Genomic DNA, 230,686 nt, shown 5'->3' with positions numbered 1-230,686 from the left:
GTGATGATGACGTGCTGCCTGCCCGGCCGGATACGCAGCGTCTCGACCACCTCATCGACGTCGATCCATCCCCAGTCCAGCGGATAGGTGAATTCGTCGAGCACATAGAAGTCGTGCTCCTGCGCGGCGATCCGGCGGCTGATCTCTGCCCAGCCCGCTCGTGCTGCGTCGGCGTGATCGTCACCATGGTCGGTGTTGGAGCGCAGCCACGACCAACCCTGCCCCATCTTGTGCCATTGCACCGACCCGCCCTCACCGGTCTGCTCGTGCAGCTTTCCCAGCGCCTCAAGCGCGGATTCTTCACCGACCCGCCACTTCGCGCTTTTCACAAATTGAAAGACAGCGACATTCAGGCCGGCGTTCCAGGCGCGCATCGCCATGCCGAACGCGGCGGTCGATTTACCTTTCCCATCGCCAGTATGAACTCCGAGCACCGGGGTGTTTCGTCGTTGCCGAGTGGTCAGGCCGTCGTTAGGAACCTTCTCCGGAACACCTTGTGGCACAGTAGTTCTCCTCCCGCTCAGGCTGCGGCGCGCACGGCTGCGACTAGTGACGACTCGGTCAAGTCTGTCATCGCCATACACGGTGCGTGCAGTTGACGGGCCAACTGCGCCGCTAGGCCGAGCCGAATCATGCCCTGTTCACAGTCGATGACGACGGCGTCAATATGACGCCGAGCGATCCCTCTGGCTGCGGCCGATGCACGCGTCAGCGCGTCCGCACCCGACGTAGCGCGGCCGTCGGTCAGCACGACCAATAGCGGGCGGCGCTCTGGCTCTCGTTGCGCCGCTGCGGAAATCACCGCCAACGACTGTGTCAGAGCCTCGGCCAGCGGTGTGCGTCCCCCAACTCGAACTCGACTGAGCCGGGAAACTGCGAGATCCACCGATCGAGTCGGCGGTACCACTATCTCGGCACGATTACCTCGCGCGACGACGACAGCTACCCGATCGCGGCGGGTGTACGAGTCGCGAAGGAGGTCGACACACGCGCGCGTTACGGCATCGAGTCGCGTGCGCGCGGTCATCGACCCGGACAGGTCGAGCAGGAATACCACCAGATTGCCTTCGGTGCCCACCCGCTGAGCACCACGCAGGTCATCGCCTATGACAGCCACGCGAGCCGATAAAGTCTCGTCCCCGCGAGAGGCATTGAAGGGCATATTGCCCTTTGAGGGTGCTGACGGGGATGAGATTTCCAGTCGCTGGCTGATGTCCCGTGACTGCGACGCGTCGACGCGCACGGCCCGCTCGATCGCCGCAAATGCGGTACCGACCACGTGAATTGCTCGCCCTGGCGTGAAATCTATTGCCCGCATGGTCATTCCACGGTCACCGTAGGCTTTGGAACGCCGCCCCGAAGCGCCAGAACCGAGTCCGGCGACGCGTAGATTCCTGATCCGTGCGGCTGACCCGGCCGGTGCCGAGAATCGCGGTCCGCCGGGCGCGGACTCACCGCCATCAGCCGACCCGTCATCGGATGTATCGAGGTCACCCCCGCCGGGACCGTCGTCGTCTGGTCCGTGATCGTCTGGTCCGTCGTCGTCTGGTCCGTGATCATCGGGGCCATCGCTATCGGGTCCGCCATCCGGCTCGGGCGGCTCGGGGTCACCCACTGCCTGGTCCCCCGCTTCCATCGCGTCGTCGACCTGTTGTTCACTTAACCCCGACTCGTCGAACGGATCACGTCGGCGCCGGTGCGGCAAGGCGAGTTCGACGGCCACTCGCACGTCGTCGGCGGTGATCGCGTCGACGCCCCGCCACGCCGCGTGGGCTGCGGCCGCACGGGCCACAACGATGTCGCCACGCATACCGTCGACGTTGAGGTGCGAACACACCGCGGCGATCCGACGCAACTCGGCGCGAGGCAGTTCGACACCACCGATATTTGCCCGAGCCCGGCTGATCCGACTGGTCAACTCGGACTCATCCTCAGCGAAACGCTGCGCGAAAGCTGTTGGGTCCGCGTCAAATTCGAGTCGACGAGTCACCACTTCGACTCGTTCGTCAATGTCGCGGGCCGCAGCCACGTCGACCGCCAACCCGAACCGATCGAGCAACTGCGGACGAAGTTCGCCCTCTTCGGGATTCATCGTGCCGACCAATACGAACTCGGTCGACGAGGTATGCGAGATGCCGTCGCGCTCGACGGTCACCCGCCCGCTTGCGGCGGCGTCGAGCAGTACGTCAACCAAGTGATCGGCGAGCAAGTTGACTTCATCGATATACACAACGCCATGGTTGGCACGGGCGAGCAGTCCAGGGGTAAAGACAGCCTCGCCATCGCGCAAGGCCCGCGTGATATCCAGTGATCCGACGACTCGGTCCTCGGTCGCGCCTATCGGCAAATCGACAACCGGGCGCGGATCCCCGGATTCGCCGAGCAGCGGACCGAGGCCGCGCACGATCGTCGACTTGGCCGTGCCCTTTTCGCCGCGGATGAGCACGCCACCGATTCCCGGCGCTATCGCCGACAGAATCAGCGCGAGTTTGAGCTGCTCCTGTCCGACAACCGCACTGAATGGGTAATCGACACGTTCCGGCGCCGCCGACATCGACTAACCGCTGGTCGTCGCTGATGTGTTCTGGCTCTCCGGAGCATCGACCCGAGAGTTGGTGAGCTGCAAGCTCTTACTCGACCAATCCCACACCTCGCCGAAGAGCGCCGTATTGTCCGACAGCTTCTGTCCGAACGACGGGATCATCTCGACCAGCTTCGACCGCCATGCCTCGAAGCTGCCCGGGAAACATTTGGACAGCACGTCGATCATCGCCGGAACGGCTGTAGAAGCACCGGGCGATGCGCCGAGCAGACCGGCGATGGTTCCATCTTCGGCTGCGACAACGGCGGTACCGAATTCCAGCGATCCGCCGACGCCCGTCTTGCGGATCACCTGCACGCGCTGACCGGCGGTGACGAACTCCCAGTCTTCGGCGATCGCGCGGGGCGCGAACTCGTTGAGGGTGTCGATGCGGTCAGCGGTGCTCGCGGAGAGTTCGCTGATCAAGTACTTGAGGAGCCCGAATTCCTGCGGTGCGATGGATAGCATCGGCAGCAGATTATTTGGTTTGACAGTGCTGACCAGGTCGGTGATCTTGCCGTTCTTGAGGAATTTCGGCGACCAGCCCGCGTAGGGACCGAATAATAGGCCCGGCTGGTGGTTGATGACTCGAGTGTCGAGGTGCGGGACCGACATCGGCGGTGCACCCACCGCTGCCTGCCCGTAAACTTTCGCGTGATGCTGGCCGATCAACTCGGAGTCGGTGCAGCGAATGAACTCGCCGGAAACTGGGAACCCGCCGAAGCCCTTGGCTTCTTTGATTCCGGACTTCTGCAGCAGATGCAGTGCGCCGCCGCCTGCCCCGACGAAGACGAATCCGGCGTGGACCTTGAACTTCTCACCGGTACGTTCGTTGGTGACCTTGACGATCCAGCTGCCGTCGGATTGCTTCGACAGGTTGGTCACTCGGTGGCCGAAGAAAATGTCGGCATCGCGGCCGACGTAGTTGAGCAGTTGCTGGGTGAGTGCACCGAAGTCGACATCGGTGCCATCGGTGAACCAATTCAGCGCGACCGGATCGGAGAAGTCACGACCATCGGACATCAGCGGCAAGCGGGCAGCGAACTCATCGGAGTCGGTGATGTACTCCATCCCCTCGAACAGCGGGTGACGAGAGAGTTTGTCGTACCGCTTGCGCAGGTAACTGACGCCTGCCTCGCCGTGGGTAAAACTCACATGCGGGATCGGGTTGATGAATTCGGTTGGGTCACCCAGGATTCCGGTGTCCACCGAATGAGCCCAGAACTGGCGCGAAACCTGGAACTGCTCGTTGATGTTGATCGCCTTATCGACGTTGACATCTCCGTTGGCGTCCTGCGGGGTGTAATTCAACTCACACAGGGCCGAATGGCCGGTACCGGCGTTATTCCACGGGTCGCTGCTTTCGGCAGCTGCGGCGTCGAGCACTTCAAACAGGCTGATCGACCATTCCGGCTGCAACTGGCGCAGCAACGCGCCAAGGGTGGCGCTCATGATGCCAGCGCCTACCAACACCACATCTGTCTTGATCGTTTGAGACACCCTCGCGCTCCAATTTCTTAGCGGGCTGAATTCTTGAGTCACCGGCCATTCTTCCCCATGCCCTCACAACACCCGACAGGGGTTCGTCAGATTGTGCGCTAGGCGACATCGCAGGTGCTCACCCACCTGAGTTCGCCCAGTCGCGCGCAGCGCCGGGCGACGTAAGATCGAGCGCGTGAGTTCATCGACCGACGTCTCGTCGACCACCAGCAGCTGGCAGCCTGATCACCTCCTGGACAACTATCAACTCCTGACCCTCGAACTGGGCCCCGACCCCGACGGTGAAGACCCCATCACCGCCACGTTGGTACGCCGCTCGACACGGCTCTCGCAGAACGAGACCGTCGGCGCGGTGCTCTATGTGCATGGATTCACCGACTACTTCTTCCAAGAGCCCCTAGCCGAGTTCTTCGCCGAGCGCGGCTACGAATTTTATGCTCTTGATCTGCGCAAATGTGGACGTTCACTCGGCGAGGCACATACCCCGCACTACACCACCGACCTCGCGTACTACGACGTCGAGCTGAATCTCGCGCTCGACCGGGTCGTCGATGAGGTCGGTCCGGATGCACCGGTATTGGTCGCCGCCCATTCCACCGGCGGCCTCATCACGCCACTCTGGCTGAACCGGCTTCGAGCAGACGATCCCGCGCGCCACGCACGTGTGTCGGGCCTGCTCCTCAACAGCCCGTGGTTCGACCTGCAAGGCAAGCCGATCTTGCGGTCGCCGGTGACGACCGCGGTGATCAAAGCAGTCGCCGCGATCCGCCCGCTGAAAGTGCTGCCGCAGGAAGTGTCCGGCGCCTACGGCGAGAGTCTGCACGAGAGTGCGCATGGCGAATGGGCCTACGATCTGGTCCGCAAACCGCTCGGCGGTTTCCCGGTGACCTTCGGGTGGCTCAACGCGATCCGCGACGGGCACGCCGCGCTTCATCGCGGTCTCGATATCGGCGTGCCGTCGCTCGTATTGCGTTCGGACAAAACATATTTCGGAGCTTCGTACGGACCTCAGTCGGATTCTGCCGACCTGGTACTCGACGTCGGGCAGATCGCCAAGTGGAGCGGCTGCCTAGGCAATCGGGTGACCTCGGTCCCGGTCGCCGACGCCCGTCACGACGTGTTCCTGTCCGTCCCGCGGGTACGCGAGCGGGCATATCGCGAGGTCGAGATCTGGTTGAGTTCGATATCCCTGCCAGTCGATCCCACCTCATGAGCGCGCCCTGGGTTGATATCGCCCTGATTGGCTCCGGCAGCGGAAACACGTTCGCCAACCACGATTTCCACGACAGTTCGTTCGCGCTATTCGAGGAAGGAACCTTCGGCGGAACGTGCCTGAACGTCGGTTGCATTCCGACCAAGATGTTCGTCTATGCGGCCGATATCGCCGACCATATCCGTGAATCCAGTCGATATGGAATTGAGTCGACCTTCAGCTCGGCGGACTGGCCCGGAATCGTCAAGCGTGTATTCGATCGGATCGACCCGATCTCGTCTGGTGGCCGCGAGTACCGGGCCGATCGGTCCCCGAATGTGACGCTGTACGAATCGCATGTCGAATTCGATGGACGTGACGGCGATAGGTACCGACTGCGCACCGCGCAGGGCGCGGTTCTGCTGGCCGATCAAGTCGTCATCGCCGCCGGCTCGCGTCCCATAATTCCCGACGTCGTTGCCGCCTCCGGGGTCCGCTACTACACGAACAGCGACGTCATGCGGCTCGCTGACTTGCCGAAGCGGATGACAATTCTGGGCAGCGGCTATATCGCCGCCGAATTCGCACACGTCTTCTCGGCGCTGGGCACCGAGGTGACCATCGTCGCGCGGGGCCCGAAGTTGTTGCGCCACCACGACTCCGACATCTCCGAGCGTTTCACTGAACTCGCCAGTGGGCAGTGGTCGGTGCTCCTTGATCGCACCACCACGGCCGCCTCCACTCTCGCCGACGGAAGCGTTCGACTTACCTTCGACGACGACTCCCATGTCGACTCAGACGTCCTGCTGGTGGCGACGGGCCGGCTCCCGAACGGCGATCGACTGAATCTGTCGTCGATCGGCGTCGGACTTGATGACGACGGCCGCATCGAGCGAGATGTCCACGGGCGCACGTCGGCGCGCGGCGTATGGGCGCTCGGCGATGTCGCGACCGAATATCAACTACGCCATGTCGCAAATCACGAAACCCGCGTTGTCCAGTCGAATGTCACGAAAGGCTGGGAGGCAAGCGATCTGGCGGCATTCGACCATCGTTTCGTGCCGTCGGCAGTGTTCAGCCATCCGCAAATCGCGACCGTCGGGCTGACCGAAGAACAAGCCACCGCCGCTGGGATGGACTACGCGGTGAAGGTTCAGCCATACGCGGACGTCGCGTACGGCTGGGCGATGGAAGACACCACCAGTTTCTGCAAAGTCCTCGCCGATCGCGCGACCGGACAACTCATCGGCGTTCATATCCTGGGGCCGCAGGCATCGACGGTGATCCAGCCGGCTATCCAGGCCATGTCGTTCGGACTGGGTGTGCACGACATGGCGCGTGGTCAGTATTGGATTCATCCGGCACTTCCCGAAGTTCTGGAGAATGCGTTGTTGGGGCTGGAGCTGGACTAGCCGCGCCGTCCCTCTCCCGTCGAATAATCTGAGGTCGCGGCGAGGGATTCTCCCGATTCGTGGAGAAACTCGATTCGTGGAGAATTTCGGTCGGCAGTTGGCTCAACCGACTGACCATCCGGTCGATGTCATGCGCACCGGAGTGCGGAGCGAGCTCGGCCGGCGGCACCGACGAGGTGAGTACCACCTCGATCCGCTTCTCCCAGAGCACGTCGATCAGATTCGCGAACCGTTGGGCGGCATCGGCGCCCGCGTCGGAAAGCCTGGGGACGTCGGTGATCACCCACCGTGAGAACTGTTGGGCCAGCAGCAGATAGTCGGTCGGCGCGGTGGGGGTCGCGCACATAGCGCCGAAGTCGAACCACACCTCGTCGCTATCGGCACGCCGCGCGACAATCGGGTGGCCGGACAACCGGAGCGTGACCTGGTCTCGCGGATCGGGCGAACGTAACCCCACCTTGGCCAGCTGGGAGGATGCTCCAGGGGTTAACCACGCTCCGGGCCGGTGCGCGTCGCCGCTGGCACGGTAGTCGGTGCCGCCGTCACATTCGACGACCCGAAAGTGCCTCTCGATCAAGGCAATACACGGCTCGAACATACTGTGAAACAACGGATTCGGCAGCAATTGCGACGGCTGGTAATTGGACGTCACAATCATTCGCACCCTGCCGTCGACAACATGCTGCACAAGCGCGGTCACATACTGTCCGTCTGCCGGGTCATGGACGTGGAATTCATCGAAGCAGAGGACGTCAATCCCGGCGAGCAGAGCGTCCAACGCGCGATTCAGCGACCCGCGAACGCGGATCTCACGGTGAACGTCGACGAAGAAGTCGTGGAAGTGCCTGCGTAACACTCTCTTTCGAGAACTTTCCGCCAGGTAGGTGTCGACCAGCCAGGTCTTGCCACGCCCCGGCGGCCCCCACAGGTAGATACACGGCCCGGTCGGATCACCAAGCGCCCGCACCGCCAGCCGTTGGGCTTCATCGAGAACTCTCCCGCCAATCTCCACGCCTTCGACTCTATCATCGTAGAGTCTGGTTCAATTGTGAGGTGCCACACCAACCTTCGCGCCGCGAACTCATTTGCGACGCAGCGCTCACCCTCGCCGCCGGCGGCGGCAACCACGCGGTGACACACAGCGCGATCGATACCGAATTGGGTATCGCGAAGGGCTCGACGTCGTATTACTTTCGCACCCGAGCCGCACTGGTCGGCGCGGCGATCACCTATCTCACCGACTCGTCACGCGCAGCGTTCGGCGAGCTTCTGCCCAACGTACCCGCGACGATCACCCTTGATTCGGCGGCCGATCTGATCGCCGCCTACCTCGACGAACTATTGACCACTCGTCGCCGAGATCTGCTGGCGCGCTACGCTTTCGCGTCAGATGCGGCATCGGATTGCCACCTTGGCGACCAGTTGGCGCGATGCCTATTCGCACCGGATGCCGCAGCCGCCCTCATGGCCCGGCTCGGCGCCGACGACGCGGCCGCGCGCAGCCGAGACTTACTGAGCCTGCTTGAAGGTCTGCTATTCGACTTCACCTACGGCTCGAGGGGCCGCACCGAAAACGCTGACCGAAAAACAGCCCTTCACGGCGCGGTTCGACGCTGGCTGATCGCTCTCATCCAGCAGAGCACCTAGAACGGCGACGACCGCAACGACACCTCGCTGGCAACTGATGCCGCCGCTTTCTCCGGTATCCAGTGATCAACGCCGGTCAACTCGCAGAAGCGGAAATCGGAGTAGACGTAACGTCCACTCATCTCGGCCTGTGCGCGACCCAACGCTTCGTCGCCGTCGCTCCAGATCATGGTCGTCGGCACCTCGACCGGACCACACGCGAGTTTTGCTCCGATATCGCCGGTGAAGTTCGCGCGGTACCAGTTCAGGGCAGCGGTCAGGGCACCCGGCTCCCGCAACGGCGCAATCGCATCGGCCGGAACAGTGCGGCGAAGCAGCACCGCATCGCGGGCGAGCAGCTTTTCCTCGGCCCCCTCGGCGATGAACATCGGGATATACGACGACTTCTTGCGTTGATCCTCCCCCGATTTCAGAGCCTCGGTGATCGCGCTCGGATGGCCGGTGCTCACCGCGACCAACCCGGTCAGCCGCTGTGGATAGTTGGCGGCGAAATGCCATGCCACCAAACCACCCCAGTCGTGCCCGACCAGTAGCACATGCGGAAGCTCAAGAGCATCGAGTACTCCGACCACATCGGCTACCAGGTGCTCGACGAGATAATTCTCGACACCTTCCGGCCGTGCGCGGGGACTGTAACCGCGTTGATCGAATACGACCGTGCGCAGTCCGGCGTCGAGCAGCCGCGGCACGACATCGTCGTAACTGTCGCTATTGTGCGGAAACCCGTGCAGCAACAGAACTGTAGGAAGGTAGGCGTTCTTCTTACCTTTGGCCTTGGGGGCGTCGTCCGGCGTGCCGATCCGCACATCGAAAGTGAACTCGCCGACCTGCACCGCGCGCTGCTCGATACTCACCGCACCACTGTAGCGAGTGCCGCCTCCGGCAGCCCGGCTATTCCAGTCCGCTCCGGATCACCGGTCTGTTCCCCGGACCACTCGAGATGATGCCGGCGATCGCCGTCAAGTCAGTGTTCGCCGCCAACAGATCCGCGATCAGATCCAATTGCTGTTCTCGCAGGCCGTCGTAGCTGACCTCGCCGACCACGAAATCAACTTTGCCCGCAGCATCGGCCACCTGACGAAGAAACACCCGGCGAAAGGCGTCGTCGGCCAGCACACCATGCCAGTGTGTGCCCCAGATACCCTCGCGTCGTGCGCCCTCTTCGACCCCGTCCGCATCAACCAGCCACGCCCGCTCACCACTCTCGACTACCTGACCGTGGTGAATCTCGTAGCCGTGCAATGGGATTCGCGCCTCCACCGAGAAGCCGCTCACCTGGCGCAGCGTCTTGTCCGCCGCGAATACGATCCGCTGTTTCAGTAGCCCGAGCCCGGCTATCACCCCGGTCCCCGACTCGACGTCGTCGAAGATCTCCCGTGACAGCATCTGGAAGCCGCCACACACCGCGAGGATCGGAGCACCTCTTCGCGCTCTCCGCGAGAGCATCTCATCCAGTCCCCGACGTCGCAGCCAGGCAAGATCATTTGCCGTCGCTCGCGTTCCCGGCAGTATCACCAGGTCAGCAGCGGCGACCGACGCCGCGTCGTCGACCCACACAACATCAACACCCGGCTCACACGCCAACGCGTCGACGTCGGTCGTATTGGAAATCCTGGGCAGTCGGATTGCCGCCACGCTCAGTCGCTGACCCACGTCGTCGCCCGGCGGCCCAAGCCTGCGCCCCACCGCGACACCCAACGAGTCCTCGGCATCGAGCCACAACCCCTCGGCGAACGGGATGACACCCAAAGTCGGTCGGCCGGTCAAGGCACGCAGTGAGTCGAGCCCCGGCGCCAACAATGCCGGATCGCCGCGGAACTTGTTTACCAGATACCCCGCGATGAGCTGTTGGTCATCCGCGTCGAGGATCGCGGTCGTCCCGAACAGGTGCGCGAGTGATCCGCCACGATCGATATCCGATACCAACACCACCGGCAGGCCAGCGGCCCGCGCCAAACCCATATTCGCGATATCCGATGTCCGCAGGTTGATCTCGGCGACCGAGCCGGCACCTTCGCATATGACCACGTCGAAATCCTCGCGTAGTGACGTCAGCTGATCAACCACAATGCCGCGCAACCGATTTCGCCACGACGCATAGTCAACTGCGCCGACCTCGCCGACCGTCTCACCCATGACCACCACATGCGATCGGCGGTCGCTGCCGGGTTTGAGCAGTACTGGATTGAACCGCACCGACGGCTCCAGGCCGCATGCCTGCGCCTGCATTGCCTGGGCTCGACCGATCTCGCCGCCGTCGAGTGTGACCACCGAGTTATTTGACATGTTCTGCGCCTTGAATGGCGCAACCCGCACACCCGCGCGGGCAAGCGCCCGGCACAGGCCCGCCACGACGAGCGACTTGCCGGCATCGGAGGTTGTGCCGCCGACCAGTACGGCTCCGGTCGATTTGGCGAACGGCCCAGGCGTCACACCGGGTCGGGCAAAGTCAGAATCTCTGGTCCCTCTTCGGTGATAACCAGGGTGTGCTCGAACTGCGCGGTCCACTGTCGATCCGACGTTACGACCGTCCAGCCGTCATCCCATATCTCGTAACCAAGTCCGCCAAGGTTGATCATGGGCTCGATCGTGAAGACCATTCCGGGTTCGATCACCGTCGACACATTGGGCTCGTCGTAATGCAGCACTACCAAACCGTTGTGAAATGTCTCACCAATGCCGTGGCCGGTGAAGTCACGAACGACGTTGTAGCCGAAGCGGTTCGCATAGGACTCGATGACTCGGCCGATGACATTCAACTCGCGACCGGGTTTGGCGGCTTTGATTGCCCGCTCGGTCGCGATGCGGGTCCGTTCGACCAAATCGGCCGCGTCCGGTGAGACATCGCCAGCGAGGAAGGTGGCGTTGCAGTCGCCGTGTGCACCGTCGATATAGGCGGTGACGTCGATGTTGACGATGTCACCGTCCTGAATCACCGTCGAATCCGGGATGCCGTGGCAGATCACTTCGTTGAGCGAGGTGCAGCACGATTTCGGAAAAGCCTTGTAGCCCAACGTCGATGGGTAAGCGCCATGATCGATCATGTACTGGTGCGCAATTCCATCGAGATCATCGGTGGTTACTCCGGGCGCAACCGCACGACCGGCCTCAGCCAGCGCGTTGGCCGCGATCTTGCTCGCCACTCGCACCTTCTCGATGGTTTCCGGGGTTTGCACCCACGGCTCGGAGCCTTCGTTGACCGAATCTTTCCAGGCATACTCCGGACGCTCGATGTCGTCGGGTACACGGCGAGTCGGCGACAATTTTCCGGGTACGAGTGGCTGCCGGTGGGTAGAGGGTGCAGACATGGGTTCTACTGTAATCCTCCGAAATGCCGGGTCGAATCGAACCGAAGTTAGGGCCACCACACCGGTGACTAAGGTGGATCGAGTGCGAGCCATATCTAGACCTGCGAAACCCCTGCTGCTAGCCGTCGGCACTGTGGTGGCAACGATTCTCGTACTGACCGGCTGCACGACCGCGCCCCTCGACAACGGCGGCGCATCATCGTCGGCAACGTCACGACTCCGATCAGGCCCTTCGACAGCGACGCTCGACGGGCCGGCCGTCGTCCCCATCGCGAATGACCCGGTGCCGGCACTGCCTGCCACCGCCGATTCCGTGGCAACCGGATCGCACCCCGCGGGCAAGGTCACGGTTACCGACACCAGTCGCATCGTCGCCGTCGATCGCAATGGCACCTTGGGCAATATCGTCTTCTCGCTCGGCCTGGGTTCCCGCGTCGTCGGCCGTGATATGTCGACAACCTTCCCGCAGGCGGCCACACTTCCCCTCGTCACCAATCGCGGACACAGCCTCAACGCTGAGGCCACTCTGGCGCTCAACCCCTCCGTTGTACTGATCGACTCGCAAACCATCCCACCGCAGGCCGTCGAGCAGATCCGTTCATCGGGGATTCCGGTTGTCGCGTTCAGCTCTACTCGCACAATCGAATCGACGCCGGCATTGATCGCTTCGGTCGCCACGGCGCTCGGTGTACCCGACGTGGGCGCGAAACTTGTTACTCGGACGAAGTCCCAGATCGACGCTATGCGCGCCGCCCTGCCCTCGCCAACCGGTGATCCTCGAATGGCATTCCTTTATATCCGCGGACCGCGGCTGATTCTGCTCGCCGGGCCCAATTCCGGCGCGGACAATCTCGTCGCTGCGCTCGGCGGCCAGGACGCGGGCACCGCTTCGGGTCTCACCGGCGCTTTCACCGCCGTCAATGCCGAGGCTCTGGCGAATGCCAACCCTGACGTCATATTGGTGATGAGCCAGGGCGCGGATTCGGTTGGCGGCATCGACGGCGTCCTGAAGCTGCCGGGCCTATCGGACACCAATGCGGGCAAAGCACGACGCATCGTCTCGATGGACGAGACCGAGATTCTGTCCTTCGGCCCCGACGTCGGGCGGGTACTGCAGGCCCTCGCGAAATCGATCTACCAGTGACCGCTGCCACCGTCGAGAAGAAGACTGGCCGCTCGGTCCCCAGAATCACCCGTGGCGCAGGAATTCTCGTCGGATTGTTGGTGCTCACCGTCGTGGTGGTCGTCATCTCGGCCGGGACCGGGCAGATCCACATCTCCCCCGCCGAGGTCCTCGGCAGCATCGCCCACCATTTCCGGGTTGAGGTGGGGCCGATGCCAGCGGATCCGCAGGGTGAGCACACCCTGTGGACCATTCGGCTGCCGCGAATCATCTTGGGGCTCTTGATCGGTGCCGCGCTAGGTACTGCCGGCTGCCTGATGCAGGGCGTATTGGCCAACCCACTCGCCGAACCCGGCGTCATCGGCGTGTCCTCGGGCGCCGCAGTCGGTGCCTGCGCCGTGATCGTGATCGGCGGTGTCGGGGTGAACGGCTGGCTGCTGGCCGCGGCGGCATTCGTCGCCGCGCTGATCACCGTGGCCGCCGTCTACCTTATGTCGCTGCGCAACGGTACGTCGTCGTCGATCATGTTGGTACTCACCGGAATCGCCGTGAATGCCTTCGCGCTCGGCATCATCGCCTACTTCACGTTTCTCGCGTCGACCGCGGCTCGCGAACAGATCGTCTTCTGGCAGTTGGGCTCACTGACGGCGTCGACGTGGGGCGCCATTTGGGTGGTACTGCCCCTGGTGGTCGCGGGCGTCGGGGCCGCATTCCTGCTGGTTCGCAAACTCGATCTGCTCGCCTTGGGCGAAGTCCAAGCCGCATCTCTCGGCGTCGACGTCGAGTCGGTACGGCGGCAAACCATCGTGCTGGTCGCCATCTTGACCGCAGCCGGTGTCGCGTTCACCGGAATCATCATGTTCGTCGGGCTGGTGATACCCCATGTGATGCGACTGATCGTCGGGCCGCGTCACTCAATCTTGTTACCCGCCAGCGTTGTCGGCGGTGCGCTCGTCATCGCCGCAGCCGACCTTGCGGCCCGAACGATGATGACCGGCGCCGACCTACCTCTTGGCATGCTGACGTCGTTGATCGGTGGGCCAGCCTTCTTCATTCTGCTGCGTCGCAGCCGTAACGCAGGGGCGTCGTGGTGATCGCCGACGGAGCTAGTGTTCTTGCCGCACATAATGTCTCGATCACACTCGACGGACGCGAAATAGTTTCCGATGTCGAGTTGTCGGTGGCCAGCGGGGAGATTGTCGCGCTCGTCGGTCCCAACGGCTGCGGCAAGTCGACCCTGTTGTCGGCATTGGGTGGCTTTCGCGCACCGTCGTCGGGCCAGGTCGAGTTATGCGGCGACACCGTCGGCGCTCTATCGGCGAAAGAGATGGGTCGGCGTCGAGCCGTTGTGACACAACATAATCGACCCGATATCGGCTTCACTGTCAGCGAAGTCGTCGAGATGGGCCGCTATCCGTGGTTGCGCACCCCACAGGCAGCCGACTCGGCTCAAATCATCGACGATGCGGTCGCCGACTGTGACCTCGCCGATCTCGTGGATCGTCCGGTATCCCGGCTGTCCGGCGGACAGCAAGCGCGCGTCGCGTTGGCTCGCGCATTGACTCAGCGCACACCGGTACTGCTGCTCGACGAGCCAACCGCTGCCCTCGACATCGCCCATCAAGAGGCGACACTTCAGGTCCTGCGGCGTGCCCGCGATCGCGGTGTGGCGATACTCATTGTGGTACATGACCTTTCACTCGCTGCCGCATATGCCGACCGGGTGGCCTTGATGAAATCGGGACGGATCGTCGCGATCGGCACCCCCGAGACGGTGCTGACCGACACGCTACTGTCGGAAATCTACGACCACCCGGTGGAAATCATCGCGCACCCGCGTACCGGTCAGTCGGTGATCGTGCCGCGACGGGAGTGAGCTCAGTAGCGCTCTAGGAGGCACTCAACTGGGCCTAGCCCAACATCGACAGGAAATCCCTAGTCACGGCAACGGCATTCGTCGAGTCTCCACCACCGACAAGCAAGGTCGCGAACGCCAGATCGCCCCGATAACCGGCGAACCACGCGTGTGAACCGCCGGCGAATTCGGCCTCACCGGTCTTACCGAATACCGCTCCCTGCCCAGCGACGACTGTCGCGGTACCTTCGGTAACCACGGCGCGCATCATTGACCTGAGCTGGTCGATCACACCCGCTGCGATAGTAGGTTGCGGCCCTTCGACTTTCGTGGTCCTGCCGAGGATCAACTGGGGCGTCGGCGCCGACCCGTGCGCGGCCGTCGCGGCTACCAAGGCCATTCCCAGCGGGCTGGCAAGAACTTTGCCCTGACCGAAGCCATCCTCACTGCGAGCGACGAGTTCGGGCGCGATCGGCACCGAGCCGGATACCGCGTCAAGTCCGGCGATCGTGTACTTGCGGCCAAGTCCCATCGCCGCGGCCATACTCGCAAGGTCGGCCGGCCCCATTTCGCTGGCGAGTTTGGCGAATGTGGTGTTGCACGAGTTCGCGAAAGCGCTCAACATCGAGACCGTACCCAACGAGAATTTGTCGTAGTTCGGGATGAGGCGTGGCCCGATTTGGATCTCGCCGGGGCATGGCACCTGCGTGGCCGGGTGCGCCAGGTTGTGGGTGATCGCCGCCGACGCCGTGACTATCTTGAACGTCGAACCCGGTGGATACAGACCCGTGGTGGCTATCGGTCCGTCCCGGTCAGCCGACGGATTCTGCGCGATCGCCAGAATATTTCCGGTCGACGGCTGGATGACCACCATCGCCGTCTTGAATCGCGAACTGCCGTTGACCGCCGTCTGCGCCGCGCGCTGCATCCGCTTGGACAGTGTCAGCGTCACCGCCGGTGCGGGTTTCGCGGCATTCTCCGACACGATGTCGGCGACCAAACCATTCGGGTTGACCACCGCGATCCGCCAGCCGACGGTGCCTTCAAGTTCAGAACCGACTTCTTTCTTCACTTGCGAGAGCAGCGCCGGTGCGAACTGTTTGTCGGTCGCGGTCAATTCCGCCTGATCGGTGGCGATCACACCCGGGATGGCGAGCTGGTCACGCAGCCGGTCGAAGTCCGCATTGCTCAGGCGCGCAATGGGATACGGATCCTCACTCGCGGTGGACTGCTCGATGACGGTCTGCGCCGCGAGTGACGGGTTGAACCGCCCGACCGCGGCCAGCAGGCGAGTAACCGAGTCGACGACATTGCCGCCCGCGTCGGCTGCTGCCTTGGCGTCGAAGCTGACGCCGACCATCGTGCCGTTGATCATCACGGCCGATCCATCGGCCTCGTTGACCGCTGCTCGCGGTGCTTCGGTGACTTGAAAGACCAGTTTCTGGTTCGCGCCCAGATCCGGATGGATATCGGTCGACGTCCAACGGACGCCCCAACCACCATCGGTACGGCCCGCGACGACCGGCGCCTTATACGTCCACTCCCGCCCACGCGGGAGCTTCCAGGTGTAGGTCACTTCGACGTTCGCGGTATCGGCGTTGATCTGCGTCTTACCAGCGGTTGCGGTCATCTCGCTCGCCTGAAGTCCGCGCCACACGCTGCGCATGGCCGGTTCCGCCGCGACTTTGTTATCGGTCTGCGTTGCCGCAGCAGCGACATCACCGGCCGCGAACTCAGTCAGGAATCGCTGGACGGCCTGACGCGGACCATCGTCGGACGTCGAACACGCGGTCATTCCCACAAGCATCGCGACGCACGCCACCAGGGTCGTGACCGTGGCGCCACGTCGCTGAATTCTCATCATCGTCAATGATTTTAGGGCGACTGAGCGGCACCGTCGGGTTGCCACACTGTCGTGGTTGACAAATGACATTGTGAGAGTCACTATCATTTTCGATACACTCTCACTTAGGAGACTTCGTGCCTCAACCACACAATCGTTCGCCGTGGACCGCCCTCGCGGTGCTGGCATTCGCGATGCTCATCATCGGCCTGGACACAATGGTCCTGACTGTCGCGTTACCAACCCTCGCGCGTGACCTGGACGCTTCCACCACGGAACTTCAATGGATCACCACGTCTTACCCACTTGCCCTCGGCGCGTTCATGATTCCGTTCGGAGCGCTGGGCGACCGATTAGGACGTGGACGACTGCTGGCACTCGCCCTGATCGGATTCGGGGCGTCATCGGCACTGTGCGCGTTCGCCACCACTCCCGAACTGCTCATTGGTGGCCGGGTCGCCCTTGGGATCTGCGCCGCTGCGGCCATGCCGATGTCGATGGCGGTGCTCCCCGACCTGTTCCCCGACACAACCGAGCGAAACCGGGCGCTAGGCATCTGGATGGCATCTTCGGCGGCAGGTATGCCGCTTGGCCCAATCCTGGGAGGCTTTCTGCTGCAGCATTTCTGGTGGGGTTCGGTATTCCTCATCAATGTGCCTATCGCGGCAATCGCCGCTGTCGCGGTCTGGTTCCTGATCCCCAATACCCGGAGCCGAACAACCGCACGGTTCGATGTCTTCGGAGCAGCACTATCCATCGTCGGATTCGGCGCCCTTGTCGCCGCGTTCACGCAAGCTGGCGAATCAGGCTGGACCTCAGCACAATTCGCCGCGCTGCTCGCGGCAGCCGCAGTGACCATGGGGATTTTCATTCGGCACGAACTGCGAACGCCGACTCCGCTGGTGCGCTTGACCCTGTTCGCCCGCCGCGGTTTTCTCGCCGGGACAGTGTTGGCGTCGGCCACCATGGTGTTGCTGGCAAGCGTGACATTCCAACTCGCTCAAGTCTTTTCGGTCGCGTTCGACGCCGATGCGCTCGGCGTCGGGTTGCGGCTGTTGCCGGTCGTGCTGGGCCTGATCGTCGGCACCAGGATCAGCGGCCGAGCGGTGCAGCGATTCAATGCCCGTGCCGTCGCCATGGCATCAATCGCGCTACTTGGCGCGTCGAGCGCGGTGCAGGCGGTCAGTGCCGACGGCGGGACAGTGACCTACCTGGTGATCACCGTGTTACTCGGTGTCGGACTCGGATCAATCCTGCCGCTTGCGATGGGGATGGCAATGAACGACTTAGACGTTAACGACGCCGGGTCAGGCTCGGCGCTGCTGCAATCGACTAGGCAGATCTCGGCGGCACTCGGCGTCGCGGTATTCGGCTCCGTTGTTGCGACGGTGTACTCCGGTCGGCTGCATGACGTCGAGTTGCCCGCAGCTCTACGCGACGTCGCCTCCGGCAACGTGGTGGCTGTCACCGAACAACTTCGTCACACGGCGCCCGGCGTAGTGCCAGGTGTTGTGAGCGCGTATGAACACGGCATCGCCGTCGCCGGCGTCCTCGGCGTCGGATTTGCGGCGATCCTGATGGTCTTATGTCTGTTGATTCCGGCACAATCGAACCGTGGCGAGCAACCCGCGACTGAACCGTCGCGAACCGAAACCCCCAACGCCGAGCAAAGCGAAGGCAATGCCGAAGATCGATCAGCTCGGACTCCGTGAGCGCAAAAAGCGCAAGACTCGTGTCACGTTGCGCAAAGTCGCCTACGAGCTGTTCCGGGAGAAGGGCTACGACAACACCACAGTTGCCGAAATCGCCGAAGCGGCCGAAGTGTCTCCCGCGACTTTCTTCAGATACTTCTCAACCAAAGAGGCGCTGGTCATCGAGGATGACTACGACGCCGTCTTCCTCGCCAACATGGCACCCATCGAGCCGGGGAGCAACCCCGCCGCACAGATTCTCCGAATCGGCGCGAGGATCTTCAGCGAGTTGGACGACGACACGCGCAGTACTGAAGTCGAACGCGGCCGGCTGCTGCAATCATCGGCCAGCCTGCGTGCGGCACAGGCAGTCGCGACCGAGCGCACCGCTGACCAATTGGTCCGATCGATAACCGAACAGGCAACCGTACCCGTCGACGAACTGGCCGTACGAGCAATGGTCGGGGCGATAATCGGCGCCGTCGATCAAGTGAGCCGCAACGGCGCCGAGTTGAACCCGGAAACCATGCGTGTGCTCGCTGATCTCTTCGAGCAGGGATTGCCTATTTCGCGATCCGCGAAGTAGTGCTTCCCCTGTCAGTCGATCAGCACCGTCGCGAACGTCCCCACCTGACTGAAGCCAACCGACTGGTAAACATTTCGGGCCCGACCGTTGAAGTCGTTCACGTACAAGCTGGGCAGCCGCCCGTTGTCCAGTACCGCCTGAGCAACCGCGGCAGTGCCGCCAACCCCGTACCCATGACCACGCAGATGCGGTGCAACCCAGACGCCTTGGATCTGCCCGACTCGTCGGGACAGGGAGCCGATCTCCGCCTTGAAAACAATGTCGGGGCCGTCGAAACGCGCGAAGACCCGGTGTGAATTGATCAGCGCCGTCAGTCGACGTCGATAGGCGCGGCCTCCGTCGCCGGCACATGGATCCACTCCGACCTCACCGATGAACATCTCCACGGCTGCCGGCACGTATGCCTCTAGATCGTCCGGTGTCACCACTCGCACCTGCGGGTCGGGAGGGACGAGCAATTCGTTCTGTAATGCCATCAATGGCTGATTGCCGCGGATCTCGCGAGCGGGACCCCAGGCGGGGCAGAGGATCGACCACAGTGGCTCGATGAACTCAGCGTGGCCAACTATCGACGAACAGGCACGCGGCGTCGCCAACGCCCGATCCGCGAAATAGTTCATGTCAGAATTGTTGCCACGCAACGGAATTAGATTTGCACCGTTGAAACATAGGGATGCGGCGGGATCACCGGCACTCCACAACTGCCCGCCAAGCGAGCGTGGCTCAATGCCATGCGCTTCCACCCGCGCGGCAACCATCGCGGTACCCACTGGGTCGGCGTCGAGGGCCCGAATGACCGCGGCGGCGTCGGCCGCACCTAGCGACCGCTCACCCAGAAGCTTCAACACTCCCGACACCTCATCCCTACCGTGGCACGCGACACGCGCCGTCGTCGTGACCTAGCCGACGGTGACGACCGGCGGCCCGACGGAACTTCCGTCACCATCCTGACCTGATTGTTCCGCGATGCGCAGCGCTTCTTCAATTAATGTTTCGACAATCTGCGACTCGGGCACCGTTTTGATCACTTCGCCCTTGACGAAGATCTGGCCGCGCCCGTTACCGGAAGCTACGCCGAGGTCGGCCTCGCGGGCCTCGCCGGGACCGTTTACCACGCAGCCCATCACTGCGACACGCAGTGGAACCTCCATACCTTCGAGGCCCGCGGTCACCTCGTTGGCCAACTTGTAGACGTCGACCTGCGCGCGACCACACGACGGGCAGGACACGATCTCAAGTTTGCGGGGCCGCAGATTCAGCGATTGCAAGATCTGATCGCCGACTTTGACCTCTTCGGCCGGTGGCGCCGACAGCGATACGCGGATGGTGTCGCCGATGCCCTGCGACAGCAATGCACCGAAGGCCACCGACGACTTGATGGTGCCCTGAAACGCCGGACCGGCTTCGGTGACGCCGAGGTGTAGCGGGTAGTCGCATTGCGCAGCGAGTTGCCGATAGGCCTCCACCATGATCACCGGGTCGTTGTGTTTAACCGAGATCTTGATATCGCCGAAGCCGTGTTCCTCGAACAGTCCCGCTTCCCACAGCGCGGATTCGACGAGGGCTTCCGGCGTGGCCTTACCGTATTTCTTGAGCAGGCGGGGGTCGAGTGAACCCGCGTTGACGCCGATCCGGATAGGAATACCCGCGTCACCGGCCGCCTGCGCGACTTCCTTCACCCGACCGTCGAATTCCTTGATATTGCCGGGGTTCACGCGGACGGCGGCACATCCGGCGTCGATCGCGGCGAAGATGTAGCGCGGCTGGAAGTGGATGTCGGCGATGACCGGGATCTTCGACTTCTTCGCGATGATCGGCAATGCCTCGGCGTCCTCTTGGCGTGGACACGCGACCCGCACGATGTCACAGCCCGACGCCGTAAGGGCGGCGATCTGCTGCAAAGTCGCGTTGATGTCATGAGTCTTCGTCGTCGTCATGGACTGGACCGAGATCGGCGAATCCGAACCGACTCCAACGCTGCCGACTTTGAACTGGCGCGTCACGCGGCGCGGAGCCAACACCGGCGGTGGGCCAGCTGGCATACCCAAGCCGATCACGGGTGCGGATGTTGCGAGGTTGTCAGTCATCTCATGTCTTTTCGTATGTCAGAAGAGCGGGATGGGGTTCACGATGTCAGCTGTCAACGTCAGCACCATGAACGCACCGAGAACGATCACCACCGCATATGTGAGCGGCATCAGTTTCATGTAGTCGACTGGACCACGCGCGGTGCGACCGAACCAGCGTCGAACGGTGTCGCGGCCTTTCTCATATCCGACTATCGCGATATGCCCGCCGTCGAGTGGGAGCAGCGGCACCAAATTGAATAGCCCGAGAAAGAAGTTGATGCTGATCAGCAGGAGCAGGAAGACTTCCCAGGCGCCATGTTCGACGGCCTGTCCCCCCGCAACCGATGCGCCGTACACGCTGATCGGCGTGTCCATGGCACGTTGACCGCCGGTAACCGCCGTCCATAATTTGCCCACCTTCGAGGGCATCGACAACAACGCATCCCAGGTCGCGTTGACCAGATCACCGGTGAAAACGAATGTGCCGGGAATGGCGCTGGCCGCATTGTAATGAGCCCAACTCGGCGGCGGAGTAAACCCGACGCCAATCCGGTGCATCTGTTCGGACTTCGTTTCCGTCGACGACTTGGAGATGACGGTGGTGACCTGCGGTACGACGGTGAAGTTCAACCGCTGACCGGCTCGATCCACGGTCACTGCAACGGGTCCGCCACCTTTTCCGATCAGGTCGGATACCTGGCTGTAGTCGGATACCGGTTTGCCGTTGACCGCGACGATCGTGTCGCCCGCACGCAGGCCCTGCGCCGCCGCAGGTCCTGAGCCCGTGCAGGGTGCCGCTTGAGGTGCGGCCGTCTTCGAGATGGTCGTACTCGACGGCACACAGGTGACTTCGGTGACCTTCGCCGGCACCGGATCGGGGTTAAGGATCGGCAATCCCCAGCCGACCGCGAGCACGTAGATGAGGACAAAGCCAAGGATGAAATTCTGCGCCGGACCGGCCAACAGGACGACGACCCGCTTCCACGGTTTCTGCAGGTACATCGCGCGCGGGCGGTCGGCCTCGTCGATCTCGTCATACGGCGTCATGCCTGCGATATCGCAGAATCCGCCAAGGGGCAGCGCTTTGAAGCCGTATTCCGTCTCGCCCCGGCGGGTTGACCAGATGGTTGGACCGAAGCCGACGAAAAACCGCCGCACCTTCATACCAGTGCGCTGAGCGGCCCACATGTGACCGCACTCGTGCCAGGCGACTGACAACAGCAGCGCCACGGCGAACAGCACGACGCCCACCACAAAACTCACTCGCTGGTCAACTCTCTCTCACGCCGACTTTCGGGGCTGCCAAAGGATCTCGACGGGCTCGCCACCTATGCGATCTCGGCTGCCCGGCGTCGGGCCCACGTATCGGCTGCGAACACTTCTTCCAGACTACCTGGTGAATTGGCCCATTGATCCGCCTCGGACACGACATCGGCGATGGTCTCGACGATTCGCGGAAAGGCAATCCGACCTGCGAAGAACGCGTCCGCGGCCGCTTCATTGGCCGCGTTGAACACTGCGGTGAGACTTCCGCCACGTCGACCGGCATCGCGCGCGAGCTCGATTGCCGGAAACACGGCGTTGTCGACCGGCTCGAACGTCCATTCCGATGCGGTGGAGAAGTCGCAGGCCACCGAGGCTCCGGGCACGCGGTCGGGCCAGCCGAGCGCCAACGCGATCGGCAGTTTCATCGACGGCGGCGACGCCTTCGCGACCGTCGCGCCGTCGACGAACGTGACCATCGAGTGCACGATCGATTGCGGGTGGACGGTGACGTCGATGTGATCGTAGTCGACGTCGAAGAGCAGATGCGCCTCGATGACTTCGAGTGCCTTGTTGACCAACGTTGCCGAGTTAAGGGTGATCAATGGCCCCATTGACCAGGTCGGATGCTTCCCGGCCTGTTCAGGCGTGACATCGGTGAGCTGTTCACGCGTCCAGCCGCGAAAGGGTCCACCCGACGCCGTCAGCACCAATCGATCAACTTCGCCAGCGGTTCCGGCTCGCAGGCACTGAGCGATGGCCGAGTGTTCAGAGTCGACCGGCACGATCTGGCCGGGTGCCGCGGCGTCGAGGACTAGCGACCCGCCAGCGACCAACGACTCCTTGTTGGCCAACGCGAGTCGCGCGCCCGAGCGCAGCGCGGCGATACTCGGCGCGAGACCCAGCGACCCGACGACGGCATTCAGGACGACGTCGGCCGGACATGCCTCGACCAAGTCGGCCATCGCCGCCGGGCCGGTCAGCACTGTGCCGCCGAGGGCGTCACCGATTCTCGCACCGGCGCCCGGATCAGCGACGCCGATTGCGCCGGCTCCGATTCCGAATGCCTTCGCCTGCGAAATCAGCAGTTCGACGTTCCCACCACCGGCTCCCAACCCAACAACTTCGAATAGTTCCGGGTTGGCGGCAATGACCTCGAGTGCCTGGGTGCCGATCGATCCGGTTGAACCAAGGATGAGGACGCTGGTGCGCGATTCGACGGGAGTCACCCACCTATTCTCACCCACGCAGCCATCCCCCTTCGCACCGCGATGCGGTGGGTCCGGTTATGCTGTAGACCGACCTACTACAGACCGTCGCATATCCGCGACGATCCCGGAGTTCACAGGAGTTGATCGTGGCTGAAACCGCAGTGCAGGAACACGATTCGCACGCGTCGATCGACACCGGCTGGAAGCGCGAGCCCGCCGACGCACCGTCGGCGCGATTCGGCTGGCATGGACAAGGTCGCAAATCCTTCATGGTCATCGGCTGGCTGTTCGTCGTATTTCTGCTGGCGATGATGATCGGCAATCACCACGGCAAGGTCGAGGACCTGTACCTAATCGGGTTCGCCGCGGTGTTGGCGTTCTTCCTGATCAAGAACTCCATCCCCTCGCGTCGCCGCTGGCAGCGCTGAGCCTCGCACACACCCACTTAAGATAATCGTCCCCGGCACCGATTCGGTGCCGGGGATAATTGGTTTCGCGGTCCCCTACGCCTCTTCGGCCGCCAACTGACCGCACGCGGCCGCGATCTCCTGGCCACGGGTATCTCGCACGGTGCAGGAAACGCCCTGTTCGCGCACTCGGCGGACGAACTCCTTTTCCACGGGTTTAGGACTGGCGTCCCATTCCGACCCCGGCGTCGGATTCAGTGGGATGAGGTTCACATGCACCAGCGAGCCAAGTGCCTTATGTAGCTTCTTGCCGAGCAGGTCCGCGCGCCACGGCTGGTCATTCACATCACGAATGAGCGCGTATTCGATGGACACTCGCCTACCGGAGGTGTCGGCGTAATAGCGTGCGGCGTCGAGCACCTCTTTGACTGACCAGCGATTGTTGACTGGCACCAATGTGTCCCGCAGTTCGTCGTCAGGGGTGTGCAGTGACACCGCGAGAGTGACCGACAGCCCCTCGTCGGCGAGCCGGCGGATCGCCGGCGCGAGTCCAACGGTGGATACGGTCACCGAACGCGCCGAGATCCCCAGTCCGTCGGGAGCCGGTGAGATGATCTTGCGGACCGCATCGACGACGCGTTTGTAATTCGCGAGCGGCTCACCCATTCCCATGAACACGACATTCGACAGTCGGCCCGGCTCGCCGAACTCGCCGTCACGCAACGCACGCGCCGCGGACCGCACTTGGTCAACGATCTCGGCCGTCGACAGATTCCGATCAAGGCCACCCTGTCCGGTCGCGCAGAACGGGCACGCCATTCCACAGCCGGCCTGGCTGGAGATACACAGCGTATTGCGGTCGGTGTAGCGCATCAGAACACTCTCCAGCAGAGTGCCATCATGTAAGCGCCACAATGTCTTTCGCGTGGAATTGTCATCGGTGAAGACGTCTCGTACCGAGGTCATCAGCGTCGGAAACAGCTGCGTCCCGACGTCGGCACGTTGGGCAGCGGGGACGTCGGTCATTTCTTCGACATCGGCGTTGAGTCGGCCGAAATACTGCTTGGCCAACTGGTTCGCCCGGAACTTCGGCAGTCCCAGTTTCGCCACCGCCGCAACCCGTTCGTCCGCCGAGAGGTCGGCGAAATGGGTTGGCGGTTTGCCACGCTTGGGCGCGTCGAAAACCAGTGGCAGTGAAGTCATGATTCCTATTGTCCCATGTCCGGGAGTGTGTTTCGCGACACCGCGTCGACCACCACGGCCAATTGGTCATCGAATCGCCGTTCCGACGGTCGGAAGATGTGATGTCCTGCCTGAACTGTGAGCGGACGATCGGCTCCGACGATCGCATCTCGGTCATCGAGTGAATATCTCGACGCGTCCGCCCGTTCCTGTTCTTCGATCACAAATCCGACGACGAAGGACGTGACGATCTCGAAGGCGTCGATGACGGCCTCCAGCACAATTCCCTGTTCGACCCACGTACGCAGGCTGTCCTCCTGAGTGCGGAGCAATTCCGGGTCGGTGAGTCGTGTTCCGCTAAATGTTCGTGCGCCGTCCCGGTGTCGCAGATACTCCGCGCGCATGGCTTCGGCGTATCCGCGCAATGCGCCTGTGAAGTCGACGTCGCCCGGCAATGCGGCCACGCGACTTCCGATCCGTCGCACCACTTCGGTGCCCATCTCGTCCAGTAGCGCCTGCTTCGACTCGACATGCCAGTACAGGGCCGGCGCTTTGACGCCCAGTCGAGTGGCAAGCGCCCGGACCGTGAGCCCTTCGATTCCCACCGCATCCAGGACGTCGAAGGCGGCTGCGACGATCACTTGACGAGTCAGTCTTTGCGGCACGCTTGACACTTTAACACCGTTAGAGAATGCTGGTCATAGCCAATTTAACTTTGTTAAGGAGAATTCAAATGAAGGCAGCTGTCGTGTCCACGCCGAATGCGACCCCGACGTATTCCGACTTTCCCGAGCCTCGGGTCGATGACCGGCACATCATCGTCGACCTGGTCGCCGCCGGAATCCATCCAATAGTTCGCTCGCGAATCTCCGGCCAGCACTACAGCAGCGACGGCAACTGGCCCGCGGTTCCGGGTGTAGACGCGGTCGCACGAACAGCCGACGGCCGCCTCATCTACACCGGGTTCGTCGATGCCCCGTGGGGAACGATGGCCGAACGACTGGCGGTCCCCGCCGCATTCAGCTGCGAACTCCCCGAAGGGACAGATCCACTGGCGGTTGCCGCCGGATGCAATCCCGGCTTGGCGTCGTGGATTCCACTGGCCCGCCGGGCCGACCACCTCGACGGCGATTTGGGAACCGTTCTCATTTTGGGGGCTACCGGAATGGCCGGCCGCATAGCCATCGACAACGCCTTCGCTCTCGGAGCGAAGCGGGTCGTGGCTGTTGGCCGGCAGACCGAAGTCCTCGCCGACCGGGCTGACCAACACCTAAACGCCACCGGGACAAGCGGATTGCATATCGTCACGTTGGGTGCGGATGGGCCGGGCACCGACGCTGAGGCCATCACCGCCACCCTGCGCGGGCAACCGCCGACAACCGTCATCGACTTCGTGTGGGGTTCGGTGGCCGAGTCGGCCTTCGCCGCGTTGGGCCACCCAAGTCTCGATACCGACGACTTCGAGGTCACCCATATCGAAATCGGCACAATGGCCGGAGCTGACGCGAAGGTGCCCGGGGCACTACTGCGCAGCCGTGGCTACACCCTGTCCGGAAGCGGCCTCGGTGGCACTCCCCTGCCCGAGATCCTCCGCCGACTACCCGAATTTATCGGCCAAATCGCAAGCGGCGCAGTGCATATCCCGTACACGGCATATCCATTGCCTGAGATCGACACCGCCTGGACAACCTCGAGCGACACCCGTGCGGTAGTCACACCGAACTGACTGAACGCGCAGAAGCTGGGCATCGCCGCCGGGAATGCGGTATCTTCTTGGGAAGCGTTTTCAATAAATAGTCGACGTAGGAGGAACCGAATTCATGGCCCTGCACGCATTATTGGCAAGAGCGGGATCGGCAGTCGCCACCGGGCTTCTCGGCGCCGTTGCCTACGACGCGGCCCGCAAAGCACTGGCCAGCGCACCACTGCGCGACGGCGCGGTACTCGCCACCGCGTGGGGACTGAAAGGTACCCGGCGCGCCGAGGAAGTCGCCGAAAACGTACGACTGCAGGCTGCCGACATTCTCGCCGAGGCGAAAGAGAAAATCGGCGAGGAATCCGCGCCTCCGGGTGTGGCGGCCGACGCCCACGACCACGAACACTGATCCGGTGGCGCACGCCCTCGAAACTGAACTCGCGCACCGGGTGTGCTCGGCGGCCGCCGGACGGTTACGTATCGTCATTCCCGAACTCGTCCGTGCGTCCGACCGCCGCGCGGTCGCCGTCGAAGAATCGGTTGGAGCGGTCCAGGGAGTTCGCGCGGTTCACGCCTTTGGACGATCCGGCTCAGTCGTCATCTGGCACCGAAGAACCGTCGCACGTGACGAACTGCTGACCGCGATCCGCGATGGCCTGACCGCCGACCTCGACTCCATCGCCCGGCAGACACCACACTCAGCCGACGTCTCCAGCGGCGACCTGGTCCGAATGGGTTCGGGTGCCGTCGCACTGGTACTTCTCGGCTTGCGTCGGTATGGACTGCGCCGTCCCCCATTGCTGGGCCCTTTGTCGCGCACCGCTGCCACCGGCGTGACGATCTTCTCCGGCTATCCGTTCCTGCGCGGCGCGGTTCGCTCGCTGCGCGGCGGACGAGCAGGGACCGACGCTCTGGTCTCTGCTGCGACCGTCGCGAGTCTGCTACTCCGGGAGAACGTCGTCGCGCTTACGGTGCTGTGGCTGTTGAACATTGGCGAATTCCTGCAAGAACTCACGCTGCGCCGGACCCGACGGGCGATCACAGATCTCTTGCGCGGCAACACCGACACGGTCTGGTTACGGACTGACGAGGGCACCGAGGTTCAAGTGCCGCTCGACAGCGTCCGCGTCGGCGACACCGTCGTGATTCACGAACACGTCGCGATTCCAGTGGACGGCATGATCGTCGACGGCGATGCAGCGGTCGATCAATCGGCGTTGACCGGCGAGAATCTTCCGGTGTCCAAGTCGATTGGTGACGATGTACACGCTGGATCGGTGGTGATGTCCGGTCGGCTGGTGGTGACCGCGACAGCGGTCGGCGCCGACACCGCCATCGGCCGGGTGATCGCACGCGTGGAAGAAGCTCAGCACGACCGTGCTCCCATCCAAACCGTCGGCGACAGCTTCTCCCGACGTTTTGTACCAGCCTCATTCGCACTGTCCGCACTGACTCTGCTGGTCACCCGCGACCTGCGCCGGGCCATGACCATGTTGCTCATCGCGTGCCCGTGTGCGGTCGGGTTATCCACTCCTACCGCGATCAGTGGTGCGATCGGCAACGGCGCCCGCCGCGGAATCCTGATCAAGGGCGGTTCGCATTTGGAAGCCGCGGGACGAGTCACCGCGATCGTCTTCGACAAGACCGGCACCCTCACCGTCGGCCGTCCAGTGGTGACCAACGTCATCGCCTTCGACGACGTCTGGACTCCCGAGCAGATTCTCGCCTACGCGGCCAGTTCAGAAATTCACTCCCGACATCCGTTGGCAGAGGCCGTGATTCGGTCAACCGAAGAGCGTCGCATCGAGATTCCATCGCACGCCGAGTGCGAGGTAATCGTCGGCCTCGGGATGCGTACCCGCGCGGATGACGGCCGAGTGATTCTTCTCGGCAGCCCCGCACTGCTCGCACGACACGAGGTGGCGGTATCCGACGCCGCGGCAATGTGGGTGGAAAGCCTCCGCACCCAATGCGAAACACCCCTGCTCCTGGCTGTGGATGGCGAACTCGTCGGCCTTCTGAGTCTTCGCGACGAAGTTCGCCCGGAAGCTGCGAAAACCCTTGCCCGGCTTCGAGAATCGGGAATCACCGCGATCAGTATGGTCACCGGCGATCATCCGCAGACCGCCGCCGCAATCGCCGCCGAACTCGGCATCACGTCATGGCAGGCAGAAGTCCTGCCCGACGACAAACTCGCCGAGGTTCGCCGGCTGCAAGACCAGGGCCACGTAGTAGCGATGGTCGGGGACGGAATCAACGACGCACCGGCCTTGGCCGCGGCCGACCTCGGCATCGCGATGGGGCTCGCGGGCACCGATGTCGCCGTCGAAACGGCCGATATCGCACTTGCCGCCGACGATCTCACCAAACTCCTCGACGTCGGCGATCTCGGGCGACATACGGTCGACGTGGTTCGCCAGAACTACGGAATGTCCATCGCCGTCAACGCCCTGGGACTGTTGGTATCCGCCGGTGGCGCACTGTCGCCGGTTCTCGCGGCCATATTGCACAACGCGTCGTCAGTTGCCGTGGTGCTCAACAGTTCTCGGCTGATCCGCTACCGGGTTGAACCGACCGAACTGCCGCGTACGCTCATTGATCAGTCGCGGGCTTGATCGCAGCGTAGAAGGCGACGGTACCCAGCATTCGTCGGCGCACCACTTCGGGCTTCTCGACGGCAAACCCGGCGTCAGTCAGCTGCTTGGAAACCTCAGGTGCAGAGCGGAAGGTGGGTTGGTCGCGACGAGCGAAGGTATGCCCAAGTTCCACGAAGTCGACGATGTGGACTGCCCCGCCCGGCCTGATGACCCGAAATAGCTCGGCCACAGTGTTTTTCGTCGACTCGTCGTCGAGGTGGTGCACCATGAACGCCGACAAGGCCCGATCGAATACGCCGTCGGCGAATCGCAATTCCTGTGAGTACCCTCGCTCGAAGTCGATCTCAACCGACTTACGGTGTGCCCGCTGCAAAGCAAGTGGATCGGGATCGAGCGCGGTGAGTGCGATGCCGGGTTGTGAGCGCTTTGCCGCTACCGCGAGGTTGCCGGTGCCACAGCCAATCTCGAGCACCCGCAAACCCGACGACAAATCAGCACGGCGCACGAGCCGGCGATGCGCCCACCTGGCGCCGTAGAGCCTTGTCATCGCGTCGTATAGGGGCAGCAGAGCGTCGCGTCCGGCTGCCGGAAGATAGTCATGTTCAATTGGAGTAACTTTGGTCATGATAATCACGATGCCGGCTAATTCGGGACAACAATTGGACCACAGCACCGAATACTTGGATAATCTTTCCACTAGCCACGCGACTGTTCGCCCGGTCCGGTATCACCGTGGAGTTCCGGTCTATCGTTACGCACCCGCCGCGCATCGACCGCCGCTGTCGATATCCGGTCCGGACAGCGGCGGTCGAGGCGTCGAGACGGGGCGCCACATTCACGACTTTCCCATCCTCCTCACCAACGGCACCACGGCTTGGCTCATCGCGCCGGGGCGGGTCATCGACCCTGCACAACCTGACATCGACAACGACTGTGCGGCAATTATTTTCGATCCAGCGGCAGTTGAAGACGAGCTAGCTGCGCCATTTCGGCATGAGTCGTCCGACGGCATCGCACGTCTGGAGATACCGTCCGAACGCCGACCTCGGTGGGCACAGCATCTCGAGGACATCGCAGCCGAGCTCGCGCTCGACGACGATCACAGTCGACGAGCCGCCATCGCGTATCTGACGATTCTGCTGACCGAGATCGCCCGGTTAGGTAACGAGGCAACCCACCGACCCGACGACACCATCGCGGCCGTATTCGCCGTCATCGAAGCGCGCTACCGCGAACCGTTGACACTCGCCGACGTCGGCGCGTACGTCGGTCTGACGCCGGCGTACCTGACCACCCTGGTTCGCAAGCGAACCGGGAAAACCGTTGCGCAGTGGATCATTTCGCGACGACTCCTCGCCGCACGACGTCTGCTGGCCGATACCGACGACCCGATCGCCGCAATCGCCCGCGCCGTCGGATTCGACGATCCGGCCTACTTCTCCCGGATCTTCAGCCGCGAAATAGGCAGCCCGCCACGAGTATGGCGGACCGGCCAGATAGCGTCGACGCCCCACTAGCGTCGCCGCGGACGCTGGTCAGCGTAGCTTCCCGATCCCGGGACGCAACGGAACGTCGAGCGCGTCGTACAGGCCCGGCCCCGCCTCGACCAGCCAGTCGATCGCGTTGACGAGGCGGCCAACCGCCGTGGCGTTACCACCGGCGGCACGATTGCCATTCTCGTCGGTTGCCTCCACGGAAACCTCGATCCGAGGCTGACCTTCGATAATGACGCGATGTGCGCCGTCGCTGATCACCGGCGATTCCCCGTCGACCGACGGCAACGCCGGCGGCATCGGCCAATCCGGGGCACATGACGAATGAATTCGCGTGACGTGCTCGATGACGATACGCGGTTCGCCCCCCACGATCCCCTGCACTTCGAACCGAAGAGCACCCTGTGTCCCAGCTTCGAAGTCACCCATCAGAGCAGTGCTGACTGTGGTGTCCAGAGCGCGCCGATCCAACGTCTCAACGATCTCGTCCACCTCGACGCCGAGCGCTCGTGCGATCAGCCGAATCTGCCCGCCCCATACCATCGTTGGCAATCCGGGAGCGATCATCGGCGGCTGGTAATCCATCGGCTGCCCCATTCCGACCAAATATCGAACCGAATCTGGCTGGTCATAGGTGGTGTAGTCGAAGATTTCCTGGCAGCGCACCGCGTCGACCGTACTCGCCAGACCAGTGATCAACACCGGGAGTACATCATTACCCCACCCCGGGTCGACACCCGAAACAAACAGTGCGCCACCGCCTTCGGCGATTGCGCCGAGGACCTGATCGCGTTGTTCGGACGGTGCGCCTCGGTGGTCGTAGAAGGCATACAACGCCGGGGTCACCACAACCGCACCCGCCCGGAGCGCTCGGATGATGTCGGCCAGCGCGTCGTCGGGCCGAATGTCACCCGACGACGCGTACACGACCGCGCGAGGCTTCGAAGCAAGAAGCGAATCGATATCGTCGGTGGCCGTAACCTCGAGTTCGTCGATTCCCGCTAGCGTTCCGGCATCGACGCCAACCTTCTCGGGGTTATGCACGACGACACCGGCCAAGGTCAGCGCCGGGTGCACCGACACCGCGCGAATAGCCGCGCGCCCAACATTTCCGGTGCCCCACACGACAGTTGAGATCATCTGCGGACCGTAACAGGCATCCGACGGCGCGTTGTGCGGTTTGCCGGTGTTGATGCAACTAGGGTCGATAGTGTGTTCTCCCCCATCCCGGACTACTTCACCGAGGTACTCGACGGCGCACGTTCGATCGTGGACGGCGCGGTCGCCGACTACATTCCAGAACTCGCTACCGCCGACGTCGACAAGATCGCGCTTTCCATCGCATTGCCCGATGGCCATCGCTACACGGTCGGCGACTGCGATCAGGTCTACTCCATTCAGTCGATGTCGAAGCCGTTCACATACGGACTTGCCTTGTCCGACAACGGAATCGACGTAGTTCTGGACAAGGTCGGCGTCGAGCCGTCGGGCGAGGCATTCAATGAGATCTCCCTCGACGACGATGGCCGCCCACGCAATCCGATGATCAACGCCGGTGCCATCACCGCGCATTCGTTGATCCGCGCAGATGATCCCGACGAACGGTTCGCACGCCTGCTCAAGCTCTACAGCGATGCTGCCGGACGAGAACTCGATGTCGACGAACGCGTCTACACCTCCGAGGCCCGCACCGGCCATCGCAATCTGGCGATGGGGCACCTGCTTCGGTCGGTGAACATCCTCGACTGCGATCCGGTCGACATCGTCAACGGCTATTTCCGGCAATGTTCGATCCGCGTCACGACCGCCGACCTCGCATTGATGGCAGCGACGCTCGCGAACGGCGGAGTGCAGCCGTTAACCGGCGAACAGGTCCTTCCCGCGCGCGCGGTACGCCAGGTTCTGAGCGTGATGACCAGCTGCGGAATGTACGATGCCGCAGGCGACTGGCTCTCGGCAGTCGGGATTCCGGCCAAGAGTGGGGTGTCCGGCGGAATCATCGGTGTCCTACCCGGTCAGATCGGGATCGCCGCATTCTCACCACGACTGGATAGACACGGCAACAGTGTGCGCGGGGTGCATATCTTCGAACGACTTTCGGCCGATATGGGTATGCATTTGATGAATGTGCCACCAACCCATCGCACGGCGATCCGATCGATCGATATCGTCGGGGACGTCGAAGTGGTCGAGTTACAAGGTGCGCTCCAATTCAGCAACGCCGAAATCATCATCCGAGAACTCGTCGACAACACGTCGCACCCGGCGCCCGTCGTCGCGCTAGATGTCCGCCGAGTCAACAGCATCAACGACGTCGCGCGACGGATGTTGCTGGAAATGCTGCGGCGTTTCGTCATCGAAGGAAAGCGAGTGGCCATCATCGATCCGGATGGCGCCGTCGGCGAAGTGGATTTGGGTGACGGGATTCAGGCCGAGCGCTGGACCGACGTCGGGCTCATCGCTGAGCGGTCGACGGGTTAGGACCTATGCCAGCGCGCTGAGCACCGCCCACACGACGAATGCCGACGGCAGCAGCGAATCCAATCGGTCCATGATGCCGCCATGACCTGGCAGCAATGAACCCATGTCCTTAATACCGAGATCGCGTTTGACCTGTGACTCGACGAGATCGCCCAGCGTCGCGCAGACCACGAGCACCGGGCCGAGGATCAAGCCGATCCACCAGTGATCGTCGACGAGGAAGTAGACACAACCCACCGCGCCGATCGTGCCAACCAATAGCGAGCCGCCCAAACCTTCCCAGGACTTCTTGGGACTAATCGCCGGCGCCATTGGGTGTTTGCCGAATAGCACCCCCGCCGCGAAACCGCCGACGTCGGAGCAGACAACGACCACCATCAGAGTCGCGACGCGTGCGGCACCGTTGTCCTGCAAGACCATTGACGCACCGAAGGTTGCCAGGACCGGGAGCCACGCCAGGACGAAAACGGCGACGGCAAGGTCCCGCAGGTAATTCTCCGGAGCATTGGAAATCCCCTGCCCCAACAACTTCCACACCATGCAGACCAGCACCGTGGTCACGAATGCAACCAAGACACCGGCTTGCCCCCACGGCCAGGAACTCCAGATGATCGCCTGTCCGCCGACGAGCATCGGTACGAACGGAACGTCGTAGCCACCGTCGCGAAGCCGCTTGGTGACTTCCCAGATCGCGATGGCGAAGGCCACCGCGATGATGCCGTACCAAACCTTGGGGGCGAACAGCAGGATTGCGATGATTCCGACACCGAGGGCCAAGCCGACGCCGATCGCCGCGGGAAGGTTGCGTCCGGCCTTTGATCCGCTGGCGGAGTCGGATCCGCTCGCGGCTGGAGTTTGGGTAGGCATATTCATTCGGCTCAAACTTCGAGCAATTCCCCTTCTTTGTGCTTCACGAGTTCGTCAACTTGTGCAACATAGCTTGCTGTGGTCTTGTCGAGTTCCTTTTCGGCGCGTGTCACCTCGTCTTCACCCGCTTCGCCATCCTTCTGGATACGTTTGAGTTCCTCGACGGCTTTACGGCGTACGTTGCGGATAGCGACCTTGGCGTCCTCGCCCTTGCCCTTGGCCTGCTTGACCAGTTCCTTGCGACGCTCCTCGGTGAGCTGCGGGATCGCGATGCGGATCAGCGATCCATCGTTGGTCGGGTTGACGCCGAGGTCGGAATTGCGAATCGAAGTCTCGATAGCGTTCAGTGTCGATGACTCGTATGGCTTGATGACGATCAGCCGCGCTTCGGCGGCGGAAATACTGGCGATCTGCGAGATGGGCGTCATCGCACCGTAGTACTCGATGTTGATGCGGTTGAACATCGCCGGATTGGCGCGGCCGGTCCGCACCGAACTCATGTCGTCGCGGGCGACACTGACGGCCTTCTCCATCTTCTCTTCGGCGTCGAGTAGGGCGTCGTCAATCATGAATCTGTCCTCGCGGTTGTTGGGTTGATCAGTCGATGCGCTAGTGGATTACGTCGCAACCAGGGTGCCGATACGTTCACCTGCCACCGCACGGGCGATATTGCCCTTGGTCAGCAGATTGAAGACGAGCATCGGCATCTTGTTGTCCATACAGAGGCTGAACGCGGTCGCATCGGCCACCTTCAGTTCTTTGTCCAGAACTTCGCGGTGGGTGATCTCATCGAACAACACCGCGTCGGGATTGGTACGCGGATCGTCTGAATAGACGCCGTCGACCGCCTTGGCCATCAATACGACCTCGGCTTTGATCTCCAGCGCACGCTGTGCCGCGGTGGTGTCAGTGGAGAAGTACGGCATCCCCATACCCGCTCCGAAGATAACCACGCGCCCCTTTTCCAGGTGCCGCTGTGCGCGCAGCGGCAGATACGGTTCGGCGACCTGTCCCATGGTGATCGCTGTCTGCACCCGGGTCGTAATGCCACGTTTTTCCAGGAAGTCTTGCAGCGCAAGGCAATTCATTACAGTTCCCAGCATGCCCATATAGTCCGAACGGGCGCGATCCAGGCCGCGTTGCTGCAATTCGGCACCGCGGAAGAAGTTTCCGCCACCGATCACCACGGCGATCTGCGCACCGGAACGAACAACCTCGGCGATCTGATCGGCTACCGCGGCCACAACGTCGGGATCGAGGCCAACGCCGCCGCCACCGAACATCTCCCCACCGAGCTTCAGCAGCACACGCTGATAGCCGTGACGACCCGGGCCGTCGGCGGACTCGGTTTCCTGGAGTGACTTCGTCATCTATTTCCTCCCTGGCGTCGGCGGACTCCGACTTATCTTATGGGCACAGCAATCGGACCCCGTGGCTGGCCATCGAAATTCGACGACCGGCCCGGGGTCCGATGCATGGTTTACAACGTCGCGAGTCTTAGGACTGGCCGACCTCGAAGCGCGCGAACGCCTTCACGGTGGCACCGGCCTCGTCGAGGATCGCCTTCACGGTCTTCTTCGAATCCTTCACGAACGGCTGATCGATCAGCACTGCATCCTTGAAGAAACCGGTCAGACGACCTTCGACGATCTTTGCCAGAGCCTGCTCCGGCTTACCCTCTTCGCGAGCGGTCTGCTCGGCGATGCGACGCTCGTTCTCAACGATGTCTGCTGGGACCTCATCGCGAGACGCGTACTTCGCCTTAAGTGCGGCCACCTGCTGCGCGGCGTTGCGAGCGGCTTCAGCCGCAGCATCGCCCTCGCCGCTGTACTGCACCAGAACGCCGACGCCCGGGGGCAGATCCGACGCACGCTTGTGCAGGTAGATGGCAACGGGACCGTCGAAGTAGGCGACGCGACGCAGTTCGAGCTTCTCGCCGATCTTGGCCGAGAGAGCAGCAATGGCATCGGCAACAGTGCCGTCGCCGAGCTTCGCGGCCTTGAGAGCCTCGACATCGCTGGTCTTCGCTTCGACAGCCGCACCGATGACCTGATCAGCCAGTGCCTGGAATTCGTCGTTTTTCGCGACGAAGTCGGTCTCGCTGTTCAGCTCAATCATCACGCCATCGCGAGCAGCGACCAGTCCCTCGGCGGTGGACCGCTCGGCGCGCTTGCCGACGTCCTTGGCGCCCTTGATGCGCAGTTCTTCAACGGCCTTGTCGAAGTCACCGTCGTTGTTGGCCAGTGCGTTCTTGCAGTCGAGCATGCCCGAACCGGTCAGTTCACGAAGTCGCTTCACATCAGCTGCGGTGTAGTTCGCCATCGTTGGCGAGCCTCCTTTTGATGAGTGGATGAAGTTGCGGCGCAGTGGGTGACTGCGCTGGTTGTAGCGGTGTCGCCAGTGCTACTCGGCGGCCGGGGCGTCACCCGCGGCAGCTTCCGGAGCAGCGGCGTCGGCACCCGCGGTGGCCTGAGTCAGGAGTTCGGTCTCCCACTCGGCGAGAGGTTCGCCCGCGCCAGCCTCCGGCTTGGCATCGCCCGCTGCCTGGCCAGCACGTGCCTGCACACCTTCGGCGACGGCCGAAGCCACCACGCGGGTCAGCAGAGCGGCGCTGCGGATGGCGTCGTCGTTACCCGGGATCGGGTAGTCGACGAGGTCGGGGTCGCAGTTGGTGTCCAGGATCGCGATAACCGGGATATTCAGCTTGCGTGCCTCACCAACAGCAATGTGCTCCTTGTTGGTGTCGACAACCCAAATGGCAGATGGCACCTTGGCCATATCGCGGATACCACCGAGTGTCCGCTCAAGCTTGTTCTTCTCGCGGGTCAGCATCAAGATTTCTTTCTTGGTGCGTCCCTCGAAGCCACCGGTCTGCTCCATGGTCTCGAGTTCTTTCATGCGCTGCAGGCGCTTGTGAACGGTCGAGAAGTTGGTGAGCATGCCGCCGAGCCAGCGCTGGTTGACATACGGCATCCCGACGCGCGTCGCCTCGGCCGCGATCGACTCCTGGGCCTGCTTCTTGGTACCGACGAAGAGAACGGTGCCACCGTGGGCGACTGTCTCCTTGACGAACTCGTAGGCCTTGTCGATGTAGGTCAGCGTCTGCTGCAAATCGATGATGTAGATGCCGTTGCGGTCGGTGAAGATGAACCGCTTCATCTTCGGGTTCCACCGGCGGGTCTGGTGACCGAAGTGTGCGCCGCTATCCAGCAGCTGCTTCATTGTTACGACAGCCATGTCGAAACACGTCCTTATTTGTTGCAGTTGTCATCGACGACAGGTTGCCGTCGATCCTGGCGCCCGCACCGGTGGAACCCAGAATCTGGGACCGCCCACACGGTGGTGGTCTTTCGACCAATCGCAGGCGCGCGAAGTCACTCCGCCGTGGCGAAGTGCATCGATCAGCCTACGCCGCCGCGCGAGCTGGGCAAAATCGCCGAACAGCTGCCCGCGTATGCTGATGCGAATGTGGATTGGCTGGATTGAATTCGATGTCTTGTTGGGGGACGTTCACTCACTGAAGGAAAAGCGCTCGGCAATCCGGCCGATCATCGCCGAGATTAAGCGCAAATTCAGCGTGTCGGCGGCAGAGGTGGACAATCACGACCTGCATCGTCGGGCCGCCATCGGTGCGAGTCTGGTGGGTCCCGATCGTCGGCATGTATCCGACGTCCTGGATTCCATCGAGCACCTGGTGGCACGTAGGCCCGAGATCGAGGTCAACTCGGCGCGGCGGCGGGTGCTGGCGTCAGACGACTTCTGAAATTACCCGGCGGCGTCGGATCGCCTGAAGTCTGCCGGTGGAGGGGCGACAAGGGAATTGAGCCCTAGCCGAACGTCGGAGTGCAGATTGCAGCTGTGACTGAAATCTGCGTATCCCACCTTGTCGAGGTGAGTACTCCCTCACCGCTCTCCAGGGCACACACTTGAGTCTCCGCCGACTGAAAAGTGCGCTACCCGAGCAACCTGGGGAGCCCGTCCCCCCGCGCGAGCTCTGCCCACAGGTTGCAGCCACCCCGTCAGCCAGGCTGAATTCTGCGGCGACACGGCGTTCAGGGGGCCACCTCCCCTGCATGGCCTCAACCAGCAGACTCCAGCCGGTGTGGGGACCAAGGGATCCATCGGCAGCTTCCCTGCGTCTAAAACAGATGACGTATATCGCTCGCTGGTCAGCCCTGTGTTTGTGCCTAGCGTTCGCCTGCGCGATTCCCCACGCCGACGCTGCTCCCCATAGATACAATTGGCCCCTATCTGGCCAACCGCGCGTTGTGACACCCTATGATCCGCCAGTCCAGCGATGGCAACCCGGACATCGCGGCGTCGACCTTGCCGCCCCGATCGGCTCGCCCGTATTGGCGGCGGGCAGCGGTACAGTGCATTTCGCTGGCGATGTCGGAGGTAAACCGGTCGTATCGATCCGGCATGCCGACGGCATTCTGACCACTTACGAACCGGTGGAATCCTCAGTCTCGGTCGGACAATCGGTCGCTCGCGGGCAGACCATCGGCGCCCTGGTATCTGGTCATTCCGGCTGCCCGACGACGGCGTGCCTGCACTGGGGAGCTCGACGAGGTTCTGGGGCGGCGGCCGCCTACCTCAATCCGCTGTCCCTGGTGGGTGCAGCGCGAGTCAGACTGAAACCCTTTGCCGAAGTGGTCAATTGACTGCGGCACGAAGATGAGGCCGATCGACGCCCGCGCCGGGACCGTCGAAGTGCCACCACTCACCGCTATACGGCGACAGGCCACCCGCCTGCATCGCCGACCGTAAGCGGGCGCGGTTGCCCACGGCAGCCGCACTCAGCCCGGCCCTGGCATAGGCGTGTGCGCGAGCAGTGAAGTCGTCGAACCCGGTGCCCATATCGACACGATGTCCGTCGCGGACAATCAGAGTGACGTCGACCGATCGGCCAGCCTCGTGACTACGCGCATAATTGCCGGGTCGGGCAACCCAATTGGCATCCGGCACAACCTCATACATGCGCACCTGCGCGGAATGCGGGCGATAGCAGTCCCAGAAAACGAGGCGGTATCCCGTCGCGCGAAGCTTCGACGCCGCGACTCGCAGACCATTCGCCATCGACTGGTGCACCAGGCAACGGGCGTTCGGTGGATAGAGACGTTGTTTGACGAAATTCTGCGACGTCGCGTACCGCAGATCAACGACGGCGTCGGGCACGATGCTTCTGATATCGAGCAAACCTTCGGACGCCGCGGTCGGCGAAACCGGGGCGACAGGTGCGGCGGTAGCGGGGGCGACTGAGCTCACCGCGCCGAGGAAGGCGAGCGTCAGGACGAGTCTGCGCAACATGGCGTCAAGAGTATCTGCCGTCATGCGCGTGGATGCGCCTGCTGATGTACCGCGCGTAGACGTTCGACGCTGACGTGCGTGTAGAGCTGTGTCGTCGCGAGGGATGAATGCCCCAGTAACTCCTGCACGACGCGTAGATCAGCGCCACCTTCGAGCAAATGCGTTGCGGCACTGTGCCGCAACCCGTGTGGACCCATATGCGGACCCCCAGCACGCCGCACGGCGTCGGTGACGACAGTTCGCGCCATTCGCTGATCGAGACGGCCGCCGCGCGCACCGAGTAACAACGCCTGACCGGAACGGTCGTTAGCCAACTCGGGCCGGCCGTGAGTTGCCCAGTCACTCAAGGCCTTTCGCGCGGGCTCACCGAACGGAACCGTTCGTTCCTTGTCTCCTTTGCCGATCACACGTAACACCATCCGATGGGTGTCCACGTCACGCAGATCCAGCCCGCACAGTTCGCCGACCCGAATTCCACTGGCATACAACAACTCCACGATCACTCGGTCGCGCAACGCGATCGGAGTGTGTTGCAATTCCTCGCCATCGACGACCGTGTGCGTCGATGACATGACCGCGGACGCCTGGTCGGGCGCTAGCACCGAAGGCAATGTACGGCGCCCTTTTGGAGCGGTCAGCCGCTGCGCGGGATCGACATCGAACACACCCTCACGGGTGGCCCATGCACAAAACGTCCGCGCCGACGACACCTGCCGAGTGATCGAAGCGCGTGCTGCACCACGTCGAGTGGTCTGCGCCAACCAAGCGCGCAGCAGAGCAAGATCGATACCATCGACGCCCACTCCACGAGCGCCGGCAAATGCCACTAGAGCGCGGATATCACCGACATACGCGCGGACCGTGTGGTCGCTATGCGCCTTCTCCCACCGCAGGTAGTCGGTGTAATCCGCGAGAAGACTGTGCTCGCGGGGCATCAATTCAGACACCCGACCAGCAAACGCCGACCTGATGGTTCGAGCAACCCCGACACTCGGTCCGTGACCAGATCGGAACGACGACTAGGCGGTGGCCTCTTCGGCCGTACGCAGATCGGCCTTCCATTCGCGGAAACCTTCCTCGGTACGGCCGCGTCGCCAATAGCCGGAGATCGATGCGTTCTTCGCGCCGACACCGCGCTCTTTGCGGATGTAGCCGCGAAGATTGTGCATGACGGCTTGAGCTTCGCCGTGAATGAAGACCTGCGGCTCACCGTCGAGCCACTCGGCAGCACGCACCGCCGCGATTAAAGGGGCATTGTCACCTGCCGCGTCGTCGGCGACCTCGCCCGCGCCGCCGCCCCGGTGCACCCAGGTAATCTCGGCACCCGCTGGTGCGATCAAATCCAGTTCATCGTCGACGCCGGCCACTTCAATGAAGACCTTCGCAATAGCGTTGTCCGGCAACGCTTCCAATGCGGCGGCTATTGCCGGAAGACCCGATTCGTCGCCGGCCAGTAGGTGCCACGGGGCGTCGGGGCGCGGCCGATAGCCGCTGCCCGGGCCGAAGAAATCAACCGACTCCCCCGGCTGCACGGTTGCCGCCCACGGTCCGGCGATGCCTTCGTCGCCATGCACCACGAAGTCGATCGCGATCTCGCGGTTGACGCGATCGTATTTGCGAACCGTGTAGGTACGCAGCACCGGCTGCGCTTCCGGTGCGACCTCGCGCAGCGTGCGCGGCGAAGCATCAGCCGGCACTTCGACGCCCGGTGGCGCGAAGATCAGCTTGACGTACATATCCGAATCCCACGAGGCACCGTCGGAGCTGAGTTCGGCTGGGACGAAGTCATCGAATCGATCGCCACCGAGGTACACCCGGACCATATGCGAACCAACCTTCTCGGTGCGCAGGACGGTCATCGTGTTCTTACGTCGGGCCATCGCTGGCCTCCTTTCGGACCAAATCACTTCAAATTACAAGCCCTTTCCACGGTACACGGAAGAATTTAGGTGAACCTAAGTCAACGTGTGGCTGCCATCTCGAATTACAAATTGACCAGAGTGGACTATCATCGATCCGGACTTTGTCAGCTATCCGCGGGGGGCGAGTGAAACCACAGACGACCGAAGACAAGCCTGTCCGTCTTCATGGCATCGACGCCGCGCGAGCAGTAGCGATTGTCGGAATGTTCGCCGTCCATATCTTCACATTCGGAGACGTCCGCTGGGCTGACCCGCTGACATATACGAGTCTCGTCGTCGGGCATGCGGCACCGACTTTCGTGATGCTCGCGGGTATCTCCATCGCGCTTTACACGGGCGGCCCAACTCCGGTGACCGGCGACGAGTTGGTTCACGCTCGACACACGCTGCTGGTGCGCGCCTGCCTGATCGGGTTGCTCGGTGGGATCCTGCAGATGATCGGGTCGCCGGTCACGATCATTTTGCTCGTCTACGGCTTCCTGTTCGTCGTGTCCCTCCCATTGCTCACCGTTTCGCCGCGCCGGTTGCTCAGGGCCGCAGTCGTTCTCGCAATCGTGATGCCGGTGGCGATGCCCCTTCTGCATGCCGCCGTCGGAGCCTGGGGCATGTCCTACTACGTCCTGCCGGAAATCCTGTTCAACGGCGGCTACCCGGCACTCACCTGGTGCTGCTACTTTCTCGTCGGCTTAGCCCTGGGCCGGATCGAACTTTCCGACGAACACGTAGTGAACACCCTAATCGTTCGGGGCGCCGTGATCGCCGCGGCCGCCTATGTCTCAGCCGCAGCAGTATCGCCAATCCGGACGGCGTTGGATCCAGACGGCACCGCTCCTTCGCCCGCCAGATTTCAAGCACCACTGGAGCATGCGGGCGAGGGCTTCCTCTGGACACCGGCCAATCTCACCGGTTTGCTCACGGGTGGTTCGCATACGTCGACACCCTTCGACATCTTTGGCTCGACAGGTATCAGCCTGGTGGTGATCGGACTGTGCCTCAAGGTCTTTCACAGTCCGGGCGTCTTGAGTTGGCCGTTGCGAGCCGCCGGCAGAATGCCACTCACTCTTTACACCGCACACATAGTCGCTCTGCTGGTGCTGGATCGACTGTGGCCGTCGGAATCGGGCGAGAACCCGCCGTGGGCACCGTTTTCCACATGGCTGGCATTCGCGGTGGTTTCATCACTCGGAGCCATGTGGTGGCTCAATTATCACCGTCGAGGTCCGCTCGAAGGCTGGATCGCAAGAATCGCGGCAATGAGCGCTGGACCACCGAATCGACATCTAGTCCAGGATTAGTTGCCGGCGCGACTAGCGATGAAAGTACCCCGCGATCGTCGCCAGAGTGTCACCGATCGAACGCGGCACCACTTGCATGTGATTGGCCCCGCTGTAGGGAACCAGGGAAACACCCGCGCCGCCGACTTTCAGTTCGGCGACGAGCGCTGCGGTTACCGGGAAGAACACGGTCTCGTCACTCGTTCCCTGTTGGATGCGAACCGGGACCGTCCAGCCCGTCGTCGGAACGGCCATGTAATCGCGCAACGCGGCCGACACGGCAGGATTCGCCAGGGGTTTGGCGAACAGCGAACCAAGTGGTCGATGTGCGAACAGCCGGTTCAAGTCGAATACACACATCGACTTGACCCGCTGGGCGAGCGCACGTCCGGTAGGGCTCAGGTAGTCGAGAATCTTCAGCTCAGGTCGTGCGGCGTCGAGACCGTTGATCGCATAGAGCCCCAGTCCACCGAATCCGTTGAGGGTGCTGTTTGCCGGAATATACGGTCCGAATGCGGAGAACATCAACTCGATATGCGAGGCCGGGGCAAGTGGCACGGTGCCGCGAAGGTCGAGCTCGGGGGCATAGTTATGAGACAGCCACGCACCCCACAACGCGGCATGCCCCCCCTGCGAATGTCCAAGCGACACCCACGCTTTGGAGATTCTGGCGTCGTTGTGTCGCGCCGCGCGGACCATGTCCAACACGGAATGCCCTTCGGACCGACCGCCCAAGTACTCGGGCCGACTCCCACCGCCTAGCCCGATGTAATCCGTTGCGACAACGACGTATCCGGCTTTGAGCGCGGCCCCGATCGTTGGTTCTAACAGATCTCGCTCTGAGCCGGCGGACCGGCTCGGCGCGCAGTCTTCTGCAATTCCGCTGGTGCCGTGCGCCCACGAAACAACCTTCCAACCGCCGGCCGGAGCACTGCCGCGCGGGTAATAGACAGCGCCGTAGGAGCGGGCCGGCCGACCATTCTGATCACGCGTCTCGTAGAGAAGGCGAACACCCCGAGCCGCGGCTGCAGGCAGCTCCAGGCGTGGCAGCGCCTCAACGCGAATAACCGAACCTGCCGTCGCGGCATTCGCTGATGGCGTGACAGCCACCATCGCGCACGCGGCCACAGTCAATGCACAGAGAACTCCCCAGAACCGTTGCATGGCTGCGACGCTACTCCGATCGTGCGTACCCAACTCCTACGCACCATCGGCGCGCGTCGATCACGGCTGCCTACACCAACCTCCACCCGCCTTCGCTGGGCACCACCAGCCCCGCGACATCCAGCGTGGCCAGGGCCGATCGCACGGCCGACACCTCGATTGCCGCGGCGTAGGCAATCTCCTCGACAGTTGCCGACCCGCGCCCCGGAATAGCGTCGTGCACCCGTCTCTGTGCCGAGCTCAACGTATCCGTCACCCGTTTCGGACTCTCGTTGGAACCACCCTGTCCGTCGGGCCGCACCAGTGACATCACCTCCGACGCCGTAGTCACCAAAGCCGCCAATCCATCGGCGACCATTCGGTGACAGCCGACCGACATAGCCGACGTCACCGGACCTGGCACCGCACCGAGCGGCCGTCCAAGTTTGCGCGCCCACGCCGCGGTATTCGCGGCGCCGCTCCTACGTCCCGCCTCCACCACGACCACCACCGACGACAATGCCGCGACCAGCCTGTTGCGCGTCAAGAACCGGTGCTTCGCAGCCGTTGTGCCAGGCGGGTATTCGCTGATCGTCACTCCCGAGTTCGCGATTTGCGTTAGTAGTTGCGAGTGTCCGGCCGGATAGTCGCGATCGATACCGCACGCCAATACCGCCGCGGTAAGGCCGCCCGACGCCAGAACCGACCGGTGGGCCGCACCATCGATTCCATATGCACCGCCGGACACTACCGCGCATCCCTCTGCCACCACGCCCGCCGCCAATGACGCCACGACATATTCGCCATAGTTGCTCGCCGCACGTGAACCTACAAGCGCCACTGAACAATTCGCAACCGCGTTCATCTGCCCCGGGCCTCGCGCCCACAGCACCAGTGGCGGTCCGCCGCGTGCGGCCGTGTCGGCCTGCGCCAACGACATCAGTGACCATCCCGGCCACTCGTCGTCGTCGGGGGTCACCAACCGAGCCCCGACCCGTGCAGCCGCGTCGAGATCGCTTATCTCGCAGTCAGATTCGTGCCTAGCCTGCGTGAGCCCCAGCACGTCGTCATAGCCCGGCGGCATCGCGCGTCGTCGCACCGCGCGCGCCGCATCGACCACACCGATTTCCTCTACGAGCATCCGCAGTGGGCCACCGGGCGGCTCGGCGACTCTTGCCAGATACGCCCACGCACGGAGCTCCAGGCTGTACGCACTCATCGATAGCCTCCCCGGTCACGGAACAACAATGCCTGTGCCACATCGTCTTCGGTCGGTTGCTCCGCACCTTTCAGATCGGTGAGGGTCCAGGCCAGGCGCAGCGCCCGATCGGCACCACGCGCGGTTACCCGACCATCGCGGAGGAACAGTTCCACCGGACGCAATACGCCGGGCGGCAACCGAAACTGTTGTCGTAGTATCGATCCAGGTACTTCGCCGTTGGTCAGCCAACCGAATTCGGCCCAACGTCGCGCGGCAGCCGAGCGAGCTTCAACAACACGCGTACGGACCGCGGCGCTTGACTCACCGAGGTCGGTCATCAATGCGGTATTGCCCGGTGGCTCCATCCGAATTCGGATGTCGACACGGTCCATGAGCGGACCGGACAGCTTCCCGAGATAGCGCCGACGACTGATCGCCGAACATATGCAGTCGACGTCGTGAGCTGGCGCGCACGCGCAGGGATTCGCTGCCAGTACCAATTGAAACCTCGACGGATAGTTGGCCTCGCCATCTCGTCGCGCCACGCGAACTTCTCCCTCTTCTATCGGTTGGCGCAGGGAGTCAAGGACTTTCGCCCCCATCTCGGCGCACTCGTCAAGAAACAGCACACCGCGGTGGGCTCGCGATACGGCTCCGGGTGCGGCCATACCCGTGCCGCCACCGAGCAGCGCGGTGATCGACGTCGAGTGGTGCGGAGCGATGAATGGCGGCTCGGTGATCAGTGGATTCTTTGTCGGCAGGGTGCCGGCTATTGAGTGAATCGCGGTGACCTCCAACGATTCCTCGGTGCCAAGCGATGGCAGAATTCCCGGTAATCGCCTGGCCAGCATCGTCTTCCCAATCCCCGGCGGACCCGTCATCAGCAGATGGTGTGCCCCGGCCGCCGCAATTTCCAACGCGTACCGCGCCTCCGACTGTCCCACGACGTCGGCGAGGTCGGGAACCAGTGCTGACTCGGGCGGCGCAGCATCAATCGCGGTGTCGAGTATCCGGTCATCGGCCAGCCAGGCAAGCACCTCGGACAATGATTGCGCACTGCCGACTTCGATATCCGAAATCAGCACGGCCTCAGCGGCATTCGCCCGGGGGACCACAACTCGTGGATACCCGGCACGTCTTGCCTCGATGACCGATGGCAACACGCCGCGGACTGGTCGGATCCGGCCGTCGAGGGCCAACTCTCCGATGAATGCGGTCGAGGCCAGTTTCGCTTCGTCGACCTCTCCCCCCGCGGCGATGATGGCCAATGCCATCGCCAGATCGAATCGCGAGCCCGACTTTGGCAGGTCGGCGGGGAACAGCATGATGGTGATCTTCTGGTCGGGGACCTTGTGCCCGGAGTTTGTCACCGCTGCGCGGATGCGCTCACGCGACTCGCGAATGCCACCGTCGACGTTGCCGCCTACCGTCACTCCGGGCAGTCCCTGCCCCACATTCGCTTGCACTTCAACGACGGTTGCCGAGAATGCGTTAAGCCCCACCGCATAGGACTTGCCCAGTGTCATGTCGCCGCCTACACGTATACGCCGCGGTGGTGGCGGATTTCGACGGGGTGCCCATCCGGCGGTGCGGACAGATTCAGCTGCACCGCAATCACATCGAATCGGATCGACGTCCAGTGTCTGTCCTGCGCAGCCAACCACATGCGCGTCAACTTCCGCATTCTGGACAGTTTCGCCGCTGTGACAGCCTGCGCGGCGTCGCCGAACTTATCGGTCGATCGAGTCTTCACTTCGACGACGATCAGACCGGCGCCGTCGGCCGCGATGATATCCAATTCGCCATAACGATTGCGCCAGTTGCGTTCCAGCACAGTCCATCCCAGTTCTTTGCACTGAGCGGCGGCGATCTCTTCGCCGAGTTGGCCGATCTGGCCCCGCCGATTCGGCTTCGGCCTCTGACTACTCCCCATGCCATAACCGTGGCAGGGCCTGATATCAGCTCACCCAGTCCGCGAGCCTTGAGGGAGAGAACTGTGGACAATCGTGAACCTGTGCAAAGCAATTCCTGCCAACCGAATTCGATTCGAACTGCCGGTCCACGGCGGCCAAGGGAGATCTCCCCTCGATGGCAACCGGCAGACAGATGCCAGCCACAATGCGACCCGAGTGCCTCAGCAACCTACAGAATTCCGCTGATCACACCGCCGGACCGGAGATTACACCGGGCATAGAACTCATCCGGCCGGCAAGTCAACGCCGAAAACCGCTCGATACAGATCCGCACCGCAACTCGTCTCCATCGGCCCCGATCCCACCAAATCAGGCCGGCAAAGCGCGTCGAAAACGGATCGGGCGCGGCGTGGTTGCCTTGACCGATATATCCGCTGAGTCGGGACGTCAGCTCACTCAAAGACGCCGATTGAGGTTGTGCCGCAATGAATCCAGCAACGAATCGCTGGACCACGCCCAGGTAGCTCTCGGCCGCCGCCAGATGCCAGCCCATCGCTTCGAATCGGTTGTGAACCTTCGCCGACAGCGCCATCAGGCGCCTCGTCTCGTCCACCCCGGCAAGAAATGCCTCGACGACGCCAACCAACCGGCTGTTCGCATCGAGATCACGAAAGATACTGTGCCGCAATGCTATTGACGCAGGATCTGTAGGCGTACAGTAATACGGCCGGAGCATCACGTTAGCGGCAATCGCGTTGCTAAACGGCTGCAAGTTCAGGTCGTCGAAATACGGCTGCGACTCGACGAGCGGCTCGACCCCCTCGCATATAACAAGCTGGGAAACGGACCGTCCGGTACCACACGACCACGGACATCTGCCCCCGCGACCGCAGACACGTCGACCATATGTACCGGTCCAGGCCCCGGCGCTCCCCCTGTCCATCGCCACGCGCAGGCGGACGTACTGGCCGAAATCAGTTTTCCGGCAACCGCAGTTCTGGTTTTTCCAACTCTTCGACGTTGACGTCTTTGAATGTGACCACCCGGACCTGCTTGACGAACCGCGCCGGCCGATACATATCCCACACCCAGGCGTCACTCATCCGTAGCTCGAAATAGACTTCACCATCAGCGTTCCGAGGTAACAGTTCAACCGAATTCGCCAGGTAGAAGCGCCGCTCAGTCTCGACCACATAGGTGAACTGTCCGACGATGTCCTTGTACTCACGATAAAGCGAGAGTTCCATCTCGGTTTCATACTTCTCGAGGTCCTCAGCGCTCATTCACACATCTCCCGTCGCATAACTCGCTCTACCCTACTTCGGCGTTCCCGCGGCCCGCGCGGCGACGTTCCGGTACGACATTCGATGCTCCCGACACGGTCCGAGTCGATCCAGACTGTCCATATGCAAGCCCGTGCTGTAGCCCTTGTGTACTGCGAAGGAATACCCGGGAAAGTCGTCATCCATTGCCTTCATGATCCGGTCGCGTGTCACCTTGGCGATGATACTGGCGCCGGCGATACACGCAGCCGCCCCGTCACCGCCGATCACCGGCAATGAAGGCGCGGTCAGGCCGGGTACGGTGAAGCCGTCGGACAACACGTAGCCCGGACTGACGTCGAGACCACTGATGGCACGCCGCATCCCTTCGATATTCGCGACGTGGATACCTATCCGATCGATCTCAGCTGCTGGAATCACCACTGCGCTATAGGACAGTGCATACTTTGTCACTGAGCGATACAGGACCTCGCGAGTCTTCTCCGACAGCTTTTTCGAGTCATCGAGATCGGCCAACGACGCCAGTTGCGTCGGTTTGAGAACGCAGGCAGCGACCACCAGCGGTCCGGCACATGCGCCCCGACCGGCTTCGTCAACGCCGGCAACTGGCCCCAAACCGTTGCGGTGCAACGCGAATTCGAATGTACGAAGGCTCGCCGCACGGCGCACCGGAGACCGCGGCGGCCATCGATCGCCCCGGCCAACAACGACTTTCGACACTCCGCTACTCATTGCTGCGGGTTGATCGAGCCGACACCGCCCATCCGCGAAAACGGGAAGATGATGGTGCGCACTTTGCCGCGGATATCGGCGACTGGAACCGAACCGCCGGACTTGTAATCTGGTTCGATCGTCGCGGGGTCGTCATTCATGTGGTAACGCGAATCCGACGAATTGGTGCGATTGTCGCCCATCACCCACACCGCATCGGTTGGGATCTTGTACGGCCCAAAATCGGGACCAAGACAACTGCCCGAGCTGGGATTCTGCAAGGACATGTCGATATACGGCTCGCGCAGCGCTTTGCCGTCGACTGTCACGCCGACGCCGTCGGCATTGCGACACGACACCGTCTGACCACCGACCGCGATCACTCGCTTCACGTAGTCGTTCTCGTCGGGAGGCGCGAACCCGAACCAGGACAACACATCTTGAATCTTGTGAACCACCGCGTTCGATGATCGGGTGGATAGATACGGCTCATCCCACGAATCGGGAACTTTGAACACGACGACGTCGCCCGGCTTCGGGTCACCGAATCGGTATGCGAGCTTGTCGATCACAATCCGGTCGTTGGAACATCCCGTGCAGCCGTGCAGGGTCGACTCCATCGATTCCGAGGGAATCACGTACTGACGGCCGATGAAGGTGGTCAGCACGAACATAACGACGAGCACCGAGCCGACGATGATAACCGTTTCCCGAAGAAACGAGCTTCCCTTGCGCTTGCCTTTACCCTCGCCGTTGGCATCGTCTTTGGTATGCCATGGTTTCGCGGTCGAGTCCGCGGAATCTCCGGTATCTGCGGTCAAGTCGCCTCCACCGTCAGCAACACCCCGGGCGTGCGGATCGCTCGCCACGGGGTGTTCGCCGTCGGAAGAATGCTTGCCGTGTGAATTAGCCACGACGCCAGCGTAGTCGGGTCAGCGCTTCTCTTTGATCTTGGCTGCCTTGCCGCGCAGGTCGCGGACGTAGTACAGCTTGGCGCGACGCACGTCTCCACGGGTGAGAACGTCGATTTTGGCGATGTTGGGGCTGTGCACCGGGAAGGTACGCTCAACGCCGACGCCGAAGGACACCTTGCGGACGGTGAAGGTCTCGCGGATGCCACCGCCCTGGCGGCGGATCACGACGCCCTTGAACACCTGGACGCGCTCTTTGGAGCCTTCGATCACCTTCACGTGAACGTCGAGGGTATCGCCAGCGCCGAAGGCCGGAATGTCGTCGCGCAGCGACTGTTTGTCGAGAAAATCGAGAGTGTTCATTGCGGTGTTTGATCCTGTTCTGGCGTTTGCGTGAGTAGAGGAACCTGGCGTTCCCTTCTGCGAGGCAGCGGGCGTCGACCGGTTCGTGCTCCGTGTCAGTGCGCAGCCCGGCGCGGCCCACGAAGGGTGGGCGGCTCCGAGCAACCCGTCTATTGTGCCAGAAACACCCCGTCGAGGCGAAATCGCTTAGTGGACTGCTATTCGACGACGCGCACTCGCTGAGCACTCAATCTTTCTCGAACCGATTCCGACGGTGGTGTCGTTGAGGCGATTGCCACCAATTGGCCACCGACCTGGGCGCATAACTCGAGCAGCGAGAATTCTGGCGCTTCCCCGCGCCCGACAAACCATTCGCCTGACCCGAGGGTGACGCCCGAGCGTAAGTAGTCGTGGTCGTCGCTGGTCGCGACCACTCTTATCTGGTCACCTGTGTCGGCCACGGCAAGCCCGACTGCCATTCGCACGTCCGTCTTGAGGGGCAAGAGCCCAGCCAACTCACGCACACGACGTCCGATCGCGACCGTATCGATCGTCGTCCCGGCGCCCTGCTCGCGACGACGCGACATCGCACTCGCGGGCATACCGCCGACTGCGCCCGCACCGACAACTCCACTCAGGGCTCCGACTGACAACGGTGGGGTGCTCGCCCCAGACCCCGCATTGCCCAACTGTTCAGCGTGCCGTCGCCCAATGTCATCGACGCGGGTGCGGTAGTCCTCACCCGATGCCGCCAATGCCAGCCGTCCCGCTGCGGCGGGCTCCACCAACGCTGGTTCCGCACCGAACGCGCTCAACACCCTGCCGCGAGCCTGATCGCACTCCACCCGCGCGGCGATGGTCCGCATGTCGTCCCGCGTGTGCGATGCGGCGATGGCGTAAGCGTCGAGCGCGTCGGAAGCGACGATCATCGCCCGCACCGAATCCCCGACCAGACGTGGACCAGCCATATAGGTGGCCTGCGCTGTCAATGCCCCGGCCGCACGCCCTCGTGAAATTGCCAACGGTTGCGCTAGCCGATCCACGGCCGCCGCAAGACGTCTCGCATCGCGACGCAACGCCGTGGTGGCACACCGCATGCCCGCGACATCAGCCGTCGGCCATATGTCCGGGCAGAGCGCGGCGACGATCGAGGGCTGCTTTTCAGCATCACCGAGTAGCGGCGAATCATACAGCGCCCCAACAATATTCCACGAGGCGTTCAGTCCACGTGCGGCGGCCGTTGGCATCAGATGATCGCCATCAGCCGCAGCGATTAGGCTGCTTGATCGCCCAAGAATCCCGACATAGATATCCAACTTGGTCCTAGATGATCGCAGGTTGGCCACCAAGCCGTCGACTAGGGTCTCGATGCCGGACCGTGCAAGATCTCCGCCGACTTTCACGATCCTTTCTCGTGCGTTCCCACTGAGGCCGTCGGTGAGCGCGGTGAGATCGTCTCGTAGTGCGACCGCCCGATCGGCCGCTGCCCGCCATTCGGTCAAGTCGTGAATCATCGGATCGGCCGACATCGTCATTCCCCCTGATCGCCTGAGTAGTCGCTCAAGGATTGGACGGTCGCCGCGATCGTTTGGTTCCGTATCGCGGCGATCTTGCGGTCCGCCAACCCGACGAGGCGAACAACCTCGGCCGCAAGTTGATCAGCTCGATATCGGCGAAACACCGCAGGCTCAATACGGAGGCCCGTGAGTAGCCCCCGCGCGTTGATCTCAATCGCCACCAGATGGTCGGGGCTCGCCGCCTCTGCAGTCAGTTGTTCGACCGACCGCGCGATCCGGTCTAGTTCGTCGCGTTGGCGCGATAATTCTGCCCGCAATCGATGTCCACCCAATGTCGTCGCCCCCTACGTGAAGTGCTGGGCGTAAGCGTGACACGCATCGTGTACCAGCATGCGGAATTGACTGAAAGATGCTGCGCTACAACAGATGTAGCAGTCGATTCCGCCGTACCTGCGCCGCAGGCACAGCACTCACTGTGGTGTCCACGCCGGTCGATGGATAGCTCCAAGGGCTTCGCCGGGCTAGTGGGCGCCACCGGCCGCCTCGACGTCGGTACCGATATTCCCTCAAGATAGGTTGCCTATGTTCGCGCACCATTTCACTCCCAGAATTCAGCACGTGCCCGGGACTGAAGACGGCGAAGGTTGGGGCGACTACAAATACCACGTACGCGAACAACTTAGCGTGGCCGGTCTGGCGACGATGCTCGCAATCCCCCTCGTCATCGCCGGCGCCGCCACAGCACTGCGCGCGGTCGTATAGACGTAGCGATCCGGCATCATCCCTAGTCGAAGTCGTCGGCCGCGGACCGGGCCGCTACAACAGATCTGGCCTGCGTTCGATCGTGCGCGCAACAGCCTGTTCGTGGCGCCACTGCGCCACCTTCGCGTGATCTCCGCTGAGTAGTACCGGGGGCACCGACAATCCGCGCCATGTTTCCGGGCGGGTGTACGACGGGCCTTCTAGGAGGCCGTCGGAGAATGAATCCTCCTGATGCGACGCCGGATTTCCCAGCACACCTGGCATCAAGCGGACCGTCGCCTCGACCATCGCCAGCACCGCGACCTCACCACCGATCAGCACAAAGTCGCCGATTGAGACCTCTTCGACCCGTACGCGTCGCGTCGCGTCGTCGAAAACGCGCTGATCGATCCCCTCGTAGCGTCCGCACGCGAAAACCAGGTGGGATTCTTTACTCCACCGCTGGGCAGTGGCTTGGACAAACGGAACTCCGGCCGGTGTCGGAACCACCAGCAACGCGTCGTCGGGACATACCTCATCGAGGCACGGACCCCACACCTCCGGCTTCATGACCATGCCCGGCCCGCCGCCATACGGTGAATCGTCGACGCTGCGATGGACGTCCGAAGCCCAGTCGCGCAGATCGTGAACCGAAACGTCGAGTAACCCGCGGTCAATTGCCTTGCCCAGCAAGGCAGCTCGCAGTGGTTGCAGGTACTCGGGAAAAATCGAGACAACGTCTATCTGCAACCGGGGTGACGTGTCGATCGAGTCAGCCATCCCGGTCACCACTGCTCAGGATTGAGCAGACCATCAGGTGGATCGATCACGATCCGCGCGGCGGACACTTCGGGCACGATGTCCGCGACGAACGGGATCAACAGTTCCCTACCGTCGGCGGCGCGCACCGACAACAGATCCGACGTACCCAGATGCAGAACCGATTCGACGACACCGACGCCATCGCCGTTAACGGTCACGACGACCGCGCCCTCGATTTCGTGGTCGTAGAACTCGTCGGGATCATCGCCCGATGACACTTCAGCGGTGTCGATAAGGAACAGCACACCGCGCATAGCGTCGGCGGTGCCCCGGTCGGCAACTTCCTTGAGGGACAGCAACAGCCGCCCGGAATGATTCCGGGCGGCTGCCACCGTATAGCTACTTTCGCCACCGCCGCGCGGTGCGCGACCGCGCAGCGTCACGCCTTTCGCGAAACGACTGTCAGGGTCGTCGGTGCGGACATCGACGACAATCTCGCCTCGTATGCCGTGGGATTTCACCACGCGACCAATGACGAGATCCACTGAAGTCTCTAAGTTCGCGTCAGCGGTCGGTATCGACAATGTCGACGCGGACACCACGACCACCGATGCCACCCACTAAAGTACGCAGCGCGGTCGCAGTGCGGCCGTTGCGGCCGATCACCTTACCGAGGTCGTCGGGGTGGACATGCACCTCGACCATTCGGCCACGGCGACCAGTGATCATTTCGACACGAACGTCGTCGGGATTAGAGACGATACCGCGAACGAGATGTTCGACGGCATCAGCGACGACTGCGCTCACGCGTCGGCCTTGTCACCCTCGGTGGTGGCCTCTGCGGCAGGCTCGTCGGCCTTGGCTTCGTCGACTGCCTCGTCCTTCTTGGGGGCCTTCTTCTTCTTTTCGGTGGTAGCAGCGGCGACCGGCTCGTTGTCGGCGGCAGCGAGAGCCGCGTTGAACAGGTCGAGCTTGCTGGTCTTGGGCTCCTTGACCTTCAGGGTGCCCTCGGCGCCCGGCAGCCCCTTGAACTTCTGCCAGTCTCCGGTCACCTTGAGGATCGCGGCGACCGGCTCGGTCGGCTGTGCGCCGACGCCCAGCCAGTACTGCGCGCGCTCGGAGTCAACCTCGATCAGGCTGGGCTCTTCCTTCGGGTGGTACTTGCCGATCGTCTCGATAGCGCGTCCGTTACGACGGGTACGCGAATCGGCAACGACGATCCGGTACTGGGGGTTGCGGATCTTGCCCAGTCGGGTGAGTTTGATTTTTACAGCCATGTGTTTCCTCTTTGGTCACGGCGCAATTCAGCGACGCCGCCAGTCGGCGGGCCCGGTTTTGCGGTACTTGGTGGTGTGACCGTCGGGCGGCGCGTAACCGCGACCGACGAACCAGCGGCCAATTCTGCCAGATCAGCCGCGAGAAAGCTAAATGCGCGAACTCTGGTGTGGGGTTACCCCACCCCACGCGGGGTAACCGCACCAACGTTGACACCGACTTCAACTGCGGCCCCTGAAACCGGCCGCTCAGTGACCAACTGGTTCCCCCCATAAGATTCACCCGCCCCGCAACGCTGGAGAGTGCTATTACCACTTTGGGATGATGCCGCAATCGAATATTCAGATCCTGCATTCGGCATCATTCGAGGCTCGCCGGTCCCGGATCATCGACGGCACCGACGCGGTTCAGGAGTTTCAGGCAGGAGCCCTCCGGAGTCACTCCACGACCTGACCCGAACTCACCACCGAAGCGGGTCGCCGCAGTGTTGACGGATCGGCGATCGGGTCGGCGTCAAGCACCAGAAAGTCCGCGCGGTCGCCGTCATCGAGCAGCCCGGCGCCGAGCCAGCGTCGAGGCGCGACGGTGGCCCGCCACAGTGCGTCGCGAATCCCGAATCCCAACGCGGCCATCGCCTCGATCTCATCGACAATTCGACCGTGCCCGACGAACCCGCCGGCGTCAGTACCCGCGAACATCTGTACCCCTGCCTCGCGGGCGGCACCGAAGACATCGCGAGCACCGCCGTATAACGCGCGCATATTTGCCTGGTACGCCGGAAACCGGTCGGCCCCGTCTGCGATCGACGGAAAGTTCTCCACTTGAATCGCGGTGGGCACCAACGCAATCGACTGTTCCACCAGCTTGTCGATGTGGTCGCCGCGCAAGCCGGTTCCATGTTCGATGCAGTCAACGCCCGCGTCGATCAGTTCATCGAGCGCCGCGGTTCCGAATACGTGGGCGGTAATCCGCGCACCGGCATTGTGGGCCGCGGTAACCGCTGCGGTCAACTGCGTCGCCGTCCACAGCGGCGCCAGGTCACCGACCTCCCGGTCGATCCAATCGCCCACGATCTTCACCCAACCGTCGCCGTCGGCCGCTTGACGAGCGACCTCGGCGGCCAGCTGATCGGGATCAGCCAGATCGACGCCGTAATCGCGCAGATATCTCTTTGGCCGGGCGATATGCTTTCCTGATCGAATAAACCTGGGACACAACGGATCCGAGTCAAGTGGATGAGTATCCAACGGCGACCCGACCTCTCGGATCAGCAAGGTGCCGGCCTTGGCGTCTGCGTAGGCCGAAGCACGTGCTTGCTCGATGGTGACTCCCAGGCCCGGCGCGATTCCCACATGGTTGTGGGCGTCTACCAAGCCGGGGATGAGCCACGCGTCCTCGGCGACTGTGACCGCGCCGGCCACCACGTCACGAGAGATGATCCCGTCGTGCACCCACAATTCGATCGGCTCGCCGGTGAACGGATCACGGCCGCGATAGTGGCGCACGCTGACGTCGGTGACGGTCATCGTTGTCGGCCTCCGCTGAAAGTGTTGTGCTACTTCTTCTTAGGTGCGAATTTCGACACGTCGAGATTGTTGAGGTCGATGCCCTCAAGGCCGGGTGGCAACTCGTCGAGTCCCGCCGGCATATTCGACAGGTCGGGAAAACCAGCTGGCATCCCCGGCATCCCCGGGAAGCCGCCGCGCGCCTTCGGCGCGGTCGGTCCGCGGTTCTTTCCGCGCCCCTTCTTGCCTTTACCCTTGTTCTTCCGGTTGGATTTGCGGTTGACGCCGCCCATTCCCATCCGGCCGGACATCTGCGACATCATCTTGCGCGCCTCGAAGAATCGATCGACAAGCTGATTGACGTCAGTGACTGTGACTCCCGAACCGTTGGCGATCCGCAACCGGCGGGAGGCATTGATCATCTTCGGGTTGGCCCGCTCATCCGGTGTCATACCGCGGATAATCGCCTGCACCCGATCGAGTTGCTTGTCGTCGACGGCGGCCAACGCGTCTTTCATCTGACCGGCGCCGGGCAGCATGCCGAGGATGTTGCCGATTGGCCCCATCTTCCGGATCATCAGCATTTGTTCGAGGAAGTCTTCTAAGGTGAGGTCTCCACCGACGATCTTCTGCGCGGCTTCCTCGGCTTGCTGTGCGTCCCAATGGGTTTCAGCCTGCTCGATAAGCGAGAGCACATCGCCCATACCGAGGATCCGGCTAGCCATCCGGTCCGGGTGGAAGACATCGAAGTCGTCGAGTTTCTCCCCCGACGAAGCGAACATGATGGGCTGACCGGTCACTTCGCGCACTGAGAGTGCGGCACCGCCACGCGCATCGCCGTCGAGCTTGGTCAGTACGACACCGGTAAAGCCGACACCGCTTTGGAATGCCTCGGCGGTGGTCACCGCGTCTTGACCGATCATCGCATCGACGACGAACAGAACTTCGTCGGGTTCGGTCGCGGCGCGGATATCCGATGCCTGACGCATCAACTCGTCGTCGAGACCAAGGCGGCCAGCGGTGTCGATCACGACGACGTCGCGCTGGTCGGTGCGGGCCTGCTCGACTCCGGCGCGTGCGACGGCGACCGGATCGCCCGAACTGACACCAAGCGCGCCCTCGCCACCGACGCTGGTCCCCGGATGCGGAGCGAACACGGGTACACCGGCACGCTCGCCCACGATCTGCAACTGCGATACGGCACCCGGACGTTGCAGGTCACACGCGACGAGCAGCGGGGTGTGCCCCTGCTTGATCAACCAGTTGCCGAGTTTTCCGGCGAGCGTGGTCTTACCCGCGCCTTGCAAGCCAGCGAGCATGATCACCGTCGGCGGGGTCTTGGCCAACGTGATTCGACGAGTCTCGCCGCCGAGAATGCCGACTAGTTCTTCGTTGACGATCTTGACGACCTGCTGAGCCGGATTGAGCGCCGCGGAAACTTCGGCCCCCTTCGCGCGCTCCTTGATCTTGGCGATGAAGGTACGGACCACCGGCAGTGCGACATCGGCTTCCAGCAACGCCAGACGGATCTCCCGGCAGGTCCGGTCGATGTCGGCGTCGGACAGACGCCCCTTACCCCGCAGGTCGGAGAGTACGCCGGTCAAGCGGTCGGACAGCGAATCAAACATTCCCCTAGGCTACGTGAGCGCTAGGTCTGTGGCGCCGTCAGTGTCGGTCTGCGGACTCTTGTTCATCAGCAGACGGTATCGACGGCAGTGCCGTGGCCGCGACCACTTCGGTCGCGATCCCCGCTCTGTCGCCATTACCATCGCCGCTCAGTCGTAGGCCAAAACTGTCCACGACGGTACCGCCGAGCGTTGTAGCTTTGGCCCACACCACTTCCCCGCCGTGCCGCTCGATAATCGCGGTCACCTTGCTCAGGAGTCCGACCGCATCGGCGGCCCGCAATTCCATCACCACGACGTCGGAATGCGTCTCGGACCATGTCACTCGTGGCGGCGCGACACCGAAGAGCGCGGGCAAACCTTCCGTCTTGTCGACGCCGACACGGTTGGGTTCTTCGGCGGCCGCGCGCTCCGCGAGCCGGCCGGCGACGTCGGTCTTACCCTGCACCGCCGAGATCAGCTGCTGCCGCAGCACCGCATCCTGCGGCGGCTCGCCGAAACGCGGGACGACCCGGAATGTGTTGACCGCGCTGCCCGCGTGGCCCGCGACCGTCGCGGCCAATACCCGCAGTCCGCTCAGTGCCAGTACCCCGGCCATCCTCGATAACAAGCCCCGACTGTCCGGCGCCACCATCGTGACCACGAAAGTGTGCGGACCGTCGGGAGCCGCCGTGAGAGTGACCGCGAACCCACCGGCTTCGGCCAGGCTTCGATGGTCGGCCGACAACTCTTCGGGTTCGATCGGCGTATCGCCTTCGATCAGCGCGCCGGTCCGTCGGACCAGTTCACCGATCAGCGACGCCTTCCAGTCACCCCACACACCGGGCCCGGTTGCGCGCGAATCGGCCTCGGCGAGCACCGCGAGCAATTCGAGCAGTTGGCGGTCGTGGCCGAGTTTGTAAGCCACCTCGGCTGCGGTAGCCGGGTCGGCGAGGTCACGCCGCGTCGCGATCTGCGGCAACAGCAGGTGGTGCCGAACGATCGCCGCGAGTGTTTCAGTGTCCTGCGGCCACAACCCCATTCGCTGACCGATGGCGACCGCTAGTTCCGCGCCGACGACGCTGTGGTCGGCTTCTCGCCCTTTGCCGAGGTCGTGGATGAGTGCGCCGAGAAGCAGCAGATCAGGTCTGGAGACTCGGGTGGTCATCGTCGCCGCGTATGCGACGGTCTCCACCAGGTGCCGGTCGACGGTCCAGGTATGGATGGCGTCACGCGGCGGAAGATCGCGCACCGCACCCCATTCCGGCAGCAATCGCCCCCAGAGCCCGGTGCGGTCGAGCGCTTCGATAGGCCCCAGAATCCGATGTCCGGTGGACAGTAGCCCCAACAGATCAGCACGTGCCTCGGCCGACCATGGGGCGCGCAGTTCGGGGGCGAAATCAGCCAGCCGCCCCAGCGTCGACGCCCCGATGGGCAAGCCGGTGCGAGCCGACGCCGACGCGACGCGTAGCACCAGACCGGGGTCGCGACTCGGAATCGCGTTACGCGCCAAGACTATTTCACCGTGGTGCTCGACGACTCCCTCGTCGAGTGGTCGTCTGATCGGAGTACGTCGCAACGCCGCCAGACTGCGTCGCGGGACTGCGTTACTCGCCGTGCGAATACCGACTTCGAGTGAATAGGTAATGGTTCGCGACGCGTCACTGATCACCCGCGACAGGTCGAATCGATCGCCGACGCGTAGCGCTGCACCGATCTCATCGGCATCTTGCGCCCGCACCTGCTCACGGGCCCGACCCGCGATCCGATGTAATTCGGTACGAATGTCGAGGAGGCGCGCATACGCCAATTGCGGTGCGGCGCCGGGGGAATCAGCCCGCAGCGAACCCATACCGTCGGTCAGCTGACCGAGCGCGAGAGCCGAGAGGAGTTGGACGTCACGCAGTCCGCCGCGACCGTTCTTCAAATCGGGTTCGGTGCGGTGAGCGATATCCCCGGCCCGCTGCCATCGCCCCTGTGCGTGCGCGATCACTTCGGGCAGCCGACGTCGGATCTCGGTACGCCACTGCTGGCGGGTGCCACCGATGAGCAGCGACGACAGATCTTCGTCGCCCACGATATGCCGAGCTTCGGTCATACCCAGTGCCGCACTGACGTCCTCACGGGCCACCGCGAGTGCTTGCGGCACGGTACGGACGCTATGGTCGAGCCCGATGTTGGCGTCCCACAACGGATACCAGAGACCGTCGGCGACTTCGGCCACCCGATCCGAATTCATGTCGTCGTGCAGCAGGATCAGATCGAGATCCGAATATGGGACGACTTCCTGACGTCCAAGACCGCCAACGGCGACGATAGCGAAGCCGCTGCGTTCGGTTATGCCGAGTTCGGTTGCCTTGGCCGCCAACCAGAATTCGTAAAGATCGCCGAGCGCCCGCCGCAGTCCGGGAGCATCGAGTTTGCCACTCGCGTTGCGCTCCAACAGATTACGGCGGGCGATCGTCAAATCCTTCGCCGAGCCGATTGGGGAGGTACTCATCGAAGTTGCCCTTCTCGGCTCGTCGGATTTCTACTGGTTATAGCGCCTCTGAGCCACGCTCGCCGGTACGCACGCGCACCACCGAGTCCACCGGAGACACCCAGACCTTGCCGTCACCGATCTTGCCGGTGCGGGCGGCTTCGACGATCACGTCGACCACCCGGTCCACCGCGGAGTCGTCGACGACGACCTCGACTCGGACTTTCGGGACGAAGTCGACCGAGTATTCCGCGCCTCGATATACCTCGGTATGTCCCTTCTGCCGCCCGTAGCCCTGGACTTCGCTGACCGTCATGCCGACGATGCCGGCCTGCTCCAGTCCTGCTTTGACGTCCTCGAGGGTGAAAGGTTTGACAATTGCGGTGATGAGTTTCATGAGTTAGTTGGTCCTCTCCACAAAGTTCAGCGTAGTCAGTAGCCGGATTCGGAATGCGTTAGGCATATTCGTACGCGGTTTCAGCGTGCTCGGACTCGTCGATCCCCTGCGCCTCCTCGTCGGAACTCACGCGCCAGCCGAGTGGCTTAAGCACCAGTGCGATGATCGCGGTCAGTACGCCGGTGAAGACCAGCGCGAACAGTGCGATGACCACCTGGACCACGAGTTGTTTGAGGTCATGACCGTAGAACAAGCCCGTCTCCTTGGCGAACAACCCGATGGCGACGGTTCCCCAGAGACCGGCCACCAGGTGCACCCCGACGACGTCGAGCGAGTCGTCGTAGCCCAACTTCGCCTTCAAACCGACCGCCAGCGCCGCGAGCACACCGGCGATCACGCCGAGTCCGAGTGAACCGACCGGGGTGAGCGCGCCACATGCGGGCGTGATCGCGACCAGGCCGGCCACCACACCCGACGCCGCACCGACGCTGGTCGGGTGACGGTCGCGTACCCACTCCACCGCCAGCCAGCCGATCATCGCGGCTGCGGTCGCGGCGGTCGTGTTGATCCACACCAGACCGGCGGTAGCGTCGGCAGCCAGTTCTGAACCCGCGTTGAAGCCGAACCAGCCGAACCACAGGAGTGCAGCGCCAAGCATGACGAACGGAATATTGTGCGGACGGAACGCGGTCTTCCCGAAGCCGAGACGCTTGCCGATGATCAGCACCAAAACCAGACCGGCCATACCGGCGTTGATATGAACCACAGTTCCGCCAGCAAAGTCGATCGGCGGGACCGCGGCCTTCGTAGTGCCGTCCTCGGTGACCGTGCCGAACAACCACGACGCGAACCCTCGCTCGGCACCGGACATGATGCCGCCGCCCCAAACCATGTGCGAGAGAGGGAAGTACACGATCGTCGCCCACAGCACGGTGAAGACGAGCCAGGTCGAGAATTTCACGCGCTCGGCAATAGCGCCGGAGATCAGCGCGACAGTGATCACCGCGAAGGTGAGCTGAAAGGCCAGGAATACCGTCGACGGGATGGTGAGTCCACCGGTGACGACCTGGGTTACCGTTTCACCGTTCTGAACAACATCCTTCGTTTCGGAGAGTTGGTCAGAACCGAAGAGCGCGAAGGGGTTTGCGAAGACTCCCCAGATATCGTCCTTGCCGGTGATGCCGTTGCCGAACGACATCGAGAAGCCCCACAGCACGTAAACGACGCTGACCGTGGCGATGGCCCCGAAGGACATCATCATCATGTTCAGCACGGATTTGCCGCGCGACAGACCACCATAGAAGAACGCGAGAGCCGGCGTCATAAGCAACACCAACGCGGCACTCGCGATTATCCACGCGGTGTTGCCGGTATCGGGCACCCCGAATGATTCATCTGGCAATGCCAGCACAGTTTGAGCCACAACCACGGTCGGAAACCTCCTTGAGCGACGCACCGGACGGGGGTCGGTGCTTGCTCAAAAGACTGTCGTCGTGGAGTTTCGGTGGTGGTGCACCCGCGTTTCTGCCATGTGAACCAATTGCCGTTTTTTGTTGCGGCCAGGTAACGCCGCAAAGACGTCAGTCTCACATGACCCACCAAGACAGCGGCTGACGCTGTTCCCGAACTATCTCATCCAGCTCACAGCAGCGCGTCGACGAACGCTTCCGGCTCGAACGGAGCCAGGTCATCGGCACCTTCGCCGAGGCCTACCAGTTTGACCGGCACGCCCAATTCTTCCTGGACATGGAAGACGATGCCACCTTTGGCAGTTCCGTCGAGTTTGGTGAGCACAACGCCGGTGATGTCGACGACCTCGGCGAACACCCGCGCCTGGACGAGCCCGTTCTGCCCGACGGTGGCGTCCAGGACCAGCAGTACCTCATCGACTTTGGCCTTTTTCTCCACGACGCGCTTGACCTTATCGAGTTCGTCCATGAGCCCGGTCTTGGTATGCAGGCGGCCGGCCGTATCAACCATCACGACGTCGACGCCGCGATCGATGCCGGTAGCTACGGCGTCGAAAGCAACCGACGCTGGATCGGCCTGTTCCTTACCGCGCACGATATCGGCGCCCACGCGTTCACCCCAGGTCTGAAGCTGATCGGCCGCGGCAGCACGGAACGTGTCAGCGGCACCCAGCAGAACGCGGCGACCGTCGGCGACGAGGACTCGCGCCAATTTGCCAGTAGTGGTTGTCTTGCCCGTTCCATTCACTCCGACGACGAGAATGACCGAGGGATGATCGTCGTGCGGAAGGGCCCGCACGGAACGGTCCAGTTCCGGATGGAGCTGTTCGATCAGGACGCGTCGCAGCAGTGCGCGGGCATCGTCGGCGCTGCGGACGCTCTTCGTCGCCAATTCGGTCCGCAGCTTCTCGACGACGGCCATCGTCGACGCGGTACCGAGGTCCGCCATCAGCAGCGTGTCCTCTATTTCCTCCCAGGAGTCCTCATCGAGGTCGCCGCCGCCGAGTAGTCCCAGTACGCCTTTGCCGATGGCTCCCTGTGACCGCGACAGCCGACCGCGCAGACGAGACAGCCGCCCCGCGGTCGGGTCGATCTCGTCGAGTTGGGTTTGCGGCGCGGGAGCGATGGGCTCCGCGACGGTCTCGGATTCGACGGGCGGTTCTTGCTCGACGACCGTTTCATGCTCGACGACGTCGGGCGCCGGTTCGTCAACAGTCTCGGCAATCGCAGGCCCTTCGGCAGCCGGTTCTTCGGGGGCCGGAGTAGTTGGCTCGGCAACCGTTGGCGCGGAATCCTCGCCGGTGGCTTCGGTGACCTGCGACTCGGCTGCCTCGTCGACGACCGGCACTTCAGCATCCGGTTCCGGCAGCGGCTTTTCAACAATCGTCGGCTGCTCGGGAGTCTTCGGTTTCGCCGGAGGTTCCGCGACCGCGGTTCCCGGACCTTGGCTGAAGCTAAAGCCACTGTTGGTCTCATACCCGCCTGATTTGTCGAGCTGGGCCTTCGTATCGTCGCTGACCGCAGGGGTCGCGTTGTCGGACAACGAGATTCGACGGCGCCGGGACAACACCAAGCCAGCTGCGACCAGTGCGACCAACACGACGACGGCGACCACGATGCCGATGATGAGGTAGCTGTTCATAGGTCAATCCTCGCTGATTCGCGATCGTCGTGGATCAGCAGGGCACTCGAATGTCGCCGGAGACTCACTCAGTGATGGGGACCGACAGTTCGACGCCGCGCAATCGCTGCGAAATCACTGTCGTAATCCCGTCGCCGCGCATACTCACGCCATACAGGGCGTCGGCTACTTGCATCGTCGGCTTCTGATGCGTGATGACGATCAGCTGCGACTTCTCACGCAACTGCTCGAACAGGGTGATCAACCGCCGCAAGTTGGTGTCATCGAGTGCGGCCTCAACCTCGTCCATCACGTAGAACGGCGACGGCCGCGCGCGGAAGATCGCGACGAGCATTGCAACCGCGGTGAGCGACTTCTCGCCACCGGACAGCAACGACAGTCGTTTGACCTTCTTCCCCGGTGGTCGCGCCTCCACCTCGATTCCGGTGGTCAGCATGTCGCTCGGATCAGTGAGGAACAAGCGTCCCTCGCCACCGGGAAACAGCGTCGCGAACACTTGGGTGAATTCCCGCTCAACGTCGGTATAGGCTTCGGTAAAAACCTGCAGAATCCGGGCATCGACGTCTTCGACGACGGCGAGCAGGTCGGCACGGGCGGCTTTAACATCCTCCAATTGCGCCGACAGGAAGTTGTACCGCTCTTCCAGTGCCGCGAATTCTTCGAGCGCGAGCGGATTCACCTTGCCGAGGGTATTGAGATCCTTCTGCGCCTTCTTCGCGCGCGCTTCCTGCGTCGGTCGGTCATAAGGCATCGGTGCGGGCGCGACGACAAGTTCTCCCCGCGCCTTGGCATCTTCATACTCGGTGATCTCCAATGCCGACGGCGGCATCGGCACATCCGGGCCGTACTCGGCGATGAGGTCGTCGGGAGCGATGGCGTAGGACTCGAGAATCTGTTCCTCGAGCTGTTCAATACGCAGTGCCGCCTGCGCTTTGGCGACTTCGTCACGATGCACCGTGTCTCGAAGCGAATCGAGTTGCGCGGTCAGCGAAGATACTTTCTCCTTGACTAGATTCAGTGCCTCGGTGCGCTCCACCCGGATCTGCTCTAGCCGATCACGGGTGCTCTGAGCGTCTGCGACGGCAGCGGCGAGTCGGACAGCGACCTGCTCCCCTGCTGCCGCGACGGCCGTGGCAACTGCCGCGCCTTGTCGTCGCGCCTCGTCGGCTCGGCGTGCCCGTTCGCGCGACTCGCGTTCATTGCGGGCCGCACGCCGCAATGAATCGGCTTTACCGCGCACCGACGCCAGCCGCTCTTCAGCCGTGCGCAGGGTCAGCCGTGACTCCATCTCGGCACCGCGTGCGATGCTGACCGCAGCCGCCGCGGCCTCGCGATCTGCGGTGCCAGGCAGTTCGACGGCATCGGGATCGTCGGCGACAGCTTGTGCCATCAGAACGTCTTCCTCGGCCGTCGCAATTTTCGCGACGGTATCGGCGTGGCCCTCAGATGCGTTGTCGCGCTGGCGATTCAACCGCTGCGCTTCGTCTTCGGCGGCGCGCACGTCATGGCCGAGCCGGGCCAGCTGTTCGTAAGCCGCGCCAAGCGTTGAATCAGACTCGTGAAGGGCCGCAAGCGCTTCTTCTGCGGCGCCGACCCGCTGTTCCTGCTCAGTGAGTGCACCCGACAGGGCAGCCTGAACTTCTTCGATGCGGTGGCGCGCGTCGGCGAGTTCGGTTGTGGCGGTGTCGATCGCGGACTGCACTTCCAGGGCGGACTGTCGATGCGATGACCCGCCATCGACGGTCGCCACACCGACCCGGTCACCATCGCGGGTGACCGCGAGGACGTCAGAATGGGCGGCGACAACCGCGAGTGCATCGTCGGCTGTGGTCACCACCGCCACTGATCCAAGTAGGACGTCGATGGCACCGGCGACTGAATCAGGGCAGGTGACCAATTCGGTCGCCCAGCGCCCGCCGGCCGGCAGTGCCGGCCGCGTTCGCTCGCGAGGACTCAGCCCGCCGACGATCAGCGCGGCGCGGCCACCATCGCCCTCCTTGAGCGCCGACAACGCACGAACTGCGGCCAACGCATCGACAGTCGCGATCGCATCGACCGCAGGGCCGAGCGCACTGGCGATAGCTGTCTCGAAACCTGTTGCGACAGAGATTAACTCAGAGAGTGGCGCCACCAGGCCGGCAGCGCCGCGCTCCATCAGCCAGGCCCCTCCGTCACCTCGCTCCAAGCCAACCGCCAACGCTTCGATACGCGCGGATAGCGAGGCAATGCGTTGTTCGGTTTCACGTTCTTGCGCCTGCAGGGTCGTGACGCGTTCATTGGCTCGCTCCAGGGCGCTGACCGAGCGTTCATGATGCTCGTCGAGACCCTGTTCGGCGCTTTCGAATTCGCTGACCCGCGCCCTGACCGCATCCATTTCCTGCGCGGCGGTGGCTGCGCGATCACGCGCCGCGGCAATAGCGGTCGTCAACCGATCCACTTCGGCGCCAACGGAATCGGCCCTGGTACGCAACGTGGCTAGCTGCCCCTCCAGGCGCGCCAACCCTTCTCGTCGATCGGCAACCGCCGCGATCGCCGCACTATGTGCGCGTTCGGCATCTACCGCCGCCGACTCCCGTTCTGTGAGTTCGAGTTTCGCGCCTTCAAGTACCTCGGTAGCCATCTCAACGGCTGCCGCCAACTCGGCCTCGTGCAAGGCGGCTTCATCGGCCTGGTGGTCGAGCACCTCGGGATCGGCGCCCGATGGCCGGGTACTCGATTCGTTCAGATAGCGACTGCGATCGGCGGCGATTCGAATCGTCGCGTCGACACGTTCGGCTAATGCCGATAGTCGGAACCACCCCTGACTGGCCGCGGTCGCGGCCGGAGTCACTTGCGCGAGATGCGTTTCATGCTCGGTCAGCTCTTGCGTGAACGCGTCGAGGTGGGCGGCGACTTCGTCCTGTTGAGCGCGCAGCATGTCCTCTTCGGCGGTCTGCTCCGCCATCACCGTGCGCCGTATCACCAGGTCGTCGGCGGCCAGGCGCAGTTTGGCATCGCGCAGGTCAGCCTGGACGGTCTGCGCTCGGCGCGCGACCTCGGCCTGACGTCCGAGCGGCTTGAGCTGGCGTCGAAGTTCGGTGGTGAGGTCGGTCAGGCGAGCAAGATTGGCCTGCATGCCGTCGAGCTTGCGGACGGCCTTCTCTTTGCGTTTGCGATGTTTGAGCACGCCGGCGGCCTCTTCGATGAAGGCCCGCCGATCCTCGGGCCGAGATTCAAGGATCGCCGCCAACCGCCCCTGCCCGACGATGACATGCATTTCGCGGCCGATGCCGGAGTCGCTGAGCAGTTCCTGGACATCCATCAGGCGACAGGAGTTGCCGTTGATCTCATACTCGCCCGCACCATCCCGGAACATTCGGCGGGTGACCGACACCTCGGAATACTCGATCGGAAGCGCGCCATCTGAGTTGTCGATGGTCAGAGTCACCTCCGCGCGGCCGAGCGGCGGTCGGCCCGACGTTCCGGCGAAGATAACGTCTTCCATCTTTCCGCCGCGGAGCGCTTTAGCGCCTTGCTCGCCCATCACCCAGGTCAACGCATCGACCACATTCGATTTGCCCGAACCGTTTGGGCCGACCACAGCCGTGATCCCGGGTTCAAAGCGCAGCGTCGTGGACGACGCGAACGACTTGAACCCTTTCAGGGTCAGGCTTTTGAGGTGCACGACCGTACAGATTACCCGCTGGCAGTGATCGCCCCGGACCAAGGCAGCGGGTCGGGCGTGGTGTAGCGCCGGGTCGCGCGACCTATTTCTCGACGAATCCGACGAGATCGCCGCGAGCGTCATCGAACCGATCGACGACTGCATCCACTCGTCCGGGGGTCCGCGGTGATCTTAGTGCCGCCAGCAGCGCGTCAACCGACGTCCGCTCACCTTCGGCCACTACCAGGACCCGACCGTCACGTTGATTCGCCGCATAACCGACCAGTCCGAGTTCCAATGCTCGAGATCGGGTCCACCAGCGGAATCCGACCCCCTGCACATGCCCGTGAACGAAAGCTGTCACCCGGATCTGCTCGGCCGACATCGCGCCTACTCCGTTTCGATGGAGAGCGTGACCTCGGTTCCCGCCTTCAGGGTTCGCCCGACGGTGCACACACGGTCGACGGCGCGTTCGACCACGACGAGGAGCCGTTGCACCGCCTCGGCGTCGAGTTCGGACATGTCGACCTGGAGGACTTCGTCGAGGCGCGGGTAGCGCTCATTCTCTCGATCAGCGGCGCCGCTCACGCGAACAGTGGCGTCGTAGTCATCGCCGAGGCGGCGCGAGAGCGGAAGATCCGACGACATACCGGTACATGCGGCCAGCGCGATCTTGAGGAGTTCCCCGGGAGTGAAGACGCCGTCGACATCTTCCGATCCGATCAACACCTGCGCACCACGCGAGCTCTGACCGGTATAGCGGCGAGTTCCGGTGCGCTGCACCCACAATTCCGTCATAGCTCTATTCAACACGGGCGGATGTGGATTGTTCCATGGAGGATCGGGCCGGCCCGCCGACCCGAGTCGCCTGGGACTATTCAGCGTTCCGACGCCCAGGCGGAAAAGCGCATCGTCGGAGTGTGACGACTGTGAGAGCCACGAGCACCAGCCCCACCGCCGTCCACGCGAGTACAGAAGGTGTCGCACTGATGGCGAGGATCCCACCACCGACGATCCCACCCCCGGCGACAGCGGTGTTGAACACTGTCACGAACACCGACTGAGCCGCGTCGGTGTGATCACCTGCCCGATCAGCGAGAGCGGTCTGCAACGATGCCGGCGCACCTCCGAAACTGAACCCCCAAACAACAATCGCGACACCGACCATCAGCGCGCCGAAACCAGGATTGGCCAGGACGAGACATGCTGCTCCCATAAGGGAGAGGGCACCGATGACGGAGGAACGAAGTGCCCGGTCGATGACGAGACCAGCGGCGGTGATTCCGATGAATGAGGCGCAACCAAACAGGGCGAGACCGATGTCCAGTCGCAGCCCTGTCGGCGCGAGCAGCGGCGCGACGTAGGTGTAAAGAATGTTGTGAGCGAGTACCCAAAGCAGTGTGACAACCAGCACCGCGCGGATACCGGGACGCAGGATCACCCGACGCACGGGCAGGTAAGCCGATGGCCGTTGACCACTCACATCCGGTACGGCTGCAGCGATCCAGACAGCGAGGCCAGCGGCCGCGATCGAGATCGCGACGAAAATCCATCGCCAATCTACTACCGATCCGGCCAGCGCCCCCAGCGGTACGCCGGCCGCGAGCGCGATCGGCTGACCAATCCCCGTGGCGGCGACGGCGCGCCCCTGCTGCGCAGACGGCACGAGTCGGCGGGCGTAACCGGCGAGCACACCCCACACGAGTGCGGCCGCCGCGCCGGCGACGAACCGAGCGACCAGAATCAAGGGGTACCAGGGTGCGAGAGCGGTCACCGTGTTGAACGCCAGCAGCGTGAGCACCGCGGCGAGCAGCACCTTCTTGCGGCTCACCGCCTTCGTGGCGGCGACGAGTGGGATGGCTGCGACTAGCGAGCCGATGGCATAGAGGGTGACGAGCTGTCCGGCAGCGGATTCGGAGATGCCTAACCCAATCGACAGGCGAGGGAGCAGTCCGGCAGGGATCGTCTCGGTAAAGATCGCGAGGAATCCGGCGGCCGCCAACGCGAACAGCGCTCCCCAGGGGAACGCGGCAGTCGTGGGCGTCGGCTCTTCGATAGTCAAGCTTGTTCCGGCCCTCATCGGACCGGCCAGCAAAGGGCTCGGTGGCGAAGCAGGCCGGCGAGGGCTGGCCACCTTCGCGAGCTGATCACTGCCACATTGGTCATCTCATTAATCACGAGGTCCATCGTGAAGTGCCGTAATTCATGTGTCCAATACATGTTTTTCATTGCAATGATGATCTGAGATCATAGATCGATGGAACTACAACAGATGCGCTACGTCATCGCGATCGCCGAGGAGCGCAGCTTCACTCGGGCCGCTGAACGATGTTTCGTAGTGCAGTCGTCACTCAGTCACCAGATCAAGGCGCTCGAGCACGAGCTCGGTGTAGTCCTCTTTGCCCGCACCAGCCGCCGGGTCGAACTCACCGAGGCCGGTGAAGCATTCTTGGCCGGGGCACGCGCCAGTCTCGACGCAGCTGAGCGCGCTGCCCTAGATGCTGCCGCGGCGACTGGACAGATCCGCGGAAATCTGACCATTGGCGTCATCCCTACCGTCACCGCGATCGATATCCCCGCAATGCTCGGCGATTTCCGCGCGGCGCATCCGGCGGTGCGGATACGACTACGGGGAGGCGGCAGCGAGCAGTTCATAGCCGGGATCGCCGAAGGCTCGATCGATGTGGCGGTGCTCGGCCTACCCGAGACGACCATCCCTACCAATGTCTCGACCCGACAGCTCACCAAAGAGCGTCTCGTCGCCGTAGTCAATTCTGACCATCGCGTCGCCAGCCGCCGACGCCTGCGGCTCGAAGACATCGCCGAGGAGACGTTCGTCGACTTCCCCGAGGGCACGCCCGGTCGCGCGCCGTCCGATCTCGCATTCAGCGCAGCGGGCCTGACCCGCGAAGTCATGTTCGAGGCGATGAATACCGATATGATCCTCAACCTCGTCAGACAGGGCCTCGCCGTCACCCTCTTAGCACCGGCCGTCGTCCCCGACGACCCTAGATTGATCTCAATACCGGTCGTTGGAGGGCCGATCCGCATCGAATATCTCGCATGGAGCGACTTCAACCCCAGCCCCGCGGCAGTTGCGTTTCTCGGACTGCTTGAGGACTAAGCGGCTGTCGTGAGCGCGACAACTTTTCGGTCAATCCGCAAACCCGACCGCCAGCCGTCGCGGTATCGGCTCAGCGTTTTCGCTGGCACTTGGGACAAAAGTGCGACGAACGATTCATGAATGACTCCCGCCGGATCAGACTCCCGCACCGGCGGCACGGCTGACCTTCGCGCCCGTAGGCATCCAGACTTCGATCGAAGTAGCCCGATTGCCCATTGATATTCACATACAACTCGTCGAACGATGTACCGCCGACGTCGATCGCTTCGGCCATCACATTGATCACATGCCCGACGAGTTCGTCGAGTTTGGCGCGGCTGATCTTGTCGGTAACGCGAGTGCCGTGCAACCTGGCCCGCCACAGTGACTCGTCCGCGTAGATATTGCCAACGCCAGAGATCAGAGTCTGATCAAGAAGCGCTCGCTTGATCTCGGTGTGACGGCGAGAGATGTTGCCCAGTAACGCTTTTCGATCAAACAATGAGTCGAATGGATCGGGTGCGATATGCGCGACGCTGGCCGGCACCGCGTCGCCCACGCCCGCTGAGACGTCGCGGTCGTAATCGTCGAGATGCCAGCCGCCAAATGTTCGCTGGTCGATGAATCGAAGTTCGCCGGCCGACGGATCTCCGTCCAGATGCAGGCGCACACGCAGGTGCTTCGGATCGTCGGCACTATCTTCCGCGATCAGTAACTGCCCACTCATTCCGAGATGAATCACAGCCGCTACCGCGTCGTCGGGTCCGACGGCATCGAGCCACAGATACTTTCCCCGACGCCGGGCGGCGGTGAATGTCTTGCCGCGCAGGCGCGTTGCGAAGTCGACCGGCCCTGCGATATGCCTACGAATGGCGCGCGGATGCATTACCTCGACGTCGGTCACCGTGCGCCCGACGACGTGGGCCTGTATGCCACGCCGAATAGTCTCGACCTCAGGAAGTTCAGGCATCAGCAGATCCGGTGAATGAGAACCCAGCGATCAATTCTGCGCATCCCGGTCGCTGATCTGCTGCCATGCGGCCTCGGCCGCGTGTTGCTCGGCTTCCTTCTTGGTGCGGCCGACGCCGCGACCAAGCGACTGTCCGCTGACCACCGCGACTGCCGTGAACTCCTTGTCGTGGTCGGGCCCCGACGAGGTGATTTGATACTGCGGCGGTCCGAGCGACTTCTCGGCAGTGAGTTCCTGGAGTGAGGTCTTCCAGTCAAGGCCGGCACCGAGACCGCCGGCCCGATCAACCACATCGTCGAATAGCGCGACGATCACCCGCTTGGCTTCATCAATGCCGTGATCGAGAAAAATCGCCCCAAAAAGAGATTCAAGGCCGTCGGCAAGGATCGAGTCCTTATCCCGGCCACCGGTCATTTCCTCACCCTTGCCCAGGTAGAGGTGCCGTCCCAGCCCGCCTTCACCCAATCCGCGGGCGATGCCGGCCAACGCATGACCGTTGACGACGCTCGCACGGATCTTCGCGAGTTCCCCCTCGGGTCGATCGGGAAAATCCAGGTAGAGCTTCTCGGTGATGACTACACCGAGCACGGAATCGCCGAGGAATTCGAGCCGTTCGTTGGTCGGCAGACCGCCGTGTTCATAGGCATAGGAGCGATGCGTTAGCGCCAAGGTCAGCAACTCGTCGGACAAGGTTGCGTCGACCGATTCCAGCAGCGCGGCCGTGTCGCGATCCAGTCGCTTCACCCGGGTCCCCTCAACGCCCGTCACGGGTGCGTCCACCTCAATTTTCCGGAGTCTTCAGGTCGGACAACTTATCGGTCAGACCGGCCCAACGCGGGTCGATGATGTCGTGACCGTGGCCAGGCTCGGCGGTAGCCAATCGGACACCACACTCGGTGCATAGCCCCGCGCAATCCTCGGAGCAGAGCGGGGAAAGTGGCAACTCAAGGCCGACAGCATCGATCACCGCTTGCTCGATATCGATCAGGTCATCGGCGATGCGAGAGACTTCGTCGGCATCGGTCGTCTGCACCGTCTCACTACCGGGGTATGCGAACAATTCGGTGAGAAATACGTTGACCGTTCCCTCGATAGGTTCCAGGCAGCGCGAACATTGCCCTTCGGTTTCGCCGCTGACGGTGCCGGTGACCAGCACACCCTCCGACACCGACTCTAACCTCAGGTCGAGATCGATCTCACTCTCGGCGGGGATGCCAATCATCTGGGCACCTACCCGCTCGGGCGACGACACGGTGCGATGAACCTCACTCATGCTGCCGGGACGGCGTCCGAGCGAGCGAATGTCGATAGTGAAGCAGCCCTTATTGGGATAGATGGTGTGATCAGCCACGACAGAGAGGATACGCGCCGCGATCAGCCAGCGAGTACGGAGCGCTCCGGATCCTCGCGAACCAGGTCCTCATCAACGCTGCGCGGGTATTCGACATAGTCGTGCATACCGGCACCGGTTCGGAGCTGATGACGCCCGCGGTTCACCGACCGCAGTGTCCCGGTCAAGACTTCCTCGAAGTCAGCCAGCTTCTCGTCGACGTAGACGTCGCAATCGCCGCGCAGGCGATCCGCCTCGGCGTGCGCCGCGTCGATGATGCGATCAGCCTCGGACTTGGACGCCACGACAACCTCGGATTCGGAAACGAGGCGCTGCTGTTCGGCAATGCCGTCAGCGACCGACTTGTCATAAGTGTTATTGGCCGAATCGATGGTGCGGGCAGCTTCGGCGCGGGCCCGGCCGGTGACGGCCTCGAATTCGCGGGCGGCGGACTGGTTGAGGCGACGCGCCTCCTCAGTGGCGTCGTCGACCAGCGACTTGCCATGTGCGCCAGCCTCATCGACCATTCGATCGGCTTGCGCCTTAGCGTCGGACAGAATGCGGTCGGCCTCGGCACGCGCATGGGCGAGCATATCGGTCGACTCAGTCTCAGCGGTGGTGATGGTCTTGTCGGCATGATCGCGGGCATTGCCGATCATCGAGTCACGTTGGTCGAGGACGTCCTGCGCATCGTCAAGTTCTCCCGGAATGGAGTCCTTGATGTCGTCGAGGAGCTCGAGCACATCACCTCGCGGAACGACGCAGCCTGCCGTCATCGGCACACTTCGCGCCTCCTCAACGATCGCGACAAGTTCGTCCAAAGCTTCAAATACGCGGTACACGGCTACCCCAATCTGGCGGTGTGATTGATGAGCTCATTGTGCCCAATGTGACTAATGTGATTTGGGAGGCGCGTGGGGTCGGCGTGTCGAATGTTGCATCAGAGGGTTAGACGACTCGTTCGCCGGCAACTTTCGCGCTCAGCCGCGCGAAGATATGCGGCGACAGAAACGGCTCGACGTCGCCGCCCAATTTGGCGACTTCTTTCACGAGCGAACTCGACACATGCGAGAACTTCGGATCGGTCAGCATGAACATCGTCTCGACATCCGCGAGATCACGATTCATCTGCGCCATCGGAACCTCGTAGGCGAAGTCGGTCTCTGACCGCAAGCCTTTGACGATGGTCCCGATCGATTCCTGACGCAAGTAGTCCACCAGCAGGCCCGTCCATTGATCCACGCGTACGTTAGGCAGGTCCGCGCAGTCACCCGCGATCAGATCCAGCCGTTCAGCGACGCTGAACATGCCCTGCTTATTCGGATTCACGACGACGGTGACCACCACTTCGTCGAATCGCGACGCCGCGCGTTCCACCACATAGCGATGACCACGAGTGAACGGGTCGTAGGAACCGGGGACCACTGCTTTGCTCATGGCGATCAACCTACCGCCAGTACAAATCCCCCGTCGCCACGCTCGCCCCTACAAATCCCCCGTCGCCACGCTCGCCCCTACAAATCCCCCGTCGCCACGCTCGCCCCTACAAATCCCCCGTCGCCACGCTCGCCCCTACAAATCCCCCGTCGCCACGCTCGCCCCTACAAATCCCCCGTCGCCACGCTCGCCCCTACAAATCCCCCGTCGCCACGCTCGTTAGTCAGCGCGCGCCGCAACCTCCACCCGCGTGTCGCCGTAGTTCTTGGCGACGATCGGCGCCAACCCGGAAGGCCATCGCGTCTGCGGCGACCGTTTTCCGCGTTCAAGAACCAGCAGACCGTCGACTGCCAATAAATCAGCCAGTCCGATCAGAGTTCGCGTCAGCTCGTCGTCATCAATCCCATACGGCGGATCGGCCAAGATGAGGTCGAATCTCGGGCGCGACCCCGACAAGAAGTCCAGCACCGACCGCGTATCGAGTGTCGTGCGGTCACCAACTCCACACGTCCCGATATTGGCCCGGATCGCCGCGACTGCTTTCCGATCGGATTCGACGAACACCGTGTGTGCGGCACCTCGTGAAAGGGCTTCCAACCCCAACGCCCCCGAGCCGGCGTATAGGTCGAGTACCGCCGCGTCAACGAGCTCAATGCGGGCCTCCAGCATGGAGAACAACGCTTCGCGCACACGGTCAGAGGTGGGCCTGGTCTGCTCGCCGCCGACTGTCAGTCTGCGGCCACCGAGGTTTCCGGCAATAATTCTGGTCATTTGGACGTCAGTATTCCATTCCAGGCAACGCGGTAGGCGCGCGAGCTTCATCGATTGCGGCGACAAGGCCAGCAAATGTGACCCACTTCACATTCAACCCCTGAGCAGTGCGAAGTACGGGTTCCTAAGAGTCGTTTCGGTAACGAGGATGACATCGCCGAGGGTCATTGTTACGTTCGAAGAGCATATGAGGCCGTTCCCCAAAAGCGCGACCCCAGATTCAGAATCCACGGTTGTTTACCGACAACCGCGGGTGGCCGATGGTTCCCGAATCCATCAAATCGCCGAAGACAGCAAGGTGCTCGACACCAACACTCCCTACGCGTACGTGCTGTGGTGCCACGATTTTGCCGAGACTTCAGTAGTAGCTGAGATCGACGGCCGCACAATAGGATTCGTGACCGGATACCTCCGGCCTACCCAGCCTTCGACGGTGATGGTGTGGCAGGTCGCCGTTGACGCAGAAGCTCGCGGGCGACGAGTCGCGGCAGGCTTACTGCACAGCCTGCTCGATGCCGTCGCACCACGGGGCGTCGATACGCTCACTACGACGATCAGCCCGGATAATGAAGCGTCCCAACGGCTTTTCGCCTCGGTGGCCAAAGCCAGAGGCATGTCTTTCACCCGCGACGACCTCTTCTCGGCATCGGATTTCACCATCGGTGACGCTCCGGCCGATCATCAGCCCGAGGATCTGTACACCCTGGCGCCCTAGTCACCGCGCCGTTCTTTACCCCACCGCACGCTCAGCCAGCTATTGATACGAAACGAATGAGAAAGCAGAATACGGAGTAAGCAGATGAAATTACTTGACGCTACGGTCGATGAATCGATTTTCACCAAGCACGAGTCTGAAGTGCGCAGCTACTGCCGAAACTGGCCGACGGTCTTCAGCCGGGCCAGCGGTTCATGGATTACCGACGTACACGGACATAATTACCTCGACTTCTTCGCCGGTGCGGGCGCGCTGAATTATGGGCATAACAACCCCATCCTCAAAGAGGCATTGATCGAGTACATCGCCGACGACGGCATCACCCACGGTCTCGACATGTCGACGTCGGCCAAAGGCGACTTCCTACAGACCTTCAACGACCTGATCCTCGCGCCGCGTGGCCTGGACTACAAGGTGCAGTTCCCCGGACCGACCGGCACCAACGCCGTCGAATCGGCTCTGAAACTGGCTCGCAAGGTCACTGGCCGTGAGTCGATCATCAGCTTTACCAACGCTTTTCACGGGATGACCCTCGGCTCACTGTCGGTGACCGGCAACTCCATGAAGCGCGCCGGCGCCGGGATCCCCCTGGTCCACGCCACCCCGATGCCATTCGACAATTACTTCGGCGGCGTCACTGAAGATTTCGGTTGGTTCGAGCGGGTTCTCGACGATTCGGGCAGTGGCCTGAATCGGCCAGCAGCGGTTATCGTGGAGACCGTACAGGGCGAAGGCGGCGTGAATGTTGCACGCGCGGAATGGCTTCGGGCCCTAGCCGATCTCTGCAAGCGCCGCGACATTCTGCTCATCGTGGACGACGTACAGATGGGTTGTGGCCGCACCGGCGCCTTCTTCTCCTTCGAAGAGGCCGGCATCGTTCCCGACATCGTTACACTCTCCAAATCTATTGGCGGATACGGACTTCCGCTAGCCCTCACCCTTATCAAGCCAGAGCACGATGTCTGGGCGCCGGGTGAGCACAACGGAACCTTCCGTGGCAACAACCCCGCATTCGTCACTGCCGCAACGGCATTGCGCACCTATTGGGCCGATGACAAGCTTTCGCAAGAAGTAGCGGCCAAGGGTGATCGCATCGCGACCGCCTTTAACGACCTGTGCGAACAATACGACGGGCTTCGTCACCGCGGCCGCGGCATGGTCCAGGGCCTAGTATTCGACGAGCCGGCCGATGCCGGCAAGGTGTGCGCCGCGGCATTTGGCGCCGGCTTACTGGCAGAGACCTCGGGCCCGACAGATGCGGTGGTGAAGTTGTTGCCTCCGTTGACGATTGGCAACGATGACCTCGACGCAGGTCTCGCAATCCTGGCTGGCGCGGTGCGCGAGGTGCGGTCATGATTGTGCGCACCACCGAGGAAATCACCGGCACCGACCGCGACGTGGCGGACCCCAAGGGAAACTGGGTGTCCAAGCGAATCGTCTTGGGTGGAGACGGCGTTGGGTTCTCCTTCCACGAGACGACGATCGCGGCTGGCTCGGTCAACGAGTTCCACTACGCGAACCACATCGAAGCGGTGTGGCTCGTCGAAGGCGAGGGCACCCTGACCGATCGCGAAACCGGCGAGGAATATCCGCTGGCAGCTGGCACCATGTATCTGCTGAACGGGCATGAGCGGCATACGGTCGTCGCCAAAACGCAGTTGCGCATGCTCTGCGTATTCAACCCACCAGTGGTCGGCACCGAGGTGCACGACGAGAACGGTGTCTACCCCCTAGTCTCGGTCCCCGTGCCAGCGGCGTCGGGTAAGCACCGCGCTGGCGTCCAAGCGTAATAGTCCGCTCCGCACGTCCTCTGGCGCTAGGCTGGAGGACGTGCGTACGCGGCTTCAAATCGGTGAACAGGTCCTGGCTACCGAACCCGAGGCCGATCTGCCATCGCTGATCGTCGACATCGTGACGGCAATCGGTACGCGCCGGGTCGTCGCTCTCACCGGAGCGGGTATCTCCACCCCGTCCGGTATCCCCGACTATCGCAGCCCGAACGCTCCCCCACGCAGACCGATGACCATCGAACAATTCATGTCCTCACCGGATTTTCGCCAACACTATTGGGCGCGCAATCATCTCGGCTGGCGACATATGGATGCGGCCAAGCCCAACGACGCCCACCGCGCCCTATCCGAGCTACAACGGTCTGGGCGACTAGTCGGGGTGATCACCCAAAATGTCGACATGCTGCATCTCAAGGCAGGAACCCACAACGTCGTCGAGCTACATGGTTGCTACGGGAGGGTGCGGTGTATGAGCTGCAGCTGGCGCACGACGCGGCACCGACTCGCTAAGCGACTTGAAATTCTGAACCCCGACTTCGCCGATCGCGTCGCGGGGAAGGGTGCCATCGAGGTGGCCCCCGATGCCGACGCCGTTGTATCCGACACAGCAGACTTCGTGATGATCGACTGCCCGGCCTGCGGTGGCATACTCAAGCCCGACATCATCTATTTCGGCGAGAATGCCTCAAAAGATACTGTGCACCAAGCATTTTCACTCTTGAATGCCGCCGACGCGGTCCTTGTCGCAGGATCGTCGTTGACGGTGCAATCGGGGCTACGCTTCGTGCGGCAAGCGCACCGCGACGGTAAACCCGTAATCATCGTCAACCGCGGGGCGACCCGCGGCGACGAATTCGCAACCTTGAAGGTGGATCACTTCTGCGAGGAAGTGCTGCCAGAGTTGAGTCGCGCGATTAGGTAGGCGACGTCGAAGCGAGCGTTGACGAGGTCGGCTTGCGACGTCTCGATACACCGAAGCTCGCAAGCTCGCTTCGGCACTCGACGATCGGACGGGCGTCTCGCGGCACTCGACGATCGGACGGGCGTCTTGCGGCACTCGACGATCGGACGGGCGTCTTGCGGCACTCGACGATCGGTAGTCAGTGCACCAACACCAGGTCGTCGGCGTGTACGACCGGGCGGCGTAGGTCAGAGGACAATTCCGATGTCGAACGGCCCAACATCATCACCACATCGTCAACGTCATAGGACACCACACCGCGGGCCCGGATTACGCCACGCTTGTCGACAAGTTCCACGACATCACCTTCAGAGAACGGACCCGACGCCGCGGCGATTCCCGCCGCCAAAAGGGAGCGACGGCGCGAAACCGCCTGGATCGCACCATCATCGAGCATCAGCCGACCCGACGTCTCCGCGGCGTGGCGCACCCAGAACTTGCGCGCCGACAGCCGCTCGGGACGCCCTGCGAAGGCCGTACCCACCGACGCGTCGGTCAGCGCCCGATCCGCCTCGGCGGCAGCGGCCAACAGCACCGGCACCCCCGAATCGGCAGCAAGCCGAGCGGCCGCGAGCTTGGAAGCCATCCCGCCCGTCCCCAGGGCGCCACCGGCTCCGGCGATGACACCGTCAAGATCCTCGGGACCGGCTACCTCGCGGACCAGTCGTGCGGCTGGTTGTCCCTCGACCACTCGCCTCGGATCACCGTCGTAGAGACCGTCGACGTCGGACAGCAATACCAACGCCTCCGCGCCCGCCAGATGCGCCACGAGCGCCGCGAGCCGGTCATTGTCCCCGAATCGGATCTCGTTGGTTGCCACCGTGTCGTTCTCGTTGACAACCGCCACCGCATGCAGGCTTCGCAACCGGTCAAGCGTCCGTTGAGCATTCGCGTGATGGGCACGATTGGAGATGTCGTCAGCGGTCAGTAGCACCTGCCCGACGGTCCGCTGATGGCGAGCGAAAGAGGTTCCCCAGGCGTGCGCCAGCGCCAACTGGCCAACGCTTGCGGCGGCCTGTTTCGTGGCCAGATCTGTCGGCCGCTTCCTCAGGCCAAGTGGCGCGATCCCCGCACTTATCGCGCCGGACGACACCACGATCACGTCGGTCCCCGAGCGCATGCGAGCCTCAAGCGCATCTGCCAACCGATCGAGACGCGCCGTATCCAGTCCATCACGCAGGTCAGTCAGCGCCGATGATCCGATCTTGACGACAATGCTTCGCGCGGACGAGATCGAGGCGCGGACTTGCGAAGCGGTCACTCCAGGTCGCCGTGTCGCTCGGCACGCCGCAGGCGACGCTGCTCCTTACGTTCGTCAGCACCCATTCGATCGGTGCGATCGAGTCGAATGTCCGTGCCGCGCCCAGTGATCGGAACGTCGTCACCCATCGGGGTCATCGGTTCCCAGTCAAAGGTCACCGCGCCGATAGTGACTGGCGCTCCTGGCTTGGCGCCTAGTTTCACCAGTGCGTCTTCGACGCCCAGTCGATTGAGGCGGTCGGCGAGATAGCCAACCGCCTCGTCATTGTCGAACGTGGTCTGCGCAATCCAACGCTCGGGGCGAGTGCCGCGCACGATGAATCCGCCGGGCTCGTTGGGATCCGGAGTCACCGTGAAGCCGGTCTCGTCGACTGCTCTGGGACGAATGACTGTCCGCCGCGCCTGCGCCTTGGGATGAGCCGTCCGGTATTCGCTGACCATTTTCGCGAGTGCGAATGTCAACTCGCGCAGTCCCTCTCGGGAAACCGCCGAAATCCGGTAGATAGGCCACCCGTGTTTGGCGAGATCGGGCTCGACGATGTCGGCGAGCTCGGCACCTTCGGGCACATCGATCTTGTTGAGAATGATGATGCGGGGCCGGTCAGCAAGATCACCGAGGCCGTGATCAGCGTCGAGGGCTGGCTGATACGCGGCCAGCTCCGCTTCGAGCGCCTCGATGTCCGATACCGGGTCCCGATCGGATTCCAGTGTGGCGCAATCGACTACGTGAGCCAGCACCGCACACCGCTCCAGATGCCGCAAGAAGTCCAGCCCAAGGCCACGGCCGGTCGACGCACCGGGTATCAGTCCGGGAACATCGGCGATGGTGAATACGTCACCCGCAGATTGCACGACGCCAAGATTGGGCGCGAGAGTGGTGAACGGATAGTCGGCGATCTTAGGTTTGGCAGCCGAAAGTACCGAAACCAGTGAGGATTTGCCAGCCGACGGGAATCCGACCAACCCAACGTCGGCGACGGACTTGAGCTCCAATACGAGGTCACGTTCTTGGCCTTCTTCGCCTAGCAACGCGAAACCGGGCGCCTTGCGGGCCTTCGATGCGAGTTTGGCGTTACCCAGCCCGCCCCGGCCACCTTCAGCGGCGTCGAATACCGTTCCCGCGCCGACCAAGTCGGCGAGAATCGTGCCATCGGCGTCCAGGACGACGGTACCGTCGGGGACCTTCAGAACCAGGTCTTCGCCCATCGCGCCGTCGCGGTTGTCACCGTGCCCCGGCGTCCCATTGCCGGCGCGTGCATGCGGATGGAAATGAAAGTCGAGCAGCGTATGCACCTGCGGGTCGACGACGAGCTGAACGTTGCCACCGTCGCCGCCATTGCCGCCGTCTGGACCGCCGAGCGGCTTGAACTTCTCGCGGTGGACCGAGGAACAGCCGTGTCCGCCATTACCCGCGGACACGTGGATGGTTACCCGGTCGACGAACCGCGACATCTGGGTTACCTCTTTCGATTGACTGATGAAAAGCAAACAGGGCGGGTCAGGATCGCTTGGATCCTACCCGCCCTGTTCGCAGAGCTTATTGCAGAACTTCGTGCTGCGGATCCGCTTAAACCGACGCGGTCTCCGGGACGATGTTCACTGTCTTGCGACCACGCTTTGAGCCGAACTCGACCGCACCGGCGGCGAGCGCGAACAGAGTGTCGTCGCCACCACGCCCGACGTTGACGCCGGGGTGGAAGTGTGTGCCGCGCTGACGCACGAGGATCTCGCCCGCGCTGACCTGCTGGCCGCCGAAACGCTTCACACCGAGTCGCTGAGCATTCGAGTCGCGACCGTTGCGCGAGCTGGATGCACCCTTCTTATGTGCCATGTCTCTGGTCTCCCTTACTTGATTCCGGTGACCTTCAGGACCGTCAGCTTCTGACGGTGACCCTGGCGCTTGTGGTAGCCGGTCTTGTTCTTGAACTTGTGGATGCGGATCTTGGGGCCCTTGGTGTGTTCGATCACCTCGGTGGTGACCGAACGCTTGGCCAGCGCATCGGTATCAGTTGTCAGGTCCGAACCGTCGACAACGAGCGCAACCGGCAATTCCACGGTGCTGCCCGGTTCGCTGTCGATCTTCTCGACCTTCACAGTGTCGCCTGCAGCGACCTTGTACTGCTTACCGCCGGTCTTGACGATCGCGTACGTTGCCATCGGAGCGTTCCTCTTAACGTAGTTACTTCACTTCGGTGCTACTTGGTATTGCGACGACGCCGACCCATCCAGGGCCGCACTGAACTCACATCCACACAGGATGATTCAATCAGCGGAACATCGTCATTGCCTCAAACCCATTCAGGCCCGGATCAGGCTCATGACACAGCATGTACCGATCGCGGAAGGCGACTTATCAAGATTACGGGAGTGTGACCTTTTGGGTCAAACCGACGCACCTCGACAAGCGTGAGGTCAGTCACCCACCGGAGGTCCAGCCGGCCGACCAGCGGTTCGGCGGCGCGGCCGACGCTGCGCCGCGGCTACCGGCGCTTGGGAGCCGAGAGTCGGGCCCGAGGTGGTCACAACCGTCGAAGATGCAGCACGCGCAGACTCCTCGTCGCTGATCACAATCGTCGATGATGCCCCGGTCGACGCTGCCGGACGACGTGCCGCACGACGTCGCTTGGGTCGAGTCACCGGGGCGCGATCAGGAGTGCTTTCAACTACCTCTGGCGCAGACGCGTCGGTCGTCGAGATCGCTTCGCTTGGGACGCTCTCGGCCGCACCATCGCCCTGAGATTCGCCTGGTGAGCCAGGCTCATCGGATACGGCGTCGATATCAGCCGCTGCGACCTCGTCGCCGCTGATCAGTTCAATATCGTCATCGTCGGTGGCAATACTCTGATCCCCGTCATGATCATGCGCGTGTGCGGCCATCGCCCGGAACATTGGATGTTCGCCGGCCGGATGGGTGGCGGGTGGCGAACTGGGCGGGCCGATCTCGGCTGCAGCCTCGTTCTTGCGCCCCTTGCGACGCGAGCGTTTCGACGATCCGCCGTCACTGCGTGAACCGGTGTCATCGGTCGGGCGCACCTCGACGGGATTTGCGTGCACGATGACGCCGCGGCCACCGCATGCGGTGCAGGTGGTTGAGAAAGCTTCGAGCAGCCCGGTACCGAGCCGCTTGCGCGTCATCTGCACCAGGCCAAGCGAGGTAACTTCGGAAACTTGGTGTCGAGTCCGGTCGCGGGCCAATGCTTCGGTCAGGCGACGGAGCACCAGATCGCGGTTGGATTCGAGGACCATGTCGATGAAGTCGACAATGATCATGCCGCCGATGTCGCGCAGGCGCATCTGCCGCACGATCTCCTCGGCCGCCTCCAGGTTGTTACGCGTCACGGTTTCTTCGAGGTTGCCGCCCGAACCGGTGAATTTTCCAGTGTTGACGTCGACGACGGTCATCGCTTCGGTGTGCTCGATGATCAGCGTGCCACCCGACGGCAGCCACACCTTGCGGTCCAGCGCCTTGGCCAACTGCTCGTCGATACGATGCACGACGAAGGAATCAGGAGCATCCGGCCCGGTCTTCTCGAACTTCTCGACGCGCTCCATCAGATCGGGCGCGACGTCGGAGATATAACGCTCGACGAGATCCCACGCCTTGGGCCCCTCGACGACCAGCTTGCGGAAATCCTCGTTGAATAAGTCCCGAACTACCCGAACCAGCAGGTCGGGCTCTTCGTACAACGCCTTGGGGCCATTCCCCTTCTTGGCGTCGACAGCCTGCGAGATGGTGTTCCACTGCGATTCGAGACGCTCAATGTCGGCACCGAGTTCTTCGGCGCTGACGCCTTCGGACGCGGTACGGATGATCACGCCGGCGTCATCGGGCACCAATTTGCCCAGAATCGAGCGGAGACGTTTGCGTTCGGTGTCGGGTAGTTTGCGGCTGATACCGGTCGACGATCCGCCCGGTACATAAACCAGGTAGCGCCCCGCGAGGGATATCTGAGTAGTGAGCCGGGCACCCTTGTGTCCGACCGGATCCTTGCTGACCTGGACCAATACGCTGTCACCTGGCTTAAGCGCTTGCTCGATCTTGCGCGAGCCACCATCAAGCCCGGCAGCGTCCCAGTTGACCTCACCTGCATAGAGCACGCCGTTGCGACCGCGACCGATATCAACGAACGCCGCTTCCATACCGGGCAGCACGTTCTGCACGCGGCCTAGGTAGATATTGCCGACCATCGACGACGATGTCTCGGTGGTCACGAAATGTTCGACGAGAACGCCGTCTTCGAGCACCGCGACCTGCGTGTAATCCTCAACCGAACTCTGATGATCGGCGCCAAGCGGCCCGCGCTCGCGTACGACCATGACTCGATCTACCGCCTCACGGCGGGCCAAGAACTCCGACTCACTCAGGATCGGCGGTCGACGCCGCCCCGCGTCACGGCCATCCCGGCGTCGCTGCCGCTTGGCTTCGAGCCGCGTCGAACCGGAAATACCCTGCACCTCGTCGCGGGCCCGCTTACTACGCGGTTCACGTTCGTGGACAACGGTATTGGGCGGATCGTCGGCTGATGACGCATCCTCGGGTTCGTCACCGCCGCCCTTCCGACGACGACGGCGGCGGCGGCGCTTCGATGTCGGCTCGTTCGCGTCATCGTCGGCGTCATCCGTGTCGACTCCGGACGCTTCTTCCGAAGTGGTCGCGGCGTCCTCGTCTTGTGCCGGCGTCGTCGAGTCAGCCACCTTGACGTCAGGGTCGGAATCGCCAGTCTCAGAATCGTTGTCGCCATCGGCGGCCTGTTCTCCGCGGCCGCGGCCACGGCCACGTCGGCCCCGACGGCGTCGTCGATTACGGCCCCCGTCGCCCGAATCGTCGTCCGCGCCGTTGGCATCGTCACTAGATTCGGATCCCTCGGTAGCTACGGTCGGCTCGGCGGACTTACTCGACGCGGGTGCCGATTCGATGTCTTCGGTCGTGGTTTTGTCCCTGGCCGGGGCCTCGTCCGCGATAGGCTTCGACACTTTCGCCGGCGCGTACTGCTGTGGCTCGGGGGGAAGGAACAGCGGTGAGACGGAGAACGACGCGGGTTCAGGCGAGACCGGTGCCGCCGACAGTGGTGCGTGGCGCTGCGCCTCAGCAGCCGAGAACAGCGACGGCGGCTCTTGGGAATCACTCGCCGAGTCGGATTGAGATCGTTTCTCAGTCTCGACGGGCACCGAATCCGCGACGCCCACCGTTTCCGGGCCAACGGTCTCCGATGTCGACTCGACAGTGATGAGTTCCGGTGTCGCCTCGACCGGGGCCTCCGGTGTCGACTCGACAGGGGCCTCAGCCACAGGACCAGAATCGCTGGACGCGTCCAGCGGGGCGTCAACGCCGCCGACACGAGAGCGCACCGCGTTCGCGACGTCGCGATCGATACTCGACTGCGGGCTGCGGGCTGCGTGCCCGAGTTCGGCGAGATGTTCGAGGACGGTACGGCTGGTCAGCCCTAACGCCCGCGCCAGCGCGTGGACGCGCAGCTTCGCCGGAAAATCCTCTGCCGAGTCTGACGCCGCGTTCGCGTCAGCCGGCGACCCATTATCGGTCACGTTGTCTCCTTGCGCCCCCGGGCGCGTCATCTGCTGGTGAACCAGCTGTGACGCGGCCACGCGAGGGCTGCCTATGTGTGGTTGTCCGGTCACTTTGTTGACCGGTTAAGTGGTCTTCGCGTCTTATCGTCGCGTTCGTCCAGAGGTTCCTGGCTCTGACGCGGCTGACGCCTTGCTGGTGACGATGCGTCCGGACGTCGCGAAATACGCTAGGTCCCGGGCCGCCCGCACGCTGAGTTCCTCATCGGAACCGCGGCGGTGGGGCTGCCACCGGTGTCGAAATCGACTGGGTAACCAAACTCGCCCGCGTTGCGCGCGAAGGAAGGTATGTCGACAACGGCTAGGCAAGTATCCCACACCACATGTCTTTCAAGAATTCAGGTCGGTGAAATCGCCAACCGAGAATTCCAGGTGCTGGACTATGCCTGCTGGTCAAGCACTCAGGGCGGGAAACCAAAGAGCGATCTCACGTGCCGCCGACTCCGGCGAGTCTGAACCGTGCACCAGGTTGTTCTGCGTTTCGAGCGCGAAGTCACCGCGGATTGTTCCCGGTGTCGCCTTCTCGACCGGATCGGTACCGCCGGCGATCTGACGCCACGCGGCGATTGCCCGCGGTCCTTCGACAACCGCCGCGACCAGGGGTCCCGAGGTGATGAAATCGATTAGCGACCCATAGAACGGCTTGCCGTCATGTTCGGCGTAGTGGCCCGCAGCCACCTCCACGTTCGCAGTGCGTAGTTCGAGCGCGACTATCTTGAGGCCCTTCGCCTCAATCCGACGAAAGATCTCCCCGACGAGACCACGGGCGACGGCGTCGGGCTTGGCTAGTACGAGGGTGCGTTCAGTCACGGTGAGATCGTAAACGGTGGTGTATCGACGACTGAACGCCGGTGCTCGGTTCTCGACGTCGTCCACAACTCCGACCACTGTCCCCAAGTCCAAGGCCACCTGAGCTCTGCCGCCCGATGAAGTCACCGCAGCAGCGTAATGTTGCCGCATGACCACGTCCGAGTCGGATAGCAAATTCGCTCAGATCTACAGCGATGTCAACGAGATCTACGGGCAGCTGAGCCAGCACACGAAAACACTGGACCAGCACACGAACACGCTCAACCGACACACGACGATCCTCAACGAGCACAGCGTGACCCTCGCGCAGCACAGCGAGATCCTCAACGAGCACAGCGAGATCCTCGCGCAGCACAGCGAGATCCTCAACGAGCACAGCGAGATCCTCGCGCAGCACAGCGTGAAACTCGAGCAGATCGACGCCCGGTTCGAGCAAGTCGACGTCCGGTTCGACCGCGTTGACGCCCGGTTGGATCAAGTCGACTCAAAACTCGATCTGGTCTTGGAACGCATCGGCGACCGGAGCTGAGCGGAGTGAAAGCATCGACTACGTGTCGATCGGCTCCTGACCGAATAGCTCGCCGCGCGCGATCCGCTTCTCGACGTCACGTTTGATGTACGCGATGTAAATCCATACGCAGCCGAACACCACTCCCACCGCCGCGATCGACCAGTGGAATAGCCCGCCGGCGATGGTGACCGCCTGTAAGCCCAGATCGAGTTTCAGCGCCCATGGCCTACCTTGCATCCCCGAAGCTAAGATCATAACCGCACTGAGCCCGATCAAGAATGTCAATGACCATCGGTTGAGTCCCGGACCGACTTTCGCAACGATCGGGATCGCGAGCAGTACGACAATCACCTCGAGGATCAACGTCCCGGCCATAACCCCGCGTAAACCCTTCCATGGGTCGTTGGCTGGCTCGGTGAACTTGGGTTGTCCCTGCGGCGGTGAACTCATGCCGGTTCCTTTCCAAACAAGGTCCGCGCAGCACCCGCGGTCATTACCGATCCGGTGATCACCACTCCGGCACCGGCGACAGGCGAGCCGTCATCTGATTCTTCAGCCCACGCGATAGCGGCTTCGACCGCGTCGGGCAGGAACGGCTCAACCCGCACGCGATCCTCGCCGTAGACGCGATTGGCGATGTCCGCGAGGGTGTCGGTGTCCAGAGCGCGAGTTGACCCGTTGTTGGTCAGCACTACCCCATCGAAAACCGGCTCCAGCGCTTCCAACACGCCTTCGACGTCTTTGTCGCCGAGCACACCGATCACTCCGACGATTCGTCGGAAGTCGAACTCGTCGACGAGCGCTCGAGCGAGGGCTTGTGCACCATGAGGATTGTGTGCGGCGTCCAGATACACCGTCGGTGCGCTGCGCACTCGCTCAAGACGTCCGGGTCCGGTCACCGCGGCGAAACCTGCCTGGATCGCCTCGGCATCGAGTTGCCGGTCCGCACCAGCTCCGAAGAAGGCTTCGACCGCCGCCAATGCGACTACCGCGTTCGACGCTTGGTGCGCACCGTGCAGCGGCAGGAAGACCTCGGGGTATTCGCCGCCAAGACCCTGCAGTCTCAGCAGTTGACCGCCGACCGCGGTCTTCGACTCCAGCACCGCGAACTCCGAATTCTGCCGTGCCACAATCGTTTCCGCCTCAACCGCAGCCCGAAGCAACACCTCCATTGCCTCTGGCGACGACTGCTGCGCGATGATGGTCACCGGATCGACCGGTACTAGCGCCTGTGAATCGCCCTTCTTGATAATCCCCGCCTTCTCCCCCGCGATGGCGCTAAGCGTGTCACCGAGATAGTCGGCGTGATCCATCGCAATCGGAGTGATCACCGCGACGGCCGCATCAATGACATTCGTCGCATCCCAACGACCACCCATGCCCGTCTCGACGACGGCGACATCGACCGGCGCCTCCGCGAATGCCGCATAAGCCATCGCGGTCAGCACCTCGAACTTGCTCATCCGGGGACCGCCTGCGGCCACAGATGAATCGTCGACCATGTTGATGAAGGGCTCGAGTTCACGGTAGATGTCGACGTAGGTTCGGGGGGAGATCGGCTGCCCGTCAATCGATATGCGCTCGGTCGCCAGTTGCAGGTGCGGACTGGTGATCCGTCCGGTCCGACGATGCAGGGCAGTCACCAGCGAATCGACCATCCGTGTCACCGACGTCTTGCCGTTCGTACCGGCGATATGGATCGACGGATAGTTGCGCTGCGGTGAACCCAGCAGATCCAGCAATGCGTGTATCCGGGTCAACGACGGCTCGATTTTGGTCTCCGGCCACCGAGTGTCGAGTTCAGCCTCAACGACCGCAAGCTCTTCGAGGTCGTCGGGGGTAGGCGCGTCGGTCATCCCAGCGAATCCAATTTCGCAGTCAAGCGCGCAATTTCCTCCTGCGCCAACGTCTGCCGAGTTCTTATCTTTTCGACGACGTGATCAGGCGCTTTGGCTAGGAACTGCTCGTTGCCCAGTTTGCCCGACGTCTGCGCGAGCTCTTTCTCAGCCACAGCGAGATCTTTTGCTGCCCTGCGCTTTTCGGCTTCAACATCCACATTGCCCGAGGTATCGATACGCACGACGACAGTTGTCGAGGACAACCGCACTTCGATGGTCGCCGTTGCGGTGAAGTCGTCGCTCGCCGCCTCCAACTTCGCCAGGGAATCGAGGTAGGCGCGTGATTGGCCCAGGCCCGCCGCGTCAATGCCGTCGAGCTCAGCCGAAACTCGCTGATTGGGCGCTAGACCTTGGTCGCTTCGGAAGCGTCGCACCTCGGTGATCAGCTTTTGCAGATCTTCGATGTGAGTCCGCGCCGCGGCATCGACCGCCAGTCCACTGGGGTGTGGCCACGGTGCCACAACAACAGACTCACCGGTTGTCAGCGCCTTCCACAGCGTCTCGGTGACAAATGGGATGACCGGGGACAATGCTCGCAAAAGCGGATCGAGAACATTGCCCAGGACCAGTGCGGTGGCATCGGCACGGGCCTGATCACCCGAATTGATCTGCACCTTGGCCAATTCGAGGTACCAGTCGCAGACCTCATCCCACGCGAAGTGGAACAGTGCCTCACAGGCCTTGGCGAACTCGTAGGACTCGAAACCCGAATCCGCTTCGGCCAGAACCTCATCGAGCCGATCGAGAATCCATCGATCGGCGACTGTCAGGTGCTCACGCGCTGGTAGGTCACCGACCTTCGCGCCATTCATCAGCGCGAATTTGGTGGCATTGAACAATTTAGTGGCGAAGTTCCTCGACGATGACGCGTGGTCTTCGCCGACGGAAATGTCGCTACCTGGATTGGCGCCACGGGCCAAGGTGAACCGCAGGGCGTCGGCACCGAAACGCTCAACCCAGTCCAGCGGGTCGATACCGTTACCCTTCGACTTACTCATCTTGCGACCGTGTTCGTCGCGGACCAGGCCATGCAGGAACAAGCTCCCGAACGGCACCCTGGCATCGCGAACACCAAGTCCGGCAATGTCTTTGGCGCCGACATAGGTCCCGAACATCATCATCCGGGCGACCCAGAAGAAGAGAATGTCGTAGCCGGTGACCAACACCGACGTCGGATAGAACTTTTGGAGATCCGCAGTGTCGCCCGGCCAACCAAGAGTCGAAAACGGCCACAGACCCGACGAGAACCAGGTGTCGAGTACGTCCGTCTCCTGCGTGTACCCGGCGGGCGGCGCTTCACCCGGCGCCGGACAGACCACTTCGCCGTCGGGTCCGTACCAGATCGGGATTCGGTGTCCCCACCACAATTGGCGCGAAATACACCAGTCGTGCATATCGTCGACCCACCCGAACCACCGCGACTCCATCGACGCGGGGTGAATCACGGTGTCGCCGTTGCGAACCGCATCGCCAGCACTCTTAGCCAGTGGCTCGACATTCACCCACCACTGCATCGACAACCGCGGCTCGATCGGTTCACCGGTCCGCTCGGAATGGCCGACGCTATGCAGATACGGCCGCACCTCCTTGACGATGCGTCCCTGTTCGGCCAGCGCCTCGCGCACCTTGACGCGCGCTTCAAAACGATCCATCCCGTCGAATTGTGTTCCGGTGTCGGCGATTACACCGGTTTCATCCATGATGGACGGCATCGCGAGATCGTGTCGCTGCCCGATCGCGAAATCGTTTGGGTCGTGGGCGGGGGTGATCTTCACCGCGCCGGAACCGAATTCGGGATCGACATAGTCGTCGGCGACCACCGGTACCTTTCGATCCAAAAACGGGTGATCCAGTTCGACGCCGATAAGGTTGCGGTACCGCTCGTCATCTGGGTGTACCGCAATCGCGGTGTCCCCCAACATCGTTTCCATTCGAGTCGTCGCAACGATGATATGCGGCTCATCGTCGGACATCGAGCCGTACCGGAAGCTGACCAGTTCACCCTCGACATCGGCGTAGTTGACTTCGATATCGCTGATCGCGGTCTTGAGCACCGGAGACCAGTTGACGAGTCGCTCTGCCTGGTAGATCAGACCGTCATCGAAGAGCTGCTTGAAGATGGTGTGTACTGCCGTGGACAGTCCCTCATCCATGGTGAAACGCTCACGGCTCCAGTCGACGCTGTCGCCGAGTTTGCGCATCTGTGATCCGATGGTGCCGCTGATCGCGGCCTTCTCCTGCCAGACGCGCGCAATGAACGCATCGCGGCCGAGGTCGTCACGAGTTGCGCCCTCGTCGGCAAGCTTGCGTTCGACCATGGTCTGCATTGCAATCGCCGCATGGTCCATGCCGGGCAGCCAAAGCACCTCGTACCCCTGCATGCGACGGCGCCGCGCCAACGCATCCATCAGCACATGCTCGTAGGCATGTCCCATATGCAATGAGCCATTGACATTCGGCGGCGGAATAACGATCGAGAACGGCGGCTTATCGCTGGCGGCGTCTGCGGTGAAATACCCGGCGTCTACCCAGCTCTGGTACAGCCCGTCCTCATGCTCGGCAGGAATCCAGGACTTGGGCAGCGCTTCGTTGGTCACCCGTCAATTCTAGGGAAAGGCGAATAGCGCGCGGACAACCCCTCGGCCAGACGCGTCAACGACGGAACCCACCCCTTTCCACTTTCAACATATATCGCACCTAGGGGCTTGCCGCAAGACCCGGGTGATACTGCAGAATCGCTGGTCGTGGCTGCACACCCCGACTCGCCACGAGAGAAGAGAATCAATGACCCAACCCGCATCCCTACCGACGGCCAGCACATTCAACCTGCCGCCGCGACTATCGCACAAGGCAGCCTCGGTCCTCATCGGCGAGGACGACCGGCACTTCGCCGCTATCACCGAATCCTTGCATTCGACTATCGCCGCAGTGTCCGACCGCCTCGATCTGCAACGTCGCGCGCCGGCCCGCGGCGGCACAGTGGCCGTCGAACGTGATGCTGAGATCAGGCAATTGTCCGCACAATTGCGGACGCTTCAGCGATTCGGTCTCGATTTGTGCTTGGGCCGGATGGTCGATGCGGACGGCACGGTCACCTACCTGGGACGTACCGGACTGACCGCCGCCACCGGCCGTCAGCTTCTTCTCGACTGGCGTGCTCCGGCGTCCGCTGCCTTCTTCGCCGCAACGCACGCCGAGCCAATGGGGTTGTCGAGTCGACGTCGTTATCGATGGAAGCGCTACGGCGACCAGTTCCGCGTCGTCGACTACTGGGACGAGACATTCTCCGATGAGCCAGACGAGTCGCTCTCGCCCGACGTCAACTCTGCCTTCATCGCAAGCCTCGACTCCGGCCGCTCTCCTCGGATGCGAGATGTCCTGGCAACCATCGCCACCGATCAGGACGCGATCATCCGATCGGACTCACCTGGCTGCCATATCGTCGACGGCGGACCGGGTACCGGCAAGACCGTCGTCGCGCTGCACCGGGCCGCATATCTGCTCTACTCCGACCCACGTGTGTCGCCCCGACGGGGCGGAGTCCTCGTCGTTGGGCCACATGACCCGTATCTGGCATATGTGGGCGACATCCTCCCCGATCTCGGTGCCGAGGGGGCAGCATTGTGTACGCTGCGCGACCTCCTTCCCGAAGGGGAGAACGCGGTCGACGAGACAGATCTTGTTGTGGCGCAGTTAAAATCGTCGGTCAAGTGGATGGGCGCCGTCGACAAGGCCATCGCCTTCTACGAGGACCCACCGACCGAATCGACCGTCGTCGAAAGCGATTGGGGCGACGTCTCCATCACCGCCGCCGAATGGCTGCGCGCCTTCGCCGCCCCTGAGGCCGGGATTCCGCACAACGAGTGCCGCGAAATCATCTGGGCCGAGCTTCTGGAAATCGTGCAGACCAGCCACCCTGATATCCCCCGGTCGCGATTGCGGGCCATGCTGCACGTGGACGACGTACTGACTGGAATACTCAATCGGGCGTGGCCGATGCTCGCGGCCACGGATGTCATCGCGGACCTGTGGGCGGTCCCGGCGTATCTACAGATGTGCGCTCCGTGGCTAAGCGCCGACGAGCGCCTCACCTTGCGCCGGAAGGCCACTGGCGGCTGGACGATCAGTGATCTCCCCTTGCTCGACGCCGCACGTCGGCGGTTGGGCGATGGCGGGGCAGCCCAAATCGCGCGCGAGCGCGCCGTGCTCGCGGCGGCCGAGCAGCGCCGCAAGGCCGAGGTTATTGAGGAGATGATCGCGGCCGAGGGTGATCGGGAGAGCCTGCTGACTCAGTTCGTCGGAGGTGGCCTCACTGAGGCACTCGTCGACGGCGGTGGACTCCCTGAGACGACAATCGACCGGTTCGCCGAGACATTCGCTCATGTCGTCGTCGACGAGGCGCAGGAACTCACCGACGCCCAATGGCAGATGTTGCGAGCACGATGCCCGTCGGGCAGCTTCACCATCGTCGGGGACCGAGCTCAGGCGAGTGCCGCTTTTGCCGAGTCGTGGCGCGAGCGGTTGCATCGCAATGGATTGCGCGACGTCAGTGTGTCGCATCTGCGAGTCAATTACCGCACGCCGCAGGAGATCATGGATGCGGCAGAGCCGGTCATCCGGTCCGCCATCCCCGACGCCAACGTCCCGACGTCCATTCGCAGCAACGGAATCCCGGTCAGGTACGGCAGTCGGTCTGAACTGGACCAGGTACTGACCAGCTGGCTTGATGCCCATGCTGACGGAATCGCCTGTGTCATAGGCGATTCGGAGTTCACGACTCGAGATCGGGTGTCGTCGCTGACCCCACGATCCGCGAAGGGTCTGGAATTCGATCTGGTCGTGGTGATTGACGCGATGCCCGCCGCCGGGAGCGAAGCGAGCGGGGCGCACGTTACCGCCGCCGGGAGCGAAGCGAGCGGGGCGCAAGTTACCGCCGCCGTCGACCGATATGTGTCGATGACCAGGGCAACCCAGCAACTGGTGATTCTGCGCTGATCCGAACGCTCGCAAACCCCACACACGCGGACATCCCCAGCACCTTTTGGCGTTGGGGATGTCCGCGTGTGTGGGGTTTGCGATCTAGCGGCGTCTACGCGCTCTTGTCGCGGCGTTCGTTACGCCGGTTCTTGCGCGGCACGATCGTGGGTAATACGTTGTCGCGCACCGTTTCTCCGGTCACCACTACCTTTTCGACGTCATCTCGGCTGGGGATGTCATACATCACCGGGAGTAGGACTTCCTCCATGATGGCGCGGAGCCCTCGAGCGCCGGTACCCCGATGAATTGCCTGATCGGCGACAGCTTCCAGAGCTTCGTCGGTGAATTCCAGTTCGACGTTGTCCATGTCGAAAAGCTTCGCGTACTGCTTCACCAAGGCGTTCTTCGGCTCGGAGAGAATATTGACAAGTGATTCCTTGTCGAGGTTCGTCACCGAAGCGATCATTGGGAGTCGACCGATGAACTCCGGAATCAAGCCGAATTTGATCAGATCCTCGGGCATCACTTCGGCGAAGTGATCGCTGGTGTCCACCTCGTCCTTGGTCGAGACTTCATTGCCAAAGCCGATGCCGCGCTTGCCAATTCGATCGGAGACGATCTTCTCCAGCCCGGCAAAGGCTCCGGCGACGATGAACAACACGTTTGTGGTGTCGATCTGGATGAATTCCTGGTGCGGGTGTTTGCGACCGCCCTGTGGCGGCACCGAAGCCTGGGTGCCCTCCAGGATCTTCAACAGTGCCTGCTGCACACCTTCACCGGAGACGTCGCGAGTGATCGACGGGTTCTCGCTCTTGCGGGCGATCTTGTCGACCTCATCGATGTAGATGATGCCGGTCTCGGCACGCTTGACGTCGTAGTCAGCGGCCTGGATCAACTTGAGCAGGATATTTTCGACATCTTCACCGACGTAGCCCGCCTCGGTGAGCGCAGTGGCGTCGGCGATCGCGAACGGCACGTTCAGCATCTTTGCCAGGGTCTGCGCGAGATACGTCTTTCCGCATCCGGTTGGGCCGAGCATCAAGATGTTGGACTTCATGAGCTCGACGACCTCGCCGGTCCGCGCGTCCTTCTTGTCGCCAGCTTGAATACGCTTGTAGTGGTTGTAAACCGCGACGGCAAGCGTCCGCTTCGCGGTGTCTTGACCGATCACATACTTGTTCAAGAATTCGCGTATCTCGGCGGGCTTCGGGAGTTCGTCGAGTTTCACCTCGCCATTCTCGGCGAGTTCTTCCTCAATGATCTCGTTGCACAGGTCGATGCACTCATCGCAGATGTACACGCCGGGTCCGGCGATCAACTTCTTGACCTGCTTCTGACTCTTTCCGCAGAAAGAGCACTTCAGGAGGTCGCCACCATCTCCGATTCGTGCCATCGCCTTTTGTACCTGCTTCCAAGAACTCGGTTACGACATCACGCGCCGCCACCATCGTGTCGTGGTGTACCTCGACGGTACCCCTACTTACTTCCGATCTTTGATCGTAAAGCCAATTGCCCCGGAGTGTCGGGGTGACGCGCGCATCCGCGCCTTCGGCGTCAAATGCCGACAGCCGCTACTTCTTGAGAGACTTCTTGCGGTACTCGAAGACCTCGTCGATGATCCCGTATTCCTTGGCCTGATCGGCGGTGAGGATGTTGTCGCGGTCGGTGTCCTTGCGGATCTTGTCGGCCGACTGGCCGGTGTGGCCGGACAGAATTTCGTCGAGTCGCTTGCGGATCCGCTCGATTTCGGCGGCCTGAATCTCCAAGTCCGAGACCTGGCCCTGATACGCGCCGCCGGTACGCGGCTGGTGGATCAGAATCGTGGCATTCGGCAACGCGGCACGCTTGCCCGGTGTGCCACCGGCCAGCAAGATCGCCGCCGCGGATGCGGCTTCGCCAAGGCAGACGGTCATGATGTCGCAATGCACGTACTGCATGGTGTCGTAGATCGCGAGCATATCCGGCACGCTGCCGCCCGGTGAGTTGATGTACATAGTGATGTCGCGGTCGGGATCCTGCGACTCCAGCACCAGCAACTGGGCCATCACGTCGTTGGCGACGGTCTGGTCAATGGGCGTTCCCACGAAGACGATGCGCTCTTCGAAGAGTTTCGCGTACGGATCGTACTGACGCTGACCGTTGGGTGTGTGCTCGATGAACTGCGGCAGGATGTAGCGTGCTTCGATGCTTTGCATGAACCGGGTGGAATCAGCGATTCCGGCGGCGACAGCACTACTCGTGGACTGTGTCATGAGGTCTATTCCTTCTCTTGGCGCTGCCGTGGTCAGTTGGAGCCGAGGCGGGTCACGACGTGATCGACCAGCCCGTAGGCCTGCGCTTCGTCGGCCCGGAACCACTTGTCGCGGTCGGCGTCGGCCTCGATCTTCTCCAGTGGTTGACCGGTGTGTTCGGCGTTGAGCCGGTTCATTTCCTTTTTGGTCAGCGCGAACTGCTCGGCCTGGATCGCGATATCAGCGGCGGTGCCACCAATGCCGGCCGACGGCTGATGCATCATGACCCGGGCGTGCGGGAGTGCGTGACGCTTCCCCTTCGCACCCGCGGTCAGCAGGAACTGCCCCATCGACGCGGCCATGCCCATCGCGTAGGTCGCGATATCGCATTCGGCGAGCTGCATGGTGTCGAAAATCGCCATCCCCGCAGTGACCGAACCGCCGGGCGAGTTGATGTAGAGGCTGATGTCCTTGGTCGGGTCTTCGGCCGCGAGGAGCAGGATCTGCGCGCACAAACGGTTGGCGATGTCGTCGTCGACCTGCGTACCGAGGAAGATGATGCGTTCGCGCAGCAGTCGTTCGAATACCGAATCGGTCAAGTTCAGTCCGGCGACTCCCGAACTCATGGTCAGCTGTGAATCGCTCACAAAGTCCTACCTTCGACTACTTGATGGATATCTACTCGGCATAGTGCGACGCGGATGCGCAGCGCCGAGGTGTTGCGTCGTTGTCACCGACATTAACCAATACCCCCGCCGAAACCGTCCCGAAGACACCGCTATTCGCTCACAGCAGAACGCGGGTTTCGAGTACGTATCGACAAACGCGCCGCCGTCCCAACGCACTCCCGATCAGGGGCGCGGTGGAACGACGGCGCGTCGAAAGTGCGCGTGGCGAATTACTCGTCGTCGCCAGCGGGTGCCTCGTCCTCGAACGGCCCGAAGAATTCCTTCGTGTCGATGACGGTGCCATTGCTGTCGGTCACGGTCACATCGCGGACGATCTCAGCGAGCGCCTTACCGCGACGGGCATCGGCGTACACGGCACCGATCTGTCCGGCCTGCTGCAACTGACCGATGAACTCCTGCGGTGCCATGCCGTAACGCTGCGCCTGGAAAATGATCTGCTGAGTCAACTCGTCCTGGCTGACCTCGGTCTCGGCCTTCTCGGCGACGGCGTCGAGCAAAAGTTGTGTACGTACCGATTTCTCGGCCGACTCACGCGCTTCGCCTTCGAATTTCTCGCGGCTGGTCCCTTGAGTTTCCAGTAACTGCGCGAAAAGATTCTCGTCATGCCCGATGCTGTGCAGCACCTGTTCGAGCTGTCCTTCGACCTCGGCCTCGACAACCTTTTCAGGCAACGGGAACTGCGCCTTTTCAGTCAGCTGTTCCAGGACCGCATCGCGGATCGCATTGGCCTGCTCGGTCTTCTTCGACTGCTCGACACGCTTGGCCAAATCGCCCTTGAGTTCATCGACAGTGTCGAATTCGCTTGCCATCTGGGCGAATTCGTCGTCGACGTCGGGAAGCTCGCGGACCTTGATCGAGTTGACCTTCACGCTCACCTGAGCTTCTTGACCGGCATGGTCGCCGGCGACGAGGGTGGTGGTGAATTCTTTGGTCTCGCCAGCGGCGACGCCGACGAGCGCATCGTCCAATCCGTCGATAAGCTCACCGTTGCCAACTTCGTGCGACAGCCCTTCGGTTGAAGCCTCTTCGACCTTTTCGCCGTCGACGGTGGCATCGAGGTCGATCGACACGAAGTCGCCGGTCTGCACCGGCCGGTCGACGCCGTTGAGGGTGCCGAAGCGCGCACGCAGGCCATCGAGTTGCTCTGCGACAGCATCGTCGTCGACCTCAATGGCGTCAACGGTGACCGCCAGCGTCGAGTAATCGGGCAGATCGATGTCGGGCCGAACGTCGACCTCGGCGGTGAAGGTGATCGACTCGCCGTATTTCAGCTCTGCCAGGTCGATGTCGGGCTGGCCCAGCGCATTGATGTCGGCCTCGGTAACCGCTTCGGTGTATTTGACCGGCAGCGCTTCGTTGACGACCTGCGCGAGCACCGAATCGCGACCGACGCGGGCCTCGATGAGTTTCGCGGGCGCCTTACCCGGGCGGAACCCTGGAATGCGAATCTGCTGAGCGAGCGACGCGTATGCGCGCTCGAAGTCTCCGGACAGTTCCTCGAAGGGAACCTCCACGTTGAGCTTTACTCGGGTCGGGCTCAGCTGCTCGACGGTGCTTTTCACGCCTCTGGACTCCTTGGCTTCGACTTCTCACGTGCAACTCGATCGCCGTCGCCGAGACCGACGACACGAACTGTCGGGATGACAGGATTTGAACCTGCGACCCTCCGCTCCCAAAGCGGATGCGCTACCAAGCTGCGCCACATCCCGGTCGATTCCCCCTCGCCACACCACCGCTCACGACACACAACGTGCGGTCGGCGTCGAAACGAGAACCAACCGCACATAGTACGGGGCGGCACACCGGTTTCCACAATCGGAGGGGTGATTTCTCAATCCGGCTTGCCACGTTGTAAGGTTCTGTTCCGCACGCGGAGCCTGGCGATCCCAGACGCCGCATGCTCGCGGGTGTAGCTCAATGGTAGAGCCCTAGTCTTCCAAACTAGCTACGCGGGTTCGATTCCCGTCACCCGCTCCACAGGTCAGAAGGCGCAACCAATCCCCGGATGTAGCCAACGGCGATTTCGGTGAAACCAGACGAACGTAAAGCCCCTCACCGACCAAAGTGAGGGGCTAGCCTTTCTCGCACACTAGGATCGCTGGGCTACCACCCCCACGGCTGCCCAGTAGGCATCACTTCGGGGCGACTTGCCGAACGCTTGCCAGTTCCGTGAGCTCGCCGACTGTCGAATTGTCGCGGACGCTCGATGCTGCTGCGAGAATCGTCGCCGCGGCGGGCGCGCTCGTATCGGGCGGAATGACCATGATGGTCAATCCTTGCTTGTCGTTGATGCCGCGGAGTTTGACGACACCCGATGGCCAGTAGCGATAGCCATCGAGCCAAATTAGATGATTATCGACCTGAATGCGCGACAACGAATGAACCCAGTCGTTCTCGTGAAACACAACGCACACAACAGGATTGATTCGTTCTGACACCGTCTCGATCAGGTCTCGGATTTCCGATTCCAATTGTGAACTGTGCGGCCACCACGCGCCGTCGATGTTGTTAGCCGTTGCGTGCGACTTGAGGACCACGCGGGACTCGTAGATTATGTTGCTCGGGGTGATCAGCGTCATCAAGACGCTCCTGTCTGCTCGAAAGGTCGAGCTGCGAATACCGACGCACCGGACGCGACGCGTTCGGACCTCGATACTTTTTCCACACTACTCGTCTGACGAGCGTGAGGTTTACCACGCCTCTAGCGCATGAGTTTAGGCGTACGTTGGACATATTGAAGTAGATAGCCGGCAGTATTCCGCCGGTCGCCTCAGCACGAAATCGCGGCCACTGAAATGTCGCCCAGTTAGGTGTGACCGCCATGGGCACAACCGATTTCAAATCTCAACGGCAGTCTGAGTCATGATCGTTCGCATGGACTGTCCGCCGGTCGCGTGGCGATCCGACGTGCACCCTAGCGAAACTGCGGAGCGCGCAGGAAGATTCAAGTTCCGACCTGACATGGCGCGGACGTTGCGAGCCGAATTGCTCAATGTCGTAACGGAACTGGAGAACGACCAGGTTGTCGACCCGACGCTGCAGCGATCACCTGATCGAGACGAGTTGACGAGCGATCAAGAATATTCGAGCACGTGACGAATGGACGTGCGACATGACTGAAATGATTCCCCAGCGTAGCTATCGAAACGAGGACGGAACCACTGAAACCTGTTGGGCGCAAACGAATTCGGAGTACCTCGCGTAAATATCGAAACCACCACAAAGACCATACAGCGCACTGACGGAAGCGTGATCGCCGAAGATGTCGCTCTGCTGATCAGTGATCGAACCACCCCTCGCCGAATCGGTATCCCGGTGCGAATTCTCGGCGACGTTATACAAGCTCTCCAGACGGCGCAGGCCGCGGTGAGACGACTCGATCAGCAACTTGTGACGCCGTTGCTGACGGTGCACTAGCCGATCATATGAGGGTATTCTTTCGAGCGGTGCTGGAAAGCGAGGATATTCGGATTCTCGATCACGCCATCGTTGATTTCGATGGCCCGACGCAATGTGTCGTCAAAGTTCCATTGCGAGGGGCCGCTCATAACCGCCCGGAGATACGGGAGGAGCGCTTCGCTAATCTCCCACGTCGCCGAGTTCCATAAATATGACGGACTGTGGTCGACGGCGTAATAGCGGATTTGATCGCCGACCATGAAAGTTGGCTCGGCGAAAGTCGTCGGCCGCGCCCAGCTGAACCCCATATTCGCATCACATGACACATCGACGATCAGGGTGCCGGGAGCCATCAATTCGAGGTCTGCTTCCTGCAGGAATAGCAGTGGCGCGTTGGTATCTTGCAGTACGCAATTGACGATGACGTCGAACTGGGCGAGGAAGGTGTTGAGCGGAACGGTGCCATCGCCGACAGTTACGCGGGAACCGCGTTGGCCGCCGTCATCTTGGTCGAACTGCACGATGACGGCAGAGTGAATGGGCGAGCCCACCGCGGTGACCCCCCGCTGTGTTACCACGTGGACATCGTGGATGCCCTGCGCGTTGAGCGCGGTCACAGCGCCCCGCGCCGTTGCGCCGAATCCGATTACCACTGCCCTGAGCCGCCTGCCGTAATCGCCGGTAGAACCGTTGTGGTGCAAGGCATCCAACACCGAGCAGTAACCCGCCAGTTCGTTATTCTTGTGGAATACGTGCAGATTGAACGACCCTTCCGAGGTCCAGAAGTTCATCGCCTCGAAAGCGATGAGGGTCAGTTTGCGTTCGATCGCGATTTGAGTGAGTTCCGAATCCTGGACGCAGTGCGGCCAGCCCCACAGCACCTGATGATCCCGAAGGTCCTTGAGGTCTTGGGCCTGCGGCTTGGGTAGCAAAATGACATCGCAGCCGGCGACCAATTCAGAACGGGTGCGCAGGCCAGCGACCGACTGCGCCAACCGCTCGTCGCTGACACCGAACGGCTCACCGTAGCCGTGCTCCAGGTAGATGGCCGACCGTAGGTCAGCGTCAATTCGGTCGAAGTGCAACGGGTGTATCGGGAGACGCTGCTCATCGGGTTTGCTGGACTTGGCGACGACTCCAAGTGTGTGGACGGGCATGTAATATTCCTTGAAATAGACGCTGCCACACCCAAAGCGGAAAGAGCGGAGCAACTGTGGCGCGGCCAAGCCTGCGCGGGACGGCCCGGGAGAATCCCAAGAGGCCGCAGAAGCCCCTGTCGCGGGGCCGGTGTGCGGCAAATGAAACCGCTACGCGGCAACTATACCCCTCGGCGACTTCAGGCTATCGAGCGTATCTCCCGGAACAGAGGTAAGTGCTGTCCGCCAGCCTTCACAACCGCGCTGCCCGTATTCATCACGGTATGCCCCCATCAGACCTTCTTGACCGCCCGCACCTGTCCCCCGTCGCGCGGAATCATCGTCACATTGCGATGTTGCGGCGTCTCCCCCGGCCGATCGTGGGTCTCCAGATCTACCCGACGCAAGATTTCGGCGACCACGATTCGAAGCTCGGCCATCGCCAGTGCCGCACCGAGACAACGCCGATTGCCACCACCGAATGGCATCAACGTCTGCGGTGACGGTTTGGTATCCCGGAATCGTTCGACGTCGAAGGCGAAGGGACGCGAATAGATCTCGTCCCGATGATGCAGAAGCAGGATACTGACCAGAGCGACAGTGCCGGCATCGACGTGATGCCCACCAAAGTCCCAGGGCACCAACATTTCTCGGGCCACTATCGGCACAACCGGACGGCAACGCATCGATTCGTTGACCAACGCCTCGACGGCGTCTTCTCCGCCGTCTGAGCGCACCTGCTCGCGGACATTCAGGTACTGATCGCGATGCCGGGTCAGGCGCTCGAAAGTCCAGGCAACGCTATTCGAGGTGGTTTCGTGTCCGGCCAATACTAGTGTCATCAACTCGTCGCGGATCTCGTCGTCGGACAACGCTCCGCCCGACTCCTCACGCGCATCAAGCAGCACCGAGAGAATATCGTTGCCGCCCAAGCTGTTTCGACGCTCGGAGATCACCCGGTACACCGCCCGGTCAACCGGCTGCAGTGCCCACCTGGTGAATCCGATCGGCTCGGGATTGCGCGCGTTGATCAGCTGAGCGACGGTTGCCGCCGGCCAGGTGGAGCGGCGTAGCAACCGGACCACCTGGAATCGCAGGTCGCGTTCGGCGGGTGTCGGCTCGCGATCGTCGCGAATGCCAAAGATCGCGGTCATGATCACATCAAGGGTGATCTGTTGCCCCACATCGGCCAACTCGACAACCTCGCCGACCTTCCACGCATCGATGGCCCGCGTCGTCGCTCGGGAAATATCTTCCCGATAGCTGGCCACCGCCTTTCCGTGAAAATGAGGCATGAGGAGCGCTCGTTGACGCTTATGCCGTTCGCCAATCGAGGTCAACACAGACTCGGAGCCGATAATCGGCCGCAGCGGCGACATTCGAGTCCCCGAGGGGGCGATCGCCGGGTCTGCGGTCATCAACGACTTGATATGGCCGGGGTCACTCAGCACGACGGTCCGACCGGCACCGCCAATGAGCTGGTAGCGCAGCAACGTCGTATTCGCGGCGTCGGCGAAGAGGGTGTCTCCCTGGCGCAACACGAGCCGCAGGGACTCACGGACCGATTGCGGCGAGACCCGGACGATGGGTCGTACATCGCTGGTCGGCACATCTCCAATAGGTCCAGCCGTCGATTTCCCCACGATAATCCCGCTCAGCGCGTCCGGATCGGCGAGATGCCAACGCTCCCCGGTCAGCCCCGTCCGCAAAATGGTCGATGTCATCAGTTCCCTCCCACGGCTGGCATAAATCGGCGTCGACGTCGGCGTTTGGGCCGGTCGCGGATTTCGTCCCGCCGCGCCATGGCATCGCGCGTTTCCCGTGCTTGCCAATTGAGCCCGGCTCTATCGTGCATCAGATACAGGCTCGCCACCACCAGAATGATTGCCACCACTGTGATCTCCATAGGGCAACGCTAATGTGCGCGAGGAAGTCGTTCAGCGGTCCACGGTCGGAACTCTCCGACCTACGTCGGGCGGACGGTGAATCCTCCCCCGGACGGATACTTTTCGAGGTCAACAACGATAAAATGCGCTGGTGCATTGGCTGTTGATGCGAACCCGACGGACTCTCGCCCTACTGGGCCACGAGTACCCGCCGTCGTACTTGCTGATCGCTTATGCCGGCTATGGCCTCACTGTCATCACTGCGGCGGCCGACCGAATCGTCCACGGCCCGACCGGCACCGAATGGCTGGCGATTTTCGCCGCCGTCGCCGCCGGGTTTACACCGATGACCGGCGTGTGTCACAAGCGGCATATGTGGAAGCCGATGCTCACTATCATGACCTCGGTCACGGTCGGACTGTTCTGGATCGTTCCCGTTCAGGCCGACGCTGCGGCACTATTGCTGGTCATTTCGGTCACCATGTCATCTGCGGTCGCGCTTCTCCGCGAGAACATTTTCGATGTCGCGGTCCTCCTGGGCGTGCTGGGTGCCGGAGTCGCGACTGAGCGCGTCGAGCAGGGATGGCTCATCGCGGCCATGATCTGCTTCGGAGTCGCGGTCGGCAGGCTGCTTCAGGCGCAGCTACTGCTTCTGCGCCGAGAGCGTCAGGCCCGCGCGTCGCAGGCCATCCTCGACCGGGCCGGAATGGCTCGCGAAATCCATGACGTCGTAGCCCATTCGCTGAGTATCGTGCTGCTCAACGTCACCGGTGCTCGGCGCGCACTGCAGCAGGATGCCGATACCGACGAAGCATTGGCCGCACTGAAGGACGCAGAGGCTCAGGGCCGCGCTGCGATGACAGACGTGCGCCGCACAATCGAACTCCTGCGGACTGACGGTGAGTCCGAACTGGCCCAGCCCGGCTTGGCCGATCTCGACGCACTCGTCAACACGTTCCGGCGCGCCGGAACGTCGGTGGCCTACGGTGCACGACCTTTCGCCGAAGAACTCACCAGCGCAACGGAATTGGCGATCTTCCGCATCGTGCAGGAATCACTGTCGAATGCGAGCAGACACGCACCCGGCACGTTGATCGAAGTGACTATCGGACCGGCCCTCGACGGAATTCTGATCGTGGTGGTCAACGACATTCCCGACGACGCGCGCCGACATCCTGGCGGCTCCGGCCTCGGCGGCATGCGCTCGCGGACTGAACTTCTCGGCGGACATTTGACCGCCGGGCGACACGGGAATCGCTGGCGGATCGAGGCATTCATTCCGATTCCCGACACGGCAGCCGATGCCGGTTACGGTGACGTGGTGACCGAACGTCATGACACTCACGCGGCCACCGATGGTTGAGGATCTGATCCGCACCTTGCTCGTTGACGATCAGGAACTGGTGCGGTCCGGACTTCGGCGAATCCTGCGACGCAAGGACGGCTTCGATGTCGTCGCCGAGTGTGGCGACGGTGATGAAGTTCTCGATGCTGTCACTGCATTCACGCCCGATGTCGTTGTGATGGACCTACGAATGAAGCGCGTCAGCGGAATGGAGGCAACCCGACAACTCCGCGATACGCCGTCCCCCCCGCCGGTCCTCGCGCTGACCACCTTCCGCGACGACGCCCTGCTCTCCGAGGCATTGCGTGCTGGCGCCGCGGGGTTTGTCCTCAAAGACTCGTCGGCCGAGGAATTGATTCGCGCTGTGCGCCTAGTCGCCGCCGGCGACGCGGTTCTCGATCCGGCAGTCACCGGCCGCGTGCTCGATACTTACCGCACCGCTGACACAGGCCAGCACCGAAAAGGAGTGCCGACGCCGGTCCTATCGCGGCTCACCGCCCGCGAGAAGACAGTGCTAACTCACCTCGGGCGCGGTCTGTCCAACGACGAGATCGCAGCTGAACTGATCATTTCGGTGGTAACGGTGAAAAGCCATATCAGTAGCATCTTCGCCAAATTGGACGTTCGAGATCGCGCGGGAGCCATCGTTTTCGCCTTCGACAACGGTTTGGTCATCCCCAGATCGCATTGACGGCACCAAAGGGTATGTGGCTTGCCTCACATTCGCGGCCCGCACCAACTCCCTACGCAGCGCAAACCTTCGGCCAACTGGATTCACTCTGACAAATCACGTTCAACACTTTGGCTCATCGGCAACAGTTGTGTAACGATAGAAAGGCGCATTTGTGGGGAAAGGCGCCGGCCTCCGCTCGCGGGGCCCGACTTTGCAAACGAAACGTAAGGGTTCGACTCAGTGCTGACTAATAAGCGTTCAGGACGTACGCGCCTGTTCACACGACTTCTGACCACCATTGTCGGTGTTCTCGCCGTGATGGCATCGCTGCCCGCACTGGCCAGCGCCGCGCCGGTCACCATCATCCCGGGTCTCCCCCCGATCGAGATCCCAGGTGCCCCGACAACCCCGAAGCCCAAGCCAAAGCCGAAGGCTCCGAAGACCACCACGCCGGAAAAGCCCGCCAGCCCGGCCATCCCGAACGTGAAGACGTCGACCGGCTGGATCGCTCTCGCCCAGGACTCGACCCATCAGATCACCTGGTGGCACAACGGCGAGGTCGTCAAAACCATGCCGATTTCGATGGGCACCAACGATCACCCGACTCCGAACGGCGTGTACTACACCGACGAGAAGTACCGGGATATGTACATGGACTCGTCCACCTACGGCGTGCCGATCGACTCGGCCGAGGGCTACCGCACCTACGTCGAGTACGCGACGCGGATGTCGAGCGACGGCATCTTCATCCACGCTGCTCCCTGGTCGGTCGCTCAGCAGGGTAAGAGCAACGCGAGCCACGGCTGCATCAACATCTCCACTGCCAATGGCAAGTGGGTATTCGACACCATCCCGCGTAACACCCCGATCGTCGTTCGCGGCACCGTCGGTGGCAAGTACGACGGAAACTGATTCTTAGAATCACCTCGAAAAGGGCCGGACTTCCCAATGGGAGGTCCGGCCCTTTATTGTGTGACACCGCGTTCGATCGGAGACCGACTGTGCCCAACAATCACTATCATCACCTAGTCTTCGGAGACCGGGCCTTGGCGCGGCAGCAGCGTAACGGCAGTTTCGTCGCCTACGGTGCCGAAACCCGCCGAGACGACGACGGCCCCGCACCGCTGGATCAGCGTGCGGTAAACCTATTGGTCGAATCATTTCAGTTTCATCTGGCGACTGTCACCGAAGGCGGCTGGCCGTATGTTCAATACCGAAGTGGCCCACCTGGATTCATACATCACCTCGGTGGCAGCCGGATCGGCTTCGCCGACCATCGGGGCAATGCCCAATACGTGTCGATCGGCAATATCGAGACCAACGGCCGGGTCGCGATGTTTGTCGCCGACTACCCCCGACGCCGCCGGGTGAAGTTGTTCGGTCACGCGACCGTCGTCGAGGCACACGACGATCCGCAGTTGCTCGACGCGTTACGCCAGGTCGGTGATTCACGAATCAGCGCACACTGTGAGCGATCGATCGTCATCGACGTCGAAGCCCTCGATTGGAATTGTTCGCGCAGCATGGTGCCGCAGTACACCCAGGAGCAGGTCAGCGAATTGACGGCGGGATACATTTCGGCGATCGACGATCTGCGCGCCGAAGTTACCGAGCTGCGGCGTCAGCTCACGCAGCCCGAGCCAACGTCGGAGTGACCAACGTGGGCGTCCGCGTCGGCACGCCGAATGTTGCCTGCACCTGCATCCAGCGGGCCAAGATCTCGCAGCCGGTCGCCTCGCGCTCGGTGAGCGAGCACGAGCGATAGGGTTCGACACTGTATGAGGTGTGCCGACCGCCGCGGTCGTTGTGGACGGCGAACCCGCGCCAGGCGATCACCGTAGGGAGATAGCCTGCGACTTCCCGCGCGGCCACCGACAACCGCCCGATATCGCGACGCCACTGGGACGGGGAAATCACAGTCCGATCAGCGTTCTGAAATTTGTTGTTGGACAACGTCTCCCATACCGAATGTATCGAGCTGCGGATCGCTCGGCGGCCATTGAAACCGAGCTGCCCAGTCAGGTCGGCGATGTCTCGGATCAACGAATCGGAGCTGGCATTACAGATCATGTCGTCGGCGGCGCCAACCCAATATGCCGGAACAAGGTCAACCCGAGCACCTGGGCCAGCGACCCCGAATCCGTCACACCCATCAACAGCACCGGCCGGCTGGTGCGGATCAGCGACCAGCCCCAGTCCGAGAACCCGCTTGAGCGCAGCGGGTTCGGTCGCCTGCAACTGCGCGATGAACCGTCGCACCACCACCGCACCCTGCGAGTAACCGAGCATCATCACCGGACCCGACGAAGTCTCGAAGGCGTTGGCGAGGTTTCGACAGCCAACCCGCACACTGCCCTCGTATGTCATTCCCGAAAGCAGCGGTGCGGGACCATAACTTGCCGGGTACGGCACCCAGGTCGTGGCGAATCTGTCGTCCAGGTGCGTCGTCACCTGCTCGAGCAGACCCGTCACCTCGGTCCGCGTATCGCCGACACCTGACTCGCCGGTGCCACCGACGACGAGGACGCTGAGCTGCTGACTGGTGTTCACTTCTTCGATCATCGTCACCCAACTTGAGAGCCGCGCATACTCTTGCTGAGAACGGCGTGTGGATGATCGGCACCGAATTCGACCCAGTTCTCCGCCAATTGTCTTGCCAGGGAGCATCTTTGCCTGGTTCATCGGTCGGATATGAGCCCTTGCAGCCCCCTGACCACCGCAAACGTACCCAAGATCACATTGAAAGTTTCCATGGAAACGAGGACATTGGTAGATGTAACTCATCCCAGATTCAAGGTAAGTGATTCCGTAATGTTCGCCCGCATCCGTTCCATCTTCAGCGCCTCCCAGGAAATTCAGCTCTACAACCGCATTCAGCAGGTGCCGAGCCGGAATCAGCGTGACGAGTTACTGGTAATGGCGCAGCGCGCCGAAATTCGCTGAAACACGATGTAAATCAACGGCTTTCGACACATTCGTGTCGCTAGGCCTGACACTCCGGGCACCAGAACAGGTTTCGCCCGTCGAGCACTGACGTCAGGACCGCGGTTTCGCAGACTCGGCACGGCTCCCCCGCCCGACGGTAGACGTAGGTTCGTGGTCGGTCATCCGCGTAGGACGGCGCACCGTGATCATGCTCGGCCCGCACTACATGCATCTTGCCGCGCCGAACACCAATCGGCATCAGCTCCAGCAAGTCGTGCCAGATGCCGTCGAACTCGTCCGACGAGATCTGTCTGCCTTCGCGCATCGGATCGATTCCCGCCCGGAACAGCACTTCGGCGCGATATACGTTGCCCACGCCGGCTAGCACCTTCTGATCCATCAGCAATGCGCCGATCGGACGGGTGGACCGAGATATCGCCGAAAACGCCCGCGCCGGATCGGCGTCGGCTCTCAGCGGATCCGGCCCGAGCCGCGCCACGAGAGCGTCGAGTTCATCGGGCGTGATCAGCGCGCACTGATTTGGTCCGCGCAAGTCGATACCGACCTGTGCACCGACCACCCGCAGTCGCACCTGACCGACCGGTTCGCCCACCGGTACGGATTCCTCGGTGAAAGCCCCGTAAAGACCGAGGTGGATATGAACGAGGCGTTCGTCTGCACGAGATCGTCCGGCGCCGATCGGACGGTAAGACTGCACCAAGTGTTTTCCCCAGGCCTGCGCGCGTGCAAAGACCATGCCGTCGAGAATGTCGGCCTCGGTGGCGAAGCGTCCTTGTGGACTGCTCACCGCAACCACCTGGCCACCAAGGAGACGATGCTGCCGTCGGGCCAGACGGTGCAGCGTATGTCCCTCGGGCATCTACTCCGGAAGCGCCGGCGCGACACCGGTCCGCTCATACTCGGCCAGGATGTCGATTCGACGCTGGTGCCGATCCTCTCCTGACCACGGTGTCGACAGGAAAGCATCGACGATGGCCAATGCCTCGTCTTTACTATGCATCCGCCCGCCGATGCCGATCAGTTGCGCTTTGTTGTGCTGTCGCGCGAGTTGCGCGGTTTCAACGCTCCAGGCCAGTGCGCAGCGCGCGCCGGGCACCTTATTGGCGGCGATCTGCTCGCCATTTCCACTGCCGCCCAACACAATTCCCAAACTTCCTGGGTCCGCGACGGTGCGTTGGGCCGCGGCTACACAGAAGGCCGGGTAATCGTCGAGTGCATCGTATTCGTGTGCCCCGCAGTCGATCACTTCATGACCGCCAGCAGCCAGATGTTCGGCGATCTGATTCTTCAATTCGAAACCGGCATGGTCGGCACCTAGATAGACACGCATGGCGTCACTATAGATTGGACGCGTGGACCCACAATCTTCGCTCCCCCATCACGCCTCCGCGGCATCGAGCGGTGACGCGGCCCCGGAGCCGGGCGCACCCGATCGGACGGTCACACCGATCCCTTCTGTCCCCGGAGTTGTACCTGGCACCGCCGGATCACCAGCGGCCGCGACCGCGGCACCGCCGCAAATACCGGGTTATCCCGCACAGTGGCTGCCCCCGGCCAAATACGCCGGGGTTCCCAAACGCCATCCGTGGGAGATACCGACCCTGGTCGTATTCCTGGTGTTGACCGCGCTGTTCTACCTGTTCGCCATCCTGTTGGTGACCCTGGGCAACGTCAGCGAGCTATTCCTCACCGCGCTACTCCTGCCGGTCCTGTACGTCTTCATTCGTGGTACCACCTACGCCCAGATGCGGGTCAACGGCGTTCAAATGACGCCGACCCAATTCCCCGAGGGGTATCAGATGGTCGTCGACGCGGCAGCGCGTTACGGCCTGGAATACGTTCCAGATGCCTATGTCGTCACCGGCAACGGAGCGATCAACGCCTTCGCCTCGGGGCACGGATTCCGCCGCTTCATCGTCGTCTACTCCGATCTCTTCGAGATCGGCGGCCAGGCCCGAAGCCCCGAAGCGCTTCAATTCATCATCGGACACGAAATCGGACACATCGCCGCCGGACATACCTCCTACTGGCGCCAGTTGACCACCGGGCTGCTGATGCAGGTCCCGATCCTTGGGTCGCTGCTCTCGCGTACCCAGGAATACACCGCCGACAACTTCGGCTATTACACCCAACCATCGGGCGCTCCCGGCGCGATCGGTGCGATGGCCGCCGGTAAGTACATGCTTTCCGCCGTCGACTTCGACGAACTGGCCGACCGCGCGAGCCGCGAGAAGGGCTTTTTCGTCTTCGTCGTCAACGCGATGTCGTCTCATCCGGTGCTGACGTGGCGGGCTGCTGCCCTGCGTGATCGAACCCGCGCGGGTTCGATGCTGTGGCGGCCGGGCACGATCAAACGCGGAATCGGCAACGGCAACGCGATGCCGGTCGCCCCAACGCCGCACCCCGCAGCACAACCGCCGGGCGCACTGCCCAACGGCCTGGAGTCACAGACCAAGCCATAGGTTCCGGGTCCTACGACTTATCGCAAACCCCACTCGCCCGGTCATTCCCGACACCAATTCTGGGTCGGGAATGACCGGGCGAGTGGGGTTTGCAGGTGGTGCCAAGGTCAGTCGAACGCGGGATCTTCGGTCCGCGTGCGCTTGAGTTCGAAGAAGTGCGGGTTCGACGCGACCGCGACCACTCCGTCCCACAGGGTCCCCGCATCCTCGCCGCGCGGTATCCGCGAAAGCACCGGGCCGAAGAACGCCGTGCCGTTGACGTGGATGGTCGGCGTACCGACGTCCGGGCCGACCTTGTCCATTCCCTCGTGATGGCTGGTGCGGATCGCGGTGTCGAACTCCTCGGAATCGGCGGCCTCCGCAAGTGCGGCGTCCAAACCGACCTCTTCAAGCGCACCGGCGATGACGTCGTCGAAATCCTTATTGCCCTGATTGTGGATCCGGGTGCCGAGCGCGGCGTAGAGCGGCGCAAGGATCTCGTCGCCGTTCTCCGCTGCGGCGGCGGCCAGCACACGCACCGGCCGCATCGCGGGCTTGAGAATCTCCCGGTACTCGTCGGGAAGGTCGCGGCCCTCGTTGAGCACCGACAGGCTCATGATGTGGAAGTTCACATCGATCTCGCGCACCTGCTCGGCCTCGAGGATCCACCGCGAGGTGATCCAACACCACGGACACAATGGATCGAACCAGAAGTCAACGCGATTCTTCTTATCGGACACAAGATTCCCTTCGATGACGGACACGACGTACGAGTCAACTCGCAACACCCAGGCAACATTCCCGGTCCGCGTGACGATCACTCCTGTTTCGGACCGACCCACACCTGTTGGGCGTTGACGAATTCGTGAATACCCGCCTTGCCCAGTTCCCGACCGTATCCGGACCGCTTCACACCGCCGCTGGGCAACCGCGGATCAGTCTTCACAATCCCGTTCACGGCCACCTGACCGGCGACGATCTCGCGCGCCATCGCCGCTCCTCGTTCGGCAGCGGTCCACACGCTCGCAGCCAGTCCGTATGGCGTGGCGTTGGCGAGGTCGACCGCGTGGTCGGCGTCGACGGCGAGTAGCACCGCGGCCACCGGCCCAAAGGTTTCCTCCGAACATGCCGCCATGCCAAGACGCACGTCGGTCAGCAGGGTGACCGGATAGAAATACCCTGCGCCCGTTGGCATTTCGCCACCGAGGACACACCGCGCGCCAGCAGCCACCGACTCGGTCACCTGCCGATGAAGGTTGTCGCGGAGATCCGCCCGGGCAATCGGTCCGACCTGCGTCGCCTCGTCCCGGGGATCGCCGACTACAAGTGCGGCCAGCCGCTCACGCAGCAACTCGACGAACTCATCGTGGACCGCGCGCTCGACGATGATCCGCTTGGCAGCGATACACGACTGCCCCGCATTGATGATCCGGGACAATGCGACGACGTCGGCGGCCGCGACCAGATCGGCATCAGCCAGGATGATGCACGGATCCGAGCCGCCGAGTTCGAGTACCGACGGTTTGATCTCGCTCGCCGCGATAGCCGCGACCGTCGCACCGCCGCGATCCGAACCCGTGAACGACACCGCGCGGATCCTCGGATCACGGATCGCCCGTTCGACGTCGGCGGTGGCCGCGGGTAGCGACGCGAACACGCCCTCGGGGGCGCCAACTTCTCGAAACACGCGCTCGATCGCCGCGGCACACCCCGGCACATGGGGGTCGTGTTTCATCACGGCAGTGTTCCCCGCCATGAGAACGGGTGCGCAGAAGCGAAATGCCAACCAGTACGGGGCATTCCACGGCAACACACCCAACACCGGACCGAGTGGCAAGTACTGCACGTAGCTACGGGCCGCATCGGACGCGATCACGTCGTCGGCCAGATAGTCCGCTCCGTGATCGGCATAGTGCTCGGCCGCCCACGCCGCCTTGTTCACTTCGGCGCGGGCCTCGCCGATCGGTTTGCCCATCTCTTCGGTCATCAGGATCGCGTGATCATCGATGTCAGCGCGCAATCGCGCGGCGACCGCACGTAACACCTCGCCGCGTTCGGCGAAGGTCTTACGACGCCAGCCGGCATAGGCGTGTTCGGCTCGTTCGATCACCGCGTCGATGTCGGCGGCCGCCGCGGCCGGCACCTCCCGGATAACTTCACCCGACGTCGGATCCGTTGCTATCAGCGCGGTCATAGTGCCTCCTCGGTGTCGGCGTCGGTCAGCGTCGAGGTGACCGGCGTGAGAACGGCGCCGCTCTCATGGACGGTGAAATCCTCCTCGAGCGTGAAGAAGGATTCGCACCCGTCCTCGGTGACCCGGATGGTGTCGGAGATGCCGACGGTCTTGTCGCCGTCGACACCCCACATCCAGGGGATCACGTGGAAGGTCATCCCCGGTTCCAGGGCGTTGAAGTCGCCCGGATTCAAGCTGAGAATATAGCCCTCGTCCCATGACGGCGGAAAGGCGATGCCGATGGAGTAACCTGATCGCGTTACGAGCCTCGCCTGCACGTTGTTGTCCGAAATCACCCGGCGCACAATCGAATCCGCGTCGGAGACGGTCAATCCCGGCCGCATCACCGATTTCAGTTCGGCGAGAGCCAACTTCATCCGTTCCTGCGCCTGCCACATCGAGTCGGACAGTTCGCCGTTAACCGCCGTTCGCATCATCGCGGTGTGATAGCGCCGGTAACAGCCACCCACTTCAAGGAATACGTGTTCGCCCGGTTCGATGGTGCGACCCTCCCAGGTCGCGTGCCCGATCATGCTCCTCGGGCCGGACGCGACATAGGGCATCACCGCCGGAAATTCTCCACCCGCGCGGAACATCGCCGCACTGATCTCCGCGGCGACCTCGTTCTCGGTGTTGCCCGGCACCGCGGCCGCCAGACCCGCAGCCATCCCGGCTTGCGTGGCAGCGGCAGCCTTGCGCATTACCTCGATCTCGACATCGGATTTCCGAGCACGACCGGCTTCGACGATGCCGAAGCAGTCCATCAGCACGCCATGCTGAAATGAAGTGTGCACCCGATCCTGCTGGTAGGCCGGAAAGAAGTAGCTATTGCGTTCGTAGCCAACACGTTTGGTGCCGAGCCCGGATTGATTGAGTGTCAGAACCAGTTCCTGGATGGCATCGCCGGTATCCGGGTAGGGACGCGTGCGTTCCACCCAGGTCCGCGCGATAACGTTGGACTCCTCCATCGCACGCGTGATCATCACTGGCTCATCGTCGAGCGGCACCACCAGCGCCTGGAAGAACGAATAGCCGGTGGTCTGATAGTCCGTGAGGTACATCAGATTCTCGGGATCGGTGATGACCACCGCGTCGAGTCCCCGCTTCTCCATCCGGGTGCGCAATTCGCCGAGGCGCCGCTCGTATTCGGCGATCGGGAATGTCATATCGTCGCGGGCCCTCATTTGGCGGCCTCGGTGATCGCGGCGGACAGGATGTCGAGGCCCGCGGCCAGATCATCGTCGCCGATGGTGAGCGGTGGAATCAGTTTGAGAACCCGGCCACCGGTGCCACACGGTCCAATCAACAAACCGTTGTCGAAGGCCAGCGTCTGGACTCGTTTGGCCAGGTCACCGTCGCCGACGTCGAGCGCCTGCATCATGCCCCGCCCGCGCACTTCCCAGTTCCGGTCGGAATGGTCGGCCGCGAGGGTAGCCAACGTCTGCGCCATCACATCCCCCTTCGCCGCGACCTCGGTCATCAGCACATCGTCGCGGAAGTAGTCGAGCGCAACGCCGCCGGCGACCAATGAAAGTCCTTGCCCGCGAAAGGTTCCGGTGTGCGCGCCGGGGGCCCAGTGTCGGTCTATCTCGGGTTTGTTCAGGTTCATCCCGATCGGCGTGCCATAGCCGCCGAGCCCCTTGGCCAGCGTGATGACATCGGGGTCCAGCCCAAATCCGTCGAAACTGAAGTAGCTGCCGGTACGTCCGCAGCCCGCCTGAATATCGTCGACGATGAACAGCGCGCCGAGGTCGCGGGCCAGCGCCTGCACATCACGCAGCCATTGAGCACTCGCTACGTTGACGCCGCCTTCGGCCTGTACCACCTCCACCAGGAACGCGGCCGGAGCCGTGACACCGCTCGAACCATCGCCGATCGCGGCGGCGTAGTCCGCAAGTGCCGTCTTCCCGCCGGGAGCAGTTTCGTATGGCAATCGCACGACATCGCGTAGCGGCACGCCGGCCCATTTCCGGAATGCTTCGTTGGCGGTCGCGGCGAGCGCACCAAGCGTCATGCCGTGAAATCCGTGACTGAAGGCGACTATCTCGCGACGCCCAGTTGCCAGTCGTGCGAGCTTCAAGGCCGCTTCCACCGCGTTAGTGCCGGTTGGGCCGGTGAACTGCATCCGATGGTCCATCCCGCGTGGCTCCAGGATCACGTCGTGGAACTTAGTGATGAAGTCGCGTTTGGTGGTGGTGTAGGTGTCGAGACCGTGCGCGATGCCGTCAGCCTCGAGGAAGTCGATCATCGCTCGTTTCATCTTCGGATTGTTGTGTCCGAAGTTGAGTACTCCGGCGCCGGCGAAGAAGTCGATATACGACCGCCCCTGTTCGTCGACCTGACGAGCGTTCGACGCGGATTCGAAGACCGTGGGGAAAGCGCGACAATATGCGCGAACCTCCGACTCCCATTTTTCGAATGCGGTGGTATCCATGCGGGTAGTCCTCCTAACTAATTTTCTTTCGGTGGTTCTCGCATCTTTCTTGTCCTCGATGGTCAGCGGGAGTCGACGTGTGGGTCAGGTCCGCCGGCCAGGCGGATCAGCACCCGAGCAGCCGGATCGATCAGGTCATCGTTGAAGTCATAATTGCCGCTGTGCAGCGGAGATGCCGTCGCGCCCGCGCCGATCAACGCGAAGGCGCCCGGAAGCGCGCGCAGGTAGTAGCTGAAATCTTCGGAGGCCATCACGGGCACGCCGACGTCGTGGCCCGCCCATTCGTCACCCAGGACGGAGGCGAGCGCTTCGCGCAGCTCCGCCGCCGGTCCGGCATGATTGACCGTTGCGTCATACCGTGGCGAGGCTTCGACGGTCGCACTCACCTCATGAGCCGAAGCTATGCCTTCCGCCACTCGGGTGATGAGATCGAATACGTGATCCCGATCGGCCGTTTGGGCGACCCGGACGCTGCCCGCGAGTTCAGCATCGTCGGGGGTTACCGTGGCGGCCGATTCGGCGCGTAACGAGGTCACCGCCACGACTGCGGCGGTATGCGGCGCGAGTCTGCGCGACACCACCTGCTGCAGCCCTACGGTTACTGCTGCAGCCGCGAGTACCGGATCGCGGGTCGCTTCGGGCTGCGACGCATGCCCGCCCGCGCCTCGCAATCGAACCCGGAAGGTGCCGTTCGCGGACATCACCGCCCCGTCGGGACAGATCGCATGTCCGACCGCCAGGCCAGGCCAGTTATGCCAACCGAAGACCTCCGCTACCGGACCACTGTCCGACGTACCGGCAAAGCAACCGTCCTCGATCATCTCGCGCGCGCCGTGACCACCCTCTTCGGCCGGTTGGAATAGTAGCGTCACCGGCCCAGGCAATTGCCTTTCGTGACTCTTCAACCACCGTGCGACGGCTAGCAACGTCGCGGTGTGTCCATCGTGCCCGCAGGCATGCATCACTCCGGCGACTTCTGACGTGTACCCAACTTCAGTGGATTCCACGATTGGCATGGCATCGAGGTCAGCCCGCAACGCAATATGGCGGCCGGGTGCTGATGATGCGAGATATGCGACCGTTCCGGTTCTCGCACACTCTCGAAACGGAATGTCGAGAGCGGCTAGAGCTGCGCGGACGGCACCGGCGGTTTCGGTCTCGGCCCAGGCGAGTTCAGGGCGGCGGTGCAGGGCATGTCGGACCTCGGTGGCCTCGGCGAGTACCTCTGGCCATTCGACGTGCACACCGAACCTCCTCGTTTTTGACGCCCGTCTCCTCCCCAACGTAGCGCCGATCACTCAATCCGGCCCGCCATAGTTACCAGATCGACCACTAGAGTGGCGATGGTGAGCGCACCCAACCTGACCCGAATCCAAGCCGCCGAACGCGCCGAACTGGTCCGCGTCGCCAACTACCACATCGATCTCGACCTGACCACCGGCACCGAAACCTTCCGCTCGACGACGACGGTCGAGTTCTCGGCAACAGCCGGAACCTCGACCTTCGTCGACCTGGTCGCACCGACGCTGCACTCGGTCACCCTCAACGGTGCCGCGCTGGCCATCGAGAGTTTCGACGAGGAGACGGGCATCGTGCTGCCCGGACTGGCCGAGTCCAATCAGCTTGTCGTAGTTGCCGATTGCGCCTATTCCAACACCGGTGAGGGACTGCACCGGTTTGTCGACCCGACCGACGACGCCGTATATCTTTATTCGCAATTCGAAACTGCCGACGCCAAGCGGATGTTCGCATGCTTCGACCAGCCCGATCTCAAAGCGATCTTCGACGTCGTCGTGAAGGCACCGGCCGACTGGCAGGTCATCTCCAACGGTGCGAGCGCCTCGGTCACCGACAACGGCGACGACACCGCGACCCATGTGTTCGCGACAACCGAATTGTTGAGCACCTACCTGATCGCGTTGATCGCGGGACCGTACACCAAATGGACTGATGCGTACTCCGACGAGCACGGCACCATCGACCTAGGTATTTTCTGCCGCTCGTCGCTCGCCGAGCATATGGACGCTGAACGCCTTTTCACCGAGACCAAGCAGGGTTTCGCTTTCTACCACAAGAACTTTGGCATCCCCTACGCGTTCGGAAAGTACGACCAGTTGTTCGTGCCGGAGTTCAACGCTGGCGCCATGGAGAACGCGGGCGCGGTGACCTTCCTGGAGGATTACGTCTTCCGGTCGCGCGTCACCAATTATCTCTACGAGCGGCGCGCGGAGACCGTCCTGCACGAGATGGCGCATATGTGGTTCGGCGATCTGGTCACCATGAAGTGGTGGGATGACCTGTGGCTCAACGAATCTTTCGCTACCTTCGCCTCGGTGCTGTCGCAGGCCGAGGCCACCGAGTACAAAAACGCGTGGACCACGTTCGCCAACGTCGAGAAGTCGTGGGCGTACCGGCAGGACCAGTTGCCCTCCACTCACCCGGTCGCCGCCGATATCCCCGACATCGCCGCCGTCGAAGTCAACTTCGACGGAATCACCTACGCCAAGGGCGCATCCGTGCTCAAGCAGCTGGTCGCCTACGTTGGCCTGGAACCGTTCCTGGCCGGACTGCGCGACTACTTCGCCGCTCATAAGTTTGGTAACGCGACGTTCGCGGATCTTCTTGCCGCACTGGAGAAGTCGTCGGGCCGCGACCTGTCGGACTGGGGCACGCAGTGGCTCAAGACGACCGGCATCAATGTGATTCGCCCCGACTTCGAGGTCGACGCTGACGGCAACTTCACCCGTTTCACCGTCGTCCAGGAGGGCGCTGCTCCCGGCGCGGGTGAAACTCGCGTACACCGGATGAAGATTGGCATCTACGACGAGGACGCTGACACCGGCGCGCTGACCCGAGCACATTCGGTCGAACTCGACGTCGAAGGTGAACGTACCGACGTCGCGGGTCTGATCGGCGTGAACCGCGGACAGCTGGTACTGCTCAACGACGACGACCTGACCTACGCGTCGGTCCGCCTCGATCCCGATTCGCTGGCCGTTGCGACCACGCGGATCGGCGACATCGCCGACTCGATGCCGCGCACCTTGGTGTGGTCGGCGGCTTGGGAGATGACCCGGCAGGCGCAGATGCGTGCCCGTGACTTCGTCGAACTCGTCGGCCGTGGAATCGCGGCGGAGTCGGAAATCGGTGTGGTGCAACGAGTTCTGCTGCAGGCGACGTCGGCGCTGGAAGGCTATGCCGACCCCGACTGGGCCACCGAACAGGGCTGGCCGAGTTTCGCCGCGCGACTTCTGGAACTCGCACAGCAGGCCGAGGCCGGCTCGGATCATCAACTCGCATTCGTCAACACTCTGATCGGCGGTGTTCTCGGAACGGACCAACTCGACGTGGTGCGGGCGCTTTTCGAGGGCGCCGATCCGGCGGATCACGGGTTGGCCGGTCTCACCGTCGACACCGATCTCACGTGGCGTTTGCTGCGGGCACTCGCCACCGCGGGCGTTGTCGACTCATCTTCGGAGGCACCAGAACTCACGCCGGTCATCGACGCCACGCTGGCGGCCGACAACACCGCGACGGGTGCACGTCACGCCGCCGCAGCGAAAGCGTCCCGTCCACTTGCCGCGGCGAAGGCCACTGCCTGGGATCTGGCGATCGATGACGACTCCATCGCGAATGTCACCACGCGCGCGATCGTCGAGGGATTCTCCCGGCCGGGCCAGGGTGCGCTGCTGGCGGACTACCTGCCGCGATATTTCGATGCCGCGCCCAAGGTGTGGGCCCGCCGTTCGTCTGAGGTGGCACAGACCGTCGTCATCGGCCTCTACCCGCACTGGGCGGTATCCGACAATGCACTGGCAGCGGCAGATGCGTTGCTGGACACTGATATTCCGGCCGCGTTGCATCGGTTGATCTTGGAGGGCCGGGACAGCGTTGCGAGGGCGTTGCGCGCACAGCGCTTCGACGCCCACTAGCTACGCCCTCGCCCTCTTCGCAAACCCGACCCGCGCCGACATACCCGACCCGGAATTCGGGTCGGGTATGTCCGCTGGGGTCGGGTTTGCGGAGGAGGGCAAGGGGTGTCTCAGCGCCGCTTCCAGCGATAGCGCACCTGCGGCCTGCCGGCGTTGCCGTATTCGGTCACCCTCGACACCGTCTGATCATCGGCCAGCCGTTCCAGATAACGCCACGCCGTCACCCTCGAACTCCCCAGCACCGCAGCCACTTCGGCTGCGGTGAGGCCGGACTCGCTATTCTGAACAGTCCGCGCGACGGCGTCCTCGGTGGCACCCGACGCTCCCTTTTTCGCGGTACGCCGGTCATCGGCGGTACGCAGGTGCGCCAACGCGTGATCGACGTCGCGCTGGCTCACCGCATCGCCGCCGACAACCATCGCCTCGCGATATCGCCGATACTGTTCAAGCTTTTCCCTGAATGCGGCGAAGGTAAACGGCTTGAGCAAATAGAGCAGCACACCGCGTGACATCGCATCACGCACCGACGCCAAGTCGCGCTGAGCCGTGATCGCGATGATGTCCGGTGCCGGTGTCACGCCGGATAATGCCGATGCCAGATCTACACCGCGCGCGTCGGGCAGACCGAGGTCGAGTAGGACCAGGTCAACCGGTTCCAGCGTGCGCGATGCCTCCGACGCAAGCCGTAACCCCTGTTGGGCCGTCATCGCCTCGGCTACGACATCGAATCCGCCAACCCGCGTCAGATAGGACCGATGGGCCTGCGCGATGAGCGGGTCATCTTCGACGATCAACACCCGAATCATCGCTCATTCCGTTCTGTCGCAACGAAGTTCACTCGCACCACCGACCCGTAGCTGTTCTCGGCCACGATCGTGCCCGCATGTCGCGCGACGACCTGCCCGACCAACGCGAGTCCTATCCCTCGGCCCGCTTCGTCGCCGCCCGATTTCGTCGAGTACCCCCGATGCTGAGCGCGCGCGAACATCTCCGGATCCATCCCAGCTCCGCTGTCAGCGACGATGATCTCCAATCCCTGACAATCTCCGGTGATGCCCACCTCGACCCACGGGTCGGCGGGATCGACCGCGTCGAGTGCGTTGTCGACTAAATTGCCGACCACGGTGACGAGCTCCGACGTGCTGAGCACTTGCGTTGCGGCATCGGATAATTGGGAATCCTCGGTCAAAGTCAACGCTATCCCGCGCTCGCCGGCCTGGGCGACCTTGCCTAATAGCAATGCGACCAATGCCGGCTCGGCAACCGCCTCCGCGAACTGATCGATCAGCTGCTGCGACAAATCGAGCGAATCCGTTGCGAATGCGACCGCGTCGGCGGCGCGTCCCATCTCAACCAGTGTCACTATCGTATGCAACCGATTGGCTGACTCGTGCGCCTGCGAGCGCAGCGCTTCGGCAAACTTCGTCATCGAATCCAATTCGCCTATGGTGGAGGACAATTCGGTGCGGTCGCGAATAGTCACCACAGCCGATCCACGCCGACCAGGCACCGGCATTCGGTTGACAACTAACACCCGGGTGCCATCGACGTAGAGCCGATCGGAGATCTCTCGTGCACCGTCGGTCAGAAAATCGGGCAGCGCGGTCACCTCGGTGCCGACGTCGATTTCGAGCAGTCGCCGCGCTTCGTCGTTCATCAGCACCGGGAGCCCATTCTCAGTGACGACCAGCCCTTCTCGAACCGCGCGCAGCACAGCGTCGTGGTGTTCGTACATGTGCCGAAGTTCTTGTGGGGCAAGCCCTCCGGTGTCGCGACTGATTCGCCGACGCAGAAGCCACAGACCGGCCATCGCGCAGACGAGCGCCGCACCCGCCAGAGCGGCGATGAGTGGGACCTGCGACTGCCAACTGCGGCTGAGACTGTCGGTAGTGATACCCACCGACACTAGGCCGACTATCGCACCAGAGTCGGCCCGAATCGGTACCACGGTGCGAATCGACGGCCCCAAGGTGCCGCGATAGGTCTCGGTGAACGTCTCACCGCGTAACGGCACCTCGATGTTGCCCAGGTAGTGCCTACCGATATACGAGGGATTGGTGTGCGTGTACCGAATGCCGTCGCTGCTCATGATGGTGATGAATCCGACGCCGGTCCGGGTGCGGATACCCTCGGTCATCGGCTGCAGAATCGCCGTGGGATCGCTCGTGCGCAGCGCCCGTGCCGTCGATGGTGCGGCAGCGACGCTGACCGCCACCGCACCGACCTTCTCGCGAGCGGCCTGACGGCCGTCGGCCCGGGCATCGAATGTGGCGAGGATGCCTGCGGCGACCACGAGGATCACGACGACCGACAGTGCGATCAGCATCGCTTGACCGGCCACGCTCGACGGCAAAAGCCTTCGCATCCTCACCTCCAACCGGCGTCCATCTGTCTAAGGTCGTGAACGAAATGAAATCAATGGTGACGTGAGTCACCTCTATCCCCCACAATTCATACTCGTTGATCGTTCCACATCCCGTGGCCGTTCCCTGATGCGAAAGAGGCGTCCTGATGACCGCACCATTCCCGCCGACTGAAGAACCGGCGGTAACGCCGGTAGCTAAGAAGCGCGACCGCACGCACTGGCTGTACATCGCTGTGATCATCGCGGTCATCGGCGGCGTAGTCGTCGGCCTGCTATTCCCAGAATTCGGCAAGGAGGTCGGCGTCCTGGGCACGCTCTTCGTCAACCTGATCAAGATGATGATCGCGCCAGTGATCTTCTGCACCATCGTGCTGGGCATCGGATCGGTGCGTAAGGCCGCGACCGTCGGCAAGGTCGGCGGCCTGGCTTTCGTCTACTTCCTGGTCATGTCGACGATCGCGCTGGCGATCGGGCTGGTAGTCGGGAATCTGATCAAACCCGGTGAGGGACTGAATATTTCGTCGATGTCGGGCAAGGGAGCCGAACTCGCCGAGAAAGCCCACGAGGCCGGCGGCACCTGGGACTTCATCCAGGGAATCGTGCCCGAAACGATGATCTCGGCACTTACCGGCGGCAGTGTGCTGCAGGCACTATTCGTCGCCCTGCTGGTCGGTTTCGCAGTCCAGGCGATGGGCCGGACCGGTGAGCCGATCCTGGTCGCGGTGACCTACTTCCAGAAGCTCGTGTTCAAGGTGCTGACGATGATTCTGTGGGTGGCTCCGATCGGTGCCTTCGGCGCGATCGCGAGCGTCGTCGGGCAGACGGGTTGGGCTGCCGTGCAACAGCTTCTGACGCTGATGCTGGCGTTCTACATAACCTGCATCATCTTCGTATTCGGCGTACTTGGTGTCATCCTCCGGACATCGGCCGGTGTATCGATCTTCAAACTCGCTCGGTATCTGGCACGGGAGTATCTGCTGATCGTAGCGACGTCGTCGTCGGAGTCGGCGCTGCCGCGGCTGATTGCCAAGATGGAACACCTCGGCGTCGAGAAAACCACCGTGGGGGTCGTCGTGCCGACCGGATATTCGTTCAATCTCGACGGCACTGCCATCTACCTGACTATGGCATCGATCTTCATCGCCGATGCGATGGGCGATCCGCTGTCGATCGGCGAGCAGATCGGCCTGCTGGCATTCATGATCATCGCGTCCAAGGGTGCGGCGGGCGTCAGCGGCGCGGGACTCGCCACCCTCGCCGGAGGTCTGCAGGCACACCGACCGGAGATGCTCGACGGTGTCGGCTTGATCGTGGGCATCGACCGGTTCATGTCCGAAGCACGAGCACTGACCAACTTCTCCGGTAATGCCGTCGCCACCCTGCTGGTCGGCTCCTGGACGCACACGATCGACTCGCAACGCGTCGACGAAGTCTTATCGGGGCGCCTGCCATTCGATGAATCCGACATGGTCGACGACGTGCCGATCGAACCGAAGACGTTGGCCGCCGCACACTGAGCGCCACAAACAGGTCAGGCCCGACACCACGAGGTGTCGGGCCTGACCTGTGTCTGTCGAAGTCGCTAGGGTGCGACGGCGGCAGTTGCCATCACGCGCAGGGCCGCGATCAGCCCGTCGATGAGTTCACCGTTGCGGAAGGCGGGAACCGCAGCTGTCACGCCGAGTTGAGCGACTCGATCGTTGACGCGTCCGGCCACCGCGCTGCCGGAGACAATCGCGATGTCCTTGCTGTTCGGCGATACCGCGATGAGCGCGCCGTGTGCCGGCTCGGGTGCATTCGAGAGCTGCGCACGCGCGCCTGCGACTGGATCATCGCCCAAGTCGCCGATGTAGACCGAGAATCGAACCTCGGCCTTCTCGCTCGCATCCTTCAACGCGTCATCAAGGCCGATGAGCTCGTCTTTGCTGAACGGCGGCGTCGTAGGGGCATCGCCAGGCAGGCGAGCCGCCGAGATACGACCACTATTGGTCACGACCGTGCCGACGGGCAACGACGCCGGATCCACTGCTGCTACTGCATGATCACCACTTGCCATTTGCCGCACCTCCATCCACATCCGTCGGCTCGCCATGCGAGGCCAATGCCATCGGCGAGATCTCGGTGGCGCTGAACAGCAGTGGCCCCTGAGTCCACTGCTCGCCAAGCTTGTACTGCGCTACGGCCGGGTACTTGGCGCCGCCCGAGAAAATCATCGAGACAACACACAGTGCGACGGCCACGAGCACCAGGATGGTGATCGGTAGGCCGATGGGAACAATGAGATCTTCCATCGTCCGCCCTTCGGAGTCGTTATGGATTCGCGTCCGTCGATTCTTACTCTCTACGACAGACCATCGTAGTCAATCTATCCCAAAGTTCCCGGAGCGACTCATGAAGGGTCGCCCCGCGTCGGCTGGTGCTGTCGGATCAGGCCGCACCTGCGTCGATATACGGCTCCCAGGTTGGATCGATGTCCTTGATCGACGCGATCAACCGCCAGTGCCGACCGCGCGGGGCGACCGGCTTCACCGCCAGTCGCCAGCCCAATTCGCTCAGCAACCGGTCGGCCTTGCGATGGTTGCAGCCGGAGCAGCATGCCACGCAGTTGTCCCAGGTATTGCGACCGCCCCGGCTGCGCGGAATCACATGGTCGATAGTGGTCGCTTTGGCCCCGCAGTAGCCGCAGCGAGAACTGTCCCGGTACATCAGCGCAGCCCGCGTCATCGGGATGACCGCGCGATATGGCACTCGGACATAAGTTGTCAGCCGGATTACCGACGGCGTCGGGAGGGAAACCTCGGCTGAATGCAATGCGCCGCCAGCGCCGTAGTCGCCGTGAATGATTTCGGCGCGCTCTCGCAAAACAAGCACGACGGCACGCCGAATGGTGACGACGGTCAACGGCTCGTACGTGGCGTTGAGCAGAAGTACCTTCTGCCGCCCCCACGCGCTCCGTTCCCAGGAAGCACTTCGCACGTTTTGTCCTCCACGTTTGTGCGAGTCGGGAAATTCCAGATCCCAAACTGTTGGACGCCAACCATCGAAACACATCTGGGCCCGCTCGGCACGACAATTCTTCGTGTCGTCGCAGGTCGGTTGAATGAACACCGGGTAGCGAAACTCGGCCGCAGCGGCAACGTCGAGCGAAGTGACACAATGGTTCCCGTGAGCCAGCCCAGCCCTCAGTCCGCATCCACGCCGACCACTTTCTACGAGGAGGTCGGTGGGGCACCTACCTTTGCCCAGCTCACCGCCAGGTTCTATGAAGAAGTCGCCAAGGATGAGCTGTTACGACCGCTATACCCAGAGGAGGATCTGGGCCCGGCCGAACGTCGGTTCCGGATGTTTCTCGAACAATATTGGGGCGGGCCGCACACCTACTCCGACGAACGCGGGCATCCGCGGCTACGCATGCGCCACGTGCCGTTCCACGTCGGTCCGCTCGAACGCGATGCCTGGTTGCGATGCATGCATATCGCGATCGGGTCGATCGATGCCGCGACGCTCGACGACGACCATCGCGCGGCGTTGATCAACTACATGGAGATGGCCGCCAACTCACTGGTGAACAGCCCCCTATAGTTGAGTCCCATGAGCAACGTGGTCCCCAGCAAGAACACCGGATCAAGTGACCTTGCTGCCCGAACAACCGACGAAAACTCCCGTATAGCTACACAATTGGATGACAGCAGGACCTGGTGGCGCAACGCCGTGGTGTACCAGATCTACCCTCGCTCGTTTGCCGACAGCAACGGCGACGGTGTGGGCGATCTCGGTGGTGTCATCAATCGATTGGGCTATCTCGAACTACTGGGCGTCGATGCGATTTGGCTTAGTCCGGTGATGACATCGCCGATGGCCGACCACGGCTACGACGTCGCGAACCCCCGCGCCATCGACCCACTATTCGGCGACCTCGCCACTTTCGACGCCCTGATTGCCGCCGCACACGACCGCGACATTCGGGTGACAATGGATCTGGTCCCCAACCACACCAGCGATCAGCATCCCTGGTTCGCCGCAGCCCTCGACGCGGGGCCCGGGTCACTCGAACGCGCGCGATACATTTTCCGGGACGGCCTCGGTCCCGATGGTGCGTTACCCCCCAATAACTGGCCGAGCGTCTTCGGCGGACCGGCCTGGACTCGGGTCACTGAATCCGATGGTTCACCCGGACAGTGGTACTTGCATATCTTCGCCCGTGAGCAGCCGGACCTGAACTGGGACAATCCCGACGTATTCGACGATCTCGCGAAAACCCTCCGCTTCTGGCTGAATCGGGGCGTCGATGGCTTTCGCATCGACGTAGCCCACGGCATGGCCAAGCCGCACGGTCTGCCCGATATGGATCTGGCCTCGGTCGGGCTCCTGGTGAATGATGACAATGACCTGCGTTTCAACAACTCCGGTGTGCACGCTATCCATCGCAAGATCCGCGAAGTCATGGACGAATATCCGGCCGCTGCCAATGTTGGCGAGATCTGGGTCGACGACAACACGGCCTTCGCCGAATACATCCGCCCGGACGAGTTGCATCTGGGGTTCAACTTCCGACTGGCCAAGGCGGAATTCGATGTCGATCAGATCCGCGGCGCCATCGACAACGCACTGGCATCGGTCGCATCGGTCCGTGGCGTTCCCACCTGGACCCTGTCCAATCACGACGTCGAGCGAGAGGTGACTCGCTACGCCGACGGCGGTGATCTGCGCCTGGGTGCCGACCGGGCACGTGCGATGGCATTGGTCGAGCTCGCGCTACCCGGTTCGATCTTCATCTATAACGGTGAGGAGTTGGGCCTGCCCAACGTGGATCTGCCCGATGAAGTACTGCAAGACCCCGTGTGGGAGCGATCGGGGCATACCGAACGAGGTCGCGATGGCTGCCGGGTGCCGCTGCCGTGGGAGGGCACTGAGCCGCCGTTCGCCTTCAGTAGTTCGCCTTCGACGTGGCTGCCGATCCCGGCATCGTGGGCTTCGCTCACCGTCGAGGCGCAACTGGAGGATATCGATTCAACGTTGTCGCTCTACCGTCGCGCCATCGAGTTGCGTTACGAGAGAAGGGAACTCGACGGCGATGAAATTGAGTGGTACGGAGCTCCCGAGGGGTGCCTCGCCTTCCGACGAGCCGACGGACACCTGGTGTGTGCACTGAATACCAATTCCCACCCGGTAGCCCTACCACCGGGCGAGGTACTGCTGACCAGCGCTCCGCTAATCGACGGGCAACTGGCACCCAACGCGACCGCGTGGCTCGCGGGGTAACGCCGAGAACTCCTACGTCTTCGCGCAAGCGTCTGCTTGTCTCAATACACGCGCGTCTCGCTTCGCTCGGCGAGCGCACTCGACCATCAACAACTTTCCACTGGTCGAGTCCCATCCTCACGGCCGATCAAGCTGTTCCACCGCCGACCAAGTGCGGTTCCACCGCTGGTCGAGTGCCGTTCCACCGCTGGTCGAGTGCCCGGCGAGGCGCCAGCCGAGCGCCGATCCACCGCAGACCGAGCACCGTTTCACCGCCAACCGAGCGCCGATCCACCGCTGGTCGAGTGCCCGGCGAGGCGCCAGCCGAGCCGGGTGTATCGAGACCACGCACCCCACACATTGGCTTGTCGCCGCCGCACGAACTAGAGCACCGTCACCGAGAACTGATCCGCCCGACGTTGATACACGGATCCGAATCTCGCGTCGAGTCGCACCCAGGTGGCACTCGCGCGCACGCGCACGGGCTCGTCTTCGCTGATCGAGTCCAGCGGTGAGGCATCAGTAATCTCATGATTGTTGCGGTCGCGCACAAAACCCATCGCCGTAACCGCGAAGAGTGAACGCAACAGCACGCCAACGGGTTTCGACTTCTCCTCGTCGTAGCCGTCACCCGGTGACACCTCGAGTACCACCTGGTCGAGCAAGCCGGTCGCGGGGCCGTGTGCACTGCCCTCGTTCCGAGCCAAAACCGCTCCACGACGTGACAATTCGACGACGGCACGTACCGGAACATCATCGACCTGGATGAAACCGCTCGACGCCGGCAACGCCCCGCGCCAGGCACTATCCATCGAGAACCCCGGATCAATCAGGGCCGCATCACTTTCCAGGTCCCGCCGCAGAATTGCGGCGTCGCAGATCAGATCGTCCGGTCTGCTCGATCCGACCACCGATCGCGTTGCCAGCACTTCAAAGCCAGTAGTCACCCACAGCCCGATTCGGCCGTCCGAGCGTTGTTTGAGTCGCACTACCGCGGCTTCGTCCTGCCGGAGGGCTCGAGCGAGAAATGCTGCGGCATCGGACCTTTCGCCGACATTGATCTCGATGTACCGCTCCGGCCGCAGTCCCGGCGAATCCTCACTCATCGCGCAAGAACTCGCTGAGGTACGCCTTCTCCTCGGCCGTCATCCGCCTCGGCCGCTGCGTCTCGATGTCGAAGGACACGAGTTGTGTCGATGCCACTACCGCCGGTTTCGACGTCGGATCACCTCCGCGCGGACGCACCTCGTAGCCGACAAAGAAGTCGACCGCTCGCACCTTCTCGACGTACATTGTGACCTCTATCGGCCCTTCGTCGTGGCGCACCTGTCCTTGATATTTGACACGCAGGTCAGCCACCAGGCAGCCGTCCCGCATCGATGCGGTTGGCCGCTCGTCGTAGAACAACCACGGGATCCGCGCCTCCTCGAGAAGGGTGACCATCCGAGCGTGATTGATGTGCTGAAAGACATCCATATCTGACCAGCGCACAGGAACTCTCACCACATAGCCACGGTCGGTTGCCACCCCATCCTCTAGATCGTCGGTCGAATCCAGCGCAGCCACAACGGCCTCCTCCATCAGATCGGGTCTTACCGACCGCGCCGTTTCGCCGACGTCGGCCTACCTGATCACACTACGGAGTTGTCTGGTGATGACCGACAGGGTGGCCAGATCCAGCGTCCCCGACGACAGCACCTCGTCGAGGGTCCCGCGCACTCGTGTCAGCCGCGACGCGTTCGACAGTTCCCATTCCGCGATCTTCTCGGTCGCCGATTCGGACGGTTCGCCGAGTTCCAGAATCTTCAATGTCAGCGACCGCAGCGCGGCGTGGAGATCGTCGCGTAATGCCAACCGCGCCAATGAATGCCAACGGTCGCCGTGCTCAAGTTCCGACACCGCCGTCAACATACCCTCAATGCCTAGATGTTCGAGGACCGCGCAGTACAGTTCGCCGACCTCGGTCAATTCCCGTTCGGCGATATCGGCAGCGTCGATAATGTCGAGTAGCAAGAATCTGTGCAGACTGATAGCTACGTCGTCTGCCAGTTCCGCTGGCACACCACGCTCTTGGAATTTCGCCGAGCGGTCCTCTACATCTGCCCTCGACGACTCACCGAGCCAGGTTGGCAGTTCGGCCCAGACACGTTCGATACGGCCTGAGTAACGCTTGATCTCTGCTGCCATCGCCAGGGGCTGCGGTCGATAGGCCAGCATCCAGCGTGAGCCGCGGAAGACGAGTCGGCGGGAGTACAACAGCATTTCGTCGATCGCTGTGGTGGGGACATCGCTGGTGGTGATCCGTCGCCAGAGGTCGGGCAATCGGAAAATCTCGGCTGTGACCACATAAGCCCGGACTCCATCTGATATCGACGCGCCAGTACCTTCACCCAGTCGGTAAAGATGGGTGGCCCCGGCCAGGTCGGCGACGTCGTTGACCAACGTCGTCGTGATGACTTCGCGCCGCAGCCGATGGCCCAGAATGCCCTCGGAGAACTTCTGCTGCAACGGTTCCGGGAAATAGCGTGACAACCTCGTGAGGAACACGTCACTGTCGGGGACATCGCTGGCGAGCAGATCAGCTTTGGTTGTCAATTTCACCTGCGCCATCAGGGTCGCCAATTCTGGGGAGGTCAAACCACGATGTAGTTCCCCGGCGAATCGCTTACGCAGTTGGAGCGGTGTCGGCAATGCCTCGAGTTCCAGGTCCACATCGTGTTCGCTGGCAAGGTTTTTCAGCAGCCGAGCGTGCACATCCACATAGGTGTCGGCGAAGGTGCGGGCAAATCCGAGCTCGGTGTTCTGGGCGATATTGTCCGCGAGTACTAACCTGGCCACCTCGTCAGTCATCGACTCCAGCAAGGGATTTCGATTCGCGGCGGCCAACTGTCCACCCGATACCTGCGAGTCGAGCAGGATCTTGATATTCACTTCGTGATCCGAACAGTCCACACCGGCCGAGTTATCCATCGCGTCGGTGTTGATCCGCCCGCCCGACATGTCATATTCGATCCGGCCGCGTTCGGTCACGCCAAGATTGCCGCCCTCGCCAACCACTTTGACGCGCAACTGGTCTCCATTGACTCGAATCGCATCGTTGGCCTTATCTCCGACGTCGACATTCGCCTCGAACGAGGCCTTGATATAGGTCCCGATGCCGCCGTTCCACAGCAGATCGTTGGGCGACAACAGGATCGCGTGGATCAGCTCAGGTGGGGACAGCTCGTCGATGCCGGCGTCAATCCCCAGCGCCACCCGCATCTGCGGCGTAATCACGATCGACTTGAGTTCGCGCGACCATACGCCTCCCCCGGCGCTGATCAACGCGGTGTCATAGTCGGCCCACGATGACCGAGGCAGCGCGAATATCCGCTTGCGCTCAGCAAATGACTGTGCCGCAACAGGATTCGGATCGATGAAGACGTGCCGATGGTCGAATGCGGCGACCAGTCGGATATGTTCTGACAGCAGCATTCCATTGCCGAATACATCACCGCTCATATCGCCGACTCCCACCACGGTGAAGTCTTGCGCCTGGGTGTCGACGCCAATCTCCCGGAAATGACGTTTCACCGACTCCCACGCGCCCCGGGCCGTAATCCCCATCGCCTTGTGGTCGTAACCGGCGGACCCACCCGAGGCAAACGCATCGCCCAGCCAAAAATCATAAAGCGCGGCAACCGAATTCGCAGTATCGGAGAATCGCGCCGTTCCCTTGTCCGCGGCCACGACCAGATACGAATCATCACTATCGTGCCGCACCACCGAAGGCGCCGGAAGTACCTCTCCGGTGCGCAAATCGATATTGTCGGTCACCGACAGCAGGGCTGCGATGAACTCGCGGTAGCAGATCACACCTTCGGGCGCTTGCGTCGCGCCACGCGGTCGTTTCACCACGAATCCGCCTTTCGCGCCGACCGGCACGATAACGGCGTTCTTCACCGCTTGAGCCTTGACCAGGCCGAGAATTTCGGTGCGGAAGTCTGCCGGGCGGTCCGACCACCGGAGACCACCGCGAGCCACCGCACCGAATCGGAGATGGACACCTTCGACGCGCGGCGAGTAAACGAAGATCTCGTGCTCGGGTCGCGGCTGCGGTGTCTGTGGAATCTCCTTCGGGCGCAACTTGAATGCGAGCGCACGACCGAGCGCGTCAGGGTCGACCGGTGCGGTCTCGACGTAGAAGTTGGTACGCGAGGTCGCCGTCATCACCGACAGCAGGGCGGAAATCACCCGATCGGCGTCGAGGCTGATCACCTCACGCAATGCGTCGCGTACCGAGGCCAGAACTTGTTCCCGCAGTTCGTCATTGGCCTCACCGGGCTTGAAGGACGCTTTGAACAAATCGCCTAGCAATCCGGTGATCTCCGGATGCTCGCCCAGAACAGTGGCGACATATGCTGCGCCATAAGCGAATCCACATTGCCGCAGATACGCGTGATAAGCGCGCAACATACTCACGCCACGCCAATTGAGTCCACACTGCAGAACCAGTGCATTGAAGGGATCAACACCGGCGTCGCCGCGCCACACCGCCTCGAAAGCATCGGTAAAGCGTTGACGCACATCGTCGGCGTTTCGTTTTCCGATGGTGACGCCGGGCCCAAGTGTCACCCCGAATTCGTAGGCCCAGCACTCCTCGCCGTCCGGACGCACGATGTGGTAGGGATATTCGTCGTCGACGTCGAAGCCCATACTCCCCAGCACCGGCAGCATGTCGGTGAGACTGGCCGACTGTCCGCAGAGGTAGAGGATGAACGTCCACTGGTCGTCCAGGGTGTCTGGCTCCTCCAATTCGACGGCGATGTCTCCCGGCCGCAACTGGGCCACGTGGGCATAGTCCTTGATCGCCTCGGCTGGCGTCCGTTGCTCCTTGTAGCTCTCGGGCAGGCCGTCGAGCCAAGGCTGCGGATCGATGCGGGCGGGCACCAGTTCGGCCACGCGGTCGTCCCAAGTGCGCACTGCGTCGGCGAGACGGTCCTGGAGCGCGCGCTGAGCAGGCTCGCCAGTGGCGTAGGCGCGCTGATCAGTGTCACTGTCGGTGCGAATCATCACCTGCAACGCCGCCAGCGGCGATCGAGTCACCAGTCCGATGTACTCCATATCGGTGCCGGCGAATTCGTCGACGATGATCTGTTGAACGCGAAGGCGCAATGCCGTCGTGTAGCGATCTCGTGGAAGATAGACCATCGCCGACACCATTTGCGCGGCACGGTCGGCGCGAACAAATACGCGCAGTGATCGCGTGGCGACCGCATCGAGCAACCCGCCTACCCGACGGGACAATTCATCAGTCGGCGTCGCGAACAGTTCGTCGAGCGGATAGGTCTCGAGATGTCCTTCCATGCTGTGTCCGACATAGGAATCTAGGTCAACGCCTGCTTTGTCGAGCACCGCTGCCCCACGGCGCCGGAGAACGGGTATGTCGACGAGCGGTTGATGGCGCGCAAACGTTGTCAGCGTCCCGACGAATCGATGTTCCCCGCTGGGCAACGCACTGCCGTGAGCGTCGGGTTGAGCGGACCCGATCACTGGAATACGCACCAGGATCACATAGTTGGACCGCTGAAGTCCGGTGCGCAGAAATATCGTCGACACACTTGGAAATTCATCATCGGTCTCCCCATCGCATCGCCGAGTGTATTCACGCAGGTGGTCGATAGCCTCGGTGCACCAGATCCCGGCACCGGCGCCTATCTCGTCGCCATGAGCATCGACTTCCAAGTGGCCCAGTGGCACGAAGTTTCCGTCGACTAGCCAATTGACCAGCGCAGCGGCCTCGGTTCGTGCGGCATGATCGACACCGATTCCGCGGATCTCACCGTTGCCACAACCATCGGCAAGGTCGGCCAGGGTGGCGACGATCTGCGGCGTGTCACGATGTACATCGGCGACCCGGCGCACGACAGTATCAAGTTCGTCGGCGAACTGGGCTTCCCCCACGGTGGCACCGCCACGTGTGACAAGTAACGAGATCCATGATTCGGGCACGCCAGCGGCCGAATCGGGACCGACCACGTCGATGAGATCACCTTCGGAGTCGCGGACGACATTCAGGATCGGATGGTCCACCCTGACAACAGTGAACCCCAGTGATTCGACCGTCGCCAGCACTGCCTCAACAAGTAGCGGCATATCGTCATTGACCAGGAAGATGCTCAGGGGTCCGTCCGGCCCGTCCACCGCGACCAGGTGCTCGCCGGGAACTCGCGAACGTCCGACCTCGATATGCCGGCGAACCCGCTCGACGTCGGCCGGCGACTGCCCGCCAGCGTCCTCCGCGACATCGGACAAAGGTGAAAAATACTTCGAAACCACCTGTGGCACAATAGAAGTCAAACCTGACACCGCCAATCACCTCGTTGTGTAGACAGCACAGACCGTTAGCGGTCGTCCTACGCAGCGATGGTAGTGATTACCCGCCGGTAACGGATCGTTAGCGTCGGCTCGGCGGGTCAGTCGCGGCAGAGCCGTCACTCGCCGAACATCGGGCGCGGATCGAATGTCACCCGCACCGCGGTGATCATGCCGCCCTCAACGTGAGTCCAGTTGGCCACCTGCATCGGTGCCTTGTCCGCGATACGGAGCTCCGACCAGGTGACGACATCGGTGCCACCAGCGAGCCGAAGGCGCACGTCGTTGCTCGTGGTCGCGGCGAACATTCCGCCGAGGCCGTCCAGGAATTCGTCGGCACCACGCGTCGAACCGAGCGCACCGTCGAAGGTGACGTCGGGTGCCAGGTAAGGCCGCAGGGGCTCCGGGTCGCCAGCAGCCCAGCTGGCGAAGTAGAGCTCGGCGATCTCGCGAGGCGAGGGGCAAGTGCCATCTGCATGTGTCATGACTCCATGATCACCAGCCCTAACCTAGAAGTCCAACAGCTAGTTATGATTGGCAGTATCATTCCGAGTTATGGAAATGCATCAGCTGCGGTACGCCTGCGAAGTATCTCGACGGGGCTCATTCACTGCAGCGGCTGAAGCATTGCACGTCAGTCAGTCCGGAGTCTCCGCACAGGTCGCGAAACTGGAGCGGGAGTTGGGGGTGCGGCTCTTCGAACGCGGCTCACGAACGGCCACTCCAACTCGCGAGGGTGGCACGCTGTTGCCGCAGATAGCCGCCGCGCTCGATGCAGTAACGCGGGTCCGTGCGGTCGCCGACGAACTCCTCGGCCTCACCCGCGGCCAGGTCCGGATCGGAACTGTCATCGGCTGCACGATTCCCGGCTATCTTGCCGCCTTCGCCGAGTTTCGTCGGGCATATCCGGGGATCTCCGTGACGGCCCGCGAGGGCAACTCGGTCGATCTCGTAGCCGCACTCGCCTCGGGGGAACTCGACGTCGCGCTGATCGCCCACGCCGATCCATTACCCGCAGCTATCGATGCGCACACCATTATCGACGAGCCATTAGCAGTAGGCGTTCCCGTCGGACATCCCTTGGCATCGCGAGGGTCCATTGCGCCGCGAGAATTGGCCAATCAGCAGGTGATCACCCTTGCGCCGGGTACCGGTATCCGCTCGGCACTGGAAAAGACCTGTGCCGCAGCGGGAATCGAGATCGTTCCGGCAGTCCAGGTCTACTCCCCCGAAGCCGCGCTGTCTCTCGCGGCGCGGGGCACCGGCGTCGCGGTACTTACGGCATCAATGATCGGTACACCGCTGGCGGCTATCAATATCCGAGGATCGGCGCACGCGTGTCTGTCGTTGGCAACTCGCGGCGAACCCTTCGCAGCGGCGCGTTCCTTTACCCAAATTCTGCGCACACAGCTCGGGGGAACGTGAACCGCTGCCCTATCCCGTCGCCCAATCGACCGGGATTGACACAAGCTCGCCGGTCGTCCGAGCCAGATGATCGATCCCCGAATGCGAGTTGATGACTTGAATGTCAGGTGTACGAGACAGCTCTTGCAGTAGCGCGAGTGTCCGGCGAGCGGCCGGGCGATCAGCCGCCGATACCCATTGGTACTGCTTGAGCGGATAGATCGGTTCGGGGGAACTGTCGGTGGTCAGATCGGAATAGGTGGCATCACCGGCATGCAGCAACCATCCGCGGCCAGTCTTGATCGCAACCCCGCAGTGACCGACGGTATGCCCCGGCAACGGCACCAGGACGGTGTCTGGATCAATGTAGGCAGCATCATCGACGCCATGCCAGGTACCCCTACCGGAGTGGAGCTCCCAGCGCGGCCCGTGCGCCCAAATGTTCTGGCGATACGAGATTTTCGAGCGAAGCGAACCGCTCTGCGCGGTGTCGTACTCGCGCTGGGAAACGTGGACACGTGCGTCCGGAAAATCCATGATTCCGGCGCAGTGTTCGCTATGCAGATGCGTCAGCACGATATCGGTGACATCCGATGGCGAATACCCCAGGGCCTCAACCTGATTCACTAGCGCCAGCGCTGGCAACCGCGGCGGCCGAATGAAGAATCGCTCGAAGCTCAGGCCCCTCGAATCCGCGAGGAGCGAAATGCTCAATCCGGCGTCGACCGCGACCAAACCTTGGGGCCGTTCGATCAACAGACATTGAGTGGGAACCTCGCCGCCTGCCGGCGGCCGCAGGGTGCCACAGTCCAGGACATGAATTTTCGCTGGCATTACAGTTTTCCTTCTTGTGTGTCGCAAAGATTCGTCAAGTGAAAATCCCCGAGTTCCGGCTTGGTCAACATCTCAGTCATGGCGCGCCGGTTGAACGGCCACAGATCCACTGTTCCGCCCTCGGTCAGGTACCAGGAATCACATCCGCTGTTCCACACCGTCGGACCGAGCGCCTTGGTCACCTGCTTGTTGAAATCAGCAGTCGCGTCCTCGGTGACCTCGACCAAGTCCACAACGCCGTCCCGGTACATATCGAGCCACTGCACGATGTACCGCGCCGTGAGTTCTGCGGTGTACTGCAATGAGATCGACCCGGTCGGTGAATTCGGACCGAGAACCGTGAACATATTGGGAAACCCCGGAATCGCTGTCATTCGATATGCGCGTGGCCCTCGTTGCCATATCTCGTCAATGGCGATCCCGTCGCGCCCGCGCAAGTCCATCGGCCGCATATAGTTGTGCGCGGCGAAGCCCGTGGCTAATACGATCACGTCGACTTCTCGATGATTTCCGTCTTTGGTCTGTATACCGGATTCAGTGATGAAATCGATCGGCGTAGACACCAATTCGGCATTTTCGGCTGCTATTGCGCGGTAGTAGGACCCTGACACGACTTGCCTTTTGCACAGCGGCTCGTCTTGCGGAGTAAGTGCCTCCCGCAGTGACTTGTCGCGCACTTGCGCCCGGAGACTCAGTCGCGCCGACTGCTGAATCAGGCGCCGGCGCCAACTCGGAGTCGTGGTGACATCGGCCAAGATTCCCGACGCTGTGAGTAACGCGCGGTACTGCGCCTCACGCACCCGAGGCAATCGACGCAGCAGCGCGCTGATAACGCGCGGCTGGCGCATCCCCATCGGTGACCACATGATCCACTGGGGGCTGCGATTGAAGTGAAATATTCTCGACGAGCCCTCTTGGAGTGCCGAGATAACCTGCACGCCAGTCGATCCCGAGCCGATAACCGCGACTCGCCTACCGCTGGTATCGAGCGCGTCATTCCACCGGGCGGTGTGTACTACGGGACCGGCGAAATCCGTGAGGCCTGCGATGTCGGGAACGTTCGGATGGTGCAGCACCCCGGTAGCCATCAGGACGAAGTCGGCCTTGAGGGTTCTCCCGGCGCTTGTGGTCACCGCCCATTCAACTCCTGTGAAATGGCTCGATATCACTTCGACACCGAACGTGATAAACCGCCGGATGTCGTATTGATCCACGACATCCGCCAGATAGGTCTGGATCTCGGGGCCAGTCGCGAAAATTCGTGACCAGTCGGGCTTCGTCGCAAAGGAGTATTGGTAAAGGTTCGACGGAACGTCACACGTGAGTCCCGGATAGTGATTCCAGTGCCATACACCGCCAACATCGGTCCCCTTTTCGACGATCGTCAGGTTGGAATATCCGTGTTGCGCAAGCGTAATCGCAGTAGCGATACCGGCCATTCCCGCTCCAACAATGATTACCCGTGGGTTTCTCGTCACTTCGTTCATGAGGCACTCCGAAATCAAGGATGAAGATATGTAAAGGTCGTCAGCGGGATGCAGCCAGAATGAACACTGTTCAGTGAACTCGGTTCAAGCCTGCCACGACCCCGTCGGAACGTCAACCCCGTGCGCCCATCGGTCGCCGCCAGGGTATTGACAACCTTCAGCCCGAACGTAAGACTGAACGTCGTTCATTGAACTGTGTTCAATATGTAAGGAAGCCGCATGACCGACCACCCCCCACTCCTCAGCCGCATTATCAGCCCGCGACGCGACACGAATCCGGACCGCCTTCGCAAAGCGGCCGATGGTAAGACCATCCTCGTGACTGGTGCGTCATTCGGCCTAGGCCAGGCAACGGCGCGCAAGTTGGCAGCTGCCAATGCACACGTCATCTTGACCGCGCGTACAACCGAACGACTTGATGACACAGCCAATGCGATTGCAGCGGCCGGCGGCAGAGCATCCGTATATTCAGCTGACCTCACCAATGCGAACGCCATAGGTCAACTAGCACAACGGATTTCAGATACCCACGGTGCGCTCGACGTCATCGTCAATAATGCCGGCATGTCGATGCGCCGCTCGCTGGAACTGCAGTATGAGCGTCCACAAGACTTCCAGCGCACGATCGACGTCAACTACCTCGGTCCGGTGCGCTTGCTCCTTGGACTCTTGGAGCCGATGCGCTTACGCGGCAGCGGTCACGTAGTGAATATTTCCACCATCGGTGTGCGGGTCGCCCCGGGGCCACGGTGGGGTGCCTATCAGGCTTCCAAGGGAGCATTCGACATCTGGCTACGCAGCGTCGCACCAGAATTGCACCAGGATTCGGTCTCCGTGACCTCGATCTATATGGCATTGATACGCACTCGAATGAGTGCCCCAACGCCAAGTATGCGCCACATCCCGGGGTTCAGTCCCGACGAAGCTGCGGACGTCGTCGCCAAGGCCATCATCGACCGGCCCCGCACGCTAGCGCCGTGGTGGGCCGGGTCGGCCGACGTTCTCGCCGCCGCCATCCCGGGTCCGATTGACCGCAGCATGCGTCTCATGCATCGTCTGTCGAACGACTCAGCGGCAGCGGGGAAGGTCAACAATGTTTGAGAGTGATGTTGTCCAAACAGCTTTCGCAGCGGCGGTATCGTCACGCGTCCTTCGCACCACTCCCACCCAGATCTATCGGATCATCCGCGCTCTGGCCGCGGGCGGCGGCACCAACCCGGCCTCCCTCCTGCGTATCGCCGCGGCACGCTGGCCCGACCGCGCTGCAATCATCGACGATGCCGGTGTCCTCAGTTATCAACAGTTACTCGACGGCGCCGAAGCGACGTCGCTTAACATGCACCACCGGTATGGCATCGCCAGCGGAACCACGGTGGCGATCATGTGCCGGAACGGTCGCGGTTTCGTCCAGGCAGTCTTTGGTGCCGCCCTGGTGGGTGCCGATATCGTCCTGCTCAACACCGACTTTCCACCGAGCACATTGGCGACGACGCTTCGAGAGCAAAAGATCGAGGTGGTACTCGGAGACGACGAATTCTTGAGCACACTCGCCGCTGCCGCTCCCGCGGTCACTGTCATATCGCCGACGCAACCGGCTCCCGACACTCTCGCGCCACTTGCGCCAAGCGATCGCGATATCCAACTGGTGATCCTTACCTCCGGTACGACGGGCACTCCGAAAGGTGTTCCCCGCCAACCCGGCCCGTCCCAAGTCCTCGGTGTCGCGGCCACCATTCTGCGGCGCACGAAGCTACGTGTCGGCGATCGCGTGGTTATCGCCGTGCCCTTCTTTCACGCCTTCGGACTGGGTTCACTGTTCTTCTCAGTCGCTCTCGGCGCCACGATGGTGACGCGACGACGCTTCGACGCCGAGACCACACTCGCGCTCAGTTCTCTTCAGCGCACACATGCGCTAATGGCGGTGCCGATAATGCTGTCTCGTATTCTCGACCTGCCGGACGAGGTGCACTTACGTAACCCAACGCCGACGATGCGAGTCATCATGTCCGGCGGCGCACCGCTCGACCCAGCACTGGCCACCCGCCTGCTCAGCACCTACGGACCAGTCCTGTTCAACGGATACGGATCGTCGGAGGTCGGTATCGGTGCCGTTGCCACCCCGGCCGACCTCGCCAGATCGCCTGGCACAGTGGGTAAACCAGTGGCCGGCTCTCCGTTAAGAGTGCTCGACGAGCACGACAGAATTGTGCCGCCGAATGTCACCGGGCGAATCTTCGTCGGCGGACGACTTGCCTTCGACGGCTACAGCAGTGGTGACAACAAGGCAGTCGCGCAAGGGATGACCAGCACGGGCGATATGGGATTTGTCGACAATTTCGGGTGCCTCCATATCGTTGGACGTGAGGATGACATGATCGTCAGCGGCGGTGAAAATGTCTATCCGCAGGCGGTCGAGAATGCCCTCGCCGAGCACGCAGACGTTCTCGACAGTGCCGTAGTTGGGTCACCCGACAACGAATTCGGCCAGCGTCTGGTCGCCTTCGTCGTGGTACGAAAAGATCGCAAACTCACCGAGCAGGCCTTGCGTGCCTATCTGCGCACTGCGGTCTCGCGATTCGAGCAACCACGCGACATCCACTTCATCGACGAGATTCCCCGAAACCCGTCGGGAAAAGCGCTGAAGCGACAGCTCTCTCAAGACATCCTGTCCCCCAATGCCATTGACTGAACCAACCGACACGTCTCACGACGTAGTCACGAGAGGACTTTCGATGTCCGTCAATCACTCAGCCTCGCCCAATACTGGTGAACCCGCCTACAAGCGCCGTGACGTCACTTTCGGCTCACACGGGTCGCCCTGCGCCGCATGGCTTTACGAGCCACCTTTCGAGAGCTCATCGCCGCGACCGGCACTTGTGATGGCCCACGGTCTCGGTGCGGTTCGCGAGCTCCGGCTACATGAATTCGCAGAACGTTTCGCACGATCGGGCTATGCAGTCCTAGTCTTCGACTATCGACACTTCGGCGCGAGTGGTGGTCACCCTCGGCAGGTCGTCGATATTGCTGAACAGTTAGAAGACTGGCACTCCGCACTCGCCTATATCCGCGCTCACCCGGATGACTTCGATCGCGAACGCATCGCCATCTGGGGAAGCTCATTCGGCGGCGGCCATGTCCTTCAAGTAGCAGCCGACGACGGAAAGCTCAGTGCCGTCATATCGCAATGCCCGTTCACCGACGGCCCGGCGTCGTTCATCGCGCGGATTCGTACCGCCCCAATCAGCGCACCAATTCTGCTCGTTGCCGGGCTAGTTGATCGGATCGCCGAGCTATTCGGACGGGATCCGGTGCTCATCCCCATGGTCGGCACCCCGGCGATGCCGGCCTTCTTGGCAGCCCCCGACGCACTGCCCGGAGCCCTCGCGCTCGTTCCACCGAGCGCACGTCTCTCGGGGCGCACCGCGCGCACGCTCGGTCGATTTCCGTCGATCGTCAAACACTTGCCGGCCAAGATCGATGCGGTGAGCGACCGGCCAATCAACCCACTGGACGACATTTGGGGTGTCTTGGAGAGCGAGGACGGAAGTCCGCTTATGCGCAACGCCATCGCAGCGCGCTTGGCCTTGACGATCGCACGCTACCGTCCGGGCAAGGCGCTCGCCGAGACATCCATTCCCACGCTGGTGTGTGTGGGAACGGATGACTCTGTAGCACCCGCCGCCGCCACGATCAAACATACGGTCGGACTCGCGCATGTGACCCAACGGTCTTATCCCACCGGACATTTCGACATCTACGTAGATCCCTGGTTCGAGCGCGTGGTGTCAGACCAGATTGAGTTCCTCACTCAGCACGTACCAGTGTGAGGCACCCTGAATACCAATAACGCTAGTCGCGAGTCAGCTTCCGGTGCGTCACCCGATGCGGGCGGGCCGCGTCGGCGCCAAGGCGTTCAACCTTGTTCGCTTCGTATGCCTCGAAGTTACCTTCGAACCAGAACCATTGTCCCTCTTCGACATTGCCCTCCCACGCGAGAATATGGGTACAGGTCCGGTCGAGGAACCAACGGTCGTGGCTAATGACAACGGCGCAACCGGGAAACTGATCGAGCGCGTTCTCCAGTGAGCCAAGTGTTTCGACGTCGAGGTCGTTGGTCGGCTCATCGAGGAGGATCAGGTTGCCGCCCTCTTTGAGCGTCAGCGCCAGGTTGAGGCGGTTACGCTCACCACCGGAGAGCACCTCGGCGCGTTTCTGCTGATCGGGCCCCTTGAAGCCGAACGCACTCACATAAGCACGCGAGGGCATCTCATTCTGACCGACCTCGATGTAGTCGAGTCCATCGGACACGACCTCCCACACCGTCTTCTTCGGGTCGATATTCGCGCGTGACTGGTCGACGTAGCTGAGCTTCACTGTGTCGCCGACCTTCACCGTGCCTGAGTCTGGATCTTCAAGGCCGACGATCGTCTTGAACAGCGTGGTCTTACCGACACCGTTGGGCCCGATGACACCGACGATACCGTTGCGCGGCAAGGTGAATGACAAGTCTTTGATGAGTAGCCGGCCGTCGAAGCCCTTGTCGAGGTTTTGCACGTCCACCACCACATCGCCCAGTCGGGGCGGCGTCGGGATCTGAATCTCCTCGAAGTCGAGCTTCCGCGTCTTCTCGGCCTCGGTGACCATCTCGTCGTAGCGGGCAAGGCGGGCTTTGTTCTTGGTCTGGCGAGCTTTCGAACCCGAACGAACCCACGCAAGTTCTTCCTTCAACCGCTTCTGCAGTTTCTGGTCCTTCTTGCCCTGAACTTCCAGGCGCTCGGCCTTCTTCTCCAGGTATGTCGAATAGTTGCCCTCGTAGGGGTGCAGCTTGCCGCGGTCGACTTCGCAGATCCAGCCCGCGACATGATCGAGAAAGTACCGGTCGTGTGTGACGGCAAGGACCGCGCCGGGGTAGCTGGCGAGGAATTGCTCGAGCCACAGCACCGACTCGGCGTCGAGGTGGTTGGTCGGCTCATCAAGCAGCAGCAAATCGGGTTTCTGCAACAGCAACTTGCACAGCGCGACGCGACGTCGCTCACCACCGGACAGATGGGTGACCGGTGAGTCCCCGGGCGGACAGCGAAGTGCGTCCATCGCCTGCTCGAGCTGGGAATCGAGATCCCACGCGTCGGCGTTGTCCAGGTCTTCCTGGAGCTTGCCCATCTCCTCCATGAGTTCGTCGGAGTAGTCGGTGGCCATCAGTTCGGCGACTTCGTTGAAGCGGTCGAGCTTGACCTTGATCTCGCCCATCCCCTCTTCGACGTTCTGCTTGACCGTCTTCTCCTCGTTGAGAGGCGGCTCTTGCATGAGGATTCCGACGGTCGCCTGTGGGTCGAGGAATGCTTCACCGTTGGACGGCTGGTCGATGCCGGCCATGATTTTGAGGATCGACGACTTACCCGCGCCGTTCGGTCCGACCACACCGATCTTGGCGCCGGGATAGAAGGACATGGTGACGTCGTCGAGAATTACCTTGTCGCCGTGCGCTTTCCGCACTTTCTTCATGGTGTAGATGAACTCAGCCATATTCGACCTTCCTTATTGCGGTGTCTCGGCGTGTATGACCGGCGGCACGCTCGAGGCCGCACCCGATCGCTGGTATCTACATTCTATCCGGGCCTGATCTGACAATTGCGGCCGGTCAACCGTCGATACGCGATACGGCGACATGCCGATTGGTACAAATCTTGAGCTTCATCACAGTGGCGGCTCTGATTCAGGTTCAGATAAGGCAAAGCAATTACGGTAAAGAAAGCGGTCATTCCTGACCACCGCGACGAAACCGTCGCGGGCGTCGCCGCTGCCTGATCGAACATCGTTGCACAACAATCTGATTCGACCACACCGTAGGGAAATATGGCGACCACACCATCACAAACGGACGCACACGAACCACCACAGTCCGACGTATCGCGCGAGGATCGCGAGCCAAATCGCATGCTGCGCAGCATCTTCCGATACGACCTGCCCGCCTCAATCGTAGTCTTCCTCGTCGCGCTGCCACTGTCCATCGGCATCGCGATCGCTTCAGGGGCCCCGGTGATGGCAGGCCTGTTGGCCGCCATCGTCGGTGGCGTTGTAGTGGGCGCAATCGGCGGGTCTCCACTGCAGGTCAGCGGCCCCGCCGCCGGACTGACCGTGGTGGTCGCGACGCTGATCGATCAATTCGGTTGGCAGACAACATGCTTCATCACAGTGGCAGCCGGCATCCTGCAGATCCTGTTCGGCCTCAGCCGAATTGCCCGCGCTGCGCTGGCCATCGCCCCGGTGGTCGTCCATGCAATGCTCGCCGGCATCGGCATCACCATCGCCTTGCAGCAGGTACATGTTCTGCTCGGCGGCTCATCGCAAAGCACCGCATGGGAAAACATCACCGCGGTACCGAACCAACTCGCCAATCTTCATCTCAACGATCTGTTGATCGGTTCGGCGGTCATCGCCATCTTGCTCGGCTGGAAATACCTGCCGACGTCGGTGCGCCGGATTCCCGGCCCGCTCGCCGCGGTTGTGATCGCCACTGTCGCCGCCGCACTACTCGGCCTTTCGGTTGAGCGGATCACGCTCGACGGTTCGTTGCTCGACGCGGTCGCACTGCCGGCCTTGCCGCAGGGAGCCTGGGGCAGCGTCGCAGTCGGCATTCTGACCGTCGCGTTGATCGCCAGTGTCGAAAGCCTCCTCTCTGCCGTTGCCGTCGACAAATTGCACACCGGACCACGAAGCAACTTCGACCGCGAACTCATCGGCCAAGGTTCGGCCAACGTCGTATCCGGCATGATCGGCGGACTTCCGGTGACCGGCGTCATCGTTCGCAGCTCCACCAACGTCGCAAGCGGTGCGAAGAGTCGCGCGTCGGCGATTCTGCACGGATTCTGGATACTTCTCTTCTCGGTCGCTCTTGTTGGTCTGGTTCAGCAAATCCCCAAGTCGGCACTTGCCGGTCTGTTGATCGTCATTGGCATCCAGTTGGTCAAACTCGCACACATCAAGACGGCCCATCGGACCGGTGATCTGTGGGTTTACGCGGTCACCGTTGTCGCGGTCGTCTTCCTCAATCTGCTCGAAGGCGTCCTCATCGGCCTGGCGCTGGCGGTTGCAATACTGTTGTGGCGCATCGTCCGGGTCAACGTCGATGCCCGCAACACCGGTACCGAGGCCGAGCCCCGGTGGTTCATCTCGATCACCGGGTCGAGCTCATTCCTCGCACTGCCACGCCTGACCAGTGCATTCGCGAATATCCCCGCCGGCTCCCCGGCTCGCATCGAAATCGACGCCGACTATCTCGACCACGCCTTCTCCGAAGCTATCGAAGATTGGACCAGACAACATCGCGCGACCGGCGGCACGGTGGAGATCGTCGAACTCGGTTCGGCACGTATCGAGGCATCTAAGGCACATCCGCCGCGGCGCGGCACAGCCACCGCTCAGCATCTGCGCGATGCACTCGCGCCGTGGAGCCGGCGGCATCGGTCCGGCTCGCAAAGCCATCCGCCGGCGTTGCGCTCACTCCTGGACGGCGTCGACGACTTCCACTCGAATCACGCGGACCTGTTGCGCCCACACCTCACCCGGCTCGCCGACAGTCAGGACCCTGACTCCTTCTTCCTGACCTGCTCAGATTCCCGAGTCGTACCGAATGTGATCACCGCGAGCGGCCCCGGTGACCTGTTCACCGTGCGCAACGTCGGCAACCTGGTACCCGTCGATCAATCCGACGTCTCAGTGGATTCGGCTCTGGCATTTGCCATCGACGAACTCAACGTCTCATCGGTGATCATCTGCGGACACTCCGGCTGTGGCGCCATGAACGCGTTGTTGTCGAATAGTACTGCGGCGCAACCTATTCAAGAGTGGCTTCGCCACGCCGATCCTGCGTTGGCCGCGTTCCACGCGGGACATCCGGTGGCCAGGGCCGCAGCCGCAGAAGGGTTCAGCGAAGTCGACCAACTCGCAATGGTGAACGTGGCTGTCGGTCTGCAGACATTGCAGCGGCATCCAGTGGTCGGTCGTGCCCGTGCCGACGGCCGGGTGCGTATCGCTGGCTTGTTCTTCGACATCGGCACAGCGCGAGTTCTGGAGATCACGACCAGCGGGATTCGACATCTCGCCGACAATGCCGAACTTCCCGAACCGCCTGCGACGCTCGCCGTCGAGCACGCGGACAGCTAGTCGTGGGGACCAACCGGGCTGAAACCTGCGCCGAGAGTTCAGTCGGGGGAACATTCCCCTCGCCGACGCTCGCACCGCAGGCTTCAGCCCGGCTGGAAACTGCGGCCTCAGCCGCCAAGAGGGCACACCTGCCTCGCGGTCAGCTATCCGGCAGAGTTCATCCCGCGCCCGCCCGACACCCAGCGAACAACCTACGCGGCCGTCCCCTGATCTACGCCCTCGGCGCGGTCGGCGTCCGCAGCAGCAGCGGGAGAAGGCTTTTCGTCGACCGTCACCACTGGCCGCGATGGCGGTTCATGGACCGGGGTGCCGCGGTAGGTCACCACGCAGCGACTCAAATCGAGGCCAATCGAAGCCGCGGACATCTCTAAGTCCTGACGCTTGGTCCCGTCCGACGCCACGTACTCATTCGTCTTGATCTGGCCGTGAGCAATGATCGGTCGGCCCTTGGCGATCGCCAGCCCGACGCCGGCGAGTAGTCGGCGCCAGCAACTGATCGTGAGATAGAGCGTCGGGCCGTCGGACCAGACATTGTTCTGTTTGTCGTGTCGGCGCGAATTGCACGCGACACGAAAGGAGATGACTTCCTCCCCCGCCACGGTACGTCTGCGCCGCGGATCTGAGATGACTGTCCCGATGACGGTCGTGTAGGTCTCAAACATTGCCCGACTCCTCCACTGTGACAACAGTTCTGCTGGTACCACGCCAGGCGTGGCCCTTCCAGCATCGCTGGTACCCCCGACCGAGGAGACGTCCGCGACGTCGAAACACGCAGACCTGTGGACGACCGCGAACTGCTGAACGAGTGTGGAAAACTCAGCCCTTGCGGTTGAGCTGCTTGAACATTTCGTTGTAGCTGTCGAGTTCGGCGTCGTGATCGCGCTCGGCATTTCGGTCAAATCGCTTGGCCTGCTTGTTGTCCTGGCGGCTCCACTGCACCAGCAGCGACAACATCACGATGACCAGCGGGATTTCGCCTGCTGCCCAAGCGATTCCACCCCCCAATCGCTGATCGTCGAACAGGCTGTAGGCCCAGGGCAGGTGCAGATTGCGGTAGTAGCTCTCGGCGATCACATTGTTGCTCATCATCAACGCGACACCGAAGAACGCGTGAAAGGGCAAGGTGCCAAGCACCATAGCGAGTTTCGCGATCGGCGACAGCTTGCGCGGCGCCGGGTCGATCCCGATGACCAGCCAATAGAACACGTAGCCGCTTATCAAGAAATGCGCATTCATCGCGAGGTGTGCGGCGTGATAGTCAACAGCAATCGCGAACAGGCCACCGAGATACAACACATAGAAGCTGCCGACGAAAAGTACAACGGCCACAATAGGATTGGCTACGAACTTGGCGAATTTGCTGTGGATTGCGGACTGAATCCATTCACGCGGGCCGGGCGGATTGCCGCGCCCTGCGACCGGGAGTGCCCGTAGGGCGAGTGTCACCGGTCCACCCAGGACCAACAGAACCGGAATCAACATCGACAAGATCATATGCCCGATCATGTGAATGCTGAACATCGCCGGTCCATAGACACCCAGTCCCGACGACGAGGCGAAGAGCAGACATAGGCAGCCCAATACCCACGCGACGGTCCGACCGACCGGCCAGGCATCGCCCCGCTGACGCAGCCGCCACACACCGCGCAGGTATACAACACACAGCACGATGGCCGCGGTGCCGAAGATCAAGTCGAAACGCCAGTCCCCGACGATGCGTCCGAACGTCGGCGGAGCGTCGATACGGTAGCCGATCACAGTCTCGGCAGGTGTCAGTTGCGAAGTGTCGATTGGTGGGGGTGGTGTTTTCGAAAGTCCCGCCGCGATACCGAAGGTGACCGCGAAGACCAGGGATTCGACGAGCGCGAAGCGGACGAACAATTCTCGACGAGGGTCAGTGTCGTCGGAATCGAGCGAGGAGATTGTGCGTCGCCGATGCCATGCCCCGAGCGCACCGAGGACCACCAGAGCCACCACTTTGGCCAGAATGATTCGGCCGTAAAGGTCGCTGAACAGATCGCCAATCGGTACCCGGATGAGCGCGTTCACCACACCGCTCACGCCGACGACGATGATGCACCAGAAGGCGACCCGCGAGAAACGTCTGACCGCGAGCGCGCGCCAATGACCGCCCGCAAACGCATAGGCCGCCACTGCGAATAGGCCGCCCATCCATATCGCGGCGCCACCGATGTGCAGGATCAGGCTGTTGGTACCGAGGTCATGGTCGCCGCCCGCTGAGGAGTGTCCGGCCAGCGCGACCGGCAGCAATGATGCCGACGCCAGCAGCAGGACGGCGAATACCCATCCCCATCGCATCGTGACTCGGGCAGCGATCGCTGTCAGTATCGCGAGTACCGCCGTCCATCCCCAGGTGCGGGCGTCCGCGACCTGACCGTACGCGGTGATCAGATTATGCATCTGCAGCGTCTTGGGCAGCGACTGACCGCTGACGTTGGAAATCGACAGTGGGATCAGCAGTACCGCGCAGACAGCCCAGATGATCGACGCCATCGAGGCAATCTTCATCGCGCGATAGCCACCGATGTCGAGTAGTCCATCGCGCTGGGGCGGCACGAAAAACGCACCGAACAGCGCTGATCCCAGCGCGATCGACGCGCTCAACTGTCCGAGGGCGGTGAGCGCGGGAAGTCCGTAGGTGGTGATTGGGCCCGGATCGGGAACACCGGCCAGGGCGATCGCCGACGACGCTGAAAACGCCGTAACCGCGACTGCGACAATCGCGCCGACCCAACCAAGAACCCAGGTCAACGCACCTACGACGCCGCGTTGAGAATCCATCGCGTCGCGCACGGGTGCCTCGATCGTCATGAGGTCCACTGTATTCGGCGGCAGGTGTGCGCTGACTAAGAGGCTTGGCACCGCCCGCACGACCCCCGGGCCGAAGGCGCTGTCGTATACTCACCTGGCCGTGCCAAGCCTCCGTAGCTCAGTTGGATAGAGCGAGGGCCTTCTAATCCCTAGGTCGCAGGTTCGATTCCTGCCGGGGGCACCAAGATCAGCAGCCGAAGACGACCCACGAGCATCGCTGGCAGGAGGTGGCTTCATGATCAAGGTCTTGGCGTTCGACACCTTCGGCACTCTCACCGATTGGCATACCGGCGTGAGTCATGTACTCGCACAACAGTTCCCGACGATCGACAGCTCTCAACTCGCCCGCGATTGGCGGCGGACCTATGCCCCCGCCCTCGCGGAAGTCGAGTCTGGAGCACGCCCCTGGACTCTGCTCGATGAACTTCATCGGGAGGCGTTGGACCGCCTCCTTCGGAATTCGCACGGCATCACTGCGACCCAAACACAGCTCGACGCCGCCGTTCACGCATGGCATGTGATCCCCGGCTGGCCGGATGCAGCTGATAGCATCCGCCGCCTCAAGGCCAGGTTCATCGTCACAGCGCTCAGCAATGGAAACGTCGCACTTCTGACGGAGATGGCGAAGCTCAACGGCTTTGACTGGGACTTCGTCGGTGGCGCCGATATTTGGCACCACTACAAACCGGCACGCGAGGTCTACCTCGGAATCGCGGAATTGATGCAGGTTCGCGCCGACGAGGTGCTGATGGTCGCCGCCCACAGCTCAGACCTCGCGGCTGCGCGGTCATGTGGGCTACAAACCGCGCATATCGATCGGCCGCGAGAGTGGGGTCCCGAAGCCAACGCAGAGACGCCCGATTCGCTCAACACCTTTCACGCGAACGGCCTGGACGACCTCGCGGACCAACTGGACTGCTAGGCCCGGTTGAGCTCATCCCACTCCCGTGCAACCTTCATGCAACCTTGCGCCAAATAGTGTCTCCACTCACAGTCGGCACACAGCGTGTTACCCATCACTATCGCCGACACGTCCCGGTCACACGGTCGACACAGCCAAGTGATCGGGACGGGCTTTTCTTGACACGGATGCTGATCGCACCGTGCCATCCGCGCACACTGCGCCCTAGCCTGAGGAGACCCGTGACCGAGATTCACCACGGAGGCGTCGACGAATCCGACGAGTCCGACGACTACCTGGCCAAACGCACTTTGAGATCAGGATCGGCGGGTTGGATCCTGCTGGCCGGCCTGGGCGTTAGCTACGTGATCTCCGGCGACTACGCCGGCTGGAACAACGGGATAGCCGAAGGCGGCTTTGGCGGTTTGGGGATCGCGGCAATCATCATCGCGGGCATGTATTTGGCGATGGTGCTTGGCATGGCCGAACTATCGTCGGCGCTGCCCGCAGCGGGCGGCGGGTATACCTTTGCCCGACGTGCACTCGGCCCGTGGGGTGGATTCGCCACGGGCACAGCAATTCTCATCGAGTACGCCATTGCGCCGGCGGCGATCGCCACCTTCATCGGTGGCTACGTCGAATCCCTCAACCTGTTCGGTATCACTGATGGCTGGTGGGTATATCTAGCGGTTTATGCGATATTCATCGCCATCCACCTCACCGGCGCCGGTGAAGCACTCAAGGCGATGTTCGTCATCACGGCCATTGCCCTCGTGGGGCTGGTGATCTTCGCGATCGCCGCTATTAGCCATTTCGACTGGTCCAATCTGACTGATATCGTTCCGACCGACGCCGTCGGCGCCAATGAATGGCTCCCACAGGGATACCTGGGCATCTGGGCTGCGATCCCGTTCGCGATCTGGTTCTTCCTCGCTATCGAGGGCGTGCCGCTGGCCGCCGAAGAAGCACGTGAGCCGGAAAAGAACGTCCCGCGCGGCATCATCATCGCCATGCTGCTCTTGATCGTCACCGGCGCGGCAGTCTTCTGGCTCGCAACCGGAGCTCTCGGGGCAAACGAAACGTCAACTGCGACAGACCCTCTCGTAAAGGCACTGGGCGATTCAGGTGTCGCCAAAGTGGTCAACTACATCGGCCTGGCCGGGCTGGTCGCCAGCTTCTTCTCCATCATGTACGCCTATTCCCGGCAGACCTTCGCCTTGTCACGGGCCGGATACCTGCCAAAAGGCTTGTCAGTCACCAACTCTCGCAAGGCGCCGACGTTGGCGCTGATCGTGCCCGGTGTCGTCGGCTTCATCCTGTCACTCGCTGGCGAGGGGGCGACGCTGCTGAACATGGCCGTATTCGGTGCGGCACTGTCGTACGTCTTGATGATGATCAGCCACATCGTGCTTCGAGTCCGAGAGCCATCGATGCCCCGGCCGTACCGCACACCGGGTGGCATCGTCACCACCGGCTTCGCGTTGATCATCGCCGCGGTCGCGGTTATCGCAACCTTCCTCGTCGATCCGACGGCGGCGCTATGGACTCTCGGTGCATTCTGCGTGTTCATGCTGTACTTCGCGTTGTACAGTCGGCATCACCTGGTGGCCAACTCCCCGGATGAGGAGTTCGCCGCACTCGCCGAGGCCGAAAAGGAACTCGAATGATCCGCACCCAGAAGCTCGCGGGTGTTACATACACGTTCTCCTCGATGGTCGAGTTGATGGCCAAGGCCACGCCGGCCCGCTCGGGCGACGTACTCGCCGGGTGCGCCGCCGAATCCGACGCACAGCGCGCCGCGGCGCAGTGGACTCTCGCCGAGGTCCCGCTGACCGCCTTCCTCGAAGAACTCGTCGTTCCGTACGAGACCGATGAGGTGACCCGCCTCATCATCGACACCCACGACCGCGTCGCATTCGCGCCACTGGCTTCGTTGACAGTCGGCGGTCTACGTGATCATCTTCTCGCCACCGTAACCCGACCCGACGCCGCTGCCCGATTCGCGGCGATGTCACCGGGACTCACACCGGAAATGGTTGCCGCCGTAAGCAAACTGATGCGCAACCAGGATCTCATCGCGGTGTCCCGAGCGATAGTGGTGCACAGCGCTTTTCGCACCACCATCGGGCAACCCGGCACCCTGGCGACGCGATTGCAGCCCAACCATCCGACCGACGATCCACTCGGCATTGCGGCCGCGACACTCGACGGACTTCTCTTGGGTTGTGGTGATGCGGTAATTGGCATCAATCCGGCCACCGACTCGCCTCGCGCGACATCGGATCTCCTACATCTGCTCGACGACATACGCGTGCGCTATCAGATTCCCACCCAGTCCTGCGTGCTGAGTCATGTCACGACCACTGTCGGACTCATCGAAGCTGGCGCGCCGGTCGACCTGGTATTCCAGTCCATCGCAGGCACCGAAGGCGCCAATTCCGCTTTCGGCGTAGGTGTTTCGCTTCTGGAGGAGGCCAACGAAGCCGGTCGCTCCCTGCGTCGCGGTACCGTCGGCGACAACGTCATGTACTTGGAGACCGGGCAGGGCTCGGCGTTATCGTCGGGTACGCACCTGGGCACCGGTCAAATACCCGTCGATCAGCAGACACTGGAGACTCGGGCCTACGGACTTGCACGTCATCTTGAGCCGCTGCTGGTCAACACCGTCGTCGGATTCATCGGTCCGGAGTATCTCTACGACGGAAAGCAGATCATCCGAGCCGGACTGGAAGATCATTTCTGCGGCAAACTCCTCGGTCTGCCGATGGGCGTCGACGTCTGCTATACCAACCACGCAGAAGCCGACCAGGACGATATGGACACCCTGCTCACCCTGCTCGGCGCGGCGGGCGTCGCGTTCGTAATCACTGTGCCTGGCGCCGACGACGTGATGCTCGGCTATCAGTCGCTGGCATTTCATGACGCACTCTATGCGCGTCGCACTTTGGGTCTGCGCCCCGCGCCTGAATTCGATGCCTGGTTACGGGCGCAAGGCATGGCCGACGAATCCGGTGCCCTGCACGATCTGGCGCTGGACGCCTCCCCGCTGCGCGCTCTGACCGAGGCAGTCACGCGATGACGAGTCCCGACTTCTGGTCCTCGCTGCGCTCGGTCACCCAGGCACGAATTGGCTTGGGACGCGCGGGAGATGCGTTGCCAACCGAGCGGGTCATCGAATTCGCCGCCGCACACGCTGCTGCCCGCGACGCCGTGCACCTCCCGCTGGATATCGACGAGCTATCCAGTGCACTCATCGAATTGAAGGTCGGCACTCCGCTGGCGGTCACCAGCCTCGCGACCGGGCGCGGCGAATATCTACGCCGCCCCGATCTTGGGCGCCTGCCCGCCGGTCTCGACTCGCTGCCCGACTCCCCCGGCTACGACGTCGCGATCATCCTCGCCGACGGCCTGTCTCCGCGCGCGGTCGGCACTCATGGGCCAGCGATGGTGGCGGCGCTGACAGCCGAGTTGGCACCGGATCTCACCATCGCACCGCCGGTCATCGCTACTCAAGCGCGAGTCGCGCTCGGCGATCACATCGCCGATGCCCTTTCGGCCACAACGGCATTGGTTCTCATTGGCGAACGCCCCGGCCTGTCGGTCGCGGACAGCCTCGGGATCTATCTCACCCACCGCCCGCAGCCGGGTCGCAGTGACGCGGAACGCAATTGCGTCTCGAATATCCATCCGCCGGACGGCCTGGGCTACACCGAAGCGGCGCGCGTCGTGGCGAGCTTGATTGCGGGCGCCCGACGCTTGGGCCGGTCAGGAGTCGATCTCAAGGATTCGTCACGCGACGCCATCGAGACGGTGACGGCCACCGCACTGGATTGACAGCCGGGACCCGGTCTCACCCAACGATCAACTCCCACAAGCCATCTCCGCCGACCCGCTCAGCCTCTCCGGCGACCACGTCATCCCAATGCTGGGTCGAGCCGAATTCCGAACACCACCGCAGGGCCGGCATCGTGTATCGGTGCAGCCGATGCTCAACTGTGGTGCCGATTGCGCCGAGAGTCTGATGGGCGTTTCGAACCACCGTCGATGCCGCGTGACCGGCACAGGAGCGCGCGACCGCGATATCGAATCGCAGGCGTTCCAACGGCATGCCTCCGCTCTGGTATGCGTCGGCTGTACCAACCGCGGCGTCGACGGCCGCCTTCGTCAGCGCTGTCTGGGCGGCGGAATCGGCCAATATCTGTTGCAGGGCCTGGAATTTCGACAACGGCCGCCCGAACTGCGTCCGCGTCGTCACATGTTCGGTGGTGAGATCATTGATTTCGGCGAGCGCACCGACGACCTGGATGGATCTACACAGCGCACCGCGCAACATAAAGAGCTCTACGGTCGTGGCGGTGACGATCGCATCGCCGACCTGTGGCGCACTGACTTCCCACTGTCCAGCCGTTTCATACAGCGCCACAACACTTTCCGCGCCGTCGACCCGCTCTACGGCAACCTCCCGTCCGTCGGCGCCGATCAGGCCCGCGCCACGCAATACCGCGTCGTCGACGAGGCCCGCCTCTCGCAGCAGCCACCCCGCCAGCACGTCACTGCCGACAATTCCAGTCGTAACCGACTGTCGTGCAGCAGTTTCCAGCACAAATGCGACTTCGATCCACCCCGCTCCACTGCCGCCCGACGACGTCGGCGCCAACAGGCGCGCGAGTCCGATGTCGTCGAGTTGCCGCCAACGTTGGGCGGCGGGGAGATCTTCCGCCGCGAGCCGCGCGAAGACCTCACGCACCGTCGATACGAAAACCGGATCCAATTCGCTCATCGCAATCCCAACTCCTTGGCGATCACTCCGCGCAATACTTCGTTAGTGCCGCCGCGCAGGGTGAATCCGGGGCGCTGAACTAACGCGCGATCGGCCATATCCCGCAACGACAATGAACCGTCGCGGACCACGACTCGGTCGGCCAGTTCGGCGATATCGCCCTCCTCCGACGTCCCGAGCACTTTGACCACCGCGGCCGCCGACGCTACCGATTCGCCCTGTTCCAGCGCCCCAGCCACTGCCGACGACATTCGATGCAGTCCAGCGATTCTCGCGATATGCGCACCAAGGTCGCTATGCCGTCGCGTATTTCCCGACGCCGTGTCGTCCACAAGCCCTGCGAGCAGTCGGTAGGTCGATAGGAATCGTTCGGGTCCGCTGCGTTCATAGGACAGCTCCGACGTCACCTGGGCCCAGCCCTCACCAATTGTGCCGAGCACCATGTCATCGGGTACGAACACCTCGTCGAGATGAACCTCGTTGAAGTGGTGTGCTCCATCCATCGACAGAGTCGGCGAGATGGTGATGCCGTCGCTGTCGAGCGGAACGATGAATTGACTGAGTCCCGCATGCCGATTCGCGTTGTCGACGGCCTCGGTCCGCGCGAGTAGGAAGAACGCATGGGCCAGCTGCGCACCCGATGTCCACACCTTGGTGCCCGACACCCGCCATCCACCGTCGACACGAACGCCTCGCGTTCGCACTGACGCCAAATCCGAACCGGCGTCGGGTTCGCTCATTCCGATTGCCCAGAACAGCCGTCCGGCGGCGATGTCGGGCAGGTATCGATGCTTCTGCGCCTGGGTCCCATAACGCAATAACGACGGCGCTGCCTGACGGTCGGCGATCCAGTGAGCCGCGACCGGTGCACCAGCCGCGAGCAATTCCTCGGTGACCACGAAGCGTTCGGTGAACGACCGACCGCGCCCGCCGTATTCGACCGGAATAGTCATGCCGAGCCAGCCACGCTCGGCGAGCGCCGCGGTGAAGTTCTCGTCCCAGCCGCGCAGCCAAGTGTCGACGTCGGGAGTGAACCTTCCCGCGGTCACCTGCTGGTCGATAAACTCGCGCACCTCTCGGCGAAGCTGTCCGAGCGCAGGACTTTCGGGGTGGTATCCCGGAACCAACGCCATGTCAATTGCCCGTGTACTCGCCGTCGCGACGTTCGAGGAATGCGCTGACCGCCTCACGATGATCGTCGGTGTGATGCGCGATTGCCTGCATCGTCGCCGACATCTCCAGAAGCTGATCGAGGTTCTGATGCTGGGCCCCGCGTAGAAGTTTCTTGGCCATGCGCACGGCGATCGGTGGGTTGACCGCGATCCGTCGCGCCAATTCCGTTGCCTGCGAGAGTAATTCGTCCGGTGCGACAACTCGTGAGACGATTCCCCACTCCAGGGCGGTCGCCGCATCGACCCGATCACCGGTCAGCGCCATCTCCGCTGCGCGAGCCGGGCCGACGATACGTGGCAATAACCAGGCTCCGCCGTCACCGGGAATGATGCCGAGTTTGACGAAACTCTCCGCGAAGAATGCCGACGTCGAGGCGATCCGCAGGTCGCACATGAGAGACAGGTCGCAGCCGGCACCGACCGCTGGCCCGTTGACCGCCGCGACGATCGGAACCTCGCACGCGTAGAAGGCCCGCGGAATCCGCTGAATACCGTCTCGATAGCCGGTGCGCTGCCGATGTGATGCTCCGCCGAACAGACCGACCCCGGCGGCCATATCTTTGACATTACCGCCCGCCGAGAAGGCTGATCCGGCACCGGTCAACACAATCACCCGCACCGTGGTGTCGCGGTTGACCCGCGCTACGCCGTCGACCAGCGCGTCGATCATGTCATCGCCGGATATCGCGTTGCGCGTCTCCGGCGAGTTGAGGGTCCAGATCTCGATCGCGCCGTCGCGGGTGACCAGCAGTGGCGATATGTCCTGCGGTGTGGTGTCCGTCATATCTATACCTTTACCCGCCGACTGCGTTGAAGCTCGTCGCGCCCCCGGGTCACCCGGCCGGAGAACCGTCAGAGCAGTTCGAGAATGGTGGCATTGGCCATGCCACCGGCCTCGCACATCGTCTGGAGCCCGTAGCGAATTCCGTTGTCGCGCATGTGATGGACTAACCGCGTCATCAGGATCGCGCCGGATCCACCGAGTGGGTGACCCACCGAGATTGCGCCGCCAACTGGATTCAGCACGTTGTCGCTCGCACCGGTTTCGGCCTGCCATGCCAGCGGTACCGGCGCAAAGGCCTCATTGACTTCGAATACGCCGAAGTCGGCGATCGACAGCCCTGAGCGCTTGAGCGCCTTCGCGGTCGCGGCGATCGGCGCGGTGAGCATGATGACCGGATCGTCCCCGGCCAGTACCGCGGTGTGCACGCGGGCGATCGGTGTCCACCCCTGCTCTGTCGCGAGTTCGCCGGTGGTGATCAGGACCCCGCCCGAGCCGTCGGAGATCTGCGACGAGTTACCCGCGGTAATCACACCGTCGTCGGCGAATGCCGTCCGCAAGCCGGCTAGTTTCTCCGCGGTGGTGCCGCGTCGCAATCCCTCATCCTGCGTCAAGCCCCCCTCGAACGGCGCCAATTGTCCGTCGAAGGCACCCGAGTCAATTGCCGCGGCGGTCCGCTCATGCGATCGGGCCGAATACTCATCGACCTGAGTTCGGTTCAATGCCCATTTCTTGGCCACCATTTCCGCACCGAGCCCCTGGTTGAACCCGTCGACGCCGTATCGGTCCAAAACCGAAGCGGGATAGGGCTTTCCGTCGCCGCGCGCAGACCCCATCGGAACTCGACTCATCGATTCGACACCGCCGGCGATCACGTAGTCGTAGTGTCCGGCGATCACTCCGGCCGCTGCGAAATGCACAGCCTGTTGGGCCGATCCACATCGGCGATCGACGACGGTCGCCGGAACCGACTCGGGCCACCCCGCGGCCAATACGCCGACACGTCCGATGCTGCCCGCTTGATCGCCGACCTGGCTGACACACCCCCACACGACGTCGTCGATGATTTCCGGTGCGAACCCGTTGCGTTCCTGCAGCGCGCTGAGCACATGCGCGGTCATATCACCGGGATGGACGTCGGCTAATGCGCCGTTGCGCTTTCCGATAGGTGTACGTACCGCGTCGACGATTACGGCATCTCGCATGACTCTGACCTCCACATCGGGCGGCGGACCGGCGGCCCACCAAGCAAGCACTTGCTAGTGGCTCACCATACGCGGGCTCGTGTGGCCCAGAACACGCCCCTCACGCCCCGCGCCGATCAAGCCTGAGAGTGAGTTGATCTGCCGGTAACACGAGGCTGCGCATCGAGAAACACGCTTCCCGAACCATCGGAGTATGGATTTCGCGACGGTGTGCGGCTACTGCGGCGTTGGCTGCGGCATAGACCTGCGCGTCGTCGATGGTCAGGTGACAAAAAGCGTCGGAACGCCGTCGCATCCGGCCAACCGGGGCCGACTATGCACCAAAGGTGCGACCACCGCCGACATGCTCAACGCCGGCGGACGTCTGGCATACGCGCAGGTCCGCCCCGATCGCGCCGAAGAGGCGGTGCCGACACCTCTCGACGACGCTATCGCCACTGCCGCCGCCCGCCTGCGGAGCATTCACGATCGCCACGGCCCCGACTCGATCGCACTCTACGTATCCGGCCAGATGAGTTTGGAAGCTCAATACCTATCGAACAAACTCACCAAGGGCTACCTACGCACCAATCAGATCGAGTCAAATTCACGACTGTGTATGGCCAGCGCGGGAACCGGCTACAAACAATCCCTTGGTGCCGACGGTCCCCCCGGCAGTTACGACGACCTCGATCATGCCGACGTCTTCTTCGTCATCGGCGCCAATATGGCCGACTGTCACCCGATCCTCTACTTGCGGATGATGGATCGCGTAAAACAGGGCGCGAAACTCATCGTCGTCGACCCGCGGCGCACCGCCACCGCCGCGAAAGCCGATCTCTACCTGCCGATCGCCCCGGGCACCGACTTGGCACTACTCAACGGTCTACTCAAACTCATCATCGACGCCGGGCATACCGACGATGACTTCATCGCCGAATTCACTGACGGTTTCGCTTCGATGACTCCACTGCTCGCCGACTATCCGCTCGACAAGGTTGCGCAGCTAACCGGCCTCGATACCGCCGACATCGTCTCAGCAGCCGAATTGATTGGTACCGCGAATAATTGGGTCAGTCTGTGGACGATGGGACTAAACCAGTCGACTCATGGCACTTGGCAGACAAACGCACTCTGCAATCTTCACCTGGCCACCGGGGCCATCTGCCGTACCGGGTCGGGGCCGTTCTCGTTGACGGGTCAGCCCAACGCGATGGGTGGCCGCGAAATGGGCTACATGGGACCAGGTTTGCCGGGACAGCGGTCCGCTCTCAACCCTGCCGACCGTGCGTTCGTCGAAGACCAATGGCAACTGCCGCGCGAGACCATTCGCCCCGACGCAGGCGCCGGCACGATCGACATGTTCGAGCGGATGGCGGCAGGCGATATCAAAGCCGCCTGGATCATCTGTACGAATCCCGTTGCCTCGGTGGCCAATCGGCAGACCGTGATCGACGCTCTACGAGCCGCCGAACTGGTCATCGTTCAAGACGCCTTCACCGGCACCGAAACCGGCGAGTACGCCGACATCACCCTGCCCGCCGCCCTCTGGGCTGAAAGCGAAGGGGTGATGATCAATTCCGAGCGGAATCTCACGCTGACCGCCCCGGCTCTCGCCGCACCGGGCGACGCTCTACCCGACTGGGCCATCATCTGTCGCGTCGCGCAGGCGATGGGATTCGCCGATGGATTCCACTTCTCCAGTGCCGCAGAGGTTTTCGACGAGATCACCCGGTTCTGGAATCCCACCACCGGCTGGGATATCCGTGGTGTCGACTATGTGCGACTGCGGCACGGACCCGTGCAATGGCCCGCGGCACCGGACGGCGCCGACCGGAACCCGATCCGCTACGTCAATGACGGCGTCAGTGCGTCAACCTTTGTATCCGACGACGGATACGTTCCGCGCCTTGCCTTTCCGACGCCCACCCGACGCGCACAATTCCTGCCGCGCCCCTATCTGCCGCGTGCCGAACTGCCCGACGATGAATTCCCCCTCACCTTGACTACCGGCCGGCTCGCCCACCAGTGGCACACGATGACGAAAACCGGCAAGGTAAAGAAGCTGAACAAGCTCAACCCATCGTCATTTCTACAGATCCACCCCGGCGACGCCGGACCGCTCGGCATCGTCGACGGCGACGATGTGAAGGTGGCATCGCGGCGTGGGACCGCCGTACTCCCCGCATCGGTCAGCACCGATATCCGACCCGGAACCTGTTTCGCACCAATGCATTTCAATGATGCACAAGGACCCGACCTTGCTATCAACGCAGTCACCAACGACGCCGTCGACGCTGATTCGCTCCAGCCGGAGTTCAAAGCCTGCGCCGTGTCGGTACAACTCGAACCAAACACGCGCCGTACCGAGTCGGCGACACCCGCCGCTTTGACCGTTCCACACACAGGAGGCGACATCGTGGCGCCGCTCGACGCCCTCGCCGAGGCAATCAGGTCTGCCGGCCGACTCACCGACACCGAGTCCATCTTCGTCGATGGGTTGCTGATCGGGTTACGCGCGTTACCGCCGACCGACGCGGTCCCCATCGTCCCGGCAACCGCACCACTAACCCCGAATAACCGCGCGTGGCTCGACGGCGTACTCGCAGGCATCTTCGCTCGGGTCTCGATGACAACGCAAACTACCTCTCCCACAACGTCACGCACTACCGAGGTCGCCCCGACTCCGTCGGCGATGGTTGTCTGGGCATCACAGACCGGCACCGCCGAAGAATTCGCCGAGACAACGCGCGACGCCCTGGTCGCCGCCGGAGCCGATGTCCGGCTCCGCTGCGCCGACGAGATCACCGTCGCCGACCTCGCGGGTACCGTTCTGTTCCTGACCAGCACCACCGGCGACGGCGATGCACCGGACAACGGGGTCGCGTTATGGGACGCACTCGCCGCCCTCGAACCCGGCGATCTCCAGGGTGTGGGCTACTCGGTGCTCGGATTCGGCGACTCCAGCTATGCCGACTTCTGCGGATTCGGGCGCAAACTCGATGCGCGCCTTCATGATCTGGGCGCACACCGCCTCGCCGAGCGGGTTTCGTGTGAACCGGACTTTGAGGAGTCCGCTCACGGCTGGCTCGACCGGGTGGTGGCACATATAGACGTCGAGCCATCTAACGAGCCGACGCCCGCCGCTGAACCGCTCGTAGCGCCCACGTCGTACTCGCGGAAGAATCCGCTGTCCACGACGGTGTCGGGGAACGCCAAGGTCAGCGGCGACGGCTCGGACAAGGATATTCGCAAGGTCTCCTTCACCCTGCCTCCCGATACGTTGACCTATTCTGCCGGCGATGCTCTCGGAATATGGCCCCGCAATGATCCGGCACTCGTGGCCGAATGGCTCAAACACACTGATCTGGTCGGAAGCGAGCCGGTGGAACTCTCCGGGGGCGAGACCATGTCCTTCGGCGAGGCGTTGACAGACCGGCTGGAAATCGCCCGCATCACACCTGATTTTCTTCACTTCGTATCCGCGCGAACTGACTCCGGCGATACCGAACTCGATGATGTGCTGGCCGAACCGTCCGGTGTCACGAACTGGTCATGGGGCAAACAGTGCGCAGATGTGTTGGCCGGCAGAGCAATCCGCGCGACTCCGCAAGAATGGGTGCAAGCACTGCGTCCTTTGACCCCGCGGCTCTATTCCATCTCATCGACGCCGCGAAACGATCCAGGCACCGTGGAGATCACCATGTCGGCAGTCCGCTACACCGCGACGACATCCGATCGCGATGTGATCCGCCACGGCGTGTGCTCGACATTCCTCGCCGATCGGGTCACCACCGGCGACACGTCGGTGCGGGTTTTCATCCAGCCCAATAAGCACTTCCGGCCACCAGATGACCCGGATGCGGCGGCGATCATGATCGGTCCGGGCACCGGAGTCGCCCCGTTCCGCGCCTTCCTCGCCGATCGGGCAGCACAAGGCGCGACCGGCAAGAACTGGCTGTTCTTCGGAGAACGTCGCGAGGCAACCGACTTCTACTACCGCGACGACCTACTACGACTCCGCGACGACGGTGTCCTCACTCGGCTCGATGTCGCATTCTCCCGCGACCAGGACGAGAAGATCTACGTTCAGGACCGCATGCGTGAACACGCCGCCGAACTGTGGCAATGGGTACGCGCGGGAGCCTATATCTACGTGTGCGGCGATGCCGGCGCGATGGCCCGCGATGTCGACGACGCCTTGCGTCAGATCGTCGCCGAACAGGGCAGGTTGGCACCGCATAGCGCGGACTCATTCGTATCCGCCTTGTCGGCGGAGAAACGCTACGTGCGGGATGTGTACTGACCTACGCTCCCGGCATCGAGTTCGGCACACTACGGTTACTACATGGCCGACCCGACGTTCGCGATCATCCTCGCAGGTGGACGCGGTAGTCGCATGGGCGGAGTCGACAAACCGTCCCTGCGGATCGGCGGTCGAACGCTCCTCGACGTCGCACTCGCAGCGGTGTCGGGCGCCCGTCGCATCGCTGTCGTCGGACCGGCACGCGATTTGGATCCGGCGATCTTGCAAGTCCGCGAAGATCCTCCGGGTTCGGGACCGGTGTTCGCCGTCACGGCCGGACTGGCCGCACTCGAGTCCGACGGCACTGTCGGCGACTACGACGTGGCAGTACTTGCCGCCGATATTCCCTTCTTGTCCGCCGCCGACCTCGATACGTTGTCGCGCGCTCGTCAGGACGCGCGTGCCCCGGCCGCCTTTGCGCTCGACTCGTCCGGGCAGATGCAGTACCTCGTCGGCATGTGGCGCGGATCGGCATTACGTGACTCCCTCTCGCAGGCAACCGGGCCCGCGATGCGCGGACTGATCCCCGCCGGGGCGATCGGCGTGACACTTGACGACCGGGCGGTCTCCGACGTCGACACCGCGGCGGATCTCGATCTCGCGCGGCGCCACTCGACGTCCGACTCCAACCGACTCACGCCACCCCGCGCGGCCACGATTCTCCGCCGGGCACTGGTCCCCGTGCCGCCTAGCGCGGTGCCGGCGATCAGCGCGCTCGGCGCTGTCCTATCCGCCGAACTGTTTGCGGCACAGCCGTTTCCCGCGTTCGATGCCTCGGCGATGGACGGATACGCCGTCGCCGGCCCGCCGCCGTGGAAGATTCTGGCGGCCAGCGTCCCCGCCGGCACCGGCAATCAACCGATACTGTTCGCCGGCCAAGCAATTCGGATCGCGACCGGCGCGATGCTCCCCGGCGGTGCACAACGGGTAATCCGGGACGAAGAAGTCACCGTCGACGAGGGCTCGCTCACCACAACGAGACTCGATCGCGACGACACCCGGCGGCGAGGATCGGAATGGCTGGCCGGTGACGCGCTCATCCGAGCCGGTACCGCAGTCGATGACGCGGTGGTATCGCTAGCTCGTTCGGCCGGAGTCGATACGGTCGACGTGCGCGGCCCGCTTCGGGCCCTGGTTTACGCCACCGGTGATGAAATCTCCGACACCGTCGAGCGTCCCGGCACGATCACCGACACCGCGTCGGCGGCCGTGTGTAATGTGTTGCGACGCAGTGGTTGTCGCGCGGAGGTCGGAATCCGCCTCAGCGACGATCGGGCCGCCTTCGCCGCCGCACTGAGCGGACACGCGGTCGATCTCGTAGTGCTGATCGGTGCGACGGGACGTGGACTAGCAGATTTCCTGCGCGGTGCGCTGGACGACCTCGACGCCGAGATCATCATCGATGGAATCGACGTGCGTCCCGGCGGATCCCTCCTGGTGGCCACGATTGAGTCCGGACCGGTGGTGATCGGGCTCGGCGGGAACCCGCTCGCCGCGGTCGCGGGCGCCACGCTACTCATCGGGCCGATAGCCGATACGCTTCTCGGTGCGACGCCTCGTCACCCGGAACTTATCGGCATCGAACAGCTTGGCGCGGCGGCGAGAACCGACGGATGGCGAATGGTCCCGGTCACACCTACCGGCACGGGGCTATGGTCCACACCACAACGGATACCGACCGCGCACCTGTCCGCCCTCGTCGGTACCCGTGGATTCGCGCTTATTCCCCCAGGAGCGCGCGACGGTGACCTGGTCGAATTCTTCCGATAGCGACTCTCACGACCGCACGGTGGGTGCTGTGAGAACTACGTGACGACAAGGCAACGCGACGCGACGTTGCCGCAACACCATTTTCCTACCGTTGCTGTCATGACTACCGAGGACTTCATCGCCAACTCCGCCGCCGGCGCCCAGCGCACCGTCGTCGTCGTGGGCCACGGCATGGTCGCCCACCGCTTCATTGAGGCCCTGCGCACCCGCGACGAACTGTCGCAGTGGCGGATCGTGGTGCTTGCCGAAGAGTCCGACCGTGCCTACGACCGGGTCGGACTGTCCTCCTACGTCGGAACGTGGGATCGGGCCGAGCTGGCACTGCCCGGCAACGACTATGCCGGTGATACCAGCGTCGAACTGCACCTGGACGCACGCGTCACCGACATCGACCGGTCCGGTCATCGGGTGACTACCTCCGATGGTCGGCAGTTTGACTACGACACTCTCGTCTTGGCCACTGGCTCATACGCTTTCGTCCCTCCAGTGCCTGGCCACGACAGCGAGGGTTGCCATGTCTACCGCACCCTCGACGATCTCGATGATATTCGCGCCGATGCCGAAAAGGCGCTCGCGACCAATTCCGAAGCAGTTGGCGTGGTCGTGGGCGGTGGTCTACTGGGCCTCGAAGCAGCCAATGCGTTGCGCAGTCTCGGACTGAAAGCCCATGTGATTGAGGTCAATCCGCGCCTGATGCCCCAACAGATCGACGAAGGCGGCGGCGAGCACCTGGCTCGCATGATCGGCGCGCTGGGTATCGACATCTCACTGTCTTCGGGCACCAACGTGATCGAACGAGTCGGCGACGGCCTCCAGGTCACCCTCAAAGACGAGACCGTCGTCGATGCTGCCCTGCTGGTGTTCTCCGCCGGTGTCCGTCCGCGCGACGAACTGGCCCGCGCGGCAGGCTTGGATCTCGCCGAACGCGGTGGCGTGCTGACTGACGGCACTTGCCGCACTTCTGATCCCGATGTGTACGCCATCGGCGAGGTCGCCGCGATCGAGGGTCGTTGTTACGGATTGGTTGGCCCAGGCTACGCGACCGCCGAGGTCGTGGTCGACCAGATGCTCGACGGTGACGCGGTCTTCCCCGGCGCAGATATGTCCACCAAACTCAAGCTGCTTGGTGTCGATGTCGCGAGCTTCGGTGACGCACTCGGCACAACTCCGGGAGCCCTCGACGTCGTAGTCAGCGACCCGATCAATGGCACCTACGCGAAACTCGTTCTCTCCGACGATGCTTCGACCCTGCTCGGCGGCGTTCTCGTCGGCGACGCCAGCTCCTACGGCATCCTGCGCCCGTTGGTCGGATCAACAATTCCCGGCGATCCGGTGTCGCTGATCGCGCCGTCGGGTTCAGACTCGCCAGCACTTGGCGTCGGCGCCCTCCCCGACGCAGCTCAGGTGTGTTCGTGTAACGACGTATCCAAAGGGACGCTGTGTGCGGCGATCGAGAACGGCGCATGTGACGTCGCTGCACTCAAGGGCTGCACTAACGCCGGAACCTCTTGCGGCTCTTGCGTTCCGCTGCTCTCCCAGCTCCTCACCGCCCAGGGTGTCGAGGTCTCCAAGTCGCTCTGCGAACATTTCAGCCAGTCGCGCGCCGAACTCTTCGAGCTGGTACAGGCGAGCGGCATTCGCACCTTCACCGGACTGATCGAGCGGTTCGGCACCGGCACCGGCTGCGACTTGTGCAAGCCGACAGTCGCGTCGATCCTCGCATCGACGAGTTCGGATCATATTCTCGAAGGTGAGCAGGCCTCGTTGCAGGACAGCAACGACCACTTCCTCGCCAACATCCAGCGCAACGGCACCTATTCGGTGGTGCCGCGCGTGCCCGGTGGCGACATTACTCCCGAACATCTCATTCTGATCGGCGAAATCGCAAGGGATTACGGCCTTTACACGAAGATCACCGGCGGCCAACGCATCGACATGTTCGGTGCGACGGTCGATCAGTTGCCGGAGATATGGGGTCGGCTGGTCGATGGCGGGATGGAATCCGGTCAGGCATACGGCAAGTCGTTGCGGACGGTAAAGAGTTGCGTCGGAACCGACTGGTGCCGTTACGGGCAGCAGGATTCGGTGCAGATGGCTATCGACCTGGAATTGCGTTACCGCGGGCTGCGATCACCCCACAAAATCAAGATGGGCGTCTCCGGTTGTGCGCGCGAATGTGCCGAGGCCCGCGGTAAGGATGTGGGCGTCATCGCGACGGAGAAGGGCTGGAATCTGTACGTCGCGGGTAACGGTGGCATGACGCCAAAGCATGCACTTCTACTCGCATCGGATCTGGACGGTGAGACGCTTGTCCGGTACATCGACCGATTCCTCATGTACTACATCCGCACCGCGGATCGGCTGCAGCGGACCGCGCCGTGGCTGGAGAGTCTCGACGGCGGTCTCGACCATCTGAAATCCGTTGTGGTGGAAGACAGTTTGGGGCTGGCCGAGGACTTCGAGGCGGCGATGGAACGCCACGTCGACGGCTACGCGTGCGAATGGAAGGGTGTCTTGGACGATCCGGATAAACTCTCGCGCTTCGTATCCTTCGTCAACGCCCCCGGCGCACCGGACCCGACCGTCGAATTCGGCGAGAAGAATGGACGCAAGGTACCGATCCTGATCGGCACGCCGGCATTTGGCCGTCCGTAATCGTCTGTCACCAGCCCACCCGCCGCAGCCCGTACAGAAAGACTCCCGACATGAGCATCAACTTCGATCTGCACCGCTGGACCCGCGACTGGACGCCGGCCTGCCCCGCATCGCGCCTCGAACCGTTGCGAGGGGTTGCGGTCCTCCTACCTGACGGCGCTCAGGTGGCGTTGTTCCGGCTGGCCGATGACAGCATCAAGGCCGTCGGCAATATCGACCCGATCGGTCGGGCCGCGGTGCTCTCCCGTGGCATCGTCGGCGACCGAGGCGGTTTTCCAGTGGTGCAGTCGCCGCTGAAGAAGCAGGCGTTCAGCCTGCTCGACGGTCGGTGCCTGGACGCCGAAGGAGTGTCAATTCCGGTGTATGCCACCAGGATCGGCCTCGACGGAACGGTATTCGTGGCGAACGCGCCTGAGATCAGCTTCGGGTACCGGCCACGATCGGGTGCGGTCGCCGGTCTCGCACCCAAGAGCGCCTAGGCAACTGTCGCGTGAGTAACCTTCAATCCGTCACCTTGTTAGTGGCGCACGGAACCCGCAATCCGCACGGTGTTGCGATGATCGGCGATCTGGCGCAACAGGTTTCGGCAACACTTGCCGAAGAGGTTCGCGTCGCATTCGTCGATGTACTCGGACCGACGCCGTCGGAAGTATTGGCCACCCTCGGTGACCGCCCGGTCACCTTGATCCCCGCGTTCTTATCCAGTGGCTACCACGTTCGGGTAGATATACCTGAACACGTCACCGCCGCAGCGCATCCGGATGTGACAGTAACCGGCGCGCTCGGCCCCTCGCCGCAGTTGGCTCGTGTCATGCTCGATCGACTTATCGAAGTGGGCTGGCGGCCAGGCGACCATGTGGTTCTCGCGGCGGCCGGTTCGTCGGATCCGCACGCGCAGAGCGAGATCCGCACGACGGCGACCCTATTGTCATCGCTGGTGGGTTCACGTGTGCGGATCGGATTCGCCGCACCGCCACGCTCGGGCGGATACCCCGCCGTTCACGAAGTGGTGTCGTCGATGCGCGAGCATACCGGCCGCCGAGTGGCCGTAGCGTCATATCTCTTGGCCGACGGCCTATTTCAGCATCGTCTCTATGACAGCGGAGCCGACGTAGTCAGCGAGCCGCTTGGACTGCATCCCAGTGTAGTGAAGTTGGTATGCGCCCGGCGGCGGGCCGCTGTACTGGTGTAGGGCAATACCCACACCAGTTCAGTCGACCGCCAACCGATATCCCCGTTTCACTACAGTCGCCACAATCTCCTTAGCACCCAGGCTCGCCCGCAATCGTGCGATGGCGGCCTCCACCGCGTGGGTGTCGTCACCCGCAGCCGGCAAGACTGCCAACAACTCTTCGCGTGAGCAGACGTCACCGGGTTTACGCGCCAACATTTTCAGCAACGACAACCCCGACGGCGATAGCTCGCGAATACCGTCGTCGACTACCGCGGCGCAGGCACGGACACCCAGATCGTGACCGGCAACCCGTAACGTCGGCCGACGCTCGGGCAGATCGTCGGCGACAAGCCGGGCCAACGCGCCCAGCCGCATCCGTTCCGGCTCAACACTTTCCACTCCAATACGGGCCAGGGGTCCCGCCGTGACCGGCCCCACGCAGTACGGCACAACCGGCCCGGACAACGCTCGCCGAACACCTTCGAATAGCCCGAGCTCGTCGGCACGCATCAACGTCGATGCCACGGCTGGTGCCGACGTGAATGTCACCGCATCGACCTGAGCGAGCGCGAGTATCTCGATCAACGAATCGAGTTCCGCCGTATTCGAGGGGGGCTCCCACCGATAGACGGGAACACCCACCACCTGCGCTCCGCGCGCTTCCAACTCAGCCAAGAAGCCAGGGACCGGGTCCCAATCGTCGGTAGCACCATGTAATTGCACGGCTACCCGCTTACCGGCGACGTCCTGCTCGGTGAGGTGACTGAGCACTTCAACCGAGGACTCCGATGCCGGTGACCACTCCTCGCGCAGGCCGGCCGCACGCAGTGCACCGGTTGCCTTGGGGCCGCGAGAGATAACGCGGCCCTTGCCGAGCGCCTCCAGCAGCGGCTCGGCCAGACCCCAGCCGTCGGCGGCCTCGACCCAACCGCGGAATCCGATCCCGGTGGTCGCGATCAGCAAATCCGGTGGCACAGCGATCAATTCGTCAGTTATCTCACGCAGCCGATCGTCGTCGGCGAGTGGAACCATCGAAATCGCGGCGGCGGAGACCACCGAGGCCCCCCGCCGCCGCAACAATGTCTCGAATTCGTCGGCGCGGCGCGCCGCCGTGAGTGCCACCGTGAACCCCGCCAGTGGCGTCTTCGAAGCACGAGCATCGCTTCGATCCGCCACCGCTGAGGTCGTTGTGTCACCGGGCTCCAGTCCGCCGCCCATCAACTCGCTTTCGTTCGTTCCACTCTTCACACCGTTGACTTGATTGTCCCACGCGCGGGCTTGTCGATGCCGACCGAATCGTCGGCAACACCGCCGTCAGCGGGAACATGCGGTACAGCGACGTATACGCGCCAGGTGATGATCGCGGCGATCACGTAAAACACGCCGAAGACCCAGAACGCCGCGGTAGCGGTGCCCTGGCTGAGATAGGACTGGCGCAAAACCAGGTTGATTCCGACGCCACCCAAACCGCCGATCGCGCCGGCGATACCGATAACTGCTCCCGACATCGACCGCGAGTAATGGGCGCGAGTCGCCTCGTCGGCGTCGAGTGACCGCGAAGCAGCGTCGAAGATGGACGGGATCATCTTGTAAACGGAGCCATTTCCGGTGCCCGACAACAGGAATAGTGCGATGAACCCGACGATGTAGCCGGTCATGGCCGCACCGCTCGCCGCGCCGGAACCAGCACTGGTCGAGGCCGCGATCAACACGCCCGCGAAAAGCGCCATCCCCACAAAGGTGACGAGAGTGACGCGACCACCGCCGATCCGGTCGGAAAGCTTACCGCCGTAGACCCGTGCGATCGAGCCGAGCAGAGGACCGATAAACGCAATCTGAGCGGCGTGCAACGTCGCGTCGGCTACCGACTGCCCGTTGGCTTTGAAGGTGATCTGCAGGACCTGACCAAAAGCGAAGGAAAAGCCGATGAACGATCCGAAAGTGCCGATGTAGAGCAGCGAGATCACCCAGGTATTGCGATTGCGCAAGGCTGCCCGCATAGCTCCCATGTCAACGCTCGGCGTAGCCAGGTTGTCCATGAACAACGCGGCCCCAATACCCGCGACGACGAGGAAGACCAAGTACACCGCACACACCCAGTAGGGCTGTCGATTTCCCGCGACAGCGATGACGAGCAAACCGATCAACTGCACAGCGGGTACACCAAGGTTGCCGCCCCCCGCGTTCAGACCGAGCGCCCATCCCTTGAGACGCTGCGGGTAGAAGGCGTTGATATTGGTCATCGACGAGGCGAAGTTGCCGCCGCCCAGACCAGTAACCGCCGCGCAGAGCAAATACATCCAGAGCGGTTGGCCGGGATTGGCGAGGATGGCAATGGTCGCCGTCACCGGAATCAGCAGTACGAAGGCCGAGAAGACAGTCCAGTTGCGCCCGCCGAAACGTGCGGTCGCCATCGTGTACGGGAACCGCAGCAATGCTCCGGTCAGCGTCGCCGTCGCGCCGATCAGGAATTTGTCACCGGCAGACAGTCCGTAAATATCGGCCGGCATGAACAGCACCATGACCGACCACAACGACCACACCGAGAAGCCAACATGCTCAGCGGCCACCGACCAGATCAGGTTGCGTCGGGCGATCTGCTTGCCGCCGGCTTCCCATGCCTCGACGTCTTCGGGGTCCCAATGGGTGATGGTGTGTGAGCGACTCATACACGTCTGCCTTCCAAAGCCTTCAGATCCGGCACCATGCCGACCACAGCGACGTTAAGAATCGTTTGTTGCCTTACGGCTTCTTGCCGTGTCCGATGGGTAACCGGGTTCTCACCGCCGAGCGGTCGGGGCCGTGAGACAGCGGCTAACCCTTGTTGAACTGCGGTTTCTTCTCAGCCGCCGGCAAAGGGCGGTAACATATCCACTTCTGTTCCGACGACGGCTTCGGCCTCTCGCATCATCTCGTCACCGCTCAGAACGGTGCACAACCGGGCCAACTCGCCCGCCCGCACCCCATGCCGGTCCCCGATCGCTGCCCGTAGCCCACCCACCGTGGCCGATTCGACGATGAGCGTCTCGCGGCGACACCCCGTCGCGTCGGCTATCGCGGCGAAGTAGGTCACCTCGATCAGAATTGCCCGGTCAGCCACCGATGGCTCCCATCGTGCGACGCGGGTGAGTCAGTACGCCGAGCGCCGCGTGCCCGGCGGATTTGCGAGCGGTGACCGTCTTCCAGAGTTCGGCGACCTCGGCATCGGTCGCTCCACCGCGCATCGCGGTGCGCAGGTCAATCTCGTCATCGGAGAACAAACACGGTCGCACGCGACCTTCGGCGGTAATCCGGGTGCGGTCGCAGGTGCGACAAAACGACCGGGTCATCGAAGCAATGATCCCGACAGTCGCCGGGCCGCCATCGACGAGCCATCGCTCGGCAGGTGCACCCGGATCGACGCGACCGATCGGCTCAAGTCGATGGTGGCGCGAGAGTTCTGCCAAAACGTCGTCTGCGGTGATCAGATCAGAGGCTGTCCAGGTCGCGTCGGCGTCGAGCGGCATATTCTCGATGAACCGGAGTTCGAGACCACGCGCGATACACCAGTCCAGTAAGCCGGTCGCCGAGGCCAGCGTGGATTGCAGGGCGACCGCGTTCACTTTGATGGAGTCGAACCCCGCGGCGCGGGCCGCGTCGATTCCGGCGACAACGTCGGACAGCCGGTCGCGTCGGGTGACTTCGGCGAACAGTTCGGCGTCGACGGTATCCAGGGAGATATTGAGACGGGTAACTCCTGCGGCACGAAGGTCGTGTGCACGACGAGAAAGGCCGATTGCATTGGTAGTCAACGCGATCGGCAATGTCGAGTGCCGCGCCCGGATGGTCGCGACGAGTGTCTCCAGGTCACGGCGCACCAACGGTTCGCCACCGGTCAGTCGCACCTCGTCGATCCCCAAATCATCGACCCCGATATCGATCAACCGGGCAACCTCGTCCACTGACAGCAATTCTTCGCGCGGCAGCAGCGGCAACCCCTCGGCAGGCATACAGTATCGGCACCGCAGGGTGCACGCCTGAGTCAACGAGATCCGCAGATCTCGCGCTCGGCGCCCGAAGCCGTCTTGCAGGGACATAGTTATCAACGCTACCCGGCGATCGGCCCGGACACCGACGGAGCATCGTCGGTGACCGAGGGCCTAAACTCGCAACGGTGAGCCGCAGGCATGTTTCCGTACACCGGACCGCGATCACTGATGCCCTTGCCGAACTCTCCGGACGTGAAACCGTCCCGCTAGCTCGAGCGCGCGGCCGGGTCTTGGTCGCCGACGTCGCCGCGCTTGCGCCAATGCCCGCTTTCGACAATTCAGCGATGGATGGTTTCGCGGTGCGCGCCGCGGAGGTCGTCATCGATTCGCCGCTTCCCGTTGCCACTCGAATCTTCGCCGGCGATACCGGGCCGGGGCCGCTGCTTCCCGGGACCGTCGCGGCGATCATGACCGGCGCCCCACTTCCCGCCGGCGCCGACGCCGTGGTGCCGGTTGAGCAATCCGACGAACGCGCGGACACGGTGAGTTTCAGTGCGGCACCCGACGTCGGCGCATTCATTCGGCGTGCCGCGGCCGACGTGGCCGCCGGGACACTCGTGGTGCCGGGTGGCACGGTCCTCGCCCCACGCCATCTCGCCGCCCTCGCGGCAACGGGCACGGCCGCCGTCGACGTTTTCAGGCGTCCCCGTGTCGCGGTGATCTCGACTGGCAGCGAACTTGTCAGTCCGGGCGCCCCATTGGCATTCGGTCAAGTGTACGAGTCGAATTCGGTGATTCTGGCCGCTCTGTGCACCGCACACGGCGCGCAGGTGACCTACGCCGACCGTGCGGGCGACGATGGCGACTTCGAGCAGAAACTCGCTGCCGCCGTCGCGACGGCCGACGTGGTGCTGACCTCGGGCGGTGTTTCGATGGGTGAACGAGAACCCGTGCGGGACTTGCTCTCCGACACCGGCTGGTTCGGACCAGTCGCAATGCAACCCGGTGGGCCACAAGGATTGACACGGTGGCGCGATACTCCGGTGATCAGCTTGCCGGGCAATCCAGTGAGCGTGATGGTGTCGTTTGAAGTGTTGGTACGCAGCGCATTACGGTCGGTCAGCGGCCTTCCCGAGGTGCAGCCGACATCTGCGACTCTGGTCGCCGACGTCACCTCGATCGCTGGCAAGACTCAGTATTTGCGCGGGTGCCTGCAGGCCGACGGGACTGTCGAGGTGGTCGGCGGCGCCGGCAGCCACCTCGTCGCAACGGCCGCGAATTCCAATGTCTTGATCGAGATCGATTCCGCGGCAGAGTATCTGCCTGCGGGTCAGGAGGTGCCGACATGGCCGCTGACTCAGTGACTTCCGAAGACGCCATCCTCAGTCACGTTGCCGCCGACGGCAGCGCGCATATGGTCGACGTGTCGCAGAAGGATGTCACCAAGCGAACAGCGACCGCGCGTGGTGTCTTTCGCACGACGCGGCGGGTGATCGCGCTTATTAGCAGTGGAAACACCCCGAAAGGCGATGTACTCGCGGTCGCCCGAATCGCCGGAATCATGGGCGCCAAACGTACATCGGACCTGATCCCGCTGTGTCATCAGTTGCCACTGAACTCTGTCGACGTGAGCTTCGAACTCACCGACGACACTGTGGTGGTGACGGCCACGGCATCGACGACCGGCCGTACGGGGGTCGAGATGGAGGCGTTGACGGCTGTCAGTGTCGCCGGACTCACGCTGCACGACATGGTCAAAGCCGTCGACCCCGCAGCATCGATGAACGATGTCGCACTATGGGCCAAAGATGGTGGGCGGCACGGAAGTTGGCGTCGTGATGAGCCACCGGCCGAGCCTGTCCGAACTGTCGCGGCCGGCACGGTCGATGTTTACCCCGGCCGACGTGCGATTGTCTTGGTGTCGTCCACCCGGATCGCCAGCGGCGAGCGCGCCGATGCCACCGGGCCGGTGATCCGAGAGTGGTTGACCAGCAAGGGATTCCAAGTCGCCGAGCCAATTATCGCCGCCGATGCCGACGTGGCGGGCGCCCTTCGCGCCGCTCTCGCGCAACGTCCCGCGTTACTGATAACCACCGGCGGAACCGGTCCGACCTCAGACGACCACACGCCTGAGGCGACCGCACCTCACCTGACCACCGCGTTGCCCGGCATCGCCGAAGCCATGCGGGAAACCGGCCGGGCCGCGACGCCGTACTCCTCGCTGAGCCGTGGACTCGCCGGGTTTGCCGGTCGCACACTGGTCGTGAACTTGCCGGGGTCGAAGGGCGGGGTCAACGACGGCATTGCCGTACTCGATCCCCTCGTCTCGCACCTATTTCACCTCGCCGACGGCGGCGGACACTGATGGCGCACGATCTTCCCGGCATCATCGATGCGCCACTTGATCCGCGCATATGCGAAGACGCCGTGCGTACCAGCGCGGACGGCGCCGTAGTGACTTTCACCGGCGTGGTTCGCGACCATCACGATGGTCGTTCGGTGACGGCCCTGCGTTACGAGGCTCATCCACGGGCTGCCGATTTTCTCGCGCAGGTGTGCGCGAAATATCGCGCCGCCGATATTCGGATCGCCGCACAACACCGGATCGGCGATTTGGTCATCGGCGACATCGCCGTGGTCGTAGCTGTCGCCACGCCGCATCGAGTCCAGGCATTTGCCTTGTGCGCCAAGGTAATTGATGAGATCAAAGCACAGGTTCCGATCTGGAAATTCGAGACATATGCCGACGGCGTGTCGGACTGGCAGGTCGGCAAATGTTGAAGGCGGATGCGGAGTAGAGGTCCAAGTTGTCCGTTACTAACGCTGACAGTTGATTGGCAGCTCTGAGCCAGGGCATCCCACATTCGGTCACCTACCTTCGTCTGTGTTCGACATACGTTGTCGCACAACAGGAAATCCCTAACCAAGGAGACCGAAATGCCTCAGCCTTACCGTCCCGGACAACAGCCCCGCCGCCAGGAGCGTCGCCGTCAGCGCCGCCGCGTATGGGACCGTCGTCGCCGTCAGTGGACCTGGGAATGGCGCTGATTCTGCGCGGCATCGCGCACTAACCCCGCTCAACCGAAGCCCCGCCCGGACTGAAGTCCGGCGGGGTTTCGTGTGTCTTCCATGCCCGCGCCAGGCTATGCACGTCGTTGCATAGTGCGTAGTTGCACTGCTACGTTGTTCACATGGCTCTCGAACACGCGATCATGGTGTCGCTAGCCGAGCGACCCGGCACCGGCTACGAGCTCGGGCGTCAATTCGAACGTTCTATCGGCCACTTCTGGTCGGCCACCCATCAGCAGATCTATCGGACGCTCAAGAAGCTCCACTCCGATGGTCTGGTCAGCTTTGAACCGGTTGCTCAAGACGGGCGACCCGATAAGAAGGTCTACACACTGTCCGACGCCGGACGGCAGGCGCTGCGCGATTGGGTGGCGACCCCCACCCCGGTGCAGCACCTGCGTAACGAACTCGGCGTCAAACTCCGCGCCGCCGAACACGGCGACATCAACGACACAATCGCCGACATGCGCCGTCAACGCGACCTGCATTCTTTTCAGCTCGACCTCTACACGAGATTCCAAAAGGACGACTACCCAAATCCGGGTGCGTTATCCGGCCGCAAACTACACCAGTATCTAGTGCTCCGCGGCGGAATTCGTGCCGCGGAAGGCTTTATCGATTGGTGTGATGAAGTCATCGACGCACTTAGTCAGCAGTCAGACACCTAAAACCCGCCGATCGCCGGACAGCCCCCGGTCGATCTTCCCGTCACGAAGGAGCGCAATGCCGACCGCACCGAACCCTCACTATCCGAGGCTCTTTGAGCCGTTGCAGATCGGCGGCATCACGCTGCGCAACCGCGCCGTGATGGGGTCTATGCACACCGGCCTCGAAGATCGCTATTGGGACACCGACAAACTGGCCGCGTATTACGCCGAACGCGCCCGCGGCGGCGTCGGGCTCATCATCACCGGCGGCTTCGCCCCGACCCGCACCGGCCTGCTCCTCCCCTTCGCGGGCAAGCTGACCAACTCGGTCGACGTCCATCGGCACAGTCGACTAACCAAGGCGGTCCACAAAGAGGGCGGCAAGATCGCGATCCAGCTCATCCACGCCGGACGCTACGGATACACCCCGCTCAAGGTGGCCGCGGGCTCAGAGCCATCGCCGATCCATCCGTTCAAACATTTCAAGATGAACGAACAGATGATCTGGCATGTCATTCGCGCCTTCGGACAGGGCGCCAAACTAGCACGTAAATCCGGCTACGACGCCATCGAACTGATGGGCGGCGAGGGCTATCTGATCAATCAGTTCCTGTGCCCGCATACCAACGACCGCACCGACAAATGGGGCGGCTCCACCGAGAATCGTCAGCGATTCCTGGTCGAGATCATCAAAGAGGTCCGTAAGCAGGTCCCGCGCAACTTCCCCATCATCCTGCGCCAGTCCATCGCCGACTTCGTCCGCAAGGGGCAGACCTGGGATGAGATCGCGCTGATGGCCCGTAAGGCCGAAGAACTCGGTGTCGATGCCATCAATACCGATATCGGCTGGCACGAGGCGGGTATTCCGACCATCGTCACGTCGGTGCCGCGTGCGGCGTTCGTGAAATTCACCGAGCGTCTTCGCGATGAGGTGAAGATTCCGCTGATCGCATCCAACCGCATCAACACCCCAGAGGTCGCCGAGGAGATCCTTGAACGCGGCCGTGTCGACGCGGTATCGATGGCCAGGCCGCTGCTCGCGGATCCAGAGTTCGTCAATAAGGCGATGACCGGTCGCGGCGACGAGATCAACACCTGCATCGGCTGCAACCAGGCCTGCCTCGATCACGCGTTTGTCGGCAAGAAGGTCTCCTGCCTGCTCAACGCGCGAGCTGGTCGTGAAACAGTACTGACCTTGGGCGCGACCCGCCGAGCCAAGCACATCGCGGTCATCGGTGCGGGTCCGGCCGGCCTCGCCGCGGCGGTCTCGGCGGCGCAGCGCGGTCACCGCATCGAACTGTTCGAAGGTAGCGACAAGATCGGCGGACAGTTCTCAATCGCCGCCCGCATTCCCGGCAAAGAAGAGTTCAATGAGACGGTCCGCTACTTCACCCGCCAGCTCGAAATCAACAATGTCACAGTACATTTGAACAAACGTGTGACTGCCGACGAGCTGATCGAAGGCACGTCTGCGGGCAAGTTTGACGAGGTGATCGTGGCTACCGGTGTGACCCCCCGTATCCCCGACATCGAGGGAGTCGACCACCCGATGGTGATGTCCTATGCCGATGCAGTCCTCGGCCACCGAGAAATCGGTAAGCGGGTCGCGGTGATCGGTGCGGGCGGAATCGGTTTCGACGTAACCGAATTCCTCACCGTCGACGAGTCCCCGACCCTGAATCTCAAAGAGTGGGAACAGGAGTGGGGCGTCAGCGAGGATCTGACTAAACCTGGTTTCGTCACCAAACCGCGCCCACTACCCGCGACGCGAACGGTCTATCTGGTGCAACGCAAGCCCGGACGACAGGGCAAGACGCTCGGCAAGACCACCGGCTGGGTGCATCGCGCGACGGTGAAAATGAAAGGCGTAGAACAGATTTCGGGAGCACGCTACGACAAGATCGACGACGCCGGGCTGCACTTGTCCTTCGACGATCCCGACACACCACCGCGCATTCTCGAAGTCGACAATGTGGTGATTTGCGCTGGCCAGGAATCGGTACGCGAACTGATCGACCCTCTGACGGTTGCCGGCGTGACCACCCACGTGATCGGCGGTGCCGATCTGGCCGCCGAACTCGACGCCAAGCGGGCCATTCGCCAGGGAACCGAAGTAGCCGCCAGTATCAACTGAGTCCGTCGAATCGACCTGTTTAGACTGACGGAATGGCAGTCCCCATTCCGTCAGTCGACGGTCGAGCAGTGGTCACCGGCGCATCGTCAGGGATCGGTATGGCGCTCGCGCGCGTTCTCGCCGCCCGCGGGTATTCGTTGATCGTCGTCGCGCGACGCGGCGAGATCCTCGAAGAGTTGGCGGTCGAGTTGCACGAGGATCACGGTGTGACCGTCGAGGTGCGCGCCGTTGACCTATCCGATTCCACGGCGGTGGAAGTGCTTTCCGCCGAACTGTCCGGTCGGGAGGTGTCAATTCTGTGCAATAACGCCGGAATCGCGACCTTCGGTCGGCTATACGAACTGGACGCCGACTACGAACGCGCTCAAACACGCCTCAATGTCAACGCGGTACACGATCTGACGCTGGCGGTATTGCCGCAGATGGTCGCGCGGCGGGCCGGCGGCATTCTGATGGTCGGATCGGCGGCTGGCAACATGCCTATCCCCAATAACGCGACGTACGCGGCGTCGAAAGCTTTCGTAAATACCTTCAGCGAATCCTTACGCGGCGAAGTCGCAGATCAGGGCGTCCACGTGACCCTGCTCGCGCCAGGACCGGTACGCACCGAGACCCCGAGTGCCGACGCGGCCAGCAACGTCGACGCCGCGGTACCCGACTTCCTCTGGCATTCCTCCGACAAAGTCGCCGAAATGAGTCTAGACGCGTTGGCGCGCAACAAGATGCGCGTCGTGCCGGGTGCCCTGTCCAAGGCGATGTCGGTAGCCGGCGGCTATTCACCGCGCAAGATCGTGGCACCAATCGTCGGGACCTTCTACCGCAAGATGGCCGACTGACCCCGGTCCGATCTGCGGTACCCCTAGCGGCGTCGCTTGGCGGTGCCGAAGATCGAACGGCTGATCTCGCGTCCCGCGGCACTAGCCGCCGACCGCAGGAAACTCTTCATCGCCGGGCTATTGAGCACCTCGGAGATCATGCCGGGTTCCTCTTTCGCGGGAACGGGGGCGGGGGCTGGCGGCGCAGCCTCCCCCGACGCTCCGATTCCGCCTGTGGGCGCTGGCGGGGCGACCTTAGCGGTCAACAACTCGTATGCCGACTCGCGATCGATCGGGGTGCCATATTTGGCGAACAGTGGGCTGGCCGTTGCCGCGGACTTGATACCGTCCGCACCGACTGCTGCCATCGATGAACGCGGTGCCCGCATCACCGTCCAGGCGACGGGAGTCGGCGCACCCTTCTCCGAGAGCACGGTGACTACCGCCTCGCCGGTTCCGAGCGAGGTCAACGCGGAATCCAGTTTGTAGACGTCAGAGACCGGATAGGTCTTCACCGTCTGCGACAGTGCCTTCTGGTCGTCAGGGGTAAACGCGCGCAGTGCGTGCTGGATACGAGCACCGAGCTGCGACAGCACCTCATTGGGGATATCGGTAGGCAACTGCGAACAGAAGAACACCCCGACGCCCTTGGACCTGATCAGTTTGACGGTCTGAACGACCTGCTCCTTGAACGCCTTGGAGGCGTCGTTGAACAGCAGGTGCGACTCATCGAAGATGAAGACCACCTTGGGCTTCTCCAGATCGCCAACCTCAGGCAAGTACTGGAAAAGGTCGGCCAGAATCCACATCAGGAAGGTCGAGAATAGGGCCGGACGAGCGGCTTGATCACCAAGTTCGAACAGAGTGATGACGCCACGGCCGTCGGCGCTCAGGCGTAGGAGGTCTGCTGGGTCGATCTCTGGTTCACCGAAGAAGGTGTCTCCGCCATCGGCCTCCAAGTTCGACAACGCACGCAGGATCACGCCCGCGGTCGCTGACGAGACGCCGCCAATCCCTTTCAGGTCCGCTTTGCCGTCATCACTTGTCAGGTAACTGATGACCTGGCGCAAGTCTTTGAGGTCGAGGAGCGCAAGGCCCTTCTGGTCCGCCCAATGGAAGATCAGGCCAAGTGTTGATTCCTGAGTGTCATTGAGCCCCAGCACTTTCGACAGCAGGATCGGACCGAATGAGGTGATCGTCGCGCGAATTGGCACGCCGATCCCCTTGTCCCCCAATGAGACGAACTCGGTGGGAAACGAATTAGCTTGCCAGTCATCGCCAGTCAGGCCCGCACGTTCGACAATCTTGTCATTCGACTCCCCGGACTTACTCAGTCCCGAAAGGTCTCCTTTGATGTCGGCCATGATGACCGGCACACCGTTTGCCGACAGTTGCTCGGCAATCAATTGCAGAGTCTTGGTCTTACCGGTACCCGTCGCACCGGCAACGAGTCCGTGGCGATTCATCATCGATAGCGGGATTCGAACCTTGGCGTCGGGGGCGACGGTCCCATCTACCGAAATCGAACCGAGCTCCAGTGCGGTTCCGGTGAAGTTGTATCCGGCAGCGATTGTCTGTGCAGCTCCAGCGGCGTCAGTCACAGCGCATCCTCTCGTGGTGCAGAGATATCGGTCGCGAACATCGCAGACTCTATTCGGCATGGTCTATTCAGAAAGAACAATAGCGATCGACTCCGCGCGGCACGCGGTTGGACATGCGCGTGAACCTGTACCGAGTTCGAGCGCGTGAGATCCACCTCGTTCACCCGAATCCACCTCACTCATCCAGCGAGGTGGATTCGGGGAACTGAGGTGGATTGATGACCGTCATCCCAGCGTCGGCGGCATGCCCTAAGGTTGAGCGAGTGCAAGACAAACTCGTATGGATCGACTGCGAAATGACCGGCCTGGACACGGTCAACGACAAACTGATCGAGATCGCCGCGCTGGTGACCGACAGTGATCTCAACATCCTCGGCGACGGTGTCGACATCGTCATCGGCGCATCCGACGACGCTCTGGCGAATATGCCTGACGTGGTGAAGGAAATGCATGCGTCGTCCGGTCTCACCGAGGAGGTGCGCGCATCGACGGTGACAATCGAACACGCACAGGCCGAGGTACTCGCCTACATCCGCAAGCATGTGCCGACTGCGGGCTCAGTTCCGTTGGCGGGCAACTCAATTGCCACTGATCGCTCGTTCATCTCCCGGGATATGCCCGAACTCGACGCCTACTTGCACTACCGCATGGTCGACGTGAGTTCCATCAAGGAGCTATGCCGGCGCTGGTTCCCCAAGATCTACTACGGCCAGCCTCAGAAGGGACTCGCCCATCGCGCACTCGCCGATATCCGCGAATCCATTCTCGAACTGCGCTACTACCGCGAAGCGGTCTTCGTCGATGCTCCCGGACCGGACACCGATGCTCTAGCGACCATCGTCGAGAAACTCGGACCTGCGTAAACACACCGACTGGAAACCGATTGGCATTCCGGCGGTGCGACCCGCTAAAGTATGAGCCTGGCTCGCGAGAAGGTTCTTCTCGACGGTGCCTATGGTGGGTGTAGTTCAGTTGGTAGAGCACCAGGTTGTGATCCTGGCTGTCGCGGGTTCGAGTCCCGTCATCCACCCCGAGAAGGTCAGTGGGCGAAAGCCCACTGACCTTCTTCTATTGGTTGCGCCACGCCCACCTGCAGAAGTCGAGCGAACCGCCTGCCGCAGTGACACCATGACACGGTGACTTCGACATCGAATAGCGACTCCGACACCGACGGCCTTCGCGAACCGCAGACCATCGCCTATCCGAGCCCGGCCGCGCACGGACACCGTTCAGAGATACACGGTCAGCCGCACGTCGTGGTGTTGTTCGGAGCCACCGGAGACCTCGCCCGGCGCAAGTTGCTGTGCGGCCTCGGCCATCTCGCTGTCCTGAAGCTCACCGCCGATATCCGCGTCGTCGGCACCAGCCTCGACGACATGGATGACGAGAAATTCCGCGCTTTCGCCCGTGAATCGATCGCCACCGTCGGTGCCCGCAAGATGACCGACGCCGAGTGGGACCAGTTCGCGCCGATGCTCCATTTCGTTCCGACGTCGGCCGGCCCCGAAGCGCTGGCCGCCAAAGTCGCCGAATGTGAGGCAGAACTGCCGGGCACGCCACGGCGACTGCACTATCTGAGCGTCCCGCCGAAGGCCGCGACCGCGGTCATCGACACTCTGGTTCAGGCTGATCTCATCGAGCGCTCACGAGTGGTCATGGAGAAGCCGTTCGGCGTCGACCTCGACTCCGCCATTGCCCTCAATGCCGAGTTACACGAGACATTCCACGAAAGCCAGATCTTTCGCATCGACCACTTCCTCGGTAAAGAGGCAGCACAGAATATTCTCGCGTTCCGGTTCGCCAATGGACTCTTCGAGCCGATCTGGAACAGAAACTTCATCGATCACGTACAAATCGACATCCCCGAAGAACTCGGGCTCGATGCCCGCGCGGCCTTTTACGAGCCGACCGGCGCTTACAAGGACATGGTCGTCACGCACCTGTTCCAGGTGTTGGCGTTCGTTGCGATGGAACCGCCGACAGCCCTTGAGCCACGGGCGATTTCGGAGGAGAAGAACAAAGTATTCCGGTCGCTCGAACCAATTGAGCCGAGCAACGTCGTGCGCGGACAGTACGCCGGATACCGACAGGAAGCTGGCGTCGATCCTGAGTCGGACACCGAGACCTTCATCGCATTGCGCGCCCACATCGACAACTGGCGGTGGGCCGGTGTCCCCTTCTATCTACGCACCGGAAAGCGGATGGCCGAGGGTAAGCGCATCATCTCGATCGCATTCAAAGAGGCACCCAAGTCGATGTTCCCGGCAGGCTCGGGTATCGGAGCGCAAGGCCCGGATCACCTGACCTTCGACCTCGCCGACGAGTCGCGGGTCTCGCTCTCGTTCTACGGCAAACGTCCGGGTCCGGGCATGCGGCTCGACAAATTGTCGATGCAATTCTCTACCGAGGAGACCGACCGCGCCGACGATGTACTCGAAGCCTATGAACGGCTCATCCTCGACGCGATGAACGGTGACCACACGCTGTTCAACACTGCCGAAGGCATCGAATCCCTGTGGGAGCGCTCCATTCCACTGCTGGAGAATCCCCCTCTGGTCAAGCCATACGCTCCCGGATCGTGGGGGCCGAACCAGATTCATCAACTCATCGCGCCGCACGCATGGCGCCTGCCGTTCGAACGAGGCTGGCGCAGTAGCGAATAGTGAAGTACAGAGCGAGTGACGGGATTCGAACCCGTGTAAACGGTTTTGCAGACCGGTGCCTGACCACTCAGCCACACCCGCGGGTATCTACGAGGGTGCTCGATAGCCGCGACACCGACAAGGGTTGAAATCAGCTACGCGTTAAACCGGCCTGCTCCATATCAGCGCTGATCCGTCCGCCGACTCGCCGACATGCGCGTACCGTCGAATGGGTGCGCGCCAAATCATCAGGAGCGATACTCGTCCTCGCCACGGCTTGCGCGTTGGTGATCACGACATCGGGCGTGGCGGCCGCAGAGGGTTCGGCCGCCACGTTCCGCCACCTGGCGGCCGGGCAACCCGCTATCGGCGACCCGTGTAGTGGCGCCGAAATCGGCCGTCGCACAACCGATGCCGCCGGCCGCGCGATTATCTGCTACAAATACCGTTGGTCACTTGACGTGGGCCAACGAGCGAACCTGCCGACGTGAGTGAATCCTGTTGATTCCCAATCACATTCGAACTCAGTACGTCACTCGCGCCCGCATCAGCGACACATTGTACTCGGTCCACGTTGACATCGTGAAATAGAGGTCATTGCCACTCGACCACGGGTGCAAGAATCCACCGTATAGCTGCGGGTATCGACCCGAATTCACCATCGGTGCGGGCTCCGACCATGCGCCCTGCGGCGATTTCGAGGTCCGTAACACGATCGAGCCGCGTACTGAGTCGAGGTAGCTGAGTTCCCAGCGCGCGGCCTTGGCGTCGTAACGCGCCGACAATTCGCCAGTGGGCCCCGCGAAGAGAACCGAGGCCGAATTGCCGTCGCGGGCCGGAATCCAGCGCCCGTTGCGCCAGTATTGATATGCCGTCTTATTGAGCACCTGATCCTTCGGTACTCGGGCGAGGCCGATCGAACCGATTCGCGAGTTGGGCGTACCGAACATGTAGACATAGTCACCCTGCGGGACCATGCTCGACACTTGGAACTGCGAAGTTCCAAAGATGTTGTCCCAGCGGGCATATGGATCACGGGTCCAGGTAGACCCGCCGTCGTCGGAGTAGGCCAGCCCGCCATAATTGGTCAGCCACACGCCGGGGATCGGCCCCCAGGTCCGCACCGACATGTAGGTCATGTACTGCCGACTACCGATGGCGAAACCCGACGTCGGGATGGTCGTCATCTCGTAGTAATTGACATGTCGCGAACTCAGCACCTGCACCGCGTGACAACGGCTGTCCTGGATCATCGTGTCGATGGCCAGTCCCTTGTGAAGGTCCTTAGCCTTTGTCGACGAGAAGCCGAGGATATTGCTGCGCCAGTCGCCTCCATTGGCTCCCGGCGGGGTGAAACCCTTGCCGAAACTGTCGCCGAACGCAATAGCGACCTGGCCCGGTTTCGACTCCCACATGATGCCGAGATCGGTGCCCTTCACCTGCCAGCGTTTGTCGGTGCGACTGGTCGAGCCCTTGCCGGTCACCGTTGACACCCAACGCACTGGACCGATACGCGGCGTCGCAGGCTTGGCGGTCAATGGGCCCGCGTCGACCCCTGGCGAAATCGCGGCAGGTGGCTTGGGTTTTGCGGGCGGATTGGGGTTGGGTACAACGATGGGAATAGTGATCGGCTTGAGGTCGAATCCGATCTTCGGAAACTGGATGGACACACTGCCATTGCCACCGGTCGCCTTTTTCGGCTTGGGTGGGTCAGTGATATCCGGGCAAGGGTCGTGACAAATATTCTTCGGTGCCGGCTCCGACTTGATGCGGGTGATCTTTTCCTGGGGTGCGGGCTCGGGCACCGGGACGATCTTCGGATACGGCAGTGGAATACCGATCCGGTCGGGCAGCTTCGGAATCAAGTCCTGTGGCGTAACCGGCCGTGGCTTCGGTTTGGGTGGAAGATCGTTCTCGCAGCCAGAACTCGGTAGGTAGTTGGCCGGAACGGCCTGGGCACCGCCGATCGGTGTTAGAATACCGCCGACGATGGCCGCCGATAAGGCTGATACTGCGAGAATGGCCGCGCGTCCGCGCATCTACGAGGCCTTTCGTCCGGGTCGGGGTGCTCGGATGTCGCAGCCGACGCTGGACATACTGGCAGAGAACTTACCACCGACCCGGACGAAGACAGCGCTACAGCGAGCGCGCGATGATTTCTTTCATGATTTCGTTCGTTCCCGCGTAGATCTTCTGCACGCGGTTGTCGGCCCACATGCGAGCGATCGGGTATTCGTTCATGTATCCGTAGCCGCCGAACAGTTGCAAGCACTCATCGGCGACCGCCATCGCGCGATCACTCACCCACCACTTGGCCATCGCGACCGTCGGGATATCAAGCTCCCCCTTGATGTGTTTCGCAATACAGTCGTCGACGAATACGCGAGCGATCTTTGTCTCGGTCGCGGCCTCGGCGAGTTTGAACTTGGTGTTCTGGAAACCGAAGATCGGCCGGCCGAACGCGGTGCGCTCCTTGGTGTACTCCAATGTGAGTTCCACGGCGGCTTCCATGCCGGCGACCGAGGTGACAGCGATGATCAGCCGTTCCTGCGGAAGCTGCTGCATGAGCTGGATAAAGCCCTGGCCTTCCTCAGCGCCCAGCAGATTCGACGTCGGAACACGCACGCCGTCGAAGAACAACTCCGACGTGTCTTGGCCGCGCTGGCCGATCTTGTCAAGCACCCGACCACGTCGGTAACCCTCGCGGTCGGCCTCGACGAGAATCAGCGAAATGCCCTTAGCGCCTTCTGACACATCGGTTTTCGCGACCACGATAATCAGATCGGCCTGCTGGCCATTGGTGATGAAAGTCTTGGAACCGTCGATGACGTACTCGTCGCCGTCGCGGATCGCCTTGGTCTTGACGGCCTGCAAGTCCGAACCGGTACCCGGTTCGGTCATCGCGATCGCCCCGACGACTTCACCCGATGCCATCTTCGGCAGCCACTTCTTCTTCTGCTCCTCGGAACCGTAGGACAGCAGATAGTGAGCGATGATGCCGTTATGCAGGGTGACACCCCACGACGAGTCGGCCACCCTGGCCTGCTCTTCCATCAAGACGGCCTCGTGCGCGAACGTGCCACCGCCGCCGCCGTACTCTTCGGGAATCGACATGCAGAGCAGGCCAACTTCGCCGGCCTTATTCCACAAGTCGCGGTCGACGTGATGCTGCTCGCGGAACTTTTCGCTGTTCGGCGCCAGCTCCTTCTCGCAGAACGCGCGAGTCATCTCGCGCAAAGCGGTGAGTTCTTCTGTCTCCCACGGGGATACCACAGCCATGTCTATCGAACACTTTCCTTCGACGGGTTGCTAACACCGGCGATCGTATCAGTGTTCAATGTCAAGGTTTCCGTCGGCCAGACGAGGCCGGGGTCCAGCGGACTAGGCGTTACCCCTCGACCACACCGACCAGGGCACATTCCAGTCACCAAGACCATCGGTGCCCGATAGCCTCGGTCCGACCGTGTGCCGTACCTCGACCGGATCGCCCCGCAGTGTATTGTTCATGACCCACAACGCGTTATCCGGACTGAGGTTCAGGCACCCATGACTGGTGTTGGTATTGCCTTGGGCCCATACCGACCAAGGTGCCGAGTGGAAGTAGATGCCGCTGTAGGACATCTGGGTGGCGTAGTCGACCGGCGTCCGATAGCCGTCAGCCGACCCGACCGGGACACCATATGTCGAGGAGTCCATCACCAGCATCGAGTGCTTGTCGCCAACGAGGTAGACGCCATTGTCGGTAGGCGTCGAATCCTTGCCCATCGACGTGGGCATCCGGCGGATGACTTTGCCGTCTTTGCGGAACGTCACCTGTTTGGTCTTGTCGTCGGCGACGACGACCATCGAGCGGCCGACTTTGAACGACGACCGAAGGTTTTCCTGCCCGAACAGGCCGCCGCCGAGGTCGATCCCGTAGGTATTGACCGCAACATCCACCTTGGTTCCGGTCTTCCAGTATTCCTTGGGACGCCAGCGCACTTCCTGATCGCTGATCCAGTAGAAAGCGCCGTCGACCGCTGGCGTCGTTGTCACCTTAATCGCTGCCTGCGCGGCCTTCTTGTTGGTGATCGGCTCGTCGAATTTCACCGCGACGGGCTGGCCAACGCCGACTGTTTCGCCGTTGCGCGGCACCAGGTATGCCTGGGTGAGGTTCTGCGGTGCGCGCGTCGTGAACGACACATTGCTCGAACTCTCGCCGCCAACCCCAGCAGCCTTCGCGTTGACTGTGTACCGACGGTTGTATCCGAACGGCTCCGAACTGGTCCAGGTTGTGCCGTCGACACTTAGATCACCCTTGAGAGGTGAACCGTCAGCCTTGTTGATGGTGACCGACGTGAGGGAACCGCCCGCAGACTTCACGGTGATCGGAGCGCCGGGCTGGATACCAATGGCGTTGTCGACCAGCGGCTTATCCGCCCATTCGGTGACCGCCAACGATGGCTTGAGCATGTCGTCGAATCGCGCCGAACTCCCGACCTGGTCGCTATAACTCGCGTCCTTGGTGCACGACGTGAGGCTGCCAACCAGCCCGACGAGCACAATGGCGCTGGCTACCGGCGCCAACCGTCGCCTCAATCCGGCACGACCGTTCCCCATGAATTTTCCTGCTTCCGTCGCAAACCAACCGCGAATTCACCTTGTGCGACGCGGGGTATAACCACCCGCGCGCAAGAGTAACGTAAGTGTAAAGGAAGAGTCACCCGCGCCGCATCATTCGCACGTCAGACAGCTACGCAACCCACCACAACACCACAGTCGCCGCGGCGACGGCGGCTGAGGCCACCGCTATCCCCTGTCCGGCGATACGGCCGACCCCGATATTCACGCCCGCACGCGAACACCGCTGCCGCCACAGAATCGTCGCAAGCGACGCCCAGATTGTGACCAATGGACCAACATTCACCCCGATGAGCAAAGCCATCAGCCGTATCGGCGAATCGTCGGCGACCGACTCGAGCGCGAGATAGGCGGGCAGGTTATTGACCGCATTCGACGATGCCGCGCCGATCCCGGCAAGACGGAGCAGCGCGCCAAGGCCCTCCCCCTCACCGGCCGCCGATGACACCAGATCACCCAGGACACTATTGGTAAGCACCCGCATCAATGCCAGCAACCCCGCCACGGCAATAGCCATCTGCCACGGCACCGCGAGACGTCGTATCTGCTGGCGATCGCGCATCCACAATGCGGTCAGCAGAATCAATGCGGCAGCCACCGCGGGAATCGCCGGCATCACTCCCGACACGAACGCAGGAACCAACGCGGCGCAGACCGCGACGGCGATCGCGAACAGGATTCGATCGTGCGGCGCGCCGACATCGACATGTCGCTCATACGATCCACGCAATTGTCGGCGGTACATCAGACCAGCGGCCAGCACCGTCACGGCGATGGCCGCGAGCGCCGGCCGCCACGACAACGCGAGATAGTTCTGGTCACCAAAATGGTGCAACGCCAACAGATTCGACAGATTCGACACCGGAAGCAGCAATGACGCCGTATTCGCGAGCCAGACCGTAACCATGACGAATGGAAGCACCGACACCTTGACCTGGCGCGCCATCGCCAGCACCACCGGAGTGAGGAGCACTGCGGTGGTGTCAAGGCTCAGCACGACCGTCGATGCCGTCGCGAGTACGACGACCAATGACCACAGAATCCAGATCCGACCGCGGCCCCATCTCGCGGCAACGCGAGCAGCTGCGTCGAAGACACCGGCATGCTGACAGACTTCGGCGACCACGGTGATGGCGATGAGAAACACGAGGACCGGAGCGACTTGCGCTACAAAAGATTCCACGATTGCTCCACCGGCAAAGAGTAATCCCCGCACCGTGTGCCACGGTGCGGGGATTTCTTGTGCGCCATCAGGGACTTGAACCCCGAACCCGCTGGTTTGGAGTCTGCCACGGATGCGAGCATCGCAGAACTTGACGAGTGGCGCAAAGCATCATGAGCGCGGGCGGCGTTCAGCAGTGGTGGGTGGAATTGCCCGCGGGGCCGGTCATCCTCGCGTTCATCGTTGTGGCGATGGTAGCCGGGCAGGTGATCGGGTGGTGCGTCCTGCGGGCGACTCGCCGCCCTGACCAGCGGCGGCGAGCGCATTTTAGTCCGACTCGCGCCGATTCGGGAACTTGGCAAAAGTGGAACTAATGTCCCACTTTATGATTTGGAACACATGGTTTGTGCGGTTTGAGGCTGAACTCTCCGCAGGCTCATTGTCTGGCGAGACACGCCGGTTGCGGTCCTATCATCTACGCAGGTTCGCCTACGATCATCCCGACTTACCACCCGGTGAGGTCACCCGCGACCTGTGCGTCTCGTGGCTCGCCGGGCACCAGTGGTCAGCGGAGACCACCCGGTCCTACCGTGCGTCACTGCGGCGATTCTTCGCGTGGGCGTACGCGTCGGGGTTGATCGCCGCCGATCCGACCGCGACGCTGCCAACAATCCGACCACCGCGCGCTTTGCCACGTCCGGCACCCGATGAGATTGTGCGGGCGGCTGTGATCGGGGCACCCGAGCGCACACGGCTGATGATCGAGCTTATTTCGGCGACCGGGATTCGGCGCGGTGAGTGCGCGCGCGTGCATTCGCGTGATGTGAGCGAGGATCTGGTCGGGTGGTCGCTGCGCGTGGTCGGCAAGGGTGGGCACGTTCGCATGGTGCCCTTGCCGGGCCGTTTGGCCGGCGTCCTGCGCGGAGCCGAGGGGTTCATGTTTCCCGGTCGGATCGACGGGCACCTGTCCCCTCGGCGCGTCGGTGAGCTGGTCGCTGAGGCTCTGCCCGGCACCTGGACCGCGCACACGTTGCGGCACCGCTACGCGACGCGGGCCTACGCGGTTTCGCACGATCTGCGAGCAGTGCAGGAGCTACTGGGGCACGCCAAACCCGAAACCACCGCGATCTACACACGGGTAGCTGACACCCGGCTACGCGAGGTCGCCGCGCAAGTATGGGCGGCGGCGTAACACCTGCCACACGCCCGGCGATGTAGATAGTAAGTTTGTAATTCACCACAACAACAGGAGGCTTTTATGCATGACCCAATCGCGGCGATCTGGCGCAACGTTATGAACATTCCCGGGTACCAGCAGGCTTTCGACTTCATCGGTCACTTGATGGGCTGGAAGTAAACAGACGACGGACAAAATGAAAACGCCCCCGGCAGTGCCGGGGGCGTTCTTTTGTTCGGCTAGCTAGCGGCGTGGCCCCCAGTAGTTCAAATGGTTGGCCGAGTGAGCGATAGCGGTCTTGCCAGGGATAATCTGGTCGATCGCATATCGTCCGTGAACACCGGACGACGTGAAACGGTTAAGCGCGTCAACCGTGTTGTAGACCTTGCGGGCGAACGTTAGCGGATCGGTATTGAGGTCGGTCATCGCTTCTGCGACTTCACCGTTGGTGATCGCGGTGCCCACCGCTGCGGCCCACGCTACCGGGTCGATCAGGCTCATGTCCTTCACGACCTCATAGCCCGCCACGAGGTAACTGTCCTCGATTGCGTTGCCGTACATGTCATCTGGGAGGCAGTAGTCGAACCAGTCGAGGGTGGCGGGTAGTCCTGGTGCGCCGAATCCGCCGATCGGCTGACCGGAGATGCCGCGCCCGGCGAGGGTGTTGCCCTGATGGAAGGTACGACCTTGCGCGCGGTGCGGGCTGGCGAAGGTGTGAATCCAGAAACAATCGTTCTTGCGTCCGGCCAGGGTCGGGTCGGTGAGCAATGCTTCGCCGACGCGGGAGGCGACCGCGCCGCCCTGCGAGTAGCCGACGACGCCGAACTTGCGTCCGGCAGGCATGAGCTTGATGAGGCGGATTACCTCATCGACGCCCATCTGCACCGACTGGGCGTAGGACGGGCTGCCAAGCTGCGAGAGTGGCGGCTCTCCGTTGGCGGCGATGGGGCCGAACCGGGCCGGGTAGTTGACGTGCTGAACGTCAAAGACGCTGCGGTTCAACAGGTCCGTCAACTTTTTCATCATGCCGATGGGCGTGTTCGGGTAGTTGCCGGGGCCAATTTCCCAGGTGCCGGGTACTGCGAAAATTGTTTTGGGAGCCATGAGAGTCCTTTCGGGACAGATGTTTTGTCGGGTACTGACAGCCGACGCGCGGGGTTTCGCGTGGTGAACTGTCCCCCACTACCCCGCTATCTGTGAAATACCTACAGGGCGCGGAGCCACACAAACGACATAGCCCCGGTGAGTGCCGTCGCCGCGTTGCTGCCCTTGCCGCCGGTGAGCGAGCCGCCTGAGTCTTGGGCGACGATCATTCGCACGGTGTCACCGACCGCGAGCGCTACCTCGTCGCTTGCTGAGAGGCAGTTCTCCCAGGTAGTGCCGTTCATGGCGTCGCACATGATCGCCGACGCTGGCGAGGTTGAGTTGAGGGTGATCTTCATATTGCGCCGTCCGGTGGCGTTGTTGCCGCCCCACGGCCAGAATGCGGTGATGCGGTAGATCCCGGCTTTGCGGCACACGAACCCGGCATTGCTGTATTGGGCTTGTCCGCCGGGCTGTGAGTCCCACGCCGCCGATTGCCAGGTGACCGGCACATCGGTAGCGTTCGCGCACGCTTGCGCTGAGGTTCGGATGAGCTTGCAGACGGCGGGCGGGGTCGGGTCAGACCCGGCGGGTAGCGGTATCTCTGCCTCATTCATCACTGTTTCGACCCGTTCGGCGAGCGCTTTAATTTGCTTGTCGCCCTGCGTAATTGGGTCGGTGCCGATCGGGTAAGGGATGCCGTAGATGGGGGTTTGCGCGGGCATAATTCAGCTCAATTCTGGTGCGGGGGTGACTTGTGGGTTGGGGGTGATGGTTTGGACGTCCCACCACGAGACGGACTCGTGGAATCGTTTCGATGGGTCGGACCATGTGAGGGTTGCGAAATCCGCGTTGGCGCGGGCGTTGTCCCAGTTGAATGCGGTTCCGACGCGCTGTGCTCGCCAGGCCGGGTTGAGGGTGACGATCCAGCGGTGATCGACGTATTCGACACGGCCACCGTAGATTTGATACGACGCGAGCGTGTTGAGCGCTTGCGCGTAGGGGTCGGACATGACGCGGATGATTGAGGGGGCGTGCGCGCATCGGGTGAGGGCGAATGCTTGCTCGATGCCGTGGAATCCGTTGGTGGAGATGGTGTCCCAGATGATCGGCGGGTGCGCGGGATATCCGGCTTGGTCGATCACCTCCCACGTGTGGGTGAAAGGCCGGGCGGAGTTGCCTTGGTTAGGTGAGTCGAGGTTGAGCCACGTCGAGAGTTGCGCGGCGCGGTACACCGTCGCCGGTCGCATCCCTGCGGTGCGGAATTTCGTTCCGTCTGCCTTGGTGTATTCCAGCTCGATACGGTTGACGGCCGAGGCACGGTCAAGCCGCACAACGTTATCGGCGGTGGACACGTCGCACCCGCTGATCACCGTGTTCCAGTAGGTGGCCGTATCCGCGCCGAACCCGCTGGTGGTGAATTGCCCTTCGGAGATAACGCGATCTTGGGTGCCGGGCAGTCGGTAGAGCTGTGCGTACCAGCCTGTGCCCTGCGGTTGTCGGGGCCGGATCACATTCTCGTCGGGCCGGTATTCCCACCCGAGGCCGAAGCTCCGGTAGAACTCATCGCACAGTGTGGCAAGGGATTTGCTGCTGGTGTCGGTCTTTCCCATCGGCCAGCTTGTGGTGTCTGGCTCGAAGTAGAACTCATCTATCCCGATACCTCCATCGACTGCGGCTTGCTTGAGTCGGTTCGCGCGGGCGAGCGCAGTTTCGGCGGGCCACGAGGTGTTCGACCCGAAAGTGACGTTGCCCATGTCGGTGGCTTTGTCGGTGCCGGTGACGTGCACCAGCCAGCCGCGCGCGGTCGTGTTCTCATCACGTGGGCGGGTGGATAGTTCTATGTCGGCGTTGGTGATGCGGCCTTGGAAGATGACGCGGGTGGTGCTGGTGCCCGCGGTGAAGTTGAAGGCGGTCCATCCGACTTTGATGCTCACCCCGATGACCGATTGTGTTGCGGCCCGTGAGAGCCAATACCCGAGCGGATCCCACAATTGACAAGTAACGGTTGCGGGTTGTCGGTCTGAGAGTGGATCGGTTGCGCCCCAGTCGATTCCTAGGCCGGTGAGGATGGTGACGGTGTCGGCGGCGTGGTCTTCTCGGCAGTAGACGCGAGTGCCGTCTATTTCGACCCACGGGTCGGGCATGATCATCCGAACACCACCGCCGGGCGCGCGCCGATCGTACGGCGATGACGGGTGAGTACATCTTCCACGGCGCGAGCCACTTTGTTCACGTCCACAATGCCGCTGCCATCGACCTGAACCGATATCGAGTTGTCGACGTAGACCGTCGTCCCGCGCCCGCCGAGTCCGCCGAGGTCGGCCAATGATGGTGCGCCGGAGGCTAGCTGGAGGGTGCGCGGGTTGTGGACCGCCCACGTTGGCGTCATAAACGCCGACTCACCCGGCATAGCTACCATCGGCTCGAACCCGCCGAAGAGACCGGAGAGCCAGCCGGGCGGCGAGGGCCACGAGATATTCGATATGGCGCTGATCAAGTTTTGGACCCAGCCAACGACGGTCGAGATAGCGTTCGCGACGGTGTCTATCACTGAGCCGATCGCGCTAAACACCGACGATGCAACGGATTTGGCGCGGTTGAACGCGGCGATCGCGCCGTTGATCGCGCCGGATATGACGGCGCGGATCACGCCCGCGACGGTCGAGACGACCGCCGATATGCCACGCCAGACCGCCGATGCACCGGCCAGGGCCAGATTCCAGTAGGAGACGATCGCGGCGACGACCGCCGACACAATGGTCCGGATCAGGTTGACGGCGAACATGACGGCGGCGACGATCGCGTTCCAGACCGCTATCGCGGCGGTCTTAATCCAGTTCCACGCGATGACGGCGGCGGCACACATGGTTTGCCAGATCGTTTGAAACCAGGTGGTTTTCGTCGCGATGAGCACGATAACGGCGATGAGCGCGATGACGGCGAGAACTATCCAGGTGATGGGGTTCGCGAGCAGCGCGCTGTTGAGTGCCCACTGGACGACGGTCCACACTTTCATCGCGGCCGAGATGACTTTGATGACTGGGCTGATCGCCAGGAGGGCGGCGACGATCACCGGTAGGACCGGCCCGAGGCCGGACACCAAACCGGCAGTCAGTGAGGCGACGACGGGTAGCACCGGAGCGATAGCGGTGACCACCGATGCGAACGCGGCGGCGACTTGGCCGATGGCCGGAGTCAGGCTGGTCATGCTTTGCGCGATGACCGGGCCGAGCACGGTAGCGACCTGCACCAGGGCCGGGGTAATCCCGGTGATGATTTGCCCGAAGATCGCGAACCCGCTACCGAGGGGGCCAGCAGCACCCGCGAGCTGGGTCACTAGGTCGATAACGGGGCCGAGCGCCGAGCCTAAGGTTTGAAAGACGGCAAAGATGGAATCGACGTTGATTGCCGCGCCGAACGCAATCGCCTTGTCTATCAACAGGTTTAGGCCGGGGCCTAGCCGGGTGACGAATTCGGCGCTTTTGGTGGCGAGGGCTTGAATGCCGGTGGTGTTGCGGGCGACGGCCGACGCGGCCCCGTTGAATACCGTGGCGACGGCTTTGCCGACGCCGGACATTTGCGGGGTGATCGCGGTCAGGACACCGCCGAGCTTGGCGAAACCGGGCACCGTACCCGAGAGCGCCGACGACATCGCCGACTTAAACGATGTGACTTCGGGGGTGATGGTGGAGGCGGCGCGTTTGACGCCATCGGCCCCTGCCATGATCGCGCCGAGCGCGGGCAAGGCCAGGGCGGCGGCGGATGCTCCGGCAATGCCGATCGCGGCAACTGCCTGTGCGGCCCCGGCGGCTGCCGGGGCCGCTGCGGCGGTGACTGCGGTGAGTTTGGAGACTGCGCGAGATGCCTTCGCGATGCCGCTGTTGTCGGCGCGGCTCAAAATGTTGACGATGACGCTAGCCACGTCGCTTGGCCTCCTCGGCTTGTTCTTCGAGTACTTCGATTAGGGTCGCCAGCATCTCGTCTGATTCCTCGCGCAGAGCTGCGGGCGGCACTTGCATGGCGACGGCGAGCTGGGCGATTAGTCGCCCTGGATCGCCGTCACGGTAGGGTCCACGTCTTGCGATTCCTCCACTGGCACAATGATTTCGGTGGCGTCAAGGAATGCGTCATAGCCACCGTCGAACTTTCCGAGGCGGCACAGTGCGGCCCACGCGAGCACCCGCATTACCAGCATTTGATCTTCGGCGGACCATCGGCGGGCTTCGCGCAGGTCGGAGAATCGTTGTTGGTCGCGCAGATTGGTAACGATGTTGCGATACTCGGTGCCGTCGTTCATGCGAACGTCGATGATGGATCGTTGGATTGGCGAAGCCATTGTCGTTGTCTCCCTATAGGTGTCGTATCGAGTCGCGGGCATGCGATTCGTATATGTCGGTGATGGGTGTCAGGGTCAGCGCCGGACGCAAGTACGGTTGTTCGCGCATATAGCGGGTGCCGTTTTCGACGTATCCGGCGTAGCGGGTGCGGTTTTCGACCGCGCCCAATCCCCCGCTGTTGCGGGGGCGGTTGGTGCGGGCCAGCCGCCCGGTGCGTTTAGGTGCGAGCCGGGCGGCTTGGCGGGCAACCGCGCGGGTGGCCTCACGGGTTGGTTTGTCTAGCCGGGCGAGTTGTGTTGCCGCGCGGCGTAAACCGGCCTGTAGGGCTTTGTCGCCGGTTACCGTGACTCTCACGGCGTGAGCGGCGGGTACTCGGTGGTATCGGCGGTGGTGTCGGGGGTGAAGACCGGCACCCCGATTGTGTCGAACTCAAAGTCGGAGACGTTGCGCTTCTTGACATCTCCGCCAAGCTCGACGGGATCAATCGTGACGGTGCCGGTGACCGTCGCCGCGCCCGGTCCGGTGAGTGGGATGAACTCGAATCGGGCTTGTTTGCCCGCGTTCTTCCATGTCCAGTCGATCAACCCGTTCTTTTCCAGATCCTGAGCGGCGGACGCTTCGAGCTTGCTGGTGTAGTTCTTCTCACCAGCAAGGACGCCACCGCACAGGGTTGGTAGGTCGTCTTCCTTATCAGAATCGAAGGTAATTTTGCACGCGGTCACCTGGCATGAGATGTCAAGTGCCGCTGCGTTTCCGGCGGGCGGGGTACCAGCGATGGTGAAGATGAGCGAGCCGGGGCCGAGTGCGGGGATCGGGCGGTTGGGTGCCATGAGTGTTGTCTCCCTTGACTATTGGATGGTTGTAGTGATGGCGAGGGCGGGCATTGGGGTTTGGCCGGGCAGGGTGACCGTCATCGGTCGGGCAGGCTCGTCAAACGACACGACGGCGGCAACCTTGTCGAGCAGGTCACCGAGTTGGGCGATGGCGACTTTGCTGCCAAAGTCACCGACGATCAGACACACGTCGCCACGTACGGCGAGGGTGCCGCCAAGAAATGGGGTCACGTCGTGGAGGGTCACCCAGGCGGCGGGCGGGTTGAGGTCGCGCCCGTCTGTGGTGGCGTGAACGCCGTTGGCACGCAACAGGTCTACCAACGAGTCCAAGGCGTCAGCGAGTTGAGACATTGCCGTCTCACCCGACGATCAGGGGTCGGTAGCCGCCGAGGCCGAGCAGGCGGTCTATGTCGATGTCGTAGCGGGCGACGTAGGTTGCTCCCATCTCGGAGAAAGATTCGACACCGCCAGGGCTGTTGCGTCGACGCGTGATTCGCGCGGCGAGCATGACCGCACCCTGCACGATGTGCGCGGGCCAGCCGTTCTCACCACGGGTCGCGAACGTCGCGATCCACGCGTTCACGGCGGGCACGACTTGGGCGACATGCGCCAGGTCGTCGTGCCCTTCGGGTAGCTGGAGCCACCCGGCGACCGCTTCCACGGTCGCCGGGCCATCCGGGGTCGGCGTGGTCATTACGGCGTCGCTGCACCAAAGTTGACTTTGACAATGGCGTCAGGGTTGTCAACGGTGAATGCGGTGTAGCCGAACATTGCGCGGTCGCGTCCACCGTGCGATATGTGTTCTGCCTCAACGCGTAGCGGGGATCCGGGTAGCTCGTGGAGTGTGATAGCTGGGCGTGCCCCGGCTACCAGAGTTCCAGCCGGAACCGCGTTGGACCACTTAATCTTTCGCGGATCGACGTCGAACATGTCGATGAACGCCGACACGTTCGCGGCGGTCACATCGAGAAGGGCGAAAGCATCGTCTGGGTTCGCGAGGTAGTAGGACGGGTCGACCCCTACCGCGTCATCGAGCTTTCCCCGGAGAGCGACCATCGAGCGGATTAGGTCGGTGGCCTTCGGGTGCGTGATTGCCTTTGCGTTGGCAATGGTGAATAGCCCGGCCTTGCGGTCGGTGACGACCGCGTAAGACTCGTGCATTGCCGCCCAATAGGATTCGAGAATTTCGGCGTCGCCGAAGTCGTAGAACTTGCGGTCAAGGTCGTGACCACCGGCCCAGCGGGTGGCCTCAGCCTCGTAGGGTTCGATCGACACGGGGTTGGTGGGGATTTCCGTTTTGTCACCGGCGTATTCGGCGACAAGCGGCTTTTCTTTCCACCGGAAACCTTGGAGTCGCCAGTGCCGCAACGGTTTGTAATTGAGCAGCGGAGCCAGTTTGCGGGTCTTGGCTGGGCCGGTCCACATTTCGCCGAGCCAGCCGGGCGGCAAGGCGTCTGTCATTCCGCTATTGGTGATGTCGGCCAGCGCCGCGTGGGCAACGTCGGCGCGTTTGCCGGTGACCATCATCGCCAACGTTTGCGCTGCCTCGTGGGCCGATGCGTGTACGACGGTCGGGGCGGCGGGTGCGGCTTGGACGCCTGCGGGGACGATGGCGGCGCGCGGTGGGGTGTACGCGGCGGCGGCGGATTCGAGGGCCGGGACGGCGGGCGGCTGATCGGCAGGCGCGGCGGGCGCGGCCGGCGCGATGGTGATGGCGTCTACGTCGGCTTGGGTGAAGCCGTTGGCGACGGCGGCGGTGCGGGCTTCAGCGTCGGTTTTGCCTTGGCTGATCAGGTATCGGATGAATGCTTCGACGTTCATAGTTGTGTTGTCTCCCTTGATGATTGGTGTGAATGCGGCTTGGATTGAGGAAATGCGGGCGTCGGCGTAGGCCGGTGTGTCGACCAGTGCGACGCCGGTCATCGCGGAGTCGACGACGATGTTGCCTTGACGCTGTATTGCCGAGAGTTCGGCAGAGAATGCGTCGAAAACTCCTTCGGTGATTTGCCGCAACGCGGCGTCACCTTCGGGTGTTTCGGCGACCTTGAACGACATGTGCAGGCCGTCGTCACGGAAGTCGTAGGCGGTGGCATAGCCGACCGGGCGATGCCCTTCGGTACCGGTGTGCTTGAAGTGGAGCTTGCACCGCGACAGCTCGCGGGGTAGTCGGGTGCCGCCCCGTGAGATTTCCAGCGGCCCGGCGGTGGTGTGGCCGATCGTGTCCCACGGAAGTACCAGACCGGACACGATGCGAGTTTCGGCGGCGGCGGTCACATCTGGTGATGCCACCGCGTGAATCGACGTGGTGTCGTCGGCGGCTAGGTTCAGGGTGTCGCCCTCGTCGTCGTCGGGGGCGCGGTGGCGTCCGCCGTCGCGTTCGATGAGTTGTCGAGCGAGGTCGTCGCGGTCTGCGACAATGCGGTCATAGTTGCCGTTGACTTGCTTATGCACTTGTGCCACATCATTTTTCACCTGCGAGAGGTCGGCGCGGATACCGGCTGCGGTGAGTAGAGCGACGATGGTCGGCGTGGCGAACCCGGCGAGCATCGGCAAGAAACTGTCAATGTCACGGCCCGCGAGGCCCGCGAACATCAGACCCGCGACGACGAGCAGGCCCAGCGCGATAGCTCCGATCAGGGCGATGGTGCGGTTGCGTTCACTCATGTACGGCACCGCCAATCTGGGCGGCGGCCACGAGTACCCACACGGTGAGCATGAGCGCGACGGTGACCGCGCCGGACGCGAAGCCGACGAGGTACCACACCAGCGCGGCGCTCATCGGACTGTCTTGGGGTCGTAGCAGCCGGGAACGCCGACCTTTTCGGCGATGGCGGCGATGGTGTCGAGCATCGTCCGGTTGCCGGTCTGAGCGAATCCTTTGTAGCTTGCGGCGAGGTCCACCACGCGGCGACCGGCTTTGTCGGTGACGTAGACGAGATCGCGGGAGCCGGTGAGCTGCTGGCGAATGTCTTTGGTGTCACTGTTGTTTGGGCCGAGATACCCCTCAATGAATTTCTCGATATCGGCCATAGTGGCGTCTTCTTCCTTTCCGATGAGTTGGCCGTCGCGGATGCGGCGGCGGGCGAATGCGGCGAGCTGGTCAGCGGTGCCGTTGATTTGGTAGTGCATTTCGTCGGCGCGGTCCCAGTCCGCCCCCCAGAACACGAGTCCTTCGAATTCGCGTAATCCGTTGCGCACCTTTGCTATTCGCTGTGCTGGCATGGTGCGAGCGCCCCACGGGTATTTCGGGGCGTTGATGTCGAGTGCGGTACCGGACAGGTGATTGGAGTCGGATACGTCGTTGGTCGCTGACCATCCCCACACCGGGCCGATGATCGGTTCGACGTGCTCGTGGTACCAGCGTGCCCACGCGCCGAGCACGAGGGCGGCGGTTCCGGCGCGGATCGGGGCGGTTGCCATTTGCTTGGCTATCTCGCCGTCGTCAATGACGATGCAGCTGTCGCGGTTGACCATCCGCCAACCGTTTTCGGAATAGGTGTTGCCGTACACGGTTCTGAAACTCATTGTGGGTCAACCTCTTTGGGGTTGGCGGATGGTGTGGGGGCGGTCGATGCCGAACCGTCGTCGGGCGTGCCGGTCGTACCTTTGGGGCCAATGAATTCTTCGATGTCGAATTTGATCGCTTGGCCGCTCGGAACTACGTCATCCATACCCAGCCGCGCAGAAATGGGGGCCATGTACGCCGACAGTCCGTAGTCGATGAGGTCACGCGCCTTGCTCTCGGCGTTCTGGTAGGTGAGGTTCGCCTCCCCCACCGACGCGTCGAGAGCAAAGCCGGGTAATCCGGCGGCGCGGGCGATGTCGAGCGCGGCGGCGTTGCGGCCCTCGACTAGCAGGTGGTTGGAGTACGAGCCCTTTTCGCGGACCTCGACACCATGCGAGGTGAATGCGACGCCGCCGTTTTCACCCCTACGGGCAGCGGCCCATTTGGTGATCATGTCGCGGGCCTGCTCTTCGGTTATCGGAGCTTCGTTCGTTTGGTGCAACTCGATATACGCCGACGGATTCTCGGCGGCTTTGGTTGCCGAGCGCAGGAGGTCGGCGGCGTGACCCACGGCCACCGCGCCATCGACCAGTAAGCCGTCGTCGGAGCCGGGGATGAGCACGATTGCATCGGCGGCGACCGGGTACGGGGTGCCACCGGGTGGTGTGTAGATGACCTGGTTGGTGTCGGGGTCGATGTGCCAGTGGTCGACCGGGATTCGATCTGCGGCGCGCACACTGCGATCGGTGTTGCGTTCGATGGCCCACGCTGACCATCCGTAGAAAAACAGGTCATCGACGGTCCAGAGCATCCGGTGATACGGGGAGACAGGTCCGTTGGTGCGGTCAAGCCACACAGGTTGTAGCGCGGACAGGTTGTCGCCTGTGTAGGCGCGCAGCGGGATTCGGGCGATGCTGTTGCACACGGTTCGGCGGGCGCGGCTCACGGCGGGGATTCGCATCGCAGAAGATCGGGTGAGCGCCCCGGTGTTGGGGAACCAATCGGGGGCAAGAATGTGCGCCAAATGGTTGGTGTCGTCATACGGCGACAGCCGCCGCACATCGCCCGATGCGACGGCGGGCAGCGCCAGTGCGGCGCGGACACGAGACAGGAAACTCACGCCGCGAAGACTGCCCCGCTACCCCGCTATCTGTGAAATACCCACAAGTCCATGCGGCGTTTCGCCAGTTCAGATCCGGCCGGCGTCACGCAGTTTTTGGTACTTCTCGACAAGCCAGGGCGGATCGGCGGGCGCGTCCGGCTGCTACGTCATCACGGTGGACACGGGCCAGATGATCGGCCAGTTGGCGGTACGAGGTTCGCTTGCTGTGGCCGAATCCGCGCCAAGGGCAGCCGTCGCGATGGCACACGACAACCGAGGTCCACGGGGTGGAGTCGATAGTAAAACGGGCGGTCTTTGCAGGCATGGTGCTATGTCCAAATCATCGGCGGGACAGGGGGTTTCGGGCGAGTGTGTACGGCGCGGATAGCGAGCGTTGCGGCTTCGATCGCGGCGATAGACCCGGCAGAGCCGCGCCGGGACCACTGCACGCGGTCCCCAGTGGTGCGCAGCGCGACGGCGTCGAGCGCTTTGGTGAATGCGGGGTGAGCGCGCAGGATCAGGCCCGGCGGTTCGGGCGGGTCGAGAGTGGGACGCCGGAAGCGGTCCAGTACGTCCGAAGTGGAGGCAGACACGTCAGCATCGGTCACGTACGTGACGGTTGCGCCGAGTCGTTCGGCTTCTTCGGCGGTCGAGACGGTCGGCCCGTTGGCGGCGACGACGACGTGCCCGCCGTGCTCGTCGGTGAGCGCGGCGAGCATGTCGGCTAGGCCGTCTGGTGTTGGGGCATGGTGGATGACCTCGCACCACATCACGCCGTCAGCGTCGGGCACACCGGCGACGATCGCGGCATCGTCACGATCGAAACTCACAGCAGCACCGAACGACGGTGCGCCAGAAGGCAAATCACCTTCGGTGGTGGCGAGCGCTTCCAGCTCTGCCGAGATCAATCGAGAGTATGCGCTAGTCGGGCGATTGCCGTAGGCGCGAACGAACTCCGATGGTTGACCGGCCAATTCCTTGCGTGCGTCGGCGATGATCGACGGCGGCGACACATGACCGATCGCGGGATGAGTCGCAGCGATCGCGTCATCGTCATTCGGGTCAACGTCGTCACCGATGCCGTAGTCAATGAGCGCTATCTCACCGGCACGCCCCCGAGCAACATAGCCGTGAAACCACGTCGAAGCGGCAGTACCCATCGTTGACAGGATGATCGTCTGAGCGTGCGGGCGGGTGTTCTTCGTCGGGGTGACACCGGCCATCACTTCGGCGGCCTGATCTTCGGTGTAATACCAGGCCTCATCAATCACAACGAGGTCAGCTTGCTTTCCGTGGATTCCCTTCTTGTCAGGGTTGAAAGCCGTTGCCGCCGAACCTAGTACAGGGATTTTGACGGCGGTATTGCCCGCGCCGCGCTTACAGTCGGTGACCGGGCCGAGCTTGGCACCGGGCATTTCCAGACCGTCGATAAGTTCGAGCATCTGAGACTTGGCTTTGACGCCAGTCTCAGCGGTGTACCACACCCGCGCCATCTGGCGAGTGAACAACCGTTGAATCATGACCGCGTGCATCAGTGCGGTCTTTCCCGACTGCCGGGGCACGGTGACGACGACCGTCTTGTGTATCGGTCGACCGTGGCCGTCGTGCTCACCGATTAGGTTGGCGGCCAACACTTGCCACGGCATCAACGGTCGTCCGAGCAGTGCGGCAACCTTCGCGATCTTCGGGCCGAATGTGTACGGCGAGGTGCGGGGCGTCAGATAGCGTGGCTCAGCCATCTTCGTGGACGGGTTCAGTGGCACCGAGTTCGGCCACCAACGCGGCTATCGCTTCGGTTCCGGCGGTGTCGTCGCGCGAGTCCGGGGTCATGTGCATTGCACCGAGCAAATCCACCAGTGGTTGGCCGATCTTGCCCAGCACATAGGGAGTGCCATGCTTGACCGCACCATCGACAGCGCGGGCATAAGCAATGAGCACTTCACCCGAGCCCTCGTCCATCGGAGTGTGCCCGCCCTCGGTTTGGGCAAACGCCAGCGATCGGCGCATCGCGGTGGTGGCATCACCTTCGGGCAGACCACCGGACATCTTGCCCCCAGCATTTGGCTTCGGGGCGGGTGACGGGCCGAAAAGCGCGTCCTGACCTTCCTTCGGGTCAGCGGGATTGGGGCGAGGCATTTCATTCTCCTTTCGTTGGGGCACAACGTATTTCGGTACCTCCCCCCTTGATTTTGGGCCGGGGAGAGAAGGGGGCGGAGATCCGCCGGCAACTAGTCGACGTCGCTCAAAAACTCGGCGCTGATCGCCTTCGCGCGCACTGCGAGCGCACTAATACGCTCTACGGCGACGCGGGCGCGTTCGTGCACGATCCGATCGTGTGCAGGGTGGGCGCGCGGGCTGAACACCAACGCGTTTGCCATGCGGGCGTAGCTCTGGATCGAGGCCAGCGTCTCGGTCAGCTCACGCTCCGCGTCACTCACGCGAGTGTCATTAGCCGCGCGGGCGATCGCGGCCATCGTTTCTTCCAGCGTTTCGGTCGGGGTTGTTGGTTCTGCCATGTCCTTACCTATCTGTCGTTGTAATGGGTTGTGTAGCAATGGGTTTGGTGAACCACTGACGCGAGGGTGGCGGGATGGTGTTGATCGGGTGTTTGGCGAACCACTCGTTAAGTGGCATGTCGCCGCGCTGTTGGTTGCATCGGCGGTGAGCAGGCCTGAGGTTGAACAGCGCGTCAGCGCCGCCCTTGCTGCGTGGAATGACGTGATCGGCAGTCGTCGCGCCCTCCCGCCCGCATAGGTGGCACACCCGCCCGAACGTGGCGAGGGTCAAGGCAACCAGTCGAGCGGCGGTCGCGCCGCCCCACTTCGGGCGCGTCATGGCCCCGCCAACGCGTAGTCCCGGCGGTCAGGTCGCGCGCGGCGGTTGGCATCGCTGATCGCTTCGGCGTGCGTTGCGAAGTGGCCGACCACACGCCAGGCCAGCCAGTGCCGCCGTTGAACGGTCCACGGATTCTTGAAGCCGTTGCGGCGCTTGACTCGCCAGAGGTTGTCGCTCACAACGACGCAGCCCGACGTTGTTCTAGTTCGTGGAACACATCGAGGGTTGCCCAGGCGTCACCGATCGCGGTGTGCGCGCCGCCGTGTGGGCCGAGGCCGAGCAGTTCGCGACAGCGGGCTAGGCCGGGCGTGTAGTCGAGGTCTAGCGCGACGCGGGTAGCTACCTCGACGTCGTAGAGGCGGAAGTGCCATGGCGGGGCGGTCGGCGCGGGAGCGGGCGCGCCCGGTGCCCATGCGTCGATGAGGTATCGCCAGAGAACGGTGGCGTCGTAGGCGGGATTCGCGCCGACGAGGGTTGCCCCGTCGAGCTGGTCGATTAGCCGGTCGATTTCGCGGGCGGTCTCGGCGGGTGTGCTCTTGACGCTGTAGAGCTGGCGTTCGTAGTAGCGGTTCACCGCGAGGGCGTCCGGTTCGGCGTCGTGGATGATCGACGCGTCGTGAGCGGGGACGAAATCGGTTGTGAAGCCGTACGGGTCTGATCGCTCGCCCGGTGTCGTGTTGGGGTCGGGGTCGTAGGTGACGGCGGCTATCTCGACCGGGAACGCGAGCTGCGGGTCGAGGTTGGTCGTTTCGAGGTCGAGCGCAACGTATCGGGTCATCGCGTGTAGTTCCTGTTCTGTTTGGCCGTGAGCGTTGCGCTCAACGGTGGGAATCGGGTATTGCCGGTTGGTGAGTGGGTTAGGTGGGTGTCCCTGTAATCCGCGTCCACAAAGACGCATGGATCACAGGTCTTGCCGGTCGGAGCCGGAGCCGGAGCCTATGACACGCACCGGGCATTACTCGGTGCGTCGGGACTGGGATATTTGACTGTGCCCCAACCGATTTGGTTGGTGATGCTGCCCGAGTCCGCCTTTACCAGCGGCACAATCTAATCGGGGTGTCTCGGTCGCGTGCCATGCCGAGACGTGCAGAGAAGCCCCTCTGACGGGCGACGCACCAGCCGGGCAAGGGCTGGCTATTGAGTTGTGGTGCAAGGGATTTGATTGGGCCTAGAACAGCGCCTCAGACGGTGGCGGTGGGCCGGGGTCAGGATCATTACGGCAGTCCCGACAGATCAGGCCGGGTGGTGCGGTGCCCTTCTGAAAGGGCCGATCACACCGCACGCACCGCAGTTGCGCGGCCAGGACAGCCGCACGGCGGTCTTCGGTGAGACTTGGCAGCGGGCGACCGGGCCGGGAGTTCGCCGGGGGCCACTGCGCGGGCGTGCGGCCCGCTGGGTGGTTCGGTGAACGCGGGGCGGTTGAGTCGCCGCTACCCGGCCACGGCCCACGGATCACGTCACCGGCCATCACGCCAACACCGACCGTTCGGCGCGGAGTTCGCGCGACTGGTGAACCGGCCAGCCTCAGAATGCGCACACCGGGCGGAGGACGCCCCGCGAGGACGGGGCGCGGGCGTCGCGTCAACGCCCGGTGTGCGCGCCCCCGCATCGTTTAACAGATGCAGGGGTACTGCCCTACTGTGCGTGGCATCGGCTGGTCGAGCAGCCGATGCGCTGCGGGACGCACTCCCGCGTTGCACAGTAAGGGGCCTGTTATGGCTAGAAAGTTGGAGTTCCTCGACGGCAGCAGCATTGAGGACGATTGGGATGGACGGGCCTACCGCCTGAGTGACGGCAGGCCCATCGACGCCGAGGAGGGTCACAACGACTCCCCAGTCGAATAGAACAGTCGCTCAGCACCCAGGAAGTGCGCTAACCGTGCCTGCTCTTCGAGGTCAAACCCGTCGAGCACCGTGGCGCGCACTTCCTGGAGCTGACGCCGCGTCGCCGCTACATCAGTGCGCGACACAACCTCGGTGGTGCGCTTCGCCTGGTCATAGGTATCCGCCCACAACGTCGCGAGCTTCAGATCAGCCCGCAACTTGTACAGGTCTTCCTGATCACCATCAATCAGCATCGCGACCGTAATCCGGTCACCCAGCTCCGCAATCTTCTGTTCACTCATTCTCATCACCCCCCATCGCCGCGTAGAAGTCAGCAACGATCCACACGACCACTAGCGCGGCCAGCAGCAGCCAGAACGCCGTCCCCGCCGTACTCACGCGCTTACCTTCGCCAAAGCCTCAACGCCTGTGCGATCGAACAGATACGCACCAGTCTTTCCCGGCCCGCGATATGCAACGTCCAGATCGCCGTTGAGGGCGCGACGCTGCACAGTCGCGCGAGAGCACTTGAGCAAGCGTGCGGTTTCTGCCGAACCGATAAGATTGTGCATATGCGCAAGTTACATGGATGTAAGTCGATTGCGCAACATGCGCAAACGCGTAAGTTCTCGCGATTGCGCCTGAACTGCGAAATGACTAAGCTGCACACATGACGCAAGGAATCGCCATTCGGGGCAAAGTCCCAAATCTCAACCGATTGACCATTCGCCTATCCACAGCGAGGGATGACGCGGGGCTGAGCCAACCCGGCCTAGCCGAGGCAATCGGCACTAGCCGTGGAACGGTCTCCAACTATGAACGCGGGACCGTGAAGCCGCGTCGGTCAACGCTCATCCTGTGGGCGATGGCTACGGGCGTCGATCTGCACTGGCTGGAAACGGGAGAAGCCCCGTCACCGGAGGGTGACGGGGCTTCCGAATTGTGCGCCATCAGGGACTTGAACCCCGAACCCGCTGATTAAGAGTCAGCTGCTCTGCCAATTGAGCTAATGGCGCCTGCATGTCGGCACTGTTTGTGCCTGGAAAACATTAACAGCAAGTGCGCCCCAATGTGAAATCGCCTGGTCAACCCTGGCTGGAAGTCGACTGACCGGATACTGCCTTCTATAGCGGATATGCACTGCCACAACATCATTCGATGTGGTACACCCCACAACGCAAACACCCCGCGTCGGTATCGAGGAACCGGACGCGGGGTGTCTGACGGCACAGCGTTCTACGCGTTGCCCTTCTTCCATTTGACCCACGGGATATTCCAGTCACCGAGGCCGTCGTCGCCGGGAAGCGGCGGGCCGACTGTGTTCCGGACTTGCACAACGTCACCACGCAGAGCATTGTTCAAGAACCATTCGGCATTCGCCGGGCTCACGTTGAGACAGCCATTGCTGACGTCATCGACGCCCTGATCGCCAAGCGACCACGGTGCCGAGTGCAGATAGATGCCGCTGAACGACATCCGGCTCGCACTGTAGACAACTTCTTTGTAGCCCTCGGGTGAATTGACCGGCACGCCGTAGGTCGACGAATCCATGATGACGCTTGGCACCCGCTCGGCAACCATATAGATGCCAGTGTTGGTCGGCGTCGAATCCTTACCCATCGACGTAGGCATTGTCTTCACGACTTTGCCGTTGACCGCGATCTTGATCTGGTGCGTGCGGTCGTCGGCGGTAGCGATCAGGCTTCGTCCGACTTTGAAACTGGTCGTCAGATTGTTCTGCCCGTAGGTTCCGCCGCCCAGGTCAATTCCCTTGGTACGCACATCGACTCGGACTTTAGTGCCCGGCTTGAAGAAATGCTCGGGTCGCCAGCGGACCATCGAATCAGTGATCCAGTAGAAGGCACCGTCGACGCCGGGGTCAGTAGTGACCTTGATGGCGTTCTCGGCGTTGCGCTTGTTCTCGATAGGCGCGTCGAAGTTGATCGCCACCGTCTGACCGACGCCGACCGTCTCGCCGTCGTCGGTGATCGACGTGGCATTGGCGAAATTCGACGCCGAACTGGTGGTGAAACTGATCTTGCGAGCGTTCTCACCGTCGACGCCCCGAGCCGCTGCGGTGAGCGTGTACTTCGAGCCGTAGTCGAGTGCGCTGGCGCTGACCCAACTCCCGCCGTCGGGCGACACTTTGCCCTTCACCGGACCGTCCGGTCCGGAGACGGTAACCGCGGAGAGGTCGCCGTTGTGCGAAGTCACCGTAATCGGTGCACCAGGCATCACCCCGACGGCCGAATCGCGGAGTGGTTTGTTCTGCCAACCGGTGACATCGAGTTCAGGTTGCGAGAAGGCACTGAACGAGCCGACCGAGTCGACAGCATCGCTGTATGACGGGGATTTGGAGCAGGAGGCAAGCGCCGCCGCCGTCACCCCGACCAGGGTGACCGCGAAGGCAGCCTTGAGACGACGCTTCGTCACTTCACCACTTTCCGCACCAAGAGGAGAAGAACGAGTGCCCCGACACCCGCTGCCGAGTACTTCACGGCCGGGTGATTCAGCGTCACGAGTGCCTTACTCTTCGCCTCGTCGGCGAGACGCTGCGGATTTGCTCGCTCCGCCAGAGCATCCAGCGTGTTCGCCAGGTCCTCTCGCGCGCGTGCGATGTCCTGTTCAATACGTTCGGTATTCCCGCCCACGGACGGCCTCCTCAGTGCAGAAGAAAGTGGGGCCGCGGCGCCGGCCCCGTGAAATTGTTTCAACCACCCGATGATACAGGTTCCACGACGTGCGCCAACGCCCAATGTTGGCCTGTCGTGCCACCGTCCCACCGCTGAGAACTACGCATTCCTCGCATGGGTTAGCCTTTCCCCATGACTGCCAATCACCGCTTGAACGTCGGCGACCCGGCTCCCGCGTTCACCCTCCCGGACGCCGAGGGCAATTCGGTGTCTTTGTCGGATTTCACCGGGCGAAAGGTGATTGTGTATTTCTACCCGGCCGCTTCGACGCCGGGCTGCACCAAACAGGCCTGTGACTTTCGCGACAATCTTGGCGAGTTGAATGGCGAAGGCATCGACGTCATCGGTATCTCCCCCGACAAACCGGCGAAACTGGCGAAATTCGCAGAAACCGAAGAACTCACCTTCCCCTTGCTCTCCGATCCCGACAAAGAGGTCCTGACCAAATGGGGCGCTTTCGGCGAGAAGATGATGTACGGCAAAAAAGTGACCGGCGTAATCCGGTCGACCTTCCTGGTCGACGAGAAGGGCGTCATCGAAGCCGCGATGTACAACGTGCGGGCAACCGGTCACGTCGCGAAACTTCGCCGCGACCTCAAGATCTAGCCACTGTCACCAGTTATGGTGCCCTCCCCCGTCACCGGTCCGCTCATACCGCGTAAGCGGCCGACTCAGGAACGCAGTCGACGCAAATTCGACACGATGCTCACTGAGGCACGCAGTCTGCTGATCGAAGTTGGATTCGAATCGTTGACGTGTGAGGAGATCGCGGCGCGGGCGGAAGTTCCGATCGGCACGCTCTATCAGTATTTCGCCAACAAATACGTCATCGTCTGCGAACTCGATCGTCAGGACACTGTCTCGGTGAGCAATGAACTCTCCGAATTCGCCTCCGCGATCCCGTCCCTCGAGTGGCCCAATCTCCTGGAGAAATATCTCGATCATCTTGCCGCGCTGTGGCATAGCGATCCATCCCGCCGCGCGGTATGGCTCGCTGTGCAGTCGACACCTGCCACGCGTGCGACGGCGAGCCTCAACGAGAAGATCCTCGCGCAGCAAGTTGAGCGGCTCCTCGCACCACTGACGCCCGATCAACGCACGCGGCGCACGATGATGTCCCAGGTGCTGGTGCACACCGCGTACTCCCTACTGAGTTTCTCCGTGCAGGACGGCCACGACCACGAGTCGACGGTCACCGAACTCAAGCGCATGTTGGCCGGATACCTCCTTTTGGAGGAGACGACTGCGGCCGACGACTGATCGGCCGCTACGCCTCATCTTCGATGAGTGCGACCGCTGCTGCGGTGTCCCCGTCGTGGGTCAGCGAGATATGCACTCTGGTGCCGGCGAGGTGCTGCGCAATTTCCCCGGTGAGTCGAATACCCGGTCGGCCCCAGGTATCGGTCACCACCTCGATGTCACTGTGTCTGATGATCGGCAATAGCGGTGAGCGCGAGAAGCGACTCACCGACCACGCTTTGACCACCGCTTCTTTGGCGGCCCACCGCGCGGCCAGGTGCCGGGCATCGCTGCCCGTCCCGGCCGCCGCATCACGTCGCTCTCCCACGGTGAACCGATCACCAAATGTCGTGCCCGGCTGACGCAGCTGCTCCTCGAATTCGGAGATCGACACCACGTCGATCCCCAACCCCAGCACACTCATCGCGCGGGTTGTGCCTCATAGGTGCCGTCGACGTCCAGGCGACCATCGGCAGAAAGCAACAGATCGGTCTCCTGCCGCGCCTCGGACGCCGCTTCGTCGAAGCGGCGATTCGGCGGTCGCCGGTAGGCCGGGCTGCCACCGCACATGGCATCTAGTATTCGCTGATTACCGTCGCGCAGACGCTCGGCCCGACGAACGCGGTAGGCATCTCGCGCCGACTCGTCGAGCGACGCGACGAAGGCTTCCGGGTGTACCACGGCGATCAATCCGGAGACGTGGCCAAAGCCCAAACTGGTCAGCAGACCGGCCTTGAGCGGGAACCTGCCAGCCATTCGCAACGTCTCCCGCGGCCAGACCAGATGGCTGAATTTCTCCATCGCGTCATCAACGCAATCGAGGCTTCGGTTGGGCGGAATCACGCCTTCGCCCAGCATCTGGCACAGCCCGATTAGCTGGAAGGCTGCCGCGCCACCCTTGGCATGCCCGGTCAGTGACTTCTGCGAGACGACGAATAGCGGAGCACCGTCATTGCGTCCGATCGCAGACGCCAACTCCTCGTGCAGTTTCGCCTCGTTGGGATCGTTCGCACGCGTTGAAGTGTCGTGTTTGCTGATCACCGCGACGTCGTCGGGGCTCACCCCGAGCGATTTCAGCGCCGTCGCCAGCGGCGAGGTACGCCCGCCACGAGCCGCGCCGAGTGCGCCGAGTCCCGGAGCCGGAATGGATGTATGCACGCCGTCGCCGAAGCTTTGGGCATGGGCGACAACACCCAGGACCGGCAGTCCCATCTGCTCCGCGACGTCGCCACGGGCAAGCAAAACCGTTCCGCCGCCGTTGGATTCGACAAATCCGCCGCGCCGGCGATCATTGGCTCGGGAGAACCGTCGATCATCAATTCCGCGTGCACTCATCTTGTCCGAGTCCGCTGTCGCCGACATATCGCCGAATCCAACGATGCCTTCGATGCCCAGGTCATCGAATCCACCAGCGACCGCGAACATCGCTTTACCCAATTTGATCTTGTCGACGCCCTCTTCCACCGACACGGCCGCCGTGGCACACGCGGCAACCGGGTGGATCATCGCACCGTAGGAGCCGATATACGACTGAACCACGTGTGCGGCAACAACATTGGGCAATGCCTCTTGCAGGATGTCGTTCGCCTTCGCCTCACCCAGGAGTGTGTCGAGATAGAGCGACCGCATCGACGTCATGCCGCCCATACCGGTTCCCTGCGTGTTAGCCACCAAGCCTGGATGGACCCATCGCATCAGTTCCTCGGGCGAGAAGCCCGACGACAGGAAGGCATCGACGGTGGCGACGAGGTTCCACAGCGCAACCCGGTCGACCGACTCGACCATATCGGCCGACACGCCCCATCGAGTCGGATCGAATCCGGTCGGGATCTGGCCACCGACTGTGCGGCTCAACGCGAATCGGCGCGGCACTCGAATCTCGGTGCCGGCCAGACGTGTCACCTGCCAATCACCGGTCGCCGCGTTCGGGGCAACCTTTGTGCGCTCGGGATCGGCTGACGCGAATGCCCGCGCCTCGGCCTCGGTAGCGACGACGAACGATAGGTCATCGTCGAGGAATACCGACGTCAACAGCGGAGCGCTGTTATCGATCATCTCATTGTCATCCGCGTAGCGACGGATACCGCATCGCGCGACGACCTCGTCGTGATAGCGGTCGGCGATATCTGCTTCGGCGACCGGATCCCCGGACTCGGTGTCGTACCACCCGGGTTTCGGCGTCGCCTCCCAGGTGATCAGACCGGTATTCCAGGCCAGTTCCAAAACACCTGCGGCCGATAGCCTTTCGTCGACCTCCATCTCGAAGCGAGTGCGCGCCGAGCCGTATGGACCGAGTTCACCCGCACCGACGATTACCACCATGTCCTGCGGTGCGGAGTTGATCTCCGGCCACGACATTGGCGCTAGTTCCCGAGCGCGGGCCGGAGCCGGCAGCGCGTTGATGCTGGTTCCCTCGACAGCGGGCGTCTCCGAATCTTCGTCCGTCTCCGACGCCGCGCTCGCGAGAGCTTTCAGGTCAATCAACGCCGGATCGAGTCCTGCCGTGAAGTCGGCTTCAATCGGCTTCGACCGTGCCGCGGCACGCTGCGCCGGGGTGCACAGTTTCAGCAACTCGGCGGCCATTTCCTCAGTGGCCCAAGTCTGTACGCCGGCAGCTTCGACCGCCGCGACCATTCCGTCGTTGTGCCCCATCAGCCCGGTGCCGCGCACCCACCCGATCAGAGCATGCGCCAGAGTTGTTTTGGACTGCCATGACTCCTCCGCAGACCAACGTGTGACCAGCGCATCGAGTGCCGCCTTCGATTCCCCGTAGGCACCGTCACCGCCGAACATGCCACGGTTCGGTGAACCCGGCAGCACCACGTGTACCCGCGCGTCGATGTTGTGGTCGGCATGCACGTCGGCGAGTCCGGCGATAAGGCGTTCCACCGACCATAGGAGCACCTTCATCTCCAGTTCGGCACGGCCTCCGGCATCGGTGAGGTCGCCCGCGACACGGGGTGCCGCGAATGGGAACAGCAGTGTTGGTTTCATCGACGGTTTGACGATTCCCGTTGTGCTGCCCAGATTCTCGGTCTGCTCGCCGCCGATCCACTCGACGAGGTCGTCGACGTCGGTGTAGGAGGCCAAGTTGGCTGGAGCCACCCAGAGCGCCGCCCCTTTGCGGGCATTGTTCCGGTAGAGCTCCTTATAGAAGTCGAGCCGCTTGGAGTCGAGCCGCGACGTCGTCGCGATGACTGTGGCACCGCCGGCCAGCAATTCGCCGACGACGGCAGCCGCGATCGACGCGGCACTCGCACCTGTGACGACGGCGATGTCATCAGACCATGTGCCAACATTGGGGTCTTCGGCTTCATGTGCGATAGCGCCGTATGCGCGTGCGTGCACCGAGTTGCCCAACGCGAGCGCTTTACCCTGCCACCAGGTCGCCTGCTGGGCGACGGTATGGCCCGCTCCGACAAAGCGTGTGGTCAACGATTCGAATTCGGTGTCGACATGCTCATCGTCGAGCAGCCATAGCCGTGCCAGATCCTCACGGGCAGAAGCCCATCGGTCATCGACCAGTACCGCGCGGTTCTCGTCGAAGGAGGGTGCAACAGTGCGCGCCCAGTCCGATCCCAGCTCGGCGCTTACCCGCTCGGCCAGCACCGCTGCTTCGTCGTCGGCCTCGGGCAGCGCCACCGATTCGTCGTCCACCAGACCAAGCTTGCTCAAGACCGTGTACGCGGCTGAAGCGAGCGCGCCGCTCCGCCCGGTGATCGCCTCGGTGAATTCGCTCAATGCCGCGGCGTCGACAGTCGTTCCGCCAGACCCACCCGCACTCGGGAGCGAGACCGAAATCCCCTGCGCCGCACCGACACTGGCGACGGCTCGATCAATCAGCGCGTCGAGCGCATCGACAGTGCCGACCGAGTCGTCGAGCAGGTCACCCAGGTCACCACCGCGAACGCTGGCACCCTCGCGAGTTCCCAGCGCCAGCGCGACGAGCGTATGCAGTCCCCAACCTGATTCCAGTTGCCAGACATCGGCAACGCGGTCGGTGATATACGACGGGCGCTTGCCTACCGGTCCGAGCACCTTACGCATCTGATCGCCGACTGCGTCGGTGAGTACCGCGCCGAGCGGACGGTAGCCGCGGGCCAACGTCTCGACAGTCGATGCCAATGCGGTCATATCCGCTTCCGCAGCACCGTCGATGGCGCCAAGGTTCAACTCGGCTCCCACGTCGAGGAGTAACTGATTCCGACGGGAGGACACGCCGTCGCAGAGTGCCTCGATAGTGTCGACCGCACCGATCTGATCGGTACGAATCTTGGTCCACAATGCGATAACCGCGGTCACTGCGTCGGCTGGCCCGAATCGCAGGTCGTCGGGTCGGGGGCCTGCTGCCGCAGCCGGAGCCGCGGGAACCGGTGCGGCGGCAGCCGGTGCGCCTTCTTCGACGGACTCGGCCGGCACGTCTGGAAGTGAATCCTCCTCGGGCTCAACACCTTCGTCTTGGGCGAGAACGACTGCACTATCGCGCTCGACGTTGAGTACCTCGGTGACCGCACCGCCAAACCCATCGAGTTTGAGGGTATTGGTGGCCAGCCCGGACAGAGTCGGGGCACTCTTGACACCGATCTCGACGAACCGCTGGATCGCCAAGCCCCCCTGCTCGGGCTCGCAAAACAGCAGGTCCTGAGTTTCGATCCACCGCACCGGCGAGGCGAACTGCCACGCCAGCAATTCGATCAGGACCACGCGAGTGAGTTCGGACGGACGAATCGCCCAGTCGTCGAAGTCGGCGAGTACCGCGTTAAGTGGCTCCGAGGGCACCAGTTCCGCTATCTCGGTGACGAATTCACGACTGAGATTGAATAGACGCGGTACCAGGTTCGGGATATACCGACCGATCAGAATATTCGGGTCCAAGTCGGCGGGCAACAGCTCGGCCAAGCGTTCCCGAAATGCCGGGACGCCGTCGCGCAATACCGTGGAGTGGAACGGCACATCGATGCCCGGGACCAGGATGAAGGCCCTCTTGCCGCCGAATTCAGCACGGCGACGGTCGATGTCGGCTTCCAGATGTTCCAGCCCTCGGACGGTGCCCGCGATCGCATACTGCGACCCGCGCAGGTTGAGGTTCACGACCTCGAGGAATTCGCCGGCGTCGGAGCCCACCTGCGCAACGTAGTCGGCGACGTGGTCATCGGCCAGACCGAATTGGCTGGGCCGAATGGCCGCCATTCGATAGTCGCTGCGGCCCAGGTCATCTCGTGGAACGAGATGGTGCATCGCCGATCCGCGCTGGAAGACAACCTCAAGTACGGCTTCCAGTGGCAGTACCCCGGCGCAGGCCGCCAACGCGTTGTATTCGCCAACCGAGTGTCCGCAGGTGATCGCGTCGTCGACGAACCCGCCGGACTCCTTCAACTCGGCGATCTGCGCGACGCCGAGCGTCGCCATGGCGACCTGAGTGAACTGGGTCAGATACAACACCCCATCTGGATGTTGGTAGGTGACGCCATCGGCGACCAGGGTGGTGGGATTGTCACGGACTACCGCCAAGATCGAAAACCCAAGGGCCGCACGGGTATGGGTGTCAGCCCGATCCCAGATCTCGCGTGCGGCCTTCGACCGCGAGCGCGCGTCCAGGCCCATGCCCTTGGACTGGATCCCCTGCCCGGGGAACGCGTAGACGGTACGCGGCGCGTCGAGCAGCGCGGTGGCCGCCATCACCAGATTGTCGTCGACCTTCGCGGTCACTTCGATGACTTCGCGGCCGGCGTCGAGTCCGACGCGGTCGACCCGAATGGCAACCTGGTCACCGGTCCGAACCATTCCCAAGAATCGCGCGGTCCAGCCGCGAATCGGACGGGGCGCCGGAATGGGATTACGCGCATCGGTTGCGGTAACCACCTGTTGCGCGGCGGCCGAAAGCCACATGCCGTGCACGATAGGTGTGCCGAGCCCGGCCAGTTTTGCCGCGTTGACGTCGGTGTGGATTGGATTGTGATCGCCTGAGACGAAAGCGAACCCGTTCATCTGGTGAGGTGCGGTGATCGTTGCCGATCGCAGCAATTTGCGCTGCGCTGACCGCTCATCGCTACTTGCCCCGCCGGCACGTTGCGGGTCGGCCAGTTCGGCTTCTCCAAGACGTCCACGGATCGCGAATCGCTCGACGAAGGATGTGACGACAACCTCGGTCTCGACATCGACGACGCCAACTTCAACTTCGACTACCCGGCCAACATTGGCATCGACAACCGACACCGCGGCGGCATCGACTCGCAGTTGCGTTGCCGCCGAGGGGATCTCACCGACGACATGCACCGAGTGATCGAGGTGGACCAAATCGAGCAGACCTTCAACAACCGGTACACCGTCGGCGGTTCGCGCGGCACCGATGACGCTGAAGACACTCGGCCAGCAGGCGCCGACCAGCGTGTCGGGCACGGCGAAGCCCAATTCCTGGGCCGTCGTCGTCGGGCGAAGGCTGGTCGGCAGCGTGTAGCCGGTGACAGCGGCGTGGTCGGCGACGCTGTCGGCGTCCCAGGCCACCACGGTCTGCGAGCTCACCCGGAGCTCGTTGACAGTTGTGTGCGCCAACTCGCCGCCGGCTGCCACACGCAGGATGTCGAGCATCGCAACACTGGCGTCGTCGAGCCCCACGATCGGACTGCCACCGTCGAGAATCGACGCCGGAACCCGCACCGGGATCCGCACCGACGACTTCGCGATAGGCACGATGATGTCGAAAGTTGTTGTGGTGGTATCTGATTCGCCTGCAGCGGCGATTACCGCGCCAGAGGGGGCGTGCTCGGCACGTCGCGGATCGACGATCTCCCACTGGTCTCGATCACCGAGCAACGCGATTGGACTTGGCACCATCCGGCCCGCCCAGCGCACGTCGTCGGCGGCGAGCAGCGCGGAAATGGCTCCCGCACCGGCCAATTGACCGCGCCGCCGGGAATCAATGTCGAATGGCTGCTCCCCCGCTGTCGCCAGATCCTCGGCAACCCGCGCCTCGAAGCGGTTCAACAGATCGCCAACCGGCTCGTCGACGCGAGTGATTCCCGCGACCGCCACCGGGCCGGGAATGATGCACACGGCGTCGGCGCCATAGCGGGAATCGTGAGCTTGCCACAGCGAATCGCTGCGCCACCAACGGCGCACATCCTTGTCGATGACCGGGACGAAGTTCACCGGCTTTCCCGGTGTCTTGCACAGTTCGATGAAGAATGCGACGTCAGCGGGATGGAGAAGGTCGACCTCGGCCGCCGGGTACACGCTGACCAACGCATCAAGAGCAGCATGCGGATCATCGGTGGCGTCACTCGCACCGAACATCGTCGGAATAGCACCGGTGTCCGCATCGTTCATCCGCGCTTCGGTGCGCTGGCACATCTCGATGAATCGCCGCTGCCAAGTGACGTCGGCCCACGGGAACTGATCATGCTGGCCATCGCCGACGGCAAGCGTCGCGTACCGCTCCAACCACTCGCGATAGGTCATTCGCGCGACATCGCCGAAGTAGGGCTTCGCGGTTTGCGCCATCGCCGAGACGATCTCGTCACGACGATCAGCTACGAGGTCAGCGTCGCCGGCAACCTCGTCGAGCAGGCGGCCGCAGCGCGATGCCGTGTTGTCGATCTCGTGGATGTCGGCGCCGAGCTGACTGCGGCCCGATGCGATGCCGGCGGCGGCATGTCCCGCGCCGATCCATTCGTCGCAGCCCTCGGTGTCGACGAGTAGCTGCTTGACCTCGGGTGCCGTGGCTGCCTCCAGCGTCGCCATCGCGGCGGTGCCGACCAGTACGCCGTCGAGCGGCATCGTCGGATAGTGATGCCGGTGCGCCCACGTACCCAACAGATACTCGCTGGCCCGGTCAGGTGTACCGATGCCGCCGCCGACACAGACCACGACATTGGTCCGCGCACGCAGCTCACCGTAGGTGGCCAGCAGCAGGTCGTCGAGATCTTCCCAGGAATGGTGCCCGCCGGCCCGACCGCCTTCGATATGCACGATGATCGGGTGATGTGGCATCTCGGCCGCGATCCGAATGACGTCGCGGATCTGGCTCACCGTGCCCGGCTTGAACGCGACATGACGCAGTCCAGCCTCAGCCAGTTCGTCGACAAGCGCGACGGCGTCGTCGAGCTCGGGTATGCCAGCGGTCACGATCACGCCGTCAAGCGGCGCACCTTGCGCGCGAGCCTTCTGCACTATGCGGTTGCCGCCGAGCTGGAGTTTCCACAGGTATGGATCGAGGAACAACGAGTTGAACTGCGCCTGTCGGCCGGGCTCCAAAAGTTCGGTCAGCTTGGCGACATTCTGCGCGAAGATCTCCTCGGTGACCTGACCACCACCGGCCAGCTCAGCCCAGTGGCCGGCATTCGCCGCGGCAGCGACGATCGCCGGATCGACGGTCGTTGGAGTCATACCTGCCAGCAGGATCGGTGACCGCCCGGTCAGACGGGTAAAGGCGGTGTCAACAACAGTGCGTCCATCCGGCAGGGTCACCAACCGCGGAGCGTACTGAGCCCACGGACGCGGAACCTCCGGCACTCCGCCGGGGCTGAACAAATTGCGCTGGCCGACGCGCAACGCGGTCGCGACCAACCCGACACCCGCGCCCCGGACCAGCGGCACCGACAGTCGCGTCACGACGTCGGCCGGACCGAAGTCGAGAATCCAGTTGGCACCGTCGGCAACCACGTCGTCAATGGTGCTGACCCAATCAACATGATCGATGAAGACCGACGTCGCATGCCGGCGCGCCCACTGCGCGTCAAGGCCGCATTCGGCAGCCCAGGTCGCGACGAGGTCGACGGCCTCAGCCATTCCCGGGTGATGGAACGCGATGGAGACGTCGAGCGAGTCGAAGTCAGGGGCGAATGGACTGCCGCCGGTGACCTTTCGTTTCCGATCATCGGCTTCGGCCGCCGCGAGACGTTCACATTCGTCACGTAGCGCGGCGAGATGGCGAGGCGCACCTGCCACGACGACGGACCGCCGTCCGTTACGGATCGCGACGACCGGAAGGGTCGAATCCGACGCGTCACGTCCCGATCCGCCACGTTGCGCTGCGTAGTCGGCGAGGATTGCGTCGACCTGCGCTGGCACGACATTGGTGATCGACAACATCGGCGAACCGTCTGCGGTAATGCTCAGGCCTCGCCGGGCGGCGACGATCCCACCGGCCGCGCCGATCAAGTGAGCGAGTGCGAGCAGTGCGCCCTCACCCGCGGGTGTCTGGTCCTGTTCGGCTGATAGCGCGTCCACCGCGAGCACGCCTTGCGAATGGCCGACGATGCTCGTCGGCGGGTAGGCAACTGTGTCCAGCCCCTGCTTGCGCAGTGCAGCGATCGCGGCGATCTGGGTGAGCACGATGCCAGGGACCGACAGTGGCGCACTCGTGAGTGTGTTTTCAGTCGGCGTCGCTTCGCCAGCGTCCAGAGCGTGGACCCAGGTCATCGGAGCGAAGCCGTCGGGCCGAGCGATCAGGAGTTGACCGGCGACCGGATCCAGGAGTCGGGTGGCGGCGTCGATGACCCGCCCGAGGCTCCGCTCGAGTTCGGCGTCTATGACCAGTTCGGCGAGCGTCGGCAACCAGTTGACGCCCTGCCCACCGAAGCTGACCGCGTATGGCTCACCAGCGGCGATCCGGTCGATCAGTGATGACGGACGGTCTGCATGGGCGGCACGGGATGCATCGGTTCGAAACTGATCAACTGTCACGGATACTCCTAGCGGGCGGGTGAACACTGTCGGGTGCCACCTGCGGTTGGGGATCTATTGCTTTTCGCGGCCATTGCCCCCGAACGCGGGGATCAATTGCCACGGTATGGTCGCTTCGACCGAACACGCTTGTCCCCCAATGTCTTTGACGAGGGAAGGACTCCACCATGGGTCCTGCTGGCGTGCACGTGGTGTCAATAATGACATAGAAAAATGAGGGAACCCTCATGTTTTTCCCCTACCGACAGTTATACCGACCAGTAACCTCGCGGGTAACCAATCGATGTCAATAACAGTTGATTCGATTGGTGGATATCAACGCTGCTAGAAGCGCCCGGACGACACCCCAGTGGTCGCGATCACACCCCCTTCAACAAAGTTATAGAATCGTTATGTTTCGCGGGCTAGTCGCACCCCGCTAGGGTCATAGCTCATGACGTCATGTGTGTTCTGCGCGATCGTCGATGGAACTTCTCCGTCGCGACAGGTTTATGCCGACGACGATGTGCTCGGTTTTCTCGACATTCGTCCACTCGCCCGCGGCCACACACTGTTGATCCCCCGTGGTCACGCTTCCAATCTCGCCGAACTCGACCCCGAAATGGGCGGCAAGCTGTTTATGGCCGGCCAGCGCCTGGGCGCGGCACTACGTGCCAGCCGAATCGCCGCCGACGGGGTGAACCTTCTGGTCAACGACGGTAGGGCTGCCCAGCAGACCGTATTTCACACTCATCTTCACGTAATTCCCCGCCACAGCGGCCACAAGATCAGTTTCGCGACGGGTCTACTCGTCCGGCGCGATTCGAATCCCGACGAGACCGCAGAGATGATCCGCGCCGGCGTCGCGGCCCTCGCCTGAGCGGCGGTCAACTCTGGCGCGTCGCCAGGTGGCGGAAGAGCTGCGCCTTTGCCTGCATGTTGGCTGAAACCTGCGTGGGCAGGCGCGAGGAGGTGGATGGCCCCTCGGCGTCGACCACGGCGCAGTTTGGGATCGAGGCCGAAGTCTGCGTCGTCAGGCGCGGCAGGGTAGATGTTCCCTCGACGTCGACCACCGTGCAGTATTCAGTTCGACGTCGAAACGTAAGGTGGACAACCAAACTCAATCCACATGCCGTTCAACTGTCCAGGCTGCCGCCGAACCACGCCTCCCCCGACACAACCCCACTGCAAGCTGTCGCCTCGACGCCGGCGAGGTGAATGTTTCCTCAGCATCAGCACGGGCGCAGACTTCGGAAAGACGTGGCCGAAATCTGCGCTACCAAGTCCGACGAGGCGCATACTCCCTCAACATCAACCAGAGCGCAGACTTCAGCCCAAAAGGACTAAGCCAACAACAGGGAAACTAGCGCGAATCCCGTTGCGCCACACGGTTCATCGCACTGTAACCACCGTCGACGTAGTGCACGTTCCGATAGCCCATGTCAGCGATCTCCGCAGCAATCCGGGGAGCCTCCGACGGCACCGAGACCACCGCAATCTCCGAATCGTGGTGCACCCAGCCGGTCGACGTCCCGCCGAACACGCGACCGACCTCGCCCGGATCTACGACGACAGCGCCGGGCAGGCTGCCCTGATGCCTACGCACCTGCGGTCGTGCATCAACGACGACGCCGCGCCCCTGGCCGACAACCCGCATCGCGCCGGTCGCCGAAATCGAGTCGACCCGGTTCCATTCCCCAGTCTTCCATTCCCCTGCGCCCACCAGATGATCCACCGTTCTTGTCCATACGTGTAATTCGTTGACCCGACTCCAGGTTACGGAATTATTACGACGTGGCAAGGGGGCATGCGCAGATGACGAGTGATTTGCTATAGGGAAGGTGGAATGAAGAGCTCAGGCGCGGCGACGACCAGCTACTTTCGGTGCGCCGCGTTTGGCGTAACCGCCCTCACGACGACGACCATGTCCGCCGCCATTGCCACCACTTCGGCCGCGAGGGCCTTGATCACGACGAATATCTATCGGCGTCTTGCCGATCTTCGTGTCACGCAGTGATGCCAGCGTGTGGTTGTCGAGATCCGCGGGCAGCTCAACCAGGCTGAAGTCGTCGCGAATGCTGATATTGCCGAAATCTCCGCGGGTCAGTCCACCCTCGTTAGCGATGGCGCCGACGATTGCACCCGGCGACACCTTGTGCTTACGGCCGACGGCAATTCGGTATGTCGCGAAGTTGCCGCCACCGCGAGGCGCCCGATCAGACGACCGTTCCGGACGTTCCCGACGCTCACTTTTGGGCGGATCCGGTGACATCAGGAATCCGCCGTCACGAGTCTCCAGTGCGAGCGCGGCCGCCACATCTGCCATCGCTACGTCATTCTCGCGCGCATACTTCTCGACGAGTCCACGGAATAGATCCAGGTTGTCCGAGCCAAGGTTCGCGGTAATCGAATCGGCGAACTTTTCCTTGCGCTGGGTATTCACATCGTCGACCGACGGCAGATCGATCTCTTCGAGCGGCTGTCGTGTCATCTTCTCGATGGCCCGCAACAGGTGTCGTTCACGCGGTGAGACGAAGAGAAGCGCAGTACCCGACCGTCCGGCGCGACCGGTGCGGCCGATGCGGTGCACATACGACTCGGTGTCGTGCGGAATGTCGTAGTTCACGACGTGGGAGATGCGGTCGACGTCGAGACCACGGGCCGCGACGTCGGTTGCGACGAGGATGTCGATCGCCGACTTCTTCAGCTGATTGATGGTCCGCTCACGCTGAGCCTGCGCGAGGTCGCCGTTGATCGCGACCGCGGAGAACCCACGCGCCCGCAGCCGCTCGGCCAATTCCTCGGTGGCCTGCTTGGTGCGGACGAATACGATCATCCCGTCGAAGGTCTCAACCTCAAGCACACGCGTCAGCGCATCAAGCTTGCGCTGATGCGACACCTGCAGATATTTCTGCGTGATGTTCTGCGCCGTAGCGGTTTTCGACTCGACGGCAACTTCGGTCGGGTTCTTCAGGTACTTCTTCGCGAGGCGGCCGATTGCCTTCGGCATGGTCGCTGAGAACAACGCGACCTGCTTGGAGTCGGGAGTGTCGGACAGGATTCGCTCGACGTCCTCGGCGAAACCCATCGTGAGCATCTCGTCGGCCTCGTCGAGCACCAGGAATTCGAGTTGCGAGATGTCGAGCGTGCCCTTGTCGAGGTGATCGATCACACGCCCCGGCGTGCCGACGATCACCTGCGCGCCACGGCGCAAACCGGACAACTGCACCGTGTAGCTCTGGCCGCCGTAGATCGGCAGGACGCGAACGTCGGGCATATGTGAGGAGTATTTGCCGAAGGCCTCGGACACCTGCAACGCGAGTTCGCGGGTGGGAGCCAACACAAGCGCTTGCGGCTTGCGTGCCGAAGAATCGAGCCTCGAGAGGATCGGGATGGCGAAGGCCGCGGTCTTACCGGTGCCCGTTTGCGCCAACCCGACAACGTCATGGCCGTCCATCAAAGGCGGGATGGTGGCGGCTTGGATTGGGGATGGGGTTTCGTAGCCGACGTCGTCGAGTGCCTGACGAACACGTTCGTCAATACCCAATCCGTCGAAGGTCGCTGCAGATTGTTCAGTCATTTCTCTGGTTACTCTAGCCGCTGAACCCCCTGCTCGTCGCATCGTCGTCGTTGCTGCGACGACCGCCACACGCACCGTGTGACCGCTACCACCCAACTGGTAGGGTCCAGAACACCGATTTCCGTCTATGTCTCGTGGTCAAATCCGGCTTTCCCGACGGATCCGACCCGACGCGCCAGCCTGAAAGGGCATCCCGCACATGCAAGAGGTTTCCGCACCTTCCGTCGCCGAGATCGACCCGACCCGAACCTTGGTCGACACGGTCCTCACCTACCGTTCCGAGCGCCCCACCCTCCCGCTGTTCAAGAGGCGCACTGATAACCAGTGGATCAATGTCACCGCGAAGCAATTCGTCGACGAAGTGGACGCGGTAGCCAAGGGGCTCATCGCATCAGGCGTGCAGGCCGGCGATCGCGTCGCGCTGCTGTCGGCGACCCGCTACGAGTGGACACTTATCGACTACGCGATCTGGCGCGCGGGTGCCACGACCGTCGCGATCTACGACACGTCGGCGTCGGACCAGGTGCAATGGATTTTGGAGGACTCGGGGTCGTCGTTGCTGATCATCGAGACTCCCGCCCAGCAAGGGCAGCACAAAACCGTCATCGACAACGCGGCCGACTTGCGGGAAGCTCTCGTCATCGACAATCAGGCGGTTGCTGAGCTGGTGAAGCGCGGTGCTGAGGTCGATGATGCCGAACTCGAAGCCCGTCACGCAAAGGCCTCCGCCGCAGATCCCGCGACGCTGATTTACACCTCGGGAACAACCGGGCGGCCGAAGGGCGTCGTTTTGACGCACGCGAATTTCATCGCCGAGTGCATCGCGACGAAGGCTGCGATGGGCGACCTGATGTCCGAAGGCAAGTCGACGCTGCTGTTCCTGCCGCTCGCGCACGTTTTCGCTCGCGCCGTGGTCTGCGCGTCGGTGGAGAACCGAGTCATCCTCGGACACACCAGCGATATCAAGACCCTTCTCGACGACTTCGCGGTCTTCCGCCCGAGCTACATCCTGTCGGTGCCACGGGTATTCGAGAAGGTGTACAACTCGGCGGAGCAGAAAGCCATTGACGGCGGCAAGGGCTCCATTTTCAAGAAGGCTGTCGCCACCGCCATCGACTGGAGCAAGGCACAGGACGAAGGCGGAGCCGGGCTGGCCCTCAAGGTCAAGCACACGGTCTTCGACAAATTGGTGTACTCGAAGTTGCGCACCGCGCTCGGCGGTCAGTGCGAGGCGGCACTGTCCGGCGGCGCGCCGTTGGGTGCCCGACTCGGTCACTTCTTCCGCGGCGCGGGTATTCCGGTATATGAAGGCTACGGCCTGACCGAGACCACCGCCGGAATCACCCTCAACGGCCCTGACGGTCAGTCGGTGGGATCAGTCGGCCGGCCAGTCGCCGGGTCTGCGGTCGCCATCGCCGACGACGGCGAGGTTCTGCTCAAGGGCCCCATCGTATTTGGCGGCTACTGGCATAACGAGGCCGCCAGCGCGGATGCCATCGTCGACGGTTGGTTCCACACCGGTGACATCGGGAAGTTGGAGGGCGGTTACCTTCACATCACTGGCCGGAAGAAGGAACTCATCGTCACCGCCGGCGGCAAGAATGTCTCGCCCGCTCAGCTCGAAGACGTGATTCGGTCTCATGCGCTAGTAAGTCAGACCCTCGTGGTTGGCGACAACAAGCCGTTCATCGCGGCGCTGATCACTCTTGATCCTGAGGCTGTGCCGAGTTGGCTGGAGCGTAACAATCTGCCCGCATCGACGCCGTTGTCCGAGCTGGCCGAGCATGCTGGTTTGAAGGCTGAATTGCAGGAGGCCATCGACGCCGCCAATAAGACGGTGTCGAAGGCTGAGGCCATCAAGAAGTTCGCGATCCTCGACACTGATTTCACCATCGAGACCGGCGAGCTGACCCCGACGTTGAAGCTTAAGCGCAAGGTCATCCACGAGGGTCATCAGCAAGCAATTGCCGATCTCTACACCTAATAGCAGCGAGTCAGCCGAGGTCACCGGCCCGGCGCCGGGAGCGAAGCGAGCGGGCCGAATGTGGCCGGCGCCGGGAGCGAAGCGAGCGGGCCGAATGTGGCCGCCGGGACTGCTTCCTTCTCGTGCATCGGGACGTGATCTTGGCATCGACGCTGTTCGCGGGCTAGCGATTTGGAGCATGATCGGCGAGCATTTCGCGTTGGGCACGATGTTGGCCGCACCGACTCACGCGTTTCCGTATGTCGACGGCATGTCGGCGTTCGTGTTGTTATCCGGTCTCGTCCTCGGGTTGGTTTATGGCGGCTGGATCGAACGGTTTTCGCTCGACTATGCGTACCGGCGCTTGGCACGTCGAGTAGTTGTCTTGTACGTGTGCCAGCTGGCCATTTCGCTGGTGGCGGTGGCCGCCGCATTTGCTGGGCACCGCTGGCTCACCCTGCTGCCGATGCCGGACTCGTGGGCGGAGGGATTCATCTGGGCCGCGACGATGCGTTATCTACCCAGCGGGGGCAATATTCTTTTGCTCTACATGTTGCTACTAATTAGCGCCTTCGCTTTGTTTCCCGCATTGATGCGCAATTGGTGGCCGCTGGTACTCGGCGCTTCCGCAATGCTCTATGTGTACGCCCAATTCGACAGCCCTGACTGGTTTTACATCATGTCGTCGATCGACGGTGCACCCGTACAGAACTGGGCCGCTTGGCAATTCATGTTCGTGCCAGCCGTCATTGTCGGCTGGAAATGGCGCGAATGGCGCGTAGCCGATCGCATCGCACAATTCTTGCCGGCGCTCGTAATCGCATCGATTGCGCTCTGGCTCGCTTTCCATTTTGTGATAGACGCCGGGCCGTGGAGCGACATGGAATCGGAGTTCGCCGACAAAGTGAATTTCGCACCCGCGCGAGCCGTCGGCGCCTGGGTATTGATCCCGACGATCTACGGAGTTTTCGGAATACTTCTCAGTTGGTGGCGCCGAGATTGGCTTCGCCCGCTGGTGATGACGGGGTCACGCAGTCTGGATTCCTATGTCCTGCAAGCCATCGCATTGATTGTCGTGCCGATTCACGTAGCTCACCGGCCGTGGGATTCGACGACCGTCGTCATAGTCACGCTGTTGGTCTTCGGCGCGTGTTGGGGCTGGGCCGAGCTCCGGCGGGGACTGGGAATCACCAAGTTGCACAAGGTACCCGGCCAACTTCCGCAGATCGTGCGGACGATGAGTCGATGAGGTGCATGACCCGGAAAATCGTCCGAATATCACCTCGGCGGGGGCATTCTGCCCTCGGTGACCAACTATTCGGACGATTTTCCCGGGGGCCGAGAGACCTCATGCAGAATGCCGCGGCCGATGGCCTCGCGGACCACCGGCATCGCGGCCTGCGCCAATGCGTCCGCTTCGACACCGTGATAGCCAGCCAACAACTCGATGAGTGTTCCCAACGGCACTTCACCCCGACAGCCAGCTAGGAGTGCCTTCGACACTTCATCGAGCCCAAGAACCGCGCCGGGCCCGCCTGGTCGTCGCACTACATGCGAAATCGTCTGCCACCCTTGCTCGCCCGGTAGCGATTGCTCCTCAAGCAGTACCGGCGCGGTCGACAACGGCAACGCCAGCAGGTCGGCATCGGTCACCTCAGCGAGGTAGCGCTGACGCGCGAGGAATGCCTCCGCCTCCGGCCCAGTCACTTCTTCCCCGGCCCCGGTGATCTCTTCGAGAATGTGGACCGGCGCGGAGTCATCACCGATGTCTTTGGCGCGCAACGTGATGACACCCATGCCGATGCCGACGACCCCGTTCGCATCGAACCAATCCGCCCAGGCACCGGCCCGGGCCACCAGTACGTCCGCCGGTTCCCCTGCGTCGGCGAGCCACAATGAGATATAGGAAATGGGATCGGCGAGGTCTCGCTGCACGAGCCATACGTCTAGCGGGTAGTCGGCGAACCACTCACGTGGACGCGCCTGCCAGTCGTCAGCGTCGAAAACCATCCAGTTCGCCAGCACAGTGGCCGTGCCACCGGGTGCCAAGTGCGCGGGAAGATCGGCGATAAGCTTGGCGCACAACCGATCACCGCTCACACCTGAGTCTCGATAAATATAGTCCTGTGCTCCGGCGCTGACTACGAATGGCGGGTTCGAGATGATCAGATCGAACTGTTCGCCGTGAACCGGCTCGAACAAGCTGCCATTCCGCAGATCCCATGTCATGCCGTTGAGGCGCGCGGTCGCACTGGCTAACGCGAGTGCACGGTCATTGGTGTCGGTCGCGACGACATCCTCGGCGTGCGCGGCGAGATGCAGAGCCTGCACTCCGCATCCCGTGCCCAAATCCAAGGCCCTGCGAGCTGGGCGTCGAATCACCGCGCGGGCCAATGAGATCGACGCACCGCCGACCCCCAGCACATGGTCGTGGTTCACCGGCCCATCGCGTAGACCCGTGTCCTGATCGGAGATCAGGAGATACGTCCCGGCGTCGTCCGCGTACGGGCGGATGTCCAAGATGCTTCGATATTCGGTATCGGCGACCCGTTCCAGCACCCCCTGTGTAAGCAGGTCGGCAACGGACGTCGTCGGAAAACCTTCCCGCACAACGGATTCATCAAGCGCCTCGGCGAGCAGAAATAGACGGATCAATGCAACCAGGGCCGGCGATCGCCGCGCGGCCGCGGCGCAGGCGCGTTGCGCGGGCCACCATAACCCCGCCGCCAAGGCCGCTTCCGCCTCCTCACCGAGTAATGCCGACACGCCTTCACTGTCATAGCCTGCCGCGCGCAGATCTGCACCCAGAGATTCGACGACGACGTGATCAGATAACGGGTGAGCAGATAGGTCGGCACTCATAGCGGCTCAATCTACCGGCGCCCCGGCTCGTCCGGCCGCTTCGGGGTGAACCCGTCGGATCGCATATGACTGGCAGCCGCCTCGATGAGGAGCCCAACATAGGCTTCTGCCGATCACTCCCCTTCCGGGAAAAGGCCCATTTACGCGAGGGGCAACACGGTGCGGGTTCAACCTCTCGCATCGGCGCACTACACATTTCACGACACCATTGCCACCCGACGCCGCCAGGTGATAGAGAACTCAGTTATGACTAGTGAAAACACTCAGGCCGTCCTCGTCGAGAATCGGCGCCATGTAGCCGTTGTCACCATCAACCGTCCGGAGGCACGTAACGCGGTGAACTCCGCCGTCGCGGACGGCCTGGGTATCGCCCTGGAAGAGGCCGACCAGAATCCGGCGATCCGCGCGATCGTGTTGACCGGTGCTGGCGACAAATCCTTCTGCGCGGGCGCCGATCTTAAGGCGATCGCGAGCGGGGAAGGTATCAATCCCACAAATCACGAACATCAGAAGTGGGGTTTCGCGGGCGTGGTCACGCACCCGATCAGTACCCCGGTCATCGCAGCCGTGAACGGCACGGCACTGGGCGGCGGCACCGAAATCGTGCTTGCGAGCGACCTCGCGGTTGCCGCCGAAAGCGCCAGCTTCGGCCTACCCGAGGTGAAACGCGGGCTCATCGCCGGCGCTGGCGGCGCATTCCGCGTCGTCGAGGCCCTCCCCAGGAAGATCGGCATGGAAATCCTCCTCACCGGCCGCGCCATCAACGCAACGCAGGCCGCCGATCTCGGACTGATCAACCGGGTAGTGCCCGACGCCGAAGTCCTTGACGCGGCGATCGCATTGGCCGAGGAAATAGCAGCCAATGCACCACTTGCGGTTCAGGCGTCCAAACGTCTCGCGCGAGGAATATTCGACGGCGAGGTACCGAGCGAGCACGCTCAGTGGGCCGCCAATACCAAAGAAGTCATCACGGTCTTCTCCAGCAAAGACGCCCGGGAGGGCCCGCGGGCATTCGCAGAAAAGCGTGCACCGGAGTGGCGCGCCGAATAGAGATCGTCCAGAGTGACTCAGCGGTCGGGCAACTGGCACTGTCGGTTCGTCGCCACCTCGGTCAGCGATGCGTGAAGTTCGGCTCGCGCTTCTCGACGAAAGCTGCCATTCCCTCGGTCTGATCGTCGGTCGCGAAGGTTGAGTAGAACAACGCCCGCTCGGCTCGTACCCCCTCGGCGAGGGGCGATTCGAAGGCACGATTGACCGCCTCCTTTGCCGCCCCCGTCGCCAACGCCGACTTGGCTGCGATGGTGCGCGCGACGTCGACGGCGATAGACAACGTTTCTTCGGTCGGCACTACCCGAGATAGCAGGCCGGCACGCTCGGCTTCGTCGACCTTCATCTGCCGACCGGTGAGGATCATGTCCATCGCCTTGGGCTTGCCGACAGCGCGGGTGAGACGCTGCGAGCCGCCTATGCCGGGAATGACACCGAGGTTGATCTCCGGTTGTCCGAAGACGGCATTCTCACCGGCGATGATGAAGTCGCAGAGCATCGCCAATTCGCAGCCGCCACCCAGGGCGTAACCGTTGACCGCGGCGATAATCGGGGTGCGCAGGCGAGTGAGGTCGTCCCAGGCCGCGAAGAACTGCTGCCCGACAACATCGGCATATGACTGCGACGACATTTCCTTGATGTCGGCACCGGCTGCGAAAGCCCGCTCGGACCCGGTGATGACAATGGCGCCGATGCCGGTATCCGCGTCGAGTTCCGTTGCTGCGCTGACTACTTCGTTCATGAGTTCGGTGTTGAGCGCATTGAGCGCCTTGGGACGGTTGAGCGTGATGACGCCGACGCGGCCGTCACGAGTCAGCAGGATAGTGGTGGGGTCGGTCATAACATTCCATTCAGGGTGGGCAGCACTGTCAGCGTTAGATATTCAGTTCGATGTCGTCGGGCAGCGGCTCGAAGAACTCGTCCACAGTCTCGGCGGACACGTCATCGAGGGATGCGGGCCGCCACGACGGGTTGCGATCCTTGTCGATGACCTGAGCACGGATCCCCTCGGCGAGATCGGGATGCAGTAGGGCCCGCAACGACACGCGATACTCAGTGCGTAGCGAATCAGCCAGTGCGGCTGAGGATTTAGCCTCCCTCAGTGAACGAAGTGTCACGGTCAACGCGGTCGGGCTCTTGCTCGCGATCTTGTCCGCGGCCTTGGTCGCCGCGTCGGTTCCCACCGCACGGCATGCAGCGACGACCTCGGCAACCGAACCTTGCGCGAACGCCTCGCTGATCCATTCCGCTTGCTCGACAAGAGTGGAAACCGGCGGAGTCCGCGCATGCGCGGCAAGGGCGTCACCCACCGAACCCGATGCCACCGCGGCGCAAAAGTCATCGAGTGCGGCGGCGGGAACATAGTGGTCGGCGAGACCGAGCGCGATGGCGTCGGCACCCGACAACGCCGACGTCGTCAACGCCAGGTAGGTACCGAATTCGTTCGGCACGCGGGCCAGCAAGTGTGTGCCACCGACGTCGGGCACGAACCCGATACCAACCTCGGGCATGGCCAGCCTTGTTCGGTCGGTCACGACGCGAGTGTTGCCATGTGCAGAGATGCCGACACCACCACCCATCACGATGCCGTCCATAAGAGCCACATAGGGTTTGGGGTATCGGGAGATGTAGTCATTGAGGCGATACTCGTCGGCCCAGAAGAGCGCTGATCCACATGCGGCGGCGTCGGCGTCGGTTGCCGGGTTCGCGGCGTCCCGGCCCGAGAGTTCGTTGGCATCGGCGTGGATAGCGACGATGTCGCCCCCGGCGCAGAAGCCGCGCTCCCCGGCACCGGCGATGACGACGGCGGCCACCGAATCGTCCGCCTCCCACGCCCGCAGGCGCTCGTCAATGATGCCGGCCATCTCGTGGTCGAGTGCATTGATCGATGACGGGCGGTTGAGGACCAGGGCAGCTGCCGATCCGGTGACAGACGAAAGGACAGGCGCCCCCTGTCCGTTTTCTATGGTTGCCGTGTCCACTATCGGCGGCCTCCTCAGTTACTAGGTTTTGCAAGTATCCAACAAATACTTGCATACCCTAGTAATGGTGTCGAGGATACGCACCGCATAAACCGAACATCGTCGGAGTTGCCGTCAAGTCACCGGACGGCGACGAGTGGATCTGGCACCGGATTCCGGCTACGCGCGTACACCGCCAAGCTCGCCCCGAGCATCACGATACCAACGGTGGCCAAGCCTGCCATGGCCACGATGAACACGGTTCCGCCAAGCGCGAAGTGACCGAGAAGTGTTGTGCCGGCAGCGATCCCGATATTCATGACGGTGCCGTTCCAAGCGATGGCCGACTGCCTGATCGTATCGCTCTGCGAACTGAAGAACACTTGCTGAGCCGAGTAGAAGCCGCCTCCCGCCACACACCATCCCACCAAGGTGACAAGAAAGAGTATCGGCGATCGCGTGGCAAATGAAACGATCGCGAAAGCCATGAATATCAGGGCGAAACCCATCGACGCCCAGAGCGCGGATCGCGTATGACGAGTGAGATAGTCGCATAGTCGCCCCGCCGTAATCGAGCCTCCTATCGCTCCAAGTCCTGCGGCGAGCCCAATCAGCCCCTGGTCGTTGGTGGTCGACGAATAGCGCATCTCGGCGATACTGCTGACAAAGCTATACGCACCCAACCGTCCCGCCTGCACGAAGAAGGTCGCCAGAAGCGCCAGAACCAGCGCGCCGAAGACCGCGTAGCGCAACTGCGGCGCTGACTGATCGGCTGCCGGAGTATGACTGCCTGATGACTGATAACGCCGACGGAGTAACACCACCAAGGGCGGGATGAGCACGGTGAAACCCGCCGCAATCGCCACGAACGCCAGGCGCCAGGAGACCACTTCGGCGAGAAACGCGCCGAGGGGCACCCCGAGAACCTGTCCGGCACCGTACGCGGCGACCCCATACCCCACGACGCGCCCTCGCTGATCGTCGGAAACCATCGCCGAAAGCAGGGTCCACACCGACGGCGCCGCTAGACCGGCGCCCACTCCGGCGAGCACTCGGCCCGCGATCATGACGTCGAATGTCCACGCCACACCACACGCGAGGTTGCCGACCGCGAACATCACCGTCCCCGCGATAACCAGCCACGGACGCCGTCGGGGCGTGGCCACGGCGGCTACCAGAGGCGCGGAGATCGCATATGCGATCACGAATGCCGTGACGGTGATAGCCGCAGCCGGTGCATCGACACGCATCGCGCGTCCGATCGTCGGGATCAGCGGGTTCACGACATAGGTCTCCGCCCCCATCAGGAAGAAGAACCCGTAGAGAACGTGCACCATCGCGCGCGGCCGCGTCACCGAACTCTGAACCTCCACCGGTCGGCACGCACTCGAACTGCCGCCATGTCAGCGTCGTCGAATGAAGACTCCGAGACAAACCGTTCGGCGTCGTCTCCCCGGTAGCGGCGGACGAACGCCACCCGCTCGGCGTGTGAGATCGGTTCGGCCACAACCACTTTCCCGCGAATCGCGACGAAGTCCTGATTGGCCTCACCGCCGACGACACATAACGACACCGCCCTGCCAGCTGCGAGGTAGGCCATCTTGCGACTCGAGCGTGGCGTCACGACGGTGAATTCCGATACTTCTCGGTCGAACGAATACCACAGTGGCGTGGCCAGCGGCGCTTCGCCTGCGACGGCGGCGGGAATCGACAACACCGCGATATGCCCGCCCTCGAGGAAGTCCGCAACCGAAGCCGGTGGACTGTCGGGGCCGCTCATCTCGCGGTCAGTTCCTCGGCTATCGCCTGAACCCCCGCTTCGAGTTGATCGACGGGCAAGCGAGAATATGCGATCCGGAAGTGATCGTCGTAACGCCCGCTGAAGGTCGGGTCGTAGAACGTTCCCCGCGAGATGACTATGCCTCGTTGCCGCAGTCGCTGATCGACCTCCGTGAGATCGATGCTCGGGTCGACCACTGTGATCCAGTGGAAGAACCCGCCGCGTGGACGACTGAACGCGATCACATCACCGGCCGCGGCGAGTCCCGAGGCCGCGCGCTCCTCTCGATCGCGATATACCGTCGTCGCCGACGCGATCAGCCGCGCGAACCAATCGTCGTGACCGTCGAGCAGTTGCAAGACAAGTGCCTGCGCGAGTGCGGAGGGTTGAAAGTCCTGCCTACGTCGCTGGTTGATCAAATGCGGAACGGCCCAGGCCGGTGCCACCGCCCAGCCCAGGCGCAACCCGGGACCGAGTGTCTTCGAGAAGGTACCGGCGATGGTCAGATTGGCCGATTCGGTTGGGAAATCGGATTCGAGGGCATCGAAGGAGAGTTCCCGATACGGATTGTCAGAAATGACCACAACACCGTTGCGCTCGGCTGCTTCGAGAAGCCGGATGCGCTGGGCG

General features: G+C 62.7%; 209 protein-coding genes and 6 tRNA genes (2 of these 215 only partly in view). 71 read left to right on the top strand and 144 right to left on the bottom strand.

The window, feature by feature from the left end:
* The 3 genes in view from cobO to mqo are tightly spaced (at most 17 nt apart) and all read right to left on the bottom strand, a layout consistent with a single transcriptional unit that may run on beyond the window.
* Positions 1–503 carry the 5' portion of a cob(I)yrinic acid a,c-diamide adenosyltransferase gene (cobO, locus tag AAFP29_RS11540; protein WP_419217509.1) on the bottom strand. 115 nt of this gene lie to the left of the window's left edge, so 503 of the gene's 618 nt are visible here — the first part of the coding sequence; it begins with the start codon at positions 501–503; the stop codon falls past the left edge of the window.
* A gap of 17 nt (positions 504–520) precedes the next feature.
* Positions 521–2,554, bottom strand: coding sequence for a VWA domain-containing protein (locus AAFP29_RS11535; protein ID WP_419217508.1), 2,034 nt, complete (start codon positions 2,552–2,554; stop codon positions 521–523).
* Between the two features lie 3 nt (positions 2,555–2,557).
* Positions 2,558–4,081, bottom strand: a complete 1,524-nt coding sequence (gene mqo / locus AAFP29_RS11530) for a malate dehydrogenase (quinone) (RefSeq protein WP_419217507.1) — start codon at positions 4,079–4,081, stop codon at positions 2,558–2,560.
* Between the two features lie 175 nt (positions 4,082–4,256).
* On the opposite strand from mqo, the gene AAFP29_RS11525 reads away from it, so the two are divergent.
* A complete protein-coding gene (locus tag AAFP29_RS11525; protein WP_419217506.1) occupies positions 4,257–5,294 on the top strand; it encodes an alpha/beta hydrolase in 1,038 nt (345 codons plus the stop codon).
* Positions 5,291–6,685, top strand: a complete 1,395-nt coding sequence (locus AAFP29_RS11520; protein WP_419217505.1) for a mycothione reductase — start codon at positions 5,291–5,293, stop codon at positions 6,683–6,685. Before AAFP29_RS11525 ends, AAFP29_RS11520 begins: the two co-directional genes overlap by 4 nt.
* Here AAFP29_RS11520 and zapE read toward each other — a convergent pair.
* The gene (gene zapE / locus AAFP29_RS11515) at positions 6,567–7,697 is read right to left on the bottom strand and encodes a cell division protein ZapE (RefSeq protein ID WP_419217504.1); all 1,131 of its coding nucleotides are present in this window, start codon (positions 7,695–7,697) and stop codon (positions 6,567–6,569) included. The two genes, AAFP29_RS11520 and zapE, sit on opposite strands and share 119 nt — an antisense overlap.
* 41 nt (positions 7,698–7,738) lie before the next feature.
* Between zapE and AAFP29_RS11510 the strand changes: the two genes are divergently transcribed.
* Complete coding sequence (locus tag AAFP29_RS11510) at positions 7,739–8,332, top strand: TetR/AcrR family transcriptional regulator (RefSeq protein ID WP_419217503.1); 594 nt, start codon at positions 7,739–7,741, stop codon at positions 8,330–8,332.
* Here the strand turns inward: AAFP29_RS11510 and AAFP29_RS11505 are convergent.
* Genes AAFP29_RS11505 through map form a run of 3 tightly spaced genes read right to left on the bottom strand, consistent with a single transcriptional unit; the run spans position 8,329 to position 11,640 of the window.
* Positions 8,329–9,186 (bottom strand): alpha/beta fold hydrolase, encoded by an 858-nt coding sequence (locus AAFP29_RS11505; RefSeq protein WP_419217502.1) that lies wholly within the window; start codon positions 9,184–9,186, stop codon positions 8,329–8,331. The two genes, AAFP29_RS11510 and AAFP29_RS11505, sit on opposite strands and share 4 nt — an antisense overlap.
* A 37-nt stretch (positions 9,187–9,223) precedes the next feature.
* Positions 9,224–10,765, bottom strand: a complete 1,542-nt coding sequence (locus AAFP29_RS11500; protein ID WP_419217501.1) for a cobyric acid synthase — start codon at positions 10,763–10,765, stop codon at positions 9,224–9,226.
* Positions 10,762–11,640: a type I methionyl aminopeptidase gene (gene map / locus AAFP29_RS11495; protein WP_419217500.1), complete on the bottom strand. Its 879-nt coding sequence runs from the start codon at positions 11,638–11,640 to the stop codon at positions 10,762–10,764. The genes AAFP29_RS11500 and map overlap by 4 nt, the downstream gene beginning before the upstream one ends.
* 115 nt (positions 11,641–11,755) lie before the next feature.
* On the opposite strand from map, the gene AAFP29_RS11490 reads away from it, so the two are divergent.
* Genes AAFP29_RS11490 through AAFP29_RS11480 form a run of 3 tightly spaced genes read left to right on the top strand, consistent with a single transcriptional unit; the run spans position 11,756 to position 14,639 of the window.
* The gene (locus AAFP29_RS11490) at positions 11,756–12,784 is read left to right on the top strand and encodes a heme/hemin ABC transporter substrate-binding protein (RefSeq protein ID WP_419218076.1); all 1,029 of its coding nucleotides are present in this window, start codon (positions 11,756–11,758) and stop codon (positions 12,782–12,784) included.
* Positions 12,785–12,828: 44 nt separating this feature from the next.
* Positions 12,829–13,857, top strand: a complete 1,029-nt coding sequence (locus tag AAFP29_RS11485) for a FecCD family ABC transporter permease (RefSeq protein WP_419218075.1) — start codon at positions 12,829–12,831, stop codon at positions 13,855–13,857.
* A complete protein-coding gene (locus AAFP29_RS11480) occupies positions 13,851–14,639 on the top strand; it encodes a heme ABC transporter ATP-binding protein (RefSeq protein WP_419217499.1) in 789 nt (262 codons plus the stop codon). The genes AAFP29_RS11485 and AAFP29_RS11480 overlap by 7 nt, the downstream gene beginning before the upstream one ends.
* A 34-nt stretch (positions 14,640–14,673) precedes the next feature.
* On the opposite strand, the gene AAFP29_RS11475 is transcribed toward AAFP29_RS11480, so the two are convergent.
* Positions 14,674–16,482 carry a penicillin-binding transpeptidase domain-containing protein gene (locus AAFP29_RS11475; RefSeq protein WP_419217498.1) on the bottom strand — a complete coding sequence of 603 codons (1,809 nt, stop codon included), beginning with the start codon at positions 16,480–16,482 and terminating at the stop codon, positions 14,674–14,676.
* A 116-nt stretch (positions 16,483–16,598) separates the two neighbouring features.
* On the opposite strand from AAFP29_RS11475, the gene AAFP29_RS11470 reads away from it, so the two are divergent.
* The gene (locus AAFP29_RS11470) at positions 16,599–18,173 is read left to right on the top strand and encodes an MFS transporter (RefSeq protein WP_419217497.1); all 1,575 of its coding nucleotides are present in this window, start codon (positions 16,599–16,601) and stop codon (positions 18,171–18,173) included.
* Positions 18,142–18,738, top strand: a complete 597-nt coding sequence (locus tag AAFP29_RS11465; protein ID WP_419217496.1) for a TetR/AcrR family transcriptional regulator — start codon at positions 18,142–18,144, stop codon at positions 18,736–18,738. The genes AAFP29_RS11470 and AAFP29_RS11465 overlap by 32 nt, the downstream gene beginning before the upstream one ends.
* An 11-nt stretch (positions 18,739–18,749) precedes the next feature.
* Here the strand turns inward: AAFP29_RS11465 and AAFP29_RS11460 are convergent, their stop codons facing one another.
* From AAFP29_RS11460 to dxr, 4 genes are all read right to left on the bottom strand, one after another.
* Positions 18,750–19,586, bottom strand: a complete 837-nt coding sequence (locus AAFP29_RS11460) for a GNAT family N-acetyltransferase (protein ID WP_419217495.1) — start codon at positions 19,584–19,586, stop codon at positions 18,750–18,752.
* Between the two features lie 51 nt (positions 19,587–19,637).
* Positions 19,638–20,825 carry a flavodoxin-dependent (E)-4-hydroxy-3-methylbut-2-enyl-diphosphate synthase gene (gene ispG, locus AAFP29_RS11455; protein WP_419217494.1) on the bottom strand — a complete coding sequence of 396 codons (1,188 nt, stop codon included), beginning with the start codon at positions 20,823–20,825 and terminating at the stop codon, positions 19,638–19,640.
* An 18-nt stretch (positions 20,826–20,843) separates the two neighbouring features.
* Complete coding sequence (locus AAFP29_RS11450) at positions 20,844–22,070, bottom strand: M50 family metallopeptidase (protein ID WP_419217493.1); 1,227 nt, start codon at positions 22,068–22,070, stop codon at positions 20,844–20,846.
* A gap of 65 nt (positions 22,071–22,135) precedes the next feature.
* The gene (gene dxr / locus AAFP29_RS11445; protein ID WP_419217492.1) at positions 22,136–23,299 is read right to left on the bottom strand and encodes a 1-deoxy-D-xylulose-5-phosphate reductoisomerase; all 1,164 of its coding nucleotides are present in this window, start codon (positions 23,297–23,299) and stop codon (positions 22,136–22,138) included.
* Positions 23,300–23,427: 128 nt separating this feature from the next.
* Between dxr and AAFP29_RS11440 the strand changes: the two genes are divergently transcribed.
* Positions 23,428–23,709, top strand: coding sequence for a DUF2631 domain-containing protein (locus AAFP29_RS11440; protein WP_419217491.1), 282 nt, complete (start codon positions 23,428–23,430; stop codon positions 23,707–23,709).
* A 75-nt stretch (positions 23,710–23,784) separates the two neighbouring features.
* Here the strand turns inward: AAFP29_RS11440 and rlmN are convergent, their stop codons facing one another.
* Entirely contained in the window at positions 23,785–24,891 is a 1,107-nt protein-coding gene (gene rlmN, locus AAFP29_RS11435) for a 23S rRNA (adenine(2503)-C(2))-methyltransferase RlmN (protein ID WP_419217490.1), read from the bottom strand.
* Positions 24,892–24,896: 5 nt separating this feature from the next.
* Positions 24,897–25,535, bottom strand: a complete 639-nt coding sequence (locus AAFP29_RS11430; protein WP_419217489.1) for a TetR/AcrR family transcriptional regulator C-terminal domain-containing protein — start codon at positions 25,533–25,535, stop codon at positions 24,897–24,899.
* A gap of 68 nt (positions 25,536–25,603) precedes the next feature.
* Here AAFP29_RS11430 and AAFP29_RS11425 point away from each other — a divergent pair, with 68 nt between their 5' ends.
* From AAFP29_RS11425 to AAFP29_RS11415, 3 genes are all read left to right on the top strand, one after another.
* Positions 25,604–26,596 carry a zinc-binding alcohol dehydrogenase family protein gene (locus AAFP29_RS11425; RefSeq protein WP_419217488.1) on the top strand — a complete coding sequence of 331 codons (993 nt, stop codon included), beginning with the start codon at positions 25,604–25,606 and terminating at the stop codon, positions 26,594–26,596.
* A gap of 94 nt (positions 26,597–26,690) precedes the next feature.
* Positions 26,691–26,975, top strand: a complete 285-nt coding sequence (locus AAFP29_RS11420; protein WP_419217487.1) for a DUF1490 family protein — start codon at positions 26,691–26,693, stop codon at positions 26,973–26,975.
* Positions 26,976–26,979: 4 nt separating this feature from the next.
* On the top strand, positions 26,980–29,181 hold the full coding sequence (locus AAFP29_RS11415) for a heavy metal translocating P-type ATPase (protein WP_419217486.1): 2,202 nt from the start codon (positions 26,980–26,982) through the stop codon (positions 29,179–29,181).
* On the opposite strand, the gene AAFP29_RS11410 is transcribed toward AAFP29_RS11415, so the two are convergent.
* Positions 29,159–29,788, bottom strand: coding sequence for a class I SAM-dependent methyltransferase (locus AAFP29_RS11410; RefSeq protein ID WP_419217485.1), 630 nt, complete (start codon positions 29,786–29,788; stop codon positions 29,159–29,161). The two genes, AAFP29_RS11415 and AAFP29_RS11410, sit on opposite strands and share 23 nt — an antisense overlap.
* 10 nt (positions 29,789–29,798) lie before the next feature.
* Here AAFP29_RS11410 and AAFP29_RS11405 point away from each other — a divergent pair, with 10 nt between their 5' ends.
* Positions 29,799–30,680 carry a helix-turn-helix domain-containing protein gene (locus AAFP29_RS11405; protein ID WP_419217484.1) on the top strand — a complete coding sequence of 294 codons (882 nt, stop codon included), beginning with the start codon at positions 29,799–29,801 and terminating at the stop codon, positions 30,678–30,680.
* Positions 30,681–30,698: 18 nt separating this feature from the next.
* On the opposite strand, the gene AAFP29_RS11400 is transcribed toward AAFP29_RS11405, so the two are convergent.
* On the bottom strand, positions 30,699–31,796 hold the full coding sequence (locus tag AAFP29_RS11400) for a dihydrodipicolinate reductase (protein WP_419217483.1): 1,098 nt from the start codon (positions 31,794–31,796) through the stop codon (positions 30,699–30,701).
* Positions 31,797–31,868: 72 nt separating this feature from the next.
* Between AAFP29_RS11400 and AAFP29_RS11395 the strand changes: the two genes are divergently transcribed.
* Positions 31,869–33,137 (top strand): glutaminase, encoded by a 1,269-nt coding sequence (locus AAFP29_RS11395; protein WP_419217482.1) that lies wholly within the window; start codon positions 31,869–31,871, stop codon positions 33,135–33,137.
* A gap of 3 nt (positions 33,138–33,140) precedes the next feature.
* Here the strand turns inward: AAFP29_RS11395 and AAFP29_RS11390 are convergent, their stop codons facing one another.
* From AAFP29_RS11390 to rpsB, 5 genes are all read right to left on the bottom strand, one after another.
* Positions 33,141–34,004, bottom strand: a complete 864-nt coding sequence (locus AAFP29_RS11390; RefSeq protein ID WP_419218074.1) for a phosphatidate cytidylyltransferase — start codon at positions 34,002–34,004, stop codon at positions 33,141–33,143.
* Positions 34,005–34,015: 11 nt separating this feature from the next.
* Positions 34,016–34,573, bottom strand: coding sequence for a ribosome recycling factor (gene frr / locus AAFP29_RS11385; RefSeq protein ID WP_419217481.1), 558 nt, complete (start codon positions 34,571–34,573; stop codon positions 34,016–34,018).
* 48 nt (positions 34,574–34,621) lie between these two features.
* On the bottom strand, positions 34,622–35,374 hold the full coding sequence (pyrH, locus tag AAFP29_RS11380) for a UMP kinase (protein WP_419217480.1): 753 nt from the start codon (positions 35,372–35,374) through the stop codon (positions 34,622–34,624).
* A gap of 127 nt (positions 35,375–35,501) precedes the next feature.
* The gene (gene tsf / locus AAFP29_RS11375) at positions 35,502–36,326 is read right to left on the bottom strand and encodes a translation elongation factor Ts (protein WP_419217479.1); all 825 of its coding nucleotides are present in this window, start codon (positions 36,324–36,326) and stop codon (positions 35,502–35,504) included.
* A gap of 81 nt (positions 36,327–36,407) precedes the next feature.
* Entirely contained in the window at positions 36,408–37,241 is an 834-nt protein-coding gene (gene rpsB / locus AAFP29_RS11370) for a 30S ribosomal protein S2 (RefSeq protein ID WP_419217478.1), read from the bottom strand.
* Positions 37,242–37,470: 229 nt separating this feature from the next.
* Here rpsB and AAFP29_RS11365 point away from each other — a divergent pair, with 229 nt between their 5' ends.
* Together AAFP29_RS11365 and AAFP29_RS11360 are read left to right on the top strand one after the other, a co-directional pair.
* Positions 37,471–37,767 (top strand): DUF503 domain-containing protein, encoded by a 297-nt coding sequence (locus AAFP29_RS11365; RefSeq protein WP_419217477.1) that lies wholly within the window; start codon positions 37,471–37,473, stop codon positions 37,765–37,767.
* 385 nt (positions 37,768–38,152) lie between these two features.
* Positions 38,153–38,668, top strand: a complete 516-nt coding sequence (locus AAFP29_RS11360; protein WP_419217476.1) for a M23 family metallopeptidase — start codon at positions 38,153–38,155, stop codon at positions 38,666–38,668.
* Here AAFP29_RS11360 and AAFP29_RS11355 read toward each other — a convergent pair.
* From AAFP29_RS11355 to AAFP29_RS11345, 3 genes are all read right to left on the bottom strand, one after another.
* On the bottom strand, positions 38,661–39,314 hold the full coding sequence (locus tag AAFP29_RS11355; RefSeq protein WP_419218073.1) for a M15 family metallopeptidase: 654 nt from the start codon (positions 39,312–39,314) through the stop codon (positions 38,661–38,663). The two genes, AAFP29_RS11360 and AAFP29_RS11355, sit on opposite strands and share 8 nt — an antisense overlap.
* Positions 39,315–39,334: 20 nt before the next feature.
* A complete protein-coding gene (locus AAFP29_RS11350) occupies positions 39,335–40,249 on the bottom strand; it encodes a tyrosine recombinase XerC (RefSeq protein ID WP_419218072.1) in 915 nt (304 codons plus the stop codon).
* 84 nt (positions 40,250–40,333) lie between these two features.
* Positions 40,334–41,194, bottom strand: coding sequence for a siderophore-interacting protein (locus AAFP29_RS11345; protein WP_419217475.1), 861 nt, complete (start codon positions 41,192–41,194; stop codon positions 40,334–40,336).
* Positions 41,195–41,361: 167 nt separating this feature from the next.
* Between AAFP29_RS11345 and AAFP29_RS11340 the strand changes: the two genes are divergently transcribed.
* Positions 41,362–42,531 (top strand): DUF418 domain-containing protein, encoded by a 1,170-nt coding sequence (locus AAFP29_RS11340; protein ID WP_419217474.1) that lies wholly within the window; start codon positions 41,362–41,364, stop codon positions 42,529–42,531.
* 12 nt (positions 42,532–42,543) lie between these two features.
* Here AAFP29_RS11340 and AAFP29_RS11335 read toward each other — a convergent pair whose 3' ends face one another.
* The 11 genes from AAFP29_RS11335 to AAFP29_RS11285 form a co-directional block, all read right to left on the bottom strand.
* A complete protein-coding gene (locus AAFP29_RS11335) occupies positions 42,544–43,674 on the bottom strand; it encodes a lipase family protein (protein ID WP_419217473.1) in 1,131 nt (376 codons plus the stop codon).
* A gap of 70 nt (positions 43,675–43,744) precedes the next feature.
* Entirely contained in the window at positions 43,745–44,872 is a 1,128-nt protein-coding gene (gene dprA, locus AAFP29_RS11330; protein ID WP_419217472.1) for a DNA-processing protein DprA, read from the bottom strand.
* Positions 44,869–46,380 (bottom strand): YifB family Mg chelatase-like AAA ATPase, encoded by a 1,512-nt coding sequence (locus tag AAFP29_RS11325; protein ID WP_419217471.1) that lies wholly within the window; start codon positions 46,378–46,380, stop codon positions 44,869–44,871. The genes dprA and AAFP29_RS11325 overlap by 4 nt, the downstream gene beginning before the upstream one ends.
* Before the next feature lie 8 nt (positions 46,381–46,388).
* Positions 46,389–46,787, bottom strand: a complete 399-nt coding sequence (locus AAFP29_RS11320; protein ID WP_419217470.1) for a YraN family protein — start codon at positions 46,785–46,787, stop codon at positions 46,389–46,391.
* Between the two features lie 209 nt (positions 46,788–46,996).
* Positions 46,997–47,455 (bottom strand): hypothetical protein, encoded by a 459-nt coding sequence (locus AAFP29_RS11315; RefSeq protein WP_419217469.1) that lies wholly within the window; start codon positions 47,453–47,455, stop codon positions 46,997–46,999.
* Positions 47,456–47,741: 286 nt separating this feature from the next.
* The gene (locus AAFP29_RS11310; protein WP_419217468.1) at positions 47,742–48,050 is read right to left on the bottom strand and encodes a DUF2469 domain-containing protein; all 309 of its coding nucleotides are present in this window, start codon (positions 48,048–48,050) and stop codon (positions 47,742–47,744) included.
* Positions 48,051–48,083: 33 nt separating this feature from the next.
* Positions 48,084–48,770: a ribonuclease HII gene (locus tag AAFP29_RS11305; protein WP_419217467.1), complete on the bottom strand. Its 687-nt coding sequence runs from the start codon at positions 48,768–48,770 to the stop codon at positions 48,084–48,086.
* Between the two features lie 8 nt (positions 48,771–48,778).
* Positions 48,779–49,630: a signal peptidase I gene (lepB, locus tag AAFP29_RS11300; protein ID WP_419218071.1), complete on the bottom strand. Its 852-nt coding sequence runs from the start codon at positions 49,628–49,630 to the stop codon at positions 48,779–48,781.
* Between the two features lie 63 nt (positions 49,631–49,693).
* On the bottom strand, positions 49,694–50,035 hold the full coding sequence (gene rplS, locus AAFP29_RS11295; protein WP_419217466.1) for a 50S ribosomal protein L19: 342 nt from the start codon (positions 50,033–50,035) through the stop codon (positions 49,694–49,696).
* Between the two features lie 197 nt (positions 50,036–50,232).
* Positions 50,233–51,543 carry a hypothetical protein gene (locus tag AAFP29_RS11290; RefSeq protein ID WP_419217465.1) on the bottom strand — a complete coding sequence of 437 codons (1,311 nt, stop codon included), beginning with the start codon at positions 51,541–51,543 and terminating at the stop codon, positions 50,233–50,235.
* A gap of 2 nt (positions 51,544–51,545) precedes the next feature.
* The gene (locus AAFP29_RS11285; RefSeq protein WP_419218070.1) at positions 51,546–51,848 is read right to left on the bottom strand and encodes a YbaB/EbfC family nucleoid-associated protein; all 303 of its coding nucleotides are present in this window, start codon (positions 51,846–51,848) and stop codon (positions 51,546–51,548) included.
* A 301-nt stretch (positions 51,849–52,149) separates the two neighbouring features.
* On the opposite strand from AAFP29_RS11285, the gene AAFP29_RS11280 reads away from it, so the two are divergent.
* Positions 52,150–52,293, top strand: coding sequence for a hypothetical protein (locus AAFP29_RS11280; protein ID WP_419217464.1), 144 nt, complete (start codon positions 52,150–52,152; stop codon positions 52,291–52,293).
* Between the two features lie 54 nt (positions 52,294–52,347).
* Here the strand turns inward: AAFP29_RS11280 and trmD are convergent, their stop codons facing one another.
* The 14 genes from trmD to AAFP29_RS11210 form a co-directional block, all read right to left on the bottom strand.
* Entirely contained in the window at positions 52,348–53,022 is a 675-nt protein-coding gene (trmD, locus tag AAFP29_RS11275) for a tRNA (guanosine(37)-N1)-methyltransferase TrmD (RefSeq protein ID WP_419218069.1), read from the bottom strand.
* A gap of 35 nt (positions 53,023–53,057) precedes the next feature.
* Positions 53,058–53,579, bottom strand: coding sequence for a ribosome maturation factor RimM (gene rimM, locus AAFP29_RS11270; protein ID WP_419217463.1), 522 nt, complete (start codon positions 53,577–53,579; stop codon positions 53,058–53,060).
* 19 nt (positions 53,580–53,598) lie between these two features.
* Positions 53,599–53,841 (bottom strand): RNA-binding protein, encoded by a 243-nt coding sequence (locus tag AAFP29_RS11265; protein WP_007317403.1) that lies wholly within the window; start codon positions 53,839–53,841, stop codon positions 53,599–53,601.
* The gene (rpsP, locus tag AAFP29_RS11260; protein WP_419217462.1) at positions 53,838–54,311 is read right to left on the bottom strand and encodes a 30S ribosomal protein S16; all 474 of its coding nucleotides are present in this window, start codon (positions 54,309–54,311) and stop codon (positions 53,838–53,840) included. The genes AAFP29_RS11265 and rpsP overlap by 4 nt, the downstream gene beginning before the upstream one ends.
* A gap of 435 nt (positions 54,312–54,746) precedes the next feature.
* The gene (locus AAFP29_RS11255; RefSeq protein WP_419217461.1) at positions 54,747–55,835 is read right to left on the bottom strand and encodes an amidohydrolase family protein; all 1,089 of its coding nucleotides are present in this window, start codon (positions 55,833–55,835) and stop codon (positions 54,747–54,749) included.
* Between the two features lie 29 nt (positions 55,836–55,864).
* A complete protein-coding gene (ffh, locus tag AAFP29_RS11250; RefSeq protein ID WP_419217460.1) occupies positions 55,865–57,442 on the bottom strand; it encodes a signal recognition particle protein in 1,578 nt (525 codons plus the stop codon).
* Between the two features lie 37 nt (positions 57,443–57,479).
* Positions 57,480–59,918, bottom strand: coding sequence for a [protein-PII] uridylyltransferase (locus tag AAFP29_RS11245; RefSeq protein WP_419217459.1), 2,439 nt, complete (start codon positions 59,916–59,918; stop codon positions 57,480–57,482).
* Between the two features lie 37 nt (positions 59,919–59,955).
* On the bottom strand, positions 59,956–60,294 hold the full coding sequence (locus tag AAFP29_RS11240; protein WP_419217458.1) for a P-II family nitrogen regulator: 339 nt from the start codon (positions 60,292–60,294) through the stop codon (positions 59,956–59,958).
* A 58-nt stretch (positions 60,295–60,352) separates the two neighbouring features.
* Positions 60,353–61,723: an ammonium transporter gene (locus tag AAFP29_RS11235; RefSeq protein ID WP_419217457.1), complete on the bottom strand. Its 1,371-nt coding sequence runs from the start codon at positions 61,721–61,723 to the stop codon at positions 60,353–60,355.
* A gap of 212 nt (positions 61,724–61,935) precedes the next feature.
* Positions 61,936–63,405: a signal recognition particle-docking protein FtsY gene (gene ftsY / locus AAFP29_RS11230; protein ID WP_419217456.1), complete on the bottom strand. Its 1,470-nt coding sequence runs from the start codon at positions 63,403–63,405 to the stop codon at positions 61,936–61,938.
* Between the two features lie 64 nt (positions 63,406–63,469).
* Positions 63,470–67,069, bottom strand: a complete 3,600-nt coding sequence (gene smc, locus AAFP29_RS11225; RefSeq protein WP_419217455.1) for a chromosome segregation protein SMC — start codon at positions 67,067–67,069, stop codon at positions 63,470–63,472.
* A gap of 82 nt (positions 67,070–67,151) precedes the next feature.
* Positions 67,152–67,433, bottom strand: a complete 282-nt coding sequence (locus AAFP29_RS11220) for an acylphosphatase (protein ID WP_419217454.1) — start codon at positions 67,431–67,433, stop codon at positions 67,152–67,154.
* A 5-nt stretch (positions 67,434–67,438) separates the two neighbouring features.
* A complete protein-coding gene (locus tag AAFP29_RS11215) occupies positions 67,439–67,846 on the bottom strand; it encodes an OsmC family protein (RefSeq protein WP_419217453.1) in 408 nt (135 codons plus the stop codon).
* A gap of 76 nt (positions 67,847–67,922) precedes the next feature.
* Positions 67,923–69,110 (bottom strand): MFS transporter, encoded by a 1,188-nt coding sequence (locus AAFP29_RS11210; protein WP_419217452.1) that lies wholly within the window; start codon positions 69,108–69,110, stop codon positions 67,923–67,925.
* A gap of 195 nt (positions 69,111–69,305) precedes the next feature.
* On the opposite strand from AAFP29_RS11210, the gene AAFP29_RS11205 reads away from it, so the two are divergent.
* Positions 69,306–70,172: a LysR family transcriptional regulator gene (locus tag AAFP29_RS11205; RefSeq protein ID WP_419217451.1), complete on the top strand. Its 867-nt coding sequence runs from the start codon at positions 69,306–69,308 to the stop codon at positions 70,170–70,172.
* Positions 70,173–70,242: 70 nt separating this feature from the next.
* Here the strand turns inward: AAFP29_RS11205 and mutM are convergent, their stop codons facing one another.
* The 6 genes from mutM to rsmD form a co-directional block, all read right to left on the bottom strand.
* Positions 70,243–71,121: a bifunctional DNA-formamidopyrimidine glycosylase/DNA-(apurinic or apyrimidinic site) lyase gene (mutM, locus tag AAFP29_RS11200; protein WP_419217450.1), complete on the bottom strand. Its 879-nt coding sequence runs from the start codon at positions 71,119–71,121 to the stop codon at positions 70,243–70,245.
* Between the two features lie 30 nt (positions 71,122–71,151).
* Positions 71,152–71,865, bottom strand: a complete 714-nt coding sequence (gene rnc, locus AAFP29_RS11195) for a ribonuclease III (protein ID WP_419217449.1) — start codon at positions 71,863–71,865, stop codon at positions 71,152–71,154.
* Positions 71,866–71,902: 37 nt separating this feature from the next.
* Positions 71,903–72,472, bottom strand: a complete 570-nt coding sequence (locus AAFP29_RS11190) for a YceD family protein (RefSeq protein ID WP_419217448.1) — start codon at positions 72,470–72,472, stop codon at positions 71,903–71,905.
* A 23-nt stretch (positions 72,473–72,495) separates the two neighbouring features.
* Positions 72,496–73,293, bottom strand: coding sequence for a DivIVA domain-containing protein (locus tag AAFP29_RS11185; RefSeq protein WP_419217447.1), 798 nt, complete (start codon positions 73,291–73,293; stop codon positions 72,496–72,498).
* A 106-nt stretch (positions 73,294–73,399) separates the two neighbouring features.
* The gene (coaD, locus tag AAFP29_RS11180) at positions 73,400–73,888 is read right to left on the bottom strand and encodes a pantetheine-phosphate adenylyltransferase (protein WP_419217446.1); all 489 of its coding nucleotides are present in this window, start codon (positions 73,886–73,888) and stop codon (positions 73,400–73,402) included.
* 219 nt (positions 73,889–74,107) lie between these two features.
* Complete coding sequence (rsmD, locus tag AAFP29_RS11175) at positions 74,108–74,659, bottom strand: 16S rRNA (guanine(966)-N(2))-methyltransferase RsmD (RefSeq protein WP_419217445.1); 552 nt, start codon at positions 74,657–74,659, stop codon at positions 74,108–74,110.
* A 187-nt stretch (positions 74,660–74,846) separates the two neighbouring features.
* Here rsmD and ectA point away from each other — a divergent pair, with 187 nt between their 5' ends.
* The 4 genes from ectA (at position 74,847) to AAFP29_RS11155 (ending at position 78,086) form a co-directional block, all read left to right on the top strand.
* On the top strand, positions 74,847–75,374 hold the full coding sequence (gene ectA / locus AAFP29_RS11170; protein ID WP_419217444.1) for a diaminobutyrate acetyltransferase: 528 nt from the start codon (positions 74,847–74,849) through the stop codon (positions 75,372–75,374).
* 84 nt (positions 75,375–75,458) lie between these two features.
* A complete protein-coding gene (ectB, locus tag AAFP29_RS11165) occupies positions 75,459–76,730 on the top strand; it encodes a diaminobutyrate--2-oxoglutarate transaminase (RefSeq protein WP_419217443.1) in 1,272 nt (423 codons plus the stop codon).
* Positions 76,727–77,164 carry an ectoine synthase gene (locus AAFP29_RS11160; protein WP_419217442.1) on the top strand — a complete coding sequence of 146 codons (438 nt, stop codon included), beginning with the start codon at positions 76,727–76,729 and terminating at the stop codon, positions 77,162–77,164. The genes ectB and AAFP29_RS11160 overlap by 4 nt, the downstream gene beginning before the upstream one ends.
* A gap of 97 nt (positions 77,165–77,261) precedes the next feature.
* A complete protein-coding gene (locus AAFP29_RS11155; RefSeq protein ID WP_419218068.1) occupies positions 77,262–78,086 on the top strand; it encodes a Sir2 family NAD-dependent protein deacetylase in 825 nt (274 codons plus the stop codon).
* Positions 78,087–78,264: 178 nt separating this feature from the next.
* Here AAFP29_RS11155 and proB read toward each other — a convergent pair whose 3' ends face one another.
* From proB to ndk, 6 genes are all read right to left on the bottom strand, one after another.
* A complete protein-coding gene (proB, locus tag AAFP29_RS11150) occupies positions 78,265–79,386 on the bottom strand; it encodes a glutamate 5-kinase (protein ID WP_419217441.1) in 1,122 nt (373 codons plus the stop codon).
* Positions 79,383–80,837, bottom strand: a complete 1,455-nt coding sequence (gene obgE / locus AAFP29_RS11145; RefSeq protein ID WP_419217440.1) for a GTPase ObgE — start codon at positions 80,835–80,837, stop codon at positions 79,383–79,385. Before obgE ends, proB begins: the two co-directional genes overlap by 4 nt.
* 115 nt (positions 80,838–80,952) lie before the next feature.
* Positions 80,953–81,216, bottom strand: a complete 264-nt coding sequence (gene rpmA / locus AAFP29_RS11140) for a 50S ribosomal protein L27 (RefSeq protein WP_419217439.1) — start codon at positions 81,214–81,216, stop codon at positions 80,953–80,955.
* A 14-nt stretch (positions 81,217–81,230) separates the two neighbouring features.
* Complete coding sequence (gene rplU, locus AAFP29_RS11135) at positions 81,231–81,542, bottom strand: 50S ribosomal protein L21 (protein ID WP_419217438.1); 312 nt, start codon at positions 81,540–81,542, stop codon at positions 81,231–81,233.
* A 255-nt stretch (positions 81,543–81,797) separates the two neighbouring features.
* Positions 81,798–84,929 carry a translation initiation factor IF-2 N-terminal domain-containing protein gene (locus AAFP29_RS11130; RefSeq protein WP_419217437.1) on the bottom strand — a complete coding sequence of 1,044 codons (3,132 nt, stop codon included), beginning with the start codon at positions 84,927–84,929 and terminating at the stop codon, positions 81,798–81,800.
* A gap of 432 nt (positions 84,930–85,361) precedes the next feature.
* Complete coding sequence (ndk, locus tag AAFP29_RS11125; RefSeq protein ID WP_419218067.1) at positions 85,362–85,778, bottom strand: nucleoside-diphosphate kinase; 417 nt, start codon at positions 85,776–85,778, stop codon at positions 85,362–85,364.
* 148 nt (positions 85,779–85,926) lie between these two features.
* Here ndk and AAFP29_RS11120 point away from each other — a divergent pair, with 148 nt between their 5' ends.
* Positions 85,927–86,307: a hypothetical protein gene (locus AAFP29_RS11120; protein ID WP_419217436.1), complete on the top strand. Its 381-nt coding sequence runs from the start codon at positions 85,927–85,929 to the stop codon at positions 86,305–86,307.
* An 18-nt stretch (positions 86,308–86,325) separates the two neighbouring features.
* On the opposite strand, the gene AAFP29_RS11115 is transcribed toward AAFP29_RS11120, so the two are convergent.
* The 3 genes from AAFP29_RS11115 to AAFP29_RS11105 are packed head-to-tail and all read right to left on the bottom strand — an operon-like array spanning position 86,326 to position 90,784.
* The gene (locus tag AAFP29_RS11115; protein WP_419217435.1) at positions 86,326–86,739 is read right to left on the bottom strand and encodes a DUF4233 domain-containing protein; all 414 of its coding nucleotides are present in this window, start codon (positions 86,737–86,739) and stop codon (positions 86,326–86,328) included.
* Positions 86,736–88,145, bottom strand: a complete 1,410-nt coding sequence (gene folC, locus AAFP29_RS11110; protein WP_419217434.1) for a bifunctional tetrahydrofolate synthase/dihydrofolate synthase — start codon at positions 88,143–88,145, stop codon at positions 86,736–86,738. Before folC ends, AAFP29_RS11115 begins: the two co-directional genes overlap by 4 nt.
* Positions 88,142–90,784: a valine--tRNA ligase gene (locus AAFP29_RS11105; RefSeq protein WP_419217433.1), complete on the bottom strand. Its 2,643-nt coding sequence runs from the start codon at positions 90,782–90,784 to the stop codon at positions 88,142–88,144. Before AAFP29_RS11105 ends, folC begins: the two co-directional genes overlap by 4 nt.
* 187 nt (positions 90,785–90,971) lie before the next feature.
* Between AAFP29_RS11105 and helR the strand changes: the two genes are divergently transcribed.
* Positions 90,972–93,182 (top strand): RNA polymerase recycling motor ATPase HelR, encoded by a 2,211-nt coding sequence (helR, locus tag AAFP29_RS11100; RefSeq protein WP_419217432.1) that lies wholly within the window; start codon positions 90,972–90,974, stop codon positions 93,180–93,182.
* Between the two features lie 94 nt (positions 93,183–93,276).
* Here the strand turns inward: helR and clpX are convergent, their stop codons facing one another.
* The 5 genes from clpX to AAFP29_RS11075 all read right to left on the bottom strand — a co-directional run bounded on the left by clpX (position 93,277) and on the right by AAFP29_RS11075 (position 97,793).
* Positions 93,277–94,557: an ATP-dependent Clp protease ATP-binding subunit ClpX gene (clpX, locus tag AAFP29_RS11095; protein WP_419217431.1), complete on the bottom strand. Its 1,281-nt coding sequence runs from the start codon at positions 94,555–94,557 to the stop codon at positions 93,277–93,279.
* 178 nt (positions 94,558–94,735) lie between these two features.
* A complete protein-coding gene (locus AAFP29_RS11090) occupies positions 94,736–95,416 on the bottom strand; it encodes an ATP-dependent Clp protease proteolytic subunit (protein WP_419217430.1) in 681 nt (226 codons plus the stop codon).
* Between the two features lie 32 nt (positions 95,417–95,448).
* Positions 95,449–96,021, bottom strand: a complete 573-nt coding sequence (locus AAFP29_RS11085; protein ID WP_419218066.1) for an ATP-dependent Clp protease proteolytic subunit — start codon at positions 96,019–96,021, stop codon at positions 95,449–95,451.
* A 272-nt stretch (positions 96,022–96,293) separates the two neighbouring features.
* The gene (tig, locus tag AAFP29_RS11080; protein WP_419217429.1) at positions 96,294–97,646 is read right to left on the bottom strand and encodes a trigger factor; all 1,353 of its coding nucleotides are present in this window, start codon (positions 97,644–97,646) and stop codon (positions 96,294–96,296) included.
* A gap of 73 nt (positions 97,647–97,719) precedes the next feature.
* Positions 97,720–97,793: transfer RNA gene (locus tag AAFP29_RS11075), tRNA-Pro, on the bottom strand.
* 194 nt (positions 97,794–97,987) lie between these two features.
* On the opposite strand from AAFP29_RS11075, the gene AAFP29_RS11070 reads away from it, so the two are divergent.
* Positions 97,988–98,061: transfer RNA gene (locus tag AAFP29_RS11070), tRNA-Gly, on the top strand.
* A gap of 155 nt (positions 98,062–98,216) precedes the next feature.
* Here the strand turns inward: AAFP29_RS11070 and AAFP29_RS11065 are convergent.
* The gene (locus AAFP29_RS11065; RefSeq protein WP_419217428.1) at positions 98,217–98,663 is read right to left on the bottom strand and encodes a DUF5994 family protein; all 447 of its coding nucleotides are present in this window, start codon (positions 98,661–98,663) and stop codon (positions 98,217–98,219) included.
* Positions 98,664–99,333: 670 nt separating this feature from the next.
* On the opposite strand from AAFP29_RS11065, the gene AAFP29_RS11060 reads away from it, so the two are divergent.
* The gene (locus AAFP29_RS11060) at positions 99,334–99,501 is read left to right on the top strand and encodes a hypothetical protein (RefSeq protein WP_419217427.1); all 168 of its coding nucleotides are present in this window, start codon (positions 99,334–99,336) and stop codon (positions 99,499–99,501) included.
* Here the strand turns inward: AAFP29_RS11060 and AAFP29_RS11055 are convergent.
* The 3 genes from AAFP29_RS11055 to AAFP29_RS11045 form a co-directional block, all read right to left on the bottom strand.
* The gene (locus AAFP29_RS11055) at positions 99,498–100,640 is read right to left on the bottom strand and encodes a N(5)-(carboxyethyl)ornithine synthase (protein WP_419217426.1); all 1,143 of its coding nucleotides are present in this window, start codon (positions 100,638–100,640) and stop codon (positions 99,498–99,500) included. The two genes, AAFP29_RS11060 and AAFP29_RS11055, sit on opposite strands and share 4 nt — an antisense overlap.
* Positions 100,641–100,912: 272 nt before the next feature.
* Positions 100,913–102,343, bottom strand: coding sequence for a cytochrome P450 (locus AAFP29_RS11050; RefSeq protein WP_419217425.1), 1,431 nt, complete (start codon positions 102,341–102,343; stop codon positions 100,913–100,915).
* On the bottom strand, positions 102,343–102,525 hold the full coding sequence (locus AAFP29_RS11045; protein WP_419217424.1) for a hypothetical protein: 183 nt from the start codon (positions 102,523–102,525) through the stop codon (positions 102,343–102,345). The genes AAFP29_RS11050 and AAFP29_RS11045 overlap by 1 nt, the downstream gene beginning before the upstream one ends.
* Before the next feature lie 131 nt (positions 102,526–102,656).
* Between AAFP29_RS11045 and AAFP29_RS11040 the strand changes: the two genes are divergently transcribed.
* The 4 genes from AAFP29_RS11040 to AAFP29_RS11025 all read left to right on the top strand — a co-directional run bounded on the left by AAFP29_RS11040 (position 102,657) and on the right by AAFP29_RS11025 (position 106,178).
* Entirely contained in the window at positions 102,657–103,868 is a 1,212-nt protein-coding gene (locus tag AAFP29_RS11040; protein WP_419217423.1) for a sensor histidine kinase, read from the top strand.
* Positions 103,861–104,541, top strand: coding sequence for a response regulator transcription factor (locus AAFP29_RS11035; protein ID WP_419218065.1), 681 nt, complete (start codon positions 103,861–103,863; stop codon positions 104,539–104,541). Before AAFP29_RS11040 ends, AAFP29_RS11035 begins: the two co-directional genes overlap by 8 nt.
* Positions 104,542–104,763: 222 nt before the next feature.
* A complete protein-coding gene (locus AAFP29_RS11030; RefSeq protein ID WP_419217422.1) occupies positions 104,764–105,435 on the top strand; it encodes a L,D-transpeptidase in 672 nt (223 codons plus the stop codon).
* An 89-nt stretch (positions 105,436–105,524) separates the two neighbouring features.
* A complete protein-coding gene (locus AAFP29_RS11025) occupies positions 105,525–106,178 on the top strand; it encodes a pyridoxamine 5'-phosphate oxidase family protein (RefSeq protein ID WP_419217421.1) in 654 nt (217 codons plus the stop codon).
* Here AAFP29_RS11025 and AAFP29_RS11020 read toward each other — a convergent pair.
* Positions 106,150–107,085 (bottom strand): PE-PPE domain-containing protein, encoded by a 936-nt coding sequence (locus AAFP29_RS11020; RefSeq protein WP_419217420.1) that lies wholly within the window; start codon positions 107,083–107,085, stop codon positions 106,150–106,152. The genes AAFP29_RS11025 and AAFP29_RS11020 overlap by 29 nt on opposite strands.
* A gap of 249 nt (positions 107,086–107,334) precedes the next feature.
* On the opposite strand from AAFP29_RS11020, the gene AAFP29_RS11015 reads away from it, so the two are divergent.
* On the top strand, positions 107,335–107,466 hold the full coding sequence (locus AAFP29_RS11015) for a hypothetical protein (protein WP_419217419.1): 132 nt from the start codon (positions 107,335–107,337) through the stop codon (positions 107,464–107,466).
* 40 nt (positions 107,467–107,506) lie between these two features.
* Here the strand turns inward: AAFP29_RS11015 and AAFP29_RS11010 are convergent, their stop codons facing one another.
* Positions 107,507–108,328 (bottom strand): Fpg/Nei family DNA glycosylase, encoded by an 822-nt coding sequence (locus AAFP29_RS11010; protein WP_419217418.1) that lies wholly within the window; start codon positions 108,326–108,328, stop codon positions 107,507–107,509.
* Entirely contained in the window at positions 108,329–108,799 is a 471-nt protein-coding gene (locus AAFP29_RS11005) for a ribose-5-phosphate isomerase (RefSeq protein ID WP_419217417.1), read from the bottom strand.
* 22 nt (positions 108,800–108,821) lie between these two features.
* On the opposite strand from AAFP29_RS11005, the gene AAFP29_RS11000 reads away from it, so the two are divergent.
* The gene (locus AAFP29_RS11000; RefSeq protein WP_419217416.1) at positions 108,822–109,931 is read left to right on the top strand and encodes a M48 family metallopeptidase; all 1,110 of its coding nucleotides are present in this window, start codon (positions 108,822–108,824) and stop codon (positions 109,929–109,931) included.
* Between the two features lie 107 nt (positions 109,932–110,038).
* Here AAFP29_RS11000 and AAFP29_RS10995 read toward each other — a convergent pair whose 3' ends face one another.
* The 5 genes from AAFP29_RS10995 to doeB2 all read right to left on the bottom strand — a co-directional run bounded on the left by AAFP29_RS10995 (position 110,039) and on the right by doeB2 (position 115,821).
* Entirely contained in the window at positions 110,039–110,674 is a 636-nt protein-coding gene (locus tag AAFP29_RS10995; RefSeq protein ID WP_419217415.1) for a DsbA family protein, read from the bottom strand.
* A 53-nt stretch (positions 110,675–110,727) separates the two neighbouring features.
* Positions 110,728–112,104, bottom strand: coding sequence for an NAD-dependent succinate-semialdehyde dehydrogenase (locus AAFP29_RS10990; RefSeq protein WP_419217414.1), 1,377 nt, complete (start codon positions 112,102–112,104; stop codon positions 110,728–110,730).
* Positions 112,101–113,327, bottom strand: a complete 1,227-nt coding sequence (gene doeA / locus AAFP29_RS10985) for an ectoine hydrolase (RefSeq protein ID WP_419217413.1) — start codon at positions 113,325–113,327, stop codon at positions 112,101–112,103. The genes AAFP29_RS10990 and doeA overlap by 4 nt, the downstream gene beginning before the upstream one ends.
* On the bottom strand, positions 113,324–114,577 hold the full coding sequence (locus AAFP29_RS10980) for an aspartate aminotransferase family protein (protein WP_419217412.1): 1,254 nt from the start codon (positions 114,575–114,577) through the stop codon (positions 113,324–113,326). The genes doeA and AAFP29_RS10980 overlap by 4 nt, the downstream gene beginning before the upstream one ends.
* Before the next feature lie 62 nt (positions 114,578–114,639).
* Positions 114,640–115,821 (bottom strand): N(2)-acetyl-L-2,4-diaminobutanoate deacetylase DoeB2, encoded by a 1,182-nt coding sequence (doeB2, locus tag AAFP29_RS10975; protein ID WP_419217411.1) that lies wholly within the window; start codon positions 115,819–115,821, stop codon positions 114,640–114,642.
* 102 nt (positions 115,822–115,923) lie between these two features.
* Between doeB2 and pepN the strand changes: the two genes are divergently transcribed.
* Positions 115,924–118,509 carry an aminopeptidase N gene (gene pepN / locus AAFP29_RS10970; protein ID WP_419217410.1) on the top strand — a complete coding sequence of 862 codons (2,586 nt, stop codon included), beginning with the start codon at positions 115,924–115,926 and terminating at the stop codon, positions 118,507–118,509.
* Positions 118,510–118,619: 110 nt separating this feature from the next.
* Here the strand turns inward: pepN and AAFP29_RS10965 are convergent, their stop codons facing one another.
* Positions 118,620–119,315 (bottom strand): response regulator, encoded by a 696-nt coding sequence (locus tag AAFP29_RS10965; protein WP_419217409.1) that lies wholly within the window; start codon positions 119,313–119,315, stop codon positions 118,620–118,622.
* Positions 119,312–120,874: an ATP-binding protein gene (locus AAFP29_RS10960; RefSeq protein WP_419217408.1), complete on the bottom strand. Its 1,563-nt coding sequence runs from the start codon at positions 120,872–120,874 to the stop codon at positions 119,312–119,314. The genes AAFP29_RS10965 and AAFP29_RS10960 overlap by 4 nt, the downstream gene beginning before the upstream one ends.
* 146 nt (positions 120,875–121,020) lie before the next feature.
* On the opposite strand from AAFP29_RS10960, the gene AAFP29_RS10955 reads away from it, so the two are divergent.
* The gene (locus AAFP29_RS10955) at positions 121,021–122,391 is read left to right on the top strand and encodes a cation:dicarboxylate symporter family transporter (protein WP_419217407.1); all 1,371 of its coding nucleotides are present in this window, start codon (positions 121,021–121,023) and stop codon (positions 122,389–122,391) included.
* A gap of 65 nt (positions 122,392–122,456) precedes the next feature.
* On the opposite strand, the gene AAFP29_RS10950 is transcribed toward AAFP29_RS10955, so the two are convergent.
* The 3 genes from AAFP29_RS10950 to AAFP29_RS10940 all read right to left on the bottom strand — a co-directional run bounded on the left by AAFP29_RS10950 (position 122,457) and on the right by AAFP29_RS10940 (position 123,850).
* Positions 122,457–122,930, bottom strand: coding sequence for a DUF5130 domain-containing protein (locus AAFP29_RS10950; RefSeq protein ID WP_419217406.1), 474 nt, complete (start codon positions 122,928–122,930; stop codon positions 122,457–122,459).
* The gene (locus AAFP29_RS10945) at positions 122,917–123,165 is read right to left on the bottom strand and encodes a hypothetical protein (protein WP_419217405.1); all 249 of its coding nucleotides are present in this window, start codon (positions 123,163–123,165) and stop codon (positions 122,917–122,919) included. Before AAFP29_RS10945 ends, AAFP29_RS10950 begins: the two co-directional genes overlap by 14 nt.
* A gap of 136 nt (positions 123,166–123,301) precedes the next feature.
* Positions 123,302–123,850 carry an HNH endonuclease gene (locus AAFP29_RS10940; protein ID WP_419217404.1) on the bottom strand — a complete coding sequence of 183 codons (549 nt, stop codon included), beginning with the start codon at positions 123,848–123,850 and terminating at the stop codon, positions 123,302–123,304.
* A 180-nt stretch (positions 123,851–124,030) separates the two neighbouring features.
* On the opposite strand from AAFP29_RS10940, the gene AAFP29_RS10935 reads away from it, so the two are divergent.
* Together AAFP29_RS10935 and AAFP29_RS10930 are read left to right on the top strand one after the other, a co-directional pair.
* Positions 124,031–124,456 carry a globin gene (locus AAFP29_RS10935; RefSeq protein ID WP_419217403.1) on the top strand — a complete coding sequence of 142 codons (426 nt, stop codon included), beginning with the start codon at positions 124,031–124,033 and terminating at the stop codon, positions 124,454–124,456.
* 9 nt (positions 124,457–124,465) lie between these two features.
* Complete coding sequence (locus AAFP29_RS10930; protein WP_419217402.1) at positions 124,466–126,136, top strand: glycoside hydrolase family 13 protein; 1,671 nt, start codon at positions 124,466–124,468, stop codon at positions 126,134–126,136.
* Positions 126,137–126,253: 117 nt separating this feature from the next.
* Here AAFP29_RS10930 and AAFP29_RS10925 read toward each other — a convergent pair whose 3' ends face one another.
* From AAFP29_RS10925 to AAFP29_RS10905, 5 genes are all read right to left on the bottom strand, one after another.
* Positions 126,254–126,463: a hypothetical protein gene (locus AAFP29_RS10925; RefSeq protein WP_419217401.1), complete on the bottom strand. Its 210-nt coding sequence runs from the start codon at positions 126,461–126,463 to the stop codon at positions 126,254–126,256.
* A 35-nt stretch (positions 126,464–126,498) separates the two neighbouring features.
* Positions 126,499–127,221, bottom strand: coding sequence for a hypothetical protein (locus AAFP29_RS10920; RefSeq protein WP_419217400.1), 723 nt, complete (start codon positions 127,219–127,221; stop codon positions 126,499–126,501).
* The gene (locus tag AAFP29_RS10915; RefSeq protein WP_419217399.1) at positions 127,214–127,696 is read right to left on the bottom strand and encodes an acyl-CoA thioesterase; all 483 of its coding nucleotides are present in this window, start codon (positions 127,694–127,696) and stop codon (positions 127,214–127,216) included. Before AAFP29_RS10915 ends, AAFP29_RS10920 begins: the two co-directional genes overlap by 8 nt.
* 42 nt (positions 127,697–127,738) lie before the next feature.
* A complete protein-coding gene (locus AAFP29_RS10910; protein ID WP_419218064.1) occupies positions 127,739–132,442 on the bottom strand; it encodes an NAD-glutamate dehydrogenase in 4,704 nt (1,567 codons plus the stop codon).
* 146 nt (positions 132,443–132,588) lie between these two features.
* Positions 132,589–132,954, bottom strand: a complete 366-nt coding sequence (locus tag AAFP29_RS10905; protein ID WP_419217398.1) for a nuclear transport factor 2 family protein — start codon at positions 132,952–132,954, stop codon at positions 132,589–132,591.
* A 70-nt stretch (positions 132,955–133,024) separates the two neighbouring features.
* On the opposite strand from AAFP29_RS10905, the gene AAFP29_RS10900 reads away from it, so the two are divergent.
* Complete coding sequence (locus AAFP29_RS10900) at positions 133,025–133,894, top strand: LysR family transcriptional regulator (RefSeq protein WP_419217397.1); 870 nt, start codon at positions 133,025–133,027, stop codon at positions 133,892–133,894.
* 9 nt (positions 133,895–133,903) lie between these two features.
* Here the strand turns inward: AAFP29_RS10900 and AAFP29_RS10895 are convergent, their stop codons facing one another.
* Both AAFP29_RS10895 and AAFP29_RS10890 read right to left on the bottom strand, forming a co-directional pair.
* On the bottom strand, positions 133,904–134,707 hold the full coding sequence (locus AAFP29_RS10895; protein ID WP_419217396.1) for an MBL fold metallo-hydrolase: 804 nt from the start codon (positions 134,705–134,707) through the stop codon (positions 133,904–133,906).
* Positions 134,707–136,194 (bottom strand): flavin-containing monooxygenase, encoded by a 1,488-nt coding sequence (locus AAFP29_RS10890; RefSeq protein WP_419217395.1) that lies wholly within the window; start codon positions 136,192–136,194, stop codon positions 134,707–134,709. The genes AAFP29_RS10895 and AAFP29_RS10890 overlap by 1 nt, the downstream gene beginning before the upstream one ends.
* 219 nt (positions 136,195–136,413) lie before the next feature.
* On the opposite strand from AAFP29_RS10890, the gene AAFP29_RS10885 reads away from it, so the two are divergent.
* From AAFP29_RS10885 to AAFP29_RS10875, 3 genes are read left to right on the top strand one after another with little or no spacing between them, the layout of a single operon-like run.
* Complete coding sequence (locus AAFP29_RS10885; RefSeq protein WP_419217394.1) at positions 136,414–137,295, top strand: SDR family NAD(P)-dependent oxidoreductase; 882 nt, start codon at positions 136,414–136,416, stop codon at positions 137,293–137,295.
* Entirely contained in the window at positions 137,288–138,883 is a 1,596-nt protein-coding gene (locus tag AAFP29_RS10880; protein ID WP_419217393.1) for an AMP-binding protein, read from the top strand. Before AAFP29_RS10885 ends, AAFP29_RS10880 begins: the two co-directional genes overlap by 8 nt.
* A 43-nt stretch (positions 138,884–138,926) precedes the next feature.
* The gene (locus AAFP29_RS10875) at positions 138,927–140,021 is read left to right on the top strand and encodes an alpha/beta hydrolase (protein ID WP_419217392.1); all 1,095 of its coding nucleotides are present in this window, start codon (positions 138,927–138,929) and stop codon (positions 140,019–140,021) included.
* Between the two features lie 22 nt (positions 140,022–140,043).
* On the opposite strand, the gene ettA is transcribed toward AAFP29_RS10875, so the two are convergent.
* Positions 140,044–141,717: an energy-dependent translational throttle protein EttA gene (gene ettA, locus AAFP29_RS10870; RefSeq protein ID WP_419217391.1), complete on the bottom strand. Its 1,674-nt coding sequence runs from the start codon at positions 141,715–141,717 to the stop codon at positions 140,044–140,046.
* A 330-nt stretch (positions 141,718–142,047) separates the two neighbouring features.
* Here ettA and AAFP29_RS10865 point away from each other — a divergent pair, with 330 nt between their 5' ends.
* Positions 142,048–144,357, top strand: a complete 2,310-nt coding sequence (locus tag AAFP29_RS10865) for a SulP family inorganic anion transporter (protein WP_419217390.1) — start codon at positions 142,048–142,050, stop codon at positions 144,355–144,357.
* Between the two features lie 191 nt (positions 144,358–144,548).
* Here the strand turns inward: AAFP29_RS10865 and AAFP29_RS10860 are convergent, their stop codons facing one another.
* On the bottom strand, positions 144,549–145,019 hold the full coding sequence (locus AAFP29_RS10860; RefSeq protein ID WP_419217389.1) for a single-stranded DNA-binding protein: 471 nt from the start codon (positions 145,017–145,019) through the stop codon (positions 144,549–144,551).
* A gap of 154 nt (positions 145,020–145,173) precedes the next feature.
* Positions 145,174–147,189: a cytochrome c oxidase assembly protein gene (locus tag AAFP29_RS10855; RefSeq protein WP_419217388.1), complete on the bottom strand. Its 2,016-nt coding sequence runs from the start codon at positions 147,187–147,189 to the stop codon at positions 145,174–145,176.
* A 107-nt stretch (positions 147,190–147,296) separates the two neighbouring features.
* On the opposite strand from AAFP29_RS10855, the gene AAFP29_RS10850 reads away from it, so the two are divergent.
* From AAFP29_RS10850 to eutC, 5 genes are all read left to right on the top strand, one after another.
* A tRNA-Arg gene (locus AAFP29_RS10850) sits at positions 147,297–147,373 on the top strand.
* Positions 147,374–147,424: 51 nt separating this feature from the next.
* The gene (locus AAFP29_RS10845; protein WP_419217387.1) at positions 147,425–148,111 is read left to right on the top strand and encodes a haloacid dehalogenase type II; all 687 of its coding nucleotides are present in this window, start codon (positions 147,425–147,427) and stop codon (positions 148,109–148,111) included.
* Between the two features lie 221 nt (positions 148,112–148,332).
* The gene (gene eat, locus AAFP29_RS10840) at positions 148,333–149,757 is read left to right on the top strand and encodes an ethanolamine permease (RefSeq protein ID WP_419217386.1); all 1,425 of its coding nucleotides are present in this window, start codon (positions 148,333–148,335) and stop codon (positions 149,755–149,757) included.
* The gene (locus AAFP29_RS10835; protein ID WP_419217385.1) at positions 149,754–151,169 is read left to right on the top strand and encodes an ethanolamine ammonia-lyase subunit EutB; all 1,416 of its coding nucleotides are present in this window, start codon (positions 149,754–149,756) and stop codon (positions 151,167–151,169) included. The genes eat and AAFP29_RS10835 overlap by 4 nt, the downstream gene beginning before the upstream one ends.
* Positions 151,166–151,924 carry an ethanolamine ammonia-lyase subunit EutC gene (gene eutC / locus AAFP29_RS10830; RefSeq protein ID WP_419217384.1) on the top strand — a complete coding sequence of 253 codons (759 nt, stop codon included), beginning with the start codon at positions 151,166–151,168 and terminating at the stop codon, positions 151,922–151,924. The genes AAFP29_RS10835 and eutC overlap by 4 nt, the downstream gene beginning before the upstream one ends.
* Before the next feature lie 16 nt (positions 151,925–151,940).
* On the opposite strand, the gene AAFP29_RS10825 is transcribed toward eutC, so the two are convergent.
* The 4 genes from AAFP29_RS10825 to AAFP29_RS10810 form a co-directional block, all read right to left on the bottom strand.
* Complete coding sequence (locus AAFP29_RS10825; RefSeq protein WP_419217383.1) at positions 151,941–152,870, bottom strand: acyl-CoA dehydrogenase family protein; 930 nt, start codon at positions 152,868–152,870, stop codon at positions 151,941–151,943.
* A complete protein-coding gene (locus tag AAFP29_RS10820; RefSeq protein ID WP_419217382.1) occupies positions 152,867–154,003 on the bottom strand; it encodes an acyl-CoA dehydrogenase family protein in 1,137 nt (378 codons plus the stop codon). The genes AAFP29_RS10825 and AAFP29_RS10820 overlap by 4 nt, the downstream gene beginning before the upstream one ends.
* A gap of 1 nt (position 154,004) precedes the next feature.
* Positions 154,005–154,826, bottom strand: coding sequence for a crotonase/enoyl-CoA hydratase family protein (locus AAFP29_RS10815; RefSeq protein WP_419217381.1), 822 nt, complete (start codon positions 154,824–154,826; stop codon positions 154,005–154,007).
* Positions 154,827–154,894: 68 nt separating this feature from the next.
* Positions 154,895–156,028 carry a thiolase family protein gene (locus tag AAFP29_RS10810; RefSeq protein ID WP_419217380.1) on the bottom strand — a complete coding sequence of 378 codons (1,134 nt, stop codon included), beginning with the start codon at positions 156,026–156,028 and terminating at the stop codon, positions 154,895–154,897.
* Between the two features lie 193 nt (positions 156,029–156,221).
* Between AAFP29_RS10810 and AAFP29_RS10805 the strand changes: the two genes are divergently transcribed.
* The 5 genes from AAFP29_RS10805 to AAFP29_RS10785 all read left to right on the top strand — a co-directional run bounded on the left by AAFP29_RS10805 (position 156,222) and on the right by AAFP29_RS10785 (position 165,930).
* The gene (locus AAFP29_RS10805; protein ID WP_419217379.1) at positions 156,222–160,313 is read left to right on the top strand and encodes a molybdopterin-dependent oxidoreductase; all 4,092 of its coding nucleotides are present in this window, start codon (positions 156,222–156,224) and stop codon (positions 160,311–160,313) included.
* A gap of 42 nt (positions 160,314–160,355) precedes the next feature.
* Positions 160,356–162,083, top strand: a complete 1,728-nt coding sequence (locus AAFP29_RS10800) for an NTP transferase domain-containing protein (RefSeq protein WP_419217378.1) — start codon at positions 160,356–160,358, stop codon at positions 162,081–162,083.
* A gap of 99 nt (positions 162,084–162,182) precedes the next feature.
* On the top strand, positions 162,183–164,738 hold the full coding sequence (gene nirB / locus AAFP29_RS10795; protein WP_419217377.1) for a nitrite reductase large subunit NirB: 2,556 nt from the start codon (positions 162,183–162,185) through the stop codon (positions 164,736–164,738).
* 50 nt (positions 164,739–164,788) lie between these two features.
* Entirely contained in the window at positions 164,789–165,217 is a 429-nt protein-coding gene (nirD, locus tag AAFP29_RS10790; RefSeq protein WP_419217376.1) for a nitrite reductase small subunit NirD, read from the top strand.
* A gap of 11 nt (positions 165,218–165,228) precedes the next feature.
* A complete protein-coding gene (locus tag AAFP29_RS10785) occupies positions 165,229–165,930 on the top strand; it encodes a sirohydrochlorin chelatase (protein ID WP_419217375.1) in 702 nt (233 codons plus the stop codon).
* 18 nt (positions 165,931–165,948) lie between these two features.
* Here the strand turns inward: AAFP29_RS10785 and AAFP29_RS10780 are convergent, their stop codons facing one another.
* From AAFP29_RS10780 to moaA, 4 genes are all read right to left on the bottom strand, one after another.
* A complete protein-coding gene (locus AAFP29_RS10780) occupies positions 165,949–167,130 on the bottom strand; it encodes a uroporphyrinogen-III synthase (protein ID WP_419218063.1) in 1,182 nt (393 codons plus the stop codon).
* 26 nt (positions 167,131–167,156) lie between these two features.
* A complete protein-coding gene (locus AAFP29_RS10775) occupies positions 167,157–168,581 on the bottom strand; it encodes an MFS transporter (RefSeq protein WP_419217374.1) in 1,425 nt (474 codons plus the stop codon).
* Positions 168,582–168,754: 173 nt separating this feature from the next.
* Positions 168,755–169,012, bottom strand: coding sequence for a MoaD/ThiS family protein (locus AAFP29_RS10770; protein ID WP_419217373.1), 258 nt, complete (start codon positions 169,010–169,012; stop codon positions 168,755–168,757).
* Positions 169,005–169,988 (bottom strand): GTP 3',8-cyclase MoaA, encoded by a 984-nt coding sequence (gene moaA, locus AAFP29_RS10765; protein WP_419217372.1) that lies wholly within the window; start codon positions 169,986–169,988, stop codon positions 169,005–169,007. Before moaA ends, AAFP29_RS10770 begins: the two co-directional genes overlap by 8 nt.
* Positions 169,989–170,065: 77 nt before the next feature.
* Between moaA and glp the strand changes: the two genes are divergently transcribed.
* The 6 genes from glp to cmrA all read left to right on the top strand — a co-directional run bounded on the left by glp (position 170,066) and on the right by cmrA (position 176,566).
* Positions 170,066–171,244: a gephyrin-like molybdotransferase Glp gene (gene glp / locus AAFP29_RS10760; RefSeq protein ID WP_419217371.1), complete on the top strand. Its 1,179-nt coding sequence runs from the start codon at positions 170,066–170,068 to the stop codon at positions 171,242–171,244.
* A complete protein-coding gene (gene moaCB, locus AAFP29_RS10755; RefSeq protein ID WP_419217370.1) occupies positions 171,226–172,245 on the top strand; it encodes a bifunctional molybdenum cofactor biosynthesis protein MoaC/MoaB in 1,020 nt (339 codons plus the stop codon). Before glp ends, moaCB begins: the two co-directional genes overlap by 19 nt.
* Entirely contained in the window at positions 172,245–172,661 is a 417-nt protein-coding gene (locus tag AAFP29_RS10750) for a molybdenum cofactor biosynthesis protein MoaE (protein WP_419217369.1), read from the top strand. Before moaCB ends, AAFP29_RS10750 begins: the two co-directional genes overlap by 1 nt.
* Positions 172,662–173,071: 410 nt before the next feature.
* Positions 173,072–173,617 (top strand): PadR family transcriptional regulator, encoded by a 546-nt coding sequence (locus AAFP29_RS10745; RefSeq protein ID WP_419217368.1) that lies wholly within the window; start codon positions 173,072–173,074, stop codon positions 173,615–173,617.
* A gap of 55 nt (positions 173,618–173,672) precedes the next feature.
* Entirely contained in the window at positions 173,673–175,730 is a 2,058-nt protein-coding gene (locus AAFP29_RS10740) for an FAD-dependent oxidoreductase (RefSeq protein WP_419217367.1), read from the top strand.
* Between the two features lie 32 nt (positions 175,731–175,762).
* Positions 175,763–176,566, top strand: coding sequence for a mycolate reductase (cmrA, locus tag AAFP29_RS10735; protein WP_419217366.1), 804 nt, complete (start codon positions 175,763–175,765; stop codon positions 176,564–176,566).
* A 23-nt stretch (positions 176,567–176,589) separates the two neighbouring features.
* On the opposite strand, the gene AAFP29_RS10730 is transcribed toward cmrA, so the two are convergent.
* Positions 176,590–178,206 (bottom strand): helicase HerA-like domain-containing protein, encoded by a 1,617-nt coding sequence (locus AAFP29_RS10730; protein ID WP_419217365.1) that lies wholly within the window; start codon positions 178,204–178,206, stop codon positions 176,590–176,592.
* 203 nt (positions 178,207–178,409) lie between these two features.
* Between AAFP29_RS10730 and orn the strand changes: the two genes are divergently transcribed.
* The 3 genes from orn (at position 178,410) to zwf (ending at position 180,809) form a co-directional block, all read left to right on the top strand.
* Complete coding sequence (gene orn / locus AAFP29_RS10725) at positions 178,410–179,009, top strand: oligoribonuclease (RefSeq protein ID WP_419218062.1); 600 nt, start codon at positions 178,410–178,412, stop codon at positions 179,007–179,009.
* Between the two features lie 94 nt (positions 179,010–179,103).
* Positions 179,104–179,176 (top strand) — tRNA-His (locus tag AAFP29_RS10720).
* 106 nt (positions 179,177–179,282) lie between these two features.
* Positions 179,283–180,809 carry a glucose-6-phosphate dehydrogenase gene (gene zwf, locus AAFP29_RS10715; protein ID WP_419217364.1) on the top strand — a complete coding sequence of 509 codons (1,527 nt, stop codon included), beginning with the start codon at positions 179,283–179,285 and terminating at the stop codon, positions 180,807–180,809.
* 10 nt (positions 180,810–180,819) lie between these two features.
* Here zwf and AAFP29_RS10710 read toward each other — a convergent pair.
* Positions 180,820–180,890, bottom strand: a tRNA-Cys gene (locus AAFP29_RS10710).
* 131 nt (positions 180,891–181,021) lie between these two features.
* Between AAFP29_RS10710 and AAFP29_RS10705 the strand changes: the two genes are divergently transcribed.
* On the top strand, positions 181,022–181,279 hold the full coding sequence (locus AAFP29_RS10705) for a hypothetical protein (protein WP_419217363.1): 258 nt from the start codon (positions 181,022–181,024) through the stop codon (positions 181,277–181,279).
* 33 nt (positions 181,280–181,312) lie between these two features.
* Here AAFP29_RS10705 and AAFP29_RS10700 read toward each other — a convergent pair whose 3' ends face one another.
* The 4 genes from AAFP29_RS10700 to AAFP29_RS10685 all read right to left on the bottom strand — a co-directional run bounded on the left by AAFP29_RS10700 (position 181,313) and on the right by AAFP29_RS10685 (position 186,591).
* On the bottom strand, positions 181,313–182,827 hold the full coding sequence (locus AAFP29_RS10700; RefSeq protein ID WP_419217362.1) for a DUF4185 domain-containing protein: 1,515 nt from the start codon (positions 182,825–182,827) through the stop codon (positions 181,313–181,315).
* 97 nt (positions 182,828–182,924) lie between these two features.
* Complete coding sequence (locus AAFP29_RS10695; protein WP_419217361.1) at positions 182,925–184,067, bottom strand: acyl-CoA dehydrogenase family protein; 1,143 nt, start codon at positions 184,065–184,067, stop codon at positions 182,925–182,927.
* Between the two features lie 102 nt (positions 184,068–184,169).
* A complete protein-coding gene (locus tag AAFP29_RS10690) occupies positions 184,170–185,387 on the bottom strand; it encodes a L,D-transpeptidase (RefSeq protein ID WP_419217360.1) in 1,218 nt (405 codons plus the stop codon).
* Between the two features lie 133 nt (positions 185,388–185,520).
* Positions 185,521–186,591, bottom strand: a complete 1,071-nt coding sequence (locus tag AAFP29_RS10685) for an SLC13 family permease (RefSeq protein WP_419217359.1) — start codon at positions 186,589–186,591, stop codon at positions 185,521–185,523.
* A 137-nt stretch (positions 186,592–186,728) separates the two neighbouring features.
* Between AAFP29_RS10685 and AAFP29_RS10680 the strand changes: the two genes are divergently transcribed.
* Positions 186,729–186,944, top strand: coding sequence for a hypothetical protein (locus tag AAFP29_RS10680; protein ID WP_419217358.1), 216 nt, complete (start codon positions 186,729–186,731; stop codon positions 186,942–186,944).
* An 11-nt stretch (positions 186,945–186,955) separates the two neighbouring features.
* On the top strand, positions 186,956–187,762 hold the full coding sequence (locus tag AAFP29_RS10675) for a tyrosine-type recombinase/integrase (RefSeq protein ID WP_419217357.1): 807 nt from the start codon (positions 186,956–186,958) through the stop codon (positions 187,760–187,762).
* A gap of 228 nt (positions 187,763–187,990) precedes the next feature.
* Here the strand turns inward: AAFP29_RS10675 and AAFP29_RS10670 are convergent, their stop codons facing one another.
* The 21 genes from AAFP29_RS10670 to AAFP29_RS10570 form a co-directional block, all read right to left on the bottom strand.
* Positions 187,991–188,851, bottom strand: a complete 861-nt coding sequence (locus AAFP29_RS10670) for a PE-PPE domain-containing protein (RefSeq protein WP_419217356.1) — start codon at positions 188,849–188,851, stop codon at positions 187,991–187,993.
* Between the two features lie 101 nt (positions 188,852–188,952).
* A complete protein-coding gene (locus AAFP29_RS10665) occupies positions 188,953–189,555 on the bottom strand; it encodes a hypothetical protein (RefSeq protein WP_419217355.1) in 603 nt (200 codons plus the stop codon).
* A 3-nt stretch (positions 189,556–189,558) separates the two neighbouring features.
* Positions 189,559–190,977 (bottom strand): hypothetical protein, encoded by a 1,419-nt coding sequence (locus AAFP29_RS10660; protein ID WP_419217354.1) that lies wholly within the window; start codon positions 190,975–190,977, stop codon positions 189,559–189,561.
* Positions 190,978–190,979: 2 nt separating this feature from the next.
* Positions 190,980–192,755: a hypothetical protein gene (locus tag AAFP29_RS10655; protein WP_419217353.1), complete on the bottom strand. Its 1,776-nt coding sequence runs from the start codon at positions 192,753–192,755 to the stop codon at positions 190,980–190,982.
* 117 nt (positions 192,756–192,872) lie between these two features.
* Entirely contained in the window at positions 192,873–193,169 is a 297-nt protein-coding gene (locus tag AAFP29_RS10650) for a hypothetical protein (RefSeq protein ID WP_419217352.1), read from the bottom strand.
* A 13-nt stretch (positions 193,170–193,182) separates the two neighbouring features.
* Entirely contained in the window at positions 193,183–193,524 is a 342-nt protein-coding gene (locus AAFP29_RS10645; protein ID WP_419217351.1) for an HK97-gp10 family putative phage morphogenesis protein, read from the bottom strand.
* Positions 193,521–194,000 (bottom strand): hypothetical protein, encoded by a 480-nt coding sequence (locus tag AAFP29_RS10640; protein ID WP_419217350.1) that lies wholly within the window; start codon positions 193,998–194,000, stop codon positions 193,521–193,523. Before AAFP29_RS10640 ends, AAFP29_RS10645 begins: the two co-directional genes overlap by 4 nt.
* A gap of 18 nt (positions 194,001–194,018) precedes the next feature.
* Positions 194,019–194,354, bottom strand: a complete 336-nt coding sequence (locus AAFP29_RS10635; RefSeq protein ID WP_419217349.1) for a hypothetical protein — start codon at positions 194,352–194,354, stop codon at positions 194,019–194,021.
* 7 nt (positions 194,355–194,361) lie between these two features.
* The gene (locus AAFP29_RS10630; protein ID WP_419217348.1) at positions 194,362–194,697 is read right to left on the bottom strand and encodes a hypothetical protein; all 336 of its coding nucleotides are present in this window, start codon (positions 194,695–194,697) and stop codon (positions 194,362–194,364) included.
* Positions 194,697–196,667, bottom strand: a complete 1,971-nt coding sequence (locus tag AAFP29_RS10625) for a hypothetical protein (RefSeq protein ID WP_419217347.1) — start codon at positions 196,665–196,667, stop codon at positions 194,697–194,699. The genes AAFP29_RS10630 and AAFP29_RS10625 overlap by 1 nt, the downstream gene beginning before the upstream one ends.
* A complete protein-coding gene (locus tag AAFP29_RS10620) occupies positions 196,660–196,782 on the bottom strand; it encodes a hypothetical protein (RefSeq protein WP_419217346.1) in 123 nt (40 codons plus the stop codon). The genes AAFP29_RS10625 and AAFP29_RS10620 overlap by 8 nt, the downstream gene beginning before the upstream one ends.
* Positions 196,779–197,528 (bottom strand): M15 family metallopeptidase, encoded by a 750-nt coding sequence (locus AAFP29_RS10615; protein WP_419217345.1) that lies wholly within the window; start codon positions 197,526–197,528, stop codon positions 196,779–196,781. The genes AAFP29_RS10620 and AAFP29_RS10615 overlap by 4 nt, the downstream gene beginning before the upstream one ends.
* Entirely contained in the window at positions 197,525–198,628 is a 1,104-nt protein-coding gene (locus AAFP29_RS10610; RefSeq protein WP_419217344.1) for a phage portal protein, read from the bottom strand. The genes AAFP29_RS10615 and AAFP29_RS10610 overlap by 4 nt, the downstream gene beginning before the upstream one ends.
* Before the next feature lie 311 nt (positions 198,629–198,939).
* A complete protein-coding gene (locus AAFP29_RS10605) occupies positions 198,940–200,349 on the bottom strand; it encodes a hypothetical protein (RefSeq protein ID WP_419217343.1) in 1,410 nt (469 codons plus the stop codon).
* A complete protein-coding gene (locus tag AAFP29_RS10600; protein WP_419217342.1) occupies positions 200,342–200,746 on the bottom strand; it encodes a hypothetical protein in 405 nt (134 codons plus the stop codon). The genes AAFP29_RS10605 and AAFP29_RS10600 overlap by 8 nt, the downstream gene beginning before the upstream one ends.
* A 92-nt stretch (positions 200,747–200,838) precedes the next feature.
* Entirely contained in the window at positions 200,839–201,126 is a 288-nt protein-coding gene (locus AAFP29_RS10595; RefSeq protein WP_419217341.1) for a hypothetical protein, read from the bottom strand.
* Between the two features lie 4 nt (positions 201,127–201,130).
* Entirely contained in the window at positions 201,131–201,445 is a 315-nt protein-coding gene (locus tag AAFP29_RS10590; protein ID WP_419217340.1) for an HNH endonuclease, read from the bottom strand.
* Positions 201,442–201,624, bottom strand: coding sequence for a hypothetical protein (locus tag AAFP29_RS10585; RefSeq protein ID WP_419217339.1), 183 nt, complete (start codon positions 201,622–201,624; stop codon positions 201,442–201,444). The genes AAFP29_RS10590 and AAFP29_RS10585 overlap by 4 nt, the downstream gene beginning before the upstream one ends.
* Entirely contained in the window at positions 201,621–202,223 is a 603-nt protein-coding gene (locus tag AAFP29_RS10580) for an exonuclease domain-containing protein (protein WP_419217338.1), read from the bottom strand. Before AAFP29_RS10580 ends, AAFP29_RS10585 begins: the two co-directional genes overlap by 4 nt.
* Positions 202,224–203,264: 1,041 nt before the next feature.
* Positions 203,265–203,570: a hypothetical protein gene (locus tag AAFP29_RS10575; RefSeq protein ID WP_419217337.1), complete on the bottom strand. Its 306-nt coding sequence runs from the start codon at positions 203,568–203,570 to the stop codon at positions 203,265–203,267.
* Between the two features lie 93 nt (positions 203,571–203,663).
* Positions 203,664–203,840, bottom strand: a complete 177-nt coding sequence (locus AAFP29_RS10570; protein ID WP_419217336.1) for a hypothetical protein — start codon at positions 203,838–203,840, stop codon at positions 203,664–203,666.
* Positions 203,841–203,938: 98 nt separating this feature from the next.
* Here AAFP29_RS10570 and AAFP29_RS10565 point away from each other — a divergent pair, with 98 nt between their 5' ends.
* A complete protein-coding gene (locus tag AAFP29_RS10565) occupies positions 203,939–204,250 on the top strand; it encodes a helix-turn-helix domain-containing protein (RefSeq protein ID WP_419218061.1) in 312 nt (103 codons plus the stop codon).
* Here the strand turns inward: AAFP29_RS10565 and AAFP29_RS10560 are convergent.
* From AAFP29_RS10560 to AAFP29_RS10550, 3 genes are all read right to left on the bottom strand, one after another.
* Positions 204,212–204,284, bottom strand: a tRNA-Lys gene (locus tag AAFP29_RS10560). The genes AAFP29_RS10565 and AAFP29_RS10560 overlap by 39 nt on opposite strands.
* A 220-nt stretch (positions 204,285–204,504) precedes the next feature.
* Entirely contained in the window at positions 204,505–205,701 is a 1,197-nt protein-coding gene (locus AAFP29_RS10555) for a L,D-transpeptidase (RefSeq protein ID WP_419217335.1), read from the bottom strand.
* Positions 205,698–205,919 carry a DUF3618 domain-containing protein gene (locus tag AAFP29_RS10550; protein ID WP_419217334.1) on the bottom strand — a complete coding sequence of 74 codons (222 nt, stop codon included), beginning with the start codon at positions 205,917–205,919 and terminating at the stop codon, positions 205,698–205,700. Before AAFP29_RS10550 ends, AAFP29_RS10555 begins: the two co-directional genes overlap by 4 nt.
* Positions 205,920–206,093: 174 nt before the next feature.
* Between AAFP29_RS10550 and bcp the strand changes: the two genes are divergently transcribed.
* Both bcp and AAFP29_RS10540 read left to right on the top strand, forming a co-directional pair.
* Positions 206,094–206,567 carry a thioredoxin-dependent thiol peroxidase gene (gene bcp, locus AAFP29_RS10545; RefSeq protein WP_419217333.1) on the top strand — a complete coding sequence of 158 codons (474 nt, stop codon included), beginning with the start codon at positions 206,094–206,096 and terminating at the stop codon, positions 206,565–206,567.
* A gap of 15 nt (positions 206,568–206,582) precedes the next feature.
* Positions 206,583–207,221 carry a TetR family transcriptional regulator gene (locus AAFP29_RS10540; RefSeq protein ID WP_419217332.1) on the top strand — a complete coding sequence of 213 codons (639 nt, stop codon included), beginning with the start codon at positions 206,583–206,585 and terminating at the stop codon, positions 207,219–207,221.
* Between the two features lie 7 nt (positions 207,222–207,228).
* Here the strand turns inward: AAFP29_RS10540 and AAFP29_RS10535 are convergent, their stop codons facing one another.
* Both AAFP29_RS10535 and AAFP29_RS10530 read right to left on the bottom strand, forming a co-directional pair.
* On the bottom strand, positions 207,229–207,624 hold the full coding sequence (locus tag AAFP29_RS10535; RefSeq protein WP_419217331.1) for a holo-ACP synthase: 396 nt from the start codon (positions 207,622–207,624) through the stop codon (positions 207,229–207,231).
* Positions 207,621–216,884 carry a fatty acid synthase subunit beta domain-containing protein gene (locus AAFP29_RS10530; RefSeq protein ID WP_419217330.1) on the bottom strand — a complete coding sequence of 3,088 codons (9,264 nt, stop codon included), beginning with the start codon at positions 216,882–216,884 and terminating at the stop codon, positions 207,621–207,623. The genes AAFP29_RS10535 and AAFP29_RS10530 overlap by 4 nt, the downstream gene beginning before the upstream one ends.
* Positions 216,885–217,317: 433 nt before the next feature.
* On the opposite strand from AAFP29_RS10530, the gene AAFP29_RS10525 reads away from it, so the two are divergent.
* A complete protein-coding gene (locus AAFP29_RS10525) occupies positions 217,318–217,743 on the top strand; it encodes an HIT family protein (protein ID WP_419217329.1) in 426 nt (141 codons plus the stop codon).
* A gap of 483 nt (positions 217,744–218,226) precedes the next feature.
* On the opposite strand, the gene AAFP29_RS10520 is transcribed toward AAFP29_RS10525, so the two are convergent.
* Both AAFP29_RS10520 and AAFP29_RS10515 read right to left on the bottom strand, forming a co-directional pair.
* Positions 218,227–218,520, bottom strand: coding sequence for a rhodanese-like domain-containing protein (locus AAFP29_RS10520; RefSeq protein WP_419218060.1), 294 nt, complete (start codon positions 218,518–218,520; stop codon positions 218,227–218,229).
* Between the two features lie 198 nt (positions 218,521–218,718).
* Positions 218,719–220,443, bottom strand: coding sequence for a DEAD/DEAH box helicase (locus AAFP29_RS10515; protein ID WP_419217328.1), 1,725 nt, complete (start codon positions 220,441–220,443; stop codon positions 218,719–218,721).
* Between the two features lie 199 nt (positions 220,444–220,642).
* Between AAFP29_RS10515 and AAFP29_RS10510 the strand changes: the two genes are divergently transcribed.
* Positions 220,643–222,427: an AMP-dependent synthetase/ligase gene (locus AAFP29_RS10510; RefSeq protein WP_419217327.1), complete on the top strand. Its 1,785-nt coding sequence runs from the start codon at positions 220,643–220,645 to the stop codon at positions 222,425–222,427.
* A 94-nt stretch (positions 222,428–222,521) separates the two neighbouring features.
* The gene (gene opgC, locus AAFP29_RS10505; RefSeq protein WP_419217326.1) at positions 222,522–223,655 is read left to right on the top strand and encodes an OpgC domain-containing protein; all 1,134 of its coding nucleotides are present in this window, start codon (positions 222,522–222,524) and stop codon (positions 223,653–223,655) included.
* A 65-nt stretch (positions 223,656–223,720) separates the two neighbouring features.
* Here opgC and AAFP29_RS10500 read toward each other — a convergent pair whose 3' ends face one another.
* A complete protein-coding gene (locus tag AAFP29_RS10500) occupies positions 223,721–225,268 on the bottom strand; it encodes a DUF7059 domain-containing protein (protein ID WP_419217325.1) in 1,548 nt (515 codons plus the stop codon).
* Between the two features lie 246 nt (positions 225,269–225,514).
* Between AAFP29_RS10500 and AAFP29_RS10495 the strand changes: the two genes are divergently transcribed.
* On the top strand, positions 225,515–226,318 hold the full coding sequence (locus AAFP29_RS10495; RefSeq protein ID WP_419217324.1) for a crotonase/enoyl-CoA hydratase family protein: 804 nt from the start codon (positions 225,515–225,517) through the stop codon (positions 226,316–226,318).
* A gap of 61 nt (positions 226,319–226,379) precedes the next feature.
* On the opposite strand, the gene AAFP29_RS10490 is transcribed toward AAFP29_RS10495, so the two are convergent.
* The 5 genes from AAFP29_RS10490 to AAFP29_RS10470 all read right to left on the bottom strand — a co-directional run.
* Positions 226,380–227,156, bottom strand: a complete 777-nt coding sequence (locus tag AAFP29_RS10490; protein ID WP_419217323.1) for an enoyl-CoA hydratase — start codon at positions 227,154–227,156, stop codon at positions 226,380–226,382.
* 34 nt (positions 227,157–227,190) lie between these two features.
* On the bottom strand, positions 227,191–228,297 hold the full coding sequence (locus tag AAFP29_RS10485; RefSeq protein WP_419217322.1) for an enoyl-CoA hydratase/isomerase family protein: 1,107 nt from the start codon (positions 228,295–228,297) through the stop codon (positions 227,191–227,193).
* 119 nt (positions 228,298–228,416) lie between these two features.
* Complete coding sequence (locus AAFP29_RS10480) at positions 228,417–229,631, bottom strand: MFS transporter (RefSeq protein ID WP_419217321.1); 1,215 nt, start codon at positions 229,629–229,631, stop codon at positions 228,417–228,419.
* Positions 229,628–230,056, bottom strand: a complete 429-nt coding sequence (locus AAFP29_RS10475; protein WP_419217320.1) for a pyridoxamine 5'-phosphate oxidase family protein — start codon at positions 230,054–230,056, stop codon at positions 229,628–229,630. The genes AAFP29_RS10480 and AAFP29_RS10475 overlap by 4 nt, the downstream gene beginning before the upstream one ends.
* Positions 230,053–230,686 carry the 3' portion of a PLP-dependent aminotransferase family protein gene (locus tag AAFP29_RS10470; RefSeq protein ID WP_419217319.1) on the bottom strand. It continues 566 nt past the right edge of the window, so only the last 634 of its 1,200 coding nucleotides appear in the window; its start codon lies off the right edge, out of view — the gene reads right to left on this strand; its stop codon occupies positions 230,053–230,055. Before AAFP29_RS10470 ends, AAFP29_RS10475 begins: the two co-directional genes overlap by 4 nt.

The organism is Gordonia sp. CPCC 205333 (assembly GCF_048537885.1).
In the GTDB taxonomy this organism is placed as follows: Bacteria; Actinomycetota; Actinomycetes; order Mycobacteriales; family Mycobacteriaceae; genus Gordonia.
The sequence above is the reverse complement of the archived record's forward strand: the minus strand, read 5'-3'. Positions and strand labels throughout refer to the sequence as shown.

Coding starts and splice junctions, on each gene's coding strand:
- AAFP29_RS11535 (WP_419217508.1), bottom strand. CDS start 2,554: ATGTCGGCGGCGCCGGAACGTGTCGATTACCCATTCAGTGCGGTTGTC.
- AAFP29_RS11520 (WP_419217505.1), top strand. CDS start 5,291: ATGAGCGCGCCCTGGGTTGATATCGCCCTGATTGGCTCCGGCAGCGGA.
- map (WP_419217500.1), bottom strand. CDS start 11,640: ATGTCTGCACCCTCTACCCACCGGCAGCCACTCGTACCCGGAAAATTG.
- AAFP29_RS11475 (WP_419217498.1), bottom strand. CDS start 16,482: ATGATGAGAATTCAGCGACGTGGCGCCACGGTCACGACCCTGGTGGCG.
- AAFP29_RS11465 (WP_419217496.1), top strand. CDS start 18,142: ATGCCGAAGATCGATCAGCTCGGACTCCGTGAGCGCAAAAAGCGCAAG.
- ispG (WP_419217494.1), bottom strand. CDS start 20,825: ATGACTGACAACCTCGCAACATCCGCACCCGTGATCGGCTTGGGTATG.
- rlmN (WP_419217490.1), bottom strand. CDS start 24,891: ATGACTTCACTGCCACTGGTTTTCGACGCGCCCAAGCGTGGCAAACCG.
- AAFP29_RS11425 (WP_419217488.1), top strand. CDS start 25,604: ATGAAGGCAGCTGTCGTGTCCACGCCGAATGCGACCCCGACGTATTCC.
- AAFP29_RS11420 (WP_419217487.1), top strand. CDS start 26,691: ATGGCCCTGCACGCATTATTGGCAAGAGCGGGATCGGCAGTCGCCACC.
- AAFP29_RS11410 (WP_419217485.1), bottom strand. CDS start 29,788: ATGACCAAAGTTACTCCAATTGAACATGACTATCTTCCGGCAGCCGGA.
- AAFP29_RS11405 (WP_419217484.1), top strand. CDS start 29,799: ATGCCGGCTAATTCGGGACAACAATTGGACCACAGCACCGAATACTTG.
- AAFP29_RS11400 (WP_419217483.1), bottom strand. CDS start 31,796: ATGATCTCAACTGTCGTGTGGGGCACCGGAAATGTTGGGCGCGCGGCT.
- AAFP29_RS11390 (WP_419218074.1), bottom strand. CDS start 34,004: ATGCCTACCCAAACTCCAGCCGCGAGCGGATCCGACTCCGCCAGCGGA.
- frr (WP_419217481.1), bottom strand. CDS start 34,573: ATGATTGACGACGCCCTACTCGACGCCGAAGAGAAGATGGAGAAGGCC.
- pyrH (WP_419217480.1), bottom strand. CDS start 35,374: ATGACGAAGTCACTCCAGGAAACCGAGTCCGCCGACGGCCCGGGTCGT.
- tsf (WP_419217479.1), bottom strand. CDS start 36,326: ATGGCGAACTACACCGCAGCTGATGTGAAGCGACTTCGTGAACTGACC.
- rpsB (WP_419217478.1), bottom strand. CDS start 37,241: ATGGCTGTCGTAACAATGAAGCAGCTGCTGGATAGCGGCGCACACTTC.
- AAFP29_RS11365 (WP_419217477.1), top strand. CDS start 37,471: ATGTGGATTGGCTGGATTGAATTCGATGTCTTGTTGGGGGACGTTCAC.
- AAFP29_RS11360 (WP_419217476.1), top strand. CDS start 38,153: ATGACGTATATCGCTCGCTGGTCAGCCCTGTGTTTGTGCCTAGCGTTC.
- AAFP29_RS11355 (WP_419218073.1), bottom strand. CDS start 39,314: ATGTTGCGCAGACTCGTCCTGACGCTCGCCTTCCTCGGCGCGGTGAGC.
- AAFP29_RS11350 (WP_419218072.1), bottom strand. CDS start 40,249: ATGCCCCGCGAGCACAGTCTTCTCGCGGATTACACCGACTACCTGCGG.
- AAFP29_RS11345 (WP_419217475.1), bottom strand. CDS start 41,194: ATGGCCCGACGTAAGAACACGATGACCGTCCTGCGCACCGAGAAGGTT.
- AAFP29_RS11335 (WP_419217473.1), bottom strand. CDS start 43,674: ATGCAACGGTTCTGGGGAGTTCTCTGTGCATTGACTGTGGCCGCGTGC.
- dprA (WP_419217472.1), bottom strand. CDS start 44,872: ATGAGTGCGTACAGCCTGGAGCTCCGTGCGTGGGCGTATCTGGCAAGA.
- AAFP29_RS11325 (WP_419217471.1), bottom strand. CDS start 46,380: ATGACACTGGGCAAGTCCTATGCGGTGGGGCTTAACGCATTCTCGGCA.
- AAFP29_RS11320 (WP_419217470.1), bottom strand. CDS start 46,787: ATGGGGAGTAGTCAGAGGCCGAAGCCGAATCGGCGGGGCCAGATCGGC.
- AAFP29_RS11310 (WP_419217468.1), bottom strand. CDS start 48,050: ATGAGCGCTGAGGACCTCGAGAAGTATGAAACCGAGATGGAACTCTCG.
- rplS (WP_419217466.1), bottom strand. CDS start 50,035: ATGAACACTCTCGATTTTCTCGACAAACAGTCGCTGCGCGACGACATT.
- AAFP29_RS11290 (WP_419217465.1), bottom strand. CDS start 51,543: ATGTCGGCCGATCCGATGATTCACGACTTGACCGAATGGCGGGCAGCG.
- rpsP (WP_419217462.1), bottom strand. CDS start 54,311: ATGGCTGTAAAAATCAAACTCACCCGACTGGGCAAGATCCGCAACCCC.
- AAFP29_RS11255 (WP_419217461.1), bottom strand. CDS start 55,835: ATGACCGTCACCGACGTCAGCGTGCGCCACTATCGCGGCCGTGATCCG.
- ffh (WP_419217460.1), bottom strand. CDS start 57,442: ATGTTTGATTCGCTGTCCGACCGCTTGACCGGCGTACTCTCCGACCTG.
- AAFP29_RS11245 (WP_419217459.1), bottom strand. CDS start 59,918: ATGAGTACCTCCCCAATCGGCTCGGCGAAGGATTTGACGATCGCCCGC.
- AAFP29_RS11240 (WP_419217458.1), bottom strand. CDS start 60,294: ATGAAACTCATCACCGCAATTGTCAAACCTTTCACCCTCGAGGACGTC.
- ftsY (WP_419217456.1), bottom strand. CDS start 63,405: ATGAACAGCTACCTCATCATCGGCATCGTGGTCGCCGTCGTCGTGTTG.
- AAFP29_RS11220 (WP_419217454.1), bottom strand. CDS start 67,433: ATGTCGGCCGAGCAGATCCGGGTGACAGCTTTCGTTCACGGGCATGTG.
- AAFP29_RS11215 (WP_419217453.1), bottom strand. CDS start 67,846: ATGACGGAATTGTGGGTGCAGCGCACCGGAACTCGCCGCTATACCGGT.
- AAFP29_RS11205 (WP_419217451.1), top strand. CDS start 69,306: ATGGAACTACAACAGATGCGCTACGTCATCGCGATCGCCGAGGAGCGC.
- mutM (WP_419217450.1), bottom strand. CDS start 71,121: ATGCCTGAACTTCCTGAGGTCGAGACTATTCGGCGTGGCATACAGGCC.
- coaD (WP_419217446.1), bottom strand. CDS start 73,888: ATGAGCAAAGCAGTGGTCCCCGGTTCCTACGACCCGTTCACTCGTGGT.
- rsmD (WP_419217445.1), bottom strand. CDS start 74,659: ATGACCAGAATTATTGCCGGAAACCTCGGTGGCCGCAGACTGACAGTC.
- ectA (WP_419217444.1), top strand. CDS start 74,847: ATGAGGCCGTTCCCCAAAAGCGCGACCCCAGATTCAGAATCCACGGTT.
- ectB (WP_419217443.1), top strand. CDS start 75,459: ATGAAATTACTTGACGCTACGGTCGATGAATCGATTTTCACCAAGCAC.
- AAFP29_RS11160 (WP_419217442.1), top strand. CDS start 76,727: ATGATTGTGCGCACCACCGAGGAAATCACCGGCACCGACCGCGACGTG.
- obgE (WP_419217440.1), bottom strand. CDS start 80,837: ATGTCGCGGTTCGTCGACCGGGTAACCATCCACGTGTCCGCGGGTAAT.
- rpmA (WP_419217439.1), bottom strand. CDS start 81,216: ATGGCACATAAGAAGGGTGCATCCAGCTCGCGCAACGGTCGCGACTCG.
- rplU (WP_419217438.1), bottom strand. CDS start 81,542: ATGGCAACGTACGCGATCGTCAAGACCGGCGGTAAGCAGTACAAGGTC.
- AAFP29_RS11120 (WP_419217436.1), top strand. CDS start 85,927: ATGACCACGTCCGAGTCGGATAGCAAATTCGCTCAGATCTACAGCGAT.
- AAFP29_RS11115 (WP_419217435.1), bottom strand. CDS start 86,739: ATGAGTTCACCGCCGCAGGGACAACCCAAGTTCACCGAGCCAGCCAAC.
- folC (WP_419217434.1), bottom strand. CDS start 88,145: ATGACCGACGCGCCTACCCCCGACGACCTCGAAGAGCTTGCGGTCGTT.
- helR (WP_419217432.1), top strand. CDS start 90,972: ATGACCCAACCCGCATCCCTACCGACGGCCAGCACATTCAACCTGCCG.
- clpX (WP_419217431.1), bottom strand. CDS start 94,557: ATGGCACGAATCGGAGATGGTGGCGACCTCCTGAAGTGCTCTTTCTGC.
- AAFP29_RS11090 (WP_419217430.1), bottom strand. CDS start 95,416: ATGACACAGTCCACGAGTAGTGCTGTCGCCGCCGGAATCGCTGATTCC.
- AAFP29_RS11085 (WP_419218066.1), bottom strand. CDS start 96,021: ATGAGTTCGGGAGTCGCCGGACTGAACTTGACCGATTCGGTATTCGAA.
- AAFP29_RS11065 (WP_419217428.1), bottom strand. CDS start 98,663: ATGACGCTGATCACCCCGAGCAACATAATCTACGAGTCCCGCGTGGTC.
- AAFP29_RS11055 (WP_419217426.1), bottom strand. CDS start 100,640: ATGCCCGTCCACACACTTGGAGTCGTCGCCAAGTCCAGCAAACCCGAT.
- AAFP29_RS11050 (WP_419217425.1), bottom strand. CDS start 102,343: ATGACATCGACCATTTTGCGGACGGGGCTGACCGGGGAGCGTTGGCAT.
- AAFP29_RS11045 (WP_419217424.1), bottom strand. CDS start 102,525: ATGGAGATCACAGTGGTGGCAATCATTCTGGTGGTGGCGAGCCTGTAT.
- AAFP29_RS11035 (WP_419218065.1), top strand. CDS start 103,861: ATGGTTGAGGATCTGATCCGCACCTTGCTCGTTGACGATCAGGAACTG.
- AAFP29_RS11020 (WP_419217420.1), bottom strand. CDS start 107,085: ATGATCGAAGAAGTGAACACCAGTCAGCAGCTCAGCGTCCTCGTCGTC.
- AAFP29_RS11015 (WP_419217419.1), top strand. CDS start 107,335: ATGTTCGCCCGCATCCGTTCCATCTTCAGCGCCTCCCAGGAAATTCAG.
- AAFP29_RS11010 (WP_419217418.1), bottom strand. CDS start 108,328: ATGCCCGAGGGACATACGCTGCACCGTCTGGCCCGACGGCAGCATCGT.
- AAFP29_RS11005 (WP_419217417.1), bottom strand. CDS start 108,799: ATGCGTGTCTATCTAGGTGCCGACCATGCCGGTTTCGAATTGAAGAAT.
- AAFP29_RS10990 (WP_419217414.1), bottom strand. CDS start 112,104: ATGACCGCGCTGATAGCAACGGATCCGACGTCGGGTGAAGTTATCCGG.
- doeA (WP_419217413.1), bottom strand. CDS start 113,327: ATGAGGGCCCGCGACGATATGACATTCCCGATCGCCGAATACGAGCGG.
- AAFP29_RS10980 (WP_419217412.1), bottom strand. CDS start 114,577: ATGGATACCACCGCATTCGAAAAATGGGAGTCGGAGGTTCGCGCATAT.
- AAFP29_RS10965 (WP_419217409.1), bottom strand. CDS start 119,315: ATGATTCGGGTGTTGATCGTCGAAGATGACCCGCTCATCGCGCAGGCC.
- AAFP29_RS10960 (WP_419217408.1), bottom strand. CDS start 120,874: ATGCGAAGGCTTTTGCCGTCGAGCGTGGCCGGTCAAGCGATGCTGATC.
- AAFP29_RS10955 (WP_419217407.1), top strand. CDS start 121,021: ATGACCGCACCATTCCCGCCGACTGAAGAACCGGCGGTAACGCCGGTA.
- AAFP29_RS10950 (WP_419217406.1), bottom strand. CDS start 122,930: ATGGCAAGTGGTGATCATGCAGTAGCAGCAGTGGATCCGGCGTCGTTG.
- AAFP29_RS10945 (WP_419217405.1), bottom strand. CDS start 123,165: ATGGAAGATCTCATTGTTCCCATCGGCCTACCGATCACCATCCTGGTG.
- AAFP29_RS10935 (WP_419217403.1), top strand. CDS start 124,031: ATGGTTCCCGTGAGCCAGCCCAGCCCTCAGTCCGCATCCACGCCGACC.
- AAFP29_RS10930 (WP_419217402.1), top strand. CDS start 124,466: ATGAGCAACGTGGTCCCCAGCAAGAACACCGGATCAAGTGACCTTGCT.
- AAFP29_RS10920 (WP_419217400.1), bottom strand. CDS start 127,221: ATGAGTGAGGATTCGCCGGGACTGCGGCCGGAGCGGTACATCGAGATC.
- AAFP29_RS10915 (WP_419217399.1), bottom strand. CDS start 127,696: ATGGAGGAGGCCGTTGTGGCTGCGCTGGATTCGACCGACGATCTAGAG.
- AAFP29_RS10905 (WP_419217398.1), bottom strand. CDS start 132,954: ATGACACATGCAGATGGCACTTGCCCCTCGCCTCGCGAGATCGCCGAG.
- AAFP29_RS10900 (WP_419217397.1), top strand. CDS start 133,025: ATGGAAATGCATCAGCTGCGGTACGCCTGCGAAGTATCTCGACGGGGC.
- AAFP29_RS10895 (WP_419217396.1), bottom strand. CDS start 134,707: ATGCCAGCGAAAATTCATGTCCTGGACTGTGGCACCCTGCGGCCGCCG.
- AAFP29_RS10890 (WP_419217395.1), bottom strand. CDS start 136,194: ATGAACGAAGTGACGAGAAACCCACGGGTAATCATTGTTGGAGCGGGA.
- AAFP29_RS10885 (WP_419217394.1), top strand. CDS start 136,414: ATGACCGACCACCCCCCACTCCTCAGCCGCATTATCAGCCCGCGACGC.
- AAFP29_RS10880 (WP_419217393.1), top strand. CDS start 137,288: ATGTTTGAGAGTGATGTTGTCCAAACAGCTTTCGCAGCGGCGGTATCG.
- AAFP29_RS10875 (WP_419217392.1), top strand. CDS start 138,927: ATGTCCGTCAATCACTCAGCCTCGCCCAATACTGGTGAACCCGCCTAC.
- ettA (WP_419217391.1), bottom strand. CDS start 141,717: ATGGCTGAGTTCATCTACACCATGAAGAAAGTGCGGAAAGCGCACGGC.
- AAFP29_RS10865 (WP_419217390.1), top strand. CDS start 142,048: ATGGCGACCACACCATCACAAACGGACGCACACGAACCACCACAGTCC.
- AAFP29_RS10860 (WP_419217389.1), bottom strand. CDS start 145,019: ATGTTTGAGACCTACACGACCGTCATCGGGACAGTCATCTCAGATCCG.
- AAFP29_RS10855 (WP_419217388.1), bottom strand. CDS start 147,189: ATGACGATCGAGGCACCCGTGCGCGACGCGATGGATTCTCAACGCGGC.
- AAFP29_RS10845 (WP_419217387.1), top strand. CDS start 147,425: ATGATCAAGGTCTTGGCGTTCGACACCTTCGGCACTCTCACCGATTGG.
- AAFP29_RS10835 (WP_419217385.1), top strand. CDS start 149,754: ATGATCCGCACCCAGAAGCTCGCGGGTGTTACATACACGTTCTCCTCG.
- eutC (WP_419217384.1), top strand. CDS start 151,166: ATGACGAGTCCCGACTTCTGGTCCTCGCTGCGCTCGGTCACCCAGGCA.
- AAFP29_RS10825 (WP_419217383.1), bottom strand. CDS start 152,870: ATGAGCGAATTGGATCCGGTTTTCGTATCGACGGTGCGTGAGGTCTTC.
- AAFP29_RS10820 (WP_419217382.1), bottom strand. CDS start 154,003: ATGGCGTTGGTTCCGGGATACCACCCCGAAAGTCCTGCGCTCGGACAG.
- AAFP29_RS10815 (WP_419217381.1), bottom strand. CDS start 154,826: ATGACGGACACCACACCGCAGGACATATCGCCACTGCTGGTCACCCGC.
- AAFP29_RS10810 (WP_419217380.1), bottom strand. CDS start 156,028: ATGCGAGATGCCGTAATCGTCGACGCGGTACGTACACCTATCGGAAAG.
- AAFP29_RS10805 (WP_419217379.1), top strand. CDS start 156,222: ATGGATTTCGCGACGGTGTGCGGCTACTGCGGCGTTGGCTGCGGCATA.
- AAFP29_RS10800 (WP_419217378.1), top strand. CDS start 160,356: ATGGCCGACCCGACGTTCGCGATCATCCTCGCAGGTGGACGCGGTAGT.
- nirB (WP_419217377.1), top strand. CDS start 162,183: ATGACTACCGAGGACTTCATCGCCAACTCCGCCGCCGGCGCCCAGCGC.
- nirD (WP_419217376.1), top strand. CDS start 164,789: ATGAGCATCAACTTCGATCTGCACCGCTGGACCCGCGACTGGACGCCG.
- AAFP29_RS10780 (WP_419218063.1), bottom strand. CDS start 167,130: ATGGGCGGCGGACTGGAGCCCGGTGACACAACGACCTCAGCGGTGGCG.
- AAFP29_RS10775 (WP_419217374.1), bottom strand. CDS start 168,581: ATGAGTCGCTCACACACCATCACCCATTGGGACCCCGAAGACGTCGAG.
- moaA (WP_419217372.1), bottom strand. CDS start 169,988: ATGTCCCTGCAAGACGGCTTCGGGCGCCGAGCGCGAGATCTGCGGATC.
- moaCB (WP_419217370.1), top strand. CDS start 171,226: ATGGCCGCTGACTCAGTGACTTCCGAAGACGCCATCCTCAGTCACGTT.
- AAFP29_RS10750 (WP_419217369.1), top strand. CDS start 172,245: ATGGCGCACGATCTTCCCGGCATCATCGATGCGCCACTTGATCCGCGC.
- AAFP29_RS10745 (WP_419217368.1), top strand. CDS start 173,072: ATGGCTCTCGAACACGCGATCATGGTGTCGCTAGCCGAGCGACCCGGC.
- AAFP29_RS10740 (WP_419217367.1), top strand. CDS start 173,673: ATGCCGACCGCACCGAACCCTCACTATCCGAGGCTCTTTGAGCCGTTG.
- cmrA (WP_419217366.1), top strand. CDS start 175,763: ATGGCAGTCCCCATTCCGTCAGTCGACGGTCGAGCAGTGGTCACCGGC.
- AAFP29_RS10730 (WP_419217365.1), bottom strand. CDS start 178,206: ATGCCGAATAGAGTCTGCGATGTTCGCGACCGATATCTCTGCACCACG.
- AAFP29_RS10700 (WP_419217362.1), bottom strand. CDS start 182,827: ATGCGCGGACGCGCGGCCATTCTCGCAGTATCAGCCTTATCGGCGGCC.
- AAFP29_RS10695 (WP_419217361.1), bottom strand. CDS start 184,067: ATGGCTGTGGTATCCCCGTGGGAGACAGAAGAACTCACCGCTTTGCGC.
- AAFP29_RS10690 (WP_419217360.1), bottom strand. CDS start 185,387: ATGGGGAACGGTCGTGCCGGATTGAGGCGACGGTTGGCGCCGGTAGCC.
- AAFP29_RS10675 (WP_419217357.1), top strand. CDS start 186,956: ATGATTTGGAACACATGGTTTGTGCGGTTTGAGGCTGAACTCTCCGCA.
- AAFP29_RS10670 (WP_419217356.1), bottom strand. CDS start 188,851: ATGGCTCCCAAAACAATTTTCGCAGTACCCGGCACCTGGGAAATTGGC.
- AAFP29_RS10665 (WP_419217355.1), bottom strand. CDS start 189,555: ATGCCCGCGCAAACCCCCATCTACGGCATCCCTTACCCGATCGGCACC.
- AAFP29_RS10660 (WP_419217354.1), bottom strand. CDS start 190,977: ATGCCCGACCCGTGGGTCGAAATAGACGGCACTCGCGTCTACTGCCGA.
- AAFP29_RS10650 (WP_419217352.1), bottom strand. CDS start 193,169: ATGGCTTCGCCAATCCAACGATCCATCATCGACGTTCGCATGAACGAC.
- AAFP29_RS10640 (WP_419217350.1), bottom strand. CDS start 194,000: ATGGCACCCAACCGCCCGATCCCCGCACTCGGCCCCGGCTCGCTCATC.
- AAFP29_RS10635 (WP_419217349.1), bottom strand. CDS start 194,354: ATGTCTCAACTCGCTGACGCCTTGGACTCGTTGGTAGACCTGTTGCGT.
- AAFP29_RS10630 (WP_419217348.1), bottom strand. CDS start 194,697: ATGACCACGCCGACCCCGGATGGCCCGGCGACCGTGGAAGCGGTCGCC.
- AAFP29_RS10625 (WP_419217347.1), bottom strand. CDS start 196,667: ATGAGTGAACGCAACCGCACCATCGCCCTGATCGGAGCTATCGCGCTG.
- AAFP29_RS10620 (WP_419217346.1), bottom strand. CDS start 196,782: ATGAGCGCCGCGCTGGTGTGGTACCTCGTCGGCTTCGCGTCCGGCGCG.
- AAFP29_RS10615 (WP_419217345.1), bottom strand. CDS start 197,528: ATGAGTTTCAGAACCGTGTACGGCAACACCTATTCCGAAAACGGTTGG.
- AAFP29_RS10605 (WP_419217343.1), bottom strand. CDS start 200,349: ATGGCTGAGCCACGCTATCTGACGCCCCGCACCTCGCCGTACACATTC.
- AAFP29_RS10600 (WP_419217342.1), bottom strand. CDS start 200,746: ATGCCTCGCCCCAATCCCGCTGACCCGAAGGAAGGTCAGGACGCGCTT.
- AAFP29_RS10595 (WP_419217341.1), bottom strand. CDS start 201,126: ATGGCAGAACCAACAACCCCGACCGAAACGCTGGAAGAAACGATGGCC.
- AAFP29_RS10590 (WP_419217340.1), bottom strand. CDS start 201,445: ATGACGCGCCCGAAGTGGGGCGGCGCGACCGCCGCTCGACTGGTTGCC.
- AAFP29_RS10580 (WP_419217338.1), bottom strand. CDS start 202,223: ATGACCCGATACGTTGCGCTCGACCTCGAAACGACCAACCTCGACCCG.
- AAFP29_RS10575 (WP_419217337.1), bottom strand. CDS start 203,570: ATGAGTGAACAGAAGATTGCGGAGCTGGGTGACCGGATTACGGTCGCG.
- AAFP29_RS10570 (WP_419217336.1), bottom strand. CDS start 203,840: ATGCACAATCTTATCGGTTCGGCAGAAACCGCACGCTTGCTCAAGTGC.
- AAFP29_RS10565 (WP_419218061.1), top strand. CDS start 203,939: ATGACGCAAGGAATCGCCATTCGGGGCAAAGTCCCAAATCTCAACCGA.
- bcp (WP_419217333.1), top strand. CDS start 206,094: ATGACTGCCAATCACCGCTTGAACGTCGGCGACCCGGCTCCCGCGTTC.
- AAFP29_RS10540 (WP_419217332.1), top strand. CDS start 206,583: ATGGTGCCCTCCCCCGTCACCGGTCCGCTCATACCGCGTAAGCGGCCG.
- AAFP29_RS10535 (WP_419217331.1), bottom strand. CDS start 207,624: ATGAGTGTGCTGGGGTTGGGGATCGACGTGGTGTCGATCTCCGAATTC.
- AAFP29_RS10525 (WP_419217329.1), top strand. CDS start 217,318: ATGACGTCATGTGTGTTCTGCGCGATCGTCGATGGAACTTCTCCGTCG.
- AAFP29_RS10520 (WP_419218060.1), bottom strand. CDS start 218,520: ATGCGGGTTGTCGGCCAGGGGCGCGGCGTCGTCGTTGATGCACGACCG.
- AAFP29_RS10515 (WP_419217328.1), bottom strand. CDS start 220,443: ATGACTGAACAATCTGCAGCGACCTTCGACGGATTGGGTATTGACGAA.
- AAFP29_RS10510 (WP_419217327.1), top strand. CDS start 220,643: ATGCAAGAGGTTTCCGCACCTTCCGTCGCCGAGATCGACCCGACCCGA.
- opgC (WP_419217326.1), top strand. CDS start 222,522: ATGTGGCCGCCGGGACTGCTTCCTTCTCGTGCATCGGGACGTGATCTT.
- AAFP29_RS10500 (WP_419217325.1), bottom strand. CDS start 225,268: ATGAGTGCCGACCTATCTGCTCACCCGTTATCTGATCACGTCGTCGTC.
- AAFP29_RS10495 (WP_419217324.1), top strand. CDS start 225,515: ATGACTAGTGAAAACACTCAGGCCGTCCTCGTCGAGAATCGGCGCCAT.
- AAFP29_RS10490 (WP_419217323.1), bottom strand. CDS start 227,156: ATGACCGACCCCACCACTATCCTGCTGACTCGTGACGGCCGCGTCGGC.
- AAFP29_RS10475 (WP_419217320.1), bottom strand. CDS start 230,056: ATGAGCGGCCCCGACAGTCCACCGGCTTCGGTTGCGGACTTCCTCGAG.